Origin of the sequence: Streptomyces sp. NPDC051173 (genome assembly GCF_040689515.1) — a bacterium.
GTDB lineage: Bacteria > Actinomycetota > Actinomycetes > Streptomycetales > Streptomycetaceae > Streptomyces.
On the sequence record NZ_JBFBBD010000003.1, the window covers coordinates 1 to 230686 of the forward strand.

The 230686-nt window shown below is 72.8% G+C and carries 162 protein-coding genes and 3 pseudogenes (1 of these 165 cut by a window edge); 88 read left to right on the forward strand and 77 right to left on the reverse strand.

What is annotated here, in order from left to right:
- The 4 genes from AB0435_RS02840 to AB0435_RS02855 form a co-directional block, all read right to left on the reverse strand.
- Nucleotides 1–430: hypothetical protein (locus AB0435_RS02840; protein ID WP_366426046.1), on the reverse strand; the 430-nt coding region annotated here is incomplete at its 3' end.
- A gap of 111 nt (nt 431–541) precedes the next feature.
- Nucleotides 542–1870, reverse strand: coding sequence for a glycoside hydrolase family 6 protein (locus tag AB0435_RS02845; protein WP_366002522.1), 1329 nt, complete (start codon nt 1868–1870; stop codon nt 542–544).
- Nucleotides 1871–1990: 120 nt separating this feature from the next.
- Nucleotides 1991–3901, reverse strand: a complete 1911-nt coding sequence (locus AB0435_RS02850) for an ABC transporter ATP-binding protein (protein ID WP_366426047.1) — start codon at nt 3899–3901, stop codon at nt 1991–1993.
- 102 nt (nt 3902–4003) lie between these two features.
- A complete protein-coding gene (locus AB0435_RS02855) occupies nt 4004–4834 on the reverse strand; it encodes a G1 family glutamic endopeptidase (RefSeq protein WP_366002520.1) in 831 nt (276 codons plus the stop codon).
- Between the two features lie 348 nt (nt 4835–5182).
- Between AB0435_RS02855 and AB0435_RS02860 the strand changes: the two genes are divergently transcribed.
- The 3 genes from AB0435_RS02860 to AB0435_RS02870 all read left to right on the forward strand — a co-directional run bounded on the left by AB0435_RS02860 (nt 5183) and on the right by AB0435_RS02870 (nt 7869).
- Entirely contained in the window at nt 5183–5749 is a 567-nt protein-coding gene (locus AB0435_RS02860) for a GNAT family protein (protein WP_366002519.1), read from the forward strand.
- Between the two features lie 239 nt (nt 5750–5988).
- A complete protein-coding gene (locus AB0435_RS02865) occupies nt 5989–6972 on the forward strand; it encodes a peptidase (RefSeq protein WP_366426048.1) in 984 nt (327 codons plus the stop codon).
- Nucleotides 6973–7050: 78 nt separating this feature from the next.
- Nucleotides 7051–7869, forward strand: a complete 819-nt coding sequence (locus tag AB0435_RS02870; protein WP_366426049.1) for a polysaccharide deacetylase family protein — start codon at nt 7051–7053, stop codon at nt 7867–7869.
- A 94-nt stretch (nt 7870–7963) separates the two neighbouring features.
- On the opposite strand, the gene AB0435_RS02875 is transcribed toward AB0435_RS02870, so the two are convergent.
- On the reverse strand, nt 7964–8416 hold the full coding sequence (locus AB0435_RS02875; protein ID WP_366426050.1) for a VOC family protein: 453 nt from the start codon (nt 8414–8416) through the stop codon (nt 7964–7966).
- 114 nt (nt 8417–8530) lie between these two features.
- Here AB0435_RS02875 and AB0435_RS02880 point away from each other — a divergent pair, with 114 nt between their 5' ends.
- Entirely contained in the window at nt 8531–9232 is a 702-nt protein-coding gene (locus AB0435_RS02880; RefSeq protein ID WP_366426051.1) for a nucleotidyltransferase domain-containing protein, read from the forward strand.
- Nucleotides 9233–9299: 67 nt separating this feature from the next.
- Here AB0435_RS02880 and AB0435_RS02885 read toward each other — a convergent pair whose 3' ends face one another.
- The 6 genes from AB0435_RS02885 to AB0435_RS02910 form a co-directional block, all read right to left on the reverse strand.
- A complete protein-coding gene (locus AB0435_RS02885; RefSeq protein WP_366002512.1) occupies nt 9300–10193 on the reverse strand; it encodes a TIGR03619 family F420-dependent LLM class oxidoreductase in 894 nt (297 codons plus the stop codon).
- A 71-nt stretch (nt 10194–10264) separates the two neighbouring features.
- Nucleotides 10265–10681 (reverse strand): RidA family protein, encoded by a 417-nt coding sequence (locus tag AB0435_RS02890; RefSeq protein WP_366002510.1) that lies wholly within the window; start codon nt 10679–10681, stop codon nt 10265–10267.
- A gap of 31 nt (nt 10682–10712) precedes the next feature.
- Entirely contained in the window at nt 10713–11852 is a 1140-nt protein-coding gene (locus tag AB0435_RS02895; protein ID WP_366002509.1) for an amidohydrolase family protein, read from the reverse strand.
- Between the two features lie 18 nt (nt 11853–11870).
- Entirely contained in the window at nt 11871–13223 is a 1353-nt protein-coding gene (locus AB0435_RS02900) for a glutamine synthetase family protein (RefSeq protein WP_366426052.1), read from the reverse strand.
- Nucleotides 13224–13374: 151 nt separating this feature from the next.
- The gene (locus tag AB0435_RS02905; protein WP_366002507.1) at nt 13375–13650 is read right to left on the reverse strand and encodes a hypothetical protein; all 276 of its coding nucleotides are present in this window, start codon (nt 13648–13650) and stop codon (nt 13375–13377) included.
- Nucleotides 13651–13888: 238 nt separating this feature from the next.
- The gene (locus tag AB0435_RS02910) at nt 13889–14845 is read right to left on the reverse strand and encodes a carbohydrate-binding protein (RefSeq protein WP_366002506.1); all 957 of its coding nucleotides are present in this window, start codon (nt 14843–14845) and stop codon (nt 13889–13891) included.
- Nucleotides 14846–15253: 408 nt separating this feature from the next.
- Here AB0435_RS02910 and AB0435_RS02915 point away from each other — a divergent pair, with 408 nt between their 5' ends.
- Nucleotides 15254–16120, forward strand: coding sequence for a hypothetical protein (locus tag AB0435_RS02915; protein WP_366426053.1), 867 nt, complete (start codon nt 15254–15256; stop codon nt 16118–16120).
- Here AB0435_RS02915 and AB0435_RS02920 read toward each other — a convergent pair.
- A complete protein-coding gene (locus AB0435_RS02920) occupies nt 16104–17813 on the reverse strand; it encodes an enoyl-CoA hydratase-related protein (protein ID WP_366002504.1) in 1710 nt (569 codons plus the stop codon). The two genes, AB0435_RS02915 and AB0435_RS02920, sit on opposite strands and share 17 nt — an antisense overlap.
- 435 nt (nt 17814–18248) lie before the next feature.
- Between AB0435_RS02920 and AB0435_RS02925 the strand changes: the two genes are divergently transcribed.
- Nucleotides 18249–19556, forward strand: coding sequence for an erythromycin esterase family protein (locus tag AB0435_RS02925; protein WP_366002503.1), 1308 nt, complete (start codon nt 18249–18251; stop codon nt 19554–19556).
- Nucleotides 19557–19640: 84 nt separating this feature from the next.
- On the opposite strand, the gene AB0435_RS02930 is transcribed toward AB0435_RS02925, so the two are convergent.
- The 5 genes and pseudogenes from AB0435_RS02930 to AB0435_RS02950 form a co-directional block, all read right to left on the reverse strand.
- On the reverse strand, nt 19641–20948 hold the full coding sequence (locus tag AB0435_RS02930; RefSeq protein WP_366002530.1) for a nitrate/nitrite transporter: 1308 nt from the start codon (nt 20946–20948) through the stop codon (nt 19641–19643).
- Nucleotides 20949–20999: 51 nt separating this feature from the next.
- A pseudogene (nirD, locus tag AB0435_RS02935) lies at nt 21000–21377 on the reverse strand (nitrite reductase small subunit NirD); the annotation flags it as partial.
- On the reverse strand, nt 21374–23914 hold the full coding sequence (nirB, locus tag AB0435_RS02940) for a nitrite reductase large subunit NirB (protein ID WP_366002529.1): 2541 nt from the start codon (nt 23912–23914) through the stop codon (nt 21374–21376). The gene nirB and the pseudogene nirD, both read right to left, overlap by 4 nt.
- A gap of 80 nt (nt 23915–23994) precedes the next feature.
- Nucleotides 23995–25200 (reverse strand): FAD-dependent oxidoreductase, encoded by a 1206-nt coding sequence (locus AB0435_RS02945; protein WP_366002502.1) that lies wholly within the window; start codon nt 25198–25200, stop codon nt 23995–23997.
- The gene (locus AB0435_RS02950) at nt 25197–27305 is read right to left on the reverse strand and encodes a molybdopterin oxidoreductase family protein (protein WP_366426054.1); all 2109 of its coding nucleotides are present in this window, start codon (nt 27303–27305) and stop codon (nt 25197–25199) included. Before AB0435_RS02950 ends, AB0435_RS02945 begins: the two co-directional genes overlap by 4 nt.
- A gap of 147 nt (nt 27306–27452) precedes the next feature.
- Here AB0435_RS02950 and AB0435_RS02955 point away from each other — a divergent pair, with 147 nt between their 5' ends.
- Nucleotides 27453–28316 carry a uroporphyrinogen-III synthase gene (locus tag AB0435_RS02955; RefSeq protein WP_366002500.1) on the forward strand — a complete coding sequence of 288 codons (864 nt, stop codon included), beginning with the start codon at nt 27453–27455 and terminating at the stop codon, nt 28314–28316.
- Between the two features lie 130 nt (nt 28317–28446).
- The gene (locus tag AB0435_RS02960) at nt 28447–28908 is read left to right on the forward strand and encodes a hypothetical protein (protein WP_366002499.1); all 462 of its coding nucleotides are present in this window, start codon (nt 28447–28449) and stop codon (nt 28906–28908) included.
- A 37-nt stretch (nt 28909–28945) separates the two neighbouring features.
- Here the strand turns inward: AB0435_RS02960 and AB0435_RS02965 are convergent, their stop codons facing one another.
- Genes AB0435_RS02965 through AB0435_RS02975 form a run of 3 tightly spaced genes read right to left on the reverse strand, consistent with a single transcriptional unit; the run spans nt 28946 to nt 30864 of the window.
- Nucleotides 28946–29626 (reverse strand): ABC transporter ATP-binding protein, encoded by a 681-nt coding sequence (locus AB0435_RS02965; RefSeq protein ID WP_366002498.1) that lies wholly within the window; start codon nt 29624–29626, stop codon nt 28946–28948.
- Nucleotides 29623–30183 (reverse strand): biotin transporter BioY, encoded by a 561-nt coding sequence (locus AB0435_RS02970; protein ID WP_366002497.1) that lies wholly within the window; start codon nt 30181–30183, stop codon nt 29623–29625. Before AB0435_RS02970 ends, AB0435_RS02965 begins: the two co-directional genes overlap by 4 nt.
- Nucleotides 30184–30240: 57 nt before the next feature.
- Nucleotides 30241–30864: an energy-coupling factor transporter transmembrane component T gene (locus AB0435_RS02975; protein ID WP_366002496.1), complete on the reverse strand. Its 624-nt coding sequence runs from the start codon at nt 30862–30864 to the stop codon at nt 30241–30243.
- 177 nt (nt 30865–31041) lie between these two features.
- On the opposite strand from AB0435_RS02975, the gene AB0435_RS02980 reads away from it, so the two are divergent.
- The 6 genes from AB0435_RS02980 (at nt 31042) to AB0435_RS03005 (ending at nt 36746) form a co-directional block, all read left to right on the forward strand.
- Complete coding sequence (locus AB0435_RS02980) at nt 31042–31194, forward strand: hypothetical protein (RefSeq protein WP_366426055.1); 153 nt, start codon at nt 31042–31044, stop codon at nt 31192–31194.
- Between the two features lie 87 nt (nt 31195–31281).
- Nucleotides 31282–31734, forward strand: a complete 453-nt coding sequence (locus AB0435_RS02985; RefSeq protein ID WP_366002494.1) for a MarR family transcriptional regulator — start codon at nt 31282–31284, stop codon at nt 31732–31734.
- Complete coding sequence (locus AB0435_RS02990) at nt 31734–32585, forward strand: ATP-binding cassette domain-containing protein (protein WP_366426056.1); 852 nt, start codon at nt 31734–31736, stop codon at nt 32583–32585. The genes AB0435_RS02985 and AB0435_RS02990 overlap by 1 nt, the downstream gene beginning before the upstream one ends.
- A complete protein-coding gene (locus AB0435_RS02995; RefSeq protein ID WP_366002492.1) occupies nt 32545–33408 on the forward strand; it encodes an ABC transporter permease in 864 nt (287 codons plus the stop codon). The genes AB0435_RS02990 and AB0435_RS02995 overlap by 41 nt, the downstream gene beginning before the upstream one ends.
- Before the next feature lie 179 nt (nt 33409–33587).
- Entirely contained in the window at nt 33588–35810 is a 2223-nt protein-coding gene (locus tag AB0435_RS03000; RefSeq protein ID WP_366426117.1) for a helicase, read from the forward strand.
- A gap of 408 nt (nt 35811–36218) precedes the next feature.
- Nucleotides 36219–36746, forward strand: coding sequence for a DUF4232 domain-containing protein (locus tag AB0435_RS03005; RefSeq protein WP_366426057.1), 528 nt, complete (start codon nt 36219–36221; stop codon nt 36744–36746).
- A 27-nt stretch (nt 36747–36773) separates the two neighbouring features.
- Here the strand turns inward: AB0435_RS03005 and AB0435_RS03010 are convergent, their stop codons facing one another.
- Nucleotides 36774–37718, reverse strand: coding sequence for a TetR/AcrR family transcriptional regulator C-terminal domain-containing protein (locus tag AB0435_RS03010; protein ID WP_366426058.1), 945 nt, complete (start codon nt 37716–37718; stop codon nt 36774–36776).
- A gap of 164 nt (nt 37719–37882) precedes the next feature.
- Between AB0435_RS03010 and AB0435_RS03015 the strand changes: the two genes are divergently transcribed.
- From AB0435_RS03015 to AB0435_RS03040, 6 genes are all read left to right on the forward strand, one after another.
- Nucleotides 37883–38992, forward strand: a complete 1110-nt coding sequence (locus AB0435_RS03015) for an FAD-dependent monooxygenase (RefSeq protein ID WP_366002489.1) — start codon at nt 37883–37885, stop codon at nt 38990–38992.
- Nucleotides 38993–39429: 437 nt separating this feature from the next.
- Nucleotides 39430–40383, forward strand: a complete 954-nt coding sequence (locus AB0435_RS03020) for a hypothetical protein (protein WP_366002488.1) — start codon at nt 39430–39432, stop codon at nt 40381–40383.
- Between the two features lie 176 nt (nt 40384–40559).
- Nucleotides 40560–42014 (forward strand): amino acid permease, encoded by a 1455-nt coding sequence (locus AB0435_RS03025; protein ID WP_366002527.1) that lies wholly within the window; start codon nt 40560–40562, stop codon nt 42012–42014.
- Between the two features lie 38 nt (nt 42015–42052).
- Complete coding sequence (locus AB0435_RS03030; RefSeq protein ID WP_366426059.1) at nt 42053–42961, forward strand: GNAT family N-acetyltransferase; 909 nt, start codon at nt 42053–42055, stop codon at nt 42959–42961.
- A gap of 161 nt (nt 42962–43122) precedes the next feature.
- Nucleotides 43123–44655: an APC family permease gene (locus AB0435_RS03035; protein ID WP_366426118.1), complete on the forward strand. Its 1533-nt coding sequence runs from the start codon at nt 43123–43125 to the stop codon at nt 44653–44655.
- A gap of 84 nt (nt 44656–44739) precedes the next feature.
- On the forward strand, nt 44740–46365 hold the full coding sequence (locus AB0435_RS03040; RefSeq protein WP_366002486.1) for a thiamine pyrophosphate-binding protein: 1626 nt from the start codon (nt 44740–44742) through the stop codon (nt 46363–46365).
- Nucleotides 46366–46367: 2 nt separating this feature from the next.
- Here AB0435_RS03040 and AB0435_RS03045 read toward each other — a convergent pair whose 3' ends face one another.
- The 6 genes from AB0435_RS03045 to AB0435_RS03070 form a co-directional block, all read right to left on the reverse strand.
- On the reverse strand, nt 46368–47585 hold the full coding sequence (locus tag AB0435_RS03045; RefSeq protein WP_366002485.1) for a cytochrome P450: 1218 nt from the start codon (nt 47583–47585) through the stop codon (nt 46368–46370).
- Between the two features lie 37 nt (nt 47586–47622).
- Nucleotides 47623–48990: an FAD/NAD(P)-binding oxidoreductase gene (locus AB0435_RS03050; RefSeq protein WP_366002484.1), complete on the reverse strand. Its 1368-nt coding sequence runs from the start codon at nt 48988–48990 to the stop codon at nt 47623–47625.
- On the reverse strand, nt 48980–49189 hold the full coding sequence (locus tag AB0435_RS03055) for a ferredoxin (protein ID WP_366002483.1): 210 nt from the start codon (nt 49187–49189) through the stop codon (nt 48980–48982). Before AB0435_RS03055 ends, AB0435_RS03050 begins: the two co-directional genes overlap by 11 nt.
- Nucleotides 49190–49288: 99 nt before the next feature.
- Nucleotides 49289–50485 carry a cytochrome P450 gene (locus AB0435_RS03060; protein ID WP_366426060.1) on the reverse strand — a complete coding sequence of 399 codons (1197 nt, stop codon included), beginning with the start codon at nt 50483–50485 and terminating at the stop codon, nt 49289–49291.
- Nucleotides 50486–50522: 37 nt separating this feature from the next.
- The gene (locus tag AB0435_RS03065; RefSeq protein ID WP_366426061.1) at nt 50523–53777 is read right to left on the reverse strand and encodes a ferritin-like domain-containing protein; all 3255 of its coding nucleotides are present in this window, start codon (nt 53775–53777) and stop codon (nt 50523–50525) included.
- Nucleotides 53777–55228 (reverse strand): NAD(P)/FAD-dependent oxidoreductase, encoded by a 1452-nt coding sequence (locus AB0435_RS03070; protein ID WP_366002480.1) that lies wholly within the window; start codon nt 55226–55228, stop codon nt 53777–53779. Before AB0435_RS03070 ends, AB0435_RS03065 begins: the two co-directional genes overlap by 1 nt.
- Nucleotides 55229–55668: 440 nt before the next feature.
- Here AB0435_RS03070 and AB0435_RS03075 point away from each other — a divergent pair, with 440 nt between their 5' ends.
- Nucleotides 55669–56556, forward strand: a complete 888-nt coding sequence (locus tag AB0435_RS03075; protein WP_366002479.1) for an NAD(P)-binding domain-containing protein — start codon at nt 55669–55671, stop codon at nt 56554–56556.
- A complete protein-coding gene (locus tag AB0435_RS03080; protein ID WP_366426062.1) occupies nt 56553–58097 on the forward strand; it encodes an FAD-dependent monooxygenase in 1545 nt (514 codons plus the stop codon). Before AB0435_RS03075 ends, AB0435_RS03080 begins: the two co-directional genes overlap by 4 nt.
- Here the strand turns inward: AB0435_RS03080 and AB0435_RS03085 are convergent.
- The gene (locus AB0435_RS03085) at nt 58064–60388 is read right to left on the reverse strand and encodes a lectin (protein WP_366426063.1); all 2325 of its coding nucleotides are present in this window, start codon (nt 60386–60388) and stop codon (nt 58064–58066) included. The two genes, AB0435_RS03080 and AB0435_RS03085, sit on opposite strands and share 34 nt — an antisense overlap.
- Nucleotides 60389–60736: 348 nt before the next feature.
- The gene (locus AB0435_RS03090; protein WP_366426064.1) at nt 60737–62134 is read right to left on the reverse strand and encodes a cation:proton antiporter; all 1398 of its coding nucleotides are present in this window, start codon (nt 62132–62134) and stop codon (nt 60737–60739) included.
- A 346-nt stretch (nt 62135–62480) separates the two neighbouring features.
- Here AB0435_RS03090 and AB0435_RS03095 point away from each other — a divergent pair, with 346 nt between their 5' ends.
- The 6 genes from AB0435_RS03095 (at nt 62481) to AB0435_RS03120 (ending at nt 67927) form a co-directional block, all read left to right on the forward strand.
- Nucleotides 62481–64121 (forward strand): amino acid adenylation domain-containing protein, encoded by a 1641-nt coding sequence (locus AB0435_RS03095; protein ID WP_366426065.1) that lies wholly within the window; start codon nt 62481–62483, stop codon nt 64119–64121.
- A gap of 4 nt (nt 64122–64125) precedes the next feature.
- Complete coding sequence (locus AB0435_RS03100) at nt 64126–64380, forward strand: phosphopantetheine-binding protein (protein WP_366002474.1); 255 nt, start codon at nt 64126–64128, stop codon at nt 64378–64380.
- A 91-nt stretch (nt 64381–64471) separates the two neighbouring features.
- Nucleotides 64472–65446, forward strand: coding sequence for a chlorinating enzyme (locus AB0435_RS03105; RefSeq protein ID WP_366002473.1), 975 nt, complete (start codon nt 64472–64474; stop codon nt 65444–65446).
- Between the two features lie 74 nt (nt 65447–65520).
- Nucleotides 65521–66180, forward strand: coding sequence for an alanyl-tRNA synthetase (locus AB0435_RS03110; protein WP_366002472.1), 660 nt, complete (start codon nt 65521–65523; stop codon nt 66178–66180).
- The gene (locus tag AB0435_RS03115) at nt 66164–67192 is read left to right on the forward strand and encodes a DMT family transporter (protein WP_366002471.1); all 1029 of its coding nucleotides are present in this window, start codon (nt 66164–66166) and stop codon (nt 67190–67192) included. Before AB0435_RS03110 ends, AB0435_RS03115 begins: the two co-directional genes overlap by 17 nt.
- Nucleotides 67193–67213: 21 nt before the next feature.
- Nucleotides 67214–67927: an alpha/beta fold hydrolase gene (locus AB0435_RS03120; protein WP_366002470.1), complete on the forward strand. Its 714-nt coding sequence runs from the start codon at nt 67214–67216 to the stop codon at nt 67925–67927.
- A gap of 16 nt (nt 67928–67943) precedes the next feature.
- On the opposite strand, the gene AB0435_RS03125 is transcribed toward AB0435_RS03120, so the two are convergent.
- Together AB0435_RS03125 and AB0435_RS03130 are read right to left on the reverse strand one after the other, a co-directional pair.
- Nucleotides 67944–68069, reverse strand: coding sequence for a hypothetical protein (locus tag AB0435_RS03125; protein ID WP_366002469.1), 126 nt, complete (start codon nt 68067–68069; stop codon nt 67944–67946).
- Nucleotides 68070–68161: 92 nt separating this feature from the next.
- Complete coding sequence (locus AB0435_RS03130) at nt 68162–70510, reverse strand: glycosyl hydrolase family 65 protein (RefSeq protein ID WP_366426066.1); 2349 nt, start codon at nt 70508–70510, stop codon at nt 68162–68164.
- 266 nt (nt 70511–70776) lie between these two features.
- Between AB0435_RS03130 and AB0435_RS03135 the strand changes: the two genes are divergently transcribed.
- The 3 genes from AB0435_RS03135 (at nt 70777) to AB0435_RS03145 (ending at nt 73000) form a co-directional block, all read left to right on the forward strand.
- Complete coding sequence (locus AB0435_RS03135) at nt 70777–71583, forward strand: SDR family oxidoreductase (protein ID WP_366426067.1); 807 nt, start codon at nt 70777–70779, stop codon at nt 71581–71583.
- A 266-nt stretch (nt 71584–71849) separates the two neighbouring features.
- A complete protein-coding gene (locus tag AB0435_RS03140; RefSeq protein ID WP_366426068.1) occupies nt 71850–72563 on the forward strand; it encodes a YoaK family protein in 714 nt (237 codons plus the stop codon).
- A 68-nt stretch (nt 72564–72631) separates the two neighbouring features.
- A complete protein-coding gene (locus tag AB0435_RS03145) occupies nt 72632–73000 on the forward strand; it encodes a signal peptidase I (protein WP_366426069.1) in 369 nt (122 codons plus the stop codon).
- A gap of 148 nt (nt 73001–73148) precedes the next feature.
- Here the strand turns inward: AB0435_RS03145 and AB0435_RS03150 are convergent, their stop codons facing one another.
- Nucleotides 73149–73328, reverse strand: a complete 180-nt coding sequence (locus AB0435_RS03150; protein ID WP_366002465.1) for a hypothetical protein — start codon at nt 73326–73328, stop codon at nt 73149–73151.
- A 203-nt stretch (nt 73329–73531) separates the two neighbouring features.
- Between AB0435_RS03150 and AB0435_RS03155 the strand changes: the two genes are divergently transcribed.
- The gene (locus tag AB0435_RS03155) at nt 73532–74554 is read left to right on the forward strand and encodes an alcohol dehydrogenase catalytic domain-containing protein (RefSeq protein WP_366002464.1); all 1023 of its coding nucleotides are present in this window, start codon (nt 73532–73534) and stop codon (nt 74552–74554) included.
- A gap of 27 nt (nt 74555–74581) precedes the next feature.
- Here the strand turns inward: AB0435_RS03155 and AB0435_RS03160 are convergent, their stop codons facing one another.
- Nucleotides 74582–75283, reverse strand: coding sequence for a VTT domain-containing protein (locus tag AB0435_RS03160; protein WP_366426070.1), 702 nt, complete (start codon nt 75281–75283; stop codon nt 74582–74584).
- Between the two features lie 218 nt (nt 75284–75501).
- On the opposite strand from AB0435_RS03160, the gene AB0435_RS03165 reads away from it, so the two are divergent.
- From AB0435_RS03165 to AB0435_RS03185, 5 genes are all read left to right on the forward strand, one after another.
- The gene (locus AB0435_RS03165; RefSeq protein ID WP_366426071.1) at nt 75502–76845 is read left to right on the forward strand and encodes a glycosyltransferase; all 1344 of its coding nucleotides are present in this window, start codon (nt 75502–75504) and stop codon (nt 76843–76845) included.
- Nucleotides 76842–77594, forward strand: a complete 753-nt coding sequence (locus AB0435_RS03170) for a polysaccharide deacetylase family protein (protein ID WP_366002461.1) — start codon at nt 76842–76844, stop codon at nt 77592–77594. Before AB0435_RS03165 ends, AB0435_RS03170 begins: the two co-directional genes overlap by 4 nt.
- 92 nt (nt 77595–77686) lie before the next feature.
- Nucleotides 77687–78070 carry a BlaI/MecI/CopY family transcriptional regulator gene (locus tag AB0435_RS03175; RefSeq protein ID WP_366426072.1) on the forward strand — a complete coding sequence of 128 codons (384 nt, stop codon included), beginning with the start codon at nt 77687–77689 and terminating at the stop codon, nt 78068–78070.
- Between the two features lie 3 nt (nt 78071–78073).
- Nucleotides 78074–78985 (forward strand): M48 family metalloprotease, encoded by a 912-nt coding sequence (locus AB0435_RS03180; RefSeq protein ID WP_366426073.1) that lies wholly within the window; start codon nt 78074–78076, stop codon nt 78983–78985.
- A gap of 268 nt (nt 78986–79253) precedes the next feature.
- Nucleotides 79254–80189 carry an alpha/beta fold hydrolase gene (locus AB0435_RS03185; RefSeq protein ID WP_366426074.1) on the forward strand — a complete coding sequence of 312 codons (936 nt, stop codon included), beginning with the start codon at nt 79254–79256 and terminating at the stop codon, nt 80187–80189.
- A 78-nt stretch (nt 80190–80267) separates the two neighbouring features.
- Here the strand turns inward: AB0435_RS03185 and AB0435_RS03190 are convergent, their stop codons facing one another.
- The 3 genes from AB0435_RS03190 to AB0435_RS03200 all read right to left on the reverse strand — a co-directional run bounded on the left by AB0435_RS03190 (nt 80268) and on the right by AB0435_RS03200 (nt 83031).
- Nucleotides 80268–81005: an ABC transporter permease gene (locus AB0435_RS03190; RefSeq protein ID WP_366002457.1), complete on the reverse strand. Its 738-nt coding sequence runs from the start codon at nt 81003–81005 to the stop codon at nt 80268–80270.
- Nucleotides 81005–81826 (reverse strand): ABC transporter ATP-binding protein, encoded by an 822-nt coding sequence (locus AB0435_RS03195; protein ID WP_366426119.1) that lies wholly within the window; start codon nt 81824–81826, stop codon nt 81005–81007. The genes AB0435_RS03190 and AB0435_RS03195 overlap by 1 nt, the downstream gene beginning before the upstream one ends.
- 104 nt (nt 81827–81930) lie before the next feature.
- The gene (locus AB0435_RS03200; protein ID WP_366002456.1) at nt 81931–83031 is read right to left on the reverse strand and encodes an ionic transporter y4hA; all 1101 of its coding nucleotides are present in this window, start codon (nt 83029–83031) and stop codon (nt 81931–81933) included.
- 244 nt (nt 83032–83275) lie between these two features.
- Here AB0435_RS03200 and AB0435_RS03205 point away from each other — a divergent pair, with 244 nt between their 5' ends.
- From AB0435_RS03205 to AB0435_RS03215, 3 genes are all read left to right on the forward strand, one after another.
- Nucleotides 83276–83518 carry a hypothetical protein gene (locus AB0435_RS03205; RefSeq protein WP_366002455.1) on the forward strand — a complete coding sequence of 81 codons (243 nt, stop codon included), beginning with the start codon at nt 83276–83278 and terminating at the stop codon, nt 83516–83518.
- 144 nt (nt 83519–83662) lie between these two features.
- The gene (locus AB0435_RS03210; RefSeq protein WP_366002454.1) at nt 83663–84079 is read left to right on the forward strand and encodes a hypothetical protein; all 417 of its coding nucleotides are present in this window, start codon (nt 83663–83665) and stop codon (nt 84077–84079) included.
- A 116-nt stretch (nt 84080–84195) separates the two neighbouring features.
- Entirely contained in the window at nt 84196–85803 is a 1608-nt protein-coding gene (locus AB0435_RS03215; protein ID WP_366002453.1) for an adenosine deaminase, read from the forward strand.
- A 145-nt stretch (nt 85804–85948) separates the two neighbouring features.
- On the opposite strand, the gene AB0435_RS03220 is transcribed toward AB0435_RS03215, so the two are convergent.
- Complete coding sequence (locus AB0435_RS03220; protein WP_366002452.1) at nt 85949–87160, reverse strand: cytochrome P450; 1212 nt, start codon at nt 87158–87160, stop codon at nt 85949–85951.
- A 42-nt stretch (nt 87161–87202) separates the two neighbouring features.
- A complete protein-coding gene (locus AB0435_RS03225) occupies nt 87203–88183 on the reverse strand; it encodes an alpha/beta hydrolase (RefSeq protein ID WP_366002451.1) in 981 nt (326 codons plus the stop codon).
- A gap of 246 nt (nt 88184–88429) precedes the next feature.
- On the opposite strand from AB0435_RS03225, the gene AB0435_RS03230 reads away from it, so the two are divergent.
- The 3 genes from AB0435_RS03230 (at nt 88430) to AB0435_RS03240 (ending at nt 91863) form a co-directional block, all read left to right on the forward strand.
- On the forward strand, nt 88430–89860 hold the full coding sequence (locus tag AB0435_RS03230; RefSeq protein WP_366426075.1) for a glutamate decarboxylase: 1431 nt from the start codon (nt 88430–88432) through the stop codon (nt 89858–89860).
- A gap of 39 nt (nt 89861–89899) precedes the next feature.
- Nucleotides 89900–90769 carry a class II glutamine amidotransferase gene (locus AB0435_RS03235; protein ID WP_366426076.1) on the forward strand — a complete coding sequence of 290 codons (870 nt, stop codon included), beginning with the start codon at nt 89900–89902 and terminating at the stop codon, nt 90767–90769.
- Nucleotides 90770–90924: 155 nt separating this feature from the next.
- Complete coding sequence (locus tag AB0435_RS03240) at nt 90925–91863, forward strand: glycoside hydrolase family 25 protein (RefSeq protein WP_366002448.1); 939 nt, start codon at nt 90925–90927, stop codon at nt 91861–91863.
- Between the two features lie 74 nt (nt 91864–91937).
- Here AB0435_RS03240 and AB0435_RS03245 read toward each other — a convergent pair whose 3' ends face one another.
- From AB0435_RS03245 to AB0435_RS03270, 6 genes and pseudogenes are all read right to left on the reverse strand, one after another.
- Nucleotides 91938–93047, reverse strand: a complete 1110-nt coding sequence (locus AB0435_RS03245) for a substrate-binding domain-containing protein (RefSeq protein ID WP_366002524.1) — start codon at nt 93045–93047, stop codon at nt 91938–91940.
- Nucleotides 93048–93112: 65 nt separating this feature from the next.
- Nucleotides 93113–94141, reverse strand: coding sequence for an ABC transporter permease (locus AB0435_RS03250; RefSeq protein ID WP_366002447.1), 1029 nt, complete (start codon nt 94139–94141; stop codon nt 93113–93115).
- Nucleotides 94138–95676 carry a sugar ABC transporter ATP-binding protein gene (locus tag AB0435_RS03255; protein WP_366002446.1) on the reverse strand — a complete coding sequence of 513 codons (1539 nt, stop codon included), beginning with the start codon at nt 95674–95676 and terminating at the stop codon, nt 94138–94140. Before AB0435_RS03255 ends, AB0435_RS03250 begins: the two co-directional genes overlap by 4 nt.
- Nucleotides 95677–95759: 83 nt before the next feature.
- Complete coding sequence (locus AB0435_RS03260; RefSeq protein WP_366426077.1) at nt 95760–98579, reverse strand: SpoIIE family protein phosphatase; 2820 nt, start codon at nt 98577–98579, stop codon at nt 95760–95762.
- 154 nt (nt 98580–98733) lie between these two features.
- A complete protein-coding gene (locus tag AB0435_RS03265) occupies nt 98734–99684 on the reverse strand; it encodes a cyclase family protein (RefSeq protein WP_366426120.1) in 951 nt (316 codons plus the stop codon).
- A 234-nt stretch (nt 99685–99918) separates the two neighbouring features.
- Nucleotides 99919–100122, reverse strand: a pseudogene (locus tag AB0435_RS03270) (alpha/beta hydrolase); the annotation flags it as partial.
- Nucleotides 100123–100256: 134 nt separating this feature from the next.
- Between AB0435_RS03270 and AB0435_RS03275 the strand changes: the two are divergent.
- Nucleotides 100257–100856: a TetR/AcrR family transcriptional regulator gene (locus AB0435_RS03275; protein ID WP_366002443.1), complete on the forward strand. Its 600-nt coding sequence runs from the start codon at nt 100257–100259 to the stop codon at nt 100854–100856.
- A gap of 26 nt (nt 100857–100882) precedes the next feature.
- Here AB0435_RS03275 and AB0435_RS03280 read toward each other — a convergent pair whose 3' ends face one another.
- Nucleotides 100883–101638 (reverse strand): dienelactone hydrolase family protein, encoded by a 756-nt coding sequence (locus tag AB0435_RS03280; RefSeq protein WP_366002442.1) that lies wholly within the window; start codon nt 101636–101638, stop codon nt 100883–100885.
- Between the two features lie 284 nt (nt 101639–101922).
- Here AB0435_RS03280 and AB0435_RS03285 point away from each other — a divergent pair, with 284 nt between their 5' ends.
- Both AB0435_RS03285 and AB0435_RS03290 read left to right on the forward strand, forming a co-directional pair.
- Nucleotides 101923–102486, forward strand: coding sequence for a helix-turn-helix domain-containing protein (locus AB0435_RS03285; RefSeq protein WP_366002441.1), 564 nt, complete (start codon nt 101923–101925; stop codon nt 102484–102486).
- Nucleotides 102487–102527: 41 nt separating this feature from the next.
- Entirely contained in the window at nt 102528–103940 is a 1413-nt protein-coding gene (locus tag AB0435_RS03290) for a prolyl oligopeptidase family serine peptidase (protein WP_366426078.1), read from the forward strand.
- Between the two features lie 481 nt (nt 103941–104421).
- On the opposite strand, the gene AB0435_RS03295 is transcribed toward AB0435_RS03290, so the two are convergent.
- A complete protein-coding gene (locus tag AB0435_RS03295; protein ID WP_366002439.1) occupies nt 104422–104880 on the reverse strand; it encodes a MarR family transcriptional regulator in 459 nt (152 codons plus the stop codon).
- A 142-nt stretch (nt 104881–105022) separates the two neighbouring features.
- Between AB0435_RS03295 and AB0435_RS03300 the strand changes: the two genes are divergently transcribed.
- Nucleotides 105023–105493: a hypothetical protein gene (locus AB0435_RS03300; protein ID WP_366002438.1), complete on the forward strand. Its 471-nt coding sequence runs from the start codon at nt 105023–105025 to the stop codon at nt 105491–105493.
- A 45-nt stretch (nt 105494–105538) separates the two neighbouring features.
- Here the strand turns inward: AB0435_RS03300 and AB0435_RS03305 are convergent, their stop codons facing one another.
- Nucleotides 105539–106180 carry a pentapeptide repeat-containing protein gene (locus AB0435_RS03305; RefSeq protein WP_366002437.1) on the reverse strand — a complete coding sequence of 214 codons (642 nt, stop codon included), beginning with the start codon at nt 106178–106180 and terminating at the stop codon, nt 105539–105541.
- Between the two features lie 134 nt (nt 106181–106314).
- Between AB0435_RS03305 and AB0435_RS03310 the strand changes: the two genes are divergently transcribed.
- A complete protein-coding gene (locus AB0435_RS03310; protein WP_366426079.1) occupies nt 106315–107121 on the forward strand; it encodes a PIG-L family deacetylase in 807 nt (268 codons plus the stop codon).
- 77 nt (nt 107122–107198) lie between these two features.
- Here AB0435_RS03310 and AB0435_RS03315 read toward each other — a convergent pair whose 3' ends face one another.
- Entirely contained in the window at nt 107199–108278 is a 1080-nt protein-coding gene (locus AB0435_RS03315) for a polyprenyl synthetase family protein (protein ID WP_366426080.1), read from the reverse strand.
- A 139-nt stretch (nt 108279–108417) separates the two neighbouring features.
- Here AB0435_RS03315 and AB0435_RS03320 point away from each other — a divergent pair, with 139 nt between their 5' ends.
- Nucleotides 108418–108708, forward strand: coding sequence for a hypothetical protein (locus AB0435_RS03320; protein WP_366426081.1), 291 nt, complete (start codon nt 108418–108420; stop codon nt 108706–108708).
- A 6-nt stretch (nt 108709–108714) separates the two neighbouring features.
- On the opposite strand, the gene AB0435_RS03325 is transcribed toward AB0435_RS03320, so the two are convergent.
- The 3 genes from AB0435_RS03325 to AB0435_RS03335 all read right to left on the reverse strand — a co-directional run bounded on the left by AB0435_RS03325 (nt 108715) and on the right by AB0435_RS03335 (nt 110595).
- Nucleotides 108715–109266, reverse strand: coding sequence for a universal stress protein (locus tag AB0435_RS03325; RefSeq protein WP_366426082.1), 552 nt, complete (start codon nt 109264–109266; stop codon nt 108715–108717).
- A 115-nt stretch (nt 109267–109381) separates the two neighbouring features.
- Entirely contained in the window at nt 109382–109858 is a 477-nt protein-coding gene (locus AB0435_RS03330; protein WP_366002432.1) for a universal stress protein, read from the reverse strand.
- A gap of 206 nt (nt 109859–110064) precedes the next feature.
- Nucleotides 110065–110595 (reverse strand): DUF1203 domain-containing protein, encoded by a 531-nt coding sequence (locus AB0435_RS03335; protein WP_366002431.1) that lies wholly within the window; start codon nt 110593–110595, stop codon nt 110065–110067.
- A gap of 148 nt (nt 110596–110743) precedes the next feature.
- On the opposite strand from AB0435_RS03335, the gene AB0435_RS03340 reads away from it, so the two are divergent.
- A complete protein-coding gene (locus AB0435_RS03340) occupies nt 110744–110953 on the forward strand; it encodes a hypothetical protein (protein WP_366002430.1) in 210 nt (69 codons plus the stop codon).
- A gap of 199 nt (nt 110954–111152) precedes the next feature.
- On the opposite strand, the gene AB0435_RS03345 is transcribed toward AB0435_RS03340, so the two are convergent.
- On the reverse strand, nt 111153–111653 hold the full coding sequence (locus AB0435_RS03345) for an FBP domain-containing protein (protein WP_366002429.1): 501 nt from the start codon (nt 111651–111653) through the stop codon (nt 111153–111155).
- 87 nt (nt 111654–111740) lie between these two features.
- Nucleotides 111741–113411, reverse strand: a complete 1671-nt coding sequence (locus AB0435_RS03350; protein ID WP_366426083.1) for a bifunctional 3'-5' exonuclease/DNA polymerase — start codon at nt 113409–113411, stop codon at nt 111741–111743.
- Between the two features lie 188 nt (nt 113412–113599).
- Between AB0435_RS03350 and AB0435_RS03355 the strand changes: the two genes are divergently transcribed.
- Nucleotides 113600–113833, forward strand: a complete 234-nt coding sequence (locus AB0435_RS03355; protein ID WP_366002427.1) for a DUF5133 domain-containing protein — start codon at nt 113600–113602, stop codon at nt 113831–113833.
- Nucleotides 113834–113915: 82 nt separating this feature from the next.
- Here the strand turns inward: AB0435_RS03355 and AB0435_RS03360 are convergent, their stop codons facing one another.
- The 3 genes from AB0435_RS03360 to AB0435_RS03370 form a co-directional block, all read right to left on the reverse strand.
- A complete protein-coding gene (locus AB0435_RS03360; RefSeq protein ID WP_366002426.1) occupies nt 113916–114572 on the reverse strand; it encodes a HemK2/MTQ2 family protein methyltransferase in 657 nt (218 codons plus the stop codon).
- A 70-nt stretch (nt 114573–114642) separates the two neighbouring features.
- Nucleotides 114643–116124 (reverse strand): alkaline phosphatase family protein, encoded by a 1482-nt coding sequence (locus AB0435_RS03365; protein WP_366002425.1) that lies wholly within the window; start codon nt 116122–116124, stop codon nt 114643–114645.
- A gap of 196 nt (nt 116125–116320) precedes the next feature.
- Entirely contained in the window at nt 116321–117226 is a 906-nt protein-coding gene (locus tag AB0435_RS03370; RefSeq protein WP_366426084.1) for a LysR family transcriptional regulator, read from the reverse strand.
- A gap of 143 nt (nt 117227–117369) precedes the next feature.
- On the opposite strand from AB0435_RS03370, the gene AB0435_RS03375 reads away from it, so the two are divergent.
- Both AB0435_RS03375 and AB0435_RS03380 read left to right on the forward strand, forming a co-directional pair.
- Nucleotides 117370–118434: a YncE family protein gene (locus tag AB0435_RS03375; RefSeq protein ID WP_366002423.1), complete on the forward strand. Its 1065-nt coding sequence runs from the start codon at nt 117370–117372 to the stop codon at nt 118432–118434.
- Nucleotides 118435–118472: 38 nt separating this feature from the next.
- Nucleotides 118473–118559, forward strand: a pseudogene (locus tag AB0435_RS03380) (maleylpyruvate isomerase); the annotation flags it as partial.
- 149 nt (nt 118560–118708) lie between these two features.
- Here the strand turns inward: AB0435_RS03380 and AB0435_RS03385 are convergent.
- The gene (locus AB0435_RS03385; protein ID WP_366002422.1) at nt 118709–122092 is read right to left on the reverse strand and encodes a BTAD domain-containing putative transcriptional regulator; all 3384 of its coding nucleotides are present in this window, start codon (nt 122090–122092) and stop codon (nt 118709–118711) included.
- A 575-nt stretch (nt 122093–122667) separates the two neighbouring features.
- Between AB0435_RS03385 and fabD (AB0435_RS03390) the strand changes: the two genes are divergently transcribed.
- The 11 genes from fabD (AB0435_RS03390) to AB0435_RS03440 all read left to right on the forward strand — a co-directional run bounded on the left by fabD (AB0435_RS03390) (nt 122668) and on the right by AB0435_RS03440 (nt 172000).
- Nucleotides 122668–124254 (forward strand): ACP S-malonyltransferase, encoded by a 1587-nt coding sequence (gene fabD / locus AB0435_RS03390; RefSeq protein WP_366002421.1) that lies wholly within the window; start codon nt 122668–122670, stop codon nt 124252–124254.
- Nucleotides 124255–124337: 83 nt separating this feature from the next.
- The gene (locus AB0435_RS03395) at nt 124338–124592 is read left to right on the forward strand and encodes an acyl carrier protein (protein WP_366002420.1); all 255 of its coding nucleotides are present in this window, start codon (nt 124338–124340) and stop codon (nt 124590–124592) included.
- A 4-nt stretch (nt 124593–124596) separates the two neighbouring features.
- Nucleotides 124597–126585, forward strand: a complete 1989-nt coding sequence (asnB, locus tag AB0435_RS03400) for an asparagine synthase (glutamine-hydrolyzing) (protein WP_366426085.1) — start codon at nt 124597–124599, stop codon at nt 126583–126585.
- Entirely contained in the window at nt 126582–136076 is a 9495-nt protein-coding gene (locus AB0435_RS03405; RefSeq protein WP_366426086.1) for an SDR family NAD(P)-dependent oxidoreductase, read from the forward strand. Before asnB ends, AB0435_RS03405 begins: the two co-directional genes overlap by 4 nt.
- Nucleotides 136077–136177: 101 nt before the next feature.
- Entirely contained in the window at nt 136178–159856 is a 23679-nt protein-coding gene (locus tag AB0435_RS03410; RefSeq protein WP_366426087.1) for an SDR family NAD(P)-dependent oxidoreductase, read from the forward strand.
- Nucleotides 159853–165654: an SDR family NAD(P)-dependent oxidoreductase gene (locus tag AB0435_RS03415; protein WP_366426088.1), complete on the forward strand. Its 5802-nt coding sequence runs from the start codon at nt 159853–159855 to the stop codon at nt 165652–165654. The genes AB0435_RS03410 and AB0435_RS03415 overlap by 4 nt, the downstream gene beginning before the upstream one ends.
- A 1-nt stretch (nt 165655) precedes the next feature.
- Nucleotides 165656–167926, forward strand: a complete 2271-nt coding sequence (gene fabD, locus AB0435_RS03420; RefSeq protein ID WP_366426089.1) for an ACP S-malonyltransferase — start codon at nt 165656–165658, stop codon at nt 167924–167926.
- Between the two features lie 58 nt (nt 167927–167984).
- Nucleotides 167985–169001: an NADP-dependent oxidoreductase gene (locus AB0435_RS03425; protein ID WP_366426090.1), complete on the forward strand. Its 1017-nt coding sequence runs from the start codon at nt 167985–167987 to the stop codon at nt 168999–169001.
- A gap of 230 nt (nt 169002–169231) precedes the next feature.
- Nucleotides 169232–170050, forward strand: a complete 819-nt coding sequence (locus tag AB0435_RS03430) for a methyltransferase domain-containing protein (protein WP_366002412.1) — start codon at nt 169232–169234, stop codon at nt 170048–170050.
- Between the two features lie 141 nt (nt 170051–170191).
- Entirely contained in the window at nt 170192–171406 is a 1215-nt protein-coding gene (locus AB0435_RS03435) for a cytochrome P450 (protein WP_366002411.1), read from the forward strand.
- Between the two features lie 222 nt (nt 171407–171628).
- Entirely contained in the window at nt 171629–172000 is a 372-nt protein-coding gene (locus AB0435_RS03440) for an SH3 domain-containing protein (RefSeq protein WP_366426091.1), read from the forward strand.
- Between the two features lie 121 nt (nt 172001–172121).
- Here the strand turns inward: AB0435_RS03440 and AB0435_RS03445 are convergent, their stop codons facing one another.
- Together AB0435_RS03445 and AB0435_RS03450 are read right to left on the reverse strand one after the other, a co-directional pair.
- Nucleotides 172122–172541 (reverse strand): PPOX class F420-dependent oxidoreductase, encoded by a 420-nt coding sequence (locus tag AB0435_RS03445; protein WP_366002409.1) that lies wholly within the window; start codon nt 172539–172541, stop codon nt 172122–172124.
- 112 nt (nt 172542–172653) lie between these two features.
- Nucleotides 172654–173877, reverse strand: a complete 1224-nt coding sequence (locus tag AB0435_RS03450) for a GDSL-type esterase/lipase family protein (protein WP_366002408.1) — start codon at nt 173875–173877, stop codon at nt 172654–172656.
- 392 nt (nt 173878–174269) lie between these two features.
- On the opposite strand from AB0435_RS03450, the gene AB0435_RS03455 reads away from it, so the two are divergent.
- Nucleotides 174270–175142 carry an SAM-dependent methyltransferase gene (locus AB0435_RS03455; protein WP_366002407.1) on the forward strand — a complete coding sequence of 291 codons (873 nt, stop codon included), beginning with the start codon at nt 174270–174272 and terminating at the stop codon, nt 175140–175142.
- Here the strand turns inward: AB0435_RS03455 and AB0435_RS03460 are convergent.
- On the reverse strand, nt 175073–175954 hold the full coding sequence (locus tag AB0435_RS03460; RefSeq protein WP_366426092.1) for a GNAT family N-acetyltransferase: 882 nt from the start codon (nt 175952–175954) through the stop codon (nt 175073–175075). The genes AB0435_RS03455 and AB0435_RS03460 overlap by 70 nt on opposite strands.
- Nucleotides 175955–175997: 43 nt before the next feature.
- Here AB0435_RS03460 and AB0435_RS03465 point away from each other — a divergent pair, with 43 nt between their 5' ends.
- A complete protein-coding gene (locus AB0435_RS03465; RefSeq protein ID WP_366426093.1) occupies nt 175998–177125 on the forward strand; it encodes an AbrB family transcriptional regulator in 1128 nt (375 codons plus the stop codon).
- Between the two features lie 209 nt (nt 177126–177334).
- On the opposite strand, the gene AB0435_RS03470 is transcribed toward AB0435_RS03465, so the two are convergent.
- On the reverse strand, nt 177335–178618 hold the full coding sequence (locus tag AB0435_RS03470; RefSeq protein ID WP_366426094.1) for a protein kinase: 1284 nt from the start codon (nt 178616–178618) through the stop codon (nt 177335–177337).
- Nucleotides 178619–179024: 406 nt separating this feature from the next.
- Between AB0435_RS03470 and AB0435_RS03475 the strand changes: the two genes are divergently transcribed.
- From AB0435_RS03475 to AB0435_RS03505, 7 genes are all read left to right on the forward strand, one after another.
- Nucleotides 179025–187832, forward strand: coding sequence for an amino acid adenylation domain-containing protein (locus tag AB0435_RS03475; RefSeq protein WP_366426095.1), 8808 nt, complete (start codon nt 179025–179027; stop codon nt 187830–187832).
- On the forward strand, nt 187825–191652 hold the full coding sequence (locus AB0435_RS03480; protein ID WP_366426096.1) for a beta-ketoacyl synthase N-terminal-like domain-containing protein: 3828 nt from the start codon (nt 187825–187827) through the stop codon (nt 191650–191652). The genes AB0435_RS03475 and AB0435_RS03480 overlap by 8 nt, the downstream gene beginning before the upstream one ends.
- A gap of 37 nt (nt 191653–191689) precedes the next feature.
- Entirely contained in the window at nt 191690–191881 is a 192-nt protein-coding gene (locus tag AB0435_RS03485) for an MbtH family NRPS accessory protein (protein ID WP_366002400.1), read from the forward strand.
- A 13-nt stretch (nt 191882–191894) separates the two neighbouring features.
- On the forward strand, nt 191895–192923 hold the full coding sequence (locus tag AB0435_RS03490; RefSeq protein ID WP_366002399.1) for a ketoacyl-ACP synthase III family protein: 1029 nt from the start codon (nt 191895–191897) through the stop codon (nt 192921–192923).
- Nucleotides 192924–192958: 35 nt separating this feature from the next.
- Nucleotides 192959–194608, forward strand: coding sequence for an AMP-binding protein (locus AB0435_RS03495; RefSeq protein WP_366426097.1), 1650 nt, complete (start codon nt 192959–192961; stop codon nt 194606–194608).
- Nucleotides 194605–194883, forward strand: a complete 279-nt coding sequence (locus tag AB0435_RS03500; protein ID WP_366002397.1) for a phosphopantetheine-binding protein — start codon at nt 194605–194607, stop codon at nt 194881–194883. Before AB0435_RS03495 ends, AB0435_RS03500 begins: the two co-directional genes overlap by 4 nt.
- A 203-nt stretch (nt 194884–195086) precedes the next feature.
- Complete coding sequence (locus tag AB0435_RS03505; protein ID WP_366002396.1) at nt 195087–196034, forward strand: LysR family transcriptional regulator; 948 nt, start codon at nt 195087–195089, stop codon at nt 196032–196034.
- A gap of 39 nt (nt 196035–196073) precedes the next feature.
- Here the strand turns inward: AB0435_RS03505 and glsA are convergent, their stop codons facing one another.
- Nucleotides 196074–197714 (reverse strand): glutaminase A, encoded by a 1641-nt coding sequence (glsA, locus tag AB0435_RS03510; RefSeq protein ID WP_366002395.1) that lies wholly within the window; start codon nt 197712–197714, stop codon nt 196074–196076.
- Between the two features lie 632 nt (nt 197715–198346).
- Here glsA and AB0435_RS03515 point away from each other — a divergent pair.
- The 5 genes from AB0435_RS03515 (at nt 198347) to AB0435_RS03535 (ending at nt 207538) form a co-directional block, all read left to right on the forward strand.
- Nucleotides 198347–198565: a hypothetical protein gene (locus AB0435_RS03515; RefSeq protein WP_366002394.1), complete on the forward strand. Its 219-nt coding sequence runs from the start codon at nt 198347–198349 to the stop codon at nt 198563–198565.
- A 198-nt stretch (nt 198566–198763) separates the two neighbouring features.
- Complete coding sequence (locus AB0435_RS03520) at nt 198764–199567, forward strand: HlyD family efflux transporter periplasmic adaptor subunit (protein WP_366426098.1); 804 nt, start codon at nt 198764–198766, stop codon at nt 199565–199567.
- Nucleotides 199564–201852: an NHLP family bacteriocin export ABC transporter peptidase/permease/ATPase subunit gene (locus tag AB0435_RS03525; RefSeq protein ID WP_366426099.1), complete on the forward strand. Its 2289-nt coding sequence runs from the start codon at nt 199564–199566 to the stop codon at nt 201850–201852. Before AB0435_RS03520 ends, AB0435_RS03525 begins: the two co-directional genes overlap by 4 nt.
- Before the next feature lies 1 nt (nt 201853).
- Entirely contained in the window at nt 201854–204709 is a 2856-nt protein-coding gene (locus AB0435_RS03530; protein WP_366426100.1) for an NHLP bacteriocin export ABC transporter permease/ATPase subunit, read from the forward strand.
- A 159-nt stretch (nt 204710–204868) separates the two neighbouring features.
- On the forward strand, nt 204869–207538 hold the full coding sequence (locus AB0435_RS03535) for a glycosyl hydrolase (RefSeq protein WP_366426101.1): 2670 nt from the start codon (nt 204869–204871) through the stop codon (nt 207536–207538).
- Between the two features lie 142 nt (nt 207539–207680).
- Here AB0435_RS03535 and AB0435_RS03540 read toward each other — a convergent pair whose 3' ends face one another.
- From AB0435_RS03540 to AB0435_RS03555, 4 genes are all read right to left on the reverse strand, one after another.
- The gene (locus AB0435_RS03540; protein ID WP_366426102.1) at nt 207681–208454 is read right to left on the reverse strand and encodes an NAD(P)H-binding protein; all 774 of its coding nucleotides are present in this window, start codon (nt 208452–208454) and stop codon (nt 207681–207683) included.
- 205 nt (nt 208455–208659) lie between these two features.
- Nucleotides 208660–209250, reverse strand: coding sequence for a hypothetical protein (locus tag AB0435_RS03545; RefSeq protein WP_366426103.1), 591 nt, complete (start codon nt 209248–209250; stop codon nt 208660–208662).
- A gap of 301 nt (nt 209251–209551) precedes the next feature.
- A complete protein-coding gene (locus AB0435_RS03550) occupies nt 209552–209785 on the reverse strand; it encodes an NAD(P)H-binding protein (RefSeq protein WP_366003392.1) in 234 nt (77 codons plus the stop codon).
- 190 nt (nt 209786–209975) lie between these two features.
- A complete protein-coding gene (locus AB0435_RS03555; protein ID WP_366003479.1) occupies nt 209976–210389 on the reverse strand; it encodes an organic hydroperoxide resistance protein in 414 nt (137 codons plus the stop codon).
- Between the two features lie 117 nt (nt 210390–210506).
- Here AB0435_RS03555 and AB0435_RS03560 point away from each other — a divergent pair, with 117 nt between their 5' ends.
- The gene (locus tag AB0435_RS03560; RefSeq protein WP_366426104.1) at nt 210507–210986 is read left to right on the forward strand and encodes a MarR family transcriptional regulator; all 480 of its coding nucleotides are present in this window, start codon (nt 210507–210509) and stop codon (nt 210984–210986) included.
- A gap of 280 nt (nt 210987–211266) precedes the next feature.
- Here AB0435_RS03560 and AB0435_RS03565 read toward each other — a convergent pair whose 3' ends face one another.
- From AB0435_RS03565 to AB0435_RS03575, 3 genes are all read right to left on the reverse strand, one after another.
- A complete protein-coding gene (locus tag AB0435_RS03565) occupies nt 211267–212097 on the reverse strand; it encodes a hypothetical protein (protein WP_366003394.1) in 831 nt (276 codons plus the stop codon).
- Between the two features lie 5 nt (nt 212098–212102).
- Nucleotides 212103–212678: a sigma-70 family RNA polymerase sigma factor gene (locus AB0435_RS03570; RefSeq protein WP_366003395.1), complete on the reverse strand. Its 576-nt coding sequence runs from the start codon at nt 212676–212678 to the stop codon at nt 212103–212105.
- A 279-nt stretch (nt 212679–212957) separates the two neighbouring features.
- Nucleotides 212958–213887 carry a LysR family transcriptional regulator gene (locus AB0435_RS03575; protein ID WP_366426105.1) on the reverse strand — a complete coding sequence of 310 codons (930 nt, stop codon included), beginning with the start codon at nt 213885–213887 and terminating at the stop codon, nt 212958–212960.
- Between the two features lie 139 nt (nt 213888–214026).
- Between AB0435_RS03575 and AB0435_RS03580 the strand changes: the two genes are divergently transcribed.
- On the forward strand, nt 214027–215283 hold the full coding sequence (locus AB0435_RS03580) for an MFS transporter (protein ID WP_366426106.1): 1257 nt from the start codon (nt 214027–214029) through the stop codon (nt 215281–215283).
- 13 nt (nt 215284–215296) lie between these two features.
- Here AB0435_RS03580 and AB0435_RS03585 read toward each other — a convergent pair whose 3' ends face one another.
- Both AB0435_RS03585 and AB0435_RS03590 read right to left on the reverse strand, forming a co-directional pair.
- Nucleotides 215297–216493 (reverse strand): cytochrome P450, encoded by a 1197-nt coding sequence (locus tag AB0435_RS03585; protein WP_366003399.1) that lies wholly within the window; start codon nt 216491–216493, stop codon nt 215297–215299.
- Nucleotides 216486–217553 (reverse strand): cytochrome P450, encoded by a 1068-nt coding sequence (locus AB0435_RS03590; protein WP_366003400.1) that lies wholly within the window; start codon nt 217551–217553, stop codon nt 216486–216488. The genes AB0435_RS03585 and AB0435_RS03590 overlap by 8 nt, the downstream gene beginning before the upstream one ends.
- A 441-nt stretch (nt 217554–217994) precedes the next feature.
- Between AB0435_RS03590 and AB0435_RS03595 the strand changes: the two genes are divergently transcribed.
- Nucleotides 217995–218852, forward strand: coding sequence for a carbon-nitrogen hydrolase family protein (locus AB0435_RS03595; protein WP_366003401.1), 858 nt, complete (start codon nt 217995–217997; stop codon nt 218850–218852).
- Between the two features lie 79 nt (nt 218853–218931).
- Here AB0435_RS03595 and AB0435_RS03600 read toward each other — a convergent pair whose 3' ends face one another.
- Together AB0435_RS03600 and AB0435_RS03605 are read right to left on the reverse strand one after the other, a co-directional pair.
- Nucleotides 218932–219699: a MerR family transcriptional regulator gene (locus tag AB0435_RS03600; RefSeq protein ID WP_366426107.1), complete on the reverse strand. Its 768-nt coding sequence runs from the start codon at nt 219697–219699 to the stop codon at nt 218932–218934.
- A gap of 145 nt (nt 219700–219844) precedes the next feature.
- Entirely contained in the window at nt 219845–220462 is a 618-nt protein-coding gene (locus AB0435_RS03605; protein WP_366003403.1) for a TetR/AcrR family transcriptional regulator, read from the reverse strand.
- Between the two features lie 91 nt (nt 220463–220553).
- On the opposite strand from AB0435_RS03605, the gene AB0435_RS03610 reads away from it, so the two are divergent.
- Together AB0435_RS03610 and AB0435_RS03615 are read left to right on the forward strand one after the other, a co-directional pair.
- Complete coding sequence (locus AB0435_RS03610; protein WP_366426108.1) at nt 220554–220958, forward strand: DUF4345 domain-containing protein; 405 nt, start codon at nt 220554–220556, stop codon at nt 220956–220958.
- Between the two features lie 125 nt (nt 220959–221083).
- A complete protein-coding gene (locus tag AB0435_RS03615) occupies nt 221084–221239 on the forward strand; it encodes a DUF6131 family protein (RefSeq protein ID WP_366003405.1) in 156 nt (51 codons plus the stop codon).
- 159 nt (nt 221240–221398) lie between these two features.
- Here the strand turns inward: AB0435_RS03615 and AB0435_RS03620 are convergent, their stop codons facing one another.
- The gene (locus tag AB0435_RS03620) at nt 221399–222208 is read right to left on the reverse strand and encodes an SGNH/GDSL hydrolase family protein (RefSeq protein ID WP_366003406.1); all 810 of its coding nucleotides are present in this window, start codon (nt 222206–222208) and stop codon (nt 221399–221401) included.
- 147 nt (nt 222209–222355) lie between these two features.
- Between AB0435_RS03620 and AB0435_RS03625 the strand changes: the two genes are divergently transcribed.
- Both AB0435_RS03625 and AB0435_RS03630 read left to right on the forward strand, forming a co-directional pair.
- On the forward strand, nt 222356–222874 hold the full coding sequence (locus AB0435_RS03625) for a Fur family transcriptional regulator (RefSeq protein ID WP_366426109.1): 519 nt from the start codon (nt 222356–222358) through the stop codon (nt 222872–222874).
- Nucleotides 222864–224048 carry a VIT1/CCC1 transporter family protein gene (locus AB0435_RS03630; protein WP_366426110.1) on the forward strand — a complete coding sequence of 395 codons (1185 nt, stop codon included), beginning with the start codon at nt 222864–222866 and terminating at the stop codon, nt 224046–224048. Before AB0435_RS03625 ends, AB0435_RS03630 begins: the two co-directional genes overlap by 11 nt.
- A 95-nt stretch (nt 224049–224143) precedes the next feature.
- On the opposite strand, the gene AB0435_RS03635 is transcribed toward AB0435_RS03630, so the two are convergent.
- Nucleotides 224144–224707 carry a hypothetical protein gene (locus AB0435_RS03635; RefSeq protein ID WP_366426111.1) on the reverse strand — a complete coding sequence of 188 codons (564 nt, stop codon included), beginning with the start codon at nt 224705–224707 and terminating at the stop codon, nt 224144–224146.
- Between the two features lie 212 nt (nt 224708–224919).
- Here AB0435_RS03635 and AB0435_RS03640 point away from each other — a divergent pair, with 212 nt between their 5' ends.
- A complete protein-coding gene (locus AB0435_RS03640; RefSeq protein ID WP_366003480.1) occupies nt 224920–225276 on the forward strand; it encodes a DUF805 domain-containing protein in 357 nt (118 codons plus the stop codon).
- A gap of 17 nt (nt 225277–225293) precedes the next feature.
- On the opposite strand, the gene AB0435_RS03645 is transcribed toward AB0435_RS03640, so the two are convergent.
- Both AB0435_RS03645 and AB0435_RS03650 read right to left on the reverse strand, forming a co-directional pair.
- Entirely contained in the window at nt 225294–226472 is a 1179-nt protein-coding gene (locus AB0435_RS03645) for an erythromycin esterase family protein (protein WP_366426112.1), read from the reverse strand.
- A gap of 88 nt (nt 226473–226560) precedes the next feature.
- Nucleotides 226561–227817 (reverse strand): serine hydrolase domain-containing protein, encoded by a 1257-nt coding sequence (locus tag AB0435_RS03650; RefSeq protein WP_366426113.1) that lies wholly within the window; start codon nt 227815–227817, stop codon nt 226561–226563.
- A 389-nt stretch (nt 227818–228206) separates the two neighbouring features.
- On the opposite strand from AB0435_RS03650, the gene AB0435_RS03655 reads away from it, so the two are divergent.
- Both AB0435_RS03655 and AB0435_RS03660 read left to right on the forward strand, forming a co-directional pair.
- Complete coding sequence (locus tag AB0435_RS03655; protein ID WP_366426114.1) at nt 228207–229082, forward strand: methyltransferase domain-containing protein; 876 nt, start codon at nt 228207–228209, stop codon at nt 229080–229082.
- A 212-nt stretch (nt 229083–229294) separates the two neighbouring features.
- Nucleotides 229295–230686, forward strand: the 5' portion of a protein-coding gene (locus AB0435_RS03660; RefSeq protein WP_366426115.1) for a hypothetical protein. It continues 414 nt past the right edge of the window; the window shows 1392 of its 1806 coding nt (coding positions 1–1392); the start codon lies at nt 229295–229297; its stop codon lies beyond the right edge, outside the window.

Sequence of the window (230686 nt, forward strand, 5' to 3'; positions counted from 1 at the left end):
GGTGCGGCCGGACGGCGGCGCCGTTCTCCTCGCCATCGGCGTGGCCACGGTGAGGCGAGGTGGCGTCGATGTCGATGACATGCAGGGCACCCGAGTCAGTGTTGGCCGCGCCGATGCGGGGTTTTCCAGTGAGCCGGGCCGGAAGGGCGGTGGTTTCGTGCCAGCAGCTGAGTGCGATCCCGGCAATGAGGTTGTTGACCTGCCGTCGCCAGGTGGCGCGGCGCCGGGACGCAGGGATCGCGATCCGGCCCAGCGGCATCCCCATCGGGTGGTAGATCACCACGCACCAGGCGATGTCGTCGCCGGGGACGCCGTGTCCGTCGGCGGTGAGCAGCACACCTTCGACGAACCCGCCGTAGCGGTCGAGGAACTCCAGTGGCGACGGGAGGTCACTGCGGTCGGTGAGGCCGGTGCCGCACGTGATGGTCAACGTGCGGTGTTCTCAAGCCCGTCCGGCGTTTCAAGGGGTACCCGCCCGCAGCGGCCGCGACGGCATCGCGAGCGATCAAGTGCGGGGCCGGAGCCTCGTACGGGAAATCCCTCAGTGGCCCGTCGGCGTCGTGCCCGCGAGCTGGAGCGCGTAATCGGCCCACCAGTGTCCGGCCGGCGGGGCACCCCTGCACGAGCCGTCCGACTCGCCGGGGCGCTTGATCCAGAGGAAGGCGTCGATGAGGGGGCTGCCGGTCGCCGTCGTGGGCGCGGTGCCCAGCGCGCGACCGGGAGGGTTGCACCACGGCTCGTCCCCGGCTCTCCCCGCCGCACGTTTGATGACGCTCCGGACCCAGCCGTCGGCCATGAACACGCCGTCGTCCTCCTCGGGCTCGACGCCGTTCCTGACCGCTTGGCCTCGAGCGGGAGGCGCCGAGGGCGGGGGCGGAGGTGTCGGCGACGGACCGGCAGGAGCCTTGGGGTCCTTGTGCTCGGGCAGTGGGCCGTTGCCGTTGCGGCTGGTGTCCACGACGTAGTGCGCACCGCCCAACAGTGCGGACAGCCGGTCACCGTAGGCGCGAGTCACCGGTGTGGTGTGGAAGTTGGAGACGTTCAGCGCGAATCCGTCGGCGCGGGCGACCCCGGCCCGCCGGAGCGCGTCGGCCAGGTGCTTCTCGTCCGCGATCCAGCCGGGGTTGCCTGCGTCGAGGTAGACCGAGACCCCGGGCTGTGCCTTGAAGATCCGTACGGCCTCGGCCAGCAGCGTCAGCCGTTCGGCGGCGGCCGGACCCGGCACACAGCCGGAGGCCCATTGGGCGAGGGCGTCGGGTTCGAGGACGATCCATGCCTGCCGGGTGCCGATCCCCGCCGCCGCGCGAGTCGCCCACGCGCGGTAGTGGGCCGCGTCGGCGGCGCCACCGGAGGAATACTGACCGCAGTCCCGGTGGGGGATGTCGTAGGCGACCAGCACCGGGATGCGCCCCGCGCGTTCCGCCTGCCGGGTGACCTGCTCGGCCTGGGCCTTGGGGTCCTGGTCGGTCAGCCACACGGCCGTCGGCCGTTCCGCGATGCGCTCCAGGACAGCGGCGTCCTGTTCCCGGCCGCGCTCCCTCCACAGCCGCACCTGTCGCGCGGCGGGACCCGAAGGCTCGACCCAGAACGGTGACGTGGCCTTGATGCCCTCGTCGCCGACGCCGTCGGCCAGGGCCCGCTCGCCCGCGGCGGGCAGCCACACCATGCCCGTGCACACCAGCAGGGTGGCGCCGCCCCGCATCAGGCCGTGCGAGGTCCGGGCGGCCCGGCGCCGCAGCCGGTCGGCGTGCCGGCGTGCGGCTCTGTCGCGGCGGGCGCCACCACCGGCGCCCCCGCCGTGCTGTGGAGCGACGCTCCGCCGCTGCCGCTCGAGGAAGCCGGCGGTGTGTCTCCCGGATCGGTTACCCACGCGTCCCCCTGGCTGAGTGTCAGGTGCACCTGTCGCTTATGTCCCTTCCAGGCTGACATGTGTCGCACCGTCAGACCTCGTCGGACTGCGCCGAACGGGCCGCGTGGGTCGCGCCGTACGTCACCGCTCCGCTCGCTCCACCCCCTCGGCACTCCTGACACCCCGGTCGTTCTGGAGCTCCCACAGCTCGCGGAAGAGCCCGGGGCGGCCCACGAGCTCGCCGAACGTGCCCTGCTGGATGATCTGTCCGCGGTCGAGGACGACGATGCGGTCGGCGACGGCCACGTTCGCCAGCCGGTGCGTGACGAGGACGACGGCCCGGTCCTCGGCGATCGTCCGCAGCCCGGCGAAGATGCGGTGTTCCGCCCGCGCGTCGAGGGCGCTGGTGGGCTCGTCCATGACGAGCAGTCCGGCCCGCCGGTAGAAGGCGCGGGCGATGGCGACGCGCTGCCACTGCCCGCCGGACAGGTCGACCCCGCCGTACCACTCCCGCGCCAGCAGGGTGTCGAGTCCACTGCGCAGCCCGTGGACGACCTCGTCCGCCCCCGCGTGCCCGGCGGCCCGGAGCACGGCCTCGTCGTCGGCGCCGCGCGGCTGTCCGAGCGTGATGTTCTCCCGGGCGGACAGGGGCCAGCGCGCGAAGTCCTGGGGCACGACGGCGGTCTGCTGCCACATCGCCTGCGGATCCAGCTCGGAGGTCTCCCTGCCGTCCCACGTCACACTGCCGTCGGTGGGGAGATAAAGCCCCGTCAGAAGCTTGCTGAGCGTGGTCTTCCCGGAGCCGTTCTCGCCCACCAGGGCCAGCACCTCGCCGCGGCGCACCTCCAGGGTGACCTTCTCCAGCGCCGGCCGCTCCGAGCCGGGGTAGCAGTAGGTGAGCGCCTCCGCCTTGACGCTCAGCGGTGCTTCCGGGACCCGCGAGCCGCGCCGCATCCGGTGCCCGCCCGCCTCCTCGATGAACTCCGCCCAGTCGTCCAGATACAGCCCCGTCCGGAAGAGCCGGGTGCCGTAGCCGACCATGCCCCGCAGCGACGAGCCGACCGTGCGCAGGGCGAAGACGGCCGTGCCCGCCGAGGCGACCGTCATGTGTCCCGACTCCAGCAGCAGGGCGAGCGCCGCCCACACCATCCCGGAAGCGACCCCTCCGGCCACGGCGCCCGCCAGTGCGTACCGCGCGCCCTGGTGCACGGCACGGTCGGTGGCGCTGTCGATGCGGTCGCCGATGGCTCGGTAGCGGCCGAGGAGGAAGGGGGTCATGGTGCAGGAGCGGAGCTGGTCGGCGTGATCCCGGTCGGTGACGTTCCAGCGCATCAGCCCCAGCACCCGGCGGTCGGCGCTCAGGGCGCGGGAGGTCAGATAGTGGACGCGCGCCCCCTTCACCCCGGCGATCCCCTGCGGCAGCGTGGCCAGGACGAGCAGCGGCAGCAGCACCGGGTGCAGCAGCGTCACCACACCGGCGGCGGCCACCAGGGACGCGATGCAGGCGATGAGGTCCTGCGACTCGGTGAGCAGATCCCGGGCCACCTCGGCGCCCCGGTCCGCCGCCTCGCGCTTGTCGTTGAACCCCGGGCTGTCATAGGCCACGAGCTCGGCGTTGATCGCCGCGTCGAGCATCTGCATCTCCGCCTCGCGGGCGATCCGCGGGGAGAGGCGACTGGAGATGTTGCTGACGGCGATGCCGAGGAGCGCGCGCAGCCCGGCCGCGCTCGCCAGCGCGACGAGGGACGGCAGGGCGTCCATCAGCCGTCCGGAGATCCGGCCCGAGGCGATGAGCGCCGTGATCGTCTTCGTGGTGGCCAGCAGCCCGAACGCCTCGGCCGCGCCGGACAGGATCTGGCAGGCCAGCAGTGCGACCACCGCGCGCCGGTCCACCCGCCAGGCCAGGGACAGGGCCTTCCGCACCAGTTGGGGAAGGCGTTTGCTCATCGCCTGGGCGGTGAGAGGCCGCCTGTTGAAGGCGGCCAGGGTGCGCGAGCGGAACTTTAACTGTTCGTGAGGTCTCTCGGGGGTCTCAGCGGTCTCGGAGGTCATGGGTCTCCCGGAACGTACGAGTCGTGGTGATCGACCGCACGATGCCGTACGTCCCGGGTGAATTACTGATAAATGGCCGAATGACCACTCGAAGGTGGAGGGCTATTCCGAGAGGTACGCGACCGAGAAGCTGTCGAGGCCGGGTCCGTCCAGCTCGCTCACCTCGTTCTGCTGCCGGCCTCTGCTGCTGGCCCACAAGCTGGTCGCGCCGACCGCTCCGGGCGCCGCCCCGTTGAACCTGGCCTTGGTGAAGTCGATCTGGCGGAACCTCGGGAACAGCCGGTGGTTGGACTCGACGATCACTTCCGCGCTGTTGCCGGCCGCGGTCCAGTTGTCGATCTTCTTCGTCCTCGTCCAGTTCTGGGTCTCGTCGTTCAGGGTCAGTTCGTAGGACATGCCGGAGACGTGGTGCACCGTGGCGTGGATGACGTCGCCGGGTTTCAGGCGGTCGTGGAGGTACACCGGGGGCTCGGGGTAGAACTCGTACCAGTCGTCGAAGGTCGGGGTGCCGGTCTCGCAGCTCTCCTGGACGCCGGTCTGCTCGACTGTGTCATTGCTCCAGCCGTCGAGACCCACCCACTCCGCGACGGAGTCGCTCGCCGAGGAACAGGAGATGTCCGGCACGGTCCAGGTGGCCGAGGCCGTCGCGAAGGGCTGGCCCCCGGCCACGTAACCACTCCAGTTGTAGCCGTTCTGCGAGCGGCGCTTGCCCGCGCGCGGCCGGACGTGACCGCGGTACGGATCGAAGCCGGCGGGCCCGGTGTGCGCGGGGGCGGCGGCCGTGGCGCCGCCCTGGGCCGCGGTGGGCTGCCGTGGCGCCGTCGGCGCCGCGAGGGCGAGCCCGCAGGCCAGCGCGACCACGGCGAGCACGGCCCGGGGAATCGCTCTGCGCAGGGCCGGCCGTCTGCGCCGCCGCTCGGTCGGATCGGTCACCGGCCTCTCCTGTCGTCCGTGCCGTCAACGGGTGGCCAGGGAAGGCGCCCGGCAGGACGGTGACCCCGACTGCTTACAGTGTGAAGTATTTCCGATACGTACAGTGATGAACATCCCTCATGCGGGGGACCGTCGGCGTCGGCCGGACGGCGGTCCTGGAGCCTTCCCCTCCACGTCACTACACGTGTGGGTGGTCGTCCCGCGGACATCGGGTCCCGCCTGCGCCCGGCCTTCAGGCTGGGACGGCCGACACGGAAGAGGCGCCCGGTGGGCGGAACCTCGGAAGCGTCGCGCCACGTCCCCGATTACGCCGGACGCTCCGTCGCGTCCGGCGTGGAAGGAAGCAACATGAGCAGCCCGCATCTCCTCCTCACCGGAGAACGGCTCGCCCTCGGCATCCCCCGTCAGGAGACGCTGACCGAATACCACTTCTGGGAGAACGACCCGTCGACCATCCTCGGTCGCGGCAACCGCTTCCCACAACCGTGGGAGGTCTGTGAGGAGGTCTGGGAAGGCCAGCTCGGCGACCAGGACCACCCGACGTTCGAGATCGTGCGCCTGAAGGACAAACAGCCCGTCGGGATCACCGCGCTGCGCGTCGATCCGCGACTGCGGGCGGCCGAGTTCACGATCGTCCTCGCCCCCGCCCAGCGCGGCAAACGCTTCGCCGAGGAGGCGACCCGCCTCACGCTCGACTGGGGTTTCCACCTGGGTGCGCTGAGCACGGCCTGGCTCAGGGTCCTCGAGCCGAACCGGGCGGGGATCGCCGCCTTCGCGAAGGCCGGCTTCCGTCTCGCCGGACGCATGCGGAGGTCCGGGTACTGGCTCGGGCAGAGTGTGGACGTCCTGCTGATGGACGCTCTGCCCGAGGACTTCCCGGGCCCGTCCGCGATGTGTGTGGCCCTGGGCAGCTGACGTAAGGAGCGCCGGGCGGGCCGGGATCTCCGGTGTGTCCGGCGCGCGGGGCCGTCGGCCGGTTCCCGAGGTCGGCATCCGGCCGCTTCTTGATGCGCTCCTGACAATTCAAGGCTTCCGTGGGACCCTCCCTCACGCACCTCGTATCCGCACCGCTCGTCTGCCCGGACCGCGGCCCACGCGGTCCGGCCCCCACCGCCCGCGCGAACCCTCGTGCGGCCAGGGCAGAAGGAGTACGCGTGAGACGTCCCCACCGCACCACCGCCGGAGTCCTGCTGGCCACCGGTGCCCTGCTCGCCACCGGTCTCCCGACCGCCGCCGCCCACGCCGCCCCGGCAACGGCCCGCAGCGCTACGGCGCGCACCCTCACCGCCACGGCCGCGGAGCAGCAGAAGGTCCGTGACTTCTGGACCCCCGAGAGGATGCGCACGGCCACTCCGCTCGACCTGCCGGGCGTCGCCCCCGGGACCCTCGCGCGGCAGGTGTCCCGCAGCGCACCCGCCACCGTCGCGCCCACCGCCCCCGCCCCCCGCACCAAGGGGTTCCCGCAGGCCGGCGGGGCGTGGACCGGCGACGGCGCCGTGCTGAAGACCACCGGCCGGGTCTTCTTCACCTTCCAGGGCCGCACCGCTTCCTGCTCCGGCGACGCCGTCACCAGCAAGAACGGCAGCACCGTCCTGACCGCCGGACACTGCGTCAAGTACCAGGGCGCCTGGCACACCAACTGGACCTTCGTCCCCGGCTACCACGACGGGCAGGCGCCCTACGGCACCTGGACCGCGTCCAAGACGATGTCCACTCCCCAGTGGGTCGCCAGCGAGGACATGAACTACGACGTCGGCGCCGCCGTCGTCGCCCCGCTGAACGGCCAGACCCTCACCCAGGCCGTCGGCGCCCAGGGCCTCCAGTTCAACGGCGCCTACAACCAGTCCCTCTACGCCTTCGGCTTCCCCGCGGCCGCCCCGTACGACGGGACCAAGCTCATCTACTGCAGCGGGACGTCGTCCAAGGACTTCCTCCTCACCAAGGACCACGGGCTGTCCTGCAACATGACCGGTGGATCCAGCGGCGGACCGTGGTTCGCGAGCTTCGACGAGGCCACCGGCGCCGGGCTCCAGGCATCGGTGAACAGCTTCGGCTACACCTTCCTGCCCAACACGATGTTCGGCCCGTACTTCGGTGACGACATCAAAACCCTCTACGAACAGGCGCAGACCACCTGACCGTGACGAGTCGGCGGCGGGGCGGACAGGGCGTATGTGCGGCCGTGTCACGGCAGTGGCCCGCGCGTTGGACCGGGCATGCGACTGACTTCCGTGGCTTCGGGTTCCCTGACCGTCCTGACCGTCCTGACCGCTCTGGCCCTCCTCGTGGGTGGGCAGCAACGACCCGTGACGACAGTGGCCGCGAGCACGCCGATGAGCGCGCGGCCGGAGGCCCGTACGGTCGACAGCCTCTCCGGTTCCGAGAACCGGAGGGCGCGCACCACGCGTCGCGAGGTCGCCCTCACCTTCAACGCGGCGTGGGACGACGCCGGTGTGGACACAGCCCTGAAGGTGCTGCGCGAACGTCATGTGCCGGCCATGTTCTTCCTGACCGGCCAGTTCGCCGAGCAACAGCCCGCGGCCGCACGGGCGATGGCGGCGGAGCACGGCATCGGCAACCACTCGTACGACCACCCCTACTTCGACGACCTCAGCCCCGCGCGGGTCGCGCAGCAGGTGTTCCGGGCGGACCACGCGATCCGCGAGGCGACCGGGAAGGAGCCCCTGCCGTTCTTCCGCTTCCCCTACAGCGCGACGACCCCGCGTGGGATCGCGGATGTCAACGCGCTCGGCTTCGCCGATGTCGAGTTCACCGTCGACACGCAGGGATACAAGGGTGACGCCGGCGGAATGACGGTCCAGCGGGTCGTCGACCGGGTGGTGGCCGCTCTGACACCGGGGGCGATCGTCCAGATGCATGTCGGCGCCGATGTGGCCGAAGGGCAGCACACGTCGCTCGACGCGGAGGCGCTGCCGCGGATCATCGACGCGATCCAGGCCCATGGCTACCGGGTCGTCGGCCTCGGCGCTCTGCTGCTGGGGCCCGCTCGTTGTGCACCGCGCCGGACCTGCTGAACGCCTGTACCGTCGCCGTCAGGAGCGCCACGGGCACCGCGCCGTACGTGAGGCCCTGGCGCAGGCCCTCACGCCGGGCAGGCCGCGGCCTGATCTACGCCGCGCAGAATTCGTTGCCCTCCGGGTCCCGCATGATCCACCAGTGCCCGGCAGGGCCCTTGTCGACCTCGCGGACGCGGGTCGCACCCAGGGCTTCGAGGCGGGTGGCGAGCTCGTCGAGACCGCCGGGCTCGCTGTGGACGTCGAGATGCAGACGGTTCTTGCCCGCTTTGCCCTCGGGTACGTCCTGGAAGAGCAGCCGTCGGCCGCGGCCGACGCCGCTGGTCCCGTCGAACGGGTCCTCGGGGTGGCGGATCGCGGCGTAGCCGCGGAAGTTCTTGCGGCCGCGGTGCTCGACGACCGCCTCCTCGTCGAGGTGACCGGCGGCCAGCAGCTGCTCGATGACAGCGCTGGGGTCCTCCACCTCGTACTCCAGGGCCGCCGCCCAGAAGTCCGCGAGGGCGGCCGCGTTCGTGCTGTCGATGACCAGCTTCCAATTCAGTGCCATGCGTCCCTTTATATGGCAGCCGCCGCGAGGCCAGGGGACTGGGTGCCTGTCGCTCCGGGAGGGGTGGCCGCAAACCATTTGGCCAATGTCGCCGGTTTTATGAAAATGGGCCGCATGCCAGAAGCACAGCACTTGGTCGAGCGGCACGCGATCCTGTCCGTGGTCGTCGGATCGCGTGCGTTCGGGCTGTCCACGGCTGCCTCGGATGTGGATCGCCGTGGCGTCTACGTCGCTCCGACCACCGACTTCTGGCGCATGGCCAAACCGCCCACTCATGTGGAAGGCCCGCTGCCCGAGCAATTCAGCTGGGAAGTGGAGCGGTTCTGCGAGCTCGCGCTCCTGGCCAACCCCAACATTCTCGAAGTCCTGCACAGCCCGCTCGTCGAAGAGTGCTCCGCGCTCGGCGACGAACTGCGGGAACTGGCTCCGGCGTTTCTCTCCCGCAGGGCGCATGTCACATTCGCGCGGTATGCCAGTGCCCAGTTCGCCAAGGCGGAGAACCGCCGGGCACGCGAGGGCGAGCCGCGCTGGAAGCACGTGATGCACATGCTCCGCCTGATGCTCAGCGGCGCTTCGCTGCTGGAGAGCGGCACGATGCGTATCGACGCCGGCCCGTACCGCGAACGCCTGCTGGCCGTACGCCGTGGCGAAGTGCCCTGGGACGAGGTCCGCGCCTGGCGCGCCGAACTGTCCGCACGTCTGGACCGGGCCCTGGCAGAGAGCCCGCTCCCGGAACACCCCGACACCACCCGCGTGGAGAACTGGCTGATCTCGGTCCGCCACCGCTCCCTGACCGACGGAAGCAGCTCCGCATGACCACGCACACGCTGAACGGCCTGCCGAGGCCTGGGCCGACGGCCCGCCCACCCCGCAACAGCAATCTTCAGCCCGCCCGGAACCGGGTCAGAGCCGCGATGCCCAAGTCGAGTGCCTCGGCAGGGTTCTTCACCGATCGCTGGAGGTCGAAGAAGCAGCCGTCCGCCCCGGTGCCGGCGATCACGGTCAGTGCCTTGGCGATGTTTTCCGGTGTGGAGCCCGGTTCCGGGAAGTAGCGGATCTCCCGCCGGAGTGCGGCCGGGTCGCGGCCGGCGTCCTCCGCTGCGCGCCGGGCTACGTCCCACAGGGCGGCCCGCTGGTCGGGAGGCATGGTGACGCCGGCCCAGCCGTCGGCCCGGCGGCCGATCCGGCGCATCGCGGCGGGTGAGAATCCGCCGAGCAGGACGGGCGGGTGGGGGCGTTGCACCGGTCGCAGGTCGACGTGGGCGCGGGGGATGCGCCAGTTGGGTCCCTCGTGTTCGAAGGGGTTCTCGGTCCAGATCCCGTGGAGGATGTCGAGGATCTCGTCGAGGCGCGCGCCCCGCTTGGTGAAGTCCGTGTTCACCGCCGTCGCTTCGTCGCGCAGCCAGCCCAGGCCCAGGCCCACGTCGAGGCGGCCCGCGCTGAGCTGGTCGAGAGAGGTGAGGGTGCGGGCGAGCAACAGCGGTGGGTACCACGTCGCGTTGAGCGTGCTGGTGCCCAGCCGCACCCGCGTGGTCGCGGTCGCGGCGGCGGTCAGCACGGTGAGCGGGTCGAGGAAGGTGGTGTATTCGCGGGGGTAGGGGTTCTCCGGGGTGAAGCCCGTCACCGGGTAGACGTCGCTGGGCTCGACGGGTGTCAGGGACCGGTCGCTGACCCACAGCGAGTCGAAGCCGGCCGCTTCGGCGTCCCTCGCGAACGCCGCGATGCGACCGGCCTGGGCATGGGTTCCGTACTGGGGAAGCGCTATGCCTGTCTGCATTACGTCATCGTGCGCCCCAGGAGAGGGGTTTCGCCAAGAGTGCCTGGAGTGAGGCGTGTCACCTTACGATGTCAGGAGCGCTGATCCCCGACGATCGCGAACGCCTCGACCTCCAGCAGCAGTTCGGGCCGGAACAGCGCCACCACCTGCACCGCGGAGCTGGCCGGAAGGCGGCCGGTGCCGATGAACTCGTCGCGTGCGGTGCGGATCGCGGGCATGTGGGCGATGTCGGTGACGAAGTAGGTGAGCTTCACGACGTCGTCGAAGGTCGCCCCCGCCGCGGCGAGGCAGCGCCGCAGGTTCTCGAAGACCTGCCGGGCCTGTGCGCCGGCGTCGCCCGCGCCGACGAGCTCGCCCCGCTCGTCGAGGGCGACCTGGCCCGAGACCGCGACGAAGCGCCCGGTGCCGGAGACCACATGGGTGTAGCCCGTGGCGGGTGCGACACCGTCGGGGGCGGGGATGTGCGTGAGGTGAGTGGGTCGGGACATGACGCCATCTTCATGGAACGCCGGCTCGGTGTCACGCGATCTCCGGGTCGAGGCGATAGACCCGCCGCGCGTTCCCGGCCGTGATCATCCCCGTGACCCGCCGGGCGTCACCGGCCGACCAGGCGCCCTCGCGCACCCAGCCGTCGAGCAGCCGGCCCAGGGCCCGGGTGAAGAGGCGGGTGGCGGTGACGTAGAGCTCGGGCAGCCCGTACGCGTCGGTGGAGAACAACAGCTTGCCGAACGGCGCGAGTTCGAGCGTCTCCGCCAGGACCGCCTCGGCGCGGACCCCCGTGTGCGGGATCGTGAGGCCGATGTCGGTGTACACGTGGGGGAAGGCGTGGGCGAGATACGCGGCGCCGCGGTGGTACGGATAGGTGTGCAGCAGCACCAGCGGGCACCCCGTGGGCGCGACGGCCTGGACGAAGTCGGTGAGCAGCAGTGGGTCACCGCGGTGCAGGCGCAGGTCGGGGTCGCCGAACCCGGTGTGGAGCTGGAGCGGGAGCGCGGCGTCGGCGGCGGTCCACAGCAGGTGGCGCAGCAGGACCGGATCGCGCAGCCGCTCCCCGGGCCGGCGGGCGGTCAGCCAGCGGTCCGTGGCCCGGCGCACCTCCGCCGGGGTCGGCCGGGCGGGGTCGAAGTCCAGTCCGTGGCGGTAGGCGACGACCGATTTGAACGCGACGGCGGTCCGGGCGGCCTCCTGCACCGCGGTGTGCAGCGCGCCGAGGAATTCCCGGCAGCCGCCCGTGGTGTCGGCGGTGTGCTCGGCGAGGGTCTCCAGGCGGGCGATCTCGTGGGCCCGTGCTCCGGCGGCGGTCGCCAGCTCGTCCAAGGTGGTCAGCCCGGCGGACAGGCCGGTGTCCACCAGGTGGTCGGTGATGCCGGTCGCGCCCAGCAGCAGCCGGAGGGTTCGCTCGTGGCCGAGTTCGGCGCGCCGGGCGAGGTAGTCGGCGGGTGGGCAGTGCGCGGGCAGGCCGAGCAGCGGCGGGCACCAGCGGCGCAGCGCGAAGCCGAGCTGGGTGTCGAAGAAGGTGGTCCCGGGCGCCGCGGGGGCGTGGGACTCCGTGAGGTAGGCGGTGAACTGCCCGGCGGTGAGCGGGGACCGGGCCACTCCGTGACAGTGCTGGTCCACTAAGGCGACCGGTGGGGCCATCGGTTCTTCGTGGGTGGTCATCGGCCTCTCCCCGGCGCTTCAGTAGCGGTGCCGGAGCGCGGCGGCGAGCGCCTGCGGGGACCGGTCGTGGGCCAGGGCCGCCTCGCCCCGCCGGACGGCGAGGAGGGACGCGAAGAGGGGCTCGCCCAGTGCCGTACGGAGGAGTTCCGAGCCGGCGAAGCGCTCGATCGCGGCGGTGAGCGAGTCGGGCAGGCGGGTGGTGCCGGTGCCGGCGGGGTTGCCGTCGACGGGAGGCGGGAGGGTGAGGCCGCGGTCCAGGCCCTGGAGTCCGGCGGCGATGACGGCACCGACGAGGAGATAGGGGTTGGCGGCGGCGTCGAAGCACTTGAGCTCGGCGTTGGCGGCGTCGGGGCTGAGCGGCGGGCCGGGGACGAAGCGGAGGGCGGCCTCGCGGTTCTCCACGCCCCAGCACTGGTACGGGCCCGCCCACTGGTGGGGCCGCAGCCGCAGATAGCTCGCGGGGAGCGGCGCGCCGATGGCCAGCAGGGCGGGCAGTTCGTCGAGGGTGCCTGCGAGGAACGCCTCGCAGGCGCGGCTCATGCCGTGCGGTCCGTCCACGCCGCGGCAGAGGTTCCTGCCGTCCTGCCACAGGCTGAGGTGGAGGTGGGCGCCGTTGCCGACGCTGCCCGCCGCGGTGGCGGGTGCGAAGGAGGCGGTGAGGCCGTGGTGGAGCGAGACCGCGCGGACGGTCTCGCGGACCAGGACCGTGAGGTCCGCCGTGCGCACCGGCTCGGCGGGGGCGACGGAGACCTCGAACTGGCCGGTCGTGTACTCCGGATGGATCTGGAGCACCTCGACGTCCTGGGCGGCGAGGGCTTCGAGGACGTCGCGCAGATAGCCGGAGAGCCCGACCAGGCGCGTCATGCCGTAGGCCGGGCCTTCGGCCGCGTCCGGCACCGCGCCGTCGTCGGCCCGGGCGGTGACGGTCCATTCGGTCTCGATGCCCATGAGCAGCCGGAAGCCCGCTTCGGCCGCGCGGGCGGTCATCCGTCGCGCGAACTGCCGCTGGCAGGCGGCGTACGGAGTGCCGTCCTGCTCGTAGCGGTCGACGGGCGCCCAGGCCCAGCCGGGCTGCGCGGCCAGGACGGTGAGGCGGTCGAGGTCGGGGACCAGGCGCAGGTCGCCGACGGGGCCGCCGATGTGGGCGCTGTCGACGGTGGAGTCGTCGGAGAGGAAGACGTCGAAGACGGGGGACATGCCCACGCCCCACTGGGCGGTGTGGGCGAGACGGGCGGTGGGTACGGCCTTGACGCGGGTCATGCCCGCGTTGTCGACCCAGGTCAGGGCGACGCCGTGGATGTCCTTCGCGGTCAGCCGGGCGGCGTGCTGCCGGGCCTGGGATCCTGCCTGTTCACGTTCGGTGCTGTCCATGAGCTGCTCCTCGTGGCCCGCGGCTCCGGACGACGCCACCCCCGGCCGGAGCCGCCGGGCCCCTCCGGGGGTGGGACGTCGCCTTGTGGTGGCTATTAGATCGCATGGATCGCACGTCCACCGCCGTCGGCCGCCGTGGACGCCGGGCGGTTCAGGCTGCGGGGCCGGGCAGGGGATGGTGAGCGGGGGCGGAGCACTCGGGGCACCAGTAGCCGTCGCCGTGGACGTAGGCCCAGCCGAGTTCCTTGATGTGGGGGGTCGCGGTGTGGGCGTGGTGGAGGAGGTATCCCCACAGGTCGTCGTCGCGTGACGGGCCGGGGTCGGAGATGACGAGATCGAAGGTGGTGCGGGCGTCGCAGCCGCGGTGGTCGCACGCCAGATAGAACCGGACAGGTCCGGGGGTCTTTCCTGCGGTCGTCAAGCTCATGCGTTCCACTGTCGGGGAACCGTCCGCGGGTGAGTGGGGTTATCGCGGGATGTCTCCCCCGCATCGGTGACGCTGCGTGTAAGTGCGACCGGTGCGGGGTAACGATGCGTGTTGGTCCACTGGTGGCCGCGGGACGCAGTTTTGACGGGATGTCACGAGAGGTGCCCGTTCACGTTCAACGGGGCCACGATGCCCACGACTTCACCTGGCGCCTCTTCAAACCCCCTGAAACCGGCGGCTACTGGCGTACGGTCCAGTGGTCGTTCGCGCCCGCCTGGAGGAAGCGCAGTGCCGGGCAGAGGAAGTCGCGCCCCTGCGGGTTGTCCTCGGTCCACGGCGAGTCCGCGGGGCGGGCGGGTTTCCAGGCGCCGCCGTTGCGCAACTGCACGGTGCTGCTGTCGAAGACGGTGTCGCGGGCCTCGGTGCAGTAGTAGCCGGTGCCGGTCGAGGGGTCGGTGCTCGCGTAGATCTCGAACATGTCCCAGCCGTGGTCGAGGCCGCTCTGGTCGCGGCCGGACTGCCGGTAGAGCAGGTCCCAGCCGGATGTGCGGTAGTTGTAGAGGTACGCGGACCACTGGTTGCTCGACGGGTCGTCCTGGACCATCTGCACGGTGTACGCGGGGTGCCCGGTCGTCGTGGTGGTGTACGTCGCGAGGAAGTTCGCGTCGATGGCGAGCGTCTTGGCGGGGCCGCCGGGGCTGGAGCACCAGTCCCAGGCCCAGAGCTCGTCGCCGGAGTTCCAGTAGGCGGTGACCATCTCCATGCAGGAGTTCTGCGCCTTGGTCGTGGGCGCGTAGGTGAAGTTGTCGGCGGCCGACACGTGGTAGGCCGGGTCGACGCTGTGGGTGGCCATGATGCCGTCGTGGGTGCCCGGTTGGGGGAAGACGCCCCACCAGTTGTGGGTGACATCGGCGTCCTTCGGCCGCCGGCCGGATATCCGGGACCGCTGGGCGGCCTGTTCGCGGCGGCCCTCGGCGAAGGCGCGTACGGCCCGGTCGCGGCCGGGGGCGGGGGAGTCGGCGGGCCGGCGGGCGAGGGTGACGGTCCCGCGGTGCGGCGCGTCGGGCGACGGCGTGCGCGCCGCCGCGCCGGAGGCGGCCCGGTCCGTGGGGTGTGCGGCGGCGGAGACGGTGGTCCCCAGCGCGGCGCACGCGGTCAGCAGGGCCGCGGCCAGACAGGTGCGGTATCTCTTCATGGGGCTCCTCCGGGACCGGACGGATGCGGCGGGGGGCGGGAGCGCGGGGTCCGGCACCGGCGGTGGGCTGGTCCGGACCAGGCGGTGAGAATGTCCATGACAATCACTGAAGTGTCAAGAGCAACGGCCGTTCCCCGGGCCCCGGGGGTGCGCCACCGGTCCGTACGCCGACGGCGGCCTCACGGCGGCACGTGGCCGGAACGCGCCGGGGAGCGGCGCCCTTCGCTGCCGCGCCGCCTCCCCCGAGTACGCCTCCCCGCACGCCCTGAAAGGCGACGCCACGCCCCCGGCGGCGCCCTCCTGTTCACCCGGAAGTGGACCTCGGCACCCGCGCGCGACCTGCGGTTGCCGCCCTATCCTGGATGACTGCCGAACCCTTCCCGTGGTACCGACCTCTGGGAGTCACCGATGACAGCGGAGACGGATTTCACGACTGCGAGTCCGGAGTGGGGCAAGGCCGACTTCGGCGAAATCTACGACTGCCCGGACCCCAGCGCCTACTTCACCACCCTGGGCCCCCTCGCGTACCAGATCCCCCACCACGGCCAGGTCGTCTTCCGGACACTGACGGAGACGCTGCGGACCCGCCGCGCCGGCCACGCGCCACCGGCGGTGGTGGACGTGTGCTGCTCGTACGGCATCAACGCCGCCCTGCTCAACCACCAGGTCACCCTCGACGACCTCTACGCCCGCTACACCGCGCGCCCCGCCGGGGCCCCGGTCCCGCACCTGCTGACCGAGGACCGGGCCTTCTTCGCCACCCGGCGCCGGCCCGCGCCCGTGACCGTGACGGGCATCGACGCGGCACCCCGGGCCGTCGCGTACGCCCGCGCCACCGGCCTCCTCGACCACGCCTTCGCGGAGAACCTCGAGACCGCCGACCCCAGTCCGGCCCTGCGCGAGGTGCTGGCGGGAACCGATCTCGTCACCGTCACCGGTGGCATCGGCTACGTCTTCACCCAGACCTTCGCCAGGCTCCTCGCCGCCATGTCCAGCCCGCCGTGGGTGGCCGCCTTCGTGCTGCGGACGGTGCCGTACGAACCCATCGCCGAACTGCTCGGCCGGGTGGGCCTGGTCACCGAGAAGCTGTCCGCCCGCACCTTCCGGCAGCGCCGCTTCGCCGATCCCGCCGAGCAGCACGCCGCGTTCGAGGCGCTGGCGGCGCACGGGCTCGGCACGGCGGGCAAGGAGGCCGACGGCTATTACCACGCCGACCTCTACCTCTCCCGTCCCGCCGCCGACGTCGTCGAGCTGCCCCTCACCGGCCTGCTGTGACGCTCTCCTCGGCACCGGTCCCGGCCAGTGGTTCCTTCCTGACGAAGGCGCGCCGCCGGGCGTGGTAGGGCGCGGTCCGGTCGAAGAAGACGGCGCGCGTCAGGGCCAGTTCCTCCTCCCGGTAGGCGGCCAGCGGCCGTTCGGCCTCGTCGCGTTCCCGCTCCGCCGCCTTCGCGGTGATCCGGGGCCGGAGGCCGGGGGAGGAGGCCAGGTCGACGGCCAGGTCGGTGACCCGCGCCCCGAACTCCGCGGGCACGGCGTCGACCAGCCGGTCGACCAGCCCGATGCGCGCCCCGGCGGCCGCGCTGTACGGCGCGGCCTCCTCCATGAGCCGCTCCGTCATCTCGGCGCCGGCGCGGCGCGGCAGGGAGTACGTCCAGAACTCGGAGCCGTGCAGGCCCATCAGCCGGTAGTGCGCGTTGAGCACCACCCCGGTCCTGCACCACACCTCGTCCGCGGCCAGGGCCAGCATCGCCCCGCCCGCGGAGGCGTCGCCGCCCAGTGCCGCGACCACCAGCCGGTCGGTGGTGGTGAGGACGGCCTGGACCAGGTCGTCGAGCGCGTTGACGTTCGCCCAGGACTCCTCGGCCGGGTCGGCGGCGGCCTCGATGACGTTCAGGTGGATCCCGTGGGAGAAGAAGCCGCGGCCCCCGCACAGGACCAGCACGGACACCGGGCGGGAACGGGCGTAGCGGTAGGCGGCGAGCAGCCGGCGGCACTGGGTCGTGCTCATCGCGCCACCGGGGAAGGAGAACCACAGGAAACCGGCCCGCCCTTCCTCGCTGTAGCGGATGTCGGTCCAGGTGCTGCGGTGACCGCTCAGGTCCAGCGGGGCCTTCGCCTCCGGAAGCCGCGGCAGCAGGTCGCCCAGCGCCAGGGTCGCGGGCAGCTTGACCGCGGCCGGTTCCCCCGGCAGCCGCCGCCGGCGGAGCCGCGGGATCCACACCGCGCCGTCGGCGGTCGCCCGGCAGACGGCCCCCGCCCGGGTGGCCAGCAGCTCGCCCGGAGGTCCCGTCAGCCGGTCCTCGGCGTGGCCGCCGTGGAGATACCACTCGCGACCGAGCAAGGTGTCCAGCACGCCCGGCCGGGAGTCGGCGGCGCGCAGCTTGCGCAGGACCGTTTCGGTGGAGTCCGCCTCCCAGTCGACGCGCCGCAGCTCCTGCCGGAAGTACGGGCGCGTCCGCACCGGCACCCCCTCCGCCCCGTCGATCCCGCCCTGCCGCACGGGGAGGTAGGTGCCCGCGGTGAAGCGCCGCACCGCGAGCAGCACCGCGGCGAGCGCCGCGTCGGCGATCTCGTTGCGGTACAGATCGCTCTTGGCCACCGCCGGTACGGCACACGGGACGGTGGCCCACACGTCCCCGGCGTCCAGTTCGGCCTCGGCCTGGAAGACGGTGACGGCCCACTTCCGTACGCCCTCGTGGACCGCCCAGTCCAGCGCGGACGGCCCCCGGTCGCCCACCGGGCCCGGACGGACGACCAGGCAGGGGTACGCGGACCACACCTCACGCGGGATGACCGTGGTGAGCATCGGCGCGATGATCAGATCGGGGGAGTGGCGGCCCACGATCCCGGCGGCGTCGCCCCGGCGGGGGAGCCGCTCCACCGCCACCGTGTGCCCGTGGTCGCGCAGCTCGGCGTAGACGCGCTGGGTGAGGCTGTTGAGCGCGTCGGCGAGCAGCAGGATGTTCATGGCGACCTCCGGGCAGATCTCGCGACGGGCCGAATTCTCAAGGCGTGCGGCCCGGGGCCCGGCCGGGGACGGGCCGGAGCGGGACGAAGTCGTGTGGCGGCTGGGCCTGTCGAGGCGGATGGGGGCAGCAGGATGAGAGTTTGATGCGTACGGGCCGCGCCGCGCCCGAGACGCGTCCGGTATGTCACCCGGACGACGGCGCTCCGGAGCCGGACGGCACGCTGCGGAAAAACATTCGATCACCGGCCGCCTGTCTGCCTACACTCGGCCGTATGCCAGTGGGAAGCCTCTTCTTTTTCTTTCTCTGACGCGCTCCTCGGGAGTCGCCGGCCCGCGGTGAGAGCTGGAAGCTCCACTGCCGTGCCGCCCTGCGTCGCCCGCGCTCCCGCGCCGATGACCTCTTCCGCTCCTGAGCACCGAGAATCGAGCTGCCAGATGACCGCACCGCCTTCCCACCCCACCGGCCAGGACCCCTTCGCCGACTGGCTCCGTGAGCACGCTGTCCCCCTCACCGGCCTCGACCCCGACGCGCCGCTGGACGACCTGGAGCCGCTGCGCGAGGTGCTCGGCACCGCCCGGGTCGTCGCCCTCGGCGAGAACTCCCACTTCATCCAGGAGTTCGCACGCGCCCGGCAACGCCTTCTGCGCTTCCTCGTCGAGCGCTGCGGGTTCACCGTCCTCGCCTTCGAATACGGATTCAGCGAGGGCTTCGCGCTCGACGCGTGGGCCCAGGGCGCCGGCACGGACGACGGCCTCGCGCGGCACCTCGACGCGGCGATCCCCGTGGGGCTCACCGAGCCGCTGCACTGGCTGCGTCACCACAACCGCACCGCGGCCCGGCCCGTGCGGTTCGCCGGGGTCGACATCCCCGCCGCGGGCGGCTCGCTGCTGCCCGCCCTGGAGCCGCTCACCGACTATCTCCGGGAGACCGACCCCGACCTCCTGCCGCTCGTCGAGGCCGCGACCGCGCTCGCGGGGCGCCTCGCCACCACCTCGGGCGCGCTGGCCGCGCCCGCCTGGGCCCGGCTGGACACCGCCGACCAGGACGCCCTGACGGCGGCGACGATGCGGCTGCTCACCCGCTTCCGCTCACTCGAGCCGCTCTACGTCGACCGCAGCGGGCAGTACGCCTACGACGTCGCCCTGCGGCGGGTCGAAGCGGCCTGTCACGCCGACTACACCTTCCGCGCCATGGCCGGCCTCTTCGCCGGGAGCGGCCTGCCCGCCGACACCTCGGCCCGCGAGGTGTTCATGGCCGGGTCCGTGCTCTGGCACCTGGACCACGCGGACCCCGGCACCCGCGTCGTCCTCGCCGCCCACAACGGGCACATCCAGCGGACACCCGTCTCCTTCGGCGGGAACCTCACCGGCCTGCCGATGGGCCACCACCTGCAACGGGCCCTCGGCGACGACTACTTCGCCCTCGGCATGACCAGCACCGCCGGCCACACGGCGGAGATGCACCTCGACGAGAAGGCCCGCTTCGGCTTCACCGTCGAGAACCTGAGGCTGGAGCCGCCTGAGCCGGGGAGCGTCGAGGCCGCCTTCGACGCCGCCGGGACGGGGCTGAGCGCCGTCGGCCTCCGCGGCGCGCCCAGGGCGCCTTCCGGTTCTGGTTCCGGTTTCGGTGGCCCCGACCGGATCCGCATCCAGGGGGCCTACGTCCACACCCCCGTGCTCGACGCCTTCGACGGGATGCTGCACGTCCCGACGTCCACGGTGACCGAGGACGAGGACTTCTGACACGCGGCCCCGCCCCTGATCACCTTCCCTCGACTCGCGTAAGGGGACGGTACGTTCGGCCCGGTCCCCGGGGCGTCCGCTCGCTCACACCCGGGCCACCGCCGCCCGGCGGTTGTAGACCCAGTGCACCACCACCGCGCACACCCCGTAGAAGCACAGGAAGGCGATGTACGCGTCGTCGCCCTGCCCCGTCGCGAGGAACGACTGGCGGAAGGCGACGTTGACCAGCACGCCGCCGAGGGCGCCGATCGCGCCCGCGAGGCCGATGAGGGCCGTCGCGCGGCGGTGCGCCCCGGCCAGGGTGGCCGCCGGGTCCGCGCCGTCCGCGATCGCGGCCCGTGCCCGCGCGTCGTGGACGGCCGGGATCATGCGGTAGGTGGAGCCGTTGCCGAGACCGCTGAGCACGAACAGCGCGACGAACCCGGCGAAGAAGCCCGCGAGCCAGTGGTGGCGTGACGCCACCAGGATGAGCGCGGCGCACGCCCCCATGGCCACGAACGTCGCCAGGGTGACCCGCGCACCGCCGAAGCGGTCCGCCCAGGCCCCGCCCCAGGGGCGGGACAGCGACCCGAGCAGGGGGCCGATGAACGTCAGGTACGCGACCTTCATGGGAGTGTCGAACTGGTCGTGGAACTGCACCTGGAGGACCTGCCCGAAGGCGAAGCCGAAGCCGATGAACGACCCGAACGTCCCGATGTAGAGCAGCGACAGCGCCCAGGTGTGCCCGTCGCGCCCGACCTCCCGGAGGACGGGCCGCCGTTCCCGTCCGGCCGGCAGATTGTCCATGCGCAGGGCGGCGAGGAGGGCGGTGAGCAGGATCAGCGGCAGATAGAGCACCGGCAGCAGCCGGGGGTGGCCCGCGCCCGCCGTGGCCAGCACGAGCAGACCCGCCAACTGGACGGCGGGCACGCCGAGATTGCCGCCGCCCGCGTTGATGCCCAGGGCCCGCCCCTTGAGCCGCTGCGGGTAGAAGGCGTTGATGTTGGCCATGGAGGAGGCGAAGTTGCCGCCGCCGACCCCGGCCACGCAGGCCGTGACCAGCAAGGTGGTGTAGGAGACCCCCGGTTCGAGCACGATCACGACCGACACCGTCGGGACCAGCAGGAGCAGGGCGCTGAACAGGGTCCAGTTGCGGCCGCCGAAGCGGGTGACGGCCCAGGCGTACGGCAGGCGCAGCAGCGCCCCGAGGGCGGTGGGGAGGGCGGTGAGCGTGAACTTGCCGGCCGGGTCGATGCCGTACTCCGGGCCGAGGAAGAGCACGAGCACCGCCCACATGCTCCACACCGAGAAGCCGATGTGCTCGGTGACGACGGACAGCACGAGGTTCCGCCGTGCGACGCGGGCGCCGGTGCGCTCCCAGAAGCCGGGGTCCTCCGGGTGCCACTCGGTCAGGGTCCGGGCGGGTGGCGGCGCGCCGGCGGGCGGGTCCTCGACCGTACGGACCTGCCAGGTGCGCAGTACGGGCGGCGTGCCGTCGACGGTGTCCCCCTCGTCCAGGCAGGTGCCGGTGCGCAGGTCGAAGGACTGCTTGTACATCGGTGAGGTCACCACCGGCACGCCGTCCCGGCTGCCGGTGATGCCGCGCGAGATGACGTACGCGCCGCTGAACGGGTCGCGGTTGGTGAGGGCGAACAGGGCGCCGGAGCCGTCGCGGAAGAGCGCCACCTGCTCGCCGTCGACCAGGGCGGCGCGGCCCCGGCCGGGGGTGAGGTCGGCGTAGCGGCACACGGGTGTCCAGGTGGTGCCGTCACCGATCTCCACGATCGGTCCGGCCGGGGCGGGGGGCGGCTCCTGGGGGTGGGGGAGCGTGGCGTCGGTCATCGTGCGGATGCCTTCCCTGCGAGTGCGATGCCCACGGGGACGGGGAGGCCGTGGCCGTCCTCGTCCGCGCGGGCGGGGCGGATCTGGGCGCGTTCGGGTACGAAGCGCACGGCGGGGTCGGGGGTGCCCGGGGCGTTGACGAAGGAGGAGAAGCGGTGCAGGCGTTCGGGGTCGGCGAGGGTGGCGGCCCACTCGTCCTCGTAGCCCACGATGTGACGGGACATCAGGTCGTCGAGGTCGGCGCAGATGCCGAGGGTGTCGTCGACGACGACGGCGCGCAGGTGGTCCAGCCCGCCCTCCAGCCGCTCGATCCAGGGCGCGGTGCGTTCGAGGCGGTCGGCGGTGCGGATGTAGAACATCAGGAAGCGGTCGATCGTCCGGATGAGGGTGTCGTGGTCGACGTCCTCGACGAGCAGGTCGGCGTGGCGGGGCGAGGTGCCGCCGTTGCCGCCCACGTAGAGGTTCCAGCCGGCGGACGTGGCGATCACCCCGAAGTCCTTGCCGCGGGCCTCGGCGCACTCGCGGGCGCACCCGGACACGGCCGACTTGAGCTTGTGCGGTGAGCGCAGGCCGCGGTAGCGCAGCTCCAGCTCGATGGCGAGCGCCACGGAGTCCTGCACGCCGTACCGGCACCAGGTCTGTCCCACGCAGGACTTCACGGTGCGCAGGGACTTGCCGTACGCGTGCCCGGACTCGAACCCGGCGTCGACCAGGCGGCGCCAGATGGCGGGCAGCTGGTCGACCGTGGCGCCGAACATGTCGATCCGCTGCCCGCCGGTGATCTTCGTGTAGAGGCCGAAGTCACGGGCGATGGCCCCGATGGTGATCAGGCCGTCCGGGGTGATCTCACCGCCGGGGATGCGCGGCACCACGGAGTAGGAGCCGTTGCGCTGGATGTTGGCGAGGAAGTGGTCGTTGGTGTCCTGGAGGGCGGCCTGCTCGCCGTCGAGGATGTACGGGGTGTCGCCCAGCCCCGCCAGGATGGAGGCCACGACGGGCTTGCAGACCGCGCACCCCTGCCCGCTGCCGTGCTCGGTGACCAGCTGGGTGAAGGTGGTGATGCCCTTGACGCGGACGATCTCGTACAGCTCGGCGCGCGACTGGGTGAAGTGCTCGCACAGGCCGCGCGTGGTCTCGACGCCCGCCGCCCCGAGCTCGTCGGTGACGATCTCGCCGACGAGCTTCTCGCAACTGCCGCAGCCCGTACCGGCCTTGGTGCACTTCTTGACCGCGGCCAAGGAGTGGCAGCCCCGCTCCCCGACGGCCGCCTTGATCGCGCCCTTGCTGACGTGGTGGCAGGAACAGACGACGGCCTCGTCGGGCAGGGACCCCGCGCCGAGCGCCTTCCGGCCGGCCGCGGCGGGCAGGACCAGCTGCTCCGGTGGGATGGGCAGCGGCTCGCCGTTCCCGGCGAGCGGGCGCAGCGAGGCGTAGGAGTCGGTGTCGCCGATGAGGATGCCGCCGAGCAGGGCGCCGTCGGCGTCGACGACCAGTTTCTTGTAGACCCCCGACCGGCTGTTGGCGTACAGCACCTCCAGGGCGTCCTCGGCACGGCCGTGCGCGTCCCCGAAGCTCGCCACGTCCACCCCGAGCAGCTTGAGCTTGGTGGAGGTGTCGCCGCCGGTGAAGCTGCCCTCCTGGCCGCCCAGTTCGCGGGCGACGGCCTCGGCCATGGCCTTGCCGGGGGCCACCAGGCCGTAGACCTTGCCGTCGGCGGCCAGCGCGCACTCGCCGATCGCGCGGATGTGCGGGTCGGCCGTGCGGCAGGCGGCGTCGACGACGATGCCTCCGCGCTCGCCGACGGGCAGGCCGCACTCCCTGGCGAGCTGGTCGCGGGGCCGGACGCCCGCGGCGAAGACGACGAGGTCCGCCTCCAGGCGGGTGCCGTCCGACAGCTTCACCGCGCCGACCCGCCCGTCGGGGCCGGGTTCGATCCGCTCGACGCCCACACCGGTGTGCACGGACACCCCGAGCGCCTCGACCTTGTGCCGCAGCAGCGCGCCGCCGGCCGAGTCGATCTGCACGGCCATCAAGTGCGGCGCGAACTCCACCACATGGGTGTGGAGGCCCAGTGCCCCCAGCGCCCCCGCGGCCTCCAGGCCCAGCAGCCCGCCGCCCACGACGAGACCGGTCCGGGCCTTCGCCGCGTGGGCGCGGATGGCGTCCACGTCCTCCAGCGTGCGGTAGGCGTGACAGCCCTCGGTGTCGTGGCCGGGCAGGGGCGGCACGAAGGGGTACGAGCCGGTGGCCAGGACCAGCACGTCGTAGTCCACCCGGTGGCCGGACGCGGTGCGCACGGTCCGCGCCTCGCGGTCCACGCCGGTGACGGCGTCCCCCAGGCGCAGCTCGATGCCGTGCTCGTCGACGAAGCCGGGCGGGCACAGCGCCAGCTCCTCGGGCGCGGTGCCGGTGAACACCGAGGTGAGGCGCATCCGGTCGTACGAGGGGAGGGGTTCCTCCGCGAGCACGGTCACCTGCCAGCGCTCGCTCGCCCCCTCCTGCTCGAAGAGGGCTTCCAGGAACCGCTGGCCGACCATGCCGTGTCCCACGAGGACCAGACGGCGGCAGCTGGGGGCGGGGAGTGGGGACGTCACGGGTGGGGCTCCTTCGGTCACGATCACGTGCGGATGAGGTCCAGGGGGTCGGCGGGCAGCTGTTCGTCGCTCCGCCAGACGTGGATGAGGCCGCCCACCGCGGTCAGGTCGCCGACGAGGAGGGCGCTCTCCAGCCGGTCGCCGCGCAGGACGAGCTTCTTGTACGTGCCTCGTCTGGCGTCGGCGACGCGGAGCACGTCACAGGCGTCGGCGGCGCCGTCGCCGGGCGGGCCGAAGGCCGCGAGCTGCAAGGGGCCGGCCGTCAGCCGGGTCAGCGGGCGGCTGCCCGGCCAGCGGGCACCGGGGTCGGCCCCGGACAGCCGGGCCGCGAGCACGTCCGCCTGTGCCCAGGCGGGGCCGGACAGGCCGTGGACGGTGCCGTGGTGTTCGGCGCAGTCCCCGATCGCGTGGATCCCGGCGGCGGAGGTGGCCAGGGTGTCGTCGACGACGACGCCCTCGCGCACCGCCAGCCCGGCGGCGCGCGCCAGCCCGGTGCGCGGCCGGACCCCGCACGTGAACACCACGAGATCGGCCGGAAGCAGGTCGTCCGTGAGCTCCACGGCGGTGACGCGGTCCGCGCCGCGCAGGGCGCGCACCTGGCTTTCGGCGCGCACCGTGACACCCAGGGCCGAGAGGGCGGCCGTCAGTATCCGTGCCGCCCCGCCGTCCAGTTGACGGTCCATCAGCCAGGGGCCCTGGTGGACCAGCGTGACGGGGAGACCGCGCGCGGCCAGCGCCCGCACGACCCCGACCCCCAGCACCCCGCCGCCCACCACGACGGCCCGCGCCGCCCGTCCCGCCTCATCGATCACGTTGCGGCAGTCGGCCAGCGTGCGCAACGTGTGGACCCCCCCGAGCCGTTCGCCGCCCGGCCCGCACAGCCCCGGCAGCGGCGGCAGCACGGGCTCGGCGCCCGTCGCCAGCACCAGCGCGTCGTAGCGGGCGGTGGAGCCGTCGGCCAGGGAGATCGTCCGGCCGGCGGGGTCGAGGGCGGTGACCTCGGCGCCCGTGCGGATCTCTGCGCCCGGCCCGTACGGCAGACAGATGGCATCACCGTCGTAGCGCCCGGCGAGCACTTCGGTGAGCAGGGTGCGGTTGTACGGGCCGTCCGGCTCGGCCCCGTACAGCGTCAGCTCCACGGTGCCCGGAGCCGTACGGGCCAGGAGCTGCTGCGCGAAGCGGGCCCCGGCCATGCCCGCGCCTACCACCGCGATCCGCCGGGCCGTCATGACGCTTCCTCCTCGGCCGCCGCTTCGACGCGCACCGCGCACACCTTGAACTCCGGCATCTTCGACTCGGGGTCCAGCGCGGGGTTGGTGAGCGTGTTGGCCCGGCCCCGGCCGGCCCAGTGGAAGGGCATGAAGACGGTGTCGGGCCGGACGGTGTCGGTGATCCTCGCGGGCGCGGTGGCCCGGCCCCGGCGGCTCGTCACCGTCAGCAACTGCCCCTCGCCGACGCCCAGCCGCTCCGCGAGCCGCGGATGGAGCTCGACGAACGGGCCGGGCGCGGCCGCGTTCAGCGCGGGGACCCGCCGGGTCTGCGCGCCGCTCTGGTACTGCGACGCCACCCGGCCGGTCGTGAGGTACAGCGGGAAGCGGGCGTCGGTCTCCTCGGCGGGCGGGCGGTGGCCGACGCCCGCGAACCGCGCCCGGCCGTCCGGGGTCGCGAAGCGGTCCAGGAACAGCCGCGGCGTGCCCGGGTGCCCCTCGTCGGGACACGGCCAGAACACCCCGTCCTCGGCCCCTATCCGGGCGTAACTGATACCGGCGTAGTCGGCGACACCGCCCGCCGAGGCCCGCCGCAGCTCCTCGAAGACCTCCTCCGCGTCGTCGGGAAAACCCTTGTCGGTGCCCAGCCGGTCGGCCAGCTCCTTCAGGACGTACAGATCGCTCCGCACCCCCTCGGGAGGAGCGACGGCGGCCCGGCGCAGGATCACCCGGCCCTCCAGATTGGTCATCGTGCCCGTCTCCTCCGCCCACTGCGCCGACGGCAGCACGACGTCCGCCAGCGCCGCGGTCTCCGACAGCACGACATCGCTGACGACGAGGAAGTCCAACGACCGCAGCCGGTCGGTGACATGAGCGGCGTGCGGGGCCGACACCACCGGATTCGAGCCCATGACCAGCAGCGCCCGCACCCCGTCCGCCGTGCCCGCCCGGTCCAGCAGCTCGTAACCGGACACCCCCGGACCGGGCAGCTCGTCGGGATCCACCCCCCACACACCGGCCACATGGGCGCGGGCAAGCGGGTCCGTCAGGGAGCGGTAGCCGGGCAACTGGTCGGACTTCTGCCCGTGTTCACGGCCGCCCTGCCCATTGCCCTGACCCGTCAGACAGCCGTACCCACTGCCCGGCCGGCCGGCCTTGCCCGTGGCCAGACACAGGTTGATCCACGCCCGGACCGTGTCCGTCCCCTTGCTGTGCTGCTCCGCGCCCCGGGCCGTGAGCACCATGCCCGACCGGGCCCGCGCGAAGAGGTGGGCCGCCTCCCTCAGGAGGGGCACCGGCACCCCCGTGAGCTCCTCCACCCGCTCGGGCCAGTGCGCCATCGCCGCCGCCCGCGCCTCCGCGAACCCCGTCGTGCGGTCCGCGATGAACTCCCGGTCCAGCAGCCCGTCGGCTATGACCACGTGCAACAGCCCCGCCGCCAGTGCCAGATCCGTGCCGGGCGCCGGGGCCAGATGCAGGTCGGCCTGCTCGGCCGTCCGCGTACGGCGGGGGTCGACGACGACCAGCCGGCCACCGTTCTCCCTCATCCTCGTGAAGTAGCGCAGCGCCGGCGGCATCGTCTCCGCCGGGTTCCCGCCCGCCAGGACGACGCAGTCCGCCGTGGCGATGTCCTCCAGCGGGAACGGCAGCCCGCGGTCCACGCCGAAGGCCGCGCGGTTCGCGGTCGCGGCCGACGACATGCAGAACCGGCCGTTGTAGTCGATGTGCGGGGTGCGCAGCACCACCCGCGCGAACTTCCCCAGCAGATACGCCTTCTCGTTGGTCAGCCCGCCCCCGCCGAACACCCCCACCGCCGCGCGGCCATGACGCTCCGCGGCGCCGCCGAGACCGGCCGCCACCAGATCCAGGGCCCGCTCCCACGACACCTCGCGCAGCGTGCCCGTGCGCGGGTCGCGGGCCAGCGGGGCCGACAGCCGCGCGGCACCCGCCAGCACGGCCGCGGCGCTCCGCCCCTTGCCGCACAGCGCCCCGCGGTTGACGGGAAAACCGGGGCGCTCCACGACCTCCACGGCGGGCGCGCCGGGCGCTCCCCCGGGGGCCGCCGGACGCAACCCCATGCCGCACTGCAACGCGCAGTACGGACAGTGGGTATCGGTGCTCACCATGAAAGGAATGGTGACCTTCACCCGTTACGCCCCCACGTCGCCGGTGTTGCGCCGACGGCACGAAGCCGTTACCCCGGATGACGCGGCGCCCCCTCGGGCTGACAATTCCGCAACCTCCCTGAAACACCGCGGGGAGAAGCTGCGTTGATGAGTACCACCGACACCACCGACACAGGGCCGCTCTCGGGCTTCACCGTCGGCGTGACAGCGGCACGCCGACGCGAGGAACTCACCGCACTGCTGCTCCGCCGGGGCGCCCGCGTCATCGAAGCCCCCACCCTGAGCGTCGTACCCCTGGGCGACGACGCCGCCCTGCGCGCCGCCACCGAACGCTGCCTCGCCGCACCCCTGGACTACGTCGTCGTCACCACGGGCGTGGGCTGGCGCGGCTGGATGAGCGCCGCCGAGGGCTGGGGCCACGGCGCCGCGCTCCTCCGCGCCTGCCGGCCGGCCGCCGTGGTCGCCCGCGGGCCCAAGGCCGTCGGGGCGGTCCGGGGCAGTGGTCTCGCCGAGGTGTTCTCCCCGCCGACCGAGGCCGGCCGCGAGCTGCTCGGCTGGCTCCTCTCCCACGACCTCCGCGGCCGCCGCGTCGCCGTCCAGCAACACGGCGCGCCCATGCGCGGCTTCACCGCGGCCCTGCGGGAACGCGGCGCCGAGGTGATGGAGGTGCCGGTCTACCGCTGGGGGCCGCCCGAGGAACCGGAGGCCGTACGCCGCCTCGTGGACGCGACGGCCCGCCGCGACCTCCACGCCCTGACCTTCACCAGCGCACCGGCCGCCGTCGCCTTCCTGGAGGCCGCGGCCGCCGCGGGCCGCCGGGAGGACGTGCTCACGGCACTCCGCTCCGACGTCGCCGTCGTCTGCGTCGGCGAGCTCTGCGCCGAGCCGCTGCGCACGGCCGGAGTCCCGGTCCACTACCCCGAACGCGGGCGCCTCGGCCCGCTCGTCCGCACCCTCACCGATCTCCTGGACCGACGCGGCCACGGCGCCCCGGGCGAGCCCGGCCGCTGAGGACCGGCGGCAGGGGACGTATACGGCGGGAACAGGCGAAGGTGGGGAAAATCTCGCCGCCCGGTGCCGCGTGCGGCTGTTAGCTTGTGGATCAGGCCCCGCCCGGGGCCCCACGAGGGAGGGACGTCACGTGCGCAGAGCAGCGCAGTACACGGGGGTGGCGCTGGTCGCCGCTGTGCTGATGACCGGCTGCGGCAGTGGCGGTGACAAGAAGTCCGCCGACGAGCCGTCCGCGAGCACACCGTCCGGGACCGGGGGCGACTCGCCGGCCACCGGTGCGCCCGGGCACTACGACGGTGTCTACGGAGCCCGTTCCGACGACGGCATGGTCGGCATGACCATCACCCAGGGCAAGGCCATCGTCTACGCGAACAACGGCAAGCGCGCTTGCACCGGCACGGTCGACGAGAAGGACCGGCCGGCGAAGCTCGCGCTGAAGTGCGCGGACGGCGACACCGAGCGCACCGCGGGCACCGTGGACAGCTCGGACGGCAAGACCCTCGTCGTCTCCTGGGCGGCGGGCAGGAAGGACACCTTCACGAGGTCGGGCGACCCGGTGCCGCTCCCGTCCCCGAAGAAGCTCGGCGGCTGACGACCGCCGCGTGGCCGCCCGTCCGGGAGGCGGCCGGCTACAGCGGCGGATGCATCGCGACGTACGCCGCGACGCTCTCCTTCGCCGGGCCGTCCGCGACCACCCGGCCACCGTCGAAGACGATCACCCGCTCGAACTCCGCCAGCAGTTCCAGGTCGTGCGAGACCACCACGACCTTCTGCTCCAGCTCCTGGACGAGCTTGCCGATCCGGCGCTTGTTCCGCAGGTCCAGGAGCGTGGTCGGCTCGTCGAAGACCACGTACCGGGGTCCCGTGATCAGCACCGCGGCGATCGCCAGCAACTGCTTCTGGCCACCGCTGAGCAGATGCGCCGGGTGGTCACGGAACTCGCCCAGCCCGTACTCCGCCAGCGCCTCGTCCACCCGCCGGCCGGTCTCCGCCTTGCTCAGCCGGTGGCGCTTCAGCCCGAACGCGAGGTCCTCGGCGACCGTGGGCATCACGATCTGGATGTCCGGGTCCTGGAAGACGAAGCCGACCTCGCGCCGGACCTCCCTGCCCTTGCGGCCAGTGTCCAGCCCGTCCACGCGGACCCGGCCCGCGGAGGGCACCAGCAGGCCGTTCAGCAGCCGGGCGAACGTGCTCTTGCCCGAGCCGTTCGACCCGATGACGCCGATTCGGTCCTCACGGAGCGTCAGGTCGACGTCCCGCAGCACCCGCCGCTCGCCGAACCACTGGCTCACACCGTCGATCTCGATCACGCGCGCTCGTTCCCGGCGGCGCGCGGCGTACCGGGCGCGATCATCGGGTAGGACCTGCGCACGGTCACCGCCGCGAGCGAGCCGATCACCACCTTGACCAGGTCACCGGGGAGGAACACCACCGAGCCGGTGACCGCCTTCTCCAGCGGCAGGTGCGCCGCGACGGCCATCCACGGGATGCCGACGGCGTAGAGCACGAGAGCCCCGCCGACGAGGTTGCAGAGCATGGCGGTCCACTGGTTGTAGCGCTTCCACAGCCGCTCGGTCAGCAGACCCGTGACGTACGCCCCGAGCGGGTAGGCCAGGATGAAACCGCCCGTCGGCCCGAGGACGACGCCGAGCCCGCCGCGGCCGCCCGGCAGCACCGGCAGCCCGATCACCACGAGCACCACGAACAGCAGGATCGCCAGACCGCCCCGGCGCGCGCCGACGATCGAACCCGCGAGGATCACACCGAGCGTCTGGGACGTGAACGGCGCCGGGACGAGCGGCAGCTCGATCAACGGGAAGAAGCCCAGCACCACCATGATCGCTGCGAACAGCGCGATCTGTGCCATGTCCTTCGTACGCAACCCCGACCCCCGGCCCCGAGCGCCTCTCGCTCCAGCCGGTCATCATAGAGGGCGCGTCTCCTCCGGCCGCCGGGGGCCATCGACGCCCCTGGCGTCGAGCGCCTCGCCCAGCCCGTCCGCCAGCCGCAACGTCTTGACCAGCAGCGGGGCCAGGAACGCGGTGCTCCGCTCGACTCCGCGTGCCCGCTGCGCGGCACGCACCTGATCGGCCTGTTCCTTGATCACCGGGATGAACCGGATCGTCATGGCCACCACCAGACCGACCCGCTCCGGCCTGATCCCCAGCGGCTTCAACGGCCGCAGCGCCGCCTCGATCGCCGCGATCATCGCGGAGGTCCTGGTGGTCAGCGTGACCAGATTGGCCAGCATCACCAGCACCACGATCCGCTGCCCCACCAGCACGGCGGTCTCCCAGCCGGTGAACAGCCACTGCACGGCCACGACCGAGACGGCGAACGGCAGCACCGTGAGCAACTGCCGGCCCGCCGTCCGCCAGGGGACGCGGGCCAGCGCGTAACACAGCCCGACCCCCACGACGGCCGCGCCGAGCACGGCCGTCGACGTGACGAAGAACAGGGCCGTGCCCGCCGCGAACAGCACCAGCAGCTTCACCCCGGCGGGCAGGGCGTGGACGGGTGACCGCGCGTCGTGGTGCAGGCTCAGCATGGTTGGTGAGTACCTCGTGGTCCGTACGGCAGAGGGCCGGTGTCCGGCGGATCTTCGGGCACTCACCGTACCCCCGGCCTCCCGACGGCCCCCTGGCCCCGGCCCTCGCCCGCGGCCGGCCGGGATGTCGGATACGTTTGCGGAGATCATGTTCGGCCGGGCACGGGGGAGCAGCGGGTGACCCTGCTCCGCGACCCGGCCGGACTCCTCGATCCCTACCTCGTCACCCCCGGCGACCGCACCCCCGGCGCCGTCGGACTGGAGGTCTCCGCCGGGCTCTTCGTGGTCACCGGCGCGAGCATGCTCTACGCGGGCCGTCGCAGGCGCTGACAGCGGAAGGCGTACGACGGCCGGGTGCCGCGGACATCAATGTCCGCGGCCCCTTCTGTACCTCTCATACAGAGGTACGCTGGACGAGTGAGCGCAGACGGCCTCTCCGACGAGCTCGCCGGAGTGCTGACAGGCATCCAGCGACTGGTCCGGCGCAGACTGTGGGCCGGGCTGGCGAAGCCACGTCTGCGCGGTGCCCAGGCCGAACTCCTGCGGGTCGTCACCGAATGCCCCGGCATAGGCGTCTCCGCCGCCGCCAACGAGCTCTATCTGGCGGCCAATTCCGTGAGCACCCTCGTCAACCAGCTGGTCAAGGCCGGGTTGTTGCGCCGCGAGGCCGATCCGCGCGACGGCCGCGTCGCCATGCTGTTCCCGACCCCGGCCTGCCAGGAGCGGCTGCGGGCCTGGGACGCCCGGCGCGGCGCGCTCTTCCACGCGCGGGTGCGGACCCTCCCGGCCGAGGACCAGGCCGCCCTGGCCGCGGCGCTGCCCGCCCTGCGCAGGCTCGCCCGGTCGCTCCGTGACACAGGGGAGGCATGATGACCGCACCCGCCGTCCGCTGCACCCGACTCCACTACGCCTTCGGACACGTCGACGCCGTCGACGGACTGGATCTCTCGGTCGCCCCCGGCGAGGTCTTCGGCCTCCTCGGGCCCAACGGCGCGGGCAAGACCACCACGATGCGGGTGATCACCACCCTGCTCCCCGTACCGCCCGGCGTCGTCGAGGTCTTCGGGCACGACGCGGCCCGCCAGAAGATGGCCGTGCGGCGCCTCCTCGGCTACGTCCCCCAGCAGTTGTCCGCCGACGGCGCGCTGACCGGCCGGGAGAACGTCGCCCTCTTCGCCCGGGTCTTCGACTCACCCCGGCGGGAGCGGCCCGCCCGCGTCGCCCAGGCCCTGGAGGCGGTCGGCCTCGCCGATGTCGCGGGGCGCCTGGTGGCCACGTATTCGGGCGGCATGGTGCGCCGGCTGGAGCTGGCGCAGGCGCTGGTCAGCGCGCCGCGGCTGATGATCCTGGACGAGCCGACCGTCGGCCTGGACCCGATCGCCCGGGACAGCGTGTGGGAGCGCATCAACCGCATACGCGCGGCCACCGGGATGACGGTGCTGGTCACCACCCACTCCATGGAGGAGGCCGACCGGCGCTGCGACCGCGTGGCCCTGATGCACCGGGGGCGGATCCGGGCGCTCGGCACCCCCGAGGAGCTCAAGAGCGGGCTGGTCGCCGACCGCCGGGAGGCGGGCGGGGAAGGCGCGGCGCCGCCGACCCTGGAGGACGTCTTCCGGCACTTCGCCGGCAGCGGACTCGACGAACCGGGCGCCGACGAGCGGGGAGGGGAGTTCCGCGATGTCCGCCGTACCCGCAGCACCGCCTCCCGCGTCGGCTGACGCCGTCCCGCCGGAAGCCCCCTTCGCCCTGCTGCTGTCGCCGCCCCGGGCGCGCGGAGGGTGGCGGGTGATACCGGCCCGCACCTGGGCCATGTGCGCGGTGGAGCTGCAGAAGCTGCGCCACGACCGCACGGAGCTCTACACCCGCGCCGTCCAGCCCGCCCTCTGGCTGCTGATCTTCGGCGAGACCTTCACCCGGATCCGGGCCATTCCCACCGGGAACGTCCCCTATCTCGACTTCCTCGCCCCCGGGATCATCGCGCAGTCGGCGATGTTCATCGCCATCTTCTACGGCATCATGATCATCTGGGAGCGGGACTCCGGGGTCCTCACCAAGCTGCTGGTGACCCCCACACCCCGGGCGGCCCTGGTCACGGGCAAGGCGTTCGCCGCAGGACTCAAGGCGTTGATCCAGGCCGTGGTCGTCGTCGTGCTCGCGGCGGTGCTGGGCGTCGCCCTCACCTGGAATCCGCTGAGGCTGCTGGGCGTCGTCGTGGTGGTGCTGCTCGGATCCGCCTTCTTCTCCTGCCTGTCCATGTCGATCGCCGGGATCGTCCTCACCCGCGACCGCCTGATGGGCATCGGCCAGGCCATCACCATGCCGCTGTTCTTCGGCTCCAACGCGCTCTACCCGGTCGCGGCGATGCCGGGCTGGCTCAAGGCCGTCAGCACGGTCAACCCGCTGAGCTACGAGGTGGACGCCCTGCGCGGGCTGCTCATCGGCACCCCGGCCCGTCTCGCCCTCGACTTCGGCGTCCTCGCCTCCGCCGCCCTCCTCGGCATCGCGGCGGCGGCCTCGCTGCTGGGCCGTCTCGCCCGCTGACCCAGGCCTTCCCGCACCCCGGCCGCACACCCGGAAAAAAGAAATACCCCGGACCGTATTGACGGCCGGGGTATTTCGCTGCGTATATTAGAAAATTCCGCAACCCGGGCAATCAGGGTTACGGAGAAGCTTTATGAATGCATCATATCCGGGCGGGAGTCGAATTGTCAAACGAGGAAATGCGTCGCGAGCAGGAATTCATCGATCTGCTCCACGGGCGCCTCGCCGAACTGCGTACCGAGGCCGAGGCCGCGGTGAAGGCGGCCATGTCGCCCGCCGGGAACACCTTCCAGGCGCGCCTGGAGCGGGACGTGCTCGTCGCCGAACAGTCCGGCCTGCTCGCCGCCTTCAACTCCGGGGAGAACGGCCTCTGCTTCGGCCGGCTCGCCTTCCGCGACGGCCGCGACCACCACATCGGCCGGATCGGCATGCGCCGTGACGACGCCGACCGCACCCCGCTGGTCGTCGACTGGCGGGCCGAGGTCGCGCGCCCCTTCTACCTCGCCACCGGACACACCCCGATGGGGCTGCGCCGCAGGCGGCACATCACCACCGAGGGCCGCCGGGTCACCGCCCTGCACGACGAGATCCTGGACCTCGCCGACGCCGAACGCACCGGCCACGAGGGCGCCGACGCGGACGCCGTGCTGCTCGCCGCGCTCGACGCGGCGCGCACCGGCCGCATGCACGACATCGTGCAGACCATCCAGGCCGAACAGGACCGGATCATCCGCGCACCGCACCACGGCGTCCTCGTCGTCGAGGGCGGGCCGGGCACCGGGAAGACCGTGGTGGCGCTGCACCGCGCCGCCTTCCTGCTCTACGCGCACCGTGAGCAGCTGGCCCGCCGCGCCGTGCTGATCGTCGGGCCCAACCCCGCCTTCCTCGGCTACATCGGCGAGGTGCTGCCCTCGCTCGGCGAGACCGGTGTCCTGCTCGCCACACCGGGCGAGCTCTTCCCGGGCGTGACCGCGACCGGCACCGACACCGCCCGCGCCGCGGAGGTCAAGGGCGCCGCCACGATGGCCGACGCCCTGGCCCGCTGCGTACGCGACCGGCAGACCCTGCCCGACCCCGTGCGGGTCATCGACCACGAGGACGGCGAGCTGCTGCTGGACGCGGCCACCGCGGAGGAGGCCCGGCGCCAGGCGCGTGAGACCAACCTGCCGCACAACCTCGCCCGCCCGTACTTCGCCTTCCGTATCATCGACGCGCTGACCGCCCAGCTGACCGACCGCATCGGCGCGGACCCGTACGGCGGGCCGAACTTCCTCGGCCCCGACGACATCGCCCAGCTCGGCAAGGCGATCGCGGCCAGTGCCGAAGTCCACTCCGCGATAGACGAGTTGTGGCCACTCCTCACACCGCGGGAGCTGGTCGCCGACTTCCTCGCCGACCCCGTCCACCTCGCGGACGCCGACGCGGCCGCGATCCGCCGCGCGGGAGGCCCCTGGACCCCCGCGGACGTCCCGCTCCTGGACGAGGCCGCCGAGCTCCTCGGCGAGGACGACTCGGCCGCCCGCGCCGCCGCCGAGGCCGAGCGCCAGGAGCGCATCGCGTACGCGCAGGGCGTGCTCGACCTCTCCTACGGCTCCCGCACCCAGGAGTTCGAGGACCGCGTCGACGAGGACTCGGAGGTGCTCGCCGCCCACGACCTGGTCGACGCCGAACGGCTCGCCGACCGGCACGAGGAGACCGACCACCGCAGCGCCGCCGAGCGCGCCGCCGCCGACCGCACCTGGGCGTTCGGCCACATCATCGTGGACGAGGCGCAGGAGCTGTCCGCGATGATGTGGCGGCTGCTGATGCGCCGCTGCCCGACCCGCTCGATGACCTTGGTCGGCGACCCGGCGCAGACCGCGGAGCCGGGCGGCTGCGGGGCCTGGGAGGAGATCCTTACGCCGTACGTCGACGACCGCTGGGAGCACGTCAGGCTCGGCGTCAACTACCGCACCCCCGCCGAGATCATGGAGGTCGCGGCGGAGGTGATCCGGTCCGCTGACCCCTCCTTCGCGCCGCCGCGCTCGGTCCGCTCCACGGGCGTGCGGCCCTGGGCGCACCGGACCGGCGACCTGCCCCGCGCGGTCGCCGACGCCGTCGCACGCGAGACCCACGACGAGGCCCGCCTCGCGGTGATCGCCCCGCGCGCCCACCACGCCGCGCTGTCCGCCGCGCTCCCCACCGCCTCCACCGGCCCCGCCCCGGACCTGACCAGCCCGGTCGTCCTGCTCGACCCCCGGCAGGCCAAGGGCCTGGAGTTCGACACGGTGATCGTGGCGGAACCGGCGGAGTTCGGGGTCAGCGACCTCTACGTCGCACTCACCCGCCCCACCCAGCGACTGGCCGTCATCCACACGACGGACCTCCCGGAGGGCCTGGAGCCGCTGGCCGCGCGGGACTGACCCGCGTCTCCCGGCAGGGCCCGTACGGAGGCGAGCCCTGCCGGGGGTGGTGGAACCGGAGCGGGGGAGCCGGCGTCCGTTCCGTCGACAACCAAGATCACTTGTGTCGACGGGGGCTCCGGACATGACGGCGACGCGCTATCTCCATCTCGCCCACAACGACATGCGCCACCTCCCGGAAGGCCTTCGCTGGACCGGATTCCCGCCGGAGTTCGACGTGTGATCCGTTGCCCTCCGGGCGCCGTGGCCGGTGGCCTACCTCATGACCGGCCCGTCCGTCACCAGCAGCCCGGACGTGGCCGGTTGTCGACCCCCTCGTGTTCGAACGCGCGCCCTATGGGTAGGCGGGATCACGACCTTGATCAGGTCGCATCGCACCGTACGAAGGAGCGCAAAGTGATACCCCGCATGAACGCGAAACTCGCCCTTTCCGGGGCCGCCGCCGTCGTGCTGAGCGCCGGGCTCACAACCGGAGCCGTTGCCCAGGGGGCGTCGTCGGCGGGCTCCGCCGGGCTCGCGACCTGCGCGGCCTCGAATCTGAGCGTCTCGTTCCACAACCGTCTCGGCGGCGGGATGAACCACGCCGGAGCGACGCTGGAGTTCAGGAACACCGGCGCCCGGGAGTGCGCCCTGCGCGGATACCCGGGCCTGGGGCTGGAGAACGCGCAGCATGAGGAGCTGTCCTCGCAGGCGGTCCGGGGCAGCACGTGGTACGCCGACGACCCGGGCAACAAGGTCGTACGCGTCGAGCCCGGCGGCACGGCCCAGGCCGTCGTCGCCTGGACCCACTCCGGCTCCGCCGCGCGCCAGGCGGCCTATCTGCGGGTGACTCCGCCCGCGGCCACGACGTACCGCACCATCGAGCTCGGTGACCTCGTCGACAACGGCGAACTGCACGTCACCGCGGTGGCGAACACGGTGCCCGTACGCGGGTGACCCCGCCGCCCGGCCCCGCGCCGGCCGTCAGCCGTGCCCGCCGTCGATGAGGGCGGACAAACCGTCGAGCATCGACGTCAGCCCCATCTCGAAGAGCTCGTCGAGGTGCAGGTCGTAGCCGGTCTCCGAGACCGAAGCGATGATGCGGCCGAACGTCGGGTAGTCGCCGGACGAGGTGAGCGCGGCGAGGGCGGACGTCTGGCTGTCCAGCCACTCCTCTTCCGACAGGCCCGTGGCGCCCTGGGCTTGGACCTCCCATTCCAGTTGGACGGCCAGGCCCTGGACGTGGCTGTAGAGGAGGATGTTCACATCGAGCATCGTCGTCGGGTCGAGGCCGCGACCGTCGAGGGCGCTGAGCATCAACTCGGAATAGGTCATCAGGTTGGGCAGCACCAACGGCCGGGTGAGCGGGCCGATCTGCGCCAGCCAGGGGTGCGCGCGGTGCACCGCCCAGAGCGACCGGGCGCCCAGCTCCAGCCGGGCCCGCCAGGAGGCGGGGGCTTCGGAAGGGCGGGGCATCCGGCCGAGCACCGCGTCGGCCATCAGCAGCACGAGGTCGTCCTTGCTGTTCACATAGCGGTAGGGCGACATCGTCGCGGCGCCCAGGCGCGCCGCCACCCCGCGCATCGACAGCGCGGCCAGCCCCTCCGCGTCGGCGATCTCGATGGCCGTCCGCACGATGCGGTCACGCGTCAGCTCGCGCTCCGGAGCGGGGGCCACGCGAGGACGGTCCGGCACGGCACGGCGGCTCGGCCCCGCCACCACCGTGCCCACACGCTCCTGCGCCCGTACCAGCCCCTCCTGCCGCAGCGCGGTGAGCACTTTCGTGGCCGTGGCCGACGCGACACCCCACTCCTTGGCGATCTGACGCGTCGAGGGAACCCGGTCACCGGGGGCGAGTTCCCCGTCGGTGATGCGCCGGCGGATCTCGGCGGCGATGCGCAGATAAGGCGGGGCGGTGTGCGCGGCCATCCGTCTTTTTCTCCCTGCTGCTGCTCGGCTGTACTAGGGCAGAGGCTAGCAGGGAAGACGGCGCCTCTCACCCCATCTGACCTAGGACAGGACCGGAAAACAGGGCTTTGCGCGCCTGCGCGTACGGCGTACATTCAGTGTGTACACCGTACGAAGGAGTTCCCGTGAAGACCGTACTCATCTCCGGCGGAGGCATCGCCGGGCTCACCCTCGCCCACCGGCTGCGGCACCACGGCTACGCGCCGACCGTGCTCGAACGGGCCCTCGGCATACGCGCCGGCGGCCACGCGATCGACGTCCGCGGCGTCGCACTCGACGTCCTCGACCGGATGGACCTCCTAGCGGAGGCGCGCCGAGCGCGCACCACCATGCGTGGAATGTCGATGCTCGACGGCGACGGCAACGAACTGTGGCGCTCGACCGAGATGACGTACAGCAGTGGCCGCCTCGACAGCGACGACATCGAGCTGCTGCGCGAGGACCTCACGCAGTTGCTGTACCAACGCGTGGCCGACGGCGTCGAGTTCCTCTTCGGTGACTCCCTGACCGCCATCGACGAGGACCAGGACGGCGCGCACGCCCGCTTCGAGCGCGGCCGGCCCCGCACCTTCGACCTGGTCGTCGGGGCGGACGGCCTGCACTCCAAGGTGCGGCACCTGGCGTTCGGCGCGGAGGAGCGGTTCATCCGGCACCTCGGCGCCCATCTGGCGGTCTTCACCGCCGACAACTTCCTGGGCCTCGACAACTGGCAGGTGTGGCTCCAGGACGCCGCCGCGACCTACTGCGTCTACCCGGCGCGCGACAACACCGAGCTCAGGGTCAACCTCGGCTTCCGGTCCGAGCCGCTCGACCACGACCTCCGCGACACGGAGCGGCAGAAGGCACTCCTCGCCGACCGGACGGCGCATCTCGGCGGCGACACCCCGGAGCTGCTGAAGGCGATGCGGGCGGCGCCCGACTTCTACTTCGACGCGATGGCTCAGATCCACATGGACCGCTGGTCCGCAGGCCGCGCGGTACTCATTGGGGACGCCGCCCACTGCCCCTCACCCCTCTCAGGCCAGGGCACCAGCCTGGCCCTGGTCGGCGCCTACGTCCTGGCCGACGAACTCGCCACGGCGGACGGCGACCACCACGTCGCCTTCTCGCGCTACGAGGACCGCCTGCGCCCGTTCGCCGCCCTCAACCAGGCACTCGCCACGGCGAACCCGGGCGGGGCGGCCCCCGAGGGAGCGTTGGACGAGGCCAAGAACGCGATGTCTCTGGACGCTTGATCCGGGGCGCCAGCCTGAGCACGCAAACAGCTGGAAGAGAGAGCGATATCCCCGTCCGGACTGTCTCTGCTCGGCCTGATCCACCGCTCGGCCAGCGGCCGACCGCCTCCCGCGTGCAGCCGGTCCTGGTCGCGTCGCCGAAATCGGGTGATGTGCCGTCAGGTCGTCGGCCGGACCCGCGGCCGCCGCGCGCCACCCCCAGGCATCCGTCCGCATTCGAAGGGCATATGTCAGAGGCCTGGTCGATATCCCGGAAAGGGAGAGTGCGCGCACAACTCCGAAGGGCCTGGGAAATGCCGCCGAACCAGGTAATTCGGATGACCCGTTCCGTTTCGACTTGATGCTGAGTAGGGTGTGGCGTGCTGCCGAGGGAGCCGGGGGAGAGTTCGGGCTGAGTTCGGCATGGGCGGTGTCGTCGGCAGGATCGGCAGGAGAGCATGACCGCTGGGTTATTCGAGGGGCAGTACGTCTGGCATCCGGCGGCGGAGGACCATCGACTGGCGCACGCCTGCGTGGACGTACGGGCAGGGCGATACCTGAGCGCACACGACGTCCTGGAAGAGGCGCGGGAGGATTTCGGATTGCGGGCACACCGTTCGTCGGTCCTCGCCTCGGAGGCGGCGGATTCGGATCTGGCGGAGCGCTGGCTCGCGGAAGAGCCGGGCGCGGAAGCGGCGTTGCTCTGGGCGCGCGTGGCGGTGCTGCGGGCGCTGCGCGCGGCCGACGAGGGCGACCGGCGGGCCGTCGTCCTCGGGCGCATCGCGCTGACGGCCTGCGAGCGCGCCGCGGAGATGTCACCGGCGGACCCCACGCCCCTCGTCGCGAAACTGACGCTGGCCCGCTACCACCGGCCCCGCGACCCCGCCCCGCGCGGCCTCCTCACCGCGCCGTCCGGCCCCTGGGCGCTGCTCGCCCGCATCCTCCGCCTCGACCCCTGGCACCGCGAGGCGCACCACCGCTTCCTGGCGTTCTTCTTCAGCCGGCACGGCGGTTCGGCGAACGCGGCATGGGACGTCGCCGCGTTCCTCGGCCAACGGGCACCGGCCTCCTCGCCGTTGCGCCTGCTCCCGCTGGTGACCCTGGTCGCGGACCACGACCCCGCCGCCCCGCTGGCCCACCGCACATGGGAACAACACCAGTGGCGGACAACGGCCATGGGGGTCTACGAGAACTGGTTCCCGCGCGTGGCCGGCTATCGCTTCACCCCCGTGCTGGACCTCGCCTATCTCGCGCACGCGCTGTTCATGACGCACCGGGAGAGCGAGGCCGGTGCCGTCCTCACGGCGATGGGCCCGTACGCTTCCCGGATGCCCTGGAGCGCGTTCGGTGACCCTGAGGAACAACTGACCCGCGTCAGGCGGCTCTGCGGACTTCCCGTCCCCGCCGCCTGACCGTCCGGCGGCTCCCCCGAACCGTCCGGTACGCCTCCGGGAGCCCCCGGGGGCGTCGTGCTGTCCCCCCGTCAGAAAGGCTGTGGCTGGTGCTCGACACCGCATTCCTCGTCCGTATGAGAACCCGCCGCCAAGCGGCGCCCCTCGCCCTGGACGACGACGCGACGCTGCACGCGATGGGCTACCCCCGGAAACTGACCCGCCGGTTCCGGGCCTTCGACAATTTCGCGATATCCTTCACCATCATCAACATCATTTCCGGAATCTTCTCCTCCTTCGGATTCGGAATGACGGCGGGCGGCCCGCGGATTCTCGTGTTCGGCTGGATCGGCGTGTCCGTCATGGTGCTCTTCGTCGGCGCCGCCATGGGAGAAATCGCCTCCGCCTACCCGACCAGCGGCGCCCTGTATTTCTCCGCGGGCAAACTCGCCAAGCGGCACCGCGGCGCCTGGTCCTGGTACACGGGCTGGCTCAATTTCGTGGGTCAGGTGGGCGGCACGGCCGCCACCAACTACGCGGCGGCCACCTTCATCCAGGCGTTCATCGCCATGCAGTGGCCCTCCTACGACCCCGACCCCCGGCACACCGTCGCCATCACCGCCCTGATCCTGCTGCTCCAGGCGCTCGCCAACACCTACACGGTCCAGCTCGTCGCCGTCGTGAACCGCGTGTCCGTATGGTGGCTGCTCATCGGCATGGTCGTGATCGTCGTCACTCTCACGGTGGTTCCCGGCCAGCACCAACCGGCCTCCTACGCCACCCATTTCGTCAACACCACCGGATTCGACAGCGCGGTCTACGGCGGAATGCTCGGCCTGCTCGTCACCAGCTGGACCTTCACCGGATTCGACGGCAGTTTCCATATGTCCGAGGAGACCGTCCAAGCCACCGTCAACGCCCCCCGCGGAATCATGCGCGCCATCGTCTGCTCCGCGCTCACCGGCCTGATCCTCATGCTGGCCCTGGTCTACGCGATCCGCGACTACGCCCAGGAGGCGAGCGCGTCCGCGCCGCCGGTGCAGATCCTCGTCGACGCGCTCGGCACGGGCACGGCCAGGCTGCTCCTGCTGATCGTGATCGGCGCCATGCTCTTCTGCGGGCTCGCCAACATGACCAGCAACACCCGCCAGATCTTCGCCTTCTCGCGTGACGGGGCGATGCCCGGCTCCCGCTGGTGGCACTCGGTCTCCTCGCGCACCCGCACCCCCGTCAAGGCCGTGTGGCTCGCCGCGGCCTGCCCCCTGGTGCTGGTGCTGCCCGGCTGGTGGTCCCACACCGCGTTCACCGCCGTCGTCAGCGTCAACGTCGTCGGCCTCTTCCTCGCCTACGGCGTCCCCATCTTCCTGCGGCTGCGGCTGGACGAGGAGTTCCAGCCCGGCCCCTGGAACCTCGGGCGCTACGGCAAGCCCGTCGCGCGCGTCGCCGTGACCTGGATCGTCATCAGCAACGTGCTGTTCATGCTGCCCCAGGCGTCCCCGCTCACCGCGACCAACTTCAACTACGCGCCGATCGCGCTCGGCGCCGTCCTGCTGATCGCCACGATCTGGTGGTTCGCCAGCGCCCGCCGCCGCTTCCAAGGGCCCGTCAGCTACGGGCGGCCCGACGAAGTCGCCGCCATGGACCTCATCTGACCACTCCGCCACCCTTCGGGAAGGAACGAACACCCCGTATGAAGCACCTCGGCCGACTCCCGCAGCCTCGCACCGCCGACGAGGCCCCCGCCACCGGCGACCCCGGCGCCTTCACCGTCACCCCGGCCACGCTGGACGACTGGCACCTGGTCGGCGAATGGGCCGCCGCGGAGGGCTGGAACCCCGGCACCGGAGACCTCGCCTGCTTCCACCCCACCGACCCCGCCGGCTTCTTCATCGGCCGCCTCGACGGCCGGCCCGTCTCCGCGGTCTCGGTCGTCACCTACTCCCCGGACTACGCCTTCCTCGGCTACTACCTCGTCCACCCCGACCACCGCGGGCAGGGGCGCGGCCTGGCCACCTGGCGCGCCGCGTTCCCGCACGCCGGGACCCGTACGGTCGGCCTCGACGCGGTGCCGGCCCAGCAAGCCACCTACGCGCGCGCCGGGTTCGGCCCCGCCTACACCACCGTCCGCCACAGGGGACGCCCCGGCACCACCACGCCTCCGGCGGCCGCCGTCGCCCCCGTCACCGCGGCCCACCTCGACGCCGTCGCCGCGTACGACAGTCAGTGCTTCCCCGCCGAGCGGCGCGCCTTCCTCGCCCGCTGGCTGACCGCCCCCGGCCACACCGCCTACGTCCATCTGGAGGACGGGCGGGTCACCGGCTACGGAGTGATACGGCCCTCGCTGGACGGCCGGCGGATCGGGCCGCTGTTCGCCGACGCGCCCCAGGGCGCGGAAGCGCTGTTCGACGCCCTGACGGCCGGCCTCGGCCCCGACGAGGAGGTCTTCATGGACATCCCCGAGCCCCACGGCACCGCCACGGCCCTCGCCGCGTCGCGCGGCCTGGCCGCCGACTCGCACACGATCCGCATGTACGCCGGCCCCGTGCCCCCGGCCCTCGACGGCCGCACCTACGGCGTCACCAGCCTCGAACTGGGCTGATCACCCGGCCCCGTGCGGTGGACACGTCACGGCGCGGACGCGCGGGGCCGGGCAGAATCCTGATCTGCTGAGCCGGACCGGGAAACGAGGAGGCCGTCGTGTCGGATCGTCAGGTGGAGGGCGGGGCCGTCGCGCCGCCCGTGCTCGTCCAGGAACGCCGCTTGCACCGGGACCTGGGGTTCTGGGGTCTGACCGCGATCGGCTTCTCCAACATCGTCGGTTCCGGCTGGCTCTTCGCCGCCATGTACGCTGCCCAGACGGCCGGGCCTGCGGCCCTGCTGTCCTGGGTCGGCGCGGGCCTGCTGTGCGGCCTCGTCGCGCTGGTGATGATCGAGCTCGGCGCGTCCCGGCCGGAGGGCGGCGGCACGGTCCGCTGGCCGCTGTACGCGAGCGGCCGGCTGGTCGGCACGCTCGTCGGCTGGTCCGTCCTGCTGTCCGTGGGCGGCACCGCCGCCGAGATCAGCGCGATCATGCAGTACGCCGACCACTATCTGCCGGACATTTACCACGGCCACTCGCTCAGCCCCTTCGGCCTGGGCATCGCCGTGGCGCTGAGCGTTCTGCTGACGGCCCTGAACTGGTTCACGGTCCGGGCGTTCGCCCGGCTGAACAACCTCGTCTCGGTCTTCAAGATCATCGTGCCGGTGGTCACCGTGATCGCGCTGTTCGCCTCCGGCTGGCACTCCGGGCGCCTGACCGACCACGGCGGATTCGCCCCGTACGGCTACGCCGCCTGCCTGTCGGCGCTCGCCGGGGGAGGCATCGTCTACTCGGTCAACGGCTTCCAGGCACCGCTGGACTTCTCCGGCGAGACCCGCAACCCCCGCCGCACCATCCCCGCCTCCGTGCTCACCGGCATCGGCCTGGCCGTGCTGATGTACCTCGCGCTCCAGCTGGCCTTCCTCTTCACCGTCCCCGAACACCTCCTGGGCCACGGCTGGCAGGGCGTCAGCTTCGAGTCGCCGTTCGGCCAGCTGGCCCTGATCCTCAACCTGCACTGGCTGTCGAGCCTGCTCTACGCGGACGCGGTCGTCTCGCCCGGCGGCTCGGCGTACGTGGGCGTGGCGCTCGACGCCCGCCACACCTACGCCCTGGCCAAGAACCGCACGATCCCCCGGGCCTTCATGCACGTCCACCCCCGCTACGGCATCCCGCACCGGGCGCTCCTGCTGAACCTCGCCGTGATCGTGGTCTTCCTGCTGCCCTTCGGGGGCTGGCAGCACATCGTCAGCGTCATGGGCGACATGTACCTCCTCATCTACGCCGCCTCCGCGGTCGCCGCCGCCGTCTTCCGGGCCGACCCGGAGGGCGACGGCATGGCGGGGTGGGTGCCCGGCCTGCGCTGGATCGCGCCGCTGAGCTTCGTGGTGTCCAGCGAGTTCGTGTACTGGTCCGGCTGGCACGACCTGCGCCTCGCCCTGCCCCTCGTCCTGGCCGGTCTGCTGATCTTCCTGGCGATGCGGCGGTCCGTCCCCGACGACGCCCCGCTCCTGACCGAACTCCGCACGGGCGCCTGGCTGGTCGTCTATCTGGTGGTCCTCACCGCCCTGTCCTGGCTCGGCACCTTCAAGGGGACGGGCCGGCTGCCCGCGCCCTACGACTCCCTCACGGTCGCGGCCGTCTCACTGGCCCTCTTCTTCTGGGCCGTGCGCTCCGGGACGGGCCAGCTGGGCAGATCCCGTACGCAGCGGTGAGACCGGCCGCGCGGCCCCGGTCGGCGCGCTGACACAATGCCTCCGGCCAGGACCGCGACCGCACCCCGGAAGGCAGCACGCCCCATGAGCACCGCGCACCCCACCCGTACCGGCGGAGACCTGGTTCTCGAATCGCTCACGGCGCTCGGTGCCACGACCGTCTTCGGGCTGCCCGGCCAGCACGCGCTCGGCCTCTTCGACGCGCTGCGCCGCTCCGCGCTGCGCTACGTCGGCCTGCGCGTCGAGAACAACGCGGGCTTCGCCGCCGACGCCCACGCCCGCGTCACCGGCGGCGTCACCCCGCTGCTGGTCTCCACCGGCCCGGGTGCCCTGATGACCCTCGCCGCCCTCCAGGAGTCGGCCGCGGCGTCCGTGCCCGTGCTCGGCGTCTCCAGCCAGATCCCGGCGGCCGGACTCGGCGGCGGCCGCAAGGGATACCTGCACGAACTCCGCGACCAGCAGGCCTCGTTCCGCGACGTCGTCAAGAGCGTGCACACCGTGCGGCACGCCTCGCAGATACCCTCCGCCCTCGCCGACGCCTGGCGCTCCGCGCTGGAGGCGCCCGCCGGTCCGGTCTGGGTGGAGATCCCGCAGGACGTCCTGCTCGCGCCCGCGGGCGTCCCGCCGGTCCGCGCGCTCGACGCCGCGCCCCGGCCCCTGCCGCCCCGGCCGGAGCTGATCGGGGAAGCGGCCGCGGCCCTCGACGCGGCCCGGCGGCCGGTGATCCTCGCGGGCGGCGGAGTCGTACGGGCCGGGGCGCGGGCGGCGCTGCGGCGGCTGGCGGAGAAACTGGACGCCCCGGTCGCCTGCACCTTCGGGGGCAAGGGCGCCTTCCCCTGGGAGCATCCGCTGTCGCTGCGGTCGTGGCTGGAGGACCGGCACACGACCGACCTCCTGGAACAGGCCGACGTGCTGCTCGTCGTCGGCTCCGGCCTCGGTGAACTCTCCTCGAACTACCACACGTTCCACCCCGGTGGCCGGGTGATCCAGATCGAGGCCGACCTCGGCAAGCTGGAGTCCAACCACCCGGCCCTGGGCGTGCACGCCGACGCGGCCCTCGCCCTCGACGCGCTCGCCGACGCCGTCACCGGCCGCCCCCGCGGCACGGCCGCGGACGAGGCCCGCGCCCTGCTGGAAAGGGTTCACGACCGGATCGCCGGGCAGGACCTCAAGACCGAGCAGCTGGTGCTGGCCGCCGTGCGCGACGCGCTGCCCGACGACGCCCCGAGCTTCTGGGACATGACGATCCTCGGCTACTGGGCCTGGTCCGCCTTCGACCCCCGGACCGGGCCCTTCCACTCGGCGCAGGGCGCCGGCGGCCTGGGGTACGGCTTCCCCGCCGCCCTGGGAGCCGCGGCGGCGGACCCCGGCCGCCCGGTCCTGGCCGTCTCCGGCGACGGCGGCGCGATGTACTCGATCGCCGAGCTGGCCACCGCCCGGCAGTACGGCCTGCCGGTCACCTGGCTGATCGTCGACGACGGCGGCTACGGCATCCTGCGGGAGTACATGACCGACGCCTTCGGCGAGGCCACGGCCACGGAGCTGGCCCGCCCCGACTTCGTCGCCCTCGCCGCGTCCTTCGGCGTGCCCGCCGTGCGCACCGCACCCGACCGGCTCCGGGACGACCTGGCCGAGGCCCTGGCCACGCCGGGCCCCTCCGTGGTGGTACTCCCGGCCGTCCTGCGGATGTTCGCCCCGACCCACCTCTAGGACTACGCGCCGGTGCGGCCGATCAGCAGGTGGCGGGGGCCGCGCAGGATGGGGCTGCGGCGGTACGGGGGCGGGTCCGCCAGCAGACGGAAGTCGTCGAGGTAGGGCAGGAGCGCGCCCAGCGCGATCTGTGTCTCCAGGCGGGCGAGCGGGGCGCCGAAGCAGTTGTGGACACCGCTGCCGAAGCCGAAGTGCTGGTTGTCCTCGCGCGCCGGGTCGAAGCGGTCGGGATCGTCGAAGCGCTGAGGATCGCGGTTGCCGGAGGCGAGGACGAGGATCAGCGGCGCGCCCTTGGGGACGGTGACCCCGGCGACCTCGACGTCGGCCAGGGGGGTGCGCTGCGGCAGCATGTGCACGGGCGGTTCGTAGCGCAGCAGTTCCTCCACGGCCCTGGGTATCGACTCGGGCTCCGCGCGCAGCCGTTTCAGTGCCTCCGGGTGGCGCAGCAGGGTGAGGACGCCGTTGGTGATGAGGTTGACGGTCGTCTCGTGCCCGGCGATGAGCAGCAGGGTCGCGGTGGCCATCACCTCCCGTTCGGTGAGCCGGCCTTCCGGGCCGGGGTCGTTGACGAGGGCGGAGAGCAGGTCCTGCGACGGTTGGCCGCGGCGGCTGCCGGCCAGTTCCCCGAGATACAGCGCCATCGCGTCGCGGCCCTCCATGGCCGTCCGCCGGCGCTGCTCCTGGTCGGCCCCGGGGGTGACGTCGAGACCGGTGATGATCGCGTCGGTCCACGCGCGGATCCGTGGCACGTCCTCGTGGGGCACGCCCAGCAGCCGGCAGATCACGGTGACGGGGAGCGGGTAGGCGAACTCGTCGACGATGTCGATCCGGTCGGTGCCGCGGAAGGAGTCGATCAGCCCCTCGGCGGTCCGGGTGATGTCGTCGTGCAGGCTGTCGATCCTGTCGGGGGAGTGCGGCGGGCCGAAGGGCCGCATCGCGATGCGGCGCAGCCGGTCGTGCTCGGGGTCGTCGAGACCGATGAAGGCCGGTGGCAGGTCGCCCCTGCGGAGCACCGCGGGATCGGGGTCGGTGCGGTTGCGCTGGTCCGAGCTGATCCGCGGGTCGTGGAGGAGCGCGGCTATCTCGTGATAGGTGCCCACGAGATAGCCGCCGTCCTCCTGCCGTGTCACGCCGTTCTCGCGGAGTTCGGCGTAGAGCGGATAGGGGTCGGCGCGGTTCGCGTAGTCGGTGATCCGCTGGAACAGGGTGTCCGGCTGCATGGGCGGGGGCTCCTTTTCGGCGTCGGACGGTGGGGTGTCAGTCGCCCGGCCGCACCAGGGTCAGGTGGCGGTCCGGCAGGTGGCCGGTGACGGCCACGGTCGGGCCGTGCGAGAGGTGCCGCGGGTCCGGTACGTCGGAGGAGACGGGCTCGGCCGCGTCCCGCAGGTCGGCGGCGCCGGGCCCAGGGGGGAACGGGGCCGCCGTCTCGATCAGGCGCTGGTAGTGCTCCAGCCACTTGGCCCGGTTCACGCTGACGGCGGCGGTGACCCGCCCGCGGTAGCCGTAGACGGCGATCAGGCGGCCTTCGCGCAGCGACCCCTGCGCGACGACCACCTGGTCGGAGAAGGTCGGCACGCCGACGGACTTGATGTTGAGGCCGAACTGCGCGGACCAGAAGGAGGGCACCGTCAGGTGCGGGCGCCGCAGCGGCCCGGGGCTGATCATGTTGTGGGCCGCCACCTCCGCCTGGGCGACCGCGTTGCCCCAGTGTTCGAGGGAGAGCATCTGGTACTCGAAGAGCGGGTGCGGGAACCGGGCCACGTCACCGGCGACGAAGACGTCGTCGGTGACGATCCCGTACATGTCGAAGGCCCGGCACCCCGCGTCGCAGGCCAGGCCCCGGGGCCCCGCGGCCAGCCCCGACCCGGCCAGCCACTCGGTGTTGCGGACGGCGCCCAGGGCGACCACGGCGACGTCGGCGTCGACCCGGCCGCCGTCGGAGAACTCGGCGCCGGTGAAGCGGCCGCCGCTGCCCTTGAGCGCGGTGACCGTCACCCCGCAGCGCAGGTCGACGCCGTGCGCGCGCTGCATCGTCGCGGCGAAGGCGCCGAGCGTCCCGCCGAGGGCGCCGACCAGGGGCGCGGGCCCGCGTTCCGCGACCGTCACCTCGATGCCGCGCTCCCGGCAGGCCGAGGCGATCTCCGAGCCGGTGAACCCCGCGCCGATGACCAGGACCCGGCGGGGCCCGGCGTCGAGACGCTCGGCGAGGAGCTCCGCGTCGTCCCGCGTGCGCAGCGTCAGCACTCCGTCCAGCCCGGCCCCGGCGGGGACCGGCCAGGGGCGGGCCCGGGTCCCGGTGGCGACGAGCAGCCGGTCGAACGGCAACCGCTCGCCGTCGTCGAGCAGCACCTGCTTCCCGACCGGGTCGACGCCGCGGGCGCGCACGCCGAGCTTCCACCGGGCGTCGATCCCACGCCGGGCCGGCAGCCCCGCGTCCCGCGCGCGTACGCGGCCGAGCAGCACCTGTTTGGACAACGGCGGCCTGTCGTAGGGGAGATGAGGCTCCTCGCCGACCAGCGTCAGTGACCCGGTGAACCCCTTCTCGCGCAGCGCCTCGGCGGCGCGCAGCCCGGCCAGGGACGCACCGACGACGACGATCCGGCCGCCGTCGTGCTCACCGGCCACCGGTGGCCGCCTGCTCGCCGACGAGGATGGCCTGCACCGGGCAGGCTGCCGCCGCCCGGCGCACGCGTTCGTGCTGGTCGCGAGGGACAGCCGGGGTGTACATCAGGGCCTCCTCGCCGTGCAGCTCGAACACCCGCGGGGCGAGGAACGCGCACTGCGCGTATCCCTGACAGCGATTGAGGTCGACAACGATCTGCATCCGGGCCCACTCCTCCGCGCCACCGCCGTCTCCTTGGTACGCCTGACGGAGGAGCGGCGCGACCGCTGTTACTCCGGCCGTGTCGAGGGGAGCGCGGGTTCACCGGGTCCGCACCGGCAGCCGCGCCGGTCCGTGGAAGACCAGGTCCTCTGCGTAGACCGGCTCGCCGGCCAGGGCGAGGCGGGGCAGGCCGCGCAGGAGCTCGGTGAGGCCGATCTCCGCCTCGGCGCGGGCGAGCGGGGCCCCCACGCAGTAGTGGATGCCCATGCCGAAGCCGCTGTGGCGGCGCGCGTCACGGGTGAGGTCCAGGCGGTCGGGGTCGGGGAAGCGCTCGGGGTCGCGGTTGGCCGAGCCCAGCACGAGGACGACGCGGCCGCCGGCGGGGACGGTACGCCCGCCGAGCCGGTCGTCCTCACCGGCCTGCCGGGTGATCATCTGTACCGGCGAGTCGTAGCGGACCAGCTCCTCCACGGCACCCGCCGTCAGCTCCGGCCGCGCGCGCAGCGCCGCGAGCTGGCCGGGGTGGGCGAAGAGGGCGAGCAGCCCCTTGCACAGCACATTGGTCGTCGTCTCGTGCCCCGCCGTCAGGAGGTGGATGCACGTGCCCACCAGCGTGTCGTCGTCGACGGAGGCCGCCCCGGCGTGCTCCAGCATGGCCCCGATCAGATCCGTGCCGAAGGCCGGCCGAGCCCTGCGCCGGGCCAGTTCCGCGCGGAAATAGGCGTCCAGTTCGCGGGCCGCCGAGTCCGCGACGGCGAAGCCGTCGGGCCTGCGGGCGACGCGTGAGGCGGTCGCCTGCTGGAGGTCCAGCGCGCGGGCGCGGAACCAGGCGCGGTCCTCCTGCGGCACGCCCAGCAGTTCGCTGATGACGAGCAGCGGGAAGGGCGCCGCCAGCCGTTCGACGAGATCGGCCTCGCGCTCCTCGCCCAGGGCGGTGACGAGCGAGACCGCCAGCCGCCGGATGCGCGGGCGCAGCGCCTCGACGATGCGGGGGGTGAAGCTCTTGGCCACCAGCGCGCGCACCCCGGTGTGCCGCGGCGGGTCCATGAAGACCATCCAGTCGGCCACGCTCCGCCTCAAGTGCGGGCAGTCCGCGGGGATGCGGGCGGTCTGGGCCCCCCGCCCGTAGCGCCGGTCGGCCAGGACGCGGGCCACGTCGCGGTAGCGGAAGACGTACCACCTGCCGTCCGGCCCCAGGTGCACCGGGTCGCTCTCGCGGTAGCGGCGATAGCAGGGGTAGGGGTTCGCGAGGGGCACGTCCGCCGTGCGGAACGGCCCCGGAGTCCGGTCGGTCACCGCGCACCTCGCTTCGTGGCCGGGAACTGACGGCCCGTCATACGTTGCCCGCCCGCCGGAAGGCATCGGCGTAGAACTCCATCAGTTCGCAGACCTGTCCGGGGACGGGGCCGCACTTGCGTGCCGCCGCCGCCAGATGTGTGAAGCGCAGGGCGAGGGAGCGGCGTGCCACGTCGGGGCGCGGATACGCGGTGGGCACCGCGTCCAGTTCGAACGTCGGCCCCGCCGTCCTGCCGCGCCGCCCCGAGTCCATGGTGACCAGCAGCTCCGCGAGCGGGCGCATCATGCCGGTCATCACGTCGATCGAGGCGTTCATCAGCTTCGAGCGCCGCAGGCTCGCGTCCGGACTCTCGCCGAAGTGCTGCGCCATCAGCTGGAGCATCAGGTGGTACGAGCGGTTGAACAGCCCCGCCACCGCGCGGGCTTCGGGATCGGTGATCGCGCTCCTCGCCCCGTCGCGCGCCCGCAGCGTCGGGTTGCGCAGCACCGGGTACGCGGGGGACCACGGCACCGGGTGCCCGTACGGGCCGGGCACCCGCTCGGTCGTGAGCAGCTCGCCCATCCGCAGGAACGTCCTGAAGTGCGACATCTCCGCGTGCTCACCACCGCCGGCGGCCGTCCCGCCCTCGCCCTGCTCGGTGATCAGATCCACGGCGAAGAGCGCGCTGGAGAGGTCGTCGACCTCCAACTGGTAGTCCGGGTGGGCGGTGTTGACCGACTCCCGCAGGAACAGGTGGTGTTCACCGCCCCCGCGCCCCTTCTCCACCAGGAACAGGTCCGGCACGCGCCGCAGCCCCTCGCGCACCCCCGCGTACAGCTCGCTGACCGACGTCCAGGCGAAGCCTCCGGCCCGGCCGGGCGCGCGCCCGGCCTCGCGCCGGATCTCCGGGACGAGCGCCGCGGGCTGTTCGATGGCGATGTAGCGCTGCACGCTGCCGATGCCCAGCGGCTCCAGGGCGAAGTCCAGCGGGACCGGCAGCTCGTCCGCGAGCGTCGCGAAGTCGATCACCGGGATGTGGAACGGCTCGCCCATGGCCGTGATGATGTTGTTCACCAGCAGGAAGTGGATCATCTCCTCGCGGGCCACGGTCAGCAGACTTCCGCGCATCCCGTCGTCCAGCGTCTCACCGCCACCGCCGCACGCGAGTCGCAGCTGCTCCGGCGTCCACCGGCCGTCGCGTACGTAGGCGAGCGCCGCCCCGTGCGCCGGGACGGAGAAGGCCGCGTAGAGGTACTGGAGCGTCACCGCGAGCTCCAGTGCGGCCGCCTGCTTCAGTACGGCCCACAGCTCGCCCCGCGTGGTGATCGCCGGCTCCGTCGCGAGGGGGCCCGGGGCGGTCAGGGGCGGGCGGACGCGCGCCTGGACGTTGCGCAGATACGCCAGCAGCAGCCGGGCCTTGGGGTCGGAGAGGTCACGGGTCGGCGGCATGTAGTACGTCTTGGACTTGTTCGCCGGGTCGCACATCTGCCAGACGAGTTCGGCGTAGGTCTCGACCTTGCAGCGGTCGGCGAGGCTGAAGACCTCCGAGCGCATGAAGGAGGAGACGTGCTCGTAGTAGGCGAAGACCTCCCGGTGCAGCAGGTCGAAGCCGACGTCCTCGCGCGGCACGTCGTCCAGGTGCCAGTCGTCGGGGAGGACGCGCACGGCCAGCGAACCGGCGCCCGCCCAGTAGCCGAGCGCGTCCTCGTCGTCGTACGTCCGCCAGGCCGAGCCGGGCATCTGCGGGTCCACGGGCGGCACGTCGGCGGGGCTCGCGGCGAGCAGCACGCGGCAGGTGCCCGCGCGCTCGCCGCGCAGGGTGAGCGTGCCGTGCCCGCGCGCGTCGGTCCCGACCACGCACTCGTCGGCGTACGCGTCCCCCGCCCCGCGCGCCCCGAGGACCGTCGCGTCCTGGCAGCGGGCGCCGGTGGCCCCGGCCGTCAGGTCGCCGGGCAGGGCACGGGGGTTGAAGAACTGCCGCACGTGGACCTTCCCCGGGCTCGCGGGACGGCCCCGCACGTAGGCGCGCAGCGGTACCTCCACGGCGTGGTCGCGCCCGTGCGCCCGGTCGCGGTGGTGCAGGACCACGAGCGCCTCGTCCGTCTGGATGTTGGTCTCCCGCTCGGTCAGCAGCGTCTCGCGCCGCCCCGACTCACCGGTGCCGGTCAGATACAGCGCCTGCTCCGCGGCCTCCTGCCAGCCCGGCTCGGCGGGCACGGTGACGATCCCGCACGTCGCGTCGGAGGGGTACGCGCCGGGCGGCACCCGGGCGATCAGCCGGCCCGTACCGGCCGTGCGCAGCTCCAGTTCCCCGGCGTCCAGCGGCGGCCCGAGCCGGTGCAGCGGGCCCGGGCCCGCCTCCGGCGCCCGGGAGGCCAGCGGCACGGCCGAGAGCATGTTGAGGACGGCGTGCCCCCGCGCCACCTCGACGGTCATGTGGTGCAGGGGCGCGCGCGGGCGGGGGACGAGCAGCCGTCCCGCGGGATAGGTGCGCAGTTCGTGCTCGTGCCAGGGCGCGACGGTGCCCCGGACCCGCCAGACACCGGGCGCGTCGGGGATCCGCGGCGAGGCCATGCCGTCCAGCGCGAGCTGCACCACCACGCCGTCCGCCCCGGCCTCCAGCGCGGCGCGCAGCGCGCTCACGGCGGGGGAGCGCGCCGCGTCGGGGAGCCAGTCGAGCTCGCCCGCCGGGACCACGAACTGGTGGACGGCGCAATAGCGCAGCTGCGCGGCCAGGACGTGCTCGCCGACGTCCCGGATGTGCCCGAAGTCGACCCAGCGCGGCGGATGCAGGCCGCTGACACCACCGGTGAAGAGGTAGCCGCCGTCGTGCGAGCGGCCCCGCCGGCCGAGCCCGAACCGGCCGACCATCAGCGCCGTCGTCCAGCGGGAGGCCGGGTCGACGTCGAGGACCCTGGCGCGGTTGACGGTCGTGCGGAGGTAGGGGTTGTAGTGGCCCCAGACGTCGACGCTGCTGCCGAGGACGGGATCGGCGCGGCCGGCCCGCCCGTCCCCGGTCTCGGTGCGAATGACCCGGGCGTCCAGCCAGAAGTGGCCGTTGCCGTCGAAGTTCCAGCCCTTCGCGGCGCTGAACTCCCCGTGCGGGTGCGGCCGTCCGTCCCTGTCGAAGCGGGGGCCGCGCCGGTGCAGGAAGGCGTGGTACTCGGCGGCGGGCCGGTCCGTGGGGAAGGGGCCGTCGTCGGTGAGCGCCCGGTTGGCGGCGAGGTCGATCAGCCCGCAGCGCGGGCCCGTCGGCAGCCGGGTCGTCGCCGTCCCGCCGAAGTGCAGCCGTGGCAGCTCGAACACGCTCATCACAGGGCTCCCGCGGGGTCGTGGTGGCCGGACGCGCTCGGGGCCCGGTGGCCCATCCCGTAGCAGACGAGCCCTTCGACGGCCTCCAGGGCCGATTCGACCGCGCCCTCGATCCAGGCCGGGGCCGTGGAGCAGTGCTCGCCCGCGAAGAACAGCCGGTTCACCGGCCGTGCCGCGCGCGCCCGTTCGGCCTCGCACTCCCCTGGACTCCTGCCCCAGCGCGTGGCGCATCCCACGCTCCAGCGGGAGCCGTCACCCCAGGCCGTGCTCACGGCACCCAGCACCATGCCGGGCCGCAGCAGCTCGGGATGGACCGCCCCGAGCTCCTCCAGCACGAGGCGGTGGCGGCGGCGCGGCGACAGCCGGCCGAGCCGCGCGGCCTCCTCCCCGATGGTGTAGCTGGCCAGCAGCGCCGCCCCGCGCCCCGGCATGCCGTCCACGGCCGGGTAGTAGGTCTGGCGGATGTTCCCGCCGGTGTACGAGGCCCCGCCCTCGATGCCGTACGCCCGCCAGAACGGCTCCCGGCAGTGGAAGGCCACCTTGGTGGCCGGGCAGTAGTGCACGGCGTCCAGCACCGCCAGCTTGTCGGCGTCCAGGCCGCTCAGGCGTATTCGCCGCAGCACCGGGAAGGGCAGCGCGCAGACGGCGAAGTCGGCGCGGCGCACCGTGGTCCGGCCGCCCGCGCGCACCCGCACCAGCACCTCGTTCCGCAGGGACCGGAGGCCCACGACCCGGTGGCCGAGCCGCACCGGGCCCACGAGCCGCGCCGCCAGCGCGCGCGGGAGCCGGTCCATGCCGCCGTGCAGCCGCAGCAGCGCCGGGCTGGTCTCGGTGAGGATGTCGTCCAGGAAGCCGTTCAGCCGCCCGCTGCACCCCGCGCGCAGCGCCGGGTGCGCGGCGAAGAGCGAGTGCAGGTCGACCCGGTCCCCGGCCGCGCCGCGCAGGTGCGGCAGCAGGTCGACGCACGCGACCATGTCGAGGAGCTGACGGCGCAGGTCGTCGCGCAGCGCCTCGCGCAGATCCGGTGGCGCGATGGCGTCGACGACGGCGGTCAGCCACGCTCCGACGACCGTGACCTCATGGGCCTGGCGCAATTCCGGCCGGTGCACCGCCAGTTCACGCCGGAAACCCTCGCACAGCGGCCGGGCCGCGTCGCGCACCCGCACGAAGCCGTCCGCGGTCCGCAGATAGGCGTTCTCCTCCGACAGCAGAGTGGTGAACGGACGCAGTTCCCCCTCGAGTCCCAGCAGCCGGATGTATTCCAGCGTGCGCCAGTGGTGGGTGGGAATGCGCATCGCGCCCAGTTCCACCGAGGGCGCGCCGGGCCCGGGGCCGAAGCGGTGCGTGTGCACGCGGCCGCCGACACGTCGGCTGCCTTCGAGCACTTCGACGCGGTAGCCGCGCCGTTCCAGTTCGTACGCCGCCACGAGCCCGGCCATTCCGGCACCCACGACGAGGACACTGGGACCCTCGGACCAGGCCTTCTCAGGTCCGTGAGCATGCCAATCGCTTAACATGTCGAGCGTTCCCCCCGCTCCTTGCAATGCTCGGAAATCCCCTTGGAGAGCCCTACAGGAATTTCATGTGCCCTCGTCCGGGAGTAAGAGGGTTTCAGGGCATCTTGAATTTGACAACTGGAATTCAAGGGTTCACCGACGAACTGCGTAGGCCGGGTACGCGCATTGGCGACGGGCGAAAGTCCCACTGTCCGGTGGGCCTTCGGCGTACGCGCGCCGGGCTTTCTTTCCGTGAGCCCTCCGAATGCGCCCCTGTGCGCCCTCCCGGGGAATTCCCCGCGCGTAGCGAGGTGCCTCCGGGGAAGAAAGAGGTGAATGCCGGACGCGAGGGGAAGACACGGGTCCCGCATTGATGCATGAGGCAGGGGGGAATCATGTGTGCCGATGTGACCGTACTCGGTCTGGGGCCGATGGGCGCGGCACTGGCCGGCGCGTTCCTGGCCGCGGGCCACCGGACCACCGTCTGGAACCGGACTCCCGGCAAGGCGGACGCCCTTGTGGCCGGTGGCGCCGCGGAGGCGGCCACGGCCGGAGAGGCCGTGGCCGCGAGCCCGCTGACGGTGGTCTGCCTCGCGACGTACGACGCCGTCCACGCGGTCCTCGCACCGGTGGCCGGCGACCTCGCGGGACGCACGGTCGTCAACCTCACCTCGGGCTCGCCCCGCCATGCCCGGCAGACGGCCGCCTGGGCCGGGCAGCACGGCATCCGCTATCTCGACGGCGTCACCATGACGACTCCGCAGGGCATCGGCACCCCGGACGTCCTGCTCCTCCTCGGCGGACCCCGGGACGGCTTCGACGACTGCCGCGCCGCACTGGCCGCCCTCGGCGACCCGGTGCACCTGGGCTCCGACCCCGCGCTGCCCTCCGTCTACGACACCGCCCTCCTGGCCCTGATGTGGGGCACCCTGACCGGCTGGCTGCACGGAGCGGCGCTCATCGGTGCCGACGGACCGGGCGGCAACGTGACGGCGACGGCCTACACAGCCGTCGCCGACCGCTGGATGAAGACCGTCCGCACCTTCATGACCACGTACGCGCCGCACGTCGACGCGGGCCGGTATCCGGGAGGCGAATTCCCCTTGCGACTGCACCACATGACGATGGATGTCCTCGCCCACGCCGGCGAACTGCGAGGAGTGTCCTCCGGGCTGCCCGAGCTGTGCCAGGACCTGGTGGGCCGGGGGATCGAGGCCGGACACGGCGACGACAGCTTCGCGCGCCTGATCGAGTTCATCCGCAAGGGCGGTGGTCCGGCATGAGCGCCGTCCGGGACGTACGCGACGCCGTCGTCATCGGCGGCGGGCCCACGGGCCTGGCCCTGGCCATCGCCCTGCGCCGCTACGGCATCGACACCGTGGTCGTCGACAAGAGCCCCGGCACCAAACACGAACTCCGGGCCAGCGTCATCTGGCAGCGCGCCCTGGAGGCGATGCGCGACCTCGGGTGCGCGGACGTGCTGATGAACGAGGGGCTGCCGCTGAGCAGGGCCGAGTTCTATGTGCGCGGCCGCCCGGCCGGGGTCCAGAAGGCGCTCATGCCGGACACCGCGTTCCCCGGCCCGCTCTCCATCGAGCAGGACGCCGTCGAGCGCCTGCTCCGCGACCGCCTCCGCCAACTGGGCCCCGACGTCCAGTGGTCCACCGAGGCCGTGGCCGTACGGCTCGGCGAGGGGAGCGCCGAGGTCGACCTGCGCGGTCCCGACGGGCACACCCGCACGATCGGCTCCCGGTGGGTGATCGGATGCGAGGGCTCCCACAGCATCGTGCGCAAGTCCGTGGGCATCCCCTTCGAGGGCAAACAGCGCGGCAACCTCCAGTGCGTGCAACTCAACGCCAAACCCGACTGGAGCCACCCCTACGACCCCGCGGTCACCCGCATCTTCATCAACCACGGCGTCACGCTGATCACCGACGTCGTCCCCGGCCGCGGCATGCGGTTCTTCGCCTTCTGCCCGGACCCCGCCCCCCACCCCCAAGGGCCCCCGAGCCAGCGGGAGATGGAGGCCCTGGTCTCCCGGGCGACCGGGGAGGACGGCGTCCGCCTCGTGCCGACCGACCCGCACTGGGCGAACCGCTCCCGCTTCCACGACCGCCTCGCGGCCACGCTGCGCCAGGGCCCGGCCCTGCTCGCGGGTGACAGCGCCCACCTGTGGGCGCCGATCGGCGGCCACGGCCTCAACACCGGTCTGCTCGGCGCGCACAACCTCGGCTGGAAGCTCGCCGCCGTGCACCACGGCTGGGCCCCCGACATGCTGCTCGACACCTACAGCACCGAGCAGCGGCACACGGCTCGGGAAGTGATGCGCCAGATGCGCCGCAACGTCCTGGAGCTGCCCCCGAACCGCCCCGCCCTCGCCGCGATCGGCCTGCTCCTCCCGCACGTCCTCCGCAGCGAACGCCTCGAACGCCAGGGGACCCTGGTCCTCAGCGACTTCGCCAGGAATCACCGCGCGAGCACGCTGTCCGCCGGCCGGGGCGACCGGAGCCTGCCACGCCCGGGCGACCGGCTCCCCGATCTGGCCGTGACCAGCGGGACCGGCCCGGGCAGCCTGCACGACCTGCTCTCCTACCAGCGCTGGTCCCTGCTGCTCACCGGGGACGGCGGCGACACCTCCGAGCTGAGGAAACTGACCGAGAAGTACGTGATGCCCATCGCGCTGTTCCGGATCCGGACGGAGCAGCCGTCCGACGGCACCCTGCTGCTCGTACGGCCCGACGGCCACATCGGGCTGCGCGCCCGGGCGGCCGACGACCGGGCGCTCAGGTCCTACCTGGACCGGTGGTTCGTGCGGAAGAGGTGACGGGCCCCGCGGTGGTCACCGGTGGTGTGGACCTCCCGCAGGCCCGTCGTGTCCGACGGCGGTACGGATTCCGGGGCTGAGGCCCAGTCGGTGTGCGGGCGGCTGTCCAGCGTGTAGTCGAGGCTGCCGCCGCGGCGGAGCGCGCCGAAGCCGATCCAGGACTTGTCCCACGCCCTGCCGTTGACCGTCAGCGCCCTGACGTACGGTGCGTCGGGCCTGGCCTGCGGGGCGTCGATGCGCAGCGTCCGGCCTTCCGCCAGGGTCAGCTCCGCCCGGGGGAAGAGCGGGCTGCCGAGCACCAGGGTGTCCGTCCCCGGGGTCTCGGGGTACATCCCGAGCGCGGAGAAGACGTACCACGAGCTCATGGCCCCGAGGTCGTCGTTGCCGAAGGACCCGGCGGGCGTATTGGAGTAGAGCGTCTGCTGGATCCGGCGGATCAGCCCTTGCGTCTTCCAGGGCTGCGCGAGGTAGTCGTACTGCCAGGGGATGCCCAGGCTCGGCTCGTTGCCGAGGTCGGCGTTGGTGCCGCTGGGTCTCCTGAGGTCGGTGAAGAGGCTGTCGAGGTAGCCGCCGTACGCCTTGGGACCGCCCCGCGCCGCGATCAGCGCCTTGAGGTCGAAGGGCACCATCGGGGTGTACTGGGAGGCGGTGCCCTCGATGAAGCCGTAGGCGGTCGCGGGCGTGAAGCCGGGGGCGAACCGGCCGTCGGCGAGCCTGGCCTGGAGGTAGCCGGTCCGCGGGTTGAAGACGTTCCGCCAGTCCTGGGCCCGGGCCGCGAAGCGCCGGTACGTGTCGTGCCGGCCCAGGGACCTGGCCATGGCGGCGAGGGCGTAGTCCGCGCTGTCGTACTCCAGCTGGGTGGAGACCGGACCGTAGAAGTTGCAGCACGCCCAGGTGGTGTGGTCGGCGGGGAGATACCCGTGCGCGTCGCGTACCGCCTCGCCCGGCCGGTTCGCGTTGGGCTCGGTCGCCTCGCGGACCAGCGCCTCCAGCGCGTGCGCGGTGTCGAAACCGCGGGCTCCGAAGGCGTGGGTCCCGGCGATGATCGCGGCGGCCGGGTCCCCGGCCATCACATGGCTCTCGCCGTTGTTCTGCGCCCACTTGGGGAGCAGCCCCGTCTGGTCGTAGCCGTTGAGCATCGAGGTGACCGCGTCGCTCGCCGTCCGCGGCGCGATGATGGCCATCAGCTGCGCCTGGGAGCGGTAGGTGTCCCAGCCGGAGTAGTTCGCGTACTGGGCCCGCTGCCCGGCGGCGAGTGTGTGCGTCCGCCCGTCCATGCCCGCGTACCGGCCGTCGGCGTCGGAGAAGACGTTGGGGTGCAGCAGCGCGTGATAGAGCGCGGTGTAGAACTGCACCTGCTGGTCGTGGCTTCCGCCGCCGATCCGCACGCGCCCCAGGACGCGGTTCCACGCGTCGTGACCGCCCTGCCTGATGTCGTCGAACCCGCGGCGCCCCACCTCGTGCTCCAGGTTGCGGGCGGCGCCCGCGTCACTGGTGTACGAGATGCCGACCGCCGCGGTGACCCTCCGGGCGGTCCTGGTGTCGAAGGTCAGATACATCCCGCCCGTACCCGGCGCCGGGGGAGCGGACGGGGTGCGCCTGTGGGGGTTCGGGCGGACGGCGCCGCCCGTCCAGGTGCCGCTGTCGGTGAAGGGGTGGTCGAAGCGGATGTCGAAGTGCAGGGTGTAGCGGTTCTTGGCGCCGCAGAAGTGGCCGCTGTCGACGGCGCCGACGACCTCGCGGTCACCGACCGCCCGGGCGCGGGTGCCGTCGACCTGCGTGGCGCCTCCGCTGAGCTTGAGCAGCAGACGGGAAGTGGTGCCCCGGGGGAAGGCGAAGCGGCCGAGTCCCGCCCGGACCGCGGAGGTCAGCTCCGTGGTGATGCCGGAGTCGTCGGTCACGCCGTAGTAGCCGATGCCGGTGTGCTCGTGCGCGTGGCTGAAACCGGACACGGCGTCACCCGGGTTCCTGGGCAGGTGGCCGGTGACCGGCAGGATCGGCACGTCCCCGGCGGCCCGGCAGCCGGGTCCCGACAGATGGGTGAGGCTGAAGCCGGAGATCTTGCCGTCCCGGTACTCGTAGCCTCCTCCGTACGCGCGGTGCGGAGTGGTGTCCGGGCCCCACTGGAGCATGCCGAACGGCATGTCGGGGCCGGGGAAGGTGTTGACGGAACCGGCCGTGCCGATCAGCGGGTTCACCAGCGACGCCGGATCCTCCACCGGGCCGGGCGCGGCGGCCGCCCGCCCCGTGCCGAGCAGGTGCGCCGGCATCAGCAGCAGGCCCGAGACCACCGCTCCGGCCAGCCGTCCACGGCGTCGCGGTCGCCCGGACCGCCCGCATTCCACCACGACTCACTCGCCTCCACGGTGCCGGCCGGAACGCGCCGCGCCGGCTGCCGTCTCACGCGGAGCGGCAGCGGGCCGTGCGGCTGATCGGATTGTCCAAAGGGATACAGGCAGAGTCGCATCCGCCGCCGAGGCCCGGCCGTCGACCACGCCCAACGACTCCGTCGTTCGGCCCAACGGCGCGGATATCGCGCGCCCTGTTCCCCCGCCCGGCACTTCAGCGGCCTGCGGTGACCCTTGTGCTCCTGGCCCGGTTGAGGCGGGCTCCCTGCCGGCAAGCGATATGACGGGACGTCAATGACGGGCGGCCGGAGCCGGGGCGTCCGGCGCTCCGGCCAGGGGCGCGCGGCCGGGCTCCTCCGCCGTCCCGCGCAGCGTGTGGGCGCCCGTCAGCCGCAGCAGCGGTGCGGTGACTGCCGTGGTGACGAGGGCGACGACGGTGAGCAGGCCGAGCATCTGGTCGTCGATGAGGCGGGCCTCGTGGCCGATCTGGAGCACGACGAGTTCGGTGAGGCCGCGCGTGTTGAGCAGGACCCCGAGGGTGAGCGACTCACGCCAGGGCAGTCCGGTCAGCCGGGCGCACAGGCCCGGTCCCACCAGCTTGGCGAGCACGGCGGTGAGCAGCAGACCGGCGAGGACGAGCGCGGTGGTGCCGTCCATCCGCAGTGACCCCAGGTCGACCGAGAGCCCGAAGCCCAGGAAGAAGAAGGGCAGCAGGACCGTCCGGGCGGTGCTGGTCAGGGGCGCCGCGGCGGCTGCCGCCCAGCGGCGGCGCACGGGCCAGGCGAGCCCGACCAGCAGGGCGCCGATGAGCTGGTGGACGCCCACGCTCGCGGTGAGCACGGCCGTGCCGGTGATGCCCGCCACCAGCAGGACGGAGAGCACGGGCGTGCTCGCGGGCCCGCCGCCGTCCGCCTCGCCCGGGTCCGGCCACCTGGCGAGCAGCCGGCGCAGCGGTCCGACGAACACCGCGGTGATGGCCAGGGCGGCCACCACGTCGACCAGCAGCCGGGAGGGCCCTGAGCCCTGGGCGATCGCCAGGGTCACCGCGAGCAGCAGCCAGCTGCCTCCGTCGCCGACCGCGGCGGCGAACAGGCTGAGCCGCCCGGGCCGGGTGCGGGTGAGGCCGAGATCGCCGAGGATCCGGGCGAGTACGGGGAAGGCGGTGATGCTGATCGCGCAGCCGAGGAAGAGGACGAAGGCCACGGGTTCGCCCGCGGTTCCGAGGTAGCGGTCGGTCAGGGGGACGGCGAGCAGCGCGCCCGCCGCGAAGGGCACCAGCAGGGACGCCTGGCTGACCAGCAGCGCCTGGCGGGCGGTGCCGCGCAGGCGCATCGAGCCCAGCTCCTGCCCGACTCCGAACATGAAGATGACCAGGCCGAGTTGGGCGAGGCCGTTCAGCATGGGTACGGCCTTCTCCGGGAACAGCCAGCGCATCAGGTCGGGGTCGATCCGGCCGAGCAGCGTGGGTCCGAGGGCGAGTCCGGCGCAGATCTCGCCGATCACGCTCGGCTGCCCCAGCCGGGTGGCCAGCCGGCCGGCGAGGTGGGCGGCGACGAGAACGAGACAGGCGCCGAGGAAGAAATGGCCGACCGTGTCCAGCAGGGGAGCGGACGCCTGTGCCCTGCCGGATTCCGGTGGTGGCGTGCCGCCCTCGCGGGCCGTCACGAGGGCGTAGGCCAGAACGGCCAAGGGCAGTAAGGCCGTTGCCGAAAGGGCGATCCAGAGCGATCGGCGCGGGGTCCGGCCGGGGCTTTCCGGCGGAGCCGCGCGGGTGGGAATGGTTGCCAAGTTGTGCCAACTCCCATATGTCTTCGCCCCGTTGAAGTTCGGGGGATGCCGGGTCGGCGGAGCGAAAGCGACTGCAAGTGAATCCCATCGGGGCCCCGACCGAAAGGGCGTTGAGGGGTGACGTGACGGTGATCACATCCGGCCATTTGATGTTACGTGGGTTACAGAAGTTGGGCATGGTCTGTCGCAGACCGACACTCGGTGCAGTTCGCCGTGCCGAGCTCTCCTACGCTGGAGGGTAGTTACTGTGTCTCCACCCCCGCTGACGCGCCCTTCGGAACTCCCCGCGGCCACCGAGGACGACGAGTCGGCAAGCGCTCCCGACGAATCCCCGGCCACTCTCGTCGGATTGTTCGACGCCGCTGTGGCACGCGGCGCGGACCGGATTTCCGTCATCGCCGACGGCGCGGCCCTCTCGTACCGTCAGCTCGATGAATGGGCCGACGGAATTTCCCAGGAGTTACGCGCCCGAGGCGTGACGGCGGGCCACCGGGTGGCGCTCCGGATGGACCCCGGAGCGGCGGCCGTCGCGGCCATGCTGGGGATTCTGAAGGCCGGTGCCTGCTATGTGCCATTGGACGTCAGAAACCCCAGGGCCCGTAACGAATTCATTCTCGCGGACAGCGGAGCCGCCGTCCTCGTCGGAGATCCGGGCGGCCTCGGCACCGGGGACGGCGGACAGGGCGGCGCGCCGGCCGGACCACGGGTGATCGGCGGGGAGCTGCTGGCGGCGCTGCGCGGCCGCCCGGCGCCTCCGGCGGCCCCCGGGCCGGACCCGGGTGACACCGCCTACGTCATCTACACCTCCGGCACCACCGGCAAGCCCAAGGGTGTGCCCGTGCGGCACGGGAGCGCGGTGGCCCTGCTCGCGAGCAGCTCGCGGCTGTTCGCCTTCACGGCCGAGGACCGCTGGCTGCTCTTCCACTCCATCGCCTTCGACTTCTCCGTCTGGGAGATCTGGGGAGCGCTGTCCACCGGCGCCGGTCTGGTGGTGCTGCCCCCTTACGCGGCCCGCACCCCGGACCAGGTGCTGGCCGTCGTCGCCGACCACGGGATCACGGTGCTCAACCAGACCCCGACCGCGTTCTCGGCCTTGACGGACGCGGTGCTGAAGGGGGAACGTGACCTGCCCGGCCTGCGGTATGTGATCTTCGGCGGGGAGAAGCTGGCACCGGCGGCGCTGCGGCCCTGGGCGAAGCGGTTCGGTACCGAACGGCCCCGCCTCGTCAACATGTACGGCATCACCGAGACCACCGTGCACGCCACCCACCACGAGATCGGTGAGGCCGATCTGACGGGGGACGACTCGGTCATCGGGCCACCCCTGCCGGGCTTCCGCGCCCGCGTCGTCGGTGCGGACGGCAGGGACGTCCCGGTGGGCGAGCCGGGCGAGTTGTGGCTGTCCGGACCGCAGGTGACCCACGGATATCTCAACCGCCCCGAACTCAACGCGGAGCGATTCCCGACCGCGTCGGGCGACGGCCCGGAGCCGGGGACCGCACACCGCTACTACCGCTCGGGCGACCTCGTCAGCGCCCGGCCGAACGGCGATCTCGTCTATCACGGCCGGGCCGACCTCCAGGTGAAACTGCGCGGCCACCGCATCGAACTCAGCGATATCGAGTCCGCGGTACGCGGCCACGAATCCGTGGCCGACGCGGTCGTGTGGGTACGGGAGTTCAAAGCCGGCGACTCCCGGCTCGTGTGCGCGGTCGTCCCGCGCGAAGGCGCCGGAGTGCGGACCCGGGACCTGCGTACGTACATCAAGGCGAAACTGCCCTCGTATATGCAGCCGGCCCGCTACCGGCTGCTCACCGAACTGCCGCGCACCGTGAATGGAAAGACCGATCGGGCAGCAGTGGCCCGAACCTGGGAAGAAATGGACTGAATTCGTGTCTGACACGCTTCGCACCGCACCGGTTTCGGCAGAAGCCGAAAGCACCGTCGTCACCTGGATCGTCGACCTGCTGGAGGAGCCGGAGGCCGGCGCGCAGGACAATTTCCTCGACCTCGGCGGCCACTCGATGCTCGCCCTCCAGCTTAACGAGCGGGTAAAGGAGAGGTTCGGCGCCGAACTGGACATCCAGGTCCTGTTCGAGAGCAGCATCGGCGAGGCCGTCGCCGAGCTCCTGTCCCGGACCGGCTGACCGGGCCGTCCCGCCCCGGCGTTCCATCCGTACGACGAAATTCCGGAGTATCCCCGCACGCTCGGCACGGAACAGAATGGGTGATCCACGCATGACGACTGCCAGTGAGAAGGCCGCCGGCGAGAAGACGGACTTCCGGCTCAGCGCCGAGGACCTCGCCAAGTTCGAGCGGGACGGCTTCATCGGCCCGATCAAGATCTACGAGCCGGAGGAGATGGAGGAGCGCTGGAACCGCATCCGGCGCCAGCTCCCCGACCGCTCCAAGGCGATCTACCCGCTCGACGCCCTCAGCGGCGGCACCAACATCTCCAACTACGACCGCCACCTGGACGTCGACCTGCTCTCCGAGCACATCATGAACGCGGCCATCGTGGACCGGGTCACCTCGATCCTCGGCCCCGACCTGCTCTGCTGGCGCACCGAGTTCTTCCCCAAGTACCCCGGTGACGAGGGCACCGACTGGCACCAGGCCGCCACCTTCGCCAACGCCAGCAAGAAGCCGCAGATCGCCTGGCCCTCGGAGGACGGGCAGCCCGCCTTCGGCGGCACCATCACCGTCTGGACCGCCTTCACCGACTCCACCAGGGAGAACGGCTGCCTCCAGCTCATGCCCGGCACCCACCGGAGCATGAACTACGACGAGTCCAAGCCGATGGACTACAACCCCGACTCCATCAACGGGCAGGACAAGGAAGGCGTCAAGCGCGGCTTCTTCGGCTACGACTACCGGCAGCTGCAGAAGGACCCGAACTGGAAGCCCGACGAGTCCCAGGCCTTCCCGCTGGTGATGAAGCGCGGCGAAGCGGTCATCTTCTGGTCCACCCTGATGCACGCCTCGCTGCCGCACACGGGCGGCCAGAAGGACTACCGCATGGGCTTCGCCACCCGGTACGTCCCGACGAAGGTGCAGGTCTACCCGGGCACCGAGACCGTGGCCGAATACGGTGGTGGCATCCCGCTGGACCGTTACGGTGCGGTGGTCGTCGCGGGCGAGGACGAGTACGGCATCAACCGGATCGCCCGGGAGAGCCGGCGGGGCTACCCCTTCGTGCCGCGCCGGGTCTGATCGTTTGTCAAGTGGTGGGGCGACAACTAGGGTTGCGCCCCACCTGCAACGCGCACGCAAGAGGAGAGACGCCGATGCGGCAACGCCACTCTTACCTGGAAGACACCTACCGCTTCACCGCCGAGACCCAGGTGATCGACGCCGGTGACGGCGAGCAGGGCTCGTGGGTGACGCTGGCGGAGAACATCTTCCATCCTCAAGGGGGCGGCCAGCCGAGCGACATCGGAACCGTGAACGGAGCCGAGGCGGGCCCGTTCCGCGTGCTCGACGGCGACGTACCCGTGGTCCGGCTCGCCTGCGGGGAGAAGTTCGAGGTGGGCACCGACGTCACCAGCGCCGTCGATCCGGAACTGCGCCGCCGGCACGCGGCGCTGCACACCTGCGGGCACGTCGTCGACGGCTTCATCCGGGCCACGGGCCTCAAGCACAAGGTGAGCAACCACTTCCCCGGCCAGGCGCGCATCGAGTTCGAGCTCGGTGACACCAAGCCGGACCTGGACCGGCTCGCCGCGAGCGTGGAGGAGAGCACCCGCGCCGCCATCGAGTCGAACCGGAAGGTCTTCGCCACCGACCGCGGGGACCAGCGCATCATCACCGTCGACGGCCTGGGCGAAGACCCCTGCGGCGGCACCCACGTCACCTCGCTCAGCCTGCTGACCGGATTCTCCCTGCGCTCCGTCAAGACCAAGGGCGGCATCCTGAAGGTCGGGTACACCGTTGACCACGTCGAGTGATGCCGAAGGGGCCGCGGCCGCTGGGCCGCCCGCGACCCCCGCAGCTCCGTCGCACCGCCACTGGCTCGTCGACCTCGGTGTCCTCGCCGTCGCCGTCGTCTGGGGATCGACCTATGTGGCCATGCAGTGGTCGGGCCGCTTCATGTCCGTACCGGTCTTCCTCTTCCTGCGCTTCTCCATGGGAGCCCTGGCCGTCAGCCTCCTCTCCCTCCGGCTGTGGCGCGGGGTCAACCGGGACGAGCTGAAGCTCGGCCTGCTCTTCGGCGCCCTCCTCTTCGGCATCCTCTTCCTGGAGACGCTCGGGGTCCGCTACACCCTGGCCTCGAACGCCGGCTTCCTCATCTCGCTCTCCGTGATGCTGGTGCCGCTCATGGAACGGACCTTCCTGCGGGTCCGGATGCCGCGCTCCATCTACCTCCTCGCCGTGGTCTCGCTCGCCGGCTGCGCGCTGCTCACTCTCGACGACGGCCTGTCCGTACGCAGCGGCGACCTCATCATCCTCGCCGCCGCGCTGATCCGGGCCGGACAGATCACCCTCTTCGGATCGCGCACCAAGGGCCGGGAGCTGTCGCTGCTGCGGGTCACCGCGATCGAGCTGTGGGTCGTCGCGGCGGGCGGGCTGCTGCTCGCGCTCACCACCCCCGGCAAGTCCTGGCACGAGATGACCCGCGTGCCGGGGAACGCCTGGCTCGTGGTGTTCTACCTCGGCGTCCTCGGCACCGCCTTCGCGTTCCTGGTGCAGCTGTACGCCGCGAAGGTCTCCAGCCCGACCCGGGTCGGGCTGGTCCTGTCGACCGAACCCTTCTTCGCCGCGCTCTTCGCGGTGTTCCTGATCGGCGACCACCTCGGCGCGGCCCAGCTCGTCGGCGGCGGGCTCATCCTGTTCAGCGCCCTCATGGGGCGGTACGTGGACTCGAAGCAGGGCCGGAAACCAGCGGATCCCCTGCCGACGGCCCCGGCGGAGCTCGCTCCGGGCGCCGCGCCCGACGCCTCGGTGGAGGCGAGACCGTAACCCTTCAGCAGAGGTGAGGCAATGAACCGATTCCCGCTGGTCCTGCTGCACCACTCGGGCGGGACCGCCCGGGTCTTCGACTCCCTGGTCAAGGCCCTGCCGCCCGAGATCGAACCCATCCCGCTGGAACTCCCCGGCCGCGGCCGCCGGTGGCGCGAGGAGCCGCTCGGCTCCGCCACGGACGCGGTCGAGGATCTGCTGGCACAACTCCCCGACGCGACCGGAGATTTCGCGATCTTCGGCCACAGCATGGGCGCCTACCTGGGCCTGGCCCTCGCGGCCCGGCTGGAGAACCCGCCCGGACAGGCTCGCTGCACCACCCTCTTCGCCTCGGGCAACGCGGGTCCCGCCCACGCCGCACCACTCTTCACCGGCTCCCCCCTGGACGCCGACGACGAGACCGTCCTGGCCGTGAACGCCCGCTTCGGCGGGCTGGACCCCCGCATAGCCGGCCACCCCCAGCTGCGCGGCCGCGCGGCCGCCCTGCTCCGTACCGACTCCGCCATCTGCGACAGCTTCGTCACGGACCTCCGCCGGACCGTCACGGAAAGCCCCATCGTCGTCTGCTGCGGCACCGAGGACGTCTTCACCCCGGCACAACTGGCGAAATGGCGGCTCAGCTCGACGTCGGTCACGGAAACGATCACCTACCCGGGTGGGCACTTCTACCTCGACGCGTGCGCCGCCGAACTGGCGTCGATGATCTCGGCGCGGGTGGGCGTGGCGGTGGGCTGAGAGGGACGGGGGGCGTTCACCGCTCGTCGTGGTGACGGTGTCCCGGGTGCCGCAAGCGCGTCCAGATCTCCCTGGCGCGCCGCCCGGCCTCGGTGCGGCTGTCCGCGACCAGCAGCCGGGCCTGCTCCGGCGTCTCCACCATCGGCCCCGAACCGCGCAGCGGTGATGGGGCGATATAGGCGCGGACTGACCGGCCCGCCGTCGCCGCCGGATCTTGCGGCGGCGCCTGGCGGATCAACTCCGGCGCACCGGACGGCGGCCCGCCGGCTGGTCCGGCGCCGGGTGGCGAACCGGCTGGACCACGGGGCGCGTGACGGGTGCCGTGACGTCGACGGTGAGGGGCCGCCCCGCATGCCGGACCTCCAGCGGCTCTCCCGCCACCAGCGTGTACGTGACGGACGAGCCGCACACCTCCACCCGCAGCCGCCGCCCCAGCACCTGCACCGTGAACGCGAGCCGGGTGAGCTTCTCCGGCAGCACGGGCGCGAAGTCCAGCACGCCGTCCGCCGCGTGACGCATGCCGCCGAACCCCGCGACCAGGGCCATCCACGTCCCCGCCAGCGACGCGATGTGCAGCCCGTCGCGGGTGTTGTTCTCCAGGTCCTCCAGGTCCATCAGGGCCGCTTCGCCCGCATAGTCGTAGGCGAGGTCCAGATGGCCCACCTCGGCGGCCATGACCGCCTGGCAGCACGCGGACAGCGAGGAGTCCCGGACCGTCAGCGGCTCGTAGTAGGCGAAGTTGCGCGCCTTCTGCTCCGCGGTGAACGCGTCGCCGCGCTTGTACATCGCGAGCACCAGGTCGGCCTGCTTGACCACCTGCTTGCGGTACAGGTCGAAGTAGGGGAAGTGCAGCAACAGCGGGTACTGCTCGGGCCGCGTCCCGGCGAAGTCCCAGACCTGGTGCCCGGTGAACCCCGCCGCCTGCTCGTGCACCCCCAGCTTCTCGTCGTACGGCATGGCCATCGCCGCGGCCGCGTCCCGCCAGGCGGCGCTCTCCTCGTCGTCGGCCCCCAGCGCCGCCGCCGCGTCCGGGTGCCGCCACACCACGTCGGCGGCGGCCCGCAGGTTCTGCTGGGCCATCACATTGGTGTAGACGTTGTCGTCCGCGACCGCGCTGTACTCGTCGGGCCCGGTCACCCCGTCGAGGTGAAAGGTCCCGTGCCGGTCGTGATGGCCGAGCGACATCCACAGCCGGGCCGTCTCCACCAGCAGCTCCACGCCGGCCGTCCGCTCGAACTCCTCGTCTCCCGTGGCGGCCACGTACCGTACGACGGCGTCCGCGACGTCGGCGTTGATGTGGAACGCGGCGGTGCCGGCCGGCCAGTAGGCCGAGCACTCCGCGCCGTCGATCGTCCGCCACGGGAACGCCGCGCCGCGCAGGCCCAGTTGACCGGCCCGCTCACGGGCGGCCGGCAGCGTGCTCTGCCGCCAGCGCAGCGCCTCGGCCACGGCGCACGGAGAGGTGAAGGTGAGCAGCGGCAGCACGAACGACTCGGTGTCCCAGAAGGAGTGGCCGTCGTAGCCGGAGCCGGTCAGCCCCTTCGCCGGGATGGCGCGCTGCTCGGCGCGGGCACCGGCCTGGAGCACATGGAAGAGGGCGAACCGCACGGCCTGCTGGATCTGCGCGTCGCCGTCGACCTCGACGTCGGCACGGGCCCAGAAGTCGTCCAGGAACGCGCGCTGCTGACCGACCAGCCCCTCCCAGCCCGTGTCGGCCGCCCCCGCCAGCGCCGCGTCCACCTGATCACGCACGGCGGGCAGCGAACGCACCCCCGACCAGCCGTACGCGACCAGCTTCTCCAGCCGCAGCGTCTGCCCCGGCGCCAGCTCGGAAGTGACGGTCAGCCGGCTGACGTCAGCCCCGCTCTCGGCGGCGGAACGGGTCCTCGCCGGGCCCGTCACCCTGTGGTCCGCGGCCGCCGCCACCCGCAGGCCGCTCCCGCGCGTACGGTGCACCAGCCGCAGCCGCATGCCCGAGGCGAAGTCCTCCTCGGGCTCCAGCGAGGAGTCCAGCGCCGCCGCGGCCCGGGGATCGCCGGAGCTCACCGGGAGCTGCTCGTTGGCGACGAGTTCGGACTGCACGACGACGCGGGTCCCGCGGTCGAGCGGCTCCACCTCGTAGCGGACGGCGGCTATGGACCGCTGGGTGAAGGAGACCAGGCGGGTGGAGCGCACCCGTATCCTGCACCCGGCGGGGGACGTCCACTCGCAGGTGCGGTGCAGCAGCCCGGCACGCAGGTCGAGCGTGCGCTCGTGCGAGTGCAGCCGCCCGTACCGCAGATCGAACGGCTCGTCGTTCACCAGCAGCCGGATCAGCTTGCCGTTGGTGACGTTGATGACCGTCTCCCCGGAACCGGGATAGCCGTACCCCGACTCGGCGTACGGCAGCGGATGCACCTCGTGCACCCCGTTGAGATACGAGCCGGGCAGGCCGTGCGGCTCACCCTCGTCCAGATTGCCGCGCCAGCCCACATGGCCGTTGGACAGCGAGAACACGGACTCGCTCTGCGGCAGCACATCCGGATTCAGCCGCGTCTCGCGCAGCGCCCACGGCTCGACGGCATACGAGGAGTGCGTGATCACGCGCGGCCCTCCCGCCCGACGACGGCCACCGACGAGCCGGGCCGACGGTGCTCCGCGACGATCACCAGGTGCTTTGTCATGAGGGGAGCTTTGCCTCGCACGGCGGGCACATGCCCGCGGACGCGGATCACCGCATGTGGAGGCCCTCACACCGCGACCGCCCGGTAGCCGGTTCCGGTCCCCGGGCCGGGCGCGGGGCACCCGGGAGTCGTGCGGATACGTACGATCGGTACGTCCCGCACGTGATCATCGTCGGAGGTATGCCCATGACGGACCAGCGAGTTGTCATAGTGACCGGTGGAGGGACCGGCATCGGTGCCGCCACGGCCCGGTTGTTGCGGGCCGACGGGCATCACGTGGTGGTGTCCGGGCGGCGGGCCGAGCCGCTGCGGCGGATCGCGGAGGAGACCGGTGCCCTGGCGCACCCCTCCGACACCACCGATCCGGACGGCGTCCGTGGCCTGGTCGAGGCGGCCATCGCCGCTTACGGGCAGCTCGACGGGCTCGTCCTCAACGCCGGTGTCGGGCGCGGCGGGGCCGTCGGTGACATCTCGGTCGAGGACTGGGAGACGGTCATGAGCACCAATCTCACCGGCCCCTTCCTGATGCTGCGCGCGGCGATGCCGCACCTGCTGGAGGTGCGCGGGGCCGTGGTGGCGGTCGCCTCGGTCGCCGCGCTGCGCAACGGGATCGCCGACGCGGCGTACGCCGCCTCCAAGGCGGCACTCGTCCAGCTCTGCTCGTCCGTCGCCGTGGACTACGGCCCCCGCGGGGTGCGCGCCAACACCGTGTGCCCCGGCTGGGTGCGCAGCGAGATGGCCGACCGGCGGATGACGCGGTTCGCCCAGGAGGCGGGCCTGGGGGAGGGCGGCGCCGAGGCGGCGTACGAGGAGGTGACCCGGCTCAGCCCCGCGCGGCGCCCGGGCCGGCCGGAGGAGGTCGCCGAGGCGATCGGCTGGCTGCTCTCCCCGGCCGCTTCCCTGGTCAACGGCGCGACGCTGACCGTCGACGGCGGGGCGGCGGTCTTCAACCCCGGGAGCGCGGCGTTCGACTTCCGTATCCAGCCGCGCTGAACCGGTCGATTGTTCTTGTCCGGTATGCGGTGCTCCCTGGCGGGATACCGGGGGCGAGTATCCGCAGCAGACGCGTGACCGACCCGGTAAGTCTTTGACGAAAAGGAGAATTTCAGGAATCGCCTTGCATGTCAAGATCGCCTTCGCGGCACGCCTGTGATCGGCAGGCGTCAACTGGCGTGAAAGGTTCCGCTTGTTCGCTCCCCGCAGAGGGGCGCTGATAGGCAGGACCTTTCCGTACACTTCCGCGCAGAAGGAGTCCGACGTTGCCCCGGTCACACGAAGCGTCCCTCGGCGGCGAAGCGCTGCCGGCGGTCATCCTGGCCCTGACCATGGTGAGCGGCATGGTGGACGCCATCAGCTTCCTGGGCCTGGGGAAGGTCTTCACCGGCATGATGACGGGCAACGTCATCGTTCTGGGCTTCGCCTTCGGCGGCGTTCCCGGCTACTCCGATCTGGCCCCGCTGGTCGCCATCGCGGCGTTCGTCACCGGCATCGTCCTGGCCGGCCTCGGCGAACGCCTGGCCACCAGGCGGGGACGGCAGCACTGGTTCTGCTACGCGTTGACGGCCGAGGCCGCCTTCCTCGCCGCGGCCACCGCACTCGCGTGGCTCGCCCCCGCGCCCGCCCCGGCCGCCCGGCACACGATCACGGCACTGCTCGCGCTGACGATGGGCACGCACTGCGCCGCCGTCCGCAGACTCGCGGTGCCCGACCTGGTGGTCACCTTCGGCCTCACCGGAGCCCTCATCGGCCTGGTCCAGGACTCCGGCGGCCTCCGGCACGGCAGCCGGCAGGCGGCCCGCCGGCTCGGGGTCATCCTCGCCCTGACCGCGGGCGCCGCCCTCGGCGCGGCCCTCGTGGAATACGCCGGACTCCGCTGGTCCCTGCTGTGCGCGGCGGCCATGGTCGCGACCATCGCGGCAGCGGCCCAGGCGGTGCCGTCGGCGCTGAAGCCGTCACCCGGCACGGCGGGTTGAGCATCCGACCTGTGCGACCCCTGCGCCGCCGACGGGAGTCATGAAGTCGACTGCTACCTTCCGGTTTCATGAACGGCAGCGTGTACGTGGGCAACGCGGGCAAGGACGCGGCACTCGACCGGGGATGGCTGCTCGGGCGCTTCAAGGACGCCGCCGACCCCCGGCACAGTGAGGACGTCGAGATCAAGTGGGGCGTCCACCCGCGGGGTGACGAGCGGGCGAGCTGGGTGACCGGCGAGCGGCGTACGGCCCTGCTGGTCCTCATCAGCGGCCGCTTCCGCGTGGAACTGCCCGGCCGCAGCGTCCTCCTCGCCGAGCAGGGCGACTACGTCGTATGGGGGCGGGGAGTCGGCCACTCCTGGTACGCGGAGGAGGAGTCCGTCGTGCTCACCGTCCGCTGGCCCTCCGTCCCCGGCTACTGCGCGGTACCGTCGTGAACAGCGCGGCACGCGGCAGGCGCCCGCTCGCCGGGTCCTGAGCCTTCGCCGCTCCGTCCGCCCACCCGGTCGGGCGCCGGTCCCGCTCGGTCGTGGTCGCGAGGTCTTCCCGTCGGGCGCCCGGCCCGTCAGGGAAGAGGCGGCCGGTTCACACCAGGGAGCGACACGGGAGGCGCCTGTGCGGCGCCGCGAGCCACTCGGCCAGCAGCCGTTCGTACACGCGGCGCTCGTTCCTGGTCAGGGCGTGGTCCTGCCGGGTCGCCAGGAAGAGACGGATCTCGGCGTTGATCTCCTCGCGAGATCGTTCGGGGGCCGGGGTGCGGAGCATGGTCCCCACACTATGAGCCGATCCGCCGCCGGGCCCGGCGCGACGGCCGAGTTCGCGGAACGCTCATCAAATGGTCATCAAGCCGGGCGCGGCCCGACGGCCGTGGTGGGGACATCCGCTCCGCCCGGCGCGCGGGATCGGGCCGCAGCTGGTCTGCTGGTTCCCGGGGGACCGCCCTACGCGCCCACTCCGGAGAGATCCAGATGAGCACCTATCGCGTCGCACAGGTCGCCGCCGCTGGTGAGCCGTTCGAGATCGTCGAGCGGGAGGCGCCCCGGCCGGGGCCGGGCCACGTGCGGGTGGCCGTGGACGCCTGCGGGATCTGCCACAGCGACGTCCTGTTCGTCCAGGCCATGGTGCCGGGCGTGCGGTTCCCGCTCGTCCCCGGGCACGAGGTCGCCGGGCGCATCGACGAACTCGGCGAGGGCACGCGGGGGCCCTGGCAGGTGGGCGACCGGGTGGCGGTGGGCTGGTTCGGCGGCCACTGCGGCCACTGCGGACCCTGCCGGCAGGGCGACTTCATCGTCTGCGAGAACCTGAAGGTCCCCGGATGGGCGTACGACGGCGGATACGCGGACGCCCTGATCGCACCGACGGACGCCCTGGCCCGCATCCCCGACACGCTGGCGGCCACCGACGCGGCGCCCATGGCCTGCGCGGGCGTGACCACGTACAACGGGCTGCGCCGCAGCCCTGCCCGGCCGGGCGACCGGGTCGCCGTGCTCGGCCTCGGCGGCCTCGGCCACCTGGGCGTGCAGTACGCGGCCGCGATGGGCTTCGAGACCGTGGCTGTCGCCCGCGGAGCCGGCAAGGCCGACTTCGCCGCGCGGCTCGGCGCGCACCACTACGTCGACAGCACGGCGGGCACTCCCGTCGGGGAGGCGCTGCGGGCCCTCGGCGGCGCGAAGGTCGTCCTGGCCACCGCCGCCAACGCCGACGCCATCGCGGCGACGGTGGACGGGCTCTCGCCCCGGGGCGAGCTCGTGGTCATCGGCGCGGACACCGAGCCGCTGGGCATCAGCCCGAACCAGCTGATCATGGAGGGCAAGGTCGTCCGCGGCCACCCGTCCGGCACCGCGCAGGACGTGGAGGACACCATGATGTTCAGCGCCCGGCACGGGATCCGCCCCATGACCGAGCTCGTGCCGCTGGACCGGGCGGCCGAGGCGTACGACAAGATGCTCTCCGGCGAGGCCCGGTTCCGGATGGTCCTCACCGTCCGCTGACGCGGGCCGGTCCGCCGCCGGACGGGATCAGCGGCGGGAGCGCGGTCGCCGGCCGGAGTCGCGGGGCGCCGGGACCGTGTCGTCCGTACGCGGACCGGGAAGGCCGGCGCCGGTACGCCGGGCCCGCAGCACCTCGATCGCGACCGGCACCACCGAGAGCGCGACGATGCCGATGAGGATGAGCTCGATGTGGGCCCCGACGAAGGCGATCCGGCCGAGGAAGTAACCGAGCACGGTGACCCCGGCGCCCCACAGCGCGCCGCCGATCAGGTTGCAGAGTGCGAACCGCCTGTAGTTCATGCGGCTCACGCCGGCCACGATCGGGGTGAAGGTGCGCACGATGGGCACGAAGCGGGCCAGCACGATCGAGCGCGGGCCGTGGGCCTCGAAGAACGCGTGGGCCTTCTCCACGTTCTCCTGCTTGAACAGGCGGGAGTCGGGTCGGCGGAAGAGCGCGGGGCCGGCCTTGCGGCCGAACAGATAGCCCGCCTGGTCCCCGAGGACGGCCGCCACCACCACGAGCAGGCACACCAGCCACAGCGGCTGGTGGATGTACGTGCCTCCGGCGACCAGCAGGCCGGTGGTGAACAGCAGTGAGTCGCCGGGGAGGAAGAAGCCGATCAGCAGGCCGGATTCGGCGAAGACGATCGCCAGGATGCCGAGCAGGCCGAAGACCGAGATCAAGTGGTCCGGGTCGAGCCAGTTCGGCCCGAGGGCGAGGGTGGTCACGGTGGGTGCTCCTGTGGGCGGGGGTCGTCCGGTCAAGCTACTACACGTTGTAGAGAATCGATCGGTTCCCGTGGCCCGCCGTTCAGGGCTTCGAGGGTGCCGCGATCACCGTAGTTCTACATCATGTAGTAGCTTCCTGGGGGTTCCCGCCCGGCCGGTCACAGCCCGCGGGCGGAACCGTTCCTCGCTTTCCCCGTGTTCCAGGAGGCTGATCGCCCGTGCTCCACAGCAGTGATCCGGCGGACGGGCGGACGCGTCCGCTGCCCGGCGCCACCTCGCGACGGATCGTCATCATCTCGGCAAGCGTGGGCGCGGGCCACGACGGCGCCGCCGTGGAGCTCGCCCGACGCCTGGAGTCCGACGGATTCCACGTGGATCGGCACGACTTCCTGGACCTTCTCCCGGCCCGGCTGGGAAAGCTGCTGTCCGCCGCCTATCACGGCCTCCTGACCTCGGCCCCCGCGGGCTACGAGCGGATCCACGCCGCGACCGAACGCTCCGGCCGCCCCGGGCCCGTCGCCCGCGCCCTCTTCCGCAGCGCCGAGCGCCGCACCCTCCAGGCGATCGCCCCCGGCACCCGCGCGGTCGTCTCGACCTACCCCGGGGCCGGTCAGGTGCTCGGCGCGCTGCGTCTGCGCGGCCTGTTGACCGTACCGGTGATCACCTACCTCACCGACTTCTCGGTCCATCCCCTGTGGATCGCGCCCGGCGTCGACGTCCATCTCGCCGCTCATCCCGTACCCGCCGGACAGGCCCGCGCGCGGGGCGCCGCCTCCGTCACGGTGACCAGGCCGCTGGTCGGCGCCCTCTTCGCCCCCGCCACCGAGCTCAGGCGACGGGAGGCACGGGCCCGGTTCGGGCTGCCCGGGGAGTCCGCGCTGGCCCTGCTGGTCGCCGGATCCTGGGGCGTGGGGGAGATGGAGCGGGCCGCCGCCGAGATCCGGGAGAGCGGCGCGGCGGTGCCGGTCGTCGTGTGCGGGCGCAACCAGGCGCTCGCCGAGCGGCTGCGCGAGGCCGGAGTGGAGCACGTGTTCGGCTGGGTGGAGGACATGCCCGCCCTGATGTCCGCGGCCGACGTACTGGTCCAGAACGCGGGCGGCCTCACCTCGCTGGAGGCGTTCGCCGCCGGCCTGCCGGTCGCGAGCTACCGCTGCATACCGGGCCACGGCCGGACCAACGCCGCCGCCCTGGAAGAGGCCGGCCTCGCCGCCTGGATACGTGATCCCGCCGGCCTCGGCCCCGTACTCGCCGACCTCCTCCACAGCCCGCTGGGGCAACGACAGCGCGCCCGGGGACTGGAGCTGTTCCGGCGGGCCGACGGCCCGGCGCAGGCCATCGCCGAGGCCGCTGGCAACCCCACCGCACCGCCGCGGGTCCCCGCTCCCCGCCGCTCGGCGGGCACCGCTCCCCGCCGCACCGTCCGGCTCGGCATCCCGGCCATGGCCACGGCCGTGGCCGCCACGGTGGCACTGGGCATCGGTGCCCCGCTCGCCGAGGCGTACGGCGACTCGCCGGCGCACTTCGCCGCGCTCACCCACCTCCTGGACGGAGACCGACGATGATCCCCCGCGGACCGGTCCGTACCGCCCTCGGCGCCGGCGCCGCGGCACTGTCGGTGCTCACCGCCGCCCACGCCGCACCCGCCCTCTCCGCTGTCGGGCCGCTGCGCAACCGTCTCCTGCCCGGCCTCGCGGGCCAGGGCCGCCCCGACCATGTCGCGCTGACCTTCGACGACGGGCCCGACCGCCTGTCCACCCCGCACTTCCTGCGGCTGCTCGACGCCCGCGGGATCCGCGCGACCTTCTTCCTGCTCGGGTCCATGGCCGTGCGCTCACCCGCACTGGTCGAGGAGATGGCCGCGGCCGGACACGAGATCGCCCTCCACGGCTGGGCCCACCGCCCGCTGCCGCTGCGCGGCCCCCGCGCCACGTACGACGACCTCGCCCGCACGCGCGACCTCGTGGCCGGACTCACCGGGCAGGCGCCTCTGCTGTTCCGGCCGCCGTACGGCGTCATGACGGGCGGAGCCCACCTGGCCTGCCACCGCCTGGGGCTGACCCCCGTCCTGTGGACTGCCTGGGGCGAGGACTGGCGGGCCCGGGCGACCCCCGCCACCGTCCACCGCACCGTCGCACGGGACCTGCGCGGCGGCGGGACCGTCCTGCTGCACGATTCCGACTGCACATCCGCCCCCGGTTCCTGGTACAGCACCCTCGGCGCGCTGCCCCGGATCCTGGACACCTGCCGCGAGCGTAATCTGAGGGTCGGCCCACTGCGCGCGCACGGCTCTCCCGGGGAGGGCGACCGGTGACCGCAGTCCCCGGGGCGTAGTAGTTTGAGCGGCCGGTGGGGACGACGGCCATACCGGAGCGGGGACGGACCGGTGACGAAGGAGCGGGGAGCGTGAGCGAGCAGGACGGCCCGGCGGCGGGACGGCGGGCGCCGGGCGAGCTGGAGAGCGAAGTGCTGGCGGCCCTGTGGGCGGCCGGTGAGCCGGTGGGCGCGGGCGTGGTGCGCGAGCACGTGACCGGCGACCCCGCCTACACCACCGTGCTCACGATCCTCTCCCGGCTGCACGACAAGGGACTGGTGACCCGCAGACGCGCCGGCCGTGGCTACCTCTACGTCCCCGTGCGCGACGAGGCCGGGCACACGGCGGCCGGGATGCGCGACCTGCTGGACAACGGCGGGGACCGGGCGGCGGTGCTGGCCCGGTTCGTCTCCGAACTGGCCGAAGAGGACGAGAAGTTGCTGGAGCAACTGCTCCGCGGACACGCGGAGGGCTAGGGCGTGGTGCTCAGGTGGCTCGTCCTGTGCCTGCCGCTGCTGGCCGGCGCGGCCCTCGCGCTGACCGCGCCGGGGGCGGGCCGCAGACTGCCACCCCGCATCGCCGCCTGGATGCTCACCCTCGCCGCCCTGGTCGCCGCGGGCGCCTGGGTGACGGCCCTGGCGATGATCGGCCTCACCTTCGTCGGACAGATCCCCGAAGTCGCCGAAGAGGGACGCTGGTCACCGCACGCGCTGGCCGCCGCGACCCCCTTCGACTGGCCCGTGGCCGCCGCCTGCGCCCTGGCCGTACCGGTGTGTGCGGTGGCCCTGACGGTGGCGCTCTGGCGCAGGGTGCGGGCGATCGCCGACGCCCGGCGCGAATGCCGTGACCTGCCCACGGCCGGAGACCTGGCCGTACTCGACGACCCCGCCCCCACCGCCTTCGCCCTGCCCGGCACCCCCGGCAGGATCGTGATCTCCTCGGGCATGCTGCGCGTGCTCACCGCCGACGAACGGCGCGCCCTGCTCGCCCACGAACGCACCCACCTGCGCCACCGCCACCACCTCTTCCTGCTCGCCCTGCACCTCGCGGCAGCGGTGAACCCGTTGCTGCGCCCGCTCGCCCGGGCCGGCGCGTTCGCCCTGGAGCGGTGGGCCGACGAACAGGCCGGCGCCACCGTCACCGACCGCCGCCTGGTGGCCCGTGCCGTTGCCCGGGCGGCCCTCGCCGCCAAGCGGGCGCCGGCAGCCGCGATGGCGGCCGTCGGCGGCCCCGTGCCCCAGCGCGTCCAGGCGCTGCTCGCACCGCCCACGCCTCCGCGCCGTCACCTGGCCGTCGCGTTCGCCGCGCTCATGGCGATCTGCTGCGCCAGCCTGGCCCTGACCGCGCACGGCATCGACGGGCTCTTCGACGCCGCCAGACTGAGGCGATAGCCGCGGGCACGCGCGGACTTGTCCGCCCCGGCGAGCGCCTCGTCGCACGCCCCCCATGCGCTGATTGCCCCCTTTACTCGAGTACGCCCGTATCCCTACTCTGCGCACAACCCTTCTCATCGGTCCGCTCTCCCGGCTTCCTTCCGCATGACAGGCCGCCATGACAGCCGCCATGGCAGGTCACATCGCCTGACCGCGGCGATGGGCCGCGTCGACAGGCCCGCATCGACAGGACGGGGATTCCAATGCCGTGGCACCGGTGCGGGAAATGAGCCCCGAGCCGCCGCTGTCCGCCGAACAGGCGCGGCGCTTTCCCGACTACCCCTTCCAGGGCCGCTGGTTCGACCACGGTGCCGCACACCAGCACTACGTGGACGAGGGCGAGGGCAAGCCCGTGCTGATGGTGCACGGCAACCCCACCTGGAGCTATATGTGGCGCAGGCTCGTCCTCGGCCTGCGCGGGCGGTACCGCTGCATCGCCCCGGACCACCTGGGCATGGGGCTGTCGGACCGGGCCCGCGACCTGCCCGGTGCCCGGCTCGCCGAGAGCCGCGCGGAGGATCTGGGGCGGCTGGTCGAGCACCTCGTCGCCGAGCGGCGGGCACCCGCCCGCGGCTGGACGCTGGTGGTGCACGACTGGGGAGGGCCCGTGGCCCTGTGGTGGGCCCATCTGCACCCGGGCGTCGTCGACCGTCTCGTCGTGCTGAACACCGCCGCGTTCCCCTGGCCGCCCGGATACCGGCCGCCCCGGAGCCTGCTCGCCCTGCGGCAGCGGTCCGTCGGCCGCGTCGCCCACGCCTCCAATGCCGTCGTCCGCATGGCGCTGTCCGGGGGCGTGTACCGTCCCTTGCCGCCCGCGGTGCGCGCCGCCTATGCCGCCCCGTACCGACGGCAGCGCGACCGGTCGACGCTGGTGCGCGTCGCCCAGGACATTCCGCTGAGCCCCGCCGACGCCGGCTGGCCGCACGCCCAGCGCCTGGGCGAGGCCCTGGTGTGCTTCACCCAGGTGCCCGTGTTCCTGGGCTGGGGGATGCGTGACCCCCTCTACGACGACCTGGTCCTCGCGGAGTGGACGCGGCGCCTGCCGGGGGCCGCGCTGCACCTGTATCCGTACGCGGGGCACTACGTGCTGGAGGACATGGCCTGGCAATTGGTCGAGGACATCCGGGACTTCCTCGCGATCACCGATCATGGGCCGTGCTGAGCGCCCCGCCCGGGCCGGCGTGTGCCTGCCCGTCGTCTGCGCCATCTACCTCCCTCCGGACCGGCCGGTGCGCCGCTGTCAGGCCGTGCGGCGGCGGAGAGTGGCGGCGCCGAGCGCCAGGACGAGGAGGGCGCAGCCGGAGACGACGGCGATGTCGCGGACGAAGTCGGAGGTGACGGAGGCGTGGTGGACGACCTGGTCCATGGCGTCGACCGCGTAGGACATCGGCAGGACGTCGGAGACGGCCGACAGCACCGGTTGCATCGTGCCGCGCGGGGCGAAGAGCCCGCACAGCAGCAGTTGGGGCACGATCACGGCCGGCATGAACTGCACCGCCTGGAACTCGGTGGCGGCGAAGGCCGAGACGAAGAGACCGAGGGCCGTGCCGAGCAGCGCGTCGAGCAGGGCGACCAGGAGCAGCAGCCAAGGTGACCCCGTGACGTCCAGGCCGAGCAGCCACACCGAGAGGGCGGTGGCGAGCGCGGACTGCAGCACGGCGAGCAGGCCGAAGGCGAGGGCGTAGCCGCCGATCAGGTCGCCCTTCCCGAGCGGCATGGCGAGCAGGCGCTCCAGCGTGCCGGAGGTGCGCTCGCGCAGGGTGGCGATCGAGGTCACCAGGAACATCGTGATGAGCGGGAAGATGCCGAGCAGGGAGGCACCGGTGGAGTCGAAGACCCCGGGGTCGGCGTCGAACACGTACCGCAGCAGGGCGATCAGCACGCACGGGACGACGAGCAGCAGCGCGATGGTGCGCGGGTCGTGGCGCAGCTGACGCAGCACGCGGGTGGCGGTGGCGAGGGTCCGGGAAGCGTTCATCAGGCGCTCTCCTCACGGGAGTCGGCCCGCGCCGCGGCCGCGTCCGGGGCCGCGCCCCGGGCCTTCGCCTCGTCGACGAGGCGAAGGAAGGCGTCCTCGACGGTCGCCGAGCCCGTACGGGCCCGGAGCGCGTCCGGTGGGTCGTCGGCGAGGATCCGCCCCTCCCGCATGAGCAGCAGCCTCCGGCAGCGCTCGGCCTCGTCCATGACGTGGGAGGAGACGAGGAGGGTGACGCCGCGCTCCGCGATGCGGCCGAAGAGGGCCCACAGGTCGCGGCGCAGGACGGGGTCCAGGCCGACGGTCGGCTCGTCCAGGACGAGGAGTTCGGGCGTGCCGAGCAGGGCGACCGCGAGGGAGACGCGGGTGCGCTGGCCGCCCGAGAGGCGGCCGGCGAGGGCGTCGGCGTGACCGGTGAGGTCGACGTCCTCGATGACGCGGGTGACGTCGTCGCGGCGCCCCCGGGCGGCGGGGCGGCCGGGGGTGAGGACCGTGGCGAAGTAGTCGAGGTTCTGGCGGACCGTCAAGTCGTCGTAGACGGACGGGTCCTGTGTGACGTACCCGACGCGGGAGCGCAGGGACGCGCTGCCGGCCGGTCGGCCGAAGACCTCAAGGGTGCCGGTCACCTTGGCCTGGGTGCCGACGACGGAGCGCATGAGGGTGGACTTGCCGCAGCCGGACGGCCCGAGGAGGCCGGTGACCTGGCCGCGGGCGATGTCGAAGTCGAGGCCGTCCAGTACGGTACGGGAGCCGCGGACGACGGTCAGCCCGCGGGCCAGGACGGCGGCGTCCGGGGGCGCCTGGCCCGGGGCGGAGCCCTGCATATTCGACATACGTTGAATAATGCTCCTGTGCGGGCACCCAGGTCAAAGGAGCAGGTGAGGGGCGCCGCGGAAGGCCGCGTACGGGCCCGGTGCCGGCGTGGCCCCTACGGGCTGACCGCGAGCACGATATAGGCCGCGAAGAGGGAGAGGTGCACGCCGCCCTGGAGCGGGGTGGCGCGGCCCGGGATCACGGTGAGGGTGCCGACGGCGACGGTGAGGGCGAGCAGCACCATATGGGTGGCGCCCAGGCCCAGCACGAGCGGGCCCTCCAGCCAGACCGAGGCCACCGCGACCGCGGGGATGGTGAGGCCGATGCTGGCCATGGCCGAGCCGAGGCCGAGGTTGAGGCTGGTCTGGACGCGGTCGCGGCGGGCCGCCCGTACGGCGGCGATCGTCTCGGGGAGCAGCACCATCAGGGCGATGACGACGCCGACGACCGAGGCGGGCAGGCCTGCGGCGGCCACGCCGGACTCGATCGTGGGGGAGACGCCCTTGGCCAGGCCGACCACCGAGATCAGGGCGACGGCGAGCAGGCCGAGGCTGGTCAGGGCCGTGCGGGTGGAGGGCGGGTCGGCGTGGTCGTCGCTGTCGATGACCTCGCCCCCGGCGGTCACCGGGAGGAAGTAGTCGCGGTGACGGACGGTCTGGGTCGTGACGAACAGGCCGTAGAGGAGGAGCGCGGCGAGGGCGGCGAAGACGAGCTGGGCCGTGGAGAACCGCGGCCCCGGGGTGCTGGTGGTGAACGTCGGCAGGACCAGGCTCAGCCCGGCCAGCGTCGCCACCGTTCCGAAGGCCGCGCCGGTGCCCTCCGCGTTGAACACCGCGACCCGCCGTCTGAGCGCGCCCACCAGCAGGGACAGCCCCACGATGCCGTTGCAGGTGATCATGACGGCGGCGAAGACGGTGTCGCGGGCCAGCGTGCTGCTCTTGTCGCCGCCGTCGGCCATCAGCGTCACGATGAGGGCCACTTCGATGACGGTCACCGCGACGGCCAGTACCAGCGACCCGAACGGCTCGCCCACCCGGTGTGCGATCACTTCCGCGTGATGCACGGCGGAGAGCACCGCACCGGCCAGACAGCAGCTCACCAGGGCCACCGCCCCGGCGGACAATGACCGCCCCCAGGTCAGGGCCAGGACGAGGGCGGCCAGGATCGGAATGGCGACGGGCCAGTACGCGACAAGTGAGCGGAAGCGAGTATTCACGCCACAAGCTTCGCAGATCGCTCAGTGGTATCCATTTCGGTCGCGATGCGACAGCGCGTCGGATCCCGTCGGGACAGTGGGATCCCGTTCGCTGTCACCCCCCGGGCGGTCCGCGCGAGCGACCCGCGGCACACGATGTGCTGAACCGTGCTCCGCCCGCGATTGCAGGGCAACTAGGGGTGGAAGCAGACAAGATGGACATCCACCCTGCTCGACGAGTCGAGCCGATCCAGGAGTTGAGCACATGGCCGTGAGTTTCTCCCGGAACATCCGCCCCCTGTTCACCGCCATGGACATCGAGCACATGAAGGAATTCGGCGTCGCTCTCGACGATTTCTCCTACATGTCCGATCCAGGCAACGCCCAGAACGTCTTCCAGCAGCTCTCCAGCAAGCAGATGCCCCCTCCCGGCAGTGGTGAGGGCCCTTGGTCGGACGCCGACCTCCAGCTCTTCAAGGACTGGATGGACGGCGGCTTCCAGCCGTAGCCCCGCTCGCCCCGCCCGGGCGCGGGCCGCCGGGCTGTCCGGGCGAACCCCCGGCGTGTGCGCCACGGCTCCGAAGGGTCGGCCCCGCACAGTGAAGCCGGGGCCGGCACACCGGCCCCGGTCATCGAGGGAACGGAGACGGTGATGACGGTGACCGGCGACGGGATGGCGCTGGCCGAGGCCATGGTGCGAGGCGTGGGCAGCGGCGAGATGCGTGCGGCGACCCGCCTCCTCGGTGCCCACCGCGACGGCTACTGGCTGAGGCGGTTCGCCGAGGAGGACGGGATCCCCCCGGGCGGCCCGCCGCTCATCGACCGCACCGGCACGCACGCGTCCGTCGACTGGACCGCGGTCGGGCTGCGCCTGTTCGACGTGCCGCGGTCGCTCACGGCCTCCACGAGCGAGCTCGCCGTCCTGGAGTGCGCCACGTCCCTCGTGGGCCGGTGCGGCGTGACGCTGCGACAGGTCCTGCGCGCCGTCGACGACAACGAGTTCCGCCTCATCACCCGGGCCATGACCGAGGCCGCGTACGGCGAAAGGGCCCTCGACCTGTTCCTGTGAGCTGAGCCTCCTCTCCACCCCTCCCGTGCCACAACTGCCGTTCCCCGCACGCGGCCAGGCGCTGTCCGTGCCGCGGGCCACGGCTGGCACGATGAGCGGGTAGAGAGGAACGGATCATGCTCAAGAGACACCGAATCCGGCGGCCCGTACTCGCCGCACTGACCGCACTGGGCGTGGCCGCGGGCATACTGCCCGCGGCCGCCGTCGCACCGGACCACGGCGGCCCCGGCGGCGAACAGGCCCGTACCCAGGCGTACATGGACCGCGTGGCGCACTCCCCGGCGGAACTCAGGCGCTTCATGGCCGATCTGCCCAAGGGCGGCGACCTGCACCAGCACCTGGACGGTGCGGTGCGGGCGGAGTCCCTCATCGGATACGCGGCACGGGACCGCAAGTGCATCGACACCACGACCTACGCCGTCACACCGGGGCCACAGCCGTGCCCGGCCGGACAGCGACCGGCCCAGGACGCCCTGCGGCCCGGCCCGCTCCACCGGCGTGTCGTCGAGGAATGGTCCATGCAGGACTTCGCCCTCCCGCTCGACGGTGACCCGCAGCCCGGCCACGACCACTTCTTCGCCACCTTCGGGAAGTTCGAGGAAGCGACCACAGGTCACGACGCGGACATGCTCGCCGAAGTGGCACGGACCGCGGCGCGGGAACACACCGGCTACCTGGAGACCCTGGTCACGGTGGGGTCCGGCCCCCTCAACCGGCTCGTCGACCGCGTCCACCCGGCCGATCCCGGTCCGTCCGGCCTCGCGGAGTTCCACTCCACGCTGACGGCCGACCCACGATTCCAGGACCTGGTCCGCCAGGCCGCGGCGGACCTCGACCGCAGCTACCGCGACTACCGCGAACAGCTGGGCTGCGACAGACGGTCCGCCCCCGCGGCCTGCCGGGTCGCCATCCGCTTCGACTACCAGGTCCTGCGCGCCCAGAGCCCGCGCCACGTCTTCGCCGAACAGATCCTCGGCCACGAGCTCGCACGCCGGAAGCTCGGCCGGGTGGTCGGGGTCAACATGGTCCAGCCCGAGGACGACCCGGTCGCCCTGCGGGACTACACGCTGCACATGAAGATGATGGGCTTCCTCAAGTCCCGGGCCCCGTCCGTGCGCACGACCCTGCACGCCGGTGAACTCGTCAAGGGGCTCAGCGGTGTACGCGACGACGACCTGGCCTTCCACATCAACGAGGCCGTCGACACCGCCGGCGCCGACCGCATAGGGCACGGCGTCGACTTCGCCCACGAGAAGGCCCCCCGGGCGCTGGCCGACCGGATGCGCCGGCGGCACGTCCTCGTCGAAGCTCCCCTGACCAGCAACGCCCAGATACTGCGCGTCAGCGGCGACCGGCACCCGCTGCGCACCTACCTCGACGCGGGAGTGCCGGTCGCCCTGGCCACCGACGACCCGGGCGTCAGCCGCGGCGACCTGACCGAGGTCTTCCAACGGGCCGTCACCGAACAGGGCCTGACCGTCGCGCAGCTGCGGAACCTCGCGCGCGCCTCGCTGGACCACGCCTTCATCGAGGGCCCGGACCTGTGGCAGGAACGGGACCGCTACGACACGTTCGCGGGCCCGTGCCTGAACGACACCCCCGCCCCCGGGCGGCTGCCCGGCGCCGGCTGCCGGGCGTTCCTGGCGGCGAGCCCCAAGGCGGAGCTGCAATGGCAGCTCGAGGCGGACTGGCGGGCCTTCGAGAGCCGCTACGCACGCCGCTGACCACCAGGCCGTGTCCGGAAGCCGGCGGAACCGGCTCCGGCCGGCCTGGGCATCAACGTCAACATCAACGGCACCTGTTCTGGGGGAACCGCGCGACCGGCCACGACGCGCCCGCAGATGCTGTTCCCGAATTCCGGCGGAGCGCTCAGAGCTCGACGAGGAGCTCTTCGAGCCCGCGCATGACGTACCCCGGCTTCCACCGGGGCTCCGCGGCGAGCCGGAGCCCCGGTGCCCGGCGCACCAACTCGCCGAACACCGCCTGGAGTTCCACACGCGCGAGCGGAGCCCCGAGGCAGTAGTGGATCCCGGCGCCGAAAGCGAGGTGGGCGTTGTCCCTGCGGGTGATGTCCAGGCGGGACGGGTCCGGGAACCGGGCCGGGTCGTGGTGGGCCGAACCGAAGAGCAGGGCCACCTCGCTGCCGCGCGGGATCGGCGTGCCGCCCACCTCGATGTCGTCCAGCACCCAGCGCTCGAACAACTGCAACGGAGTGTCGTAGCGCAGCACTTCCTCCACCGCCCCCGGGACGAGCGACGGATCGTCCCGCAGCGCGGCGAACTGCTCCGGATGCCGCAGCAGGGCGAACCAGCCGTTGCCGGTGGCGTTCACCGTGGCCTCGTGTCCGGCGTTGAGGAGCAGGACACAGGTCGAGACCATCTCCTGCTCGCTCAGCCTGTCGCCCTCGTCGTGCGCGGCTATGAGCGCGCTGATGAGGTCGGAGCCGGGCGCCGCGCGCCGGGCGGCGATCAGCTCGCGCAGATACGCCGAGAACTCCAGGGACGCCCGCACGGCCCGGGTGGCCGTCTCCTCGGACGGTTCGAGCTCGTACATCCCGCAGATGCCGGCCGACCAGGGGCGCAGCAACGGGCGGTCGGACTCCGGGATGCCGAGCATGTCGGCGATGACGGCCACCGGCAGCGGCTCGGCGACCGCCTGGAGCAGATCGCCGCCACCGTCCGCGACCAGCGCGGCGACGAGGTCCGACGCCAGCCGTTCGACGGAGGGCGCCAGCCCGCTCACCGTGCGCGGGGTGAACGCCTTGGACACCAGGCGGCGGACCCGGCCGTGAGCGGGGTCCTCCAGGTCGAGCAGCCCGTACCCGTTCAGGGTGTGGAACGGCTCGTGCGCCGCCGGAGGCGGGGTGCGGCCGAACTCCTCGTGTGTGAAGCGGTGCAGGTACGTACGGCCGAGTCGGCGGTCGCGCAGCAGGGCCTGCACGTCCTCGTAGCGGGGGATCAGCCACTGGCCGGTGGCGGCGAACCAGTGGGCGCTCCCCTGCTCGCGCAGCGCCGCGTAGCCGGGGTAGGGGTCGGCGACGAACGACGGCGACCACGGGTCGAAGTCAGAGGGTGCGCTCATGCCGTCGCACCGTAGCGGCACCGCCGCGGGAGGCGCACGGTCTCAGCCCAGCTCGCCCAGGAACTCCAGGAGCGCGGCGTTGACCTCGTCCGGCCGCTCCTGCTGGGTCCAGTGGCCGCAGCCCGGCAGGGTCAGGCTTCGGCGCAGCTTCGGAGCCGTCCGCTCCAGGGACGCCAGCAGCTTGTCCGCGTGGGGGAAGGCACGGACCAGATCGCGGTCGCCCCCCACGTACAGCGCGGGGACATCGATCCCTCGCCCGTGGAAGGGCGCGAGCAGTTCCCAGTTCCGGTCGAGGTTGCGGTACCAGTTCAGCCCTCCGGTGAAGGCGCGCTCGCCATGGTGGCCGTACTCCCGGACGAAGACGTCGATGTCGTCCTCGCCGAGCCAGCCGGGCAGTTGCTTCGGCTCCGGCATGGTGTCCAGGAGCGTGCTGCCCTCGGGGATGACCCACGGGCGGGGCGGGTCGCTGCGCGGGGAGTCGCCCGAGGCGCCGGTCAGGAGGGAGCGGAACGCCCTTGCCGGATCGCGCGCCAATTCGGCGTCGGCGACACCCGGCTCCTGGAAGTACAGCTGGTAGAAGCCGTCGCCGAGCACCGCGCGCAGGGCCGGCAGCGGCGGGACCGGCCCGCGCGGCGCGGGCGGGACGCTCAGGCCCGCCACGCCGCGTACGACGTCCGGGCGCAGCATGGCCGTCGTCCAGGCGACCGGCGCGCCCCAGTCGTGGCCGACGACCACCGCGCTGCTCTCGCCGAGGGCGTGGATCAGCCCGATGACGTCACCGGTGAGGTGCAGCATGCTGTACGCGGCGATGTCGTCGGGCTGCTCGCTGCGGGCGTAGCCGCGCTGGTCCGGTGCGACCACCCGGTACCCGGCCTCGGCGAGCGGCCCGAACTGGTGCCGCCAGGAGTACCAGCACTCGGGGAAGCCGTGCAGCAGGAGCACCAGCGGCCCCCGCCCCTGTTCGGCGATGTGCAGTCTTACGCCGTTCACCTCGACGAACCGGTGCTCCACCGTGCTGGTCATCCGTACTCCCGCCCTCGCTGCCGACCGAGTCGCCGTCACGGACGCGTGCCGCTCGGCGTGTCCAACAGTACGGCCCGGCTCGCGGCGGGCACAGTGCGCGCCCGCCGGGGACCGGGGTGCACCGGAAGCAGCCGGTCCCGCCGCACGCGCGGTCCAGCGGTGCGGTTCACCGGGAGTCGCCGGGGTACGTGGGCGTGGGGGAGCCGACGGCACCTCATCCGACCAGCGCGAGAAGGGACTTCGGCCATGGTCTTGAAGCGGCCTCACGAGGACGGACGCGGAAGCCGCGACGTCGAGCTCAACCCCGTCTTCAGCCGGGAGCCCGTCACGGTTCCCCGGTACGCCCTGCCCGAGCGGGAGATGGGGGCGGACGTCGCCTATCAGCTCGTGCACGACGAGCTGATGCTGGACGGCAACGCGCGCCTGAACCTGGCGACCTTCGTCAGCACGTGGGCGGAGCCGCAGGCCGAGCGGCTCATGGCCGAGTGCGCCGACAAGAACATGATCGACAAGGACGAGTACCCGCAGACGGCCGAACTGGAGACGCGGTGCGTGCACATGCTGGCCCGGCTGTGGCACGCCGAGGACCCGCGCGAGACGATGGGCTGTTCGACCACCGGGTCGAGCGAGGCGGCGATGCTGGGCGGGCTGGCGCTCAAGCGGCGCTGGCAGCACCGGCGCCGCGCGGAGGGCAAGCCGGCCGACCGGCCCAACCTGGTCATGGGCATCAATGTGCAGGTCTGCTGGGAGAAGTTCGCCGACTACTTCGAGGTGGAACCCCGCTACGTCCCCATGGAGGGCGGCCGCTTCCACCTCAGCCCGCAGACGGCGGTCGAGCTGTGCGACGAGAACACCATCGGTGTCGTCGCCGTCCTCGGCTCGACGTTCGACGGCAGCTATGAACCCGTCGCGGACATCGCGGCGGCCCTGGACGACCTCCAGGCCCGTACGGGCCTCGACGTGCCCATCCACGTGGACGGCGCCTCCGGGGCCATGGTCGCCCCCTTCCTCGACCAGGAGCTGGAATGGGACTTCCGGCTTCCGCGGGTGGCGTCGATCAACACCTCCGGCCACAAGTACGGCCTGGTGATGCCGGGCGTCGGCTGGGCGCTGTGGCGCGATGCCGCCGCCCTCCCCGACGACCTGGTCTTCCACGTCAACTACCTGGGCGGCGACATGCCCACCTTCGCGCTGAACTTCTCCCGGCCCGGCGCCCAGGTGATCGCGCAGTACTACAACTTCCTGAGGCTGGGCTTCGACGGCTACCGCAGGGTGCAGCAGACCTGCCGGGACGTCGCCGTCCGCCTCGCGGCGCGGATAGCCAAGCTCGACGAGTTCGAGCTGGTCACCGACGGCAGCGACATACCGGTCTTCGCCTTCAAGGTGCGCGACGGCATCGAGGGCTTCTCCGTCTTCGACGTCTCCGCGGCCCTGCGCGAGCGCGGCTGGCTGGTCCCCGCCTACACGTTCCCGAAGAACCGCACCGATCTGGCCGTGCTGCGTATCGTCGTACGCAACGGCTTCAGCCACGACCTGGCCGACCTGCTGCTGGAGGACCTCAACCGGGTGCTGCCGCGCCTGCGGAAACAGAGCGCCCCCCACCGCGACTCCGACGACGCCGGGGGCTTCGCGCACGGCGCCGAGACGAGGAATCCGCAGCGGCCCGGCCGGCACTGACGCACACTGTCGAACGAGCGACGACAAGGAGCTTCCTCCATGTGCCGACTGTTCGGTCTGAGCAGCGCGCCCGTCCGCGCACGGGCCACCTTCTGGCTGCTGGACGCCCCCGACAGCCTCAGCCGGCAGAGCCGCCGGGATCCCGACGGGACCGGCCTCGGCTACTTCGACGCCCTGGGCGTCCCGCACCTGCACAAGGCGCCCATCGCCGCGTACGAGGACCGCTGCTTCGGCCAGGAGGCCGAACACGTCGAGTCGGCCACCTTCCTCGCCCATGTGCGCTACGCCTCGACGGGGAGCCTGGAGGAGCGCAACACCCACCCCTTCCTCCAGGAGGGCCGGCTCTTCGCCCACAACGGCGTCATCGAGGGACTGGACGCGCTCGACGCCGAACTGGGGGACGACAGGTCGCTGGTCGCGGGGGACACCGACTCCGAGCGGTTCTTCGCGCTGATCACCCGTGAGATCCGGACCCACGGAGGCGACGTCGCCGCCGGGATCGAGCACGCGGCCCGCTGGGTCGCCGGGCACCTGCCCGTCTACGCCCTCAACGTCGTCCTCGCCACACGCGACGAACTGTGGGCCCTGCGCTACCCCGACACCCATGAGCTGTACGTCCTCGACCGCGACGCCGGTGGCCGGCACGGTGACCGCCACCTCGACCACAGCGGCGCCCGGGGCCGCATGCGCGTCCGCTCGCAGGACCTGGCGGCCACCCCGGCGGTCGTGATCGCCAGTGAACGCATGGACGACAACCCCCGCTGGCGCCTCCTGAGATCCGGCGAACTCCTGCACGTAGGCCCGCGGCTCGACATCACCAGCCGCGTGGCCCTCCCGGACCCACCGGTGCACCGGCTGACCCTGACCGACCTGCGCCCCGAAGCGGCCGCTTCGCAGAAGGCGGGCTGAGGCCGGGCATCTGTCCTTCTCCGGAAATTTTCCGCGGCCGACGGCCTGGATGTTGTCATGAAGCCGACAACCTGCTCCGCTGGCGGTGAGGCGTTCGAAACGAGCGGGCGCCGTCGCGCGCGAACGCCCGGCGCGACGGCGGAAGAGAGAGCGATATGGGTATCTACGGCCAGGACTGGGCGAGTTACCAGTCGTCGGAACCGGATGTGTCAGGACTCGGCTTCGCCTTCGTCAAGGTCACCGAAGGTCTGACGTACATCAACTCCAAGTGGGTGGCGCAGCGGGACCACGCCAAGGCGCACGGTCTGGTGTGGGGCGCGTACCACTATCCCTGCATGGCCAACTCCCCGCACGCCGAGGCCGATCACTTCCTCCGCCAGGTCGCCTGGCGGCCGGGCGACCTCGTGGTCCTCGACTGGGAGGGCTACGACGACGCCAACCAGAGCGTGCCGCGCGCCCGCCAGGCCGCGTACAAGGAGGAGTGGCTGCGGTACGTCAAGCGTCGGCTGCCGTACCACCCCGTCGGGATGTACGCCAACCTCGACTACTGGCGCAACGTGGACACCACCGGCTACTACTGCGACTTCCTGTGGATCGCCACCGCCGGACGGACGGCCGGGCACCCGGGCATCCAGGCCGACTGGCTCTTCCACCAGTACAGCGACTCCGGCGGTGTCGACCGCGACTACTGCCGCCTCGGCAGCACACGGGAACTCCGCGCCTGGGCCCTGTCCTTCGAGCCCGCACCCCCCACCGCTTCCTACACGGAGGACGACATGCTCGCCTTCTTCACCGTGCCGGCGAACACGGACTTCGACCTGCCGGTCGAGCCCGCGGGAACGACCTCCGCGCCCCAGGGCGCGGCCCGCAACGGCCCGGCCTGGGTCGCCCTGGCACCGCAGGGCGCGGACGGACAGGTGACCACCGCCCTGCACCAGGAGGGCGGCGCCTGGGGCAGCCCCAGCCGCGCGGGCGTGACCGTGGCGGGCAGCAAACACCTGATCGACCTCCCTTCCGACGGCACGGTCGACAAGGTCCGCATCCGCTCCACGGTGCCGCTCGTCGGCTATGTCGTCGGCCGCCAGGTCGCCTGACCCCCCCGTGTCGAGCGGCACGGGACGGGCCCGGACAAGCCCGGCCCCCGGGGCGGTGGTGCCGTCCCGCTGCCTCACCTGCCCCAGATCCTCCGGTACGCCGCGCGGTAGCCGGGCGGGTCCCAGGTCGTGCGGCCGGCGCTGTTGGCGGCCGTGGCGACGTGCACCGGGGCGACGTAGCCGCTGGCGGGTGCGCCGGAGAAGGCGCGGTTGAACTCGTCGACGATCTGCCAGCCCTGCTCGGTGAGCGGCTCGGGCACGGTGGCCGCCTGGAACTGCCTGCTGTCGATGCGCTGGAAGGCGGAGGGATCGCCGTCGCCCGCGCCGATGTTGAAGGGGGCGCCGGCGCCCTTCCTGCGGGCCGCGCGCAGTGCCGGGGCGGCGTCGGCGAAGTACACGTCGTTGATGGCCACGGAGTGGGTCCACCTGTCCCGGAAGCGGGAGAGGAGCGAGGAGACTTCCTGGGGCGTGCGGCTGCTCGTGTCCGGGAGGGGGATGTTCTCCTCCGCCAGGAGACGCACGCCGGAGCAGGTGGCGAGTTCCTTCTCGATCAGGCCGGACTTGTCCCTGGCGAACGGGATCGAGGCGTCGGTGAACACGACGACTCCGGCGTCGCCGTGGGAGTGCGCGATGATCCACTCCGCGCTGATCCGCGCGACGTCGTCGACCCTGGTGGTGATGTTGCTGTAGAGCGCGGGGTCCTTGCTCGGCCCCGGGGCGTCGACGGCGTGCCAGCCGATGAGCGGGATGTGCTCGGCGTTGCCCTTCGCGACCTGTCCGGACGTCAGGCGGGGGTCGAAGCCGCCGATGACGACGCCCGACGGCCGGAGGGTGACGGCCTGGCTGAACGCCGCCTGGATCCCGGCGGGGGTGCCCTGCCCGTCGATCACCCGGACGCTCCAGCCGATGACCCGCGCGGCGTCCCGCACCCCTTCGGCGTTGGCGGCGACGCCCGGGTTGGTCATGGTCTGCGCGACGTAGACGATGTTCTTGCCGGGGACCGCCGAAGGGCCCGTGGTGGGGCCGCGCCAAGCGGAACGGGTCTCTTCGGCCTGCCGGACGGCGGCTTCGGCCCTGGCCAGGACGCCGGGGCAGCCCGACTTTGCCGGTCCGGTGGGGACCGGCGCGGCACCGGTCGACGCGCCGCGCTCGCAGCCCGCGACGACGCTGACGGCCGCCGCCATGACGGCCGCGCCCCACAGGGCGGCCTTGCGGTTCGCGTGCACGGGAGCTCCTCGCGGCGGGCGGGTCAGGGAGTGGCCCCGGGTGCGGACCCGGGTGCCCGGGAGCCCTCCGTCCGGCGGCGGCGCAGCCGGCGGCGCGCGGCGTAGCCGGCCAGGCCGACGGCGATGAGCAGCGTGCTGCCGTTGAACAGCGGGGTGACCCAGAACCGGGCCCCGAGCTGCCCGATGCCCGCGAGCCCGATGGCGAGGACGGTGACGGCGACGAGCGTGCCCAGAGCGTTGGCCCGGCCGGGTCTGATCGCGGTGGAGCCGAGCAGCGCGCCGACGAAGGCGGGCAGGAGGTAGTCCATGCCGACGCTGGGGTTGCCGATCTGCTGCTGTGCGGCGAGCAGGACTCCGGCGGCGCCGACGACCAGGCCGGACCCGACGAAGGCGTGGACGACGTGCCGCCGGGTGGGGATGCCCACCAGTTCGGCGGCGCGGGGGTTGGACCCGATGACGTACAGATACCGGCCCAGCGGCAGGCGTTCCAGCAGCAGCCACAGCGCGGCGGTGAGGACGAGGACGTAGAAGGCGGAAACGGGCAGGCCGAGGAACCGGGAGTCGTAGAGGTCGGTGAAGGCGGCGGGGAGGCCGTGCGGGCCGGGGACGATCCGGGCTCCGCCGGTGAGCCGGCCGGTGAAGGCGTACATGATGCTGCCGGTGCCGAGGGTGGCGATGAAGGAGTCGATCCGCGCGAACTCCACGACGATGCCGTTGAACGCGCCGACGGCGGCCCCGCCGAGCACCACGGCGAGGCAGGCGAGCGGCCAGGGCCAGCCTTCGACGACGACGAGACGCATCGTCATGACGTGCGCGAGGCCGAGGCCGTAGCCGATGGACAGGTCGAACCTACCGGCGGCGATGGGGATCACCGCGCCGAGCGCGAGCATGGCGGGGATCGACTGGTCGGACAGGACGGCGGAGATGTTGTCCAGCGTGGGGAAGGTGTCCGGCAGGGCGAGGGAGAAGGCCAGGAACAGCAGGACGGCGAGGGCGAGCAGGCCGTACGCGCCGATGAGGTGCCCGAGAGCACGCGAGGGTCTCGGTGTCATCGCCCGGGCGTCCCGGTGAGGGCGGTCATGTCCGAGGCCGCGTGGGTGAGCGCGCCGACGGTGAGGCCGTCGCCGCTCAGCTCCACCGTCACGGCCCCGCGGACGAACACCAGGGCCCGGTGGCACACGCCCGCGACCTCCTCGAAGTCGGTGGAGATCAGCAGGACGGCGAGCCCTCCGGCCAGCGCGTCCCGGAGCAGTCCGTGGATCGCCGCCTTGGCGCCGACGTCCACGCCCGCGGTGGGTTCCTCGAGGATCAGCAGCCTGCGCCTCAGCCCGAGCCACCGGCCGATCATGACCTTCTGCTGGTTCCCGCCGGAGAGGGTGGCGATCGGGGCCTCGCTGTCCCGGGGGCGCACCGAGAACCGGTCGATCAGGCCGGTGGCCACGGCCCGCTCCCGCCCCGGGCTGATCCAGTGCGCGCCCGTCAGGCCGCCCGCCCGCGGGTTGGCCAGGAAGTTCTCCCGTACGGTCAGTTCGGCCGCGCAGCCCTCCTCCTGGCGGTCGCTCGTCACGAAGCCGACGCCCGCGTCGACGGCGGCCGCGACCGTGCCCGGCCGGTAGGGCAGGCCGCCGAGCAGGGCCCGCCCGGCGAGGAGCGGCCGGGAGCCGGCGAGGGCGCGGCCCAGTTCCATGTGCCCGGCCCCGGTGAGGCCCACCATGCCGAGGACCTCCCCGGCGCGCAGCCGCAGGCCGACCGGTCCGGCGTGCTCGGTCCGTACGCCGTCGAGGCTCAGGACGGTGGGTCCCGTGGCGGGGGCGGCGAGCCGGTGGGTGGCGGGCCGGTGGCCCACGATGTCGTGCACCAGCCGGGCGGGGGCGTGGCCGGCGAGCGCGCCGTGGCTGACGACGCGGCCGTCGCGCAGGACGGCGAAGGTGTCGGCGACCTTGTACACCTCGTCGAGCCGGTGGGTGACGAAGACGACGGCGCGCCCGTGGTCGCGCAGGGTGTGCAGGACGCCGAAGAGCCGGGCGCAGTCCGCCGCCGGGAGGCTGGCGGTCGGCTCGTCGAGCACGATGAGTCCGGCCCGCGTGCTCAGGGCGCGGGCGATGGCCACCAGCGAGCGTTCGGCGCGGGTGAGGTCGGCGACGACGGCGTCCGGGTCGAGGTGCGCGGCGACGATGCCGAGGGCCTCGGCGCACTGCCGCCGGGTCCGCCGCCAGGACACCAGGCCCGCGCGGCGCGGATACCCGGTGCCCAGGGCGATGTTCTCGGCGACCGTCATCCACCCGACGAGACCGAGGTCCTGGTGGATGAAGGACATGGCGCGGGAGGCCGCCTCGGTGCCGAGCGGATGCCCGGCGACGGTCACCTCGCCCTCGTCCGCGTGGTGGATGCCCGCGAGCACCTTGATGAGCGTGGACTTGCCGGCGCCGTTCGGGCCGAGCAGGGCCAGGACGCTGCCGGAGCGGATGTCGAGGTCGACCGAGTCCAGCGCGAGTGTGCCGCCGAGCCGTTTGCCGAGGCCGCGGATGCGGACGAGGGGCTCGGGGCCGTGGCCCGGGAGGGGGCCGGTGTCAGGAGTGCCGCGCACAGACTTCTCCAGGACCTGTCAGGACAAGCTGGTGCAATTTCCGTCATGTTACGGTCCGGCCGGCCGTGGCGCCGGATGGGCCGTCAGATCGCGGGAATGTCGTCGAGGTCGAAGGACGCCTCGACGGGGCCGGACCTGCCTCCGGGCACCTCCAGGGCGCACTCGGCCCAGATGACCTTGCCGTCGGCGGTGTAGCGGGTGCCCCATGCCTGGGAGAGCCGCGCGACGAGGAACAGGCCGCGGCCGCCCTCGTCGGTGACGGCCGCGTGGCGCAGGTGCGGGGCGGTGCTGCTGGTGTCCGAGACCTCGCAGGTCAGCGCGCGGTCGTAGAGCAGGCGCACCCGTATGGGGCCGGTGCCGTACCGGACGGCGTTGGTGACCAGCTCGCTGAGCAGCAGCTCCGTGGAGAACGCGATCTCCGCAAGCCCCCACTCGGCCAGCCGGTGGGTGACGGCGGAGCGGACGGAGGAGACGAGCGCCGGGTCGGCGGGCAGGTCCCAGGTGGCGATCCGGTCCGGGTCCAGGGCGTGGGTGCGGGCGACGAGCAGGGCGATGTCGTCGATGGGGTGCTCGGGCACCACGGTCCGGAGGATCGCCTGGCAGGTGTCCTCCGGCGAACGGTCGGGGTGGGCCAGGGTCCGGCGCAGCTGCTCCAGCGCCGTGTCGAAGTCGCGGTGGCGGTCCTCGATGAGCCCGTCGGTGTAGAGGACCAGCCGGCTGCCCTCGGGGAGGGGGAACTCGGCGGTCTCGAAGGGGAGGCCGCCCAGGCCCAGGGGCGGCCCGGCGGGCAGGTCGGGGAAGGTGACGGTGCCGTCGGGGCGCACCAGCGCGGGTGGGGGATGACCGGCCCGGGCCATGGCGCACCGCAGCGAGGTGGGGTCGTAGACGGCGTAGAGGCAGGTGGCGCCGATGAGCCCGGTGTTGCCGTTGAGCGGGTCCTCGCCGCACTCCTCCCGGTCGAGGCGTCCGACGAGATTGTCGAGGTGGGTGAGCACCTCGTCCGGCGGGAGGTCCAGCTCGGCGAAGTTGCGCGCGGCGGTGCGCAGCCGGCCCATGGTCGCGGCGGCGTGCAGGCCGTGGCCGACCACGTCCCCGACGACGAGGGCGACGCGCGTGCCGGAGAGGGGGATGACGTCGAACCAGTCGCCGCCGACCCCGGACTCGGCCGGCATGTAGCGGTGCGCCACCTCGACGGCGTTCTGCTCGGGGAAACCGTGCGGCAGCAGGCTGTGCTGCAGGGCGAGGACCATGGCGTGCTCGCGGGTGTAACGGCGGGCGTTGTCCACGCAGATGGCGGCGCGGGTCGCGAGCTCCTGGGCCAGGGAACGGTCGTCGTCCCCGAAGGGTGCCGGGTCCCGTGAGCGGTAGAAGCTCGCGATGCCCAGGGCGATGCCGCGGGCGAGGAGCGGGACGGCGATGAGGGAGTGGATGTTGTGGGCGAGCAGGCGCTGGGCGTTGGCCGGGTCCTGGGTCTTCCAGTCGGCCGAGGTCCGCAGATCGGGCTCCAGTACGGTCTGCCCGCTGGTGAGGCAGCGCAGCTGAGGGGTGGTCGGCCGGAGGTCGACCCGCTCACCGGCGGGGTAGAAGGGGCAGTCCTCGCGGATACCGTGGACCACCGCGCGGTGGAGGTCCTTGCACGGGTCGGTCGGCTCGTCGCCGCGGAGCACCGCTTCGGGAAGGTCGACGGTCACGAAGTCGGCGAGGCCCGGGACGGCCGTCTCGGCGAGTTCCCGGGCGGTGCGGCTCACGTCCAGGGTGGTGCCGATGCGGGTGCTGGCCTCGGACAGCAGCTCCAGGCGGCGCCGTGCCGCGACGGCGTACTTCCCCACGGCCGGCTCGCCCACCAGCACCAGTCCGCTGGCCGCGGCCTCGGCGGCGCCGGGCGCGCGGGCCGCCGTGGAGGTCCGGCGGGGGAGGTGTCCGGGCGAGGTGCCGACGAGCGGCCGCCGCTCCGCGGGAGCGGGCGCCGTGCCGGCTTCGGCCGGGACGGTGAGGCGCTGGTGCGCCGAGGGGAGAATCACCTCGACGACGAGCCCCTCCACCCCGGACGAGCTGGTCACCGGGCGGCTCAGCAGCGTGACGCGGCGGCCGCCGGGCAGGGGCACCTCGACGGCGGCCCGCTGGGCGGAGGAGAGCAGCTCGGTGGCCTTCTCCTTGAGGATCATCTGGTCACGCCAGTCCAGCCCGCTCGCGGAGAGCTCGCCCACGTGCCCGTCGCGGGCCGCTCCGTCGTCCGGCACGCGGCGCCGGGCGTCGAGGTACGCCCGCAGCAGCGCGCGCTCCCGCACCGAACTCTGCTCCAGCAGCCGCCGTTCGATGACGCGGGCCGCCCTGCGGATCACGGTGTCCAGCGCCGCGTCCGCGTCGGTGCGTGGATAGCCGAGACACAGAACTCCCTCTATGTGCCCGCTGAGCAGGTCCCGGACGGGTATCGCAGAGCAGGCGTTCGACCGGGACCGCTCGGCGAAGTGCTCGGCACCGTAGATGTCGACCAACTGCCGCTCGGCGAGCGCCAGGCCGATGCCGTTGGTCCCGGCGAACTCCTCGGCGAACACGAATCCCGGCACGCTCTGGATCGGGGCCAGCCGTCTGGCCATGTCGGCCTCGCCGAAGCGGCGTTGCAGTACGGCCCCGCGTTCGTCGGCGAGGCACACGTTCATGTTCCTGCCCGCGAACATCGCCTGCAGCCGGTTCAGCACGGGCCCGGCCGCGCGGACGAGGCGGCCGTCCAGATCGAGGTCCTGCGTGTAGGGAAGTTCGCAGCCGTCCGGTGACAGCCCCAGCGACCGGCAGCGTTGCCAGGAGTTCAGGATCGGGCCGCGCACGGCGCCCTCCACCGGGTCGCCGCCGAAGAACTGCTCACGGGCGAGCGCGGGGCCGACGCCTTCCGCCACGAGCCCCATCCGGACCACTTCCCTCGTCGGTGCGTGCGCCCATGACCACCCGTTCGTCGGAGCGGCTGCACTGTTGTTCCATATTAGAACTTTGCCGACATAACGGCACCGATCGCGGACGGTGGCCAGGGGGTACGGTCCGTGACGCGGGCCCGCCCGGCTGTCACAGCACCGCCACGGGGTTGACGGGCGAGCCCGTACCGCCCGGAATGTTCAGGGGCGCCACAAGGAGCAGGAACGCGTGACGGCCTGCCCCGGCGGCACCGGACGAGAGCGCTTCGAGGTCGAGGTTGTCCAGGAGCGGCACCCCCATCGCCGTGACGGCGAGCGCGTGGACGGGGGAGCGCACGCCTTCGACCGGCGAGGGCCGTACGTCGTTGTCGCCGTCGCTGCCGAGCAGCGCGATGCCGCGCTCGGCCAGCAGGGGCATGGCGTCCACGTGGAAGCCCGCACCGGCCGCGTCGGGGTTCCAGGCGCCCAGCTCCCGGCGGCGGCGGAAACGGCCCACCCGCAGCAGCACCGCGTCGCCCTCGCCGATCCGCACGCCGAGAGCCGCCTCCGCGGCGAGGACGTCCGCGGCGCGCACGGCCTGCCCGGGTTCCAGCCAGGGCTTCCCCAGCACGGCGGGCAGGTCGAGGAGCACCCCCCTGGTCACCAGCGGGCCCAGCGCCGAGACGGCACCGAAGCGGGCACCGCCGGCGCCGACGAGCTCCCGCGCCGTACCGCCGCCGTAGAGCTGCCCGCGGTAGGCGATGTGCGAGAGCGCGTCGAGGTGGCTGACGCCCTTGCCGTGGTAGTCGGCGCCGATGAAGTCCTTGTGGGTGGACGGCTCGGGAGCCTCGACGTCACCCAGGTCGGACATGTAATGCAAGGCGGGCTTGCTGTTGTCCGGGCCGGACACGGTGTCCCACGGCCGTCCGAGCGGCACGACCGTCCCGGACCGGACGAGCGCGCCGGCCCGCCGGACATGGTCCGCGGTCACCCGGTTCCAGGCCCCGCGGTCGGCGGGCGCCCAGCGGCCCCACGTACGGACCGCCTCGAAGAGCGCGTCGAACTCGCGACGGGAGACGGGCGGCCCGCCGTCGCCGGGCACATCGGTGGGGTTGCTGCTCATCCGCTGTTCAGCGCTCCAAGGTAGACGGGCTGTGGCCCCCGTATCCATGGTGCTGAACGACGGGCCTCCGGCCGTCGACCGCGGCGCGGCCATTCCGGCGACAGGGATGCCCCGCGCGTGCGGCCGGTCAGTCGACGGAGTCCATGAAGCCCGGCATGCGCGCGTTGACCGCGTCCGCGTGGTCGATCTGCGGGCCGTGGCCGGTGTTCGAGACGATCTCGGCGCGGGCGCCCGGACCAGCACGACCGGGGTGCGCGACCGCGCGGCGGGGTCCGTGGGGCCGTACCGGTAGACGTGCGTGGTTCCGAAGCTCGCCTCCACGTCCCTCTCCTCGAGCGCGGGCGCGCCCATGGCGTAGAGCGCGTCGCACGCCGCGAAGTAGCGGTCGCGCAGGGAGTCGTTCACATAGCGGCCGACGCCGGCCTGGGGGCGGGTCATGGTCTCGGGCGCGGTGGGCACCTCCGGGAGCATCCGACCTTGGTGATACGCCCGTACCATGATGGTGATACGGGCGTACCATGAAGATCCCCGACCGGGCCCGAGCAGGGGAACCGACGAGCGGAGACGCGAAGATGCCCAAGCGCGTGGACCACGACGTACGCCGCGCCGAGATCGCCGAGGCGCTCGTCCGGGTCGCCGGGCGGCGCGGACTGCACGCCGTGGGGATGCGCGACGTGGCCGCGGAGGCGGGGGTCTCCCTGCGACTCGTCCAGTACTACTTCCAGACCAAGGAGAAGCTGCTTCTCCACGGACTCCACCACCTGGCCCGCGGCTTCGGCGAGCGGGTCGCCGCCCGGGTCCGCGCCGCGGGCGACGACCCGGGCCCGCGCGCGGTGATCGAGGCCCTGCTGATGGCCGCGCTGCCGACCGACGAGGAGAGCCGCCGCTTCCACCTCCTCTACACCTCGTACGCCGTCCTGGCCGTCACGGACGAGTCGCTCGCCGCGCAGCCGTTCATCGACAGCCCCAACGCCGCCGAGGACACCGTGACCGGCCTGCTCCGGAAGGCGGAGGAGGCCGGCCTCACCACCCCCGGTGTCGACGCGCGCACGGAGGCGGTCGGCCTGCTCGCCATGTCGGCGGGCCTGGGCACGAGCGTCCTGGTGGGCCAGCGCGACGCCGAGGCGGCGGCGGGGATCCTGACCCGTCATCTGGACCGGATCTTCCCGTAGGGCGGTGCGGTTCCGCCCCCGTCAGGTCAGAGCGCGCGGCCGAAGAGGTCCAGCAGTGCCGTCCAGTGCCGTTCGGCCGCCTCGGCGTTGTAGGAGGCGGTGTCGGCCTGCGTGAAGCCGTGGTCGGCGCCGGTGTAGACCTCGCACCGGTGGCGCACGCCCGCCTCGGTCAGGGCCTTGTCCAGGCGGTCGATCTGCTCGGGCGGCATCGCTTGGTCCTGGTCGGCGTGCCCGAAGTACAGCTCGGCGGTGATGTGTTCGGCGAGCAGGTGCGGACTGTCCGGCGCGGTGGAGGCGAGGTGCCCGCCGTGGAATCCGGCCGCCGCGGCCACCCGGTCGGGGTGGCTGCCCGCCGTACGCAGGGCCAGTCCGGCGCCCAGGCAGTAGCCGGTCAGGCCGACCGGCCCGGGCTTCGCCAGTGGAGAGTCGGCCAGCCAGCGCAGATAGGCGTCGGCATCGCGCATCGCCGCCTCCGGCGTCAGGGACTGGAAGAGCGGCCCGAGCTGCTGGAAGATCTCCGGGCGCTCCGCCACGTCGATGAATTCCGGCAGATCGAGCACCGGCGCCCGTCCGTGACGGTAGAAGACGTTGGGGACCAGGACCACGTAACCGGCCGACGCCAGGCGGTCGGCCATCTTCTTCAGGTGCGGGCGCAGGCCGAAGGCGTCCATGTAAAGCAGGACGGCGGGGTACGGGCCGGGGCCGTCGGGGTGCACCACATAGGCGTCGGCGGTGCCGTCCGGTGTGGGGATGTCGATGGATGTGCCATGCACGGAGGTCATCTGCACTTTCCTTTTCCTGTCGTCAGAGAAAACCGGGTCGGGATACGCGGAGGAAACACGCGGCACTACGGATGGATCCGGAATGTGATCCAGGCGGTCGATCCTAGACCCGCCGAACGCGGCCCAGGGGCGCGGGTGTCCGGAGCGCCGCCGCTCGGCGCACGGCGTCGGCGCGGTAGTGGCCGACGAGGTGAACTCCGGCTCGGTGCCGACCCGGCGCGCGGCGGGAAAGGTCGTGCAAAGACCCCTTGCAAGTGGCCTTTGCAAGACCCTACGCTGCTCCCATGGCCGAACAACCACCCGCTCAGGAGATCACCGACGTCGCCGCCCTGCGGGCACTCGCACACCCCATGCGGCAGAAGATCGAGAAATGCCTGCGCAAGGGACCGGCCAACTCCACCGCTCTCGCCCACGAATTGGGCGAAAGCACCGGACTCGTCAGCTACCACCTCCGCCAGATGGCCAAGCACGGCTTCGTCGAGGAGGTGCCCGAGCTGGCCAAGGGGAGGGAGCGGTGGTGGCGGGCGGTGCCGGGGGACCGGCGGTTTCCGCCGCACAGCCGGCAGACCCCCGAAATGCGGGAAGCCCTGACCGAGATGTACCGCATCAGCCTCGCCGAACTCGTCGAGAGCGTCCAGCGGTTCGGCGAGGCACGTGACGACCTGGGGCCCTGGGCCGATGCGGCGATCTTCTCCCGGTCCACGCTGCGGCTCACCCCGGAACAACTCCGCGAATTCCTCGAGGAATACATCGCTCTGATCCACCGATTCTCGCGCCCCGAGGAAGACGCCGCGCCCGACGCCCGCGCCGTGCTGGTACGGCTGCTCGGAATCCCCGAGGTCGACTGACCGGGAGCGCACCCGACTTCGAACGAAAGGGGACACACGCCGTGCTGCCCTCGGCGAAACCGCTCATACGGCTGTTCGCCGCGCTGGCGGCGGCGGCCATCGTGTTCCTCCTGCCCGCGCCCGCCGCGCGGGCGGCCGGCACCGGTCTCGTCCACGAGGAGGTCACCTTCCGTGGCGGCGGCGGTCTCGTCCTCCACGGGACGGTCCTGTCGAACGGCGGGACCCACGCGCCCCGCCCCGGCATCGTGCTCCTCGGCGGCTCGGGGCCCGGCCCGCGGGAGGAATACCGGCAGGAGGCCGAGGCATTCGCCCAGGCCGGGATCACCACCCTCGTCTACGACAAGCGAACCGTCCAATACTCCACGCTGCACCGGGACTTCGGACTGCTCACCGAGGACGCGCTCGCGGCCGTGCGACTGCTGCGCGACCGAGCCGACGTGAACCCCCGCCAGGTCGGGATCTGGGGATTCAGCGAAGGAGGCTGGATCGCGCCGCTGGCCGCGTCGCGCTCGTCCGACGTCGCCTACGTCATCACCGTCGGAGGGTCGGGATTCTCCCCGCTCCGGACCCAGGCGTGGAACCTCACCACGCACCTGCTGCACCAGAACGTCAACGGGTCGTTCGAGCGCACCGTCAGCGGACCGGCGGCTCAATTCGTCGACGCGACCGGCCTGTTCCCGACGGCGGACCACGATCCCGTACCGGTGCTGGAAAGCCTGCGCCGGACACCCGTGCTGGCACTGTGGGGGCAGTACGACAACCAGGTGCCGCCCCGGGAGAGCGCCCGGGTCTTCCAGCGCGCTCTCGCCCGGGCGGGCAACGAGCACGCCGTCATCCGCTTCGTCGCCGATGGCGCCCACAACGGCCACCGCACGTCCGACGGCTTCGACCGCGTCGGCGGCCCCCTCTTCCACGGCAAGCGGCTCGGGGAGCTGACCCCCGACTACGTACGGACCATGACCGGCTGGGTACAAGCCGTCGCCGCCGGCCACGCACCCCCCTCCAGCGCCGCCCCCGCACCACCACAGGCGGCTCCCAGCACCCCGGTCCCGAGCCGCACCCCCTACGCGTGGCTCGCCCCCGCACTGCTCCTCCTGGGCTTCGCCACCTACCCGCTGACCGCCGTCCTGCGCAAGGGCCCCGCCGTGCGCCCCGTCCGCCGGCTGGCCGGGCTCGGCCTGGTCGCGGTGGTGGGAGCGGTCGCGTGCCCGCTGTCGGTCTACGCCTTCGGTGAAGCGGCCGTGGAACCGGTCGTGTTCGGCCGCCCGGCGGGGTGGCTCGTGGTGCAACTGCTCGGCATCGCCGTGGTCGTGGCGGCATGCGTGGCGACGGCCGCGCTCCGGCGGACGCGACGAACCCTGGACACGGCCACCTGGCTCCGGCTGACCCCGGCGATGCTCGCGGCCGCGGGATTCGTCCCATGGGCGCTGTGGTGGGGCGTGCTGCGGCCTTAGCCCGACTCCGACGGGGGCGGCTTGCCGCCCTCCTCGGCGATCGTCTCTCCCGCCGAAGTCCTGACGAACCCCCGGCGACTGACCTCGACCGCAGACGGACCCGACAACGGCGAGTTCAGCCGATCCTCACGACATTCGACCGGGGGACGTCGATGGTGCTCACGTCACCCAGGATGTCGACGGTCAGCTGTACGCGTCCACGAACGAAGTCGACGGATCCGACAGGGCCCCTGAATTCTGCGAACGGCCCGCCCGTGACCCTTACAAGGTCACCTATCTGAATCTCCGCCTCATGCGGCATGTCCGCTCCCTCCGGGTGCTGTGAACACCAGCTGCCACTTCCGGCGGACAATACTGGAGAGGTACAACATATCCGCACAAGCTCGGGGGATTCCAGCCCGGTCGCTGTGTTCCCATTCAGCTGTCACCGTGCAGTCCCTGTTCACGATGGGCGGACCAGTGGTGGCCTGCTTCACCGCCTTCACGGTGATTCGCCGCTCGGCCCCCCGGCCGTACGGAGGTTGGCGGCCACCTGGCCCAGCGCCTTGGCGAGAACGGCCCGTTCCGCAGTCGACAGGCCCGCCAGCAACGGTTCTTCCAGCTCGGTCAAGGTCTGCCGCATCTCGGCCAGCGCGCGTCGGCCGTCCTCGGTGACCCGGAGCACGGCCGTCCGTCCTCGACCGGCGGGAGACGAACGGGCGACGGCGCCTGCCTTCTCCAGCTGGAGGACCGTGGCCTGCATGCTCTGGGCGGTGACTCCGGCGCGGCGGCCCAGCTCGCTGTAGGAAAGGCCGGGTTCATGCGCCAGGTGCCCCAGCGCGCTCATCAGGCGCAAGGAGTGGCTGCCGCGCGCCTCCAGGGAGCGGCCGGCCTCGTCCCGTACGACCCGGCCCACACCGATCAGCATCAGCGCCAGCGACAGTCGCTGCTCCTCGGCCAAGGCCGTGCCACCCGCTTCCGTATCGTCCGTCGATCGTCCGTCGTCATCGCCGCGCCCGCACCCGCCGCCGGGGCCGCCGCATCCGGATGCTAGCGTCCCACGTGTTTAAGTCTGACTGAAACCAATGGGAGCGAACGCGCTCATGACCAAGCTCATGCTCAGCCTGCACGTCCTGGCGGCGCTCATTCTGATAGGCCCGGCTACGGTCGCCGCGAGCCTCTTCCCCCGCTACGCCCGGCAGGCGCTGGGCGCGGACGGCGGCTCGGAGCTGGGCGCGCTCCGGCTGCTCCACCGGGTCACCCGCGTCTACGCCGCCGCCTCCGTCGCGGTCCCGGCCTTCGGAGTGGCCACCGCCGGGCAGATGGGCGTGATGGGCGACACCTGGCTGATCGCGTCGATGGCGCTGACGGCGCTCGCCGCGTTCCTGCTGGTGCTCGCCGTGTTCACACAGGACGCCGTCATGGAGGCGCTCGACAAGCGGGACGAGAGCGCGCTCGCGACCGCCAGGGCGGCGCTGCCGCGCCTGGCGATGGTCACCGGCATGTTCTCGCTGGCCTGGGCCGTGGTCACGGTCCTGATGATCATCCGCCCCGGCTCGACGACGGGGGCCTGAACCCGGCCCGGAGGCCCGGCCCGGGTGACCGCCGGTCCTGCCCCCCTACACCACGTTCAGGCCGAGGGCGGTGGCGATGACCGCGGCCTGTTCCAGGCTGATGGTGGCCCCGGCCAGCTCCACGGTCAGCGGGTCCAGGGCGGACAGGTCGCTGCCCCGCAGGTCGGCGCCCGCGAGCCGGGAGCTGTGGAGCATCGCCCCGGACAGGTCCGTGGCCATCAGGGTCGCCCCTTCCAGCCGCGCGGCGGTGAGGTCGGCCTCCCTCATCCGCACACCCTCGAAAGCGGCCTTGCGAAGGTCCGCGCCGGGCAGGCCCACGAAGGACCAGTCACCCCCGGTCACCTGGAAAAGGGTGAAAGTCGACTGCTGGAAGAGACTTCCGACGAGTTTGCAGTTGGTGAAGGAGGTGTCGAAAAAGGTGCAGCGACGGAAGACGCAGTTGGTGAACGCCGCACCGGTGTGCCGGGAGGCATTGAAACGCACCCCGGAAAACGTGCAACCGTCGAAGACCGCCCCCTCGTTCACGACCTCGGTCCAGTCGGTGTCGAGGAAGGAGTAATGGGCGTACGTCCGGCCCGACAGGTCGTGTCCGTACCAGTCCTCATCCCGGATCACGCGCTCGCCGTCGGGTATCGGCGGCTCCGCGGAGACAGGGTCGATGTTCGCGCGGGCTGGTCGGATCGTCATGCGGTGCATTCAACACTGTGCGGTGCCGGACGGCCCACCTGGCCCGCCTGCCCTCCGACAGGCAACGGGCCCGCAGCGCGCCGCTCCGGGTGACGTACGATCGGGCTTCCTTCGTCCCGGAAGGCGGACCGTCCATGCCCGTGCCGAGCCTGCTCGCGGTTTTCGCTCACCCGGACGACGAGTCGTTGTCGGCGGGCGGAGTGCTCGCCCGTCACGCGGCCGCGGGTGCGCGTACCGCGGTGGTGACGGCGACCTGGGCCGCGGACACCCAGCGGGCCGCGGAGTTGGCCGAGGCGCTGCGGATCCTGGGCGCCGGCGAGCCACGGATGCTCGGCTACGCCGACGCGCGCGCACCGCGGTCGGCCCCGGGGTGCGTGCGGTTCTGCGATGCGCCGTTCGACGAGGCGGTACGGCGGGTGGTGGCCCACATCCGTGAATTCCGCCCGGACATCGTGGTCACCCATGACGCCTACGGCGGGTTGTCCGGTCACCCGGATCACGTGCACACCCATCGGGTGACCATGCTCGCCGCCCAAGCGGCCGGGCTCGCGCAGCTGTACCCGGATGCCGGCGCCCCCTGGCAGCCGCATGCCCTCTATCTGGCCACGCATCCGCACTCCGCCGTGCCGGCGCTGAGAGATGTGTTCGGCGTGCGCAGAGCGGTGTACAGCGTTCCGGACGAGCAGGTCGCCGCGATCGTCGATGTCGGCCCCTGGGCGGAACAGAAGATCGCCGCGGTGCTGGCGCACCGCTCCGAGGTGGAGCGGGGAGCGCTACCGGGGCTGATCGCCGGTCTTCCGCCGGACGCACGGGAGCGGTTGCTCGCCACGGAGTGGTACATCCGCTGCAACCCCGCCGCTGTGCCTTCGGCGCTGACGGAATTGACCATCTCCCCGTGCGGCGAGAAACCCCTAGGCGGGGGCCACTTCGGGGCCCCGTAGGACGGGCTGCCGGTGGGCAACCTTCGCATCGCTGGCCTGCGTTGACCCGGGCGGGTGTCGAAGCGGTCGTCCCCGCGTCACTCGACTCCCCGGGCGATACGCAGCGGCAGGTGCGTGAACAGCCTCACCGCCTCCTCCCGCCACCACTCGCCCCAGCCGGACGCCTCGGCGGCGGCGCGCTCTGCGTAGCGGTTCAGGTCGGCGCGGAGCCGGGCGTCGGTGCCCTGGCGGCGGGCGATGTCCCGTACGCGTTCGACGGTTTCGGGCGTGCAGGCAGTGCCGAGGGCGGTTTCCACGACAGCCCGGTCGGCGGCGTCGGCCTGTTCGAGGACGGCGCGGAGGGCATAGGTGCGGCGGCCCGCGCGCAGGTCGCCGCCCGGGGGTTTGTCCAGGGCGTCGTCGTCGCCGAAGAGGTCGAGGTAGTCGTCGCGCAGCTGCCCGCAGATGCCGACCAGGGTGGCGTACCGGCGCAGGCGCGCGTCGTGGGGTCCGAGGTCCTCGCCCGCGGTGAGGAGCCCGAGGCGCAGCGGGGCGAGGATGGAGTACCGGGTGGACTTGTACTCCGTGACGGCGTGCAGCAGCTCTTCGCCCGGCAGGTCCTCGAAGTCCCGCTCCAGGTCGAGGATCTGGCCGGCGACCGCGTCCGTGGCCGCGCGGGTCTGCACCTCCAGCATGGCCTGCCGCAGCGGGGCGGGGACGTCCGCCTCCAGCAGCACCCGCAGCGACAGGAACGCGGCGAGGTCACCGGCGAGAACGGCCAGGCCCAGCGCGGTGCGCTCGTGGTCGGGGAAGGCGTGGCGGTAGGCGTAGTACGTGGAGGGTCCGCCGCGCCGTACGGGCGAGTCGTCGACGATGTCGTCGTGGACGAGCCCGTGCGTCTGCAGCAGTTCGACGCTGAGCGCGGCCTCCGCCAGGCCGGGTACGTCCTCGGTGGTCACCAGCCGGGCGGCCTCGTACAGCAGCACCACGCGCAGCCGCTTGCCGCCGCGCAGGGACAAATCCCTCAGCAGCTCCAGGCATCGGGGCGTGAAGCGGCCCTGCGGCGGGGCGTCGAATGTCGCCGCCAGACGCGTGAAGTACGCCGCGAAGGCGGTGTCGAAGCGGCGCCGGTGCGCGGCGAGACGCTCTTCGGTGGCGGCGGCTGCCGAGGAATTCATGAAGACCTTTCGAGCTCACGGGTGTGTGGCCAATGTACGTGTGAGCCGGCCGGGCCCCGGCAGGGCGCCTCCCCGGGTCCGCCGGGCGTGCCAACTCGGCCTTGCGCACGCCGGAGCCGATCCGCATGACGCGAAGACGGTGAGCATCCAGCACAATCGATTCGATCTCCGCGAGGTCGACGGGCTGCTGCTGGTGGGGCCGCCCGAGACGCCGTTGTTCAGCGTGCCGCGGCGCAGAAGCCGCCCGCCGAAGGTCCGGCTCGCGCCGGGGGAGTGGCATCGGTGGCAGATCAACTACCGGTTCGGCGACCAGAACGGGCCGTGGGGGTACCGGCTCGAAACGTTCAACGTCTCGTACGGACCCAACTCACCTGAGGTCTTCCTCGGCCCACCGACCCGCACGGTCGACGGGCGCGGCCCTCTGTGCTGAGCAGGATCAGCCCTTCCGGTCCCAGACATCCAGCGGGTTCACCGGCACCACGACCGGAGGGTGCCGCCGTGGGGCTCTCGCTTTCCCGCGGGCCTCTGCCACCTCCGTCTCGTCGGGGTGGACGACCATGACGGGGCCGTGGGCGTGCCTGAGGCAGTGGCGGCTGACCGAACCGTGCAGGAAGCGGTGCCACAGGCCATGGTCGCCGGCCCCGAGCACCAGCATGTCCGTGGTGTGGCGGGCGCTGGCGACCAGTGCCGGTCCCGGCTCCGCACGGATGACCCTGGGGGCCACGTTCAGACTGAACGGCGCCGCGCCGAGTGCCCTCTCGCACGTCTTCGTGAGGGTGTGGCGGGCCTCGGTCTCCCAGTGCGCGCGGATGTCGGACGGCGCGGGGTACATGGCGTCCGCCGCCTCCCCACCCGGCGGCGTCCAGGCCAGTACCGGACACAGGGCCGCGCCGTGCCGGGCCGCCTCCTGCGCGCCCTGCTTGAGGGCGGCGACGCTGCCCGCCGAACCGTCCACGCCGACGACGACGCGCTTCACCATCTGAGACATCTCTTCCGCCTCTCCGAAGAATTCGCTGTACGTCAATGCCACCGACCCTAGGAAGAGCGCACCCTTCCCCGTATCGACCTAAAGGCTGATAAATCGGGCGGAAGGCATCCACTGATCAGGGGGTGCCGGGTCCATGGCCGGCCGGGCCCTCCGGCGGTATGACCAGCACCGGCCCGGGAGCGTGCCGCAGGCAGTACCGGCTCACCGACCCCATCAGGAAGCGGTGCACCACGTTGTGTGATCCGCCGCCCACCACGAGTAGGTCGCCGTCCGCGGTCGCGGCCTCCACCAGCAGCGGGCCCACCTGTCCGCGCGCCACCACCGGGTCGCACGGCACGTCGTCCGGAAGGCCACCCGCACGCTCGCAGGCGCACATCAGGTCGTCGTGCGCCTTGTGCGCGAGCTCCCGTGCCGTCTCCGGGTCCGGCGGCCACATCATGTCGACGTAGTCGCCTTCGGGAGAGGAGTAGACGAGGACCGGACGCAGTGCGGCGTGGTGCCTGCGCGCCTCGCCCGCCGCCTGCCGCAGCGCGGCGATGCTGCCCGCCGAACCGTCGACACCGACCACGACGCGCCGTACCGAGTTCCTCATGTGCTTTCCTTTCCGGTCCCGTGCCGCCGCAGCGGGTGAGCGATACGTACGTTCTTCACGCTACGTACGTGGCACCCGGCGCGTGATCCGTCGGCCGGCCCACCGGGCGGTGGAGGCTCGTTCCACCGATCGGTGCGCGACGGCGCTGACCCGCCGTGCGAACTGGCCTGGAAGGGGGTCGCCGCGTTCGACCGCGAGGCCGGAGGTCAGCCGGTCGTCGGGCGGCGCCGCACCTCGAACTGGAAGCAGCCGTACTCCAGGGCTCGTACGTGCACCAAGGCCACCTCCGGATCGGCGAACGCTTCGTCGAAGGCCCGGTCGAAGCCGGCCTCGGCGTCGTCGGGGATCTCGAGGAGACGGCCCCCGACGATGTGTCCGGCGGAGTCGTAGCGGCGGACGGCGCGCAGCGCACCCGGTCGCGCGAAGGGATAGCCCCGGGCCTCCCGTGGTCCCCCGCAGTCCTCGGCGTGGATGAACACCGGCCCCACCTCGTCGTAGGCCCTGGGCTCGCCCCCGGTGGACGTCGCCCAGCGGCGCAGCGGAGCGTACGAGACGAGCGCGACCCGTTCGCCCGGCTCGATGGTCCGCAGGCAACAGCGCAACGGGCTGCCCACACAGGCGAGCGGAACGCCGTCCTCGCGTGCGACGTACGGCCGCGGCGGCCGCCCGGCATCGTCGATGCGGCGGAGTTCCTCGAGTGTGGTGGGAGGGATCGGCAGAGGTACGTATGTGGTCATGGGACCAGCGTCGGTTGTCGGCCGCCGACCCGCTGGCGGGATTCGGACGCGCAGGTGGGCCGGGGGAGGCTTCGGCCGGCGCGTCCTGTGCCGGCGCATCGGGGAGGCTCCGGATGCGGCCGTGCCCGGAGCGGCAGACGATGGGGGAGTGACCGGACACGCGCGGATCGTTGTCCACCCGCCGACCCCGTCGGGCGGGCGGCGGGTGACGGTCGGCGCGGAGAATCTCGGCGTGGCGTACGGCGTCGTCGACGTGATCGAGTTCATGCGACGGGCCGGTGCCGATCCGGACGGGGTCCGCCTGGACGACCCGACGGAGATCGAGTGGGTGGGCGGCGGGCCCGGGGTGTGGTCGTGAGGGTGGCGCTGTACGAGGTGTGAGGGCGGGGGCTTCCTCCGGGCGACCGTCGGAATCAGCCGGACTCCCGGGCGGCCGGGGGCTTGTCGGCTCTTCCCGAGGCGACGGTCGTCGTGGGGCGCGGGCGGCCGTGACCGTGGGTCCGGGCAAGTCGGCTGCCCGGACCCGGCGCGTCAGGCGGCGCCGACCTTCTCCAGCGTCAGGCAGCCCCGACCTTCTCCAGGAAATCGTCCAGGTTGACGTGCAACCGCTCGATCTGCTCTTCCAGCGTGAGCGATTCCTCGTAGCGCAGCCCCAGCCCGGTCTTCTTCTTGCCGCGGACGTAGAGCGAGCAGGCGAGGTCGGCGCACAGGTACGCGCCGACCGTGTTTCCCTGCCGGCCGGAGGCGCCGACCTTCGGTGCGGCGAGGAGGGCAACTCCCGTGCCGGGGTGGCCGGTTGTGCATATGGTGCAGATATTGGTCTTGGTGAAGCTGCGGCGGACGCCCTGCGGGGCCCGGAGGGTGACACCCACCAGCTTGCCGTCCCGCTCGGCGACCAGATAGCCGCGGTCCGGTGCGCCCGGGTCGCGCCAGCCGAGGAAGTCGAGATCGGACCAATCGCGTTCGGCCAGATCCCGGGGGATGCTGATCCTGCGGGCCTCGCCCTTCGAGCAGTTGACGAAAGAGGCGCGAATGTCCTCTTCGGTGAGTGGTTCCATGATGGATGAAACTAACATCGGCTCCGCGGTACGTCGCACGAATATTCCGGCGGTCGTGCCCTGCCGGACCGCCGCTGTTCCTCGACCTCAATCCTTGGCATCCGCGTAGCACTCCACCACGGCGGTGGTGAACGGGAACCGGGTGGGAGTGTCACCGAAAGCCAGGGACCCGGCCCGGTTCCCGGCCGCCCGGACGGCGTCCGCGACCGCTTCCGCCTCCTCCCGCGGGCAGTGCACGATCACCTCGTCGTGCTGGAAGAACACGAGCTCGGCGCGGAGCCCGTCGAGCGCCTGCCGCAAGGTGGCCAGGACGATCAGGGCCCAGTCGGCGGCGCTGCCCTGGACGACGAAGTTGCGGGTGAAGCGGCCCCGCGCCCTGGCGCTCGCCGTGCTGCCGCGGGGCGCGGGCTCCTCCTCCTGGGGAATCCCCGCCTCGTCGTCGACGGCGGTGGAGGCGGGAGGGCAGGTCCGGCCCAGCCACGTCCGCACCAGCCGGCCCTCCTCGCCCGCGCGCGCGGCGTCGTCCACGTACGCGACGGCCCGGGGAAAGCGGCGGCGCAGATCGGCCATGTGCTTCAGACCGTCCCCGGAGGTCTGGCCGTATATCGCTCCGAGCATCGCGAGCTTGGCCCGGTCGCGGTCGCCGGAGAAGGCACGCTCGGCCAGGTCGGCGTACAGGTCGCGGCCGCCGCCCGCGACGTCCATCAGCCCCGGGTCGCGGGAGATCGCCGCCAGTACGCGCGGTTCCAGCTGGTCGGCGTCCGCCACGACCAGCCGCCACCCCGGATCGGCGATCACCGCGCGGCGGACCACCCGGGGGATCTGCAGGGCCCCGCCGCCGTTGGTGGTCCACCGGCCCGAGACCGCGCCACCGGGCAGATACTCGGGGCGGAAGCGCCCGTCGTGGACCCACGACTGCAGCCACGACCAGCCGTGGGCCGTGTGCAGGCGGTAGAGCTTCTTGTACTCCAGCAGGGCCGGGACTGCCGGATGGCCGACCTTCCGCAGCTCCCACGCTCGCGTGGACGACAGGGCGAAGCCCGCGCGAGAGAAGGCCCTGACGATGTCGGCGGGCAGATCGGGCCGCACGGGCTCCCCGAACGCCTCCGACACCTCCAGGGCCAGCTCGGCCAGCCTCCGCGTCTCCTGGCCGCCCGGGTAGCGCTCGCCCAGCAGCTCGTCGAGCAACTCGCGGTGCACGTCGGCGCGCCACGGCACCCCGGCCCGCCGCAGCTCGGCCGCGACCAGCGTGCCGGCCGACTCGGCGGCGATGAGCAGCCGCATCCGCCCCGGGTGCCCGGTGCGCTCGGTACGGGCCAACTGCCCCGCGTAGACCTCCAGCAGCGCGTCCAGCTCGTCGACCCCCGGCGGCAGCGGCACCGGCCCCGGTGCGAACAGCGAAGGCTGGGTCTCCGCGGCCTGCACCGGCGGATCCGCCGGCACCGGCAGCTGCCGCAGCCGCGCCCACGCCGCGGCCAGCGAACGCGGCTGGCCCGACTGCCCTTCCTCATGGCCGATCAGCAGGGCCTCGGCGGCCTCGACGTCGTAGCACCGCTCCACGCGCACGCCGGCCGCGAGCAGCTCGCCGTACGAGCGCGCGGTGGACCGCCACACCCACCGGTCGGCCTCCGGGCGCGCCCGTACGGCCTCGGCCAGGCTCCGCTCGGTCACCACCGGCCCGGCGGGCCGCCCGGCGCCGTCGAGCGGGCGGAGCCGTACGCCCTCGCCGCCTGTCTCCTCAGCCACTGCCCATCTCACGCCCGAAGTGTCGCACCGGGGTCTGACAATGCCCTGCCTGCGACGATGCCCGGCCGCGCCGTCGTGATACCGGTCCGAGACGGGTCGCGCCCCCGGGCGCTGACGGGGCGGTGACGCGCATGCGGCGCGGAATGGCGGGCAGGCGACGGGGCGGTATCGCGAGTGTGTCTTCAGCAGAGGAGAACTCCATGTTGCTTGCCCACCCCGCTGTTCTGGAGGGCCTCGTGCAGCGGTACACAGCGCTCGAACAGGCTCTGGTGACAGGCGACGCGGACCCGGCCGTACGGCAGAAGATGGCCGACGTCGTCTATACGTTGTGCGTCTCGACCGGCACGCGCGACATCAACGCGGCCCTGACCGCCGCACGACATCGCCTGCCGGCCGCCCGCGCCGAGGACGACGGCGCGGGCACTGCCGGCTGACACGTGTCGCCCCTGCTCCGGCCGCCGGACCGTAGGCCTCTCCCGCACGGCGGCGCCGCCTTCCCGCCGTGCGGTCCCGGGGTCAGGCCGGGCGTCGGGCACGGATCACCACCAGCTCCTCCTCGTCCTGAGGAGGCGGCAGGATTCCGCGCGCCCTGAGCCAGTCGGCCCGGGAGCGCAGCACCGGGCCGAAGGGGACGAGCCTGCGCTCGGTGACCTCGGCGACCAGCCCCGCCCCCGCCGGCAGGCGCAGAGTGGTGGCGGGGCCGCTCAGCGCGGAGTGCACGAGCAGCAACACGCCGCCCGGCCGCATCAGCGCGGGCACACCCGCGCACAGGCGGTCCAGCAGGACCCGGCCGTCGCGGCCAGCGTCCCACGCGCGGGCCGGACCCCGGACGGGAAGCTCCGCGTGATGCGACGGTACGCAGGGCGGATTGGCCAGCACCAGGTCGAAGAGCTGCCCCGCGACCGGAGCCAGCAGGTCGCCGCGCCGGACGCGGACGCGGCGGCGGGACAGCGCGGCGTTGACCCGGGCGGCGAGGACGGCGCGGCGTGAGACGTCGATGGCCACGACCCGCGCCGCGCCCGCGCGGGAGGCGGCCAGAGCGAGCACGCCGGTCCCGGTCCCCACGTCCAGGACATGAGGGCCGGGAGGCAGACTCTCCTGCCGGAGGGTTGCCACCAGGAGTGCCGTGTCCTCCTGAGGCTCGTAGACACCAGGAGGTCGGATCAGCCACATGTGCCCCTGGGTATCCCGGCGCTGCCGGGCGAAACCCCGTCTCCATCCGGGCCGTGAGGGAGAGGACCGCTCAGGGTGCGGAACCGGACTCCTGGTGCGGCACGACCTGGACGGTCGGGACCGTCGGCGGCGGGAGGGTGGCCGCCTCCCGCTGTTCGCGCGCGTAGAGCGGTGCCGGGTCGGGAAGCCGGGGGAAGGAGCGGTCGTGACGGCCGAGGCGCAGTGCCGCCGTCAGGTCTCCCACGGTCTCCCGGCGCCAAGCGCTGATGTTGGGTTCGCGCACGCCGAACCGCCGCTCCAGGAACCTCAGCGTGGAGGTGTGGTCGAAGACCTCACCGCACACCCGGCCGCCGCGGCTCCACGGCGAGATCACCAGCGCGGGCACGCGGAAGCCAAGCCCGACGGGCCCGGCGATGCCCGAGGCGCCGTCCGGCAGCGGGGAGGCGGTGACCCATTCCCCTGGCGTCCCCTCCGGCGCGGTGGGCGGGGGTACGTGGTCGAAGCGGCCGTCGTTCTCGTCGTAGCTGACGACGAAGACGGTCTTGGCCCATACGTCGGGGCGCGAGCCCAGCGCGTCGAGGATGGTGTACATGTACAGAGCGCCGGCCGCGGGGAAGTTGTCGGGCTCCTCGGACGCCTCCGGGAGCCCGTAGACCGACGGCAGGTACTGGGCGTCCAGCCAGGTGACCGACGGCAGCCGGTCGCCGAGTACGAGGTCGGCCACCTGGGACGGCGAGTAGGGCACCATCGCGTTGTCGTACAAGGGCTCGCCCGGCCGTGCGTCCTGGAACGCCTTGAACCAGCCGAGGTCGGTGTCGGGAGGATAGGCGGTGCAGTAGCGCCAGCTGACGCCGGCCGCCTGGAGCCGCTCGGGGTAGGTGGTCCACCGGAACGCCGTGGAGTGGTTGTCCACGACCGGGCCGCCGCGCGTGCCGTCCGGGTCGATGGTGCCGCTGATCGCCATGACCCGGTTGGGATGGGTCGGGCCGAGCACCGAGCAGAAGTAGTGGTCGCAGACGGTGAAGGCGTCGGCGAGCGCGAAGTGGAAGGGCAGGTCGTCGCGGGTGTAATAGCCCATCGTGAACGGGCCCTTGACCGGGCCGTCCGCGGCGCGGTGCGTCGGCACCCAGTTGTCCATGCGGCCGCCGTTCCAGGACAGGTGCTGCGACTGCCACGAGTGGCTGGTGCCGTAGGCGCGTGCGGAGTTAGTCGTGGTGGTGTCGTTGTGGAACGGCAGGAGATAGCCGTCGGGGTGCTCGGGGTCCGGCTGATAGAACACCGGGCGCCCGGAGGGCAGGGTGACGGCGTCGGGGTCGTCGAAGCCGCGGACTCCGGCGAGCGTGCCGAAGTAGTGGTCGAACGACCGGTTCTCCTGCATCAGGAAGATGACGTGCTCGATCTGGCCGAGCGAGTGCAGGGGGCGTTCGGGCGCCGCGAGGGCCTTGCGCATCGACGTGGGCAGCGCCGACAGCCCCGCCGCCCCGGCCGTCGTCGAAGCCGCGGTTCGCAGGATGCCGCGCCGGGTGATGTCGTGGACCGGGTCTTCGTGCATTGCCTCACCCCTCGGAGCCTGGAGGGCGCGTACACGGAAGTGGCGGAGTCCGACTCCGCCGCACGCGCATCGTACGGCGCGTTGAGTGCGTGCTCGCAAGGTGGCCGAGGCGACGGGCGGGTTACTTCTCGGCCCGGGCAATGCCCTTCGCGGGGAGTCTTCCTCCTGAACTCGGGGGACGCGCTTCGGGAGGTGCCTATGGTCTTGTGCCCCCCGAAGGGAAGAGGACCGCGTCCGCCAGGCGGTCGCGCAGCCAGCGGTGCCCCGGGTCGGCGGAGTTGCGGGGGTGCCAGGCCAGCCCGAAGTCGAGAGGAGGCAGGTCGAGGGGGATGGGGAAGGTGCGCAGCCCCAGTGCGGAGACGGTGTCGGGGAGCCAGTCGGCCACGGTGAGCGTGACGAGGTCGGTGTCCCGGGCGAGGATCATCGCGCCCGTATGGCTGGGTACGACGACTGCGGTACGGCGTCGCAGCCCGAGTTTCGCCAGCGCGCTGTCGATGGGGCCGAGGCGCTTGCCGAGCCGGGAGATGCCTATGTGGTCGGCCGCGGCGAAACGGCGGGCGTCGATCCGCCCGTCGAAGAGCGGATGACCGCTGCGGGCGATGCCGACCAGGGGCATCCGGGTGAGCTGCCGGGTCTGGATCTCCGGGTCCAGGTGGCTGAGGACGCCCAGTTCGACGTCCACCCAGCCCTGCCGCAGCCCGGGTCCGCCCTCCAGCACTTCCGGCAGGAAGACCACGTCCACATGCGGGGCCTCCGCGTGGATCCGCTCGGTCAGGGTCCCGGCCAGCCCCGCCAGGAGCAGGTCGCTGGTCTGTACGGTGAAGGTGCGCTGGAGACGCGCGGCCTCGAAACCGGCCCCGGGGCGCAGGACGTTGTCGCAGCCGCGCAGCAACGCGCTCACCTCCTCGCGGAGTTCCAGGGCTCGCGGGGTGGGGACCATCCCCTGGCCGGCGCGGACCAGCAGGGGGTCGCCGACGGCGCGGCGGAGCCGGGCCAGCGTACGGCTGACCGCCGCCGGTGACGTGCCGAGCCGCTCCGCGGCGCGGGTCACGCTGTTCTCCTGGAGCAGGGCGTCCAGAGATCGCAGCAGGTTGAGATCCATCGAAGCTCCTGAACTGCATTTTTGCGTCTGGGCCAACTATTTGGTGCCAATTCTTGCATTGTCGTGGAGTCCTCCCGCGCCGAGAGTTGGAGATGTCAGCCAAGACGCGTGACACCCCCTCCGTACCTGTCAAGGAGTCCTCCATGCAGCAGTCCCCCCGTGCCGGCCGAGAAGGCGACGTCCTGGCCGTCGTCAGTCTGACCGGGACGGTCTCGTTCTTCGACGCCGCCTCCGACCGGCACATCGGCGCGGTGGAAGTCCCCGCCCAGCCGCACGAGTTGTGCTTCGACCCGACGCAGCGGCTGCTGTGGTGCACGACGCCGTACCGCTCGGGCTACTACGGCGCGAACGGCGGCCGGCGCACCGAGGTGACCGTCATCGACCCCGACACCCGCCGCATCGTCGAGGTGATCGACCTCGCCCCGGAACACGGGCCGCACGGCCTGGCGTTGGACACGGCGCGCCGCCGCCTCTACGTCAGCGTGGAGGGTTCGGCGGACCGGCCCGGCGGTGTCGTGGTGATCGACACGGAGACCCGGCGCCCCCTGGGCAGGATCGACACGGGTGCGCCCGGCCCGCACTGGTTCGCCGTCGACCCGGCCGGTGCGACGGGGTACGCCACCAACAAGGAGGCGCCGTTCGTGTCCGTCGTCGACCTGGACAAGGGAGTCCTCACGGCGAAGGCCGACGTGCCGGGCAGTGAGGGGCTCGCCGTCTCCGCCGACGGCACGCGGGTCTTCGTCGCCGCGCCCCACGGCGGTTCCTTCTCCACCGATGCCGATGCCGACGCCCAAGAGCGGCCGGTCAAGGGGATCCGGGTCATCGACGCCCGGACGGCGTCCGTCGTCGACATCCTGCCCACGGACGACATCGTCCTGCCGGTGCACCTGACTTCGACGGGAAAGCTGCTCGTGGGGGAGACGAGCACGGGACCCTTCCCGGCGTCCCGGCCCGGAGGCGCCGAGCCGGGGCGGCTCACGGTGTTCTCCGCCGACACGCACGAGCGGCTCGGCGGCGTCGAGACAGGGCTCTTCCCGCTGACCATCACCTCCTCTCCCGACGGCCGCATCGCCTATGTGTCCGGTATGGCCTCGTCGACCGTCGACATCGTCGACCTGGAGACGCTGCGGGGCCTGGGCCGGCTGGATATCACCAAGGCGGGCGGGACCGGCGCCCACGGACTGGCCTACATCCCGCGCCCGGTGTGAGCTTGTCCACTGCTGCGCCCGGTCGTTACCGTGCGGCAGTGGACCTCTTCTCACGCTCTTGGACAGCATTGCGCACGGCGGTCGCCGCAATCCCGGACGAGGACTTCGAGCGGCCGTCGGGCTGCGGCCGAGCGGATCTGTTCGCGGCCGGAGTGATGGGTGCGGATCCGACCGTTACCGCTCTCCCGGGCAGCACTCGCCGGGCGGAGCCGGCCAAGTGACGGTGGACGTACGGGGGAGAGCCAGGACCCCGCCGTCGTCACCTTCGAGACGCTCACATCGCCGTCACCTCGTCCGCCGCACCGTGTCCCAGGAGGTCGTGGAGGAGCGGGGTGGCGGGCAGTGACGGGTGCAGATAGACGTGCTCGCGGCGCTGTTCGACGGCGGCCAGCAGGGTGCGGAAGGTGGCCTTCGCCTCCTCCGTGCGCCCGGCGCGGTGCTGGGCCTGGCCGAGCAGGCCCAGATGGAGCGGATGGCGCAGGCGCGTGCTGGATCCGCGCAGTTCGGCCAGGGAGGCGTGCATCAGGCCGAGCCCGTCCACCGGCTGTCCCGAGTGCGTCAGGCCCCAGCCTTCGAGCAGGCCGAGCATCGCCTTCCAGTAGAGCAGCCCGTATTCGCCCGCCAGGCGGACACCCTCGGCGGCGGAGGCGCGCGCCGTGGGGGCGTCGCCCTCCCAGGCCGCGATGACCGCGTCCACGTAGAGGGCGAAGGACCGGTCGGAGGGCCTGCTCTCGTACTCGGTCAGCCGCAGCAGCTCGCGGCGGCGCGCCCCCGCGGTGCGCCGGTCGCCGAGGAGCCAGTGGGTGAAGGCGTCGTACGAGCGGCAGGAGACGCGCGGGTCGTGCTGGAACGTACGGGCCAGCGAGTGGCCCTCACGGGCGAAGCGGTCCGCCATCTCGACGCCGCGCTCCAGCTCGGCCAGCGCCTGCGGCAGTTGGCCGCGGACGTGCAGCACGATGCCCTCGCCGTACGCCGCGCCGAGCACCGCCACGGGCTCCTGGGAACGGTCCGCGATGTCCCGCAGCAGCCCGGAGAACTGCCGGGAGGCGTCGTAGCGGCCGGTGACGAGATAGGCCGCGCACAGGGCCCAGAGCACCGACGGGTCCTCGGGCGCCTGGGTGGCCTCGCTGAGGGCGCGGCCGCGCGCGAGCTCCGTCTCGGCCTCCGGGTGGCCGTAACCCCGGGTGGTGGCCAGCACTTGGCCGAGCTGGATGTGCAGCCGCTGTTCCAGCCGCAGGGTCGACGGGTCGTCGACGGGCAGGGAGCCGACCAGGTGCACCGCCCGGCGCAGCCAGGTCTCCACCTGCTCGTAGGCCAGCTGCTGTTCGGCGTGCTCGGCGGCGCGCAGCAGCCGGGGGAGTGCCTGCTCGGCGGGCAGCGCCTTCTTGGCGTGCCACGAGTGGTGGGCCACCCGCTCGATCTCCTCGTCCCCCACCTGGCCGGGCCTGCGGGGGCACAGGGCCCCGGCGACCCGGGCGTGCAACCGGTGCCGGTCCTCGCGCGCGAGCTCGTCGACCAGCGTCTCCCGCACCAGGGCGTGGGCGAAGTGCAGCCGCTCGGGGCGGTGCGGGTCCTCACCGAGGAGCCCGGCGCGGATCGCCGACTCCAGCGCCTCGGCGACCGGTTCGTCCTCGGTGGCGGTGCGGTGCAGCAGATCGGTGTCGATCTCGGCGCCGATGACGGCGCACAGCCGCAGGACGCGCAGGACCGGCTCGGGCAGCGCCGCGAACCGCTGGTGCAGGGCCTCGCGCACACCGGTCGGAATGCGGGCGAGGAGCACGTCCACCGCGTCCGCGCGGTGCAGGCTGCGCGCGTTGTCCAGCAGCGAGAGGAGCTGCATGACGAAGTACGGGTTGCCCTCGCTGCGCCGGTGCAGCACCTCGACGACCTTGGCGTCCACGCCCGGCCCCGCCTGCGCCCAGACCAGGGAGGCGACGGCCTGCCGGGAGAGCCCGCCGAGCCGGAGGGTCTCGGTCCTGGGGCCGCGCAGGATCTCGGTGATCATCCGGCGCACCGTGGCGTCGGACTCGACCTCCAGCTCACGGGCGGTCAGCACGATGCCGAGCGGGTGGCCCTGGCGGCGGATGCTCAGGAGCCTGAGCAGGTCCAGGGAGGCGGTGTCGGCCCAGTGCAGGTCTTCGAGGAGCAGCACGAGCGGCCGCTGCGCGGCCAGGGTGAGCAGGACCTCGCAGACCGCGTCGTGGGTGAGGAACCGGGCCTGGCCCCAGTCGGAGTCGCCGACGGGCCCGGCCGAGCGCTCGGGCATCAGGGGGGCGAGCAGGGGGCCGAAGGGCTCCGTCGCCCGGCGGAAGGCGTCGGGGCGGGTGGCGGAGAGACGCCGCAGGACCTGGGTCCACGGCCAGTAGGGCGGTACTCCCTCGCCGGGGAAGCAGTGGCTCCAGATCACCTCCAGGCCGGTGCCGTCCGGCTGTTCGCCGGCGGCCTCCAGCCGTGGGGCGAGTTCGAGGAGCAGCCGGGTCTTGCCGACACCGGCGGGGCCGAGGACGCCGGCCACGTGTCCGTGGCCGACGAGCGCGCTCGTTGCGGCGGTCGTCAGGCGGTACAGCTCCACGCAGCGGCCGGTGAACGGTGAGGGGATGCTCGCCCGTCCGAGGTCCACCTGGTCGGTGGTGGTGGCCCGGGCCGCGGTGTCCCGCGTGGTGCGTCCGGCCGCCGGCTGTTCCGTACGCTCCCCGTCGGTCCCGGCCGGGGCGGCCTCGAACTCCCCGTCCCCGTCGGCCGGTCCGCGCCGGGCGGACCTGCCTGGCGCCTCGGCGTCGCCGTTCCTCCCGGGCTCCCGTGCCGCCTGTGACGAGGGGCCGTCGCCGGCCTTCCGTTCCCCGGGGTCGTCCGTCCTCGCGGCCGTACGCTTCCCCGCCCGTACGGGCTCGGGGCGTTCGGGGCGGGGTTTGTCGGCGGCCCCGCACGTCTCCGGCTCCTGGCGGAGGATCGCGGTCCGGATCCGCCGGAGTTCGGCGGCGGTGTCCACGCCGAACTCCTCGACCAGGTGGTGGCGGGTCCGTTCGTACACCTCCAGCGCCTCGGCCTGCCGTCCGAGCCGGGACAAGGCGGTCATCAAGTGGCCGACGAGGCGTTCCCGCGTCGGGTGGCGGCGTGCCTCGCGGTCCAGTTCCGCGGCCACTTCCTCGGCGGCGCCGAGGGCCAGCCGGGCTTCCGCGCAGGACTCCACTGCGGTGAGCCGGACCTGTTCCAGCCGGGTGCCCTCGTCGCTGAGCGGCGGGTGGCCGTCGAACTCCGCGTAGGGCGAGCCGCGCCACAGCCCGAGCGCCTCGGTGAACCGGTCGCGGGCCGAGAGCGGCTCGCGGCGGTCCAGGAGCCGCCGCCCGTCGGTGACCAGGCGCTCGAAGCGGCAGACGTCGATCTGTTCGGGATCGAGTTCCAGGACGTAGCCGGGGGCCCGGTGGCGCAGCACCGACGGGCGGCCGGGGCCGTCCGCGGGGTGCAGGGCGCGGCGCAGGTGGGAGACGTGGCTCTGGAGGGTGGCGACGGCCTGGCGCGGTGGTTCCTCGCCCCACAGTTCCTCGATGAGCAGTTCCGTCGGCACCACGCGGCCCAGGCGTATCAGCAGCAGGGCCAGCAACGCGCGCCTGCGGGGCGGGCCGAGGGGGAAGTCCTGTCCCCCGTGGCGTGCCGACATGGGACCCAGGACGCTCAGCAGGGGTTCCGGGGAGAGGGCTGTCGGCGGAGTCGGTATCGGGGATACGGGCATGTGGTTCCCAATCGTTCTCGCACGCGCGACTGTGCTGACGGATGGTCGACGCCGTTGTCGGCCGACCCCCGCCGAATTGGATCTTGGCATAGGAAACGACGCATTCCAAGGTCGAGACTCAGCGGTCGGCAAGGTATCGGCAAGGATTCCGCAGGCGGTTCGCCGAGGACACCGGAATTCGGCCACAGTCGGCGGCAAGGGGTCGCCAGCGTCTGGACCAGAGGTCCGCAAGGGTGGTGACGCAGGATTCTCGGTGTCGGGAACCACCACCGGAACGGGGGCACCTCCCAGTGGTGGCCGGTGCGCATGAACCGGCTGGTGACAGCCGTCGCCGCACTTTCCGCCGAACCGCCGGGACGCCGAGAGGAATTCACCTGAGAAGCACCACCGTGCCGTTTGCCCGCCACGATTCCGGCGGCTCTCGCGAAGTGGGGCGCACCGGCGCTCGTCACATGTTTGGGGAAGTGGGCCATGACTCGGGAACGCGCCTTCGGGAGGCCGGTATGAGGGATTCCGCTATCGGTACGCGCTCCGTGCTCTTCCCCGGACAGGGGTCCCAGGGCAGGGGAATGGGGGCCGGGCTCTTCGACCGTTTCCGGGAGACGACCGCCATGGCCAACGACGTACTCGGCTACGACCTCCCGCGGCTGTGCCTGGAGGACCCGGACCGGCGGCTGAACGACACGCGCTACACCCAGCCCGCGCTCTATGTAGTCAACGCGCTGTCCTACCGGGACTCCCTGGAGCGGGGCGAACCCGAGGGCGACTATCTGCTCGGGCACAGCCTCGGGGAGTACAACGCCCTGCACGCCGCGGGCGCCTTCGATTTCGAGACCGGCCTCAAGCTCGTCATCAAGCGGGGTGAGCTCATGGCCCGGATCTCGGACGGGGCCATGCTCGCCGTCGTGGGCATGAGCGAGGGCGACCTGCGCGCCTTCCTGGCCGAGGAGGGGCTCGCCCGGCTCGACGTCGCCAATGTCAACACCACCACCCAGATCGTGCTGTCCGGGGCCCGTGACGAGATCGAGCGCGCCCGCGCGATTCTCGACGAGCGCCGGATCAGGGTCGCCCCGCTGAAGGTGTCCGCCGCCTTCCACTCGCGGTTCATGGCTCCGGCCCGTGACGAGTTCGGCGCCTACCTCAAGGGCTTCCGCTTCTCCCCCCTGCGGGCCACGGTGATCGCCAACCTCACCGCGCGGCCGTACGGGGAGCGGGACATCGCCGCGACGCTGAGCGAGCAGATCTCCGGCTCGGTGAGGTGGCTCGAAAGCATCCGCTATCTCCTGGAACGCACCTCCGCCGAGGACTGCCGGCAGGTGGGCGAAGGGAAGGTCCTCACGCGCATGGTCGAGCAGATCCGCACGGCCCCCACGACCCCCGCCCGCGTGGCGGCGCGGACACGGCCCCGGCTGTTCTGCGTCGCCTACGCGGGCGGTGACGAGCGCGCCTACGCCGGACTGACCGAGCACCTCCCGGACGTCGAGGTGGTGACACTGGAACGGCCGGGCCGGGGGCGGCGGTCCGCCGAGCCCCTGCTGCGGGACCCCGCCGCGATCGTCGACGACCTGCTCGCGCAGCTGCGCGACCGGCTCGACGCCCCGTACGCCCTCTACGGCCACAGCCTCGGCGCCCGGCTGGCCTTCCTGCTCTGCCACCGGCTGCGCGAACAGGGGCTGCCCGCACCGGCCCACCTCCTCGTCTCCGGCGAGAGCGGCCCGGCCATCCCCAGCCGGGAACGCCATACGTGGGAGCTGCCCACCGAAGCCTTCTGGGCGCACCTGAAACAGCTCGGCGGCATCCCCGAGGAGCTGTGGCAGCACAAGGACCTGATGACCTACTACGAGCGCATCATGCGGGCCGACTTCGCCGCACTGGGCGCCTACGAGCACGAGGACGCGCCCCCACTCGACGTGCCCGTCACCGCCATGACCGGTGAGGACGAGTGGTTCACCCCGGCCGACGTCGACGCCTGGCAGCGGGAGACCACCCGGCCCCTGACCACCCACCGGTTCCCCGGTGACCACTTCTTCATCAGGGCCCAGTGGCCCGCGCTGGCCCGGGCCGTCCGCTCCGGGCTCGCGGTCGCGTAGCACCGCGACCGGCACAGCGAAGCGTTCACGGGCGCCGGCCACCGGCGCGCGTCCAGACCAGCCATCCGACGGTGAGGACAGCCATGAAGCAGGACATCAAGAAGTACATGGAAGAGCAGCTGATGTTCGAGTTCGACTCGGAGATCACCGAGGACACCGACCTGTTCAAGGCGGGCATCCTCGACTCGTTCGGCTACGTCTCGCTGATGGCGCACATCGAGAAGGAATACGACGTGTCCTTCGGCGAGGACGAACTCCTCAGCAACATCATGGTCTCGCTGACCGGCATCGTCGAATTCGTCGACACCGTCCGCGCGCGGACCGCCGGGAGCCGGTGACCCGATGTGCGGCATAGCCGGCTTCCACGGAAGCTCCCTGCACCCGCGGGAATACCAGCACGTGATCCACGACATGCTCGCGCAGATCGAGCACCGCGGCCCGGACGAAGCGGGCTGCTTCCTCGACGACCGCCTGGCCATGGGCACGGTACGGCTGAGCATCATCGACCTGGCCGGCGGCTCGCAGCCGGCCGGCAGCGCCGACGGCCGCTACCGGCTCTGCTACAACGGCGAGCTCTACAACTACCGTGAGCTGCGCGACGAGCTGACCGCCCGCGGCTTCACCTTCCGCACCGGCTCCGACACCGAGGTCGTGCTCAACGCCTGGGCCGCCTGGGGCCACGACTGCCTGCCCCGGTTCAACGGCGCCTTCGCCTTCGCCGTCTTCGACACCACCACCGGTGAACTGCACCTGGCGCGCGACCGGTTCGGCAAGCGCCCGCTGTTCGTGGCCCGGCACGAGGGCGCCTGGCTGTTCGCCTCCGAGATGAAGGCGTTCTTGGCCTACCCCGGCTTCAGCTTCGAGTTCGACGCGCGGGAACTGTCCTCGATCTACGCCACCTGGGCACCGCTGCCCGGGCAGAGCGGCTACCGCGGGATCGAGCAGATCCCGATGGGGGAGTACCTCTCCGTGCGCGGGGACACGGTCCGCCGCGGCCGCTGGGCGAGCCTCGACCTGACCGCGGGACCGGCACCGGAGTCCGAGCGGGAGGCCGTCGAGCTGGTCCGCGCGGAGCTGGAGGCCGCGGTCGACGTGCGGCTGCGCAGCGACGTCGAGGTCGGGGTGTACGCCTCCGGCGGGCTGGACTCGTCCGTCATCGCGCACCTCGCGGCGCGGCGGACCGACCGCCCCCTGCGGACGTTCTCGATCCAGTTCGAGGACGCGGAGTTCGACGAGTCGGCCGAACAGACCGAGCTGGCGGAGCACCTGGGCACGCGGCACTCCACGGTGCGGGTGACGGACGCCGACATCGTCGACTCCTTCCCGGAAGCGGTCCGGCACGCCGAAGTGCCCGTCTTCCGTACCGCGTTCGTGCCGATGTTCCTGCTGGCCCGCCATGTGCGGAGCGAGGGCATCAAGGTCGTCCTCAGCGGCGAGGGCGCGGACGAGGCGTTCCTCGGATACGGCATCTTCAAGGACACCCAGCTGCTGTCGGCGTGGCACGAGATGGACGACGACACCCGCATGCGCAGGATGGGCCAGCTCTACCCCTACCTGCGCCACTTCAACGGCGCGGACGGCCACCGCCGCATGCTGGGGCTCTACCAGCAGTTCACCGAGGAGAGCCTGCCCGGCCTCTTCTCGCACCAGATGCGCTTCCAGAACGGCCGCTTCGCCGCGCGCCTGCTGCGGGACGCCGGCGATCCGTTCGCGGCCGTCAAGGAACTGGTGGCCCAGGAGCCCGGATACGCGCGGCTGTCGCCGGTGCAGAAGGCGCAGTGGCTGGAGTTCCGCACGCTGCTGAGCGGCTATCTCCTGTCGACCCAGGGCGAGCGGATGGCGCTCGCGCACGGAGTGGAGAACCGCTGCCCGTTCCTGGACCCCGCCGTCGTCCGCCGGGCCGCGTCGCTCAACCTGCGGTTCGGGGACTCCTTCGACGAGAAGTACCTGCTCAAGCGGGCCTACGCCGATGTGCTGCCCGAGCGGATCGTCAAGAAGGGGAAGTTCCCCTACCGGGCCCCCGACAGCGCCGCGTTCGTCCGCTCCCGCCCGGACTACCGCGAGCTGCTGACCGACTCCGACACCCTTGAGGAGATCGGTGTGCTGGACCCGCGCTTCGTGCGGCGGCTCACCGACCGCGTCTTCGACAGCCCCCCGGAGGGGATCGGCACGAAGGAGAACCAGGCGTTCGTCTTCCTCGCCTCGACGGTCTGGCTGCACCACTGGTACGTGCGCGGACACGCGCGCCGCCACGCTCCGCTCGGTGTCCCTTTGAACGTCGTCGACCGGCGCAGCTGCGCCCTGTCGGCCAGGACGGAGAACGTGCTGTGAAGAAGGAATCCGGCGTCCCCGCCGAGAGCCAGGACATCGCCGTCGTCGGCCTGTCCCTGCGGCTGCCCGGCTCGCGCACCCCGGAGGAGTTCTGGGACCACCTGGCCGGCGGGCGCTCGCTGATCAGCGAGGTGCCCGCGCGCCGCTGGCGCAAGGAGGACCACCTCGGCCACCCGCGCCGCGAGTTCAACAAGACCAACAGCGTGTGGGGCGGCTTCGTCGACGACATCGACTGCTTCGACGCGGACTTCTTCCGGATCTCCCCGCGCGAGGCGCAGTCCATGGACCCGCAGCAGCGGATGGCCCTGGAACTGAGCTGGCACGCGCTCGAGGACGCCGGATACCGCGCCGACCGGATCGCGGGCTCGCGCACCGGCGTCTTCATGGGCGTCTGCCACTGGGACTACGCCGAGCTGATCGAGCGGGAAGTCGAGGAGATCGACGCCTACTACCCGACCGGCGCGGCCTACGCGATCATCGCCAACCGCGTGTCCCACCACTTCGACTTCCGGGGCCCCAGCGTCGTCAACGACACCGCGTGCTCCAGTTCGCTCGTCGCCGTGCAGCAGGCGGTGCAGGCGCTGCGCAACGGCGACTGCGACCAGGCGCTCGCCGGCGGGGTCAACCTCACGTGGTCGCCCCGGCACTTCATCGCCTTCGCCAAGGCGGGCATGCTCTCGCCCGACGGGCTCTGCCGCGCGTTCGACGCGGACGCCAACGGTTACGTGCGCGGCGAGGGCGGCGGCGCCGTCCTGCTCAAGCGGGCCGCCGACGCGCGCCGCGACGGCGACGCCGTCCACGCGGTGATCAAGGGCATCGGCAGCAACCACGGCGGGCGCACCAGCTCCCTGACGGTCACCAACCCGGCCGCGCAGGCCGAGCTGATCACCGACGTCTACCGCCGGGCGGGCATCGAGCCCGGGACCGTCACCTACGTCGAGACGCACGGCCCCGGCACGCCCGTCGGCGACCCCATCGAGATCCGCGGTCTGAAGCGGGCCTTCGCCGAGCTGCACGCGGACCGGCCCGCGAACGGGCACCGCTGCGGCGTCGGCTCGGTGAAGACCAACATCGGCCACCTGGAGGGGGCCGCCGGGATCGCGGGCATGCTCAAGGTGATCCTCGCCATGCGCCACCGCAAGCTGCCCGCGACGGTCAACTTCCGCAAGCTCAACCCCCTCATCAAGCTCGACGGCAGCCCGCTGTACGTCGTGGACCGCCTCGTCGACTGGGGCACCGAGGACTCCGCACCCCTGCGGGCCGGCGTCAGCTCGTTCGGGTTCGGCGGGACGAACGCCCATGTGCTGCTCGAATCCGGCGACCCGGTCACCGCCACCGAGGACACCGGCGAACAGTGGCTGCCGGTGTCGGCCAAGGACGAGGAACGGCTGCGCGAGACGTGCGCCGCGCTCGCCCGCTGGGTCCGCGCCCGTGCCGGGAGCGACGAACCGCTGTCGTTGACCGACATCGCGCGCACCCTGCGCGAGGGCCGCGTGCCGATGCGCGAGCGCGTGGTGTTCCGCGCGAGCGGCCCCGACGAGTGGGCGGCCCAGCTGGAGAGCGTCGCCGCCGGTGCGGAACCGCCCGCGGACTGCCCGCGCGGCCGCGCCGACGCGGAGAGCCCCGACGGGCTGGACGCGGACGACCTGACGGCGCTGGCCGAGCGCTGGCTGGAGCGGGGGCGCGCGGACAAGTTCGCGGCGGCGTGGGCCCAGGGCCTGCCGGTCGACTGGGCGCAGTGGCCGCAGCAGGGCCGGCGGATACACCTGCCGGGCTACGCGTTCGCGCGCACCCCGCACTGGTTCCGCCCGGCCGGGGAGCCGGAGCGCGGCCGCTCGGCGGAGGCGCCCGCGCCGCTCGGCGAGGGGCGGCCGGAGGACGGCGGCTGGTCGTTCCCCGTACGCTTCGACGCCACGCACGGCTTCGTACGGGACCACGTCGTGGGCGGCACCCGGATCGTCCCGGGCGTGGTGGCGCTGGAACTCGTCACCGCGGCCGCCGGACAGCGGGCCGTGGCGGGCGCCCACGTGGGACAGCCGCCGCGCGTCCGCAACGCGGTGTGGATCCGCCCGCTGGTCGTCGCGGACACGGCACTCTCGGCGCGGCTCCGGCTGACCCCCGTGGGCGACGGCTACGACTACGCGATCACCGACGAGCAGGGCACGCCGTACACCAGCGGCCGCGTCGAGTACGGCGGGACCACGGCGGACACAGCGGACACGACGGACCTGGGCGCGCTGCGCGACCTGCACCCCCAGCGCGTCGACGTCGCCGAGGGCTACGCGGCGCTGCGGGCCAGCGGCATCGAGCACGGCCCCGCGCTGCGCGGCCTGCACGCGCTGCACCGTGGACAGGACGGTGTGCTGGCCGAGTTGCGGCTGCCCGCCGACGCCCCGGCGGGCCTGGGCCTCCAGCCCGCGATCCTCGACAGCGCCGTCCTCGCGGCCCTGGCCCTCGGCGCGGCGGACGGCGGCTGGCGCAGGCCGTCCGTGCCCGCGGTGCCGTTCGCGCTGGACAGCCTCACCGTCCACGCGCCGACGACCCCCGCCATGTGGGCCCGGCTGCGGCCCGCGGCCGGCGGCCGCGGGAACATGACGGCGGTCGACATCGACCTGATCGACGAGAACGGCCGGCTGTGCGTGCGCTTCACCGGATACACCTCCAGGGCCCTGCCCACCGACGGACCCGCCGGCCCCGCCCCCGAGGGTGAACTCATGGAGGTCACCGGCCGTTGGTCGGAGGCCGCCGCTCCCGAGGGCGGACCGGCCGGACCGGCCGGTCCGGTGACGGTGCTGAACGCCGCGCTGGACCAGGAGCTCGCCGCGGCGAGCGCGGCACGGCTGGGCATGGACATCGAGCACTTGGCGGTCCCCGCGGGCGGCACCGGCGCCGACGCGATGAAGGCCGCGTTCCGGTCCTGCTACCCGCACGTCCAGCGCCTGCTCGGACAGGGGCGGCGCGTGCTCGTCGTCGCGCCCGGAGCACCCGAGTCGCCCGTCCACGCCCCGCTGGCGGCGCTGTTGAAGACCGCGCACGAGGAGAACCCGTCCTTCACGGGGGCGCTGGTGCTCCTCGACGGATGGGACCCCCGCGACACCGGCCGCTTCGAGCGCGTCGTATGGGCGGAGGCGGTCGCCGGGGAGGACACCGAGGTCGCCTACGCCCCGGACGGCCGCCGGCTGCGCCACGAGACCGTCGAACTGGACCAGGGCGACGCCGGGGAGAACCTGCTCCGCGACGGCGGCGTGTACTGGATCACCGGTGGCGCCGGCGGGATCGGCCGGCTGCTGGCCGAGCGGCTGTGCCGCCGCTACGGCGCGACCGTGGTCATCAGCGGCCGGTCGGCCGACAGCCCGGCGGTCGACCGGCTGCGGGCGCGGCTGACCCGCGGCACGGTGGAGTACCGCCCCACCGACGTCACGGACGCGGAGAGCGTACGGACGACAGTGGCGGCCATCCGCGCCGAACGCGGCCGGCTCGACGGGGTGTTCCACGCGGCCGGTGTCCTCGACGACGGTTATCTCGCGAGCAAGCCGCTCGCGGGCACCGCCGCCGTGCTCGCGCCCAAGGTGGACGGCGCCGCGCACATCGATGCCGCGACCCGCGAAGACGGCCTGGACTTCCTGCTGTTGTTCGGCTCCGTCGCGGGCGCCTTCGGCAACGCCGCGCAGGCCGACTACGCCGCCGCCAACGCCTTCCTCGACGCGTTCGCCGCGCGGCGGCAGGCAGCCGGCAGCGTGACCCGCTCGGTCGACTGGCCGCTGTGGGCCGACGGCGGCATGCGGGTGGACGACGCCAGCCTGGCCTATATGCGCAAGCGCACCGGCACCGTGCCGCTGCCGAGCGAGGCCGGACTCGACGCGCTTGAACGCGCGCTGCGCTCCGACGCGCCCGTCCGCCGCGTGGTGCTCTTCGGGGAGAAGCCCAAGCTGCGCGTGTACGCGGGACTGGACCGCGCCGCGCGCCCCGTACCGCAGCGGACCACCCCCGCGCCCGCCGCCCTGGACGAGCGTGAACTCGTCGCCCGCACGCAGGAGCACCTGCGGAACCTCTTCGCCGAGGTGACCCGGCAGGAGGCGGAGCACATCCTGGTCGAGGAGAAGCTGGAGACCTACGGCATCGACTCGATCTCCATCGTCGACCTGACCAGCAAGCTGGAGGACACCTTCGGCTCGCTGCCCAAGACCCTCTTCTTCGAGCACGTCGACCTCCAGGGTGTGGCGGACTACTTCGTCGCCGAGCACCGCGACCGCCTGCTGGAACTCTTCGCCCCGGAGACACCGGCCCCGGAGGCACCGGCTCCCGGGATACCGGCTCCCGAGGCACCGGCCGTCGAGGTGCCTGCCGCGGCGGCACCGGCACCGGCCCTGCGGACGTCCGCGGTCGTCCAGGCGCGTACCCCTGCCGCACCGGCCGGCCCGGAGCGGCACGACATCGCCGTCATCGGCATGGCCGGACGCTACCCCGGCGCCGACACGCTGGAGGAGTTCTGGGAACTGCTCAGCGAGGGGCGGCACAGCTTCGAGCCGGTCCCCGAGTCGCGGTGGCGGCACAGCGACATCTATTTCGACGAGCGTGACGTCCAGGGCAAGACGGTCGTCAGGACCGGAACGTTCCTCCGGGACGTCGAGGCGTTCGACCCGCGCTACTTCAACATCTCCCAGCGCGACGCCGAACTGCTGTCCCCGGAGGTCCGGCTCTTCCTCCAGGCCGGTGTGACGGCGATGGAGGACGCGGGCTATTCACGCGAGACGCTCAAGCGCCGCTACGACAGCGACGTCGGCGTGCTGGTCGGCTCGATGAACAACAGCTACTCGTTCTACGGCTTCCAGAACATGCTGACCCGCGGCACCGCCACCAGCGGCAGCGAGATCGGCGTGATGGCCAACATGCTGTCGTACCACTACGGCTTCACCGGGCCGTCGGCCTTCGTCGACACCATGTGCTCCTCCTCGTCGGCCTGTGTGCACCAGGCGGTACGCATGCTGCGCGGCGGTGAGTGCCGCATGGTCGTCGTCGGCGGCATCAACCTGATGCTGCACCCCTTCGACCTGATCGCCACCTCGCAGGCGCACTTCACCACCAAGTCGGCCGGAGTCGTGCGCAGTTACGGCCTCGGCGCCGACGGCACGATCCTCGGCGAGGGCGTCGGCGCGCTCGTGCTCAAGCCGCTGGCGGAAGCGGTGGCCGACGGCGACCACGTCTACGGTGTGATCAAGGGCAGCGGCATGACCAACGCCGGGGTGCGCAACGGCTTCACGGTGCCGAGCCCGCAGCAGCAGGCGCGCGCCGTCGAGAAGGCGCTGGACGACGCCGGGGTGGACGCGCGGACGATCAGCTATCTGGAGGGCCACGGCTCGGCGACCTCCCTCGGCGACCCGATCGAGATCAAGGGAGCGAGCCTCGCCTTCGGCCGCGACACCCAGGACCGGGAGTTCTGCGCGATCGGCTCGGTCAAGTCCAACGTCGCCCACCTGCTGTCGGGTTCGGGCATGGCGGGCCTGACCAAGGTGCTGCTCCAGCTCAAGCACCGCACGCTGGCGCCGTCGCTGCACGCGGAGACCCTGAGCCCCGCGATCGACTTCGAGAAGACGCCGTTCGTCGTGCAGCGCGACCGCGCGGAGTGGCGGCGCCCGGTGCTCGGCGGCGAGCAGGTGCCCCGCCGGGCGGGCGTCACGTCCATCGGCGCGGGCGGCATCAACGTCCACATCGTGGTCGAGGAGCACGACGGGAGCGTCGTCGCGGCGCCGGACAGCGGCCGGCCGCAGCTGCTGGTCCTCTCCGCCATGACGCCCCAGGCCCTGCGAACGGTGCTGCGCGACACGCACCAGTACGTGCAGGACACCGCACCGGGCCTGGACGCGCTCGCCTACACCCTGCAGACCGGCAAGAACGAACTGCCGTGCCGGCTGGCGTTCGTCGCGAAGGACATCACCGACGCGCGGGCCGGCCTCGCCCGGCTGGCCGGGACCGACTGGACCGCCGAAGCACCGGAGGTGCCCCACGGCGTGCACTTCACCGTGAGCACGCTCCGGCAGCGGCGCACCGCCGACGCCGCCACCGTCGAACAGGCCCTGCGCGACGCGGACCTGTCCGAGCTGGCGCGTCACTGGGCGGGCGGCGCGGGGCCGGACTGGGACCTGCTGTGGCCGACGGGAACCCGCCCGGCCAAGCTGTCGCTCCCCGCCTACCCCTTCGACAAGGTGCGCTGCTGGTACCCCGAGTACGACGACGCGCCGAGCGTGCTGCGGCCGCTGGCCTTCACCCGGCGGGCACACCCGTGGATCGGCACCAACCGGTCGGACCTGAACGGCGTGCGCTACGCCCTGGAGCTGCGCGGGGACGACCTGCTGGACTACGTCCACACCGTCGGCCGCAAGCGCCGCTACGCCACCGTGGCGCTGCTCGACGCGGCCCTGGCCTTCGCCAGGCTCGCCGGGCTGGAGGGGCCGCTGCGACTGCGCGACGCCCGATGGGCCGCGCTGCCGTCGCCCGCCGACGCCGTGGAGACCTTCGAATGGCGGCTCGGCACGACCGGTTCCGGCGCGCACCGAGTCGAACTGTGGCACGCCGACGAGGCCACCCTGCGGTTCACCGCCGGCATCGAGCGGACGGCGCCCGCCGCGACCGCGCCGATGCCGCAGCCACTGGCCGCCCCCGTCACCCTCGACCAGGACGGCTTCTACGCCGGGCTGGCCGAAGCGGGCATCGACGCCCGGCCGTACGCGCGCGGCGTCGAGAGCGTCTCCCGGCTCGACGAGCACCGGCTGCTCGTGCGGGTCGCAGAACCCCCGATGTGCCAGGACCCCCACAAGCAGCGGGTGGAGTTCCCGGCCTGGGTGCTCGCCGGGCTCGTCCAGGGTGTCCAGCACGCGCTCGGCCGGGCCGAGGCGGCCGTGACACGCGTCGGCTCCGCGCACGGCGAGCGGGTGGAGCACACCCGGGCGATCGTGCTGGAGCGGACCTCCGACGCCGTGTTCCACGCGACCTTCCTCGACGGACACGGCCGCGTACTGGGCCGGATCGAGGACGCCGAGTTCACCGGCGGCACGCTCCCGGCGGCGCTGCGGGGCGAGGCCGGGCGGGCACCGGTGGCCCTGCCCCGGGCCGCGCGTCCGGAGCCGGAGGGCCACGCCCCCCTGGAACCAAGGCCGTTGGCCGCTCGGGCGGCCGAGCCGGTGGCTGTCGCGCCGGAGGCCCCTGAAGCCGCCGAGGGCGGGAAGGCCGCGCTCGTCGGCACCCTGCGCGAGACCGTCGCGGACCTCCTCAAGTTCGACCTGGCCGACATCGACGTCGACACGCACTTCCACGCGTACGGCTTCGAATCCATCACGCTGGCCAAGCTGTCCTCGGAGCTCAACGGCATCCTCGGTACGGACCTCACTCCGGCGGTCTTCTTCGAGTGCCCCGACATCCGCAGCCTCACCGAGCACCTGCTGGAGCGCTACGGCCCGGAGCTGACGACCTCCGCTGCCGCCAAGTCGCCCGAGCCCGGCCCCGCGCCGGTGCCGGCGCCTGTGCCCGCTGTTGTGCCTGCTCCAGTTCCAGTTCTCGTTCCCGTTCCGGACGACGGTGCCGTGGCGATCGTCGGCGCGGCAGGGCGCTTCCCCGGCGCGGACGACCTCGACGCCTTCTGGCAGCGGCTGCGCGCGGGCGCCGACCTGATCGGCGACTACCCCGGCGACCGGTTCGACGGGCGCTACGCCGAGACCGTCGCGCGGGCGGACTTCCCGAAGTTCGCCGGCCGGATCGACGGGGTGGACCGCTTCGACGCGGACTTCTTCCACCTCTCCCGGCTCGAAGCGGAGCTGATGGACCCTCAGCACCGCCTGGCGCTGGAGACCGTCTGGGCCGCGCTGGAGAACGGCGGCTACGCCCCGGCCCGGCTGCCGGAGAACACCGGTGTCTACTTCGGGGTCTCGGGCAGCGACTACCACCACCTGCTCAACGCCAGCGGCGTGGCTCCCGACGGCTTCACCGCCACCGGCAACGCCCACTCGATGCTGGCCAACCGGATCTCCTTCGTCCTGGACGTGCACGGGCCGAGCGAACCCGTCGACACGGCCTGCTCCAGCTCCCTCATCGCGCTGCACCGCGCCGTGGAGAGCATCAGGTCGGGCCGCTGCGACATGGCCCTCGCGGGCGGGGTCAACCTGCTGCTGAGCGTCGACACCTTCGCCGCGACACAGATGGCGGGAATGCTCAGCCCGGACGGCCGCTGCAAGACCTTCTCCGCCGACGCCGACGGCTACGTCCGCTCCGAGGGCGTCGCCGTGGTACTGCTCAAGCCGCTCGCCCAGGCGCAGCGGGACGGCGACGCCATCTGGGGCGTCGTCCGCGGCAGCGCCGAGAACCACGGCGGCCGCGCGGGATCCCTGACGGCCCCCAACGGCAAGGCGCAGACGGCGCTGATCCAGGACGCCATGCGCGGCATCGACCCGGACAGCGTCGGCTACGTCGAGGCACACGGCACGGGCACCGCCCTGGGCGACCCGGTCGAGGTCAACGCCCTCGCCGCCGCCTACCGCGCGCTGCGCGCCGCCGACGGCAGGCCGCCGCACGGTGCCCAGCCGTGCGCGCTCGGCTCGGTGAAGACGAACATCGGCCACCTGGAGTCGGCCGCGGGCCTGGCCGGAGTGCTGAAGGTGCTGCTCGCCATGCGTCATGGTGAGCTGCCGCCGACCCTGCACTGCGACCGGCTCAACCCGCATCTGCCGCTCGCCGACGGCGGTTTCGAGGTGGTGCGCGAGCCGCGCCGCTGGGAGCCGCGCGCCGACGCCACCGGGCGTCGGTGGCCGCTGCGGGCCGGGGTGAGCAGCTTCGGCTTCGGCGGGGCGAACGCCCACGTCGTACTCGAAGCACCCCCCGCGCCCCGGCCCGCACCGGCACGTACGACCACGCCCCAGGCCATCGTGCTGTCCGCCCGGGACGGCGACCGGCTGCGTGTCTCGGCCGGGCGGCTGCGGGACTTCCTCGCACAGGCCCGCCGCGACGCCCGGACCCCCGACCTCGCGGACCTGGCGTTCACCCTTCAGGTGGGCCGGGAGGCGATGGAGCGGCGCCTGGGCTTCGTCGCCAGGAGCGTCGACGACGTACTCGGCGCGCTGGACCGCTTCCTCGCCGGGGACGGGCCCTCCGGCCCGCACACCGGCGGTATCAAGCGGTCACGCGGCAGCGGGGTGCGGCGCGAGCCGGAGCAGGCCGCGGAGGTCACCCGGGCGCTGCGCGAGGGCCGGCTCGACGATGTGACGGCCCTGTGGTGCGACGGCGCGCCCGTCGACTGGCGGGCGGCACATCCCGCCGGTGAGCGCCGGACCGTGCGGCTGCCCGCCTACCCGTTCGCCCGCGACCGCTACTGGGTGCCCGCGAGCGACGAGGCACCCGCCCCGCCGCCCGGCGGCGGGACCGCGTTCGACTCCGCCGCCGCCGCGGCACTGCTCGACGCGGTCCTCGACGGGCGCGCCGGCCCGGACGCCCTGAGCCGGACCTGACGCTGCCCCTCCCCGTCCCCTCGCCCCCTCCCTTTTCTCTCCCTGTCTGCTCCCTGGATCAGGCGGCCCGACCGCCCCACGAACCCGGAACGGAACCGAACTTGAGTAAGAACATCCTTCGTGTGCCGAGCCGGCGCGACGAACCGGTGCGGGGGAAGGCCGCGCCGGCGGGAGCCCGGCGGCTGGTCGTCCTGTGCGACGTCGCCGAGCAGGACGTGGCCGTCCTGCGGCGGCACCTGCCGGGCGTGTCCGTAGCGCAGGTGGAGAGCCGTGACGACGGGCCCGCGGCGGCCTACGAGCACGCGGCGACCCGGCTGCTGGGTGAGCTCCAGCGGCTGCTGAACCAGCCGGGCGGGGACCCCTGCCGGGTGCAGGTCGTGTGCCGTGAGGGGACTCCGTACGGCTACGCGGGCCTGATCGGCATGCTGCGCACGGCCACCCAGGAAGACCCCGCGCTGCACGGGCAGTTGATCGAGTTCACGCGGTGGCCGTCGGGCGAGGAGCTCGCCGAGGTGCTCCAGGCGGAGTACGGACAGGCGCAGGAGCACCTGCGCTACACCGACGGCCGCCGCCAGGTCCACGACTGGGCCGCCGCACCGGAGACGCCGGACACACCGGTGTGGAAGGCCGACGGCGTCTACCTGATCACCGGAGGAGCGGGCGGTCTCGGGCGGTTGCTCGCCGCCGACATCGCGCGGCACGCCCCCGCCGCCCGGATCGTCCTGTGCGGGCGTTCGGCGGCGCGGGAGCCCGGCCCGTGGGGAGAGTACCGCCGGGTGGACGTCACCGACCGCACGGCCGTGACGGAGCTGGTCGGCGACATCGTGCGCACCCACGGCCAGCTCGACGGCATCGTGCACGCGGCCGGTGCGATCAGCGACGACTTCGTGATCCGCAAGTCCCACCAGGACGCCCAGCGGGTGCTCGCGCCCAAGGTCGCCGGGCTGGTGAACCTCGACGAGGCCACCCGCGACCTGCCGCTGGACTTCCTCGCGGCGTTCTCCTCCGGCGCCGGGACGCTGGGCAACGCCGGCCAGGCCGACTACGCCGCCGCCAACGGCTTCCTCGACGCCTATCAGACCCACCGCGCCGCTCTCGTGGCCGCGGGCGAACGCCACGGCCGCAGCGTCTCGATCGCCTGGCCGCTGTGGCGCGACGGCGGGATGAGCGTCCCGGCCGAGGAGATCCCCGCGCTCACCGCACGCTTCGGCCGCCCCCTGGAGACGGACACCGCGCTGCGCGCGCTGCACGGCGCGCTCGCGCTCGGCACACCACACCTGCTGGTCATGGACGAAAAGAGCGACGTGGACGAGGAAGCGACGCGCGCCGTACGACTGCGCGTACGGGTGCTGCCCCGGCTGAAGGAACTGGTCGCCGAGACGCTGCGGCTGGACGTCGCGAGGCTGGACGCCGCCGCGCCCCTGGACAGCTTCGGCATCGACTCACTGGCCGTCACCCGGCTGAACAGCCGCTTCACGCAGTGGTTCGGCGCGCTGCCCAAGACGCTGCTGTACCAGTACCCGACGCTGGACGAGCTGGCCGGCCACCTCGCGGAGCAGCACGCGGAGGGCTGCCACCGCTGGCTCGGCGACACCCCGGACGCGAGCGTGGCACCGGCCCGCCCCGCGGCCCGGGCGACGACGCGGCCACGCCCGGCGGGCGCGGACGAGCCGATCGCCGTCATCGGCCTGAGCGGCCGCTACCCGGACGCGCCGAACCTGGGCGCCTTCTGGGACAACCTGCGCGCCGGCCGTGACAGCGTCCGCGAGATCCCGGCCGAACGCTGGTCGCTCGACGGCTTCTACGAACCGGACGCACAGCGTGCCGTGCAGCGGGGCGCCAGCTACAGCAAGTGGGGCGCGTTCCTGGACGACTTCGCCCGGTTCGACGCCGCGTTCTTCGGCATCGCGCCCCGGGACGCCGCCGACATGGACCCGCAGGAACGCCTGTTCATCGAGAGCGCGTGGACGGCGCTGGAGGACGCCGGCTACACCCGGCAGCGGCTCGCCGAACGGCACGCCTCACGGGTCGGCGTCTTCGCCGGGATCACCAAGACCGGCTTCGACCGGCACCGCCCCCCGGCGGCGGACGGGGTGCCGCCCGCGCCGCGCACGTCCTTCGGGTCGCTGGCCAACCGGGTGTCCTATCTGCTGGACCTGCACGGCCCGAGCATGCCCATCGACACCATGTGCTCGGCGTCGCTCACCGCGATCCACGAGGCGTGCGAGCACCTGCGCCACGGCGCCTGCGAACTGGCGATCGCCGGTGGGGTGAACCTCTATCTGCACCCCTCCGCCTACGTCGAGCTGTGCCGCTCCCGGATGCTCGCCACCGACGGGCACTGCCGCAGCTTCGGCGAGGGCGGTGACGGCTTCGCCCCCGGCGAGGGCGTCGGCGCGGTGCTGCTCAAGCCGCTGTCGAAGGCCGAGGCCGACGGCGACCCCGTCCACGCGGTGATCCTCGGTTCCGCCATCAACCACGGCGGGCGCAGCAACGGCTACACCGTGCCCAACCCCCGCGCGCAGGCAGCGCTGATCCGTGAGGCGCTGGACCGCGCCGGGGTGTCCGCCGCCGACATCGGCTACATCGAGGCGCACGGCACGGGCACCCGGCTCGGCGACCCCGTCGAGATCGACGGCCTCACCCAGGCGTTCGCCCCCGACGCCGTCGGCACAGGCGCCTGCGCCCTCGGCTCGGCCAAGTCGAACATCGGTCACCTGGAGGCGGCCGCCGGTATCGCCGGGCTGACGAAGGCCGTACTGCAGCTGCGGAACGGCGAGTTCGCGCCCACCCTGCACGCCGAGCGGCCCAACCCGGACATCGACTTCGCGGCCACCCCCTTCACCCTGCAGACCTCCGCCGCCGCCTGGCCGCGGCCCGCGGGCGGCGGGCCGCGGATCGCCGGGATCTCCTCCTTCGGCGCGGGCGGCGCGAACGCGCACGTGATCGTCGCCGAGTACCAGGGCGCGCCGGCCCGGCCCGCCGCCCCGGCCGGTCCGGTCCTGCTACCCCTCTCCGCCCGCACGCCCGAGGACCTGCGCGCGCGGGCCGGTCAACTGGCCGACTGGCTCGGCACCGAGGCCCCGGCCGACTTGGCCGCCGTCGCGGCCACCCTCCAGACCGGCCGTGAGGCGATGGACGAGCGCGTCTGCTTCGTCGCGAGCACCGCCACCGAATGGCTGGAGCAGCTCCGCGCCTTCCTCGCCGCCCCCGAGGCCGCGGGCCCCTGGCACCGTGGCCAGGTCAAGGCCACCCGGGAGACCCTGGCCGCGCTGGCGGAGAACGACGAGATCCGCGAGCTCGTCGCCCGGTGGATCGCGCGTGGCGAGCACAGCGAACTGGCCGCCTTCTGGGCCAAGGGCATGCCCCTGGACTGGACCCGTCTGCACGGTGGCGAGACCCCGGCGCGGGCGCACCTGCCCGGCTACCCCTTCGCGGGCAAGCGCTTCTGGTTCGACCCGGTCGCCGACGCGACCGAGCGGCCCGCGCCCCCGGCGACGGCGGCCGGGTCCGGGGACGTCGAGCGCGTCCTGGTCGACGCGCTGGGCGAGGCCCTGCAGATGCCGGTCGCCGAGATCGAGCGCCGCCGCCCCTTCGCGGACTACGGCCTGGACTCCATCCTCGGCGTGAACCTGGTGCACACGCTCAACGCGGCCCTCGGCACCGAGCTGGAGACCACCGACCTCTTCGACCACGGCACCGTCGAGCGCCTGCACGCGTTCATCACCAGCGCCTACGGCGACGCGCTGCGCACGCCGACGGCGGCCCCGGCGCCCGTCGCGCCCCCGGCCGACGACGCCGTCGCCGTGGTCGGGATGGCCGCCCGCTACGGCGACGCCGAGGACCCGCGCGCCCTGTGGGACCACCTGATGGCCGGGCACGACCTGGTCGAGCCGGTCACCCGCTGGCCGCTCGGCCCGGACGTGACCTGCCGCTCCGGCAGCTTCGTGCGCGGCATCGACCAGTTCGACCCGGTCTTCTTCGCGATCTCCGGCGTCGAGGCCACCTACATGGACCCCCAGCAGCGCATCTTCCTGGAGCAGTGCTGGAACGCGCTGGAGGACGCCGGCTACACCGGCGAGCGCCTGCGGAGCCGCAACTGCGGTGTGTACGTCGGCTGTTACGCCGGGGACTACCACGACCAGCTGGACGCGGATCCCCCGGCACAGGCGCTGTGGGGGACCATGGGATCCGTCGTGGCGTCCCGGATCGCCTATCAGCTCGACCTCAAGGGCCCCGCCCTCACCACGGACACCTCCTGCTCCAGCTCGCTCGTCTCCCTGCACCTGGCCTGCCGCGACCTGCGCGACGGCACGGCCGACATGGCGATCGCGGGCGGCGTGTTCATCCAGACCACCCCCCGGCTGTACGAGTCCGCGAGCCGCGCGGGCATGCTCTCCGCCAGTGGCCGCTGCCACAGCTTCGACGCCGCCGCCGACGGCTTCGTGCCGGGCGAGGGCGCGGGCGCGGTCGTCCTCAAGCGGCTCGCCGACGCCCTGCGCGACGGTGACCACGTCTACGGCGTCGTCCGCGGCTCCGGCATCAACCAGGACGGCACCACCAACGGCATCACCGCACCCAGCGCGGCCTCCCAGGAACAGCTCCTGCGCGACGTCCACACCCGCGCCGGCGTCGAGCCGGGCGGCATCCAGCTCGTCGAGGCCCACGGCACCGGCACACAGCTGGGCGACCCCATCGAATTCCGCGCGCTCACCCGCGCGTTCGAGGGCGCCCCGGCCGGGGGCGCGGTCCTGGGCTCCGTCAAGACCAACCTCGGACACACGCAGTTCGCCGCCGGCATCGCCGGTGTCATCAAGTCGCTGCTGGCCCTCGAACACCGGCAGATCCCGCCGACGCTGCACTTCTGCGAGGCCAACCGGGCCGTCGCCCTCGAAGGCAGCCCCTTCACCGTCACCACCACACCGCGCCTGTGGACGACGCCTGCGCACGGGCCGCGCCGGGCCGCCGTCAGCTCCTTCGGGGCCTCCGGCACCAACGCGCACGTGGTGCTGGAGGAACACCCGGCCCCCACGGTCCGCGAGCCGGGCGGGGAGCACGCGTTCCTGCTGTCCGCGCGCACACCGGCCGCACTGCGCGCCGTCGTCGAGCGGCTGCTCGCCCACCTCGACCGCGAGCCCGGCCTGCCCGCCGGAGCGGTCGCCTACAGCCTGGCCGCGGGCCGCGGCCACTTCGCCCACCGGCTCGCCGTCGTCGCCGCCGACCTGCCGGCGCTGGCGGCGCACCTGCGCGCCTGGCAGTCCGGCACCGCCCAGGACGCGGTCGCGCAGGGCGAGACCGCGGCGGACCCCCGGCCCGTCGGGGGCGTACACGCACTGACACCGACGGCACTGGCCCAGGCCTACGTCCGCGGCGAGGCCGACCGCTTCACCGAGAGCTTCCCGCCCGCCGCGCGCCGCCAAGTCCCGCTGCCGACCTACCCATTCGAGCGGCAGCGCTACTGGATCGACACCCCGGCCCCGCGGACCGCCCCGGACCGGTCCGCGTACCGCCTCCACCTCACCGGCCAGGAGTTCTTCCTGGCGGACCACCACGTGGGCGGCCGGGCGGTGCTGCCCGGCGTGCTGACGCTGGAGGTCGCCCATCGCGCGGCGAGCGGGGGCTCCTTCACCCCGACGGGGCTGCGCGACGTCGTGTGGCCCGCACCGTTCCCCGTCGAGGGCGACAGCGCCGAGCTGCGCGTCGACCTCGACGGCGACGCCTTCCGCGTACTGCGCGACGGCTCGGCCGTGCACGCCCAGGGGCGCCTCGCCCCGCCCGGCTCGCCCGCGCCCACACCGCTGGACGCGCTGCGCGCCCGGTGCGGCCTGCGCACGCTGTCCCGGCAGCAGTGCCACGACGCCCTCGAAGGCGTCGGCATCCGGCACGGCGCCCGCCTGCGCGCCATCGACACCCTGGCCGTCGGCGACGGCGAGGTCCTGGCGCGGCTCGTCCTGCCCGGCGGCGCCGACGGCGCCTTCGCGCTGCACCCGGCGATGCTCGACAGCGCCATCCAGGCCGTCGTCGCACTCCACGGCGGAGCCGACGGCACCCTCGCCGAGCACGGCGGCGCCCCCGCGCTGCCGTTCGCGCTGGACGCCGCCGACATCCTCGCCCCCACCACCGCGCGCATGTGGGCCCACCTGCGCCACACCGAGGGCTACGCGCCCTCGGCCGACCGGGACGTGACCAAAGTGGACATCGACCTCTACGACGACGACGGACGGCTGAGTGTGAGCCTGCGGGGCTACGCCTCCCGCCGGATGACCCCGCCGGCCGGCGAAGCCCCGCGCGCGGCACTGCTGGCACCGGTGTGGGACGCCCTGCCCGCCACCTCCTCCCCGCGCCTGCCCGCACCGGGGGCCCGCGTCGTCCTGCTGGGCGGCACCGCCGAGGAGCAGGCCGGGCTGCGCCGCCACTACCCGGACGCCATCGTCCTCCCCGCCCACGAGGACGAGCCCGCCGACCGGCTCGCCGCGCGGCTGCCCGCCGACACCGAGCACGTCTTCTGGCTCGCCCCGGCCGACACCCGGCCCGACGGCACGCTCGCCGTGTTCCGTCTCGTCAAGGCACTCCTGGCGGGCGGCGCGGACGCCCGTGAGCTGGGCCTGACCGCCGTCACCCGGCAGGCGCGCCTGCTCCCGGGCGACGGCCACGTCGACCCGGCCCACGCCGGAACGCACGGTCTCCTCGGCACCCTGGCCAAGGAATACCCCCACTGGCGCGTCCGCGTCGCCGACATCGAGGCCGGTGCCCCCGTGCCGTGGACGGCACTGCTGGAACTGCCCGCCGACCCCCGCGGCGAGACCCTGGCCCACCGGCACGGCGAGTGGTACCGCCAGCGGCTGCTGGAGGTGCCCGAGCCGGGCACGGCGGACGCCCCGTGCGAGCCCGGCGGCGTGATCGTGGCCATCGGCGGCGCGGGCGGCATCGGCGTCGAGTGGACCGAGCACATGATGCGCCGCCACGGCGCCCAGGTGGTCTGGATCGGCCGCCGCCCGCTCGACGCCGGCATCACGGCACGACAGGACGCCCTGGCCGCGTACGGGCCCAGGCCCGACTACGTACAGGCCGACGCGACCGACCGCGACGCCCTGCGCCGCGCCTGCGACGAGATCGTGCGGCGGCACGGCCCCGTACGCGGCGTCCTGCACACCGCCATCGTGCTCGGCGACCAGAGCCTGGCCCGGATGGACGAGGACCGCTTCCGCGCGACCTACGCGGCCAAGGCGGACGTGGCCGTGAACCTGGCCGACGCCTTCGCCGGCCAGCCGCTGGACTTCGTCGCGTTCTTCTCCTCGATGCAAGCCTTCTTCAAGGCACCCGGGCAGGCCAACTACGCGGCGGGCTGCACCTTCTCCGACGCCTTCGCCGAGCAGCTGTCCACCCGGCTCGCCTGCCCGGTCAAGGTGATGAACTGGGGCTACTGGGCGGGCGTCGGCATCGTCACCGCCGACGGCTACCGGCAGCGCATGGCCCGACTGGGCCTCGGCTCCATCGAACCCGCCGAGGGCATGGCGGCGTTCGACGCGCTGCTCGCCTCCCCGCACCCCCAGCTCGCCCTCCTCAAGTCCACGGACACCCGCAGCATCGACGGCATCTACGGCGACGACTCCCTCACCCACCTCGCCACCACCACGCCCTCGCTGATCACGGCCCTGCACGAGGACCGGCCCGACCGGCGCGCCGGGATCGAGCGGCTGCGCGAGAAGGCCGACGGCCACGCGGGGGCCATGCAGGACGCGCTCGCCCGCATCACCTGGGCGCTGCTCCAGTCGCTCGGGATGTTCCGCGACACCCGCGCGGCCACCGCCGACGAATGGCGCGCCCTCGGCGGCGTCGAGGACCGCTACGCGCGCTGGATGTCCCACAGCCTCACCGTGCTGGCCGACGCCGGCTACCTCCGCCGCGAGGTCGAGGACCGCTACGCCGCCCTCGACCCCCGCACCGGTTCCCTCGACGACGCCTGGGCGGACTGGGACCGCGAGCACCGGCGCTGGCTCGCCGACGAGGCCAAGCGCCCGCAAGCCGTCCTGGTCGGCACGACGCTGCGCGCGCTGACCGACATCCTCACCGGCCGCCGCCCGGCCACCGACGTGATGTTCCCCAACGCCTCGCTCGAACTGGTCGAGGGCGTCTACAAGAACAACCCCGTCGCCGACTACTTCAACGACGTGCTCGCCGACACCCTCGTCGCCTACCTCGAACGCAGGCTCGCCGCCGACCCGTCCGCACGCCTGCGCATCCTGGAGATCGGCGCGGGCACCGGCGGCACCAGCGCCGTGGTCTTCCGCAGGCTGCGCCCGTGGGCCCAGCACATCGAGAAGTACAGTTACACCGACATCTCCAAGGCGTTCCTCCTGCACGCCCGGCGGGAGTACGGCACGATCGCGCCCTACCTGGACCCGCAGCTCTTCAACGCCGAGAAGCCGCTCGCCGGCCAGCCGGTGGCCCCCGGCACGTACGACGTGGTGATCGCCACCAACGTGCTGCACGCGACCCGCAACATCCGCAACACCCTGCGCAACGCCAAGGCCGCCGCCCGGACGAACGCCCTGCTGCTCCTCAACGAGCTGAGCGACAACATCCTCTTCAGCCACCTGACGTTCGGCCTGCTGGAAGGCTGGTGGCTCTACGACGACCCGGCGCCGCGCATCGCGGGCTCGCCCGGCCTGGTGCCGGAGAGCTGGCGGCGGGTGCTCGGCGAGGTCGGCTTCCGCGCGGCCTTCGTCGCCGCCGAGGGCGCCGACGACCTCGGCCAGCAGGTCATCGTCGCCGAGAGCGACGGCGCGGTCCGCCAGCCGCGCCCGGAAGGGGTCTCCGCCTTCCGCGGCACCCTCCCGGAGGCCCTGCCCCAGGCCGCGCCACCGGAGCCGCCCGCCCCCGCGCGGCGGCCCGCCCCGGCCGCCACCGGCGGCGACCACGACGAGCGCCTGCTGGAGCCGGCCCGCGACTACTTCCGCGGCCTGGTCGCCGACACCCTGCGGCTGCCCCTCGCCGACATCCGGGCCGACGTGCCCTTCGAGCGCTACGGCATCGACTCGATCCTCGTCGTCCAACTGACCGACGCGGTCCGCAAGGTGCTCGACAACGTCGGCAGCACGCTGTTCTTCGAGGTGCGGACGATCGACGGCCTGGTGCGGCACTTCCTGCGCACCCAGCCCGCCGCCCTCGCGGCACTGGTCGGCCCGGCCGACGAGACCCCCGCACCCCTCGCGGAGATCCCGGCACCCTCCTCCGCACCCGTCGCCGCCCCGCCGCCCGTGACCGCGGAGCCCGAGGACGGCATGGCCATCGCGATCGTCGGCATGGCGGGCCGCTACCCCGACGCCCCCGACCTCGACGCGTTCTGGCAGAACCTGCTCGCCGGGCGGGACAGCATCACCGAGATCCCGGAAGACCGCTGGGACCACAGCCGTTACTACGACCCGCGCCGTGGCGTCGAAGGCAAGACGTACAGCAAATGGGGCGGATTCCTCGACGGGATCGACGAGTTCGACCCGCTGTTCTTCGGCATCTCGCCGACAGCGGCGTCCATGATGGACCCGCAGGAGCGGCTGTTCCTCCAGTGCGCCCACACCACACTCGAAGACGCCGGCTACACACGCGCCGCCCTGCGCGCCGCCGCCCGCGCCCGGGTGGCCGAGGACGCCGGTGACATCGGGGTGTTCGTCGGCGCGATGTACTCCGAGTACCAGCTCCACGGCGCCGAGCACAGCGTGCGCGGCGAGCCCGTCGTCGTGCCCGGCAGCCTGGCGTCCATCGCGAACCGCGTGTCGTACTTCCTCGACGCGAGCGGCCCCAGCGTCACCGTCGACACCATGTGCGCGTCCGCGCTGTCCGCGATCCACCTCGCGTGCGCCGCCATCAGGAACGGGGAGTGCGGCGTCGCCGTGGCCGGCGGGGTCAACCTGTCGCTGCACCCGAGCAAGTACCTGATGATCGGCCAGGGGCAGTTCGCCTCCAGCGACGGCCGCTGCCGCAGCTTCGGCGAGGGCGGCGACGGCTACGTACCCGGCGAGGGCGTCGGCGCGGTGCTGCTGCGCCCGCTCGCCGACGCCCTCGCCGACGGCGACCGCGTCCTCGGGGTGATCCGCGGCAGCGCCCTGAACCACGGCGGTCACACGCACGGCTTCACCGTGCCGAACCCGCTCGCGCAGGCCGCCGTCATCCGCGGCGCCTGGCGCCGGTCCGGCGTGGACCCCCGGGACATCGGCTGCATCGAGGCGCACGGCACCGGCACCTCGCTCGGCGACCCCATCGAGATCGCCGGACTGAGCGCGGCCTTCGGCGAGTTCACCGACGCGCGGAACTTCTGCTCCATCGGCTCGGCGAAGTCCAACATCGGCCACCTGGAGTCGGCCGCCGGCGTCGCGGGCCTCGCCAAGCTGCTGCTCCAGATGCGGCACGGCACGCTGGTGCCGTCGCTGCACGCGGAACGCACCAACCCCAACATCGATTTCGCCGACAGCCCGTTCGTGCTCCAGCGCGAGACCGCGCCCTGGCCGCGGTCCGGCGACCGTCCGCGGCTCGGCGGCGTCTCGTCGTTCGGCGCCGGAGGCTCCAACGCGCACCTGCTGGTCGAGGAGTACATCGTGCCCGAGACGTCCCCGCACGGCGGCGGCCCCGCCGTCGTGGTCCTGTCCGCGTCCGACGACGAGCGCCTGCGCGAGTCCGCGGCGCGGCTGCGCGACGCGCTGCGCGCGGGGGAGTGGAGCGGCGAGGACCTGCGCGACATCGCCTACACCCTCCAGGTCGGCCGCGAGGCCATGGCCGCGCGGTTCGCCGTGGCCGTGAGCACGCTCCCGGCCCTCGTCGACGCGCTCGACGCCTGCGCGCGCGGCGCCGAGCTCCCGGAAGGCGCGTACGCCGGCTCCGGCGGCGACCGGTCCGGCGCGGTCCAGGGCTTCATCGCCGACGAGGACTTCCAGGAGACGGTCGTATGCTGGGCGCGCCGCGGGAAGCTTGCGCCGCTGGCCGAGGCATGGACCAGCGGCCTCGCGGTGGACTGGGCACGGCTGTACGCCGAGGGACCCAGGCCGCGCAAGGTCGGCCTGCCGGGCTACCCCTTCGCCCGGGAGCGGTACTGGTACACCGACGGACTCCCCGAACTGCCGGCCGCACCGGCCGCACCGGCCGCACCGGCCGCACCCGCCGTGCCCGTCGCCTCCGCCACCCCGGCCGTCCCCGCCGCTTCGAGCACGCCGCCGCGCCCCGTACAGGAGACCCCCGCCCCCGCGCAGCCGGTGAACTCCTACGAACTGCCCGAGGGCGACCTCACCCTGCACCCCGTGTGGGAGCCCGCCCGGCTGCTGCGCGGCAAGCCCTACCCGTCCGGGACCGCCCGCGTGGTGGCCGTCGGCCTGGAACCGGAAGCCTTCGCGGAGCTGAGCGCCCGCCACCCCGGCCTGGTGGCGCTGCACACCAGCGCCTCCTCCACCGAGGAAGTGCGGGACGAACTGGCCGCGCTCGGCGCGATCGACCATGTGATCATGCGGTTCCCGACCGCCCCGGCCACCACCGCCCCGGCGCGGATCGCCGCACAACGCGCCGTGATCCGCCGCATGTTCCGCGTCCTCAAGGCACTGACGGCCCTCGGCCTGGAGGAGCGGGGCCTGGGACTCACCCTCCTGACCCACGGCGCGTTCGACCCGAGCGGCACCGGGGCCGTCGACCCGGCGCAGGCGAGCCTGCACGGCCTGATCGGCGGCCTGGCCAAGGAACAGCCGCGCTGGCGCGTCCGCGCCGTGGACCTGGCCGACGGCGAACCCTTCGTCGCCGAAGAGGTCTTCGCCCTGCCCGCCGACCACCGCGCGCACCCCCTCGCGCGCCGCGGCGGCCAGTGGCTGCGCAGGCAGCTCCTGCCCGTCGACGCGACCCCCGCCCCGGCCGAGCCCGTGCTGCGCCGCGCCGGCGTCTACGTGCTCATCGGCGGCGCGGGCGACCTCGGGGTGCTGCTCAGCGAGTACCTCGTCCGCCAGTACGACGCGCACGTCGTGTGGGTCGGCCGCCGGGCCGAGGACGACGGCATCCGGGCGAAGGCCGCCCAGGTGGCCGCGGGCGGGCGCGCCCCCGTCTACGTGTCCGCCGACGCCTCCGACCCCGAGGCCCTCGCCGGGATGCGGGACGAAGTGCTGCGCCGGTACGGCCACATCGACGGCGTCGTGCACCTGGCGATGGTGTTCAGCCACACGCCGCTGTCCGCGATGAGCGAGACCGGGCTGGAGGCCACGCTGTCGGCCAAGGTCGATCCGTGCGTGCACTTCGCCGACGCCTTCGCCGCCCAGGGCCTGGACTTCATCCTGCTGATCTCCTCACTGGTCAGCTTCATCCGCAACTCCCACCAGGCGCACTACTCGGCGGCCTGCGCCTACGAGGACGCGCGCGCCCCCGAACTGCGCAAGGCCCTGGACTGCCCGGTCAAGGTCGTCAACTGGGGCTACTGGGGCAACGTCCCCGAGGAGCTCATGCGCGACGTGACCGCGATGGGCCTGGCCCCGATCGACCCGGCCACGGCGATGGGCGCGCTGGAACGGCTCCTGGCGGGACCGCTCGACCAGGTCGGCTTCATGCGCCTCGGGCGCCCGCTGCCCATCGAAGGGGCGCTCACCACGGAGACGCTGACCCCCCACACGTACGGTGCGGCCACCCGCGGCAGCGCCACGGCTCTGCCCGTACCGGCCGGCCTGGCCGCCTACCACGCGGGCCCGGTGCCGGGCGAGATCGACGTCTGTCTGCACCGCTACCTCGTGGCGGAACTGCGCCGGACGGGCCTCGACAACCCGCGCGACGGCCTCGCCGCGTGGAAGGAGCGCACCGGCGTCGACCCCCGCTTCGACGGCTGGCTCACGGCCACCCTGCGCACCCTGACCGAACACGGCCTGATCGACGCGCGGGGCCGCTGGAGCGGTCACGCCCCCACCGCGGGGGACGCCGGAGCCTGCCGCGCCGACTGGGCCCAGGGCCAGGCGCTGTGGGCCGAGGGCAACGCCGATCTGCGCGCCCCCATACGGCTGTTGGGCCGGACGCTGCCCGCGCTGACCGACATCCTGTGCGGCCGGGCGACGGCCACCGACGTGCTCTTCCCCCAAGGCTCGTTCGACCTGGTGCAAGGCGTCTACCGCGACAACCGCGTGGCCGAGTACTTCAACGCCGTACTGGCCGAACACGTCGCGTCCTTCCTGCGCGCACGCCAGGACGCCGACCCGAGCGCCCGCCTGCGCGTGCTGGAGATCGGCGCGGGCACCGGCGGCACCACCGGCCCCGTGCTCGACCGCCTGGCCCGCGCCGGGCTCGACGTGGCCGAATACTGCTTCACCGACCTGTCGCACGCCTTCCTGCAGCACGCCCAGGACACCTTCGGGCCCGGGCGTGACCACCTGACGTACCGCATCTTCGACGCGGCCAGGCCCCCGCACACCCAGGGGCTCGACACCGGGGCGTTCGACGTCGTGATCGCGGCCAACGTGCTGCACGCCACGGAGAACATCCGCCCGGCCCTGCGGCACGCCAAGGCACTCCTGCGCGGCAACGGCATGCTGGCGCTGAACGAGATCAGCGGCTTCTATCTGGTCAACCACCTCACGTTCGGCCTGCTCGACGGCTGGTGGCTCTACGACGACGCCGAACTGCGCGTACCCGGCAGCCCCGCCCTCTCCCCGGAGGGCTGGCGCCTGGTGCTGGAGCAGGAGGGCTTCACCTGCGTCGGCCACCCGGCCGAGGACGCCCTGCCCCTGGGCCAGCAGGTCGTGGTCGCCCACAGCGACGGCCTCGCCCGCAGCCCGCGGGTGCGAACGCGAGCGCCGGAGGCGAACAGCCTCCCGGCCCGCCCGTCGACCGATTCCCCGGCTCCGGTCCCGGCTCCCGCCGAGGCTCCGGACACGGTCCGCGCGGTGGCGGACCTCGTACTGGCCGAGCTCGCGGCCGCGCTGCGCCTGCCCGCCGAACGGATCGACGCGGACCAGGCGTTCGCCGACTACGGCCTCGACTCCATCGTCGGCGCCAAGTTCGTCCAGCGCCTCAACGAGGAGCTCGGCACCGACCTGCTGACCACGGTCATCTTCGACTACCGCAGCGTGGGACAGCTCGCCGCGCACATCGCGGAGAGCCACCGGCCGAAGCTGCCCGCCCCCGCTCCGGCGCCGCGGACCGTCACCACACCGCCCCTCCCCGAACGGCGCGGACTTGAACAGCGCGTGGCGGACGGGCATGGGCCCGAGGGTCGTGAGCCCGAGGGGCGCGAGCCGATCGCCATCGTCGGGATCAGCGCACGGTTCGCCGGGTCGGACGACGCCGACGCCCTGTGGCAGCACCTCGCCGCCGGCGACGACCTCGTCGGCCCGGTCGAGCGCTGGGACCTCTCCGGCTACACCCAGGACGAACTCTCCTGCCGCTCCGGCAGCTTCCTCGACGGCATCGACCGGTTCGACGCGAACTTCTTCAACCTGACCGGCCTCGAAGCCACCTACACCGACCCGCAGCAGCGCCTCTTCCTGGAACAGGCGTGGACGGCGATCGAGGACGCCGGGTACTCGGGCGCCTCGCTGAACGGCCGCAAGTGCGGTGTGTACGTGGGCTGCACCGGCGGCGACTACGCGCGGTGGTTCGACGACGCGCCGCCCGCCCAGGCGGCGTGGGGCAACGCGCCGTCGGTCGTGCCCGCGCGCATCGCCTACCACCTCGACCTCCAGGGCCCGGCCATCGCGGTCGACACGGCCTGCTCCAGTTCGCTGGTCGCCGTCCACCTCGCCTGCCAGGGCCTGTGGAGCGGCGAGACGGAGCTGGCGATCGCCGGAGGCGTCAGCGTGCAGACCACGCCGGAGACCTATCTGGCGGCGAGCCGGGGCGGGATGCTGTCGCCGACCGGGCGCTGCCACACCTTCGACGCCGCGGCCGACGGGTTCGTGCCGGGCGAGGGCGTGGGCGTGGTGGTGCTCCGCCGCCTGTCCGACGCGCTGGCCGACGGCGACCACATCCACGCGGTGATCCGCGGCTCGGTCGTCAACCAGGACGGGGCCACCAACGGCATCACCGCCCCGAGCGCCCTCTCGCAGGAGCGGCTCATCCGCCAGGCCCACACCGACTTCGGCATCGACCCGGCCGGGATCGGCATGGTCGAGGCCCACGGCACCGGCACCCAGCTCGGCGACCCCATCGAGTGCCAGGCACTGGTCAACGCCTTCCCGGCGGACGCGGCCCCCGGCTCCTGCGCGCTCGGTTCGATCAAGACCAACCTCGGGCACACCACGTCCGCCGCGGGCGTCGCCGGCCTGCTGAAGATCGTGCTCGCCATGCGCCACGGGCAGATCCCGCCGTCCCTGCACCACCACGAGACCAACCCCGCGGTCCGGCTCGCCGGCAGCCCGTTCCACGTGAACACCGAACTGCGGCCGTGGCAGCCGAACAGCGAAGGCAAGCGCGTCGCGGCCCTGAGCGCCTTCGGCTTCAGCGGCACCAACGGGCACGTGGTCGTCGAGGACGCCCCGGCCCGCGCCGAGCGCCGGCACACGGACGGCACGCACCTCTTCGTGCTCTCCGCCCCGCAGCCGGCGGCGCTGCGCGACCGCGCCGAGGACCTGCTCGCGTACCTGCGCCGCACGCCCGACGCCGTGCTCGGCGACGTCAGCCACACACTGGCCGTCGGCCGCGACCACTTCACCCACCGGGCCGCGTTCGTCGCCCGTGACCGCGACGGGCTGACCCACCTGCTCGAAGCCTGGCTGGACGGACGGAGCGAGACCGGCGGGAGCGACGACTCCGCGCCCGCACGCGCCAGGGACCGGTACCTCGACGGCGCCGCGGTGGACTTCGCGCCGCTGTTCTCCGGCCTCGACGTGCGCCGGACACCGCTGCCGACGTACCCCTTCCAGCGCAAGAGCTACTGGGTCGCCACGAACGCCCCGGCCCGGCGCGGCCGCGGCACCGGGGCGCCGGCCGCCCTTCCGGCCCCCGCGCCCGTCGTCCAGGCCACCGCCACGGACGCCTCGACGCTGCGCTTCCTGGTCGGTGACCGCCTGCTGACCGAGGTGTCCCGTGTGCTGATCATGGAGCCCGACGAGATCGACCCGCAGGCGTCGTTCTCCGACTTCGGGGTGGACTCGATCCTCGGCGTGAAGCTCGTCGGCGCGGTGAACACCGCCCTGGGCGTCGACCTGTCGAGCACGGCCCTTTTCGAGCACAGCTCGCTCGACCGGCTGACGGACCATCTGGTCGAGGCGTACGGGCACCGGTTGCGAGCCGACGGTGCCTTCGGCGAGGCAGCCGCCGAGACCGGGGAGGCTCAGCCCGTCGCCCGTACCCAGGCCGCTCCCGCCGCCCCCGTCAGCGGGCCCGCCGACGACGGCATCGCGGTGGTCGGCATCGCCGCCCGGTTCGCGCAGTCACCCGACGCCGCGGCCCTCTGGGCGCACCTCGCGGCCGGTGACGACCTGGTCGGCGACGTCACCCGCTGGGACATGGAGAAGGAACTGGGCGCCGGTGCCCCGCGCCAGCAGGGCAGCTTCGTGGAGGACATCGAGCGCTTCGACGCCTGGTTCTTCCGGATGTCGGGAAAGGAGGCGACCTACACCGACCCACAGCAGCGGATCTTCCTGGAGGAGTGCTGGCACGCCCTGGAGGACGCGGGCTACGCCGGTGAACGGCTCGACGGCCGCGGGTGCGGCGTCTACGTCGGCGGCTCGCCCAGCGACTACCAGCAGCTGATCGGCGACGACGCGCCGCCGCAGACGCTCTGGGGCAACATCTCCTCGGTCATCGCCTCGCGGATCTCCTATTTCCTCGATCTCCAGGGGCCCGCGCTGTCGGTGGACACGGCCTGCTCCAGCTCCCTGGTGGCCATCCACCAGGCCTGCCAGGACCTCCGCCAGGGCAACACGTCGATGGCGCTGGCCGGTGGCGTCTTCATCCAGTCCACGCCCATCTTCTACAAGTCCGCCGTGCGCGCGAACATGCTGTCGCCGACCGGGCGTTGCCACACCTTCGACGCGAGCGCCGACGGCTTCGTGCCGGGCGAGGGCGCCGGTGTGGTCGTGCTCAAGAGGCTGGCCGACGCCGTGCGCGACGGAGACCAGGTCTACGGAGTGATCCGGGGGTCGGGCATGAATCAGGACGGAACCACGAATGGACTTACCGCACCCAGCGCCGGCTCGCAGCAGCGCCTGCTGCGCGGCGTCCACGAGCGCGCCGGTGTCGATCCCGCCGGGATCCAGCTGATCGAGGCGCACGGCACGGGCACGCCGCTGGGCGACCCGATCGAATTCGAGGCACTGAGCGCGGCGTTCGGCGACGCCCCCGAGGGCGTCTGCGCGCTCGGCTCGGTCAAGACCAACCTGGGGCACACCCAGTACGCCGCCGGTGTGGCCGGTGTCATCAAGGTGCTGCTGGCACTCAAGCACGAACAACTGCCGCCTTCCCTGCACTTCGAACGGAGCAACCCGGCGATCGAGCTGGAGGGCAGCCCGTTCCACGTCAACACGGAGCTGCGCCCGTGGCCCGCGCCCGCGAACGGGCCGCGCCGCGCCGGAGTCAGCTCGTTCGGCGCCGCCGGGACCAACGCGCACGCGCTGATCGAGGAGGCACCCGCACGGGACGGCGGCACCCACGGCGCCCGCCCGGTCTGGCTGGTCGTCCTGTCGGGACAGGACGACGCCACGCGCCGCGCCCAGGCCGAGCGCCTGCTGGAGCACGCCCTGACGCACGAGGACCTGGACGTGGGCGACGTGGCCTGCACCCTGGCCACCGGGCGCCGCCACTGCACCCACCGGTGGGCGTGCGTGGTGTCGGACCGCGAGCAGCTCGTCGACTCCCTGCGGACCTGGCTGCGCGACGGCCGGGCCCTGGGCGTGGTCACCGGTGAGGCGGCGGACGGACACCGCCGGCACGACCCCGCCCTGCGCACACGCGTCGGCCACCTGATGGCCGAACGCGACCGGCACGACTGCCTGACCGAGCTCGCCGGGTTCTTCGCACAGGGCCTGGACCTGAGCTTCGCCCCGCTGTTCGACGACGGGGGCTTCACGATCGTGTCGCTCCCGGCGTACCCCTTCGCCGGTGAGCGCTACTGGGTCGGGACCCGCCCGTCCCAGATCGCGCCCCCTTCGCCGCTGGAGGGCCGCAAGGTCCGTACGGAGTCCGGCGCGTCGCACTACGCCGTCGACCTGACCGGGGAGGAGTTCTTCCTCGACGACCACCGCGTACGGAACGTGCCGGTGCTCCCCGGCGTGGCCTACCTGGAGCTGGCGTGCGCGGCGGCGCGGGCCGAAGGCCTCGCGCCCACCGGCTTCCGCCTGCGCGACGTCGTCTGGTCCCGCCCGGCCCGGATCACCGGGCCGACCTCGGCCGGCATCGCCCTGCGGCCGCGCGAGGACGGCGGCTTCGCCTACGAGATCACCACGACGACCGGCGGCGACCTGCCCGTACAGCACGGACAGGGCCGCGTCGAACGGCGCGAGGCGCCCGCGCCCGCCCGCCTCGACATCGCCGGGCTGCGCGAGCGGTGCGACGTGCGCACCCTGGACCACGAGGCGTGCTACCGCCTCTTCGCGAGCATGGGCATCGGCTACGGGCCCGCGCTGCGGGGCATCCGTCGGCTCAGTGTCGGCACCGGGCTCGCCGTGGCGCGCCTGAGCCTGCCGCGGGAGGCGCGGGACGGCGCCGACTGGACCCTCCACCCGTCGATGCTCGACGCCGCCGTGCAGGCCACGCTGGGCCTGTCGCTGGCCGAGGACACCGAGACGGTGGCGGCCGCGCTCCCCTTCGTCCTGGAGGAGACGCAGATCCTCGCACCGAGCCCGGCGAGCGGCTGGGCCGTGGTCCGGCCCGCGGCGGACGACCGCGGTGGTCCCGTACGGCGCATCGACATCGAACTGTGCGACGACGACGGTGTCGTGTGCGTGCGACTGCTCGGGTTCAGCACCCGGGTGCTGCCCGCGACCGCCGCCCCGCAGGAGGACGAGGGCGCTTCGCTCACCCTGATGCGCGTCGGCACGCGCCCCGCCGAGGCCACCGGGTCCCCGCGCCCGCCGGCGCGGCACGAGGTCCTGCTCGGCGGGCTCGGCGCGACCGACCCCCGGGACGTCCAGGCCGCACTGGGCGTACCGTGCGCGGCCCTGCCCGACGAGGACGACCTGGTCCTGCGCTACACCCGGCACGCCGAGACCGTCCTGGCACGGCTGCGGCAGGCCATCCCGGCGACCGGCGACGGCCACGTGCTGATCCAGGTGGTCGTGCCCGCCGACGGTGAGGGCCGGCTCCTCGCGGGGCTGGGCGGCTTGCTGCGCACGGCCCGCATGGAGCACCCCAAGCTCCTCGCCCAGCTCGTCGAGATGGAGGCATCCGTCGACGCCGCCACACTGTGCGAGCGCCTGCGACAGGAAGCGGCTCGTCCCGATGACGTGGCCGTGCGGTATGCCGGCGGACAGCGGCACGTTCCCCAGTGGGCCGCCCTGGATGACGCCCCGCGGGTCCGGCCGTGGAAGGCCGGTGGCGTCTACCTCGTCACCGGCGGAGCCGGAGCCCTCGGCGCCCTGTTCGCCCGCGAGATCGCGCGGCAGGCGCCCGGTGCCACCCTCGTGCTGTGCGGGCGGTCACCGGAAGGCCCCGAGCAGCGCGAACTGATCGGTGAACTGGCCGGCTCGGGAGCCCGCGCCGCGTACCACGCGCTGGACGTGAGCCACCGTGCCGCCGTGGCCGGCCGCGTGGCCGCGACCGTCGCCGGACACGGGCGGCTGGACGGTGTCGTCCACGTCGCCGGAGTGGTGCGCGACAGCTACCTCGGCCAGAAGAGCGCCGAGGAGCTGCGGGAGGTGCTGGCGGCCAAGGTCGCCGGCTTCGTCCACCTCGACGAGGCCACGGCCGGCCTCGACCTGGACTGCTTCATCGGCTTCTCCTCGCTGTCGGCCTTCGGCAACCAGGGCCAGGGCGACTACGCGGCCGCCAACGCCTTCATGGACGCGTACGCGCTCCGGCGGCACGAACTGGTCGCCCGGGGCGAGCGCCGGGGCCGGACACTGGTCATCGGCTGGCCGCTGTGGGCCGACGGCGGCATGGCCGTCGACGCCGCGACCGAAAGCCGCCTGCGGGACAGCGTCGGCATGGTGCCCATGCGCGCCCGCCAGGGCATCGAGGCGCTGGAGCGGGCCTACGGCAGCGGTGAGCCGCACGTGCTCGCCGTCTACGGCGAACGCGCCCGTATCGACGCCACGTTGCTCGCCCCCGCGCAGGCAGCTCGCCCCGCGCAGGCGGCCCGCCCAGCGCCGGAGACCGCACCCGACCGGACCGCCGTGCACACGACCCTTCTCCGCCGCCTGATCACCCACGCGTCGGCCGTACTGGGCGTGCGCGCGGACGAGATCGACGGCGCGGTGGAGATGGGCGAGTACGGCTTCGACCCGGTCTCGCTCACCGAGTTCGCCGACAAGCTCAACGCGGAGTTCGGGCTCTCGCTGACCCCGAAGCTGTTCCCCGAACACCTGACCCTGGAAGAGGCTGTGAACCACCTCCTCGACAACCACCCCGATCGCTTCGGGACGGCCGCCCCGGCTCCGGCACCCGCGCCGGCCGCCCCGGACACGCGGCGCAAGGCCCTGCTCAAGAAGCTGATCGCCCGCGCGTCGGTCCTCCTGGACGTGCCCGCCGAGCGGATCAGCGGCACCGCGGAGATGAGCAAGTACGGCTTCGACTCCCTCTCGTTCATCGGCTTCGCCAATGAGCTCAACGCCGAGTTCGGGCTCTCGCTGGCACCGACCCTGTTCTTCGAGAACCCCACCCTGGCCGGGGTCGTCGACCACCTCCTCGACCACCACGCCGACCGCGTCACCGCCACCCCCGAGGCACGGGAGGAACCGCCCGTCACGGCGACGGCCGGCCGGCGGCCCGGCCCGGCCGCGCCCGACGACGAGCCGATCGCCGTGATCGGCATGAGCGGCCGCTTCCCGATGGCCGACGACCTCGACGAGTTCTGGGAGAACCTGGCCGAAGGGCGCGACTGCACCCAGGAGGTCCCCGCGGACCGCTGGGACTGGCGCGCCCACTACGGCGACCCGGTCAAGGACCCCAACACGTCCGACGTGACGTCGGGCGGCTTCATGAACGGCGTCGGTGACTTCGACCCGCTGTTCTTCGACATCTCCCCGAAGGAAGCCGAGCTGATGGACCCGCAGCAGCGGCTCCTGATGCTGTACGTGTGGAAGGCGCTGGAGGACGCGGGCTACTCGGCGGACGCGGTCGCGGGCAGCAACACCGCCCTCATCGCGGGCACCACCAGCACCGGCTACAGCACCCTGGTCACGCGGTACTCACCGGTCATCGAGGGCTACGACATCACCGGCGCGGCGCCCTCCATGGGCCCGAACCGCATGAGCTACTTCCTCGACCTGCACGGCCCGAGCGAGCCGGTCGACACGGCCTGCTCCAGCGCGCTGGTCGCCATGCACCGGGCCGTCCAGGCCATCCGCGAGGGCCAGTCCGACATGGCGATCGCCGGCGGGGTCAACACCATGGTCAGCGTCGACGGGCACATCAGCATCTCCAAGGCGGGGATGCTCAGCCCGGAGGGCCGGTGCAAGTCCTTCTCCGACCGCGCCGACGGCTACGCCCGCGGCGAGGGCGTGGGCATGCTGGTGCTCAAGAGGCTCTCCGCAGCCGAGCGCGACGGCGACCACATCCACGGCCTCATCCGCTCCTCGGCCGAGAACCACGGCGGCCGCGGCAACTCCCTGACCGCGCCCAACCCCAAGGCACAGGCCGCACTCCTGCGCGAGGCGTACGAGAAGGCGGGCATCGACCCGCGCACGGTCGGCTACATCGAGGCCCACGGCACCGGCACCAAGCTGGGCGACCCGGTCGAGATCAACGGGCTCAAGGCGGCGTTCCGCGAGCTGTACGACGCGCACGGCGCCACCGTCGAGGAAACGCACTGCGGCGTGGGCTCGGTGAAGACCAACATCGGCCACCTCGAACTCGCCGCCGGCGCGGCCGGTGTGATCAAGGTGCTGCTCCAGATGCGGCACCGCACCCTGGTCGAGTCCCTGCACTGCGAGACGGTCAACCCCTACATCGACCTGGAAGGCAGCCCCTTCCACCTCGTCCGCGAGCGGCAGCCGTGGCCGGCCGTGCGCGACGCGGAAGGCCGTGAACTGCCGCGCCGGGCAGGCGTGAGCTCGTTCGGCTTCGGCGGCGTCAACGCCCACGTCGTCCTCGAGGAGTACGTGCCCCGGACCGCCCCCGAACCGGACGAGGCACCCACCGAGCGCCTCCCGTTCCTCCTGTCGGCGGCCCGCCCCGAGGTGCTGCGGGAACTCGCCACGCGCTGGGCGGACGCCCTGCGCTGCGGCACGTACGACGACACCGACCTCGCGTCGATCGCCTACACCTCGCAGACGGGCCGCACACCGATGGCCGAGCGCCTCGCCTGCCTGGCCCGGACCGTCGACGAGCTCGCCGCGGCCCTGGAGGCCTGGCTGCGCGGCGAGCCCGTCGGCGACGTCTTCAGCGGCCGCGTCCCGCGCGGCGTCGATCTCCCGGACGTACCGGCCGCGTTCGGCCCGGGGAAGGACCTCACCGCCGTGAGCGGGCAGGACCGGGCGGGCCTGCTGGAGGCATGGACGCGCGGTGCCGCCTTCGACTGGGACCGGCTCCACACCGGGCGCCGCCCGCGCCGGATCCCGCTGCCGACCTACCCCTTCCACCTCCGGCGCTACTGGGTCGACACCACCCGCCCCGCGAACGGCGGCCGGCCCGCCGTACTGCACCCGCTGGTGCACGTGAACACCTCCGACCTGGACGAGCACCGCTACACCTCGCGCTTCACCGGCCGTGAGTTCTTCCTCACCGACCACCGCGTGCAGGACCGGGTGATGGCCGAGGTGTCCGGCTGGCGGCCCGGCCGCGCGCCCGCCGCCTCCGGCGACCGCCCGCACGCCGTACCCGTCCTGCCCGCCGTGGCCTACCTGGAGATGGCGCGTGCCGCGGCGGTCCGGGCCGCCGGGGGCGACGAGCGGACCTGGTCGCTGAAGCTGGCGTCGTGGCTGCGCCCGCTCACCGTCGAGCGGGAGACCGACGTGCACATCGCGCTGTCCACCCGGGCCGGTGACGGACTGGGCTACGAGGTGTACTCGGTGGACGAGCACGGCGAACGCGTCGTGTTCGGGCGGGGCCGGCTGCGCCGCCAGGAAGGAACACCGGGCGAGCGGCTCGACCTCGCGGCGCTGCGGGCGCGGTGCGACGGCCCCGTGCTCGACGCCGACGCCTGCTACGAGCGGTTCACCGGCATCGGCATGACCTACGGCCCGGCGCTGCGGGCCGTCGAGGAACTGCACACCGGCTCACGGCAGGCCATGGCACGCCTGAACCTGCCCGCCGCCGCGGCCCGCGAGAGCGGCTTCGTGCTCAACCCGAGCATGCTCGACGCCGCCCTGCAGGCCACCGTCGGGCTCTTCGTCGGCGAACCCGGCAGCGCCCGCACGGCACTGCCCTTCGCCCTGCGCGAGCTGGAGGTGCTCCGCGCCGCCCCGGCCACGGGCTGGGTGGTCATCCGCTTCGCCGAGGACGACCACCCGGGCGCGGTCCGCCGCCTCGACCTCGACCTCTGCGACGACGACGGCGACGTCTGCGTACGCCTCCGCGGCTTCAGCGCCCGCACCCTCGGCGACGGCGCGCCCGCCGAGCCGGCCCCCGCGGTGGCACCGCGGGCCGAGCCCGACGACGACGCGTACCTGCTGCACCTGATCGAAGCCATCGGCCAGCGCGAACTGAGCGCGGACGAGTTCAAGAGGAGCCTGATATGAGCACCCGAGTCGAATCCCTGGACGAGCTGCACCGGCTGATTCGCGAGGGACGCGTGGGCCAGGCCGAGGCGCTCCGCCTGATCCGCGACTGGAAACAGGCACAGGCCGGGCAGCCGCGGGCCGCCGGCACCGAGGATCTGGTGGAACGGATCTGCGACGTCGTGGTCGAGAAGGTCTGCGAGCTGCTGAAGGTGAGCGCGGCGGACCTGGACGTGGACGTCGACCTGAGCGAGTACGGCCTGGACTCCATCGTCATCAGCCAGTTGGTGAACACGGTGAACGAGTCCCTGGGTCTGGAGCTCGTGCCCACGGTCCTCTTCGAGCACCCGACCCTGCGGGCCTTCAGCACGCACCTCGCCGACGAGTACGGCTCCGCCCTGACCACCCGCCTCGGTCTGCGGCCGCCCGCCCCCGTGGCGGCCCGGCCCACCGCCCCGGAGCCCGTCGCCGTCCCGGAGCCCGCGCCCGCTCCCCGGCCGGCGGCGCACCGGCAGGACGCCGAGCCCATCGCCGTGGTCGGCGTCAGCGGCCGGTTCCCGCAGGCCGAGGACATCGACGCCTTCTGGCGGAACCTGCGCGACGGACGCGACTGCGTGAGCGAGGTCCCTGCCGACCGGTGGGACTGGCGCGCCCACTTCGGCGACCCCCTCCTGGAGCCGGGGCGCACCGACGTCAAGTGGGGCGGCTTCATGGACGGCGTCGCCGACTTCGACCCGCTGTTCTTCGGTATCGCGCCGAAGGACGCTGTGCACATGGACCCCCAGCAGCGCCTGCTGATGCTGTACGTGTGGAAGGCGCTGGAGGACGCCGGCTACGCCGCCGACCGGCTGGCGGGGGAGAACCTCGGACTGTTCGTCGGCACCAACGACACCGGCTACAGCCTGCTGGCCGACCGCAGCGGCGGCAGGGGCGAGAGCGTCACGCCCACGGGCAGCGTCCCCTCGATCGGCCCGAACCGGATGAGCTACTTCCTCGACGTCCACGGGCCCAGCGAGCCCGTCGAGACGGCCTGTTCGAGCTCCCTGGTCGCCATCCACCGGGGCGTCGCGGCGCTCGAACGCGACGAGTGCGACATGGCCGTCGTCGGCGGCGTCAACACCATGGTGATCCCCGACGGCCACATCAGCTTCAGCAAGTCCGGGATGCTCAGCGTCGGCGGACGGTGCAGCACCTTCTCCGACCGCGCCGACGGCTACGTCCGCGGTGAGGGCGTGGGCATGCTGGTGCTCAAGAGGCTCTCCGCGGCCGAGCGCGACGGCGACCACATCCACGGCCTCATCCGCTCGACCGCCGAGAACCACGGCGGCCGCTCCAACTCCCTGACCTCACCCAACCCCAAGGCACAGGCCGCGCTGATCCAGCGGGCCTACAGCAAGGCCGGGATCGACCCCCGGACGGTCGGCTACATCGAGGCCCACGGCACCGGCACCAAGCTGGGCGACCCCATCGAGATCAACGGGCTCAAGGCGGCCTTCCGCGAGCTCTACGAGGCCCACGGCGCCACCGTCGAGGAAGCCCACTGCGGGGTGGGCTCGGTGAAGACCAACATCGGCCACCTCGAACTCGCGGCGGGCGTCGCAGGCGTCATCAAGGTGCTGCTCCAGATGCGGCACCGCACCCTGGTCAAGAGCCTGCACTGCGAGACCGTCAACCCCTACATCGACCTGGAGGACAGCCCCTTCCACCTGGTGCGCGAACAGCGGCCGTGGCCGGCCGTGCGCGACGCGGAAGGCCGTGAACTGCCGCGCCGGGCAGGCGTGAGCTCGTTCGGCTTCGGCGGCGTCAACGCCCACGTCGTCCTGGAGGAATACGTCCCCCGGCCCGCACCCGCCACCAGCACCGCGGACCCCGTGGCCGTCGTGGTCTCCGCGTCGGAGCCCGAGACCCTGCGCGCGCGGGTCCGGCAGCTCGCCGACTGGATCGACACGGGCCGGCTCGGTGAGGCCGACCTGCCCGGTCTCGCCTACACCCTCCAGGTCGGCCGCGTCGCGATGGAGGAGCGCCTCGCGTTCCTGACCCACTCGCTCGCCGACCTGCGCGAGCGGCTGGGCGCGTACCTCGACGGCGGAAAGGCGCAGGGCCTCCACACCGGGCGGGCACAGCGCCAGGGGCCGTGGAGCGAACTCGTCGGGGACGACGACATCGCCGTCGCCATCGACAGCTGGATAGCCAAGGGCAAGACCGGACGCCTGCTGAAGCTCTGGGTCACCGGCTTCAACTTCGACTGGCAGCGGCTCTACACGGACCGGCCGATGCGCCGCATGCCGCTGCCCACCTACCCCTTCCGCCTGCAGCGCTACTGGATCGCCGACGCCAAGGGCGCGGTCAGGACCCCACCGAGCGCGCCTCCCGCGCCCTACCGTCGCGAACTGGACGGGCACGAGTTCTACCTGCGCGACCACCGCGTCGGCGGGACACCCGTACTGCCCGGCGCCGCCTACCTCGAATTCGTACGCGAAGCGGCCGTCCAGGCCGAGCCGGGAGCCGCCCCCACCGGCGTTCGCCTGCGGGACATCGCCTGGCTGCGCCCCCTGGAGGTGACCGGACCGCGCTCCCTCGGCATCGAACTGGACCGGGCCGACGGGACGTTCGAGGTGTACGCCCACGACGCCGGTGAGCGCGTCCTGCACGCGCAGGGGACCGCGCGGGTCGCCCCCGCGCTGCTCGCGTCGGAGGCCACCCACGACATCGACGCGCTGCGCGCGAACTGCCCGTCCCGACGCGACGGCGCGGAGTTCTACGCGCTGTTCGCCGGCATGGGCATGGGCTACGGCTCCGCGTTCCGGGCCGTCGAGACGGTGCACTACGGCCCGGACATGGCGCTGGCGCGCCTGAGCCTGCCCGCGGCGGCGGCATCGTCGCTCACGCTCAACCCCGGCATGCTCGACGCCGCCCTCCAGGCGACCCTCGGCCTGGTGCTCGGCGAGCGCGGCGCCGCCCCCACCGAGAACTCCCTGCCCTTCAGCGTGCGCGAGGTGCAGGTGCTCGCCGCCACCCCGGCCGAGGGCTGGGCGCTCGTACGCCGCGCCGAGGACGACCGCCGCGACTCCGGTGTGCGCCGCCTCGACATCGACCTGTGCGACACCCAGGGCAACGTCTGCGTGCGCCTGCTGGGCTTCAGCACCCGCGTGCAGCAGGACAGGCCGTCCCCTGCCGTCGAGATGCCCGGGACGCCCGCGCTGCTGGTCCACGCGGACTGGCGCGACAGCGTGGCACCCCAGGACCGCGGCGACGATGTCGTCCGGCACGTCGTCCTGTGCGAACTGCCCGAGATCGACGCGACCGCGCTGGGCGAAGCCGTGGGCGGCACCTGCGAGAGCTGGCAGGCCGACGGCGCGATCGAGACGCGCTACACCTCGTACGCCGAGCGCCTGCTGGAACTGCTGCGCGGCAAGGCCCAGGAGGCCGGGCGGCCGCAGCGCCTGGTGCAGGTCGTCACCCCCGCCCACGCACCCTGGCTGAGCGGCCTCAGCGGCATGCTGCGCACGGCGCGCATGGAACACCCCAAGCTGCTCACGCAGTGGATCGAACTTGACGACGCACCGCGCCCGGCCGAACTGGCCGAACGGCTGCGGCGTGACGGCGCCGACGCGGACGAGGAAGCCGTGCGCCACCGCGGAGGACGCCGGCAGGTGTCCCACTGGCGCGAGATCACCACGCCCGCCCCGGCACTTCCCTGGCGCGACGGTGGCGTCTACCTGCTGACCGGCGGCGCGGGAGGACTCGGCGCGCTCTTCGCCGAGGACATCGCCCGCCGGGTCCAGTCGCCCGCCCTGGTCCTCTGCGGCCGCGGCCCGGCCGGACCGGCACAGGAGGAACTGCTCACCGCCCTGCGCGCGTCGGGCGCCAAGGCCGACTACCGCGTGCTGGACGTCGCCGACCGCGCCGAGGTGCTCCAGGCCGTACGCGACATCGAGGCCGAGCACGGCGCGCTGCACGGCGTCGTCCACGCGGCGGGAGTGCTGCGCGACGGCTTCGTCGCCAGGAAGAGCGCGGCCGACCTGCGGGACGTGTTCGCCGCCAAGGTCAGCGGGCTGCGCAACCTCGACGAGGCCACCGCAGGCACGGCGCTCGACTGCTTCATCGGCTTCTCCTCGATGGCGGCCTTCGGCAACGTGGGACAGGCCGACTACGCCGCCGCCAACGGCTTCATGGACGGCTACGCCGCCCACCGGGAGTCCCTGGTCGCCCGGGGCAGCCGCGCCGGGCGCACCCTGATGGTCAACTGGCCGCTGTGGGAGAAGGGCGGCATGGGCGGCGACGCCTCGACCGTGGGCCTCCTGGAGTCCGTGGGCATGCGGCCCATGCGCGCGTCCGTGGGCATCGACGCCCTGAACCGCGCCTGGGCGGTCCGGCAGCCGAGCGTCATCGCGCTGGACGGTGACCACGCGCGGATGCGGCAGCGGTTCCTGCCCGCGGCCGAGCCGGCGCCCGCCGCGGAACCGGAACCCGTCATGGAGCCGGCGCCTGTTGTGGAACCGGCGCCCGCCGCCGCCCCCGAACCGGCCGCCCGGTCGACGATGGGCGACGTGGTCGCGGACCTCATGGCGACCCTGCTCGAAGTCGACGCCGCGACCCTGCGACCGGACGAGCCGCTGCGCAACTACGGCTTCGACTCGATCTTCATGATGCAGTTCCTCACGCAGGCACAGACGCACATCGACGCCTCCCTCACCCTCGACGTCATCGGTGGCTGCCAGACGCTCCAGGAGATCGTCGACGAGATCGCCGCCGCGACCTCCCCCGAGCCGGCTCCGGCGGCGGAGACCCGCCCGGTCGAGGAGGCCCCCGCGGTGGAGCCCCCGGCGCCCGCGGCCGAGCCGGTGTCGCCGAACAGCTTCCCCGAACTGGTCCGCATGAACGGTGTCACCGAGGGCAGGCCCGTCTTCTGGGTCCACCACGGCAACGGCGGGGTCGAGTCCTACGCCCCGCTCGCCGCCCGCTGCCGGCGCCCCTTCTACGGCATCCAGCCGAAGGGCTGGATCGACTCCACCGACATCCTCACCGGCCAGGTCGCGATGGCCGACTACTACGCCACCGTCATCCTCGCCGTGCAGCCGGAAGGCCCGTACGACATCGGCGGCTTCTCCCTCGGCGGCCTCTTCGCCTACGAGGTCGTGCGGCAGCTCCAGAAGCGCGGCGCGGAGGTCGGCTCGCTGGTCATGCTGGACACCCTGGACGCCGAGGCGACCAACAAGGCCAACGCCCTGATCGTCGGCGGTGACTTCAGCTCCGACGTGGTGAGCAAGGTCAGCAACTTCCGCGCGGTCAACCTGATCCTCGGGAACAACCGCTTCGACTCGCACGGCGGCGCCACCCCGATCCTGCACCGCGACGACGTCGACACCACCCTGGACGGCGCGGAGTTCCTCGACTCCCTGATCGACGCCGCCCTCGCGCGCGGGGTCAACAAGACCGAGACGCAGCTGCGCGCCCGCGTCCGGCAACTGTCGCGCTACTTCGAGGCCATGCAGGGCGAGACGTACACCGTGGACCCGCTGCCCCGGCGGGACGGGCTGCGCTGCTACTACCTGCGCAACCGCGGCGGCAAGTTCTTCGGCGCGTTCGAGGACCACATGGTGCTCTTCCCCAACCCGGAGCTGCCCACGGTGGACGGCATCACCTACTGGCAGCAGTGGGCGGACGAGATCGACGACTTCTTCACCATCGACGTGGACACCTCGATGCACGCCGAGGTCATGACGGCCCCCGAGTCGCTCGACAAGCTGATGCGCCTCTGCGACAGGCTGTACGCCGCCGAGGTCCCGGTCGCTCTCTCCGCACGGGGAGGCCGCTGACATGAAGGCAGTGGTCTTCCCCGGCCAGGGAGCGCAGCGGCGCGGGATGGGGCGCGAGCTGTTCGACGCCTACCCCGAACTCGTCCAGGAAGCCTCCGGCGTGCTCGGCTACTCGGTCCGCGAGCTGTGCCTGGACGACCCGGGACAGCAACTGGGCCGCACCGAGTACACCCAGCCCGCGCTGTTCGTGGTCGGCGCGCTCGCCTACCGGCAGTGGCGTGAGCACAACGACGACGAGGTGGCCTTCCTCGCCGGTCACAGCCTGGGGGAGTACAGCGCGCTGCACGCCGCCGGCGCGTTCGACTTCACCACCGGCCTGCGCCTCGTCCAGCGGCGCGGTGCCCTGATGGCCCAGGCGAAGGGCGGCGGCATGGCGGCGGTGGTCGGGGTCGACCCGGAACAGCTGCGCGTGCTCCTCGAAGAGGGCGGCTTCTCCGCCCTCACGGTCGCCAACGACAACGCACCGGCACAGAAGGTCGTCTCCGGCGACACCGACACCATCCGCGCGCTGGTGCCCTACCTCGAATCGCGTGGCGTCCGCTGCGCGAAGCTGAGTGTGTCCGGCGCCTTCCACTCCCCCCTGATGCGCCAGGCCCGGCAGGACTTCGCCCGCTTCGTGGACGGGTTCGCCCTCGGCGACCCGAGTACCCCCGTGATCGCCAACGCGACGGCCCGCCCGTACGGCCCCGGCGAGACCGCGCGCACGCTCACCGAACAGATCGTGCGGCCCGTGCGCTGGACCGACAGCGTGCGTCACCTCCTGGACCAGGGCGTCACCGACTTCGTCGAACTCGGCGGCCGGGTGCTCACCAAACTCATCGACCAGATCCGCTCCGCCCCGCGCCCGGCCCCGCTGCCCGCCGCTCCGGCGGCCGCCCTGGGCAGCCCCGTGTTCCGCGAGCGGATGGGGCTGCGCCACGCCTACCTCGTGGGCGGCATGTACCGGGGCATCGCCTCGGCCGAGATGGTCGTCAGGCTCGGCAGGAACGGCATGCTCGGCTTCCTGGGGACCGGCGGCCTGTCGCTCCCCGAGATCGAGCGCGGGGTGCTGGACATCCAGAAGGGCCTCACCAAGGGGGAGCCCTACGGCGTCAACGTGCTCGCCGATCACGACGACCCCGCGGCCGAGCGCGAGTTGATCGACCTGCTGGCGCGCCACCGCGTGCGCGTCATCGAGGCGTCGGCCTTCATGCAGATGTCGCCCGCGCTCGTCCTCCACCGGGCACGGGGGCTCCGGCGCGGCGCCGACGGCAGGCCGGTGTGCGAGCACCGCATCGTGGCCAAGGTGTCGCGCCCGGAGGTCGCGCGGGCGTTCATGGCGCCCGCCCCCGAGGCGGTGCTGGAGAAGCTCCGCCGGGAGAACGCGCTGACCGACGAGCAGGTGGAACTCGCCCGGCAGGTGCCGATGAGCCACGACATCACCGTCGAGGCCGACTCCGGTGGACACACCGACGGCGGCGTCGCCACGGTCGTGCTGCCGGCCATGCTCCGGCTCCGGCAGGAGGCGCAGGAGACGTACGGCTACGCCGAACCCCTCTGCATGGGCCTCGCCGGCGGCCTCGGCACACCCGCGGCGGTGGCGGCGGCCTTCATGCTGGGCGCCGACTACGTCCTCACCGGCTCCGTCAACCAGTGCACGGTGGAAGCCGCGACGAGCGACGCGGTCAAGGACATGCTCCAGGACGCCGGCATCGCCGACACCGCCTACGCGCCGGCCGGTGACATGTTCGAGCTGGGCGCCAAGGTCCAGGTGCTCCGCAAGGGAGTTTTCTTCCCCACCCGGGCCAACAAACTCTTCTCCCTCTACTCGCACCACGACGGCATCGAGGACATCCCGGCGGAAACGCGCTCCCTGCTGGAGAGGACGTATTTCGGCAGGAGCCTCGACCGCGTCTGGGAGGAAGTCCGCGACTATCTCCGCTCGCGCGGGAGGGACGCCGAGATCACCCAGGCCGAAGCACAGCCCAAACAGAAGATGGCGCTCGTCTTCCGCTGGTATTTCTTCCACACGACGCGCCTCGCCATGGCGGGCGACGGCTCGGGCAAGGTGAATTACCAGATCCAGACCGGACCGGCGCTGGGGGCGTTCAACCAATGGGTCGCGGGCACCGACATGGAGCCGTGGCGGAACCGGCACGTCGACCGGATCGGCCTCATGCTGCTCGAAGGCGCCGCCGAACACATCGAATCCGCGATGAGGAACTGGCGAGACACCCTCGCGCCCCCTCACGCGGACGGAAGCAGGGACCGCCTGCGCCTCCTCGCATCCTGAGGCGCGCATCCGTGGTGCCGGACACCGGCCCCATTATTTACGGTAGTTGAGGAGAGTGATGACCGTTCCGTCCAGGGGAACCGAAGTCCGGCTCGCCGCCCGCCCCGTCGGCTGGCCGACCTCGGAGACCTTCTCGGTCGTGCAGGCGGAGCTGCCCCCGGTGGGCGCCGGCCAGGTGCTGGTGCGCAATCTGGTGATGAGCGTCGACCCGTACATGCGCGGGCGGATGACCGATGTCAGGTCCTACGTACCGCCGTTCGCCGTCGGCAAGGCACTCGACGGGGGCGCGGTCGGCGAGGTCGTCGTGTCGCATTCGCCGGGTCTCGCCGTCGGTGACCTGGTGCTGCACGGCCTGGGCTGGCGGGAGTACGCCGTCGTGGGCGCCGCCGGCGCGGTGCGGATCGACCCCGCCCTCGCACCGCCCGGCGCGTACCTGGGTGTGCTGGGCATGACCGGCCACGCCGCCTACGCGGGGCTGCTCAAGGCCGCCCGATTCCGCGAAGGCGACGTCGTGTTCGTCTCCGCGGCCGCGGGCGCCGTCGGATCGCTGGCCGGCCAGATCGCCCGGCTGTCCGGCGCGGCCAGAGTGATCGGATCGGCCGGGAGCGCGGAGAAAGTGGCCTGGCTCACCGAGGAACTGGGCTTCGACGCCGCGTTCAACTACAAGGACGGGCCCGTCCGGGAACAACTGGCGAAAGCCGCGCCCGGCGGTATCGACGTCTACTTCGACAACGTCGGTGGCGAACACCTCGACGCAGCCCTGCTCCTGGGCAGGATGGGCGCGCGCTTCGCGCTCTGCGGCGCCATCTCGCAGTACAACCTGAAGGGCGAGATCGTCGGCCCCCGGAACCTGATGCAGGCCATCGGCAAGGGAATCACCCTGCGCGGCTTCCTCGTCGGGGAATACGGCGATCTGAAGGACGAGTTCCTGACCCGAATGGGCCGCTGGCTGGCCGACGGCCGGATCATTCACCGGGAAACCGTCGTGAAGGGGCTGGAGAACGCGCCGGCCGCATTCATCGAAATGCTGCGAGGCGCGAACACCGGCAAGATGCTCGTCAAAATAGCGGACTGAGCGCGTTGTTCCCGCGAAGAACGCCGATATTCGCCCTGGTGAACTGTTCCTTGTTCGCCACCGGACCGGTAGCGTGTTCCTCACGCGCAACCGCCGACATCGTCGATGTGAAAGCGCCTCGCGGCCGAGCCCGCCGCCTTTCTCTGCCAAACCCCCGCTGAATCCACGCGATCGCGCCCTGTGCGCCGCGTGCTGTGAACTTCCCGCATGAACACAACGGAGGAACCCTCATGTCGAACCCCACCACCATCCCCGTCCCCGAAGAGGTCGGCCTCCTCTACGACCGCCTGACCGCGCTCGACACCACCGCCCAGGGCGGCAGCCTGCACCTCGGCTACTGGGACCTCGACGACAACGAGGTGCCTCTGGTGGAGGCGGCCGACCGGCTCACCGACCTGATGACCGACGCCCTGCGGCTCGACAAGGGCCACCAGGTGCTCGACGTCGGCTGCGGCGTCGGGCAGCCCGCCATGCGGATCGCCCAGCGCACCGGCGCGCACGTCACCGGCATCGCGATCAGCCGGGACCAGATCGCCCGCGCCACCGGGCTCGCCGAGGCGGCCGGGCTGGCCGACCGGGTGGAGTTCCGCCACGCCGACGCCATGGAACTGCCCTTCCCTGACAACTCCTTCGACGCGGCCATCGCCATCGAGTCGATCTTCCACATGCCCGACCGCGAGCGGGTCTTCAGCGAGATCCGCCGGGTGCTGCGCCCCGGCGGCCGGCTGGTGCTGACCGACTTCTTCGAGCGCGCCCCGATCCCGGCCGACAAGAAGCCCGCCGTGGACCGCCTGCTCCGTGACTTCATCATGACGCTGGCCCGCCCCGAGGACTACGTGCCCATGCTCAGCCGTGCCGGCCTGCGGTTCGTCGAACTCCGCGACATCACCGAGCAGAGCGTGCGCCAGACCTTCGAGCAGATGAGCCGCAGCGAGCAGGACCTGGACCCCGTCTTCGACGAGGACGCGGACGAGAAGTTCAGCCCCGCGGCCATGATCGACGTCGACGAGTTCGGCTCCGTCCTGCTGACCGCGCAGAAGCCCGTCTGAGACGGCACGCCGGAATCCGGCAGAGCGCGCCCGCGGCCCTCCCAGGACCATCACCGATGGCGAAGGGCCGCGGGCGGGCCGCCGGACCACGCCGGAAGCCCGGCGCACCCCTGCCAACGCACTGCTCAGGAGCCAAGTTCCGTGACCGCACCCGCCGAGGACGACGACACCGCGCTCGCCTTCCCCGTCCCCCGTAAATGCCCGTACCAGCTGCCCGCCGAGTACGCCGGTCTCCGCGAGGCCGGCCCGGTGTCCAAGGTGACCCTGCCCACCGGCAGGCCCGCGTGGATCCTGACCAGGTACGAGGACGTCCGCAAGGCGCTGGCCGACACCCGCCTGAGCTCGGACCGGGGACATCCGGACTTCCCGATGCTCGTCGAACAGGCCAAGAGCGACCGGGACTCCACGCTCTCCCTGGCCGGCATGGACGCGCCCGAACACACCACGGCACGACGCGCGGTGGTCGGCGAGTTCACCTTCCGGCGGATGGAGGCGCTGCGCCCGCGCGTCCAGGACATCGTCGACGCGTGCGTCGACGAGATGCTGGCCGGCCCCAAGCCGGCCGATCTGGTCAAGGCGCTGTCCTTCCCGGTGCCGTCGCTGGTCATCTGCGAGCTGCTCGGCGTCTCCGACGCCGACCGCGACTTCTTCGAGGACCGCACCTCCCGCATGCTCAGCATGGCCCTCCCGCCGCTGACCCGGCAGCAGGCGTTCTTCGACCTCCAGACCTATCTGGACGAGCTGGTGACGAGCAAGGAGGAGTCCCCCGAGGACGACCTGCTCAGCCGCCAGATCGCCAAGGGCCGGGAGGCGGGCACGTACGACCACGCCGCCCTGGTCGACCTGGCGTTCCTCCTGCTGACCGCCGGGCACGACACGACCGGGAACATGATCTCGCTGGGCACGCTGGCCCTGCTGGAGCGGCCGGAGCTGCGGGCGAGGATCACCGACGACCCCGCCTCGGCCCCGGACGTCGTCGAGGAACTCCTGCGGTACTTCACCATCACCGACATCATCACCGCCCGCGTGGCGAAGGACGACGTCGAGATCGGTGGACGGACCATCCGCGTCGGCGAGGGTGTCTTCGCGCTCGGCGGCGCGGCGAACCGCGACCCCGCGGTGTTCGAGAACCCCGACGAGCTCGACGTCGACCGCGGCGCGCGCCAGCACCTCGCGTTCGGGCACGGCCCGCATCAGTGCCTCGGCCAGAGCCTCGCGCGGATGGAGCTGGAGATCGTCTACGAGACCCTGCTCCGCCGCGTCCCCGGGCTCCGGCTGGCCGGGAGCGTCGACGACCTGCCGCTGAAGAACGACGCGGCGATCTTCGGTCTGCACGGGCTGCCGGTCACCTGGTAGGTGGCCGCGGCCCATCCCACAGCGCGCGGGGCGGGGCCTCCGGGAGCACCCCCGGCCCCCACAGGCCCCGCCCCGCGCTGCGCTGTTGACGACTTCTTCGCCGGGCGCGACCCGTCACCGCGGTCGCGTCCTGCCCGGAGCGGGGCAACCCTTCCGTTCCCTCGTGGGTCATACGTCATGTAACTCCCGTTGACACCCTCGAGGATGGAAAGGGAGCAAGAGATGATGTATCCATCGATGCGCCGCATGGCCGCCGTAGGCGCGGCGGTCCTGCTGGCAGGCTCCGGAGCACTCCTGGCCGCAGCTCCGGCAGGAGCCCAGGACAGCCAGGCCGGGGCACCCGCGGCACCGGCCGCCGTGGCACCCAAGGGCAAGGTGGTCTCCAGACTGCCCCTGTCGATCCGCGAACAGCCCAAGTCCGCTTCCACGTTCCTCGGTGCGCTCAAACCGGGGACGGTCGTCGAGCTGTCCTGCAAGAAGCACGGGCAGAACATCGCCGGCAACGACCTGTGGTATCTGCTGGCCTCGAAGCCCGGCTATGTCGCGGCACGCTATGTGGAGAACCTGTCGCCGGTGCCTCTGTGTCATAAGTGACACGTGAAATGACGGGGCGACAGCCCCTGTTGGGCTGCCGCCCCGCTGTGGCGGGGTCGTGTCGGACCGTTCGCGGTTCCACGGCCATGGTGAGCATGCGGACTGCTTCGGCGTGGGACGGTCACTCGGCCCGTCGGACAGCGTGCCGCCCGGTGAACCCGGTGACTTTCCGCGGCGTCACCCGGACGATCAGCCGGAGCACCTCTTCCGGCTCGGCCGGCGCGTTCGTTCCGCGGTACTTCCGCGAGAGCAGATCGGGCAGTGACTTCCCCCGGTCCTCGATCAGCTCGGCGGTGCCGCGGATGTCCACGGAGCGGTAGGGGTTCTCGGAGTCGAGGACCGTGATGCTGACCCGTGGATCCCGCGCGAGATTTCTGGCTTTCTGACGCCCTGCCGTGGTGGAGAAGAGCACCGCGTCCCCGTCCCGTGCGATCCAGACCACCGAGGTCTGCGGTCCGCCGTCGCTGTTCAGCGTCGCGACGGCGGCGAAGTTCCTGCCGTCCAGCAGCTCGCGGGTCTCCTCGTCGAGTACAACTGACACCGTCTCACCTCTCTGTGCAGCAGTGTGAATTCACTGCTTGCGCAGAACAGTTGCGAGGGGTGATTCCTTCCCGCAGGGGTGGGGTCGGTGTGCCGACCCCACCCCGCTGGTTTCAGGCGCGCTCGGCCGCGAGCGGGCCGTCGGGGGTGAAGGCCAGGGCCGCGAAGCGTTCGGCGATGCGGCGGTGGGCGGCGGCGTCCGGGTGGAGTTGGTCGGGGAGCGGGAGTTCGGCGAAGTCCGTCTCGCCGTAGAGGTCCCGGCCGTCGAGGTAGTGCAGGTTCGGGTCGTCGGCCGCCCGCTGCTTCACGAGGCGGGCCAGTTCGTCGCGGATGACGTTGAGCGTCAGCTTCCCGGCGGCCCGCTCCGCGGGGTCGCCCGCGGCCCGGAAGCGGAGGATTCCCGCGCCGAGGTCGCTGACGTCCATGGCGCTGGGCCCCGGGGTGTCCTCGTGGATGGGGCACAGGATGGGCGAGACCACCAGGAGCGGCGTGGTGGGGTGCCCCTCACGGATGGTGTCGAGGAAGCCGTGCACCGCGGGGCCGAAGGCGCGCAGCCGCATCAGGTCGGTGTTGACGAGATTGATGCCGATCTTGACGCTGATCAGGTCCGCGGGGGTGTCCCGCAGGGTCCGGGCGGTGAACGCGTCGAGCAGGGCGCTGCCGCCGAAGCCCAGGTTGGTCAGTTCCACGCCGCCGAGGGAGGCGGCCAGCGCGGGCCAGATCGTGGTGGGGCTCGCGGCATTGGATCCGTGGCTGATCGAACTGCCGTGGTGCAGCCACTTCTTGCGGCCGTCGTCCGGCGCGGCCTCGACCGGGGCATCGGTGCGCAGCGCGACCAGCTGGGTCATCTCGTTGAACGGCAGCCAGATCTCGACGTCCTTGACGCGGTCGGGGAGGCCGGGGAACCGGACGGTGCCGACGGGGCCGGGCCGGGTCTCGGCGGAGCCGGTGGCCATGTCCACGGTCAGCACGTTGCCGCCGGTCGCGTGGGACTGCCCGGCGAGGTGGCCGTCGACGAGGAGGTCGTACACACCGTCGGGCCGCGGCGGGGCGCCCTGGTAGGCCATCTTGGTGCGGAGCGTGTCCAGCTCGACGACGGTGGCGCGCGTACGGAACGCCAGCCGTACGCCGGAGGGCTGGGCCTCCACCATGGCCAGCTGCCCGTCGGGGCACTGCGCGCGGGCCCGGGCGGGCAGCCGGTGCGGCAGCACTCCGTGCTCGGTGCGCTCCAGCTCCAGAGCGCCGCGCACGAGCTCCGCGGTGATGGGTGTGGTGATCAGGTGGGCTGCCCGGGCCGCCGCGGGGGCGTCGGGGATGTGGTCGGACTGGTCGTTCATGGTCGCATTCTGCCGGTGGGGTGCGTGGTTCACCCAATGATTTCCGGCACACCCCTCCGTCTTGTCAACTTCGGTATCGAGTGTCAGCCCTACGGCATGGCGTTCGATCCCGCCCTCCCCGCCGCGTACCCCCTGAGCCACACACCGGGACGGCCATCGGCCACATTGCCATGCGACCTCACCGGATCTGACGGGTTGTCCGGCTCCTCGTGAGGTGCTGCGACGGCTTGAACGCACACCCACATCAGGCCAACTCATTCCCGGCCGCCGATCCGCCCGGGCACGCGGGCACAAGGCCTACTGAGCACGGCCTAGCATGGTCAACATTTCAACGGCTGTCGTCCCGTGGCCGATGCGCGGGAAGCCGGCAGCCCGATCGTGCGGAGGCACCCGTGAACTCGGAACAAGAGTGGGACATCGTCTCGGGGATCGGCATCACGGCACTGGCGGTCGCCGCCGGCAGAGCCGTCGAGACGAGTCGGGCCGATGCCCTGGCGAAGGACCCGTACGCGGTTCGTTTCGTCGAGGAGGCCGGGTCGCCGCTGCCGCTGCCGACGACCGTGGCCGAGGCGTCGGCCATAGAGGGGGAGTCGAGCGCGCCGGGCGTGGAGACCTATGTGGCCGTGCGTACCCGTGCCTTCGACGACTACTTCCAGCGGGTCCTCGATGCCGGTGTCACCCAGATCGTGCTGCTGGCGTCGGGTCTCGACACCCGGCCGTTCCGGCTGCCCTGGCCGGGAGGCACCGTCGTCTTCGAGACCGACCAACCTCTGGTGCTGGACTTCAAGACGAAGGTCCTGCGGAAGTACGGCGCCACCACGGCCTGCGACCACCGGATGGTGCCCGTCGACCTGCGGCTCGACTGGGCGGCGGCCCTGGAGAAGGCGGGGTTCGACCGCACGCGGCCCACCGCCTGGCTCGCCGAGGGCCTCCTGCCCTACCTCCCGCCCGAGGCCGAGGAAGACCTGTTCCACGAGATCCACCGGCTCTCCGCCCCCGGCAGCCGGCTGGCGGTGGAGTACGTGGGGGACATGCGGCAGGCCCTGGACTCCGACATCATCCGGGACAACGCCAGGAGCGCGGGCGTCGACGTCAGTGACCTGCTCCACACGGACCAGCGGCCCGCACCGGGAGCGCGCCTGTCGGTCCTGGGCTGGGAGACGCGCGACGTGCCCGCGCAGGAGGCCGCCACGGGCTACGGGCGGCCGCTGGGCCCTGACTTCCTCATGAGGAACGCGGTGTACGTCTTCGCCCGTCGGTCGTGATCTCCCCGGACGGGGGCTTTCCGCGGCCACACGACCGGTGCGGGAGAGAGCGACGTGGAGAGGCCCGTCGGGCCACCGTCGTCCCCGGCCGCCACGGCCAGTCTCAGCTCGGCCGCCGCGCGCTTGACGGCCGGGTCGTCGTCGGCGGCGTGGATCCACAGGGTCCGGGCGCCGGCGGTGCGGGCGGCCCGGTGCAGTTCCTGGAGCAGGACGGTGCACAGGCCGCGGTGCCGCCACGCGTCGGCGACCAGCAGGACCGCGTCGGCGTCGGGGCCGTCGCAGGACAAGGAGGCCCAGGCGACGGGCCGCCGGCCGGGCGCCTCGGCGAGGACGCTGGTGCCCACCCGCGGGGACAGCAGGCGGGGCAGTGCCTTACGGGTCGGCAGCCCGGCGGCCCCTGGCCCGGTGGGCGGCGCGCACAGGGCGTGGAGGGCGGTCACCGCCCGTAGGTCCGCGGCGCCCGCGCGGCGGAGCGTGACGGTGGCCCCCGCCGGAAGGGTCACCCTGCGGCGGCGGGTGCGTGTCCACGCCGGCCTGCGGGCCAGCCAGGTGAACACCTTCGCTCCGGCGCGTTCGCAGCGGGTGAATCCGCCGTGGTGGCGCCGCGCGGTCAGGATCCCGCCGGCCGGGTCCGGCAGTCGCAGCGGTGAGCCGTCACCCGAGGGGGCGGCTCCGGCCTGCGGGTGGGGCGGGTGCCAGCAGATCTCGGCCTCGCGCAGGAAGACGCCCAGCGTCTCGGGCAGTTGTTCGGGTGTGAGCAGGACCCGCCACGCCAATCGGGCCGCGCCGGGACGTCGTTCGTCGTTCCGCATGTCACGACGGTAGCGAACTTCTACATCATGTAGTTTCTCGGATGTGGTCACGACTCCCCGGTGCGCGGTAGCCCCGCCGCCCTCGCTCGCCCACCCTCCCCGACGCCGCCGGACCGTATGGCCGGCCCTCGCCGTAGCCGCGTACGCCGTGGGCGAGGTGGCCGAGCCGTTGGTGCCCGCCCCGCATCTGCTGGCCCCGATGCTGGCCGGACTCGCCCTCGCGCTCGCCGGATTCACCGCCGGAAGACTCCCCGTACGAGTGAACCGCTGCTCCCAGGCACTCCTCGGCGTGCTGATGGGCAGCTACCTCGACCCGCGAACCCTCGACCAGGCGTCGGCGGCCGTCCTCCCGCTGACGGCGGTCACCGCCGCCACCGCCGTGCTCGGCCTGGCCGCCGCCGCGGTGCTGACACGGGTCGGGCGCGTGGACCGGGCCACCGCGACGCTGGGCATGGTCGCCGGCGGATCGGCCGCCGTGGTCTCCTGCGCCGAAGAGCTCGACGCCGACCCCCGCCTCGTCGCCTTCATGCAATACCTGCGCGTCGCCCTCGTCGCCGCCACCGCTCCCGTGCTCGTCCAGGCACTGCTCGTCTCCACCCCCACCACCCCCGGGCGGGCAGTGGCCCGAGCGGTGGCGTGGCACCTGGTCGACGGACCGCGACAGGGAACAGGATTGCTGCTGCTGGCAGTTGTCGCGACCGTCGGCTCCGTGGCCGGGCGCTGGGTGCGCCTGCCCAGTCCCGTGCTGCTCGGTCCGATGCTGCTCGCCGCCGCCGCGACGGGCACCGGCCTCGCCACCGGCTTCGCACCGACCGGCCTGCTGCGTACAGCCCTGTTCACCGCGGTCGGCCTGGACATCGGCCTGCGCTTCACCCGCCCCGCCGTGGTACGCGTACGGCATCTGCTGCCGATCACCCTGGCCTGCACCCTCGCCGTCAGCGCCGCGTGCGCGGCCCTGGCCTGGCTGCTGTCCGTCACCGCGCACATCCCGCTGGCCGACGCCTATCTGGCCACCACACCGGGCGGCATCAACGCCGTCCTCGCGACGGCCGTGTCCACACACGCGAACGTGCCGCTGATCTCCAGCGTGCAGAGCCTGCGCCTGTTCGCGATGGTGCTGCTCACTCCGCTCCTCATCCGCTCGGCCGTACGGCTCCGGCGCCGTTCTTGACGCGGCCCGGCGGTCCCGCAGGCGCGCGATGATCAGCCGGTTGTCGACCGGCCTCGCCCCACCCAGGAGTTCCTCCTGTCCCGTCGGCCCTCTCTCGCGGTGGTCGTGGCCGTCCTGGCCTGAGCCGTCCCTGCCCTCACGGGCAGCAGGCCCGCCTCGGCCGGGACGGGCGGAGCCGCTGTCCGCCCGGGGCGTCGGCCACTCCCGCCTCAGACATACGCCCGGGCCACTGCGGCCCTGTCCGTGAGGGAGAGCAGGATCGCGTGCGCGGCGTCGCGGACCTCCTGGATCTGTTCGCCGGTGAAGCACTCGGTGCTGTAGGGGAATTCGACGCGGAGCCGGCCGTCGAAAGAAGCGATGCACCCCATCACGGGGCCGCGTCCGGCCTCGGGGTAGTACCGCTCGCGGACCGGGATGACGCGCAGGTCGGTGAGGCTCAGGCCGGGTGGGGCCGGGGGAGTGCGGTGGGCGCCGAGGTTGGTCGCCACCACGCTGGTGGTCATCAGCCCCGGGTGGCGCGGCACGTGCTGCTGTATGCGCAACTCCCGCAGGAAGTCCCCGCGTCCGACGGCGGAGCGCAGGTTCGCGCCCAGCCGCCGCCCCAGCTCCACGGGGTCGTCGTCGCCGGTGACCTCCAGCGCGTCCAGATACGTGGCGACGGCCGGGAGCATGAGCTCGCGGGGCAGCGGTGGCGTCAGCCGGGACCGCAGGTCCACGGGCGAGAGACAGCCCAGCGTCCGGGGCCCCGCGCCGCCGCCGAGCCTGCGCCGGACGGCGATGAGGAGCGCGGCCGCGACCAGCCCCTGCATGGACACCCCCGTGGCCCGTGAGAAGCGCAGCAGTCGTGCGGTCGCGTCGGACGAGAGCAGCAGACGCCGCACTTCCACCCGTCGCCGGTGCGGTTCGTGGTTCCCTGTCGCGGCCTCGTACGGCAGCGAGGTGACGGGGAACCTCCGCGCGTGCTCGATCCGACGGGCGAGGTGCTGTTGGACCTCCTCGTCGGGGCACGGTGGAAGCCGGTCCGTGACAGCGGCCGGCCAGTCCTCCCGGGGGAGCGGGGCGGCCGTGCCCGTGGTGGCGAGCGCGGAATAGGCGCCCCACAGGGCGTCGTGCAGGGCGAGGGCGCTGAGCCCGTCGCAGACGGTGTGGTCCAAGGTCAGGACGAAGGTGTGCTCGGCCCCGCCGCGGAGCAGGACGGCCCGGGCCAGGGGGCCGTGGGCGGAGAAGGGGGCGTTGAGCTCGTCCGCGAGACCGTCCGGGCCGCCCGGCAGCACGACCAGCTCCGGCACGTCGGGACCGCTCAGCGGGCGCAGGGCGTGGCCCGCCCCCTCCGGCTCGATCCGGCTGCGCAACGAAGGGTGCCGCGCGAGCTGGGCGGCGAACGCCGCCGCGAGCAGCGACTCGTCGATGTCACCGCGCACGGTGCAGGAGACCACGGCGCGGCTCCGCTGCGCGGCATAGAAGGTCTCCAGCGGACACAACACGCGGTGCATACCAGGTGCCTTTCACCGTCTCCAGGAAATGAAATAAAGCCTGAGGGAATTATGAGGATCCGGCCCCATGCCTGTCCAAGTCCGGTTGGTCATGGGTGCATAACCTTGAGGTATGGCTTCCGGAAGTGACCGCGGAATCGCCTCCGGGCATCCTGAAATTCGCTCAACAGGCAGTCAGTACAGCTTTGTTGGGGCTGCATTCACGCGCCACGACCTCCGTTCACCTCCACATTCGCAGCCTTTCACTTGACCGGCCGACTTTTCCTCGTGCAGGGTGGATCTTGAAGGAAGGAATGCCTCTTCCGTGGCGCTTGTCGCTCGCGGAACCGGCCATCAGCGCCTCGACATTACCCCGTGCGATTGTCTCGCCAGGCTCCTTCCGTGCAATCTATTAAGGACTGAAGCGATGTCTTTTCCTGAGGACGCCGGCCTCCCGCTGTCGGGTGCGCTGGAGGGCATCTGGTTCGCCCAGCGGCTCGACCCGGCGAACGCGGCCTACAACACCGGTGAGTACGTGGAGATCCACGGCCCGGTCGACACGGAGCTCTTCGAGACCGCGCTGCGCCGCACGGTCGCCGAGGCGGAGACGTTCGGGCTGCGCCTCACCGAGACCGCCGACGGACCGCGCGCCCACGTGACGCCGCCCGCCGACTGGCCCCTGCACCTCATGGACGTCAGCGAGGAACCCGACCCGCGCGCGGCGGCCGAGACATGGATGCGCGCCGACCTCGCGACCGCCGTCGAGCTCACCGAGGGGCCGCTCTTCACGCAGGCCCTCGTCAAGGCGGCGCCCGACCGCTGGTTCTGGTACCTGCGCGCGCACCACGTCCTGCTCGACGGCTACGGCTTCAAGCTCGTCATCCAGCGGCTGGCCGAGACGTACACCGCGCTCGCCTCCGGGCAGCAGGTCAAGGAGGCGTTCGCTCCCCTGAGCAGACTCCTCGACGAGGAGCGCGCCTACCGCGCGTCCGGACACCACGAACGCGACCGCGCCTACTGGAGCGCACGCCTCGCCGATGCCCCCGACGCCGTCGGCCTCACCGAAGGCACCGCAGCTCCGTCCCCGGTGTCGCTCCGCCGCTCCACCGTCCTGACCGGGGCCGACACCGCACGGCTGACGGCCGCCGCGGAGCGCATGGGCGCGGGCCTGGCCGAACTCTTCCTCGCCGCCACCGCGGCGTACGTCCACCGCTCCACCGGCGCCCCGGACATCGTCCTCGGCGTGCCCGTGCTGAACCGGCGCGGCTCCGCCGCCCTGCGGACCCCCGGCGTGACGTCGGGCATCCTGCCGCTGCGCCTGGCCCTGACCCCGGCCACCACCATCGGCGAACTCGTCCGCTCCGTCGCCGCGGAACTGCGCGACCTGCGCGCGCACCAGCGGTACCGCGGCGAGGAACTGCGCCGTGACCTCAGACTGCTGGGCGGCTCCCGGCGCCTGCACGGCCCCCTGGTCAACTTCATGTCGTTCGCGGGCGAACCCTCCTTCGCCGGCCACCCCGCGACCAACCACCACCTGTCGGCGGGCCCCGTGGAGGACCTGTCGGTGGTCGTGCGGCCAGGTGCGGACGGCACCGGGCTGCGCCTCTTCTTCGACGCCAACCCCGCGCTGTACACCGAGGCCGCGCTGGCCGACCACCAGGAGCGGTTCCTGCGCCTGCTCGACCAGCTCGCCGCCGCCGAGCCGGAACTGCCCCTGGGCCGTACGACATTGCTGGGAGCCGGGGAACACCCCTCGTACGACCGCGCCGGCGGCACGCGGCGGCCCGGGGCCGGTGCCACGGTGCCCGCGCGCTTCGAGGAGCGGGCGGCCCGTACTCCTGACGCGGTGGCGGTCACCTGCGACGGCACCGCCCTGACCTACGGGGAGCTCAACGCCCGCGCCAATCGGCTCGCCCGCCTGCTCGTCGAGCGCGGGGCGGGTCCGGGGCGGACCGTGGCCCTGGCGCTGCCCCGCTCCGTGGACCTGGTGGCCGGCCTCCTCGCCGTGCTCAAGTCCGGCGCCGCCTACGTGCCCCTGGACCCCGGCTATCCCGTCGAACGGCTCCGCGCGGTGATCGAGGACACGCGCCCCCCGATCCTCGTGACGCGGGCCGACACCGTGCGGGAGCTGCCGGACCTGGACACCGCCACGGTCGTCCTCGGGGACCCCGCCGTCGACCGCGACCTGGCCGCGCGCCCCGCCGCCGACCTCACCGCCGCCGACCGGACGGCACCGCTCACCACGGACGACATCGCGTACGTCATCCACACCTCCGGCTCCACCGGCCGCCCCAAGGGGGTGCGGATCCCCCACTCCAACGTCGTCCGGCTCTTCGAGGCGTCCGCCGCGCACTTCACCTTCGGCGAGGAGGACGTGTGGACGTGCTTCCACTCCTACGCCTTCGACTTCTCCGTCTGGGAGATCTGGGGCGCGCTGCTGCACGGCGGCCGTCTCGTGGTCGTCCCGCACGCGACCAGCCGTTCCCCCCGCGACTTCCTGGAACTGCTGCGCCGTGAGCGCGTCACCGTCCTGAGCCAGACCCCTTCCGCCTTCCGGCAGTTGATCCAGGCAGACGGGGAGGCCCCGGACGCCGACGGGCTCGCCCTGCGCTACGTCGTCCTCGGCGGCGAGGCCCTGGAACCCGCCCGCCTGCGCCCCTGGACCGACCGGCACGGCGAGGACGCGCCCGAGCTGGTCAACATGTACGGCATCACCGAGACGACCGTCCACGTCACCCACCAGCGCGTGACCCGGGCGATGACCGAGGACGAGCGGGCGGGCAGCGCCATCGGCTCTCCGCTGCCGGACCTGCGCATATACGTGCTGGACCACTGCCTGCAACCGGTGCCGCCCGGCCGGGTGGGCGAGATGTACGTGGCCGGCGCGGGCCTGGCCCGCGACTACCTCGGCCGCCCCGAGCTGACCGCCGAGCGGTTCGTGGCCGACCCGTTCGGGGAACCGGGGGAGCGGATGTACCGCACCGGCGACCTGGCCCGCCGGTGCGCCGACGGCACGCTGGAGTACGCCGGGCGCGCCGACCAGCAGATCAAGATCCGGGGATTCCGTATCGAGCCCGGCGAGATCGAGGCCGCGCTCCTCCGGCACCCGGACGTCGCCCAGGCCGTCGTCATCGCCCGCGCGACGGACGATGACGACGCCGCCGCCGAACGGACGCTCCTCGCCTACGCCGTGCCCCGCCCGGGGCACCTCCCCGACCCGGCGGAGCTCCGCGCCCACCTGGCAGGGCTGCTGCCCGGGCACATGGTCCCGGCCGCCTGCCTCGTCGTGTACGCCCTGCCGCTGACCGCCAACGGCAAGCTGGACACCCGGGCGCTGCCCGCGCCCGACTTCGCCGCGGCGGCCGGCGGCCGGGCCCCCGCCACCGAGACCCAGGCCCTGGTCTGCCGGCTCTATGAGGAACTCCTGCGGCTGCCCGGGGACACCGTCGGCATCGACGACAACTTCTTCGACCTCGGCGGCCAGTCCCTGCTCGCGGCCCGGCTGCTGACCCGGCTGCGCGCTGCGACCGGCGCCGAGGTGCCGATGGCCGTGGTCTTCTCCACGCCCACCCCGGCCCAGATCGCCGAGCACCTGCCGGACTCCGCGGAGACCGCCCCCGCCCGGCCGCCCCTGGCCCCGGCCGAGCGGCCGGAGCGCGTCCCGCTCGCCAGCGCCCAGCAGGGCCTGTGGTTCCTCAGCCGGCTGGACACGGCGGCGGCCACCTACAACATCCCCTTCGCCGTCCGGCTGGTCCACGGGATCGACCACGACGCCCTGCGGGCCGCCCTGGCCGACGTGACCGACCGGCACGAGAGCCTGCGCACGCTCCTGCCGCAGACCGACGGCGTACCGCACCAGGAGATCCGCGCGCCCGGTACCGTACGGCCCGTCCTCCAGATCGTCGACTGCCCCGAGCCGGAGACCGGCGCCCACGTCGCCGCCGCGGCGCGCCACCGCTTCGACCTCACGCGGGACGCGCCCCTGTGGGCCGGGCTGTACGGACCCCCGTCCGGAGCGCGCACGCTCGTCATCGTCGTGCACCACGCCGCGGCCGACGGCTGGTCGCTGCGCCCGCTGGCCGACGACCTCTCGGCCGCCTACGCCGCACGCCTCGAAGGCCGCGCGCCGCACTGGGAGCCGCTGCCGGTCCAGTACGCCGACTACGCCCTGTGGCAGCGCGCCCTGCTGAGCGAGGAGGGCACGGCAGCCAGCCTGATGGGTCGTCAGATGGAGTTCTGGAGGACGGCGCTGGCCGGGCTGCCGGAGGAGATACCGCTGCCCGTCGACCGAGCGCGCCGGACCTCCGCCCGCCGCGGCGGCCATCTGGAGCTGGAGCTCGCCCCCGGCCTCCACCGCGACCTCCTCGGCCTCGCACGCGACAGCGACGTCAGCCTCTTCATGGTGCTGCAGAGCGCCCTCGCCGCCCTCCTCACCCGCTGCGGCAGCGGCAGCGACATCCCCATCGGCACCCCGGTGGCCGGGCGCGCCGACGAGGCGCTCGACGACCTGGTCGGCCTGATCACCAACACCGTCGTGCTGCGCACCGACACCTCCGGCGACCCGGAGTTCCGCGAACTGCTCGCCCGGACGCGGGACGCGGACCTGGCCGCCTACGACCACCAGGACCTGCCCTTCGACCGCCTGGTGGACGAGCTCAAGCCCGCCAGGACCGCCGACCGGCACCCGCTGTTCCAGGTGATGCTGGCCCTCCAGAACAACACCGAGGCCGTCCTGCGGCTCGGCGGCAACCGCGCCACGCTGGAGCCCGTCCCGACCGGTACGGCGAAGTTCGACCTCTTCGTCGACGTGCTGGAGCGCCGCCACGCCGACGGCACCCCCGGCGGCCTCCACTGCCACGTCGAGTACGACGCGGACCTCTTCGACCCGGACACCGTCGAGCACCTGGCCGAGGCCCTGCGCGCCCTGCTCGACGCCGTCACCGCCGAACCCCGGCTGCGCGTCAGCGACTTGCCCGCGCCCCGGACACGCCCGGCTCCCGCCCCGGCGGCAGCGGGCGAGACCTTCGACCCGGCGCCGCTGGAGCGCGCTCTGCTCGCGATGGACGGCATCCGCGACTTCCTGGTGCTGCCGCCCCGCGACGACGAGCCCGGACGGCCGACCGTACTGGCCGTCCCCACCAGGGAGTCCGCCGTCGAGCAAGCGGCGAAGGAACTGCGGCGCACCACCGCGCACCCCGGCCAGGCACCGCGCCTGGTCGCCGTCTCGGCGCTGCCCCGCACCCCCGAGGGCACCCCGGACCTCACCGCGCTCGAACCGTTTCCCCGGATCGACATCGGCGTGGCGGAGCAGTGGCGGGAGGCCCTGACAGCGCTGCCCGGCGTCGGCTCCGCGGCGGTCGGCCTCGAAGAGGTGACCGAGCCCCTGGGCCGGCTGCACCTGGGAACGGCGGCCGCGCGCACACCCGCCGCCCCCGACGGCACCGCCCCGGCCACCGCCGCGGACCGGACGGCTCCCGGCGCGGCCGTCCCCTCCCTCAGCGAAGGCCCGCCCCTGCCCGAACCCGCCGCGCGCACCTGGCCCGAGGCCCTGCGCCGGGCGACCGCCGCCGGACCGCAGGGCGAGGTCGTCCACGTACGGGCCGACGGCAGCACCGCGCGACGCGACTACGCGAGCCTCGCCGAGGAGGCCTCCCGGGTGCTGGGCGGACTGCGGCAGCGCGGGCTGCGCCCGGGGGACCGGGTCATCCTCCAGTGCGAGGACACCGAGGACTTCCTCGCGGCCCTCTGGGGCTGCGTCCTGGGCGGATTCGTCACCGTGCCGCTCACGGTTCCCCCCTCCTACCAGCTCGAATCGGCGGCGGTGGCCAAACTGGAGGGTGTCTGGCGGATGCTGGACCGCCCCTGGATCGTCGCCTCCGCCGCACACGGGACCGCGCTGGGCGAGCTGGCCGCGCGCCGGGAGTGGCCCGCGCCCCGGCTCACCACCGTGACCGAGCTGCGCGCCGCGTCGGCCGACCACGACTGGCACCCGGCGGAGCCCGACGACGTGCTCCTGATGCTGCTGACCTCCGGCAGCACCGGCCTGCCCAAGGCGGTCCGGCTCAGCCACCGCAACGTCCTGACCCGCGCCGCGGCCGCCGCCGCGATGAACGGGCTGACCGAGGACGACGTCTCGCTGAACTGGATCCCCCTCGACCACGTCACCGGCGTGGTGATGTTCCACCTCCGCGACGTCTTCCTGGGCTGCCGCCAGGTCCACGCGCCCACCTCGTGGATCCTGGAGGACCCGCTGCGGTGGATGGACCTGGCTGACCGCCACCGGGCCACCGTGACTTGGGCGCCCAACTTCGCCTTCGGACTGCTCGGCGAGCACGCCCACCGGATGGGCGGCCGCACCTGGGACCTCTCGCCGGTCCGCCTGGTGATGAACGCGGGGGAGGTCGTCGTCGCCGCGACCGCCCGGCGCTTCCTGGAGGTTCTGGCGCCGTTCGGGATGCCGCCCACCGTCATGCACCCCGGCTGGGGCATGTCCGAGACCTCCTCGGTGGTGACGGACGCGCAACTGCCGCCCGAGCCCCTTCCCCAGGAGAGCGCGTTCGTCAGCTGCGGGCTGCCCTATCCCGGCTTCGCCATGCGCGTCGTCGACGACCTCGGCCGGATCGTGCCCGAGGGGACCGTCGGCCGGTTCCAGGTCCGCGGCACCTCGGTGACCTCCGGCTACCACGACAACCCGGCCCAGAACGAGGAGTCGTTCACCGACGAGGGCTGGTTCGAGACCGGTGACCTCGCGTATCTGCGCTCCGGCGAGCTGTACATCACCGGCCGCGCCAAGGACGTCATCATCGTCAACGGCGTCAACCACTACAGCCACGAGATCGAGGCGTGCGCCGAGGAACTCCCCTTGGTGGAGCGCTCGTTCACCGCGGCCTGCGCGGTGCGCACCGACCCCGCGGCGAGCACCGACGAGCTCGCGCTGTTCGTGTGCGTGACCCCCGGCGAGGACGTCCGGCAGGCGCTGCGGACGATCCGGGGGAAGGTCACCCGGGAGATCGGCGTCAGCCCCGCCCACCTGATACCGGTGACACCGGAGGACATCCCCAAGACCGAGATCGGCAAGATCCGGCGGACCCGGCTGCGCAAGCAGTTCGAGGCGGGGGAGTTCGACGAGGCCGTACGCCGCGCCGAGATCCTCCTCGAGACCGCGGCCACCGTGCCGGACTGGTTCCTGCGCCCGGTGTGGCAGCGGGCCGAAGTCCACCACCGGCCCCTGGAACCGGCGCGGCACACCCTGATCCTGGCCGGACACGGGGACCTGGCCGCCGACGTGGCCGACGCGGTGGCCGACGGGCTCCGGAGCCAGGGCGCGACGGCGACGGTCGTCACCGGGGCCGAGGAGTACGACCGCCTGGACGCGGCCCGCTACCGCGTCCGCGCCGACGCCGTCGAGGACTACCGCCGGCTGCTCGCCGGCCTGGCCGCGGACGGCCGCCCGGTGGACGCCGTCCTGCACCTGGGCGCCCTCTCCGCCCGGGACCCGCACCAGGAACCGGACTCCGTGGAGGCCCTGCTGGCCGCCCAACGGGACAGCTCCGACAGCCTGCTGTGCCTGACCCGGGCCCTGGCGGAGGCGCACGTCCCCGGCCGGCGCGTCCGGCTCCACCTGGTCACCTGCCGGAACCAGCAGGTCCTGCCCGACGAGCACGCCCGCTACGACCACGCGGCCGCGGGCGGTCTCCTCAAGAGCCTCCCGCAGGAACTGCCCTGGCTCAGCACCTGCTGGGTGGACGTACCGGCCGAGGACTCCGCCCACATCGCCTGGCTGATCCTCGCCGAGGCGGCGGTCCCGACGACCGAGACCGAGGTCGCCCACCGGGCGGGCCGGCGCTGGGTGCGCCGGCTGGCACCGCTGCCCGACCCGCTGCCGCAGACCCGGCCCGGCGCCGAGGAAGGCTTCCACGTCATCAGCGGCGGGCTCGGCGGGGTCGCCCCGCGCATCGCCGGACACCTGCTCAAGACCCCCGGCACCCGGCTCCTCCTCCTCGGCCGCAGCGAGCTCCCCGAAGAGCACACCTGGGACGCCCACCTCGCCGCGGGCGGGGAGACCGCCCGGCGGATAGAGGCCTACCGCGCACTGCGCGAGCGCGGCGCCGTACAGTACGCCGCCGCCGACATCACCGACGTCGCGCAGGTGTGCGCCGCCGTGGAGAAGGCCGCCGCCCACTGGTCGGCGCCGCTGGCCGGAGTGCTCCACCTGGCAGGGGAGTTCGAGCAGCGCGCCGCCTCGGAGTACGACCCGGAGCAGTGGCGCGCGGCGCTGGCCGCGAAGGTCACCGGCGGATGGGTCCTGCACCGGCTGGCCCTGGCGCACTCGGCGCGGTCCTTCCTCTCCTTCTCCTCCGTCAACGGCTACTTCGGCGGCGCCATGAGCGGCGCCTACGCCGCGGCCAACGCCTTCCTCGACGCCCTCGCGGCACACCAGCGCCGCGCCGGACTCGACGCGCGCAGCCTGGCCTGGAGCATGTGGGACGAACTCGGCATGAGCCGCGGCTACGGCCTCAAGGAGCTGACCGAGGCACGCGGCTACCGGATCCTGGACGAGGCCGCCGCGCTGCGCTCCTTCGACCTGGCCCGCTCCCTCGACACCCCGCACGTCCTCGTCGGAGTGGACCGCGGCGCTCCCTGGGTGCGCGGCCAAGTGCTCGCCCCCGCGCGCACGGTGCACCGCGTGGCGGCCCGGGTGGTCTTCCAGGACGGTGCCGACGTCGGGGCCGTCCACCACGGTGCCGCCGACGCCGCCCAGCGGGCGGGCGCCGCCGACCGGTGGGTGCTGCGGGCGGCCGGGCCGGCCGGACCCGCCGCCGCGGCGGAGGAGACCACGGCCGGCGACAGGGAACTGCGCGAGAAGCTGTCCGCGATCTGGTGCCAGGCACTGGGACGGGACCACGTCGGCACGGAGGAGAACTTCTTCGACCTCGGCGGCAACTCCCTGCTGCTGGTCAAGGCCCAGACCGCGGTCAACAGCCGACTGGGCTGCGACCTGAGCGTGGTGGACCTCTTCCGCCACCCCACGGTCGAGGCGCTGGCCCGGCACCTCACCGGCAGCGGCCTCCTCCCGGCCGCCCACGGCACACCGGAGGCCACACCGGCAGCGACATCCCCGGCCGACGGCTCCGCCCCGGGCAGCGCCCTGGAGCTGGCACGGCAACAAGCACAGCGACGGCGCGCGGCACGCAAGCAGGCCACCCAGCAGAAGAAGGCCCAGCACGATGGATGAGACAGCACAGAGCGCCTACGCGCACGACAACGACATCGCGGTCATCGCCATGGCCGCGCGCTTCCCCGGCGCCGACACCGTCGAGGAGTTCTGGGCGAACCTCGCCGCCGGGAAGGAGTCCATCCGCCCGGTCACCGACGAGGAGTACCTGGCGGCGGGCGGCGACCCGGACGACCTGGCCGACCGGAACCTGGTGCGGGTGGCCTCGGTCATCGAGGGCATCGACCGGTTCGACGCCGCGTTCTTCGGCTACAGCCCCGCCGAGGCCGAACTCATCGACCCCCAGCAGCGGCTCCTCCTCGAGAGCGCCTACCACGCCCTGGAGGCGGCGGGCCTCGCGACCGGCCACGACGGGCACCGGGTCGGTGTCTACGCGGGCGCCGGCGAGAGCCGGTACTACACCGCGCACGTCTACCCCAAGATCGTCGCGGAGCGCTCGACGATGGCGCTGGTCCACGCCGCCAACGCCAACTCGCTCGGCGCGCTGGCCACCCGCGTCTCCTACGACCTGGGCCTGACCGGCCCCAGCCTGGCCGTGCAGACCGCCTGCTCCACCGGTCTCGTCGCCATCCACACCGCCTGCCAGGACCTGCTGAACCACGCCTGCGACGTCGCGCTGGCCGCGGCGGTCTCCCTCGGCCCGGGGGCGAAGCTCGGCTACCGGTACGTCCCCGACGGCACGTTCTCCCCGGACGGCCACTGCCGGGCCTTCGACGCCCGCGCCGCGGGCACCGTCCCCGGCGACGGCGTCGGCGCGGTGGTCCTCAAGCGCCTGGCGGACGCCGTGGCCGACGGCGACCGCGTCCGAGCCGTGATCAAGGGCTCGGCCATCAACAACGACGGCCGCCGCAAAGTGGGCTTCAACGCCCCGAGCGTCGAGGGCCAGGCCGAGGCGATCCTCGCGGCCCAGGCGGAGGCCGGTATCGACGCCGACTCCCTCGGCTACGTCGAGGCACACGGCACCGCCACCCGCATCGGCGACCCGATCGAGGTCACGGCGCTCACCCAGGCCATCAGGGAGAGCACCGACCGCGAGCGGTTCTGCGCACTCGGGTCGGTCAAGACCAACATCGGCCACCTGGGGGCCGCGGCCGGCATGGCCGGCTTCATCAAGACCGTGCTGGCACTGGAACACCGGCAGATCCCGCCGAGCCTGCACTTCGCCGACCCCAACCCGCTGATCGACTTCGCGACGAGCCCGTTCCGGGTGCCCACCACCCTGGAGGACTGGCCGGCCGGGCCGACCCCGCGCCGGGCCGCCGTCAGTGCCTTCGGCCTCGGCGGCACCAACGCCCACCTCGTCCTGGAGGAGGCGCCGACGGCCCCCGGCGCGCAGCCGTCGGCCGGCTCCGTGGACGAGCCGTCCTGGCAGGTCCTCCCGCTGTCGGCCCGTACCGCCGGCGCCCTGCGCGGGCAGCGCGAAGAGCTGGCCCGGCACCTGGACGCCCACCCCCAACTCGCCCTCGACGAGGTCGCCCACACCCTGCGCGTCCACCGCCCCGCCATGCCCCACCGCTCGGCGCTGGTCGCCGCGACCACCGCCGACGCCGCGGAACTGCTGCGCGAGCCCTGCCCCGCGAGCCCCGCCGTACACAGCGGCCAGGCCCCCGCCGTCGCCTTCCTGCTGCCCGGCGGCGGAACCCAGTACGCCGGTATGGGCGCGCAGCTCTACCGCCAGGAAGCGGACTTCCGCGACACCGTCGACCAGTGCGCCCGCATCCTGCGGCCCGTCCTCGGCCACGACCTGCGCACCGCGCTGTACGAGCGCCCGGAACTCGGCGACGTGGACGGCTTCCTGTCCCTGGTCGTCACCGAGTACGCGCTCGCCACGGCGCTGATGCGCCGCGGAGTGCGGCCGGACGCGCTCATCGGCCACTCGCTCGGCGAGTACACCGCCGCCTGCCTCGCCGGAGTGCTCTCCCTGGAGGAGATGCTGCCGCTGGTCGCCGAACGCATGCGGCTCATCACCTCGGCCGGCGGCAGCACCCTCGGTGTCGCCCTCGGCGAGGAGCGGATCCGTGAACTCCTCACCGACGGGCTCTCGTTGACCGCGGTCAACGGACCCGGGTCCTGTGCCGTCGCGGGCCGCGACGAAGAAGTCGACGCACTGGAACAGCGGCTGCTCGCCCTCGGCATCCCGCACCGCCGCCTGGCCATGTCCGCCGCGGGGCACTCCTCGGTGCTCGACCCGATCCTCGACGACTACGCCGAAGCACTGCGCGGCGTCACCCTGCGCCCGCCGCGGATCCCCTACGTCACCAACGTCACCGGCACCTGGATCACCCCCGAGCAGGCGACCGGTGCCCGCCACTGGCTCGACCACACCCGCCACACCGTGCGCTTCGCCGACGGCCTGACCCGGCTGTGGGAGCGCGGCAGGCCCCTGCTCGTCGAGGTCGGCCCCGGGAACTCCCTCACCAAGCTGGCGCACGGCATCCTGGGCGACGAGGCCCCCACCACCGTGCCGACCATGCGGCAGGCCAAGGCCGAGCGGCCGGACAGCCAGCTGTTCACCGAGGCGCTCGCCCGCCTCTGGACGGCCGGGGTCCCCGTCGAACTCGCGCCCGCCGACGGCACGGCACCGCCCCGCCGCGCGACTCCGCTGCCCGGCTACGCCTTCGACCGCCGCCGCCACTGGATCCCGGCGGCCGCCGCCCCGCCACAGCCGGAAGCCCGCACCGAGGACGCCCCGGCGGATCCCGGGGCCGCCACCCCGGCCCCCACCGGGGCGCCGCGCCCGCACCTGGCGACCCCGTACACCGCGCCCCGCACCGATGACGAACGCACCGTGGCCGAGCAGTGGGAACAGGCCCTCGGCATCGACCGGATCGGTATCCACGACAACTTCTTCGACCTGGGCGGCGACTCGATGCGCGCCGTCCTGCTGGCCGCACGGCTGAACGCCACCTCGCTCCCGGGGGTGTCCGCGGGCGCCATCCTGGCCGCGCCCACCATCGCCCGCCTGCTGGACGGATCGGGCCGCGAGGCCGCGGGCCAGGAGGCGTTCGCCCCCGTGCTGCCGCTGCGCACGGAAGGCGACCGCACACCCCTGTTCTGCGTCCACCCCGGCGGTGGCATCGCCTGGCGCTACGCCGGCCTGCTGGCGCACCTCGGCGGGCGGCAGCCGGTGTACGGGATCCAGGCCCACGGCCTGGACGGCCGGCACGAACCGGCCGCCGACGCCAAGGAGATGATCGACTCCTACCTCGCGCACATGCGGGAGATCCAGCCCGAAGGCCCCTACCGGATCCTCGGCTGGTCCTTCGGCGGCACCGTGGCCCACGCCATGGCCACCACCCTGCAACGCCTGGGCGAGCGGGTCGAACTGCTGGCGATGCTGGACTCGCCCCTGGGACACCAGTACGCCCAGCGGCCGGAGGAGACGGAGCGCCAGGTCGCCGCCCTGCTGCTGCGGATCACCGGCGTGCGGGTCACGGACGGCCCGGCGCCGCAGGACGTGGCGGAGGTGCTGGACCTGGTCGGCCGCACCGCCCGGGAGGGGAGCGGCGGGCGTTCGGCCGTGACGGCCGAGGAGGCGGCGGCCTTCGCCCGGATCATCCGGAACAACCTCCGCGTCGGGCCCGAGCTGTCCCCCGAGGTGTTCGAGGGCGACGTGCTGTTCTTCAGCGCCACCGGCGCGCCCGCCGAGGCCGACCGCCCGTCGCTCGGCTCCCTGACGGCCGACGGCTGGCGCCCCTACGTCACCGGTGTCCTCCACGACCACCCCGTGCCGTGCAGCCATCACGAGATGACCGAGCCCGAACCGCTCGCCCGCATCGGCGCGGTGCTGGCGGCCACCCTCCAGCAGTCCGGCCACTGACGGCGCACCACCGCTCCACCTACGGAAAGGAACAGTCGTGCAGAACCCTTTCGAGGACCACGGCCAGAGCGGGCACACCCACCTGGTGCTGAAGAACACGACCGGAGAACTCTCCCTGTGGCCCGTCTTCCTGGACGTACCGGACGGCTGGGCCGTCGTCCTCCCGGCGAACGACCACAGTGCCTGCCTCACCTACCTGAAGCGCGCCGACGCCCACCCCGACGCGTGAAAGAGAGCACATCATGCGGTTCGACAACCTCTACCTCGCCGGCATCGCCGGCTGGCTGCCCGAGCGTATGGACACCCAACGGGCGGTGAACGAGGGGCTGATGGACGCGACCGTCCGCGAGGTGTCCGGGATCGAGGCGGTCCCCGTCGCCGGGACCACACCGGCGCCGGACATGGCGGTCGCGGCGGCCCGTACGGCCGTCGAACGGTCCGGTCACGCCCCCGACGACTTCGCCGCCCTGCTGCACAGCGACTCGCACTTCCAGGGCCCGGACGGCTGGTCCCCGCAGCACTACATCCTGCGCGAGACCCTGGACCGACCCATCTCCGCCGTCGAGGTGCGCCAGGGCTGCCTGGGCATGCTGGCGAGCCTCGAACTGGCCGCGCACCGGCTGGCCTTCGACCCCTCGCGCCCCGCCGTCCTGCTGACCGGCGGCGACAACTTCGGGACGCCGCTGGCCGACCGCTGGCGGGACGCCGGACTCTTCCTGCTGGCCGACGGCGCCGCCGCCGCGGTCGTCTCGGCCCGGGGAGGCTTCGCCCGGCTGCTGTCCTGCGCCTCGCTCTCCGACCCCGGGATGGAGGAGCTGAACCGGGGCGGCGAGGTGCTCTTCCCGCCGCCGATGACCGTCGGACGGCCGCTCGACCTCGAAGGGCGCCGCCGGTACTGGCGCGACCAGTGGGCCGCCGGCACCCTGCCGCCCATGGGAGACCTCGGCCGCCTCGTCGAGGAGGTCGCCTCGCGGGCACTCGAGGAAGCCGGACTGACCATGGACGACATGGACCGCGTCGTCCACATGGGCTTCTCCCGGATCCCGCTCTGGGACACCTTCCTCTCGCCCCTGGGCATCGACGAGGAGCGCGGCATCTGGGACTTCACCCGCCGCACCGGCCACGTGGGGACCGCCGACCTGATCGTCGGCCTCGACCACCTCTGCAGCACCGAGCAACTGGTCGAAGAGGATCACGTCATGCTCATCGGCGCGGCCCCGGGAGCCGAGGTCTCCTGCGTCGTCGCGCGCATCGACCGGCCCATGCTCTGACCACCCCGACCGGAAACGAACAGGAGACGCACACCGTGCTCGACGGCTGCACCCCACCCGATGAGGCCCGAGCGGCCTCCTACCGCGAGAAGGGCTACTGGCGAGGGGAGAACCTCTCCGCCCTGCTCCGCTCCTGGGCCCACCGCCACGACACCGCCACCGCGCTGGTCGACGGAGAGCGCCGACTGACCTACCGCGCCCTCGACCAGTGGGTCGACCGGCTGGCGGCGGGCTTCAGGGAACACGGCCTGGAAGCCGGCGACCGCGTGGTCGTACAGCTCCCGAACTCCATGGAGTTCCCCGCCGTCAGCTTCGCCCTCTTCCGGATCGGCGTCATCCCCGTCTTCACCCTGGCCTCGCACCGGGCCCACGAGATCCGCCACCTGTGCGAGCTCTCCGCGGCACGGGGATACGTACTGCCCGCCCGCCACCGCGGCTTCGACCATCTGGGCCTGGCGCTGCGGATGAAGGACGAAGTCCCCTCGCTGCGCCACCTCTTCGTCCTCGGCGACGTGCCGGACGGTGTCGAGGCCACGCCGCTGCGGGAGGTGGACGCGGACCCGCGGCCGTTCCCCGAACCCGACCCCTCCGAGGTGGCCTTCTTCCTCCTGTCCGGCGGCACGACGGCCCTGCCCAAGCTCATTCCGCGCACCCACGACGGGTACACGTACCAGACGCGGACGGCGGTGGACTTCTGCGGGATCACCGAGAAGGACGTCTATCTCGCGGCCCTGCCCATGGGGTTCAACTTCACGTGGGGCAGCCCGGGAGTGGTCGGCACCCTCAGGGCCGGCGGAACCGTGGTGATCGCCGAGGACCCGACGGCCGACGACTGCTTCCGGCTGATCGAGGAGGAGGGCGTCACCTTCACCTCGATCGTGCCGACCGTGGCCCAGCTCTGGCTGGAGACGGCCGAGTGGTCCACCCACCGGCTGACCACCCTGCGCAGCGTCCAGGTCGGCGGAGCCCCGCTCCCCGCGGCACTCGCCGCGCGCGTCGGGCCCGGCCTGGGGTGCCGCCTCCAACAGGTCTTCGGCACCACGGAAGGGCTCCTCTCCCTCACCCACGACGACGACCCGCAGGACGTGGTGGTGCACACGCAGGGCCGCCCCATCTCACCGGGCGACGAGCTGCGGATCGCCGACGACGACGGCCACGACCTCCCCGCGGGGGCCATCGGCGAACTGCTCACCCGAGGCCCCTACACCCTGCACGGCTACTACCGGGCCGAGGAGCACAACCAGGTCGCCTTCACCCAGGACGGTTTCTACCGCACCGGCGACCTGGCCCGGATCACCCCGGAGGGCCATCTGGTGATCGAGGGGCGCATCAAGGACGTCATCGTGCGCGGCGGCGACAAGGTCTCCGCCGGAGAGGTCGAGAGCCACCTGCTCACGCACCCGGCGGTCGCCCGCGTCGCGGTCGTCGGCATACCGGACGACTATCTCGGCGAGCGCGTGTGCGCGTACGTCGTCGCGGACGGCGCACCACCGGCGCTCAACGACCTGAGGCAGGCCCTGCAGGACCGCGGCCTGGCCGACTACAAGCTCCCCGACCGGCTCGAAGTCATCGACGCCCTCCCGGTCACCGGCCTCGGCAAGGTCGACAAGAAACGGCTCGCGGCGCGCGGACGTACACCGGAACCGACACCCTCCACCGAAGAACCCCGAGGAGCCCGCCGATGACCTCAGAACCGCCCGGGACCGACCCGGTGCTCCAGTCGCTGACCCGGCTCGTCGCGGGCTACCTCGACACCGCCCCCGAGAGCCTGCCGCCCGACGCCAACCTCGTGCACCTGGGCCTCGGTTCGCTGGAAGTCATGCGCCTGGTCGGCCGGCTGCGCAAGGCCCGCGTCCCCGCCGAGGTCCGGGACCTGGCGGCCGACCCGACCTTGGCGCACTGGACCCGCTACCTGCTCACCCTGCGCCCGGCCGAGGACATCACGGCCGGCCTGGCCTGAGCCGGGCCCCGGCCCGCCCGCCCGTGCCACCGGCCGCCGGACAAAGGGAACGGAAGGGGAGGAGCCCACCGGGCTGTCGTGGCGCGGGGCCTCCTCGACCGCGCCCGCCCGGCCGGCCTCTCCGGCGCGTACCGGGGCGGGCTGTCGATAGCCGTAGGTAATTCATCCATGAAACGTTGATCGCCGCTGCATAACCTCCGGCTATGACCATGACTCTCAGGCAGTTCCAGTATTTGGTGACGATCGTGGACACCGGCTCCTTCACCCGGGCGGCCGAGCGGCTGCACGTGTCCCAGCCCGCGCTGTCCCGCCAGATCCAGACGCTGGAGCGGTTCTGCGGAGGGCCGTTGATCGAGCGCGGACCGCGTCCGATCGTGCTCACGCCGCTGGGCCGCGCGGTGCTGCCGCACGCGCAGGCCGCGCTGGCCGGCGCCGACAAGGTCAAGACCGCCGCCCTGCGGGTCACCGGCACCGCGGGGGGTGAGCTGCGGCTGGCCACCTTGCACTCCATCAGCCTCGGTGTGCTGCCGCCCGTGCTGCGGGCGTGGCGGCGGACGCACCCGGACGTCCGCATCATGGTCGCCGAACAGCCGCACGCCGCGGCGCTCCAGAGCACGATGGCGGCCGGCCGGGCGGACGTGGCGATCGGACCCGTCCCGACGGAGTGGGCCGGGCGGATGACGCCGCTGGGCACCGAGGAGTTCGTCGTGGTCATGGCCCACGACGACCCGGCCGTGCAGGGCGTTCCCGCCGCCGCGTACGGCGGTTCCCGCATCCGGCTGGCCGACCTCGCGCACCGCGAGTGGGTCCACTACGCCTCGGACAACGGCCTGGCGAAGCTCCTGGACCAGGTCTGCGCCAGGGCGGGCTTCCAGCCGCGGGCTGCCGTACGCACCCAGCAGACCGCCGCCGCGCCCCTGTTGGCGGCAGCGGGGATCGGCCCCGCGCTGGTGCCCGCGAACATCGTGCCCGCGCACTTCGACGGCCGTGTCCTGCTGCCCGAACCGGCGGTGCGCCGGCCGCTGACGGTGTACACCCGCCACCGGCCCGACCCCCTCACCGCCGCCTTCGTCGAAGCCCTCAACCACCACGCGTGCATCACCCCGGCCCACCTCGCCGCGAGCGCCTCCGCTCCGTATGCCACACGGTGAACCGGTGCCGCACGGTGAACCGGGCCCTGGAAGGGGCGGCTACGGCCGCTTCGCCGCGGGGTCCGTGCCGGGCGGGCCCGCGGCGTCGGCGAGCTGCTGGGCCAGCCGCCGGTGCCCGGACCGGTTGGCGTCGTCCAGGGGTGTCCCGCCCCAGCGGTCCACCGGTTCCGGATCGACCCCCATCGACAGGAGGAAGTCCACGGTGTCCCGGTGCCCCTCGGCCGCGGCCAGGTGCAGGGCGGTGCGTCCGTCGTAGTCGGTGGCGCCGAGGGGGACGTTGCAGGCGGCCAGGCGGCGGATCTCGCTGAGGTCGCCCTGGCTGGCGGCGAAGCACAGCCCCACGATGCCTTCGATGGCGCTCTGCCGGCGCTTGAGACGGGGGTCGCGCTTGCCGGCCTCGGCGCCGGTGCCGGTGAGCAGGTCGTAGGTGTGGACGTTGTAGCACTCGACCAGGCGCCGGCAGACCTCGATCCCCCGCACGGAATTGCCCTGGGCGTCCAGCCGGGGCGACCAGATGGCGATGCCCATCAGCTGAGGCACGACCAGCATCAAGGCGCCGGACACCCCGCTCTTGGCGGGCAGGCCGATGCTGAAGGCGAACTCGCCGGAGAAGTCGTACATCCCGCACGAGGACATCAGCGACAGGCAGTGGCGCACCGTCCGGGCGGAGAAGACGGGGTCACCGGTGAGCGGGCAGACCCCGGCATTGGCCAGGGAGGCGGCGGCGACGGCCAGTTGCTGCGCGTCGACCTCGATCGAGCAGCACTGGAAGTAGAACTCCAGGGTGGCCAGCAGATCGGTGCCGGGCGGGAAGGCGCCGCGCTCCCGCATCGAGTAGCCGAGGGCGAAGTTGCGGTCCGCGGTGTTGCGCTCGGAGAGATAGACGGAGTTGTTGAAGCCGACGCCGCGCCCGCCGGCGAGCCGCTTCCAGGTCCCGGCCACGAAGTCGAAGCGGTCCGCGGCGTCGAGCCCGCGCTGGACGAGCGCGCAGCTCATGATGGCCCCCGCGTTTATCATCGGGTTGTGCGGCAGCCCGGCCTTGTTGAAGGTCAGCTCGTTGTAGCCCTGCCCGCTGGGCTCCCGCCCGACGTGGCGGTGGACGGTGTCGGGCCCGTGCTCCTCCAGCGTGAGGCAGTAATTGACGGTCTTGCAGACCGACTGCAGGCAGAAGTTCACATCCGCGTCGCCGATGGAGAAGCGCTGCCCGTCCACCGTGCACACCGAGATCGCGAACTGGTCCGCGTCCACGCGCGCGAGCTGGGGGATGTACGCGGCGACGGCGCCGGTCCGGTCGGCGCGGACCTCTTGATGGATGCGCCGGAGATCCTCCACCAGCGCGGGGAAGTCGGGGACGGCGAGCTCCCCGCGGGCGGCGCGTTCGATGAGGCCGCGGTTGCGCCGCGTGGCGGCGGCGAACTCCTCCATGGAGAGGAGTAGCGGCTCGGCGGGCACGGGGGCGGGGCGGTCCAGATCGGCGACGGTCTCGGCGATCCTGGGGTCGTCGGGCAGGATGCCGGCCTGGCGGAGCACCTTCAGCAGCCGGTCGGGGGAGAAGCGGCCCGACGAGCCCTGCTCGAAGCAGCCGAAGACACTCGCGTGAGCCTCTCCGCCCTGGCCGGGAGCGGTCCCCGGTACGGAGGAGCGGGCCGCGGGCTGCTTCCCGGTCTGCGCAGCGGCCACAGAACTCCTCCGATCGACGCGCTGTTCCCAGAAATCCCTGCCGCACCGACGATTCCCGGCCACCAGCGGCGAAAACCAGCCGCGCCGAGGCGGGGGCGCCCCGGCCGGTGGTGCGGTTGCGAACTCCGGGGCGCTGGGCGCCCCGTGCGCCGTACCCCCACCGGAAGCTCCGGCCCGGCCGGTGCCTCGCGTGGGGTTCCGTCACCGGAACGCGGTGACGCCGTCACCGTGTGTCGCTTCGGCAAATCTTTACATCGCCCACGGGGGAGGAGTCCCCGGCCTCGCGCCGCCCTCGATATGCCGGTTATGCCCAACGCACTTGATGATCGTGTGTCCATTTATGTTCCGCGAGCGCGGCAGGCCCCCGGAATCTGTTACTCGATCTTGTGAAGGAGGTGTGATGGTTCGGCAAATGAATCCAAAAGAGGGGTGGTCGGTGAGGCGCCTCGGGAACCGGGAGGCGTCAACGCGGTTGGCTGTCTCAGTCGTTCGCGTGCTTATATCTGCGCACCGCGGCGGTTCTTGGAACGGCGGTCGATTCGGACCGGGCCGCCCCGGGGGCGGTTGGGCCGTTTTTGGTGCGGCCTGCCGCAATCATCGAGAAACAGACAGACAAATGAAAGGTGCGCATCATGCGTAACGACATCGAGACCCGTGAGATCGCCGACGCCGAGCTGGACGCCGTTTCCGGTGGTGTCAGCCTCTCCGGTGGCCTCGTCGGCGCCGTGACCGGCGACGTTCACACCGTGCTCGGCACCGTGACCTCCCTGCAGACGGTGCAGGCCGCGCAGGCCCTGCCCGGTCAGGTCGAGGGCATCGCCGGCGTCCAGGCCGGTGTCGCCGGTCTCTGAGCGTGAATTCCCCTTCCGGACCCGGCGGTCCGGGAGGATTCACGGCCTGACGGCGGCCCGTACGCCGCCGTGAGGTTTTCCCATGAACCCCGGAACTCCCCTTTCCGGGGTTCATGGCTGCCCGTCGGCTCACGGCCGACGGGCAGCAGGCATGCAATGAAGAAATCCATGTCACGAATGCAGTCGAAGGAATAGTTCGTGCAGTTCCGCCAGAAGGCGCTTTCCAAGCTGCAATCGCCCGAAGAACTCGATCTGCCCGTACGCTTCGCGCGCCCGCAGGGCCGTCTCGTCCTGGCCGTCACGGTCGTCGTCATGACCGTGGCGGGCATCTGGGCATTCACCGGATCCGTCGCCTCCAGACTCGGCGCGCCCGGCGTCCTCACCCACGCCGAGGGCAGCTACACGCTGCAGAGCCCGTTCGCCGGGCAGGTCACCGGAGTCCTCGCCAAGGAGGGCCAGTTGCTCTCCCCGGGCGCGCCCCTGCTGGAGGTCGGCACGGACCGCGGCACCCGGGCCGTGCGCGCGGTGGCCGGGGGACGCGTGACGGCCCTGGTCGCCAGGACCGGCTCGGTGGTCACGACCGGCGCCGACGTGGCGGTCGTGGAACGCGTGACGAATCCGGACGAACCGCTGGTCGCCATGGTCTACGTACCCGGCGGGAACGGTTCGGCGATCCCCGTGGGCGCTCAGGTCGACCTGAGCGTCCAGTCCGTGCCCCAGCGGTACGGGGTGCTGCGCGGACGCGTCACGGAGGTCGGCCGCGCGCCCCGGACGCCCGCGCAGATCACCGGCTTCCTCGGCGACAGCCGGCTCGCCGCGCAGTTCTCCCGGCAGGGCGACCCCGTCGCGGTGGTCGTGCGGCTGGAGCGCTCCTCGGCCACCAGGTCCGGCTACCGGTGGTCCTCCACGGCCGGGCCCCCGTACCCCCTCGACTCCACGACACCGGTCACCGCCGCCGTCCACCTCTCCGCCCAGCGCCCCGTCGATTGGCTGCTCCCGTGACCACGACACCGCGGACCGCCCAGGACCCCTCCCGGCCCCCCGCCCCCCGGCTCCCGCCCGCCGGGCGCCGCCGCCACCGCCCGGCACCCCAGGGCGGCACGCGCCGCCGCACGGACAGACCTCCGGGCAGGACACCCCGGACCGTACGCACCCCCACCGTGCTCCAGATGGAGGCCGTGGAGTGCGGTGCCGCCGCGCTGGCCATGGTGCTCGGCCACCACGGCCGCTTCGTCCCCCTCGAAGAGCTGCGCATCGCCTGCGGCGTCTCCCGCGACGGCTCCCGCGCGGGCAACCTCCTCAAGGCCGCGCGCGGTTACGGGCTGAAGGCCAAGGGCATACAGATGGACCTGGCCGCGCTCGCCGGGGTGAGACCCCCGGCCGTCCTGTTCTGGGAGTTCAACCACTACGTCGTCTACGACGGCACGGGCCGCCGCCTCGGCCGCCGCGGCGTGTACGTCAACGACCCGGCCAACGGACGCCGGTTCGTCCCCATGGAGGAGTTCGACACCAGCTTCACCGGCGTCGTGCTCACCTTCGAACCCGAGCCGGGCTTCCGCCGCACCGGCCGCAAGCCCGGCGTCATGGGCGCCCTGCCCGCCCGGCTGCGCGGCACGTCGGGCACCATGCTCGCCGCCGTGCTCTCCAGCCTGCTGCTGGTGGCCGTCGGAGCGGCGGTGCCCGCGCTGAGCCGCACGTACATCGACATGTTCCTGATCGGCGACCAGACGTCCGCGCTGGGCGTGCTCTTCGCGTCGATGGCGGTCACCCTCGTGCTCACCGCCACGCTCACCGCGCTGCAACAGGCCAACCTGCTGCGCGGACGCATCATCTCCTCCACCCTGGGCAGCGCCCGCTTCCTGCGGCATCTGCTGCGGCTGCCGGTCACCTTCTTCTCCCAGCGCAACCCGGCCGACCTGGTCCAGCGCCTGAGGTCCAACGACGCCGTCGCCGAGACCCTCGCCCGGGACCTCGCCGCCGCGGGCGTGGACGCCGTCGTGGTCCTGCTCTACGCGGTGCTGCTGTGGACGTACGACCCGCAACTCACCGTCGTCGGCGTGCTGATCGCGCTCCTGAACGTGGTGGCCATGCGGATCGTGATCCACATGCGCGCCACCGGCACCCAGAAGCTGCGCGCCGAGAGCGCCCGGCTCACCAACACCTCCTACAGCGGCCTCACGCTCATCGAGACGATGAAGGCCACCGGCGGCGAGAACGGCTTCTTCCGCCGCTGGGCCGGACAGCACGCGGTCACCCTCGACGTGCAGCAGCGGCTCGGCGTGCCCGGCGCGTGGCTGGCGGTCGTCGCCCCCGCCCTGGCCGCGCTCAACAGCGCGCTGATCCTGCTGATCGGCGGCCTGCGGGCGGTGGAAGGCCACCTCTCGGTCGGCCTGCTCGTCGCCTTCCAGGCACTGGTCACCAGCTTCACCGCGCCGGTCGCCCGCCTCAACGGAGTGGCCGGACGGATCCAGGAGTTCGCGGCCGACGTCGCCCGCCTCAAGGACGTGGAGAACTTCCCCGCCGACCCGCACCACTCCCGGCCCGAGCCCGCAGGCGGCACCCGCCGCCTCAAGGGCCACGTCGAACTGGACCACGTCACCTTCGGCTACAGCCCGCTGGACGCCCCGCTGCTCAAGGACTTCTCCCTCACCGTCGGCCCCGGCCAGCAGGTGGCGCTCGTCGGCGGCTCCGGCAGCGGCAAGTCCACCGTCTCCCGGCTGATATCCGGCCTCCACGCGCCCTGGGAGGGCGCCGTCCGCATCGACGGAATGCGGCTGGAGGACATCCCGCGCGGCGCGCTGGCCGCCTCCGTCTCCTTCGTCGACCAGGACGTCTTCCTCTTCGAGGGCACCGTCCGCGACAACGTCACGCTGTGGGACCCCTCCATCCCCGACGAGGCCGTCGTCACCGCCCTCCAGGACGCCGCCGTGTACGACGTGGTCGCCCGGCGCCCCGGCGGCATCCACAGCCGCGTCGAGCAGGACGGCCACAACTTCTCCGGCGGCCAGCGCCAACGCCTGGAGATCGCCCGGGCGCTCGTGCGCCGCCCCAGCGTCATGGTCCTCGACGAGGTCACCAGCGCCCTGGACGCGGCCACCGAGCAGATCGTCATCGACAACCTGCGGCGCCGCGGCTGCGCCTGCGTGGTCATCGCCCACCGGCTGAGCACGGTGCGCGACAGCGACGAGATCGTCGTCCTCGACCGGGGCACGGTCGTCGAACGCGGGCGGCACGAGCACCTGGTCACCGCCCGGGGCCCGTACGCCGCACTGGTCAAGGAGCACTGAGGTGACGTACCCGCACCCGGCCCACGTGGCACCGGACCCGGTCGTCGCGGCCCTGGGCGCGCTCGGCTCGGAGACCGACTGCACGGGCCTGCGCAGCCTGTCCCTGGAGAACCCGCTCGTGCTGTGGCTCGTCGTGGACGGCGAGCTCGACCTGTTCGCCGTCGACGCGGCCCAGGCGGGACACTGGCACTTCCTGGGGCGGCTGACGGTGGGCACGCTGCTGCTCGGCCCGGCCGAGGGCCCCGCACACACCCTGGTCGGCAGGCCGCTGCAAGGATGTCGGCTGCGCCGCATCGAACTGCGCGAGCTGTACCGCCCGGACCACGCCGACCAGTGGGGCACCGGCCGGTCCGCCCAGGACCGGTACCCCCAGGACCAGTGGGGGTACGACGTGCCGCCGAGCCCCCTTGAGGACGCCTTCGCGCGCGGCGTCGGCCGTGGCCTGCGCGTGCTCTACCAAGCACCGCTGGACGGCCGCGCCACCGCAGGCCAGGACGGGGCCGACGACGACATCCTGTGGATGCGCATCGTCCCGGGCAGCGTGCAGTACGGCGCCGCCTACGAAGCGGAAGCGGTCGGCACCCTCCTCGTCGACCCGGCGATGTGGCAGGGAATGGTCGACCAGCAGTACCGCCTGCTGCACGCCCTGGACCGCTGGATCGAACAGCTGGAGCGCGCCCACGAGGACCGCGCGGCGGCCGGCATCGAGGCCGGCGAGGCCGCCCGCGCCCAGGCGGACCAGACACTCCTGGCCTCCATCGACCGCTCCGGCGGAGCCGCCCACGGCCGTGCGAGCGACGACGCGACGTTCGCCGCCTGCCGCCTGGTCGCCGACGAGGCCCGCATCACCCTGACCCGGCCCGGCGAGGCGGCCACCGCCCCCGGCCGGACCGACCCCGTCGAACGCGTCGCGCTCGCCTCGCGCGTCCGCACCCGCACCGTCAGGCTCGGCGGGCGCTGGTGGCGGGAGAACAGCGGACCCCTGGTGGGCAGGCGCGAGACGGACGGGACGCCGGTCGCCCTGCTGTGGCGGCGCGGCCGGTACGAGGCCGCAGACCCCGCCACCGGCACGCGGGAGCGCGTCGGCAAGGCCAACGCGGCCGACTTCGAACCGAGCGCCGTCATGCTCTACCGCCCGCTGCCCGACGTGAAGTTGACGTTGTCACGGCTGCTGCGCTTCAGCGTGCGCGGCACCCGGAGAGAGCTCGGCGGACTCGTCCTGGGCGGGCTGGTCGCCGTCGGCCTGGGCGCGCTCGTCCCCATCGCCACCGGCAAGGTCCTCGGCCAGTACGTACCCGAGGCCGAGAACGGCCTCATCGTGCAGACAGCCCTCGCGCTCATCGCGGCGGGCGTCGTCTCGGCCGCCTTCACACTGCTGCAGAACATCTCCGTCCTGCGCCTGGAAGGCCGCATCGAGGCCACCCTCCAACCAGCCGTGTGGGACCGGCTGCTGCGCCTGCCCACGACCTTCTTCACCGGCCGCTCCACCGGCGAACTGGCCGGCGCCGCCATGGGCATCAGCTCCATCCGCCGCGTGCTCTCCGGCATCGGCTCCGTGACCCTGCAGGCGAGCACCGTCGGCACGATGAACCTCGTGCTGCTGCTCTGCTACAGCGTGCCCCTGGCCCTGGCGGCGGTCGCCATGCTGCTCGTCGTCGCCGCGGTCTTCCTGGGCCTGGGCCTGTGGCAGCTGCGCTACCAGCGCCGGCTCGTCAAACTCGGCAACCAGCTCGACAACCAGGCGTTCCAGACCCTGCGCGGACTGCCCAAGCTGCGCGTCGCCGCGGCCGAGAGCTTCGCGTACGCCGCCTGGGCAAGGGAGTTCGCCCGCACCCGCGAGCTGCACCAGCGCATCGGCCGGATCAAGAACGTCGTCACCGTGCTCAACGCCGTCCACCTGCCGCTGTGCACCCTGGTGATGTTCATGCTGCTGGCAGGCCCGGCCCGGGGCAGCATGTCCGCCGCCGACTTCCTCACCTTCAGCACCGCCGTGACGATGCTGCTCTCCTCGGCCACCCAGCTGACCGGCGCCCTCCTCTCCGCCGCGGCCGTGCAGCCGATGTTCGAGCAGATCGCGCCGGTCCTCCAGGCGGCCCCCGAAGTGCGCGGCTCCAGCACCCGGCCGGGCGTGCTGGCCGGGGCCGTCGAGGCCAGGAACCTCTCCTACCGCTACACCGACGACGGCCCGATGGTGCTCGACGACGTGTCGTTCCGGGCGCGGCCGGGCGAGTTCGTCGCGATCGTCGGGGCCAGCGGCTGCGGCAAGTCGACCCTGCTGCGCCTGCTCATCGGCTTCGACAAGCCGGCGTCCGGCAGCGTGCTCTACGACGGGCAGGACCTGGCGGCGCTCGACCAGGCGGCCGTGCGCCGCCAGTGCGGCGTCGTCCTGCAGCACGCCCAGCCCTTCAGCGGCTCGATCCGCGACTGCATCTGCGGGGCCGAGGCGTACTCGCTCGAAGAGGTGTGGGAGGCGGCCGCGATGGCCGGCCTGGCCGAGGACATCAAGGCCATGCCCATGGGCATGCACACCGTGCTCTCCGACGGCGGTGGCACCGTCTCCGGCGGCCAGCGCCAGCGGCTGATGATCGCCCAGGCCATCGTCCGCAAGCCGCGCGTCCTCTTCTTCGACGAGGCCACCAGCGCGCTGGACAACGAAGCCCAGCGCGTGGTCATCGAATCCACCCGCGCCCTGCGCTCCACGCGCGTCGTGATAGCCCACCGGCTGTCCACGGTCATGGACGCGGACCGGGTGATCGCCATGGCGGACGGGCGGATCGTCCAGCAGGGATCACCCGCCGAACTGCTCGCCGACACGGACGGCTTGTTCCATGAACTGGTCCGCCGTCAGCTCACCTGACCGCCGGCGGGCCGGTCCCGCGAATGTTCACCGCGTCCGGCCGGAATGGCAAACTCCCTCCCATCTTTCCCCGCTCCGTCTTCCGTTCTGTCGCGGGCACGCCAAGCTCTCCCCGCGTCGGGCCGTATCCGGCGCGCCCGATCGTAGGGAGGAGAGCACATGATGCCCCCACGGCATCGGCGGCGGTTCATGACCTGCGCCGTCGTCGCCACCGCCTTCGGACTCGCAGGCGCGCAGTCGTCCGCCGCGTCCGGTGACACCAGACCCCGGCCCTGGCACGCGCGCCATCAGGCCGACATCGGCCGTCAGCACACCCAGTCCCTCAAGTCCGGCAAGTCCGCTCTCGCGGCGCCGGGGCGCGACGACGGCGGCTCCGACGAGGCGGAGAACTCCGCCGAGGGAACCGCCCAGTACACCGAGGCCCGCACCGCCCCCGGCGTGGTCGCCCCGGGCGCGTACGGAGCGGCCTGGTCCCAGTTGCAGTCGATGCGGCACACGAGCGGACGCTGGGAACACGTCACCAAGAAGCCCTACGACTCCGACGATCCGCGCTACCGCGACGTGAACTCCAACTCCAGCGGCGGCGCCGGGAACGTGACGGGCCGGATCACCGGCATCGCCGCCGACGACCAGGGATATGTCTACGCGGGCGGCGCCAACGGCGGTGTGTTCCGCTCGCGCACCGGCGGCGGACACTGGGTGCCCATCGCCGACAAGCTGCCCTCGCTCTCGACGGGCACGCTCGCGCTGGACGGCTCCCAGCGGCTCTGGTACGCCACCGGCGAGTCCAACACCGGCGCGACGTCCTTCGTCGGCACGGGCGTGTACGTGCTGGCCGACCCCCGGCACGGGCAGTTCCGGCCCGGCGGACGCGTGGGCGGTGCCGAACTGGAGAGCACGGTCATCCACGCGCTGCGCTTCGCCGGCACCACGGTGTGGGCGGCGACCAGCCGTGGCGTGTGGACACACTCCACCACCACGCTCTCGGGCCCGTGGAAGCTGGAGTTCGCGCCCAACCCCGACTATCTGCCCGGTGGTTCGAAACAGTCCGACCCGAGCGCGCCGTACAAGAACATCGCCAACGACATCGCCGTGGACCCGAAGAACCCGGACAGCGTGCTGCTGGCCGTCGGCTGGCGCGGCGGGGACACCTACAACGGCCTGTACAGCAAGCAGGGCGGCACCTGGAAGCCCGTGACCGGGATCGGTGACCTGCCGGCGGGCCGTGACGACGTCGGCAACGTGACCTTCGGGGCCGCCGCCGACGGTTCGCGGCTGTACGCCGTGGTCCAGTCCCCGGCGCAGTCGGCGTCCAACCCGGACAGCGGCCTCAAGGGCGTGTACGTATCGCGGAACGGCTCGCCGCTCGGGCCGTGGACACAGATCGCCGACTACACCAAGCTGCGCAACTCGGGATCGGCGCTCCAGAGCGCGGGCTACATGCCGGGCATCCAGTCCTGGTACAACCAGTTCCTCCAGGTCGACCCGGGCAACGCCGACCACGTCTACCTGGGTCTTGAGGAGGTCTTCGAGACCAAGAACGGCGGGGTGAGCTGGATCACCCCCGGCCCGTACTGGAACTTCCCCTTCCCCTGCTGGAGCATCGACCCGGCGAAGCGGACCGGCGACTGCTCGCCGACCACGCACTCCGATCAGCACGCGGTCGCCGTCGGCACCCACAAGGGCAGGACCTGGGTGTACGTGGGCAACGACGGGGGCATCTACCGGCGCCCGCTGAACGGCGCGGTCGACTCCGGTGGGCACGCGAAGGACTGGCAGTCGCTGAACGACGGCACCATCGACGCCCTCCAGTTCTACTCGGTCGGCGTCGGCAAGGACCGCACCTACGGCGGGACGTCGGTCACCGGCGGACTGCAGGACAACGGCCAGTCGATCCTGCGCGGCCGCGACAAGGTCATGGGCTCGGACTTCGGCGGTGACGGCGGCGACACCATCGCCGACCCGGGCAACGGCTGCGACATCGCCGCAGAATACGTCTACCTCGACATGTGGGTCACCCAGGACTGCGGCGAGAACAACGGCGCCTGGGCCACGGACCCGGCCAAGGCCACCGAGTACGAGGTCGCACCGCCGGACAAGGACCTGGGCGGCGCGGGCGCCCGCTTCATCGCGCCCATCACCTCGGACGCCAAGGACACCAACAGCTGGGTGGCCGGCGGCCGGCACGTATGGGTGCAGGGCAAGGGCTTCGCGATCCGCTCCGGCGCGGAGTGGAAGAACGCCTACGACCTCGGTGCCGGCCACGTGGCCACCGCCGTCGCCGCCTCGGGCGGCACCGTCTACGCCGGCTGGTGCGGCCCCTGCGACAGCGTGGGCTTCAGCCGCGGCATCGCGGTCGGCAACGCCGACGGCACCGGCTGGCACCAGCTCGGCCTCCCCGTCGACGGCACGCTCCCGAACCGCTACATCTCCGGCTTCGACGTCGATCCGGCCGACGCCCAGCACGTGTACGTCGCCGTCAACGGCTTCTCCCGCAAGTGGACCGAAGGCCCGGGTGCCGGCACCGGCCACCTCTTCGAGTCCCGTGACGGCGGAGCCCACTGGACGGACATCTCGGCGAACCTGCCCGACGTCCCCGCCGACACGGTCAAGCTCCTGCCTGACGGCGCCCTCGCCCTCGGCACCGACCTCGCCACCTTCTACCGCCCGGCAGGCGCGGACCAATGGCAGGTCCTCGGCACCGGTCTCCCCACCACCGCCGTCCTCCAGCTCAAACAGGGTCCCGACGGCAAGCTCTACGCGGCGACCCACGGGCGCGGCATCTGGTCCTTCGACGTACGACGGCTCAGGCGCTCCACGAACGACTGAGCCGATGCCGCGAGGCGCGGGGACACCGTTTTCCCCGCGCCTCGCGGTGGTCGCCCCACGCCGTCGTCAGGACGGCGGCGTGTCCTCTCCCTGTGAACTGCGTTGCACCTCGGCGTACATGCCGGGAGGTACAGAAGGGGAGTCAGCGTCCCGCTCGCCCGCGCGCGGCCAGGTACTCCTCGAACGTCCCCGTGCCCACGGCCCGGTCCGGGGCGAGGTTCCCTCCGGCCCGCAGGCTCCGGACGATCCTGCCCGGCAGCCGTAGCGGCACGACGCGCCGCCGCAGCCCCGCCGCGCGGAGCGTGGCGGCCGCGAGGTCGCGGGCGTCCCGCACCTCGGGTCCCGCCATGTCGGGCACCCGGCCGGCAGGAGCGCCCTGGGCCAGTTCCGCCAGCCGGTCGGCGACCTCCGCCACCTCGACGGGCTGGAAGCGCACCCCGCTCGGCGTCAGCACCACCGGCAGTCGGCGCTGCACGGTGGTCAGCATCGCCACCAGGTCGTGGAACTGGGTGGTGCGCAGGACGGTCCACGGCACCCCCGACCCCCGCACGATCCGCTCCGCCTCCAGCTTCGACCGGTAGTAGGGGAGCGGCACCTCGTCGATCCCGACGATCGAGACATAGACGAGGTGCGGGACCCCGGCCCGCCGCGCGGCCCCGGCGAGCCGCTTGGTCGTGGCCGCGTCGTTGCGGGCGTTGGTCGCGCAGTGGACCACGGCCCGCACGTCCGTCAGGGCGGCGTCGAGTCCGGTGCCGTCGGCGAGGTCGCAGACCGCCCACTCGTACGGCCGGTCGTCATCCGCCCGGCGCGGCCGACGGCTCATCACGCGCACGGGCACGCCGTCGGCGAGGAGCCGCGCCACGAGGGGGCGCCCGAGCGTGCCGGTGCCGCCGGTTACCAGGATCGGCCTGTCCATCGTCCTCTTACCTCCAGGGTCGGTCGCACTGTGACAGGAAGGCTGTCACAGCAAGGACGAGAGGGGGCTCCGGGACGTGACATGGACGCTCGAACCGGCCGTGAGCCCACGCCGGTTCGCCGGCCGTGAAGTTCGGCGGAGTTCGCCGGTCGTGAAGCTCGTCGGGTTTCGTCAGGGGGTGTCGGGCGGGTTCGTCAGAGCTTGCTCAGAGAGGGAGGAAGGTGACCACGGCCGTGCCGTCGTTGTGGTCGATCCCGCCACCGGCCAGGCAGAGCTTTCCGCTGGTCAGTGAGGTGTAGACATTGTTGCCGTTGAAGTGGTGGCCCTTGAACCACGTCCCGCCGGTGACGGTGCCGGTCCACTCGGCCACGCGCGTGCCGTCCTCACGCGGCAGTGTGGAGACGGTCCCGGTCAAGGTGCTCTCGCCGACCTGGTGTTCGCCGTCCGGGGCGGTCCAGTGGTCGGTCTCGGTGATCGAGGGCGTGACGACCTGGCCGGGGCTCGCCTGCAGGCATCCGGTGACGGACGTGACGGAGCCCGTGAAAGTGCCGTGCCAGGTCCGGGTCTTGAGCAGGGGCAGCTCGGAGCAGGAGTAGTCGCCCGACCAGCGGGTGGTCGTCTCGCGCGGGGTGGCCTTGAGGGGCGGGTCGAAGGTGTAGTGGATCCGCCCGACGCAGGTCCCGGTCGCCGGGCCCGCCTGCGCCTCATCACCGGCGGAGGCGGGCGCGGGCAGACCGAGCACCAGGAGGAGAGGCAGGACGCCGGCGGCGACCGGGAGGAAGGCGCGCTTACGCATACCGTGGTGATCCTTTCGGGACGGGACCTCGGTGTCGCTTGCCCGCACAGTCTTCACAGGGGTCGCGGCCCTCACTCCCGGACCAGGGCGGCGCGTGGATGGACCACCCGGCGCGCGAACACGCTCGGCGCCGCTCAACTCCCTCCTGTCACCGCTGCGGAGAAGAGCCCGGTGAGCCATCCGGCCGGATCCTGCCTATGCGCTCCGAGTGAGGTCCGGAACGTCATCCGGGGGTGCGTCGTGGCCGGTCACGTAGTTCCCCGCGCCCTTTCAGGGCGCCACCGGACTTCACCGAGCCCGCTCAGCGGACATACCGGCGGTGCTCCTCGATGACGGGCGCGGCCGGGGCGGTCGCCTCGCGCACGAAGCCGGGGTCCGTGAGATCACCGCGTCGCACGTCGACCCGGCCGCGGGTCTCCGCGTCCAGGCGCGCCGGATCCCGCACGAGCACCCGGGGACGCACGCCTGCCTGGATCAACAGCCGCACGACCCGGGATCCCACATGTCCCGTAGGTGTCGTCACCACGATGGTCACCGTGAAGCTCCCTTCGGCCCGCCCCGGCCCTGGAGGACTCGCCCGGCCGGAACGTGGTAACGGCCCGACTCCCTCGGAAAACCGTCTGGTTCACCCATGGTGGACGCCGGACGGGCTCGCGGCGCGCTCGCGTCGGGCCCGTCCGGCGATCACGGTAGCGGTGCGGCGGCCCGGAGCCGGGGCCGCGTGCTCACTCGACGACGATCTCGACCGGGATGTTGCCGCGCGTCGCGTTGGAGTACGGGCACACCTGGTGCGCCTGGTCGACCAGCTCGCGGCCGGTGGCGGCGTCGACGGAGTCGGGGAGCTCCACGCGCAGCGTGACGGCCAGGCCGAAGCCCTCGCCCTGCTTGCCGATGCCGACCTCGCCGGTCACCGCGGCCTCGCTGACGTCGACCTTCGCCTGCCGGCCGACAAGACCGAGGGCGCTCGCGAAGCAGGCGGCGTAACCGGCGGCGAACAGCTGCTCCGGGTTGGTGCCCTGGCCGCTGCCGCCCATCTCCGTCGGGAGGGCCAGCTGCACGTCGAGGTGGCCGTCGGAGCTGACGGCGCGGCCCTCGCGGCCGTGGGTGGCGGTGGCGACGGCGGTGTAGAGCGCGTCCATGGAAATCATTCCTCTCACGATCCCGCGGGGCGGCCGGGTCCGGCCGCCTCACCACTCCAGTAGAGCACGCAATTAAATTGTGCACAACTGAATGGCGTCTCGGGTTATCCTGGCCCCATGACCGCCACACCGGGCCCGCCGGCCGGGGACTACCTCCGCCTCGACCAGCAGATCTGCTTCTCCCTGAACGCCGCATCGCGCGCCTTCGGAAGCCTCTACCGCGTACTCCTCAAGGACCTCGGCCTCACCTACCCCCAGTACCTGGTGATGCTCGTGCTCTGGGAGCACGGCGAACTGCCCGTCAAGAAGGTCGGCGAGCATCTGCGGCTCGACTCCGGGACGCTGTCGCCGCTGCTCAAGCGGCTGGAGGCGGCGGGTCTCGTACGGCGTGAGCGCAGCTCCCAGGACGAACGGTCGGTGCACGTCCAGCTCACCGGCGAAGGCGCCGCCCTGCGGGAGCGCGCCCTGCTCGTGCCGCGCCGGATCGCCGCCGCGACGAGCTTCGACCTCGACGAGATCCGCGACCTGCGCGCACGCCTCGACCGGCTGACCGCCGCACTGGACCGGACGGCTCTGGAGGACATACCGGAGCTCTAGCCGCCGGCTGGCTCAGTGGTGGTTCCACCAGTCGATGAGGCCCAGCAGTGCCGCCGTTCCGGTCGCCTTGACGGTGGTGCGGGTCAGCTCGTCGGTCGCGGTGCGGAGCATGCGGCGGAGGTGCCGGTGAGCCGCCGATCTCCGCGGGGAACGACGTGCCGCGCCGAGCCGGGGACCGGCGAGGTGTTCGTGGCCGGGGTCGTCGGGGGAGTGCTCGGGTTCGGGTGCGGTACTGATCGTGGGCCTCCAAGGCCGTGGGCGGGAGCGCTGATGGCCGGATTCACGCCGTGGCGCTCACGCAGTCCTCCAGCTCCGCCGCGAGCACGGGGTCAGGGCGGGGGACCAGGCCGTAATCGGCGTCGCTGTCCGTTTCCAGTCGCCGTACGGCGGCGGTGAGATGGGGGGATACGCCCCCGTGCCACCGTTCCTCGGCCGCGGCCGTCAGGGTGCGCTGGGGCTTGGGCTCCCAGGGGAGCCGGGGGGCGGCGGATTCCACCACTCCGTAGCGGGACGGGGGAGTGTCGCCAGGGGTCCGCGCGGGCGGCTCGCCGAGGATCCAGGCGCCGCCCTGCCGGTGCAGGTCCGTGGCCTGGACCAGCCACCACTGGGCGGAACCTCGTTCGCTGCGTTGCAGGTGGTGCAGATACAGGCAGTACGCGGCCGTGGCGGCGCCCGCGCCGGCGGCGAAGCGCCACCAGAACGCCGCTCCGTCATGACGGTCGGCGAGGTAGAGCAGGCAGGCGAAGGCCAGCGCGCCGTCCGGTTCGATCGCCGGGTCGTCGACCAGCAGGGCCATGGAGGCGACCGCGGCGCGGTCGTGGATGACGCGGGCGGACAGCGAGCCGAGTTCGGACGCGGCGCGCTCGTGCAGGGCGGTCTGTCTGCCGGGCGGCGGGCTGCCGGCCCGGTGCTTCAGGGCGCCCCGGTCGTGGTCCTCGCGAATGCTCTGGGCGCGGCGGTCCATAGTGTCGGCCTTGTTCCAGACGATGCGGCCGGCGATCCGTGCCAGTGCGGCCTGCTCGTCGTAGTCGTCGAAGGTGCCGGGAATCCGGGCCTGGCCGAGCATGTCGGTGATGGGAGCCGACCGGTGGCCTCGGTGCTCCTGGTGCATAGGGTTCACTCCTCTTCCTCCGTGGCCCCCGTGATCCCCAGGTCGTGTGCGAGGTGGCGTCTGGCCGTGCGGATGTGGGAGCGGACGGTGGCGGGCGAGATGCCCATGATCAAGGCGACCCGCGGTACGGGGTAGCCGATCACATACCGCAGCACGACGACGTCGTACTGCCGGTCGGGCAGGCGGGTCATGGCCGCGTACAGACCGAGGCGCGACTCCAGGACCTCCATGCGGGCCCGTACCGCGCCCATCACCGCGGCGAACGCGGCCGTCTCGATCATGGCGGGGGCGGTGCGCCTCCTGGCGGCCAGCAGGCTGGTGGTCTTCTCCTTCAGGGCGGCCAGGGCGTACGCGGCGCGGTTCGGCTGCCGCCGTACTTTGCCCCAGTCCAGGGCGAGTTGGCAGAAGACCTCCTCCACGACCCACTCGGCGTCCGCCTCGCTGCCGAGCTGGAGGTGGGCGTACCGCAGATACGCCTGGTGCTGGAACGAGAAGAAGTCGACGAAGTCGGGGGGCAGTCCGTCCGAGAGGTCCTTGTGGAGAGCGGGGCGGGGGCGCGGGCCGAGCCGCGGGCCGGTCATAACGCGTCCGTCCGGCAGCAGGGCGCCCAAGCATCACACACGTGCACCAGCACACTCCTTCGCATCGAGGACAGCGCCGCCCCCTCTGGCGCCCGGGGCCGCACGCCCCTCACCGACCAGCCAAGCGAACCGAGGGGCCGGATGTGCAGGCCGATTTCACGAAGGACGAGAAAAGGGCGCATCGGCGCAGCCGCGCGCCCCGCTTGCGAACCCTGGCGCTCCTGGCGGCCGAAGGGCGCCGTGGCGATGAACCCGCGCTCGGAGGGCGGGCGTGCGCCCCTACCGCGCCCACTCCGGTGTCCACACCCCGGCGCCGCGGTGGCGGGGCCGTGCGGAGCGGAGGTGGTCGCGGAGCGTGGTGAGCGCGGGGTGCGGGTTGTCGGAGCGCCAGATCAGCGAGTGCGGGTAGACCGGCGTCGGGTCGTGCAACGGGACGCGCCGCAGGTCGTGTTCGGCAGGCCAGACCATGCGGGTCTGTTCGCCGACGAAGGTGGCCAGCACCGAGGACCCGGCGATCGTGTCGAGGAGCGGCTCGGTGCCGAAGTCCGGTCCGGTCGCCTCGATGGTGAGCCCGAACGCGGCGGCGAGGTCGTCGTAGAAGGCGGCCCACTCCGTACCGGCGACGAGACCCGGCATCCAGATCCTGTGCCCGGCGAGCCGGCCGGGCGCGACCGCGCGGGCCGTGGCCAACGCGTGGGCCGGCCCGGTGAGAAGCTGGATGGGCTCGTCGTGCACGGGCGTGGCCTCGACGCCGTCGGGGAGCCGCCGCGCGGGCAGGGTGACGGCGCGGAACGACGCGTCGATCGTGCCGGACCGCACGGCGGCGATCGCCGCGTCGGCGTCGAAGAGCGTCACGACGTCGAGCTCGGTCCCGGGGTGGGCGCGGTGGAAGTCGCGCAGCAGATCCGCCGGCGCGAGCCGCCTGCCGATCACGTCGACGCGCAGGGCCCGGCTGCCGGGCCGCACGGAAGCGGCTGCCCGTTCCCCGGCCCGCAGCAGAGCCCGGGCGTGCGGGAGGAACGCCTGCCCGTCGATGGTGAGCCGGGCTCCCCGCGCGGTGCGGGTGAACAGCCGGACGCCGAGATCCTTCTCGAGCGCGGCGACGCGCTTGGAGACGGCCTGCTGGGTGACCGACAGACCGGCCGCGGCCTCCTGGAACTGCCCGGCGTCCGCGACGGCGACGAAGGTACGCACGGCATCGAGATTCACGCCCGTCATCGTAGATGCACAACCGATGGTTGTGATCCGGCGCGAGCCCGGTTGTTTGCTCTGCGGGCCCGCCGCTCGGTTTGATGTCGCTGGTCAGACGTGAGGGCGGGCGAGTGCCACGGCGAGAGGTGTGCTGAGGATGGGAGCCAGACGGTCGCTGGGGCGACGGTTCGGGTGGCTGTGGGCGGCGTACGCGGTCAGCACGTACGGCACATGGCTCGCGTTCGACGCGTTCCCCCTGATCGCGGTCCTCGTGCTGCACGCCGGGACCACGGAGGTGGCGGCGCTGGCGGCCGCGGGGCTCGCGGTGGGGGCGGTGGTGGCCGTGCCGCTCGGCCCGTGGGTGGAGTTCCGCCGCAAGCGGCCGGTGATGATCGCGACGGACCTGGTCCGGTTCGCGGCACTGGCCAGCATCCCCGCCGCGTACGCGCTCGGCCGGCTCAGCTTCGCCCAGCTCCTGGTCGTGTCGGTCGTCGCTGCGGCGGCCGACATCACCTTCAGGGCGGCGAGCGGCGCACACCTGAAGGCACTCGTGCGGCCGCAGGACCTGCTCGTCGCGAACGGCCGGTTCGAGTCCACGACCTGGACGGCCACCATGCTCGGACCGCCGCTCGGCGGCGCCGTGATCGGGCTGTTCGGCCCGGTCACGACCGTGGCGGCCGATGCCGTCAGCTATCTGCTGTCGGCAGCGGGAATCCGCGCGATCGGTGGGAAGGAACCGCGGCCCGCACGGAGCGACCCGGGCCCGCGGCTCCGCAGGAGCGACCTGCTCGAAGGATGGCGGTACATCCTGACCCACCCGGCGCTGCGCCCGCTGTTCCTCAACACGATCCTGGTCAACGGCCTGATCATGGCGTCCGCGCCGCTGCTCGCCGTCCTGATGCTCGGCCGCCTCGGGTTCGCGCCGTGGCAGTACGCCCTGGCCTTCGCGGTGCCCTGCGTCGGCGGTCTCATCGGGTCACGGCTGGCCGGCGGGCTGGTCGCCCGGTTCGGGCAGCGCAAGGTCATGCTCACCACCGGGACGCTGCGCGCGTGCTGGTCACTCGGGCTGGCCTTCATCCGCCCCGGCGTCGCCGGACTCGTGCTCGTCATGGCCGTCGAACTGGGGCTGATCACCTGCGCGGCCGTGTTCAACCCCGTGTCCGTCACCTACCGGCTCGAATCGACACCGGAGGACCGCGTCACCCGCACCCTGTCCGCGTGGTCGGTCACCAGCAAGCTCACCACCGCGGCCATGACCGCGCTGTGGGGCCTGCTGGCCGCCGCCACCGGCCCCCGCACCGCGATCGCGATCGCCGGTCTCCTGCTTCTGGCGACCCCGCTGTTGCTGTTCCGGCCCGGCCACGGTGACGCGGTCGCGAACCGGCCCGAAGCCGCACCCGTCACCGCCTCCTGAAGGCGCGCCCGCATCACCGCAGCCGCAGCGGCAAGGAGACGAGGCCGCGGTGCCTGGGGTTGGACTGCCACCGCGCCTCGTACCCCTCGGCGAGCCGCAGGCCGGGGAACCGTGCGAGGAGGCCGGTGAACGCGATCTCGGCCTGCAAGCGTGCGAGGGGCGCACCGAGGCAGTGGTGGATGCCGTGCCCGAAGGCGAGGTGCTTCGACGCGGACCCGCGACGGATGTCGAACCGGTCCGGATCGTCGAACACGGCCGGGTCGCGGTTGGCGCCCAGCGGGCAGACATGGACGAAGTCGCCTGCCGGGACGGTCACTCCACCCACCGTGACGGGCTCGGTGGCGTAGCGCGCGGAGGCCAGGCCCGAGGGGGACTCGTAGCGCAGGATCTCCTCGACCGCCCCGGGCATCAGCGACGGATCGGCGCGCAGGGCGTCGAGCTGGCCGGGGTGGGTGAGGAGGGTGTGGACGCCGTTGGCGATGAGGTTGACCGTCGTCTGGTGCCCGGCCACGACCAGGAGGAAGGCCATCGAGGTGAGCTCGTCCTCGCTCAGCGCGTCGTCGCCGTTCCGGGCCGCTGCCAGGGCCGAGAGCATCCCGTCGTCGGGGTTCTCGCGCTTGAGGGCGACCAGCGCGCCGAGGCGGGCGCGCATGTTCTCGGCGGTGGACACCGACACCTCGCCGTCGCCGTCGTCCCCACCGAGCGTGTTGCCCCGCACGCGCAGCACTTCGTGGTCGGTGTCGGAGGCACCGAGCAGATCGAAGACGACCGCCATGGCCAGGGGCAGCGCGAACTCGCTGATCAGCTCCGCCTCTTCGCGGCCCTCCCAGGCGTCCAGCAGCGCGGTCACGCGGGCCTCGACCAGCGGGCGGAGCGCCGCCGTCCGGTGCGCGGTGAATGCCTGCCGGACGAGCTTGCGCAGGCGGGTGTGGCCCGGGGGATCGGAGTTGAGCATGTGTGTGAACAGGGCGGCCCCCGGGCCTTCGGTGAGCCCGGCGTGCTGCCCGGCCTTCCGCAGCGAGTCCTGCTTGGACAGCCTCGGATCGGCCAGCAGTCGCCTGGCGTCGTCGTAGCCCGTGACGACCCACCCCTCGACGGGCGCCGGCCCGGGGTAGCGGACGCGGCGAACGCCCCCGCCCTCGCGCCACAGGCGGTGGACGGCGTGCGCCCGGTCGGCGAACGACGGGGGAAGGAGCTCGGTCTCACGCACGACGCACCCTGCTCCTCGGGCCCACGTGGATCTCCTTCACGCCGAGCAGCCCGAGCAGGGGCACCTCGGCCGTGCGCTGCCCGGGGGCGACGACCAGGCCGGTCCGGCGTATGTGGTCCAGGAGCAACTCGGCCAGGGGCATGACCATGTGACGGCCCCAGCAGCGTTCCGACGTGTGGCCGAACGGCATGTATCCGGGGGTGTCGTCCGGGTCGAGCGTGTCCCACCGCTCCGGCCGGAACGCGTTCGGAGCGTCCCACAGGGCAGGATCGCGGTGGGTGAGCAGTGGCAGCATCAGGACGTCGTCGCCGGGCCCGATCCGGCTGTCGACGGCCGGGTACTCGGGTGAGCGGTTGCGCAGCAGGTTCCACGACGGGGGCAGCAGCCGCATGGCCTCGTAGAGGATATTGCGGTTCGGCACACTGTCGTCGAAGGGGGAGCCGAGCCACAGGGCGTTCGCGACGAGGGTGGAGATGGTGAAGCACACGGGTGCCGCCAGGCGGCGGTAGATGCCCATCGCGTACCGGCGGTCGTGATAGCCCTTCGCTTCGGCGAAGAGGCGCGCGGTGTGGGTCAGATGCGGACCCGGCGCGGGCCGGCGGGGCAGGGCCGCTCCCACGACGATCGTCGTCCAGGTCAGCTTCGGGTCGATCTCCAGCTTGCGGCTCATGAGGACGCGGAGCCGGTACGGGTCGTCGCGCAGGATCATGTCCCGCAGGAACATGTGCCCGGTGGCGGGCCAGGGCCCCGACAGATCCGTCCGCTCCGGAACCGGACGGGTGAGGGCCTCGCGGATGTCCTGGCCGATCGTCCGGATTCCCGCGGACGCCTCGGACTTGGGGATCGACCGCCCGTGCAGGGGCTTGAACGTGGGCCGTTCGGTCTCCGTCGCTCTACGCGCCGCGAGAATCCGGTCCGACAGTTCCGCGCCGGCGACACCGATCGTGTCCGGCTCCAGCCGGACGAGGTCCTTGCCGAGGTGATCGTCGAACAGGGCTTGAAGGCGTGGGGCGAAAACGGTGCTCCGGCGGGCGGCCGGCTGCTGTGTTCCGGGTGGCATGAGGGCGGGCTCCGGGGGAGGAGTGCGGAGGGCCCGCACGGGGCGAGGCGGAAGGCGAACCGATTCGCCGAGTGCGGGCCCGGTGCACGTACCGACTGGATCTAGTACCAGATGTACCAAGCGCTCTGCTTCAGGCTCGGCTCGCTCTTCTTCTTGAGCACAGCAGCGAGAATCCTCGACATCCGTCCTACCTCCCCTCGCATCTCAGGCACGCCAATCAGCGGTCCGGGCAGGGCAATTGACGTCCACCGGAAAGGTGGGGAACGCCGCGCCCGGCTGTTGACGGGAGTGAAGCCGCCTGTGACGGATGTTGTCAATGGTTCTACTTCCCCTACGTGGCATCACGGGCCGTGATGTCCGTATATGTGGGCACTGTGCCTCCGGGTGGGAGCCTGTGGCGCATTGGTGTGCGGCTCGACGCCCGAGGTAGTTTGGCCCTCCATGAACGATCTTCATGCCCTGCCGTCCGCACCGCTGACCGTGGCGGCCGGCCAGGCGACCTGCACCGCACTGGACATCCCCGCGAACGTGGCCGCCGCCGCGGACCTGGTCCGCCGGGCCGCCGGCCAGGGAGCCGACCTGCTGGTCCTTCCGGAGCTCTTCCTCACCGGCTACGAGCCGTCAGGAATAGCGGCCGACCCCGGGAACCGCACCCTGAGCCCCGCGGACCCCCGATGGGATCCGCTGGCCGCCGTGTGCGCCGAGACCCGCACCGCCGTGGTGGCCGGTGCCCCCACCCGCGACCCCGAGTCCGGGCACCTGCACATATCCGCCCAGGTCCTCGGCCGCGACGGCCGGTTCGCCGCCCGCTACGACAAGCAGCACGTCACCCCGGGCGAGCGGGCCGCCGGCTTCACCCCCGGCGCCCGTGGGTGCACGGTCACCCTCGACGGCTGGCGCCTCGGACTCGGCATCTGCTGGGACTCCGGCTACCCCGAACACGCCCGCGCCGCCGCCCTCGACGGCTGCCACGCGTATCTGGTCGGCGCGATGTTCGGCCGGGGCGGGGGTGCCCACCAGCGTGCGACGATCTTCCCGGCACGGGCCCTGGACAACGCCGGCTACGTCCTTCTCGCCAACCACAGCGGGCCCAGCGGCTCGTACCACGGCTGCGGCGGCAGCGCGGTCTGGAACCCCGACGGCACCCTGCTCGTCGACGCGGGCACCGCCGACCCCGGCCTGGCCACGGCCCGGCTCGACCCGGAGGCCCTGGCGAGGTCCCGGGCCGGGAACCCGGTCCTCGTCGATCCCTCGCTCGGCGCCCCTGTACGCCCGCGCAGCGGCATCACCCTCGCCTGAGACCGCTGGGGTTCGCCCTGCCACTGGTCACGGCCTGTCGCCGGGGGTCTGCAGCCTCCCCGGCGGTGGGCGGCACCGGTCAGCTCAGCCGTGCGTCGGCGTAGACGACCATTGCGTCGCGCTGGTAGAGGGCCAGCCCGTCAGCGATCTTGTCGTAGTTCGCCCGGAACTCCGGGGTGTCGACGTAGTGCTGCCCCAGCCCCTTGTACGCGGCGGCGTCCGGGGTCCAGAAGCGGCACACGCCCCGGTAGTGGGCATCCATCTCCGCCTGCACCGCGGGATCGGTGACCGGCGTGCCGGCCACCATGAACTCCGCCAAGCGGATCATCTGCGCCGTCACCTCGCGCTGCCACAGCTCCATGTCCTCGGCGGTCATCGCCTCGGCCGCCTGGCGGGACTGCTCCCGCGCCTGCGGCCACCGCTCCCGCGCCTCGGCCTCCACCTCGGGGCGGGACTGCTCGAAGCCCTCGAAAAGGTTCTCGGGCCTGTTGATCTTCGCCATGCCGTTCTCTTCCTCGCCTGCTTCCAGTTCGGCGATGGTCCGGCCGACCGTGCGGACCAGTGTCTCCAGCCGGCCCTGCTCCCGCAGCAACCGCTGGTGATGCTCACGCAGCACGGCCACCTGATCGACCTGACTGTCCAGAACCGCCTGGATCTCGCGCAGCCCCAGGTCCAGCTCCCGCATCAGCAGGATCTGCTGCAACCGCAGCAGATCCGCCTCCTCGTAGTAGCGGTGCCCGTTGCTTCCGATCCACGCGGGCGGCAGCAGACCGATCTCGTCGTAATGCCGCAGTGTCCGGGACGTCACCCCGGACATCCGGGCCACATCCGCGATCGACCAGGCCATGTGCCATGCCTCCCATCGCCGGGCCGGTCTTTCCGGCCACATGGAAAACCGTAGAAGTTGACGCAGCGGAAAGCGCAAGCCACGACCGGCTCCGGACCGCCACGGGCAGGCCGAGCGTCATCCGTGACGGCCCGGACCCGCCGGGTCAGGGCCGTCGGGCGCCGGTGCCGCCGAGGAGCCGGTCGACGTCCATGACCGCGCCCAGCGCACCGCGAAGAGCACCGACACACATGGCGTGCAACTCGGTGCGGGAGACCACCTCGCCCGACAGCCATTCCACGCACAGCGCGCGGACGAACACCAGCCAGCTCGTCAGCGCGGCGGATGCCGCGTCCTTGCGGCCGCCCTCAAGGACGATCACGCCGAGCAGACGCTGCCTCAACTCCGCCAGCTCGTCGGCGATGATGGCCTGGATCACCGGGTCGCCCACGAGTGCCCTGTTCGCCGCGAGCACCGTGTGCCGGTTCGCGGCGAAGTAGTCGAAGTGGATGTCGAGAGCCGCGGACAACTGCTCCAGCAGGGGGCCCGCCGGATCGATCCGCGTATCGGTCAGCAGCCGGTCCGCGGCCTGCTGGTAGATCGCGGCGAACAGCACGCGCTTGTTCGGGAAGTAGCGGTACAGAAGGGCCCGGGAGACGCCCGCCCGATCGGCGATGTCCTCCATCAGCACGTCGGGGTACGGCTTCGCCGCGAACAGGTGGGCCCCGACGTCCAGCAGCTGACTACGGCGCTCGTCGGGGTCCAGCCTGCGGCGTTTCGTCACGCCGCCAGGTTACTTGACGCGTGTCCGGCAACGGCCCTACCTTCGCCTTAGTAGACACCTGCCTACTAAGGCGAGGGGGTGGCCATCCGGCATGGCTGGGTTGCTCAAATGGCTTTCGTGGATCATGGGTATCGCCAGTGTGGCGATCGGTGTCGCTCACATCGCTTCCGGCATGGATCCCGTGCCGGGCGGGGGCTCGGCCGACGCGACCGTGGACAGTCTCGTGCGGTTCTTCGCCGCGATCTTCCTCGGCTACGGCCTGGCCTGGATCTGGGTGGCCCGGCAGTCGCCGATCCCGTCGAAGGGGGTGCGCGCGCTCGCCGGACTGCTCTTCCTCGGCGGCCTCAGCAGGCTCCCCTCATGGGCCGAGGCCGGCCGCCCGAACTGGTTCCAGCTGGTGCTGATGGGCCTCGAACTGGCCCTGCCTCCGCTCTACTTCTGGCTGTCGACGGCCAGTGAGCGAGAAGCGGCGGATCGCGCTGCGGTGCGAGGCTGACTCCCTCCGCTACCCGTGGTGACGGGTCGCTCACCGGCTGCCGAGCTTGATCGGACGTAGCTGGCGCAGGGGCCGCCCGAGGCAGATAGTTGAAGAGAGTGGTTTCGAAATGGCCGGAGGACGTCATGCTCATCCTTGGGATCATTCTCCTCATCATCGGCCTCCTGACCGGGATCTCCATTCTGTGGACGATCGGAATCATCGTCCTGCTCGTAGGCGCGGTCCTGTGGATCGCGGGCGCCGCCGGGCACGCGGTCGGTGGTCGGCGGCACTACTGGTAGCACCCCAGGCACCGCGGCACAGCCGCCTGACCGGGGCCGGCAAGCCCCGGCCCGGTCCGTCACGTGGTCCCCTTCCGCCGGGGCGGGTTTCCCTGTCGCCTTGCCGTACGAGGCGGGTGCGAACACGGCCGCCCGACGGGCAGTGTGCGGGCAGGCGCGTCAGCCGCGCGCGGTTCCGGCGAACACGGGAAGGTAGCCCTGCGCGTGACCGGCGGCCGTCGGGTGGTACGACTCGCTCACGGGAAAGGTCGCGGAACGGATCCAGGGTGCCTCGGAGCAGATTCCGTGCCCGGTGAACCGCTGCCTCACGTCCGCGAACACGAAGCCATGGCCGGCGGCCCGCTTGGACATGACGGCGTCCAGCGCGTCGGCGGCCTCGTCGATGGCGGTCCGCTTCGTCTCGCTCATGCCGAGCAGGCAGCGGCCGTGCAGGGTGAACAGCCGCGGATAGCCGAGAACGACGACGCGGGCGGCGGGGGCCTTGCCCCTGATGGCGCTGTACACCGCGTCCAGGTCGTGCGGGAGGGTCTGCTGGATGTACGTACGCGCCTGGGTGATCCGCGCCTGACACGTGCTCTCGCCGCCGAGCATGCAGGTCTCCATCACCTCGCCGAACCCCGCGTCGTTGCCGCCCGCGGTGACGCTGACGAGGGCGGTGTGCCTGTCGAGCGGCCCCAGTTGGCCGGCGGCGACGTCCTTGGCCGTCGCCCCGGAACAAGCCGTGAACGCGAATCGCCGGACGTGGTGCGCCGCGGCCCACAGCGCGGGGTAGGAGCCGGAACTGCGCTTGCACTCCCCGCTGCCGGGGTCGTAGGAGCCGGCGCCGAGGCCCGCGGAGTACGAGTCGCCGAGTGCCACGTAACTGTCGACGGACGGTGCGTCGGCGTGAGCGGCGGCTGTCTGGCCTCCGGTGAGGAGCAGCGCGGACAGCAGGAGTGCGAGGGGCAGGCGGGGTGCTTTGAGGGGCATGTCCCGGTGAACGAGCCGACGTGCCGGGCGGTCACGGACGCGTCGGCGGTGAGGCGGCGCGGGCCGCTGGTGAGGATTCCCCGGCCTGATGCGCCCGGAGGGCTTATGGCGGTAAAATTGGATATTGTCCAAATGTGGGGGGTGTTGATGACAGATACCGCCAAGGACACCGCGGCGCGGCTGCGAGAGGCCGGGCTGAGGGTCACCCGCCCACGCCTCGCGGTGACGGAAGCGCTGCGGGCAATGGGCGGCCACCGCACGGCCGAGGAGGTGCACGCGCACCTCGCGGAGCAGGGCGTGGTGCTGCCCAGGACCAGCGTCTACAACGCGCTGCGGGCGCTGGCCGGTCCCGGTGTCGTACTCCGCGCGGACGTCGGCCCGGGGGCGGCGGTCTACGAGTTCACCGACACCTGGCACCACCACTTCGTCTGCGCGGAGTGCGGCCGGGTCAGCGACGTGCCCTGCCTCGTCGGCGCGAAGCCGTGCCTCACCGTCGGCGACGACGTCGGCGAGGTCGACGAAGCGCAGATCATCTTCCGCGGCACCTGCCGCCACTGCCTCGCCTCGAATCCCTCGAATCCCTCGGACACCCCGGCCGCACCACCGTCGTCACCGGGCGCCCACCCGCCCGGTGACCGGGCAGGAGATCCACGCCATGGACGCTGAGGCACACCGCCCCGACCCCGACCCCGGCACCCAAGACCGAGAAGCACGCGTGATCCGGCGGGAAGCCGTACGGTACCGGGAACTGCTCGCCTCCGAACGACAGGGCGCGGCTCTCTACCGCGGGCTCGCCGCGAGTGCCGCCGGCGAACAGCAGCAGATCTTCCTGGAACTGGCGGCGGTGGAGGAACGGCACGCCGCGCACTGGGCGGACAAGCTCACCGCCCTCGGCGCGGACGTCCCCGCGCCCCGCCGCCCCGGACCGCGCACCAAGCTGTTGTCCTGGCTGGCCCGCAGATTCTCCGTCGACGCGGTCCTGCCGTTCGTCGAGCGCGCCGAACACTCCGACGCCGGGCTCTACGAGGGCGACCCCGACGCCGCGCCGGGCATGGCCGCCGACGAGCGCTCGCACGCCCGCGTGCTCACCCGGCTGCGTGACGGGACACGGGGTGACGCCGCCGAAGGCGGCCGGGCGATCGCCCGGCGCGAGCGCTGGCACCGCAACGACCGGTCCGGCGCGCTTCGCGCCGCGGTGTTCGGCGTCAACGACGGCCTGGTCTCCAACGGCTCCCTGGTCATGGGTTTCGCCGGCTCCGGAGCGGCGGGCACGACCATCCTGTTCGCCGGAGTCGCCGGACTGCTCGCCGGGGCCTTCTCCATGGCCGCCGGCGAGTACATCTCCATGCGCAGCCAGCGGGAAGCCTACGAACGCGAGCTCTCCCTGGAAGCCGAGGAGTTGCGCGACGACCCGGAAGCCGAGGCCGAGGAACTCGCGCTGATCTACCGCGCCAAGGGCCTGGACGCCGACGAGGCGCAGCGTGTCGCCACGACCATCATGAAGGACAGCGACACCGCCCTGGACACCATGGCCCGTGAGGAACTCGGGCTCGACCCCGAAGAACTCGGCTCGCCGTGGTCGGCGGCGTTCTCCAGCCTCATCGCCTTCGCCCTCGGCGCGGTCGTGGTCGTCCTTCCCTACCTCTTCGGCTCCGGCACCGCCGCGCTCGTCACCGCGATCGCCCTGGCCGCCACCGCCCTGTTCGTCGTCGGCTCGGCTCTCGGGCTCCTCAACGGGCGGACGGCCCTGCGCTCCGGCGCACGCCAGCTCCTCGTCGGCTCGGGCGCCGCGCTGGCCGTCTACTTCATCGGGCACGTGATCGGCGCCGGCCGGATCTGACACCGCCGACGCTGCCCGAGTACGTCAACCGCCCTGTCCCGCCGGGACGTCAGCGACGCGGGTCGCGCGAGAGGACGACGAGACCGGGAACCGCTTCACACCACGTCGCGCACGGGACCCACGACGGCAAGGCTGACACCGCACGTCGCGCACAGCCGGTGGACCCAGAGCGAGCCGTCCCAGGCGACGCCGTCCCGGCCCCCGCACACCCGGCACACGAGGCCGCTGCCGGCGGCGGCCCGGCCCGGGGAGCGCAGGACCCGGCCGACCACCGCGGACAGCTCTCCCTCCGGACGGAACGAGGGGTCGGGGCAGTAGGCGATGTCCTGCCAACCCCGCTGCCGTACCGGCCGCATCTGGTCACGGCGCAACTCCCGCTGCCCGCCCGACTTTTCCCGCCGCCGCTGCGCCGCGAAGGCGTGTACGTGAGCGAGCCAGAGCCGCCGGGCGGCGTGCAGTTCTTCCACGGCCCGGACGAGTGAGTCCGGATCCTTGTCCAGCGGGCGGGGGATACCCGCGCTGTGGCACAGGTGGTCGTACGTGGCGCGGAACCCGTAGGGCGCGAACTGCACCAGGCAGCAGCGCAAGTTCGTATGCCGGACCCGGGCGGGCAGGGCCTGGTCGAGCACCCGTCTCCGGTGCGTCGTGAAGCTGCTCATACGGGAAACGCTACGGTCCGCCGACCGCGCCCCGCACGCCGGGCTCCGGGCGGGGAGCCCGCGCGTCCTGCGCGCGCCGGAGGCCGTACGCGCGGCCCGGGCGCCCGTCGGCCGCCCCTGGACAACGTTGACCGCCCTTCGAGGGCCCCTTACGTTCGGCTTGAGGCCCGGCCCACGAAGGGCGGGGTCCACTGGGGTACTTGGGGGCGCAAGTGCACTGGTACGTGGACGTACTCAAGAAGTACACGGTGTTCACCGGTCGGGCGCACCGTACGGAATTCTGGATGTTCACCCTGATCAGCGTTCTGATCAGCATCGTGTTGGCCGTCATCGACACCGCGCTCGGTACGAAGCCCCTGCTCGGAGTGCTGTACAGCCTCGCCGTGCTCCTGCCCAGCCTCGCCGTCGGTGCCCGTCGGCTCCACGACACGAACCGGACCGGCTGGTGGCTGCTCATCTCCCTGATCCCGATCATCGGCGGCATCGTCCTCATCGTGTTCTGGGCCTTGCCCGGCACTCCGGGTGACAATTCCTACGGGCCGCCCCCGCAAGAGGTTCCCGTGAAATGACCCGTGGTGTGTCCGGCTCACGGCAGCCGGCGCACCGGGGACACCTGGCGGATGTGGACGAGCACGTCGAACGCGTCGGCGAGGGAGGCGACGGCCATGTGCTCGGCCGCGTCGCGGGACAGGTCGTAGACGCCGCTGATGACACGGACCTTCGCCGGTCCGTCCCATCGGCGGCGTGCGGCGTCGCCGCGCAGGTCCAGCCAGTGGGCGGGCAGGTCCACCTCGCCGAGCCTCGCGTCGACCAGATCCCCGGCCGGCTCGGGGAGGACGGCGACACCGAGGTCCCCGTGGTGGAAGCCGATCGCCACGGAGACGTACCGCGCGCCGTACCGCTCGCGCAGCACCGTGCCGACGCTGCCCTGCGGGCCCTCCTCGGGAGCCATGCCCAGGACCTTCTCGGCCGCCGTCGTATGAGCGATGCCGTCCCAATAGACCGTGCGCAGGCCCGTCCGGCGCTGGACGTCGCTGATGGTGTCCGCCCACAGCACGTCGCCCGCGAGGCTGCCCCGCCCGGCGACGCTGCCTTCGTGGAAGTCCACGATCAGGCGCATCCGCGCCATGACGGCCTCGTCCTGGGCGGCCCCGGGCAGTGAACGCATCAGCGTGAGCGCGTCGCGGGCGTGCTCGGCGAACGGCCGCCCCGGGTGCGTTCCCTTGGCGCGCTGTACGTGCTCGTCCACGCGGTGAGCGGTCCGGATCGGCTCCAGGTGGGACGCCACCTCCGCCAGCCGTTCCGGGGCCCACTCGCGCACATGCTCCAGGACGGCGTCGTAATCGGCCGGCCGGGCCTGCGCCGGCTTCACACCGAAGATCCGTACCGGGTCGTCCGGGTGCTCCTCGTTGAACGCCCGGATCCACTCCAGTGCCGCGGCCGTCTCGGCGGTGCGCCAGGGGCGCCACGCGCCGTCGAGCGCGGACCCGGCCGAACCCTCGCCACCGCGTACGTAGGTGTCGAGGGCGGCCGCGGCGTCGGCACTGTCCTGTACGGCCAGCGCCCGGAACCCGTACTGCTCGACGAGTCGGCGGGTGAGCCGGTCCCGCACGCCGAACGTCTCGCGGGCGAAGCGAGTGGACTCCCCCATGCCGACCACGGTCGCCGACCCGGCGATCCGCCGGGCCAGGTCGTCGAGCGTGGCGTCGGAGAACCCGAGGGCCGAGGGGAGGGAGTCGCGAGGAGTGGTGGTGTCGTTCTTCATGCCCTCAGCCTCCTACCTGAAGCATGGTTGAGGTCAACGGAGGCGCTGGTCACATACGATGGGCGCGATTCCCGGCGCTCACGGGCCGTCAGACGCGGGAGTCCTCCACGGCGGGGACCCAGCGGTCGCCGTGCGCGTTCCCGGTGAGGGGCGAGCGCGGTGCGGGGGAGGCTGCGGGGGCCTTGCCGCAGAACGCGGGCTCGAGCGTGTTCGTCAGCCCCTGCGTGACGGCGCCGTTGTTGGACGCGTTGGCGAAGAGGATGACCGTGCGCTTGCCGTCCGGAGTGGAGAACGACTGGGTCTGGTAGCCCTGGACGATTCCGCCGTGGCCGAGCACCTTGCCGCAGGAGAGGGCGAACTCCCGGACGCCCAGCCCGTAGCCGACCTTCGCCGTCCCCGTGGGGAGCACACTGGTCATCTGCCGCAGCGAGTCGTCGGAGACCAGCCCGCCGGAGCTCCCCGCCATCAGAGCGGTCAGGAAGCGGTCGAGGTCACGGGCGGAGGAGACGACGCCGCCCGCGCTCCAGATCCAGGAGGCGGTCTGCTCGGTCGAGTCCAGCAGCGGCTTGCCACGGTCGTCGTTGGTGAGGTAGCCGGTGACGTGCGGGCCGGCTATGCCCTTCTCCGGCACGGTGAAAGAGGTCTGGCGCAGCTTCAGCGGCTCGAAGATCTGCTCGCGCAACAGGTCGGCGTAGGGGCGGCCGGTGAGGTGCTCGGCGGCCAGACCCATCAGCACGAAATCGGTGTTGGAGTACGCGTACGCGGCCCCCGGGGTGTACTGCAGGCCGTGCTTCACCGACATGGCCACGAGGTCTCTGGGGTCGTAGACACTGTTGCGGATGCGTGCCTCGAAGGCGGCGGTGGTCTCCTCACCCCGCTGTTCGAGGAGGTCGTTGGTGTGGTCGTACACCCCGGCGCGGTGTTCCATCACCTGGCGCCCGGTGATCTGCCAGCTCTCGGGGAGCGTTCCCCCGGGCAGGTAGTCACGCAGGGGCTTGTCCAGGTCGATGCGGCCCTGTTCGGCGAGCCGCATGACGAGGACCGAGGTGAACATCTTGGTGTTGCTGCCCACCCGGAACCGCCAGCCGGCGTTCATGGGCGTGCCGTCCAGGTCGGCCTTGCCGACGGCCAGGGACCGGTCCAGCTCGGGGTTGCCATGATCCCGGATCACGGCGAACGCGCCCGGCGCCCCCGAGTTCACGACGCCTTGCAGCCCGGCCCGCACCCCGGCGATGTCGGGCGCGGACGTCCCCTGCTCGGCATGCGCACCCGCCGCACCCCCGGCCACCAGCGCCACGGCGGCCGCGAGCGTGGTCACCGAGCGCGCGAGCCTGATTCTTGCCATGAAGGAAATACCTCTGTTCCCCGGCGACTTGTGAGGAGTGCCGGTCAGGTGATGTATGTGAGACCAAGATCGTATAGGGACATCGGCGGCTCTCCTCCCGGAAGTCGGGCTCGGACAGGCGAGCCCCGGCCGGTGGGGGTGGATCCGGCCGAAAGTGCGCGGTGGGGCCGGCGGGCCCCTACGGTGGTGGCGGAAGCAGCCGTGCGCGCAAGTGGGAGGACCTGATGGGCGGTCAGGACCGGCAGTCGGGAGACGGTGAGGTCGGGGGCCCGTACTCCAGCCCGGGAGATCCCGGTAATCCGATGCCCGACGAGGAGCCACTCCCCGACGATGACGACTAGCGGGCCAGCATGGATGCCGAAAGCCTGCGGGCCAGGTGCCTCAGGGAGATGGAGGCCAGTCCGCGCGGCTATTTCGGTGGCCTGGACTGGCTGCGCGGAGCATTCCTGGCGGTGCCGCGGGAGCACTTCGTGCCGGAGCGGGTCTGGTGGCCCCGGCAGGGCGAGCACGGTCTGTACGAACTGATCGACCGGCGCGCGACGCCGGCCCGCTGGCTGAAGGCGACCTACCTGCTGCGCACCCCGCTGATCACCCAGCTCGACGACGGGGCCGTCCCGCCTGACGGGCCCGCCTCCGGAGTGTTCACCTCCAGCATCTCCTGCGTCACCGTCGTGATCGAGCTGCTGCGCCACCTCGCCCCCGCCCCGGGGGACAGGGTGCTGGAGATCGGCACCGGCACCGGCTACACTACCGCCCTCCTGGCCCACCGCACCGGCCCGGACACCGTGACCACCCTCGAAGTCGACCCGCAGATCGCGGACCGCGCCCGGCGGCGGCTCGACGCCCTGGGCGTACGCGCGCACGCGGTGACCGGGGACGGCGAGCGGGGATACGCGCCGGGGGCACCGTACGACCGGATCCTCTCCACCGCCTCGGTCCGCCGCGTCCCCCCGGCCTGGCTGCGGCAGCTGCGCCCCGGCGGGGTGCTCATCGCTCCGCTCGACAGCCCCTTCGGCTGGGACTTCACCATGCGGCTGACCGGTACGGGGAGCGGTGCTGCCGTCGGACGCCCGGTGGCCACCGTGGAGTTCATGCGCCTGCGCGGCCAGCGCGCCCCTCGGCCGCACCGCGAACTCGGCTGGCCCGACGGCATCGACGCGCGTCGGTGGCGCGACTACGAGATGCGTGTGGACCAGCACGCGCAGCGGATCCGCGTCCCGGCCGCGCGCAAGGGAAAAACCCTGCCGGTCCGCGCCACCTCGTAGAGCTCATCGCCGCCGTGCCCGTCGGCGCGGACCCCGTCCAAGGGCGGGTGAGCGCTCCTCCCACGGGATGACCCTTATGGCCACGCGGCCGATGGTGCCCGGCGCCGGAGAGCGAAAGCGTAGGGAATGCCGGACGCCGGCCCGCTCGCAGAGCGAGGCCTCCCTTTCCCTTGCGCTCGCGCGATCTCAGAACGACACATGCAGAGGTGAAGATGAACAACCCCAGACCCCGGCATTCCGTGCGGCGCGTCACGACGACAGCGGTGCTCTCCGCGATGGTGTTCGCCGTCACCGGCACGGCGGTCGCCCAGGCCGCCCCACCCGTCAACTCCGATGGCGGTGCCGCGACTTCGCAGAGCCACGCCGACGAATACACGCACATAGTCGTCGACAAACGCCCCCGGGGCGAAGCCGACCTCGACGAACTGCGCCGGTCTCTGGACAGGAACGGCTTGCAGACCGCGAAGAGCCGCTGGACCGCCGAGGGGAAGGACGTGGAAGCCGAGCTGAGGAGAGCGGGCTCGGGATATGCGAAGAACGGCCATCACGAGCACGTCTTCATGTGGGACTCCTCCAAGAAGGGCATCGAAGGCAGCAATGCCATCGAGAAGAACGGGGACGCCATCCGGGTCAAGATCCGGTGGGACGCCCTGAAGAAGGACGGACGCATCTTCAGCGGCACGCTCAAGGGCGACCACGGAGGCGGTCCGCTCGGTGGGGAGTCCACCAATGGCGCCTGGGCCCACAAGGGCGACATCCCCAGGAAATACATGTTCATCGTGGGCGTCGACGACCCCGCACACCCCGGTATGAGCCAATGGCTCGCGGGCAAGGGCTGGCCCGACGGCAACGGCGTCTGCTCCACCGGCGGCACGTCGGGCCGGGCCAAGCGTTCGGTGAGCGTGTGCGAGAAGGGCGAGACGCAGACCGGGCCCGCCGAGGAGGGGACGACGGGAAAGCCGTCCGGAGAAGCGCTGGAGAGCGTGGAGGCCAAACAGGTCGAGCAGGTCTTCGGTGAGCTCGCGGGCAAATACGGGCTGAAGGTGGTCGCGCCCGACGGAAGGAGGCTGTCGCCCTCCGAGATCCATTCCCGGATCCGCGGCTACAGCAAGCTGTCACCCGAGGCGAAGGCCACGCTGCGGGCGAACCTGAAGTCGGCGGGCAGCACGGCCAAGGGCGCACTGCTGGTCGCGGGCGGTGTGCTGTGGGCGAAGGGTGTGCACGACGCCTTCGCCGACGACACCACGAGCCTGGACAAGGCGGCCGCGATCACCGCGATCGTCCCCTTTGTGGGGTGCGGCACGCAGGCGGGGGCCGCCGCCGACCACGGACGCTTCGACGCCGACGACACCACGGCCTGCTTCGGGGCCGACGCGCTGCTGGTCAGCCCGCTGTGGCCCGCCGGGCTCACCCTCCATGGCGCCCGCTATTTCACCGACAAGTGGAAGGAGGCGCAGATCCCCTCGATCACGGTGTTCCAGCAGGCCCGTGACGAAGCGTGGAAGAAGACCCTCGACGACTTCCGCGCCGACGGCCTCCGGAAGCTGGTGAAGTCGGCCACCGAAATGGAGGGCCAGCAGCTTGAGGCCGAAAAGGCGGTGATC

Excerpts from the sequence above, each read along its gene's own strand:
- nirB (WP_366002529.1), bottom strand. The coding sequence starts at position 23,914 with ATGGTCGGCCAGCGGTTCCTGGAAGCCCTCTTCGAGCAGGAGGGGGCG.
- AB0435_RS03225 (WP_366002451.1), bottom strand. The coding sequence starts at position 88,183 with ATGACCAGCACGGTGGAGCACCGGTTCGTCGAGGTGAACGGCGTAAGA.
- AB0435_RS03480 (WP_366426096.1), top strand. The coding sequence starts at position 187,825 with ATGGATGAGACAGCACAGAGCGCCTACGCGCACGACAACGACATCGCG.
- AB0435_RS03490 (WP_366002399.1), top strand. The coding sequence starts at position 191,895 with ATGCGGTTCGACAACCTCTACCTCGCCGGCATCGCCGGCTGGCTGCCC.
- AB0435_RS03560 (WP_366426104.1), top strand. The coding sequence starts at position 210,507 with ATGACCGCCACACCGGGCCCGCCGGCCGGGGACTACCTCCGCCTCGAC.
- AB0435_RS02910 (WP_366002506.1), bottom strand. The coding sequence starts at position 14,845 with ATGAAGAGATACCGCACCTGTCTGGCCGCGGCCCTGCTGACCGCGTGC.
- AB0435_RS03230 (WP_366426075.1), top strand. The coding sequence starts at position 88,430 with ATGGTCTTGAAGCGGCCTCACGAGGACGGACGCGGAAGCCGCGACGTC.
- AB0435_RS03425 (WP_366426090.1), top strand. The coding sequence starts at position 167,985 with ATGACCGTTCCGTCCAGGGGAACCGAAGTCCGGCTCGCCGCCCGCCCC.
- AB0435_RS03460 (WP_366426092.1), bottom strand. The coding sequence starts at position 175,954 with ATGCGGAACGACGAACGACGTCCCGGCGCGGCCCGATTGGCGTGGCGG.
- AB0435_RS03370 (WP_366426084.1), bottom strand. The coding sequence starts at position 117,226 with ATGGATCTCAACCTGCTGCGATCTCTGGACGCCCTGCTCCAGGAGAAC.
- AB0435_RS03045 (WP_366002485.1), bottom strand. The coding sequence starts at position 47,585 with ATGCAGCCGGACACCCTGTTCCAGCGGATCACCGACTACGCGAACCGC.
- AB0435_RS03010 (WP_366426058.1), bottom strand. The coding sequence starts at position 37,718 with ATGGCCGCGCACACCGCCCCGCCTTATCTGCGCATCGCCGCCGAGATC.
- AB0435_RS03155 (WP_366002464.1), top strand. The coding sequence starts at position 73,532 with ATGAGCACCTATCGCGTCGCACAGGTCGCCGCCGCTGGTGAGCCGTTC.
- AB0435_RS03535 (WP_366426101.1), top strand. The coding sequence starts at position 204,869 with ATGATGCCCCCACGGCATCGGCGGCGGTTCATGACCTGCGCCGTCGTC.
- AB0435_RS03190 (WP_366002457.1), bottom strand. The coding sequence starts at position 81,005 with ATGAACGCTTCCCGGACCCTCGCCACCGCCACCCGCGTGCTGCGTCAG.
- AB0435_RS03000 (WP_366426117.1), top strand. The coding sequence starts at position 33,588 with ATGCGTCGCGAGCAGGAATTCATCGATCTGCTCCACGGGCGCCTCGCC.
- AB0435_RS02990 (WP_366426056.1), top strand. The coding sequence starts at position 31,734 with ATGACCGCACCCGCCGTCCGCTGCACCCGACTCCACTACGCCTTCGGA.
- AB0435_RS03335 (WP_366002431.1), bottom strand. The coding sequence starts at position 110,595 with ATGACCACATACGTACCTCTGCCGATCCCTCCCACCACACTCGAGGAA.
- AB0435_RS03195 (WP_366426119.1), bottom strand. The coding sequence starts at position 81,826 with ATGCAGGGCTCCGCCCCGGGCCAGGCGCCCCCGGACGCCGCCGTCCTG.
- AB0435_RS03395 (WP_366002420.1), top strand. The coding sequence starts at position 124,338 with ATGAAGCAGGACATCAAGAAGTACATGGAAGAGCAGCTGATGTTCGAG.
- AB0435_RS03210 (WP_366002454.1), top strand. The coding sequence starts at position 83,663 with ATGACGGTGACCGGCGACGGGATGGCGCTGGCCGAGGCCATGGTGCGA.
- AB0435_RS03565 (WP_366003394.1), bottom strand. The coding sequence starts at position 212,097 with ATGCACCAGGAGCACCGAGGCCACCGGTCGGCTCCCATCACCGACATG.
- AB0435_RS03040 (WP_366002486.1), top strand. The coding sequence starts at position 44,740 with ATGAGCACCGCGCACCCCACCCGTACCGGCGGAGACCTGGTTCTCGAA.
- fabD (WP_366426089.1), top strand. The coding sequence starts at position 165,656 with ATGAAGGCAGTGGTCTTCCCCGGCCAGGGAGCGCAGCGGCGCGGGATG.
- AB0435_RS03440 (WP_366426091.1), top strand. The coding sequence starts at position 171,629 with ATGATGTATCCATCGATGCGCCGCATGGCCGCCGTAGGCGCGGCGGTC.
- AB0435_RS03600 (WP_366426107.1), bottom strand. The coding sequence starts at position 219,699 with ATGGCCTGGTCGATCGCGGATGTGGCCCGGATGTCCGGGGTGACGTCC.
- AB0435_RS03655 (WP_366426114.1), top strand. The coding sequence starts at position 228,207 with ATGGAGGCCAGTCCGCGCGGCTATTTCGGTGGCCTGGACTGGCTGCGC.
- AB0435_RS02915 (WP_366426053.1), top strand. The coding sequence starts at position 15,254 with ATGACAGCGGAGACGGATTTCACGACTGCGAGTCCGGAGTGGGGCAAG.
- AB0435_RS03205 (WP_366002455.1), top strand. The coding sequence starts at position 83,276 with ATGGCCGTGAGTTTCTCCCGGAACATCCGCCCCCTGTTCACCGCCATG.
- AB0435_RS03580 (WP_366426106.1), top strand. The coding sequence starts at position 214,027 with ATGGGAGCCAGACGGTCGCTGGGGCGACGGTTCGGGTGGCTGTGGGCG.
- AB0435_RS03470 (WP_366426094.1), bottom strand. The coding sequence starts at position 178,618 with ATGCACCGCGTGTTGTGTCCGCTGGAGACCTTCTATGCCGCGCAGCGG.
- AB0435_RS03625 (WP_366426109.1), top strand. The coding sequence starts at position 222,356 with ATGACAGATACCGCCAAGGACACCGCGGCGCGGCTGCGAGAGGCCGGG.
- AB0435_RS03135 (WP_366426067.1), top strand. The coding sequence starts at position 70,777 with ATGACGGACCAGCGAGTTGTCATAGTGACCGGTGGAGGGACCGGCATC.
- AB0435_RS03325 (WP_366426082.1), bottom strand. The coding sequence starts at position 109,266 with ATGTCTCAGATGGTGAAGCGCGTCGTCGTCGGCGTGGACGGTTCGGCG.
- AB0435_RS03260 (WP_366426077.1), bottom strand. The coding sequence starts at position 98,579 with ATGGGGCTCGTGGCGGAAGGCGTCGGCCCCGCGCTCGCCCGTGAGCAG.
- AB0435_RS02870 (WP_366426049.1), top strand. The coding sequence starts at position 7,051 with ATGCGACTGACTTCCGTGGCTTCGGGTTCCCTGACCGTCCTGACCGTC.
- AB0435_RS03430 (WP_366002412.1), top strand. The coding sequence starts at position 169,232 with ATGTCGAACCCCACCACCATCCCCGTCCCCGAAGAGGTCGGCCTCCTC.
- AB0435_RS02880 (WP_366426051.1), top strand. The coding sequence starts at position 8,531 with ATGCCAGAAGCACAGCACTTGGTCGAGCGGCACGCGATCCTGTCCGTG.
- AB0435_RS03150 (WP_366002465.1), bottom strand. The coding sequence starts at position 73,328 with ATGCTCCGCACCCCGGCCCCCGAACGATCTCGCGAGGAGATCAACGCC.
- asnB (WP_366426085.1), top strand. The coding sequence starts at position 124,597 with ATGTGCGGCATAGCCGGCTTCCACGGAAGCTCCCTGCACCCGCGGGAA.
- AB0435_RS02920 (WP_366002504.1), bottom strand. The coding sequence starts at position 17,813 with ATGAACATCCTGCTGCTCGCCGACGCGCTCAACAGCCTCACCCAGCGC.
- AB0435_RS03555 (WP_366003479.1), bottom strand. The coding sequence starts at position 210,389 with ATGGACGCGCTCTACACCGCCGTCGCCACCGCCACCCACGGCCGCGAG.
- AB0435_RS02945 (WP_366002502.1), bottom strand. The coding sequence starts at position 25,200 with ATGACGGCCCGGCGGATCGCGGTGGTAGGCGCGGGCATGGCCGGGGCC.
- AB0435_RS02885 (WP_366002512.1), bottom strand. The coding sequence starts at position 10,193 with ATGCAGACAGGCATAGCGCTTCCCCAGTACGGAACCCATGCCCAGGCC.
- AB0435_RS03025 (WP_366002527.1), top strand. The coding sequence starts at position 40,560 with ATGGGCTACCCCCGGAAACTGACCCGCCGGTTCCGGGCCTTCGACAAT.
- AB0435_RS02975 (WP_366002496.1), bottom strand. The coding sequence starts at position 30,864 with ATGCTGAGCCTGCACCACGACGCGCGGTCACCCGTCCACGCCCTGCCC.
- AB0435_RS03220 (WP_366002452.1), bottom strand. The coding sequence starts at position 87,160 with ATGAGCGCACCCTCTGACTTCGACCCGTGGTCGCCGTCGTTCGTCGCC.
- AB0435_RS03475 (WP_366426095.1), top strand. The coding sequence starts at position 179,025 with ATGTCTTTTCCTGAGGACGCCGGCCTCCCGCTGTCGGGTGCGCTGGAG.
- AB0435_RS03315 (WP_366426080.1), bottom strand. The coding sequence starts at position 108,278 with ATGAATTCCTCGGCAGCCGCCGCCACCGAAGAGCGTCTCGCCGCGCAC.
- AB0435_RS03215 (WP_366002453.1), top strand. The coding sequence starts at position 84,196 with ATGCTCAAGAGACACCGAATCCGGCGGCCCGTACTCGCCGCACTGACC.
- AB0435_RS02905 (WP_366002507.1), bottom strand. The coding sequence starts at position 13,650 with ATGAGCTTGACGACCGCAGGAAAGACCCCCGGACCTGTCCGGTTCTAT.
- AB0435_RS02890 (WP_366002510.1), bottom strand. The coding sequence starts at position 10,681 with ATGTCCCGACCCACTCACCTCACGCACATCCCCGCCCCCGACGGTGTC.
- AB0435_RS03240 (WP_366002448.1), top strand. The coding sequence starts at position 90,925 with ATGGGTATCTACGGCCAGGACTGGGCGAGTTACCAGTCGTCGGAACCG.
- AB0435_RS02860 (WP_366002519.1), top strand. The coding sequence starts at position 5,183 with ATGAGCAGCCCGCATCTCCTCCTCACCGGAGAACGGCTCGCCCTCGGC.
- AB0435_RS03275 (WP_366002443.1), top strand. The coding sequence starts at position 100,257 with ATGCCCAAGCGCGTGGACCACGACGTACGCCGCGCCGAGATCGCCGAG.
- AB0435_RS02875 (WP_366426050.1), bottom strand. The coding sequence starts at position 8,416 with ATGGCACTGAATTGGAAGCTGGTCATCGACAGCACGAACGCGGCCGCC.
- AB0435_RS03415 (WP_366426088.1), top strand. The coding sequence starts at position 159,853 with ATGAGCACCCGAGTCGAATCCCTGGACGAGCTGCACCGGCTGATTCGC.
- AB0435_RS03615 (WP_366003405.1), top strand. The coding sequence starts at position 221,084 with ATGCTCATCCTTGGGATCATTCTCCTCATCATCGGCCTCCTGACCGGG.
- AB0435_RS03610 (WP_366426108.1), top strand. The coding sequence starts at position 220,554 with ATGGCTGGGTTGCTCAAATGGCTTTCGTGGATCATGGGTATCGCCAGT.
- AB0435_RS03355 (WP_366002427.1), top strand. The coding sequence starts at position 113,600 with ATGTTGCTTGCCCACCCCGCTGTTCTGGAGGGCCTCGTGCAGCGGTAC.
- AB0435_RS02895 (WP_366002509.1), bottom strand. The coding sequence starts at position 11,852 with ATGACCACCCACGAAGAACCGATGGCCCCACCGGTCGCCTTAGTGGAC.
- AB0435_RS03265 (WP_366426120.1), bottom strand. The coding sequence starts at position 99,684 with ATGAGCAGCAACCCCACCGATGTGCCCGGCGACGGCGGGCCGCCCGTC.
- AB0435_RS02850 (WP_366426047.1), bottom strand. The coding sequence starts at position 3,901 with ATGACCTCCGAGACCGCTGAGACCCCCGAGAGACCTCACGAACAGTTA.
- AB0435_RS02925 (WP_366002503.1), top strand. The coding sequence starts at position 18,249 with ATGACCGCACCGCCTTCCCACCCCACCGGCCAGGACCCCTTCGCCGAC.
- AB0435_RS03375 (WP_366002423.1), top strand. The coding sequence starts at position 117,370 with ATGCAGCAGTCCCCCCGTGCCGGCCGAGAAGGCGACGTCCTGGCCGTC.
- AB0435_RS02970 (WP_366002497.1), bottom strand. The coding sequence starts at position 30,183 with ATGGCACAGATCGCGCTGTTCGCAGCGATCATGGTGGTGCTGGGCTTC.
- AB0435_RS03635 (WP_366426111.1), bottom strand. The coding sequence starts at position 224,707 with ATGAGCAGCTTCACGACGCACCGGAGACGGGTGCTCGACCAGGCCCTG.
- AB0435_RS03650 (WP_366426113.1), bottom strand. The coding sequence starts at position 227,817 with ATGGCAAGAATCAGGCTCGCGCGCTCGGTGACCACGCTCGCGGCCGCC.
- AB0435_RS03245 (WP_366002524.1), bottom strand. The coding sequence starts at position 93,047 with ATGGCGGCGGCCGTCAGCGTCGTCGCGGGCTGCGAGCGCGGCGCGTCG.
- AB0435_RS03595 (WP_366003401.1), top strand. The coding sequence starts at position 217,995 with ATGAACGATCTTCATGCCCTGCCGTCCGCACCGCTGACCGTGGCGGCC.
- AB0435_RS03285 (WP_366002441.1), top strand. The coding sequence starts at position 101,923 with ATGGCCGAACAACCACCCGCTCAGGAGATCACCGACGTCGCCGCCCTG.
- fabD (WP_366002421.1), top strand. The coding sequence starts at position 122,668 with ATGAGGGATTCCGCTATCGGTACGCGCTCCGTGCTCTTCCCCGGACAG.
- AB0435_RS03020 (WP_366002488.1), top strand. The coding sequence starts at position 39,430 with ATGACCGCTGGGTTATTCGAGGGGCAGTACGTCTGGCATCCGGCGGCG.
- AB0435_RS03570 (WP_366003395.1), bottom strand. The coding sequence starts at position 212,678 with ATGACCGGCCCGCGGCTCGGCCCGCGCCCCCGCCCCGCTCTCCACAAG.
- AB0435_RS03005 (WP_366426057.1), top strand. The coding sequence starts at position 36,219 with ATGAACGCGAAACTCGCCCTTTCCGGGGCCGCCGCCGTCGTGCTGAGC.
- AB0435_RS03330 (WP_366002432.1), bottom strand. The coding sequence starts at position 109,858 with ATGAGGAACTCGGTACGGCGCGTCGTGGTCGGTGTCGACGGTTCGGCG.
- AB0435_RS03500 (WP_366002397.1), top strand. The coding sequence starts at position 194,605 with ATGACCTCAGAACCGCCCGGGACCGACCCGGTGCTCCAGTCGCTGACC.
- AB0435_RS03345 (WP_366002429.1), bottom strand. The coding sequence starts at position 111,653 with ATGGAACCACTCACCGAAGAGGACATTCGCGCCTCTTTCGTCAACTGC.
- AB0435_RS03080 (WP_366426062.1), top strand. The coding sequence starts at position 56,553 with ATGAGCGCCGTCCGGGACGTACGCGACGCCGTCGTCATCGGCGGCGGG.
- AB0435_RS03105 (WP_366002473.1), top strand. The coding sequence starts at position 64,472 with ATGACGACTGCCAGTGAGAAGGCCGCCGGCGAGAAGACGGACTTCCGG.
- AB0435_RS03075 (WP_366002479.1), top strand. The coding sequence starts at position 55,669 with ATGTGTGCCGATGTGACCGTACTCGGTCTGGGGCCGATGGGCGCGGCA.
- AB0435_RS03645 (WP_366426112.1), bottom strand. The coding sequence starts at position 226,472 with ATGAAGAACGACACCACCACTCCTCGCGACTCCCTCCCCTCGGCCCTC.
- AB0435_RS03110 (WP_366002472.1), top strand. The coding sequence starts at position 65,521 with ATGCGGCAACGCCACTCTTACCTGGAAGACACCTACCGCTTCACCGCC.
- AB0435_RS03385 (WP_366002422.1), bottom strand. The coding sequence starts at position 122,092 with ATGTCGGCACGCCACGGGGGACAGGACTTCCCCCTCGGCCCGCCCCGC.
- AB0435_RS03170 (WP_366002461.1), top strand. The coding sequence starts at position 76,842 with ATGATCCCCCGCGGACCGGTCCGTACCGCCCTCGGCGCCGGCGCCGCG.
- AB0435_RS03030 (WP_366426059.1), top strand. The coding sequence starts at position 42,053 with ATGAAGCACCTCGGCCGACTCCCGCAGCCTCGCACCGCCGACGAGGCC.
- AB0435_RS02995 (WP_366002492.1), top strand. The coding sequence starts at position 32,545 with ATGTCCGCCGTACCCGCAGCACCGCCTCCCGCGTCGGCTGACGCCGTC.
- AB0435_RS03235 (WP_366426076.1), top strand. The coding sequence starts at position 89,900 with ATGTGCCGACTGTTCGGTCTGAGCAGCGCGCCCGTCCGCGCACGGGCC.
- AB0435_RS03590 (WP_366003400.1), bottom strand. The coding sequence starts at position 217,553 with ATGCCACCCGGAACACAGCAGCCGGCCGCCCGCCGGAGCACCGTTTTC.
- AB0435_RS02900 (WP_366426052.1), bottom strand. The coding sequence starts at position 13,223 with ATGGACAGCACCGAACGTGAACAGGCAGGATCCCAGGCCCGGCAGCAC.
- AB0435_RS03630 (WP_366426110.1), top strand. The coding sequence starts at position 222,864 with ATGGACGCTGAGGCACACCGCCCCGACCCCGACCCCGGCACCCAAGAC.
- AB0435_RS03250 (WP_366002447.1), bottom strand. The coding sequence starts at position 94,141 with ATGACACCGAGACCCTCGCGTGCTCTCGGGCACCTCATCGGCGCGTAC.
- AB0435_RS03360 (WP_366002426.1), bottom strand. The coding sequence starts at position 114,572 with ATGTGGCTGATCCGACCTCCTGGTGTCTACGAGCCTCAGGAGGACACG.
- AB0435_RS03450 (WP_366002408.1), bottom strand. The coding sequence starts at position 173,877 with ATGAACGACCAGTCCGACCACATCCCCGACGCCCCCGCGGCGGCCCGG.
- AB0435_RS03300 (WP_366002438.1), top strand. The coding sequence starts at position 105,023 with ATGACCAAGCTCATGCTCAGCCTGCACGTCCTGGCGGCGCTCATTCTG.
- AB0435_RS02955 (WP_366002500.1), top strand. The coding sequence starts at position 27,453 with ATGAGTACCACCGACACCACCGACACAGGGCCGCTCTCGGGCTTCACC.
- AB0435_RS03545 (WP_366426103.1), bottom strand. The coding sequence starts at position 209,250 with ATGCGTAAGCGCGCCTTCCTCCCGGTCGCCGCCGGCGTCCTGCCTCTC.
- AB0435_RS03515 (WP_366002394.1), top strand. The coding sequence starts at position 198,347 with ATGCGTAACGACATCGAGACCCGTGAGATCGCCGACGCCGAGCTGGAC.
- AB0435_RS03125 (WP_366002469.1), bottom strand. The coding sequence starts at position 68,069 with ATGGTGGAGACGCCGGAGCAGGCCCGGCTGCTGGTCGCGGACAGCCGC.
- AB0435_RS03310 (WP_366426079.1), top strand. The coding sequence starts at position 106,315 with ATGCCCGTGCCGAGCCTGCTCGCGGTTTTCGCTCACCCGGACGACGAG.
- AB0435_RS03365 (WP_366002425.1), bottom strand. The coding sequence starts at position 116,124 with ATGCACGAAGACCCGGTCCACGACATCACCCGGCGCGGCATCCTGCGA.
- AB0435_RS03540 (WP_366426102.1), bottom strand. The coding sequence starts at position 208,454 with ATGGACAGGCCGATCCTGGTAACCGGCGGCACCGGCACGCTCGGGCGC.
- AB0435_RS03305 (WP_366002437.1), bottom strand. The coding sequence starts at position 106,180 with ATGACGATCCGACCAGCCCGCGCGAACATCGACCCTGTCTCCGCGGAG.
- AB0435_RS03280 (WP_366002442.1), bottom strand. The coding sequence starts at position 101,638 with ATGACCTCCGTGCATGGCACATCCATCGACATCCCCACACCGGACGGC.
- AB0435_RS03185 (WP_366426074.1), top strand. The coding sequence starts at position 79,254 with ATGAGCCCCGAGCCGCCGCTGTCCGCCGAACAGGCGCGGCGCTTTCCC.
- AB0435_RS03120 (WP_366002470.1), top strand. The coding sequence starts at position 67,214 with ATGAACCGATTCCCGCTGGTCCTGCTGCACCACTCGGGCGGGACCGCC.
- AB0435_RS02950 (WP_366426054.1), bottom strand. The coding sequence starts at position 27,305 with ATGGTGAGCACCGATACCCACTGTCCGTACTGCGCGTTGCAGTGCGGC.
- AB0435_RS03145 (WP_366426069.1), top strand. The coding sequence starts at position 72,632 with ATGAACGGCAGCGTGTACGTGGGCAACGCGGGCAAGGACGCGGCACTC.
- AB0435_RS03505 (WP_366002396.1), top strand. The coding sequence starts at position 195,087 with ATGACCATGACTCTCAGGCAGTTCCAGTATTTGGTGACGATCGTGGAC.
- AB0435_RS03065 (WP_366426061.1), bottom strand. The coding sequence starts at position 53,777 with ATGAGCGTGTTCGAGCTGCCACGGCTGCACTTCGGCGGGACGGCGACG.
- AB0435_RS03620 (WP_366003406.1), bottom strand. The coding sequence starts at position 222,208 with ATGCCCCTCAAAGCACCCCGCCTGCCCCTCGCACTCCTGCTGTCCGCG.
- AB0435_RS03055 (WP_366002483.1), bottom strand. The coding sequence starts at position 49,189 with ATGCAGATCGTTGTCGACCTCAATCGCTGTCAGGGATACGCGCAGTGC.